Source organism: Nonomuraea sp. NPDC003709 (assembly GCF_040610775.1).
Taxonomy (GTDB): domain Bacteria; phylum Actinomycetota; class Actinomycetes; order Streptosporangiales; family Streptosporangiaceae; genus Nonomuraea; species Nonomuraea angiospora_A.
In genome coordinates this window covers 1-181892 of sequence record NZ_JBEXMW010000027.1, presented here as the reverse complement: position 1 = coordinate 181892, position 181892 = coordinate 1, and the positions used below count along the sequence as shown (strand labels likewise).

Sequence of the window (181892 nt, the reverse complement as noted above, 5' to 3'; positions counted from 1 at the left end):
TGACGGGGATATGCATGTGTATCTCATGCACTGGCTTTTAACACACTGTTGAGTTCTCAAGAAACGGACGCGTACTTCCTTGCTCAAAACCGTTCAGGTCTTTCGCTCGGAGGCGTTCATTTCGTTGTGTCTTTATTCTTTCAGCCGTTCAAGTCCCTGTCAAATTGACCCGACTTGCTCGACTTGCTGGAATTAAGACCCGCCCCGCTTCCGGGACAACCCCTCTAAGTTACCAGCCCTCACGAGTGGACGCGCACGTCCGCCGTGATGGAGGAGGAAGAAGGCTTGTGCCGGACTGCTTCGGCTCTTCAAGATTAGCAGCGCTCCCGACCTCTCGTGCCGGATCGCCGCGTACGACGGACACAGATCGATCACGCCCGAACATAGACTCCCCACGTGAGCAGTAACACGCCGCCAGTGGCGAAGAAGGTTCCGACTGAGCGCACCCACCACGGTGACACCGTCATCGACGAGTACGCCTGGCTGAGCAACAAGGAAGATCCCGATACCACCGCCTATCTGGAGGCGGAGAACGAGTTTCTCAAACAGCAGACCGCTCACCTCTCCGATCTCCAGGAGCAGGTGTTCCAGGAGATCAAGGGCCGCACGCAGGAAACCGACCTCTCGGTGGCCAGCCGCAAGGGCTCCTGGTGGTACTTCTCGCGCACCTCGGAAGGCAAGCAGTACGCCGTCTCCTGCCGGGTCCCGGCCGACAGCGACACGCCTCCGGAGATCACCCCGGGAGCCACTCTCGAACGCGAGGAGGTGATTCTCGACGGCAACGAGCTCGCCGCCGACAGCCCGTTCTTCTCGATCGGCACCAGCTCCGTCTCGCCCGACGGCACGATGCTGGCCTATTCGACCGACTTCAAGGGCGACGAGCGATTCACGCTGAAGTTCAAGAACCTCGAAACAGGCGAACTGCTCCCCGACGAGATCACCGACATCTTCTACGGCGGCGCCTGGTCGGCCGACGGCTCGACGTTCTTCTACACGCGCGTCGACGACGCCTGGCGCCCGTTCCAGGTCTACCGGCACACCCTCGGCACCGAAGAGGACGTGCTGGTCTACGAGGAGTCCGACGAGCGTTACTGGGTCGGCATCGGCCTCACGCGCAGCGAGAAATACCTCGTGCTCGGCGCGGGCAGCAAGATCACCAGCGAGGTGCGGATTCTCGACGCCACCGATCCTGCCGGTGAGTTCACGGTCGTGCGCCCCAGGAAGACCGGCGTCGAATACGGCGTCGAGCACGCGGGCGACTTCTTCTACGTGCTCCACAACGAGAACGCCGAGAACTTCGAGCTGGCCACCGCCCCGCTCGACGCCCCCGGCACCTGGACGCCGCTGATCGCCCACCGGGACGACACCAGGCTCCTGGAGATCGACGCCTTCTCCGACCACGCCGTGGTGCACTTCCGCCGCGACGGGCTGACCGGCCTGCGCGTGCTGCCGTACCCGGCCGACGTCCAGGGCCGGCGCGAGCGGGTCGAGGCCGCCGAGCGGAACGCGTACGAGATCGACTTCCCCGAGCCGCTCTACGACGTCGGGCCCGCGGGCAACCCCGAGTTCACCACGACGCGGCTCCGGCTGGCCTACACGAGCATGGTCACCCCGCCCAGCGTGTACGACTACGAGCTCGACACGCACGAGCTGATCCTGCTCAAGCGGCGCCCGGTGCTGGGCGGCTACGACCCGGCCGACTACGAGCAGTTCCGCGAGTGGGCCACGGCCGAGGACGGCACGAGGATCCCGGTGTCCATCGTGAAGCGCAAGGACTCCGCAAAGCCCGCGCCGACCGTTCTGTACGGGTACGGCAGCTACGAGACCTCCATCGACCCCGGCTTCTCGGTCCCGAGGCTCTCGCTGCTCGACCGCGGGTTCGTCTTCGCCGTCGCGCACATCAGGGGCGGCGGTGAGATGGGCCGCCGATGGTACGAGGACGGCAAGCTCACCAGGAAGCGGAACACGTTCACCGACTTCGTGGCCGCGGCCAGGCACCTGAAGGCGACCGGCTGGAGCGAGCGGGTCATCGCCAGGGGCGGCTCGGCCGGCGGCCTGCTGATGGGCGCGGTCGCGAACCTGGCGCCGGAGGAGTTCGCGGGCGTGGTGGCCGAGGTGCCGTTCGTGGACGCGCTGAACACCATCCTGGATCCGTCGCTCCCGCTCACTGTGATCGAATGGGACGAGTGGGGCGACCCGCTGCACAACCCCGATGTCTACGCCTACATGAAGAGCTACACCCCGTACGAGAACGTGGACGGCCGCGCGTACCCGCCGATCCTGGCCATCACCAGCCTGAACGACACCCGCGTCCTCTACCACGAGCCCGCGAAGTGGATCGCCCGGCTGCGGGCGACGGCGAACGGCGGGCCGTTCCTGCTCAAGACGGAGATGGGCGCCGGGCACGGCGGCCGCAGCGGGCGCTACGACGCCTGGCGCGAGGAGGCCTTCGCGCTCTCCTGGATCATCGAGAGGGGCACCTCATGACCTATCAGGCCGACGACCGGCGCTACGAGCGGCAGCCGTACAACCGCAGCGGTCGCAGCGGGCTGAAGCTGCCCGCGGTCTCGCTGGGCCTGTGGCACAACTTCGGCGACACCCGCCCGATCGAGAACTCCCGGGCGATCCTGCGGCGCGCGTTCGACCTCGGGGTGACGCACTTCGACCTGGCCAACAACTACGGCGTCCCGTACGGCTCGGCGGAGACGAACTTCGGCCGCATCCTGCGCGAGGACTTCACCCCGTACCGGGACGAGCTGATCATCTCCACCAAGGCCGGCTACGACATGTGGTCGGGCCCGTACGGCGAGTGGGGGTCGCGCAAGTACGTCCTGGCCAGCCTCGACCAGTCGCTGAAGCGCATGGGGCTGGAGTACGTCGACATCTTCTACAGCCACCGCCCCGACCCGGGGACGCCGCTGGAGGAGACCATGGGGGCGCTCGACCGGGCCGTGCGCTCGGGCAAGGCGCTCTACGCGGGCATCTCCAACTACTCGGCCGAGCAGACCGCCCAGGCCGCGCGGATCATGCGCGAGCTGGGCACGCCGCTGCTCATCCACCAGCCGTCCTACTCCATGATCAACCGGTGGATCGAGGACGGGCTGCTCGACGCGGTGGAGGAGGCGGGCATGGGCTGCATCGTGTTCTCGCCGCTGGCCCAGGGCCTGCTGACCGACCGCTACCTCGGCGGCGTGCCGGCGGACTCGCGGGCGGCGACGAGCAGGTTCCTCAGCGCCGACCGGATCGACCTCGACCTGGCCCGCGGCCTCGACGAGATCGCCAGGGGCCGCGGGCAGACGCTGGCCCAGATGGCGCTGTCGTGGACGCTCAGGGACCCGCGGGTGACGAGCGTGCTCATCGGGGCCAGCAGCGTGCGGCAGCTCGAGGACAACGTGGCGTGCGTGGACGGCCCGGCCTTCACGGAGGACGAGCTGGCGGCCATCGACAAGATCACCGAGCGCTACACGGCCCGCTGATCACAGGGATTCGTGCCGCTGGAGGTAGGTGAAGGCGGCCCAGCCGGGCAGCACCGGGAGCCAGAACGTGAGCAGCCGGTGCAGCAGCACGGCCGAGGTGGCCAGCTCGGCGGGCACGCCGGCCACGGTCAGGCCGCCCGCGAGCGCGAGTTCGACCGCGCCCAGACCGCCCGGTGTGGGCGCGGCCGAGCCGATGGCGTTGGCCGTGAGGTAGACGACTGCGACGGCGGTGAAGCTGAGCGAGCCGCCGAACGCGGCCACGCAGGCGTCCAGGCAGAGCACGAACGCCAGGGTGATCATGAGCGTGCCCGTGCACGCCTCCACCATCTTGCGCGGCGACTGCAGCACGTCGAGCAGCCTGGGCAGCACGTTCGAGAACAGCTTGCGCATCCTGGAGGTCACCAGCCTGCGCAGCGGCGGCACGCCGAGCACCACCACGACCAGCACCGCGACCGCGAGCAGCACCAGGACGAGGCCACGCGACGGGGTGAACGACGTGGTCGTGGTGGAGCCGGTGATGTAGGCGAACAGCAGCAGCAGCGCGATGTGGAAGACCAGCATGATGAGCTGTGAGGCCCCCACGCTGGCCACCGCGCTGGCCGGCGAGATGCCGCGCTTCTGCAGGTAACGGGTGTTGATCGCGACGCCGCCCACGGCGGCGGGCGCGACGAGCTTGACGAACGACGAGGCGAACTGCACGAGCACGGTACGCCAGAGCGGCAGCGGCTCGGGCACGAAGCCCCGCAGCATCAGGGCCGCGGCCACGAAGCTGACGAACGACGCGACCAGCGCCACCCCGGACCAGGCCCAGTTCGCGGTGGTGACCACCCGGTAGATGTCGACCCGGCTGAGCTGGGAGAGCACGATGTACGCGGCCAGCGTGCTGGCGATGATCGTGATCAGGGTGCGCGGTTTGAAGCGTTCGAGGCGTACTTCCTCGACCTTGCCCTGCGGCTTGAGCGCGACGATGTGCTCGCGGATGCCGGCCAGCAGGTTCTTGTTCTTGGAGAGGGCCGAACGGGTCTCCCTGGTCAGCGCGATGCGCTGGAGCAGCGGCATGGCGGTGGCCAGCGAGTCGGGCCCCATGACGGCCGCCGCCGTCCGTACGGAGCGTTCAGGGCCGACGCGCAGCGCCAGGTAGGTGAGCAGCTGGGCGATGTCGAGCCTGAGCAGGAGGTCACCGGCGGCGATCTCGCCGCTGCGCGCGTCGGTCAGCACGACGCGGCCCGCCCGGTCGAGGTGGATGCTGTCGCCGGTGAGCCGCCGGTGCGCCAGGCGCTGGATCTGCAGCAGCTCCACCTGCTCCCAGATCTGGGCGAGCAGCTCGTCGTCGATCTGCTCGTCGGGCACCTCGTCGAGGGGGCGCGTCTCGATGTGCTCGTACGCGAGCATCGCGGCCTCGGTGCCGATCTCGCTGGTGCCGAGCAGCCTGGGGGTGCTCGCGCCGGCCGCCTGGGCCGCGTACGCCATGAGCGCCTCGCGCTCCAGTTCCGCCCGGAGCGACCTGATGGCCCGGCGCCTGGTCTCGGAGTTGAGCCGGATGCGCCGCCACAGCCGGTACGGCAGCCCGGCCACCTGCCGGTCGCGGTCGAGCACGGTGACGTCGAGGCTGGTGCCGTCCTTGAGCCCGATGGCGTAGCGGCGGCTGCCCTGGTGGTCGTCCTCGATGCGGCGGGCCGAGACCACCGCGAACGACAGCTTGCGCAGCGCGGCCACCAGGGCGCTGCCCGCCGGCCTGGTGTTGGGGCTGCCGACACCGTAGAGGGTGGCGTAGCCGATGACCATGCCGACCAGCACCGTGACGATGGCGCTCGGGATCGTGATCTGCCGGCCGGAGAAGAACGCGAGGACGTAGAGGGCGATCGTGGTCCACATCAGCATGCGCCAGGTGGGGCGGCGCGAGATGCGGACGGCGGTGGCGTACGCGACGACCGAGGTGAGCAGCGTGTTCACCGGCTCGATCGTCCGGTCGCCGGTCAGCAGCACGCGCAGGTCCTCGGCGTTGCCGGCGACCAGCCACTGCCCGAGCAGGAACGACCCGGCCATACCGATGATCGCGGCGATCAGCCCTTCGGCTACGCGTAGCCCGTCGCGGTGGAAGACCCGTTCGACGGCGAAGGCCGCGGGCACGATGAGCACGGCCGCGCCACCGAGGAACGCGGCGATCCTGCTGAGCAGCGGTACGAGTTGCGCGCCCTCCTTGACGTCGGCCTCCAGGCCGATGAGCGTCTGCTTGGCGACCAGCGCGAGCAGGACGACCGCGCCGAGCACGATGAGCGTGGCGAAGAAGCGCAGCAGGTCGGAGGGGCGGCGAAGACGCTGGGGCAGCAGCGGCTCTACAACGTAGACGTCGCTTTCCGCGCGTGACTCATCCACGGCTGGATCCCCCTCGAGGTCCTCCGTGTCATCTCGTTCCCTGATTTCGGCCACCGACAGCGATTCTGCACCTTCCCGGCCGGACCGTGCGATCTCTAGGCTTCCAGTGTCCTCAATCGCCCCCGCAATCGTCGCACCGGGCAGGCTACACGCATTTCCGCGTCTGCCGTCATTCCAGGTGCGGGACGTAGTCTGTGTCCCATGTCGGGTGAATTGAGGGTTTTGGGGGCGTGTCCGCTGGACTGCCCGGATGGCTGCTCCTGGGTGGTCACCGTGGAGAACGGCAGGGCCGCCAAACTCCGCGGCAACCCCGACCACCCGTACACCAGGGGCGCCCTGTGCGTGAAGGTCAACCGTTACCTCGAGCACACCCGGGCGGACGACCGCATCCTGCACCCCATGCGCCGCATCGGCCCCAAGGGCTCCGGCCAGTTCGAGCGCATCACCTGGGACGAGGCGCTCGACGAGATCTCGGTGCGGCTGCGCGGCATCGTCGAGGAGCACGGCGGGGAGGCCATCTGGCCGTACCTGGGCACCGGCACACTCGGCTACCTGCAGGGCTGCGAGGGCGTGGCCGGGCGGCGGTTCTGGAACATGCTGGGCGCCTCCAAGCACTGGCTCAACATCTGCTCGGCGGCCGGCAGCAGCGGCCTGATGCGGACGAACGGCACCCCGGGCGGCATGGACCCCGAGAACTTCGCGCTGGCGAAGCTGATCCTGCTCTGGGGCACGAACACGCTGACCAGCGGCCACCACCTGTGGAAGTTCATCCAGGACGCGCGGGCGGACGGGGCGCACGTCGTCGCCATCGACCCGATCCGCACCAGGACGGCCGACCAGGCCGACGAGTACCTGGCGATCAGGCCGGGCACGGACGCGGCGCTCGCGCTCGGGCTGCTCAACGTCGTGCTGGCGGAGAACGCGCAGGATGAGGAGTTCCTGGCCGAGCACACCGAGGACTGGGAGGACTTCCGCCAGGAAATCCTGAAATATCCGGTCGAGACTGTGGCTGAAATCACCGGCATCCCCGCCTCCGCCATCCACAGCCTGGGGATACGGCTCGCCCACACCCGCCCGACCGCCATCCGCGCCACGCAGGGCCTCCAGCGGCACCAGGGCGGCGGCACCGCGCTGCGCACGCTCGCCTCGATCCCCGGCGTCACCGGCGACTGGCGCCACCCCGGCGGCGGCATCGCCTACTCCACCAGCGGCCACGTGCACTTCGACATCGACACCCGCGACGACCTGCTGGCCAAGCCGGTCCGCACGCTCGTCATGACCAAGCTGGGGTCCCAGCTCGACGACGTGAAATGCCTGTGGGTGTACGCGGCCAACCCGGCGGGCTCGAGCCCCGACGCGAACGCGATCAGGCGGCAGCTCGCCCGCGAGGACCTGTTCACGGTGGTCATGGAGCAGTTCCCGACCGACACCGTGGACTACGCCGACATCGTGCTCCCCGCGACCATGCAGACCGAGCACCAGGACCTGCACGCCGGATACGGGCACCTCTACCTGCTCTGGAACGAGCCCGCCGAGCCTCCGCCCGGCGAGTGCCTGTCCACGACGGAGACGTTCCGGCGGCTGGCGGCGCACATGGGGATGACCGAGCCGTCGCTGTTCGACTCGGACCTGGAGCTGGCCGAGCAGCTGCTGTCGAGCGGACACCCGTCGCTGGAGGGCATCACGCTGGACCGGCTGCGCAAGGAGGGCTGGGTGCGGATGAACTACCCCGAGCCCTTCACGCCGTTCGCCGAGGGCTTCCCGACGCGCTCGGGAAGGATGCGCTTCCCGCCGGCGGGCAAGGCGTACATCCCGTCCCACACGGCCGGCGCGAGGGGCGGCTCGCCGTACCCGCTGGCGCTGGTCACGCCCGCGGCGCACACGTTCCTCAACACGACCTTCGGCAACAACCCGGAGCTGCGCCGCCGCGCCAAGGACCCGGTGGTGCTGGTCAATCCGGCCGACGCGGCGGTCCGGGGGCTGGTGGCCGGTCAGCGGGTACGCGTGCACAACGACGGCGGCGAGTTCCTGGCGGACGTGGAGATCAGCGACCGCGTGGCGGCCGGGGTGGTGGCCTCGCCGAAGGGGCGCTGGCCGAAGCTGACCCCCGGCGGCGCCAACCCGAACGCGGTCGTGGCCGAGCGGGACGGGGACATGGGCAGGGGGCCGGGCTTCCACGACAACCTGGTCGAGATCAGCCCTTGTGCCGGTCCATGAACGCCACGATCCGGTCGAGCACGTCCTTCCCGTGAGGGCTGGCGAACAGGGCCGAGGCGTGCAGGCTCTCCCCCGGGATGACCATGGTCTGGTTGTCGGGGGCCTTCGTGGCGGCGGCGTGCGCCGTGGCCAGGTCGTCGGCGCCGCCGTACCCGTCGTTCGCGGAGCCGATCTGCAGGAGCGGGACGGTCAGCCTGGCCGCGTTCTCCGCGCTGATCTCGCCTGAGACGGCCACCACGCCGGCCACCTTCGGGCCGAGCCGCAGGGCGGCGGGGACGGCGGTGGTGGCGCCGATCGAGCCGCCGACCAGGAAGATCCGCTTGACGCCCGGCTCCTTGGCCAGGCGCCCGGCCATCGCGACGGCGCCGTCCTCGGGGAGGATGGCGGAGGTCCTGGCGTACAGCAGGACGCGGTAGCCGGCGGTCACGAGGCGGTCCGACAGGGGCCGCCACGTGCACACGTTGCCCCGGCGCTCATAGGTGATGACCACGCCCACCGGGCCGTCGCCGGTGATCACGCCGGGCAGATCGCCGCCGTGCTTGAAGATCTTGCCGTCCGCCTCGGTGAAGCACCCGGAGACGTTCGGCCCCGTGGGAATCGGGGCCGACGTCGTCGCCTCGGGAACCGGGGCCGGACTCGTCGCCGCGGGACTCGTGCTCGGGCCGGGCGCCGCGGCACCGGTGCTGGCCGCGCCCCCGCAGGCCGTCAGCACTCCCACCATGAGCCCCACCACACCTACCAACGCGCGCATGGCCGCCCTTTCCGCTCAACTATGTCAGAACTGACATAGTTGTAGGAGCACCATATCCTTGGGCGAACCATGACCTCAACGCTGGGATTCGCGATCCTCGCCGTGCTGGCGCGCGGCGAGCGCACGGGGTACGACCTCGCCGCGGCCATGCGGCGGCCCGTCGGCTACTTCTGGACGGCCGGGCACAGCCAGATCCACGCCGAGCTGCAGAAGCTGCGGGCCGGAGGGCTGGTCGGGTTCGAGGCCGAGCACGGGCCGGGGCCGCAGGGCAGGAAGGTCTACCACCTGACCGCCGAGGGCCAGGCGGCGCTGCGGGAATGGGTCACCGCGCCGCCCCGCGAGCGGCCGGAGCGCGACGAGCTGGTGCTGAAGACGTACGCGTCGTGGCTGGCCGAGCCGGAGCTGGTCAGGCGGATGTTCGCCGACCAGCTCGCCGCGCACGAGGAGCGGCTGGCCGAGTACGAGCGGCAGGAGGCGTCATTCGACGGGCCGCCCGCCTTCGGCGATCCCCGGTTCGGCAACTACGCCACGTTGCGCTGCGGGCTGAGCTACGAGCGGCACCGGGCCGACTGGTGCCGCTGGATGCTGGATCAGCTCAGCGAGAGCTTGTAGCCCTCGTGGGAGGCCGTGAAGCCGAGGTTGTCGTAGAAGCGGTGCGCGTCCGTACGTGACTTGTCGGAGGTGAGCTGCACGACGGCGCAGCCGCGCTCCCGGGCCCGGTCGACGGCCCACTTGATCATCCGGCCGCCGAGGCCCTGGCCGCGGGCGGCGGCGGCGACCCTGACGGCCTCGATCTGGCACCGCTCGGCGCCCAGCCGCGACAGCCCGGCCAGGTACGTGAGCTGCATCGTGCCCACCACCTCGCCGTCCTGCTCGGCGACGATCAGCTCGTCGTACGGGTTGGCGTCGATCCGCTCGAACGCCGCCAGGTAGCGCTCGTCGCCGGGGTCGCCCTCGCGCGTGGCGCCGAGATGGTCGTCGGCCAGCATCGCCACGATCGCGGGCACATCCTCCTTGCGGGCTTCGCGGAAGAGCACTTTCTCACTTTGCTGCATGTCCGAATGATGTCAGGGATGGCTCAGGGTCCGTCCCCGATGCCCCCAAGGGGGCCGAAAAGGCACCATGAGTGACATGAACGAAATCAGCCGACGAGACGAAGTCTCGCTGTCGGGCGCCGCGCTCCGCGGCGCCCCCTGGAAGGCCGCCGCCGTCGGTGGCGGCGCCGTCGCCGCGACCAGCTTCGGCCTGGGCGTGCTCACGGGCGGTGGCGACCTGGTGTGGGCGCTGGGCCTGGGCATCAGCCTGTTCGCCCTGATCGCCGCGATCGGCGCGGTCTCCAAGCCGCACGAGGGCGACCGGGTGACCCGCCAGGCCCGCCTCTGGTCGCTGAAGCACCCGTGGAAGTTCGCGCTGCTGCCCGCGGCCATCACGGCCGTGCTGGACTATCCCGTGCAGCTCGTGCTCGACCACGAAGGGGTGTTCGGCTCCGGCGTGCAGGCCCTGTGGCACGGCGCGCTGGTCTACCTGATCGCCGGCATCCTGACCCTCACCATGCGGGGCCGCGCCGATTCCGCCCGGTGAGCTCAGCCCTGCGCCTCCCGCTCCGCCTGGCTCCGGCACACGCAGAACTCGTTGCCCTCCGGGTCGAGCATCGTCACCCAGCCGGTGCCGTCGGGCTGCCGCAGGTCGTCGTGGACGGTCGCGCCCAGCCCGATCAGCCGCTCGACCTCCTGGTCGCGGGTCCTGCCCTCGGTGCCGTTGACGTCGAGGTGGACCCGGTTCTTCACGGTCTTGCCCTCGGGCACGCGGATGAACAGCAGGAACGGGTCCTGCTTGGTACGCAGCATGACCTCGTCGTCGCCCGGCTTGTCACCCTCGCCGAGCGGCAGCCCGGTGGCCTTGCTCCACCAGGTGGCGATCTCGTACGGGTCGGCGGCGTCGATGGTCACGGCATGAATTTCGATCACCCGGACACCCAACCCGTGACGAGCCGAAACGTCAAGGTCAGGCGAGCACCCGCAGGCCGATGACCCCCGCCAGGATCAGCGCGATCGAGACGATGCGCGCCGGCGAGACCTCGTCCCCCATGGCGATCATGCCCAGCACCGCGGTGCCCGCCGCGCCGACGCCGGTCCAGACGGCGTACGCGGTGCCGACTTCGAGGGTCTTGAGCGCGTACGAGAGCAGGCCGAAGCTCAGCACGGCCGTGACGAGGAACGACAGGGTCCACCACAGATTGCCGAACCCGTTGCTGAGCTTGAGCGAAAGGGCCATGACGACTTCGAAGACGCCGGCCAGCACGAGGACGATCCACGCCATGATCAGAACTCCCTTGGGACGAGACATCAGTGCGTGCGTCGTCTTGGCGTTCCGGGTACGGCGCGTCTCGTCCGGGAGCTGTCAGCTCATGAGCAAGAACGCGGCCCTCGACGGGATCATTCCCACCAGATGGTGACCCATCGGTCGCGCGGCAACGGCCACATGCCCAGCTCCATCACCGTGGCCGCGACCTCCTCCGCCCTGGACGGGTCGAGGCACACCCTGCGGCACGCGCTGGCCGCCAGGTCCTCCAGCGAGGTGAATCGTTCCAGGGGAGCTTCCCGTTCCTCCACCTGCACCGGGTAGCCGAGCGCCGCGGCCAGCGCCACGCAGTCCTCGGCGATGGGCCGGACCGGCCGGTCCACCCCGTGGAAGTGCTGCCACAGCGGCGCCATCCAGCTCATGGGATGGCGGTGCGTGAGCTCCAGCACCACCCGCCCCTGCGTGCGCTCGTCGAGGGCCCGCAGGAAGTCGGCCAGGTCGAGGACGTTGTAGATCACGTGGGCGGCGACGGTGACGTCCACCACGGGCACCCGCCCGGCCACGTCGGGCCAGCGCCCCTCGATCGCTGTGACCGGCACGCCGAGCTTCTCCGCCCGGGCGGTCAGCCCCTCCAGCATCGACGCCGAGGTGTCCACCGCGTAGAGGTGGCCGATGCGCTCGTGCAGCGGCAGGGACGAGGCGCCGGGGCCCGAGCCCACGTCGAGCAGCGTGCCCTTGTCGGGCAGCGCCTCCGAGAGCCGGGACATGGTGGGGCCGTCGTCGGGCTCGGCCAGCGCCCTGTCGGTACGGGTGCCGAACCGCTCGGGCGAGTGACTCCAGGGGTCGGCAGAAACCTTGGCCATGATCTCGTCGGGAATGGCCCAGGATTCCAGGCGCTCTCGCCATCTCGCGGCGAGTTCTTCGGCGTCCATGGAGACGAGCATGCCACGCATACCTGGGGTTACCCGCGGGTAGCATTGCAGAGTAAGGTTACTCGCCAGTACGAATACCCCTCGGTTCAAGGAGATCGACCCCATGGGCCACTACAAGAGCAACGTGCGAGACCTGGAATTCAACCTCTTCGAGGTGTTCGGGCGACGCGAGATCCTCGGCACAGGGCCCTTTGCGGACGTGGACGAGGAGGTCGCCCGGGGCATCCTTGACGAGGTCAGCAGGCTGGCCTCCGGCGTCCTGGCCGACTCCTTCGAGGAGGGCGACAGGAACCCGCCGGTGTTCGACGCGGCGACCAGCTCCGTGAAGGTGCCCGAGGGCTTCAAGAAGTCCTACAAGGCGCTGGTGGACGGCGGCTGGGCCAACCTCGACCTGCCCCCCGAGCTGGGCGGCCCCGGCATCCCGAGGAGCCTGGCCTGGGCCACGGCCGAGATGGTGCTGGGCGCGAACCCGGCGCTGTACATGTACGCCGCGGGCCCCAACTTCGCCTACACGCTGTGGAAGGTCGGCACGCCGGAGCAGAAGCGCTTCGCCGAGCTGGCCATCGAGCGCGAGTGGGGTGCCACGATGGTCCTCACCGAGCCGGACGCCGGCTCCGACGTGGGCGCCGGGCGGGCCAAGGCGGTGCGCCAGGAGGACGGCAGCTGGCACATCGAGGGCGTCAAGCGCTTCATCACCAGCGCCGAGCACGACATGACCGAGAACATCTTCCACCTCGTGCTGGCCCGCCCCGAGGGCCACGGCCCCGGCACCAAGGGGCTGTCGATGTTCCTGGTGCCGAAGTTCCACGTGAATCTCGAGACCGGCGAGCTGGGCGAGCGCAACGGCGTCTATGTCACCAACGTCGAGAAGAAGATGGGGCTCAAGGTCTCCACGACGTGCGAGCTGACGTTCGGCGACAAGCACCCGGCCGTCGGCTGGCTGGTGGGCGACGTCCATGAGGGCATCAGGCAGATGTTCATGGTTATCGAGCACGCCCGCATGATGGTCGGCACCAAGGCCATCGCCACGCTCTCCACCGGCTACCTGAACGCGCTGGAGTACGCCAAGTCGCGCCTGCAGGGCGCGGACCTGACCCGGATGGCCGACAAGGCCGCCCCGCGGGTCGCCGTCACCCACCACCCGGACGTGCGGCGCGAGCTCATGCTGCAGAAGTCGTACGCCGAGGGCATGCGGGCCCTGGTGCTCTACACGGCCACGTTCCAGGACACCCTCCTGGTCGACCCCGACGACCGGCACGCCAGTGAGATGAACGACCTGCTGCTGCCCATCGTCAAGGGTGTCGGCTCCGAGCGGTCGTACGAGCTGCTCTCCCGCTCGCTGCAGACCCTCGGCGGCTCGGGCTACCTGCAGGACTACCCGATCGAGCAGTACATCCGGGACGCCAAGATCGACTCCCTCTACGAGGGCACGACCGCGATCCAGGGCCTGGACCTGTTCTTCCGGAAGATCCTGCGCAACCAGGGCGCGGCGGTCGGGTCGCTGCTGGCCGAGATCGGCGAGTTCGCCGGCTCGGAGGCGGGCAACGGCCGGCTCAAGGAGGAGCGCAAGCTCCTCGCGGAGGCGGCCGCCGAGGTCAAGGCCATGGGCGACACCATGGCGGGCTGGGCGCTGGGCTCGCTGGAGGCGCCGGCCGAGGTGTACAAGGTCGGGCTGAACACCACCCGGCTCCTGCTCGCGCTGGGCGACCTGGTGATCGGCTGGCTGCTGCTGCGGCAGGCCGAGGTGGCGCTGGCCAGGCTGGCCGACGGCGAGGACCCGTTCTACCTGGGCAAGGTGGCCGCGGCCTCGTTCTTCGCCAAGACCGTCCTGCCGCGGCTGGCGACGGAGCGCCGGATCGTGGACTCCACCGGGCAGGAGCTCATGGAGCTCCCCGAGGAGGCCTTCTAAACCGTAGGGGCGGGGGTGCTTCGAGGGAGTACGGTCGCGGCATGAGCTCGACTTCTCACGATCACCCCCTTCCTCCGCCCCAGGTCGAAGAGGTGTCCGAGGGCGTCTTCGCCTACATCCAGCCCGACGGGAGCTGGTGGATCAACAACACCGGCTTCCTGGCCGGCCGGCGCGGCGTGATCTGCGTCGACGCCTGCTCGACCGAGCGCCGTACGCGGGCCTTCCGCGAGGCCATCGGCACGGTCACCGACCGGCCGATCACCACGCTGGTCAACACCCACCACCACGGCGACCACACGTTCGGCAACTGGCTCTTTCCCGAGGCCACGATCGTCGGGCACGAGGGCGTGCGGGAGCAGATCCTGGCCGACGGCGTCCCCACCTACCGCGCCGCGTGGTCGCCCGAGGTGGAGTGGGGCGAGATGGAGGTGGTGCCGCCGTTCCTCACCTTCACCGACCGGATCACCCTGCACTCCGACGACCTGCGGTGCGAGGTGAGGCACGTGGGCCACGCCGCGCACACGACGAACGACTCGTACGTGTGGATCCCCGAGCGGCGGCTGCTGTTCTCGGGCGACCTCGTCTTCAACGGCGGCACGCCGTTCGTCCTGATGGGCTCGGTGGCCGGGGCGCTGGACGCGCTCGACCAGCTCAGGGCGCTGGGGGCGGAGACCGTCGTGCCGGGGCACGGCGGGGTGTGCGGGCCGGAGGCGTACGACCGGGTCGAGGGTTACCTGCGGTTCGTGCAGGAGACCGCGGCGCGGGGCCGGGCGGCGGGCCTGTCGCCGCTGGAGGCGGCCAGGGAGGCCGACCTGGGCGAGTGGGGCGGGCTGCTGGACTCCGAGCGCATCGTGGGCAACCTGCACCGCGCCTACGCCGAACTCGACGGACAGCCGCTGGGCGCGCCGATCGACCTGGCCACCGCCGTGTTCGACATGATCACCTACAACGGTGGCAAGCCTTTGTCCTGCCTCGCCTGAGATGTTACGGGTGTGATCTTCTGTACCCGGGTATGACCGTGGCTGTACTCGCCGTTTGCCTGGAGGTCGTCATGGGTGTCGGGGTAAGCATCTTCTTCCTCACGCTTGGCGCCATCCTGAGATTCGCGATCGAGCCCGACGTGTTCGGCAAGGCCGTCCACATGGACGTCGTCGGGCTCATCTTCATGATCGTCGGTGGCGTGGGAGTGGTGCTGAGCGTCGTGCTGGCCCCCAGGAGGGGCCGCACTTCCGAGGGCCGGCTGATGCACCGCGAGAACAACCCGCCGGAGATCTAGAGGCTGAGCTGCACCGCGGCCCGGGAGGCCAGGATCGGCCTGATGTGCTCCACGATCACCGCCTGATGCTGCGGGTGGTCGCGGTAGACCAGGTAGTCGTCGACGTCGTCGAAGTCGGCCACCACCGCGTAGTCGTGGTTGCCCTGGTTGATGCCCGCGTCCGGGCCCACGGTGTACGAGCGGAGCTGCGGGATGATGCCGGGCAGCTTGCCCAGCTCGGCGGTCACCGTCTCCTTCTGCTCGTCGGTCGCGGCCTCGGTCCAGGTGAACAACACGATGTGGCGAATCATGCGATCAGGTGTATCAGATCGCGACGGCGTGACTCTGTACGGGATGGGTGCGGGTGTCCCCGGCCTACGGCGATCGCCGGGGGAGGGGTCCTCCCGGCGATCGCCGTAGGCTTTCCCGGCTAGCTCCAGGCCAGCATGTGCAGCGGGTCCTCCAGCATGTCGCCGACGTCGCGCAGGAACATCGAGCCCAGCTCGCCGTCCACGATGCGGTGGTCGAACGACAGGGCCAGGGTGGTCACCTTGCGCACCGCCAGCTCGCCGTCCACCACCCACGGCATGTCCCTGATCTGGCCGACGGCGAGGATGGCGGCCTCGCCGGGGTTCAGGATGGGGGTGCCGGCGTCGACGCCGAAGACGCCGACGTTGGTGATGGTGAAGGTGCCGCCGGCCATCTCGGCCGGCTGGGTGCGGCCCGCCCTGGCGGTCTCCGTGAGCTCGGCCAGCCGCCCGGCCAGCTCGGGGAGCGACAGAGTGTGGGCGTCCTTGACGTTGGGCACCACGAGGCCGCGGGGGGTGGCGGCGGCTATCCCCAGGTTCACGTAGCGCTTGAGCACGATCTCCTGCGCCGCCTCGTCCCACGACGAGTTGATCATCGGGTGGCGTTTGACGGCGGTGAGGACCGCCTTGGCCACCAGCAGCAGCGGGGACACCTTGACGTCCGCGAAGTCCCGGAAGGTGCGCAGGCGCTGCACCGTCTCCATGGTGTTCGTCACGTCGAGCTGGAGGAACTCGGTGACGTGCGGAGCGGTGAAGGCGCTGGCGACCATGGCCTGGGCGGTCATCTTGCGCACGCCCTTGACGGGGATGCGCTCCTCCGGCCGCTCGGCCGCCGCCACCTCGGCGACCGGGGCCGCTCCGGCCTGCGCCGCGGCGTGGACGTCCTCGCGGGTGATCGAGCCCTCGGGGCCGGTGCCGGCGAGGGTGGACAGGTCGACGCCGAGGTCCCTGGCCAGTTTCCGTACGGGTGGCTTGGCGAGGACGCCGACCCGGCCGGCCGGCGGCGCGACAGGGGCAGGGGCAGGGCCGCCGTCCACCTCCACGCGGGAGGGGTTGGCCACCGGGTTCGCCGGGATGCCGGGAGCCTGGGGCTTGCGGGGGCGGCGCTTGGTGGCGCCGGTCTTGACGCCGTAGCCGACCAGGACCGCCTGGCGCTCCTCCTTGGGCGCCGGGCTGCCGTGGGCCCCGGGCTCGACGGCGCCCTCCGCCGGAGGCGTGGGCACCATGTCCTCGGCCAGGGCCTTGGTCTCCTCCGAGACGGCCGGCTCGCCGGGAGCGGCGCCTTCGGAGGTCTCGACGGCGATGATGGGGGCGCCGACGTCGACCGTCTGGCCCGCCTCGGCCAGCAGGTCCGCGACCACCCCGTCCCAGGGGATCGGGAGCTCGACGATCGACTTGGCCGTCTCGATCTCCACGACGATCTGGTTGACCTTGACCGCGTCACCCGCCTCGACGTGCCAGCGGACGACCTCGGCCTCCGTCAGCCCTTCGCCGACGTCGGGGAGCTTGAACTCGCGTCGCATGAGAACCCCCCTCAGTACCCGAAGGCCCGGTCGACGGCGTCGAGCACCCGGTCCAGATCGGGCAGGTAGTGCTCCTCCAGCTTCGACGGCGGGTAGGGGGTGGAGAAGCCGCCGACCCTGAGCACCGGCGACTCCAGGTGGTAGAAGCACTGCTCCGTGATCCTGGCCGCCAGCTCGGCCCCGAAACCGCTGTTGACGGGGGCCTCGTGGACGACCACCACCCGCCCGGTACGGCGCGCGGAGTCCATCACGGCCGGCTCGTCCAGCGGGTTGAGCGAGCGCAGGTCGATCACCTCCAGCGAACGGCCGTCCTCCTCGGCGGCCGTGGCGGCCTCCAGGCACGTCTTGACCATGGGGCCGTAGGCCAGCAGCGTGACGTCGGACCCGGGCCGCACGACCCGGGCCGCGTGCAGCGGCGGCCACCAGTCGGTGGAGCCGGTGTCGATGTCGGCCTTCTCCCAGTAGCGCCGCTTGGGCTCGAAGAAGATCACCGGATCGTCGCTGCGGATGGCCTGCTGGATCATGGTGTACGCGTCGGCCGGGTTGGAGCAGGACACGACGCGCAGGCCGGCCGTGTGGGTGAAGTACGCCTCGGGCGACTCGCTGTGGTGCTCGACCGCGCCGATGCCGCCGCCGCACGGGATGCGTACGACGACCGGGAGCTTGATCGCGCCCAGCGAGCGCATCGGCATCTTGGCGAGCTGCGTGATGATCTGGTCGGCGGCCGGGAAGACGAACCCGTCGAACTGGATCTCGCACACCGGCCGGTAGCCGCGCAGCGCCAGCCCGATCGCGGTGCCGATGATGCCCGACTCGGCCAGCGGCGTGTCGATGACGCGGTCCTCGCCGAAGTCCTTCTGCAGGCCGTCGGTGACCCGGAAGACGCCGCCCAGCTTGCCGACGTCCTCGCCCATGATGAGGACCTTGGAGTCGTCCTCCATGGCCTTGCGCATGCCCTCGTTGAGCGCCTTGGACAGGCTCATGACCGTCATTTGGCGAACCCCTCCAAGTAAGCGGCGTACTGGGCGCGCTCCTGGTCCATCAGGGCGTGGGGCTCGCGGTAGACGTGGTCGAAGATGTCGAGCGGCTGGGGGTCGGGCATGGCCAGGCAGCGCCTGCGCAGGTCGGCACCGAGCTGGTCGGCCTCGGCGTCGACGGAGTCGAAGAACGACGGGTCGGCGTGCTCGTTCTTGAACAGGTACGACCTGACCCGCTCGATCGGGTCCTTGAGCTTCCACGCCTCCAGCTCGCTGGCCACGCGGTAGCGCGTCGGGTCGTCGGTGGTGGTGTGGGCGCCCATCCGGTATGTGAACGCCTCGATGAGCGTCGGCCCCTGACCGGTGCGGGCGGCCTCCAGCGCCTTCCTGGTCACAGCCAGGCAGGCGAACACGTCGTTGCCGTCCACCCTGATCCCCGGGAAGCCGAAGCCGGAGGCGCGCCGGTAGAGGGGGATGCGGGTCTGCTTCTCCAGGGGCTCGGAGATGGCCCACTGGTTGTTCTGGCAGAAGAACACGATCGGCGCGTTGAACACGCTGGCCCAGATGAACGACTCGTTCACGTCGCCCTGCGAGGTGGCGCCGTCGCCGAAGTAGACGATCGTGGCGGCGCTGGCGTCGTCGCGCTGGATGCCCATCGCGTAGCCGACCGCGTGGAGGGTCTGGCTGCCGATCACGATCGTGTACAGGTGGAAGTTGTGTTCCTTGGGGTCCCAGCCGCCGTGGTTCACGCCTCTGAACAGGCCCAGCAGCTTCACCGGGTCGACGTCGCGGCACCACGCCACGCCGTGCTCACGGTAGGTGGGGAAGGCCATGTCGGAGTCGGTCAATGCGCGGCCCGAGCCGATCTGGGCCGCCTCCTGGCCCAGCAGCGAGGCCCAGATGCCCAGCTCACCCTGGCGTTGCAGCGCCACGGCCTCCAGGTCGATGCGCCGTACGAGGACCAGGTCGCGATAGAGCGACCTGACCTCCTCATCGGTCAGGTCGATGTCGTAGTCGGGGTGCTCAACCCGCTCGCCCTCGGGGGTGAGCAATTGGACGAGCTCCGGAGGTGCGTCTGCAGCACCACGAGAGGCTTCGGCTGTCACGTGCCACTCCTGTTGCGGTCGTCAGGGCAGGTCTTCGATGGGGTTGCCACCTTGAGGCCCGCCTTCCAAGCGATGAACCATCTGGTGGTGGTTCGTACGCGTTTGGGGACATCGTGGCAGACGTCACAGCCCTGCGCGCAAGCCCCATGCCCTCCCCGTTCCCGTTGTGTCGACAGCCACACGCGCCGGTAGGCTGTGCTTCCCAGTCACCCACCTCATCCAGGAGGAACGCAGTGGCCCGCGTCATCGTGGACGTCATGTTGAAGCCCGAGATCCTCGACCCGCAGGGCCAGGCGATCGCCAGGGCACTGCCCAGGCTCGGCTTCTCCGGCGTCTCGGCCGTGCGCCAGGGCAAGCGCTTCGAGGTCGAGCTCGACGGCCCGGCCGACGAGGCGGCGCTGGAGGAGATCCGCAAGATGGCCGAGACCCTGCTCGCCAACACGGTGATCGAGGACTACAGCGTCCGGGTTGAGGATTAGGGGAGATTTGCCGCCCGGATTCCCCCCTGGCCGGTTAAAGCGGGGTTCGGAGGCGGCACAATGCCACGGGCGTGCCAACACTAAATAACAACAACGTGATTTTGCGGTTAGCCCCGTTTTCACAGGGAAACCTACTCCAGGTGACGTTCTGGCGCCCGGAGGAGTCCGGTGGATATTGAGTTCTCGTTGGCACTGCCTCGGGATGCGATCGGCATACCGATGGTCAGGCGAGTGCTGGGCGATGCCATGCGTTCACTCAACGTGAGTGAGACGTGCATCGCCGACATGCTCCTCGCCGTCTCCGAGGCGTGCTCCAACGCGGTGCGGCACGGAGGTCCTGCCAACCGCTACGAAGTGAGCGCGGCGATCGGCTACGGCCGCTGCGACGTGCGCATCGCGGACAACGGCGACGGGCTGCCGACGATGCCGCCGCACTTCCCTCCACCCGACACGGAGAACGGCCGTGGTCTGCTGATCATGCGCTCCGTGGTGGACGAGATCTCCTTCGGCATCACACCCGGCCGTGGCACCACGGTCCACCTGCGCAAGCACCTCGCCTGGGACGACTCGGCCGACGCCCGTCCCCGCGAGCTGGCAGCAGTCTGACCTGCGCCTTCGCCCGACGCACGAGCCGATGTGGACCACCCGGCAGCACCCGATAATCTGAAGACACCGCCGCAGACCGCCGTCCACCCGAAGAGACGGTGGCGCGTGCGCGCGCATTCCTCGGAGGGGACGACTGTCATGAGCGCTGCCCGTGTGGGCGTAGTCACGTTTCCAGGAACTCTCGACGACCAGGACGCCGCCAGGGCCGTACGCCTCGTGGGCGCGGAGGCGGTGCCGCTGTGGCACGCCGACCACGACCTGAAGGGGGTCGACGCCGTCTTCCTGCCCGGCGGCTTCTCCTACGGCGACTACCTGCGCTGCGGCGCCATCTCCCGGTTCGCGCCGCTGATGGACGAGCTCGTCCCGGCCGCCAGGGCGGGGCTGCCCGTGATCGGCACCTGCAACGGGTTCCAGATCCTCTGTGAGGCCCATCTGCTGCCCGGCGCGCTGACCCGCAACGCCTCGCTCCACTACGTCTGCCGTGACCAGCGGGTCCGGATCGAGCAGACGGCCACCCCCTGGACCAGCTCCTTCGAGCCCGGCCAGGAGATCGTGCTGCCCGTCAAGCACGGCGAAGGCCGCTACGTGGCCTCCGAGGACACCCTGGCCGCGCTGGAGTCGGGCGGCCACGTGGTCGTGCGCTACGTCGGCGGCAACCCCAACGGCTCGCTCAACGACATCGCGGGCATCCGTAACGAGGCGGGCAACGTGGTCGGCCTCATGCCGCACCCCGAGCACGCGGTCGAGGACCTGGTCGGCGCGCCCAGCACCGACGGCCTCGGGTTCTTCACCTCCGTCCTCAAGAAGCTGGTGAACGCATGACCGATAATGTGAAGCGGGCCGGCGAGACGCCCGACGAGCCGATGCCCTTCGCCGAGCTGGGGATGAAGCAGGACGAGTACGACCGGGTCAAGGACATCCTGGGTCGCCGTCCCACCGGCTCCGAGCTGGCCATCTACAGCGTCATGTGGTCCGAGCACTGCTCGTACAAGTCGTCCAAGGTGCATCTCAAGCAGTTCGCCACCAAGGCGCCCAAGTCCGACGCGCTGCTCGTGGGCATGGGTGAGAACGCCGGCGTGGTGGAGATCGGCGACGGCTGGGCGGCCACGTTCAAGATCGAGTCGCACAACCACCCGTCCTACGTCGAGCCGCACCAGGGCGCGGCCACCGGCGTCGGCGGGATCGTCCGCGACATCATGTCGATGGGCGCGCGCCCGATCGCGGTGATGGACGCGCTGCGCTTCGGCGGCGCGGACGCCGTGGACACCCGCCGGGTCCTGCCCGGCGTGGTCGAGGGCATCAGCCACTACGGAAACTGCCTGGGCCTGCCCAACATCGGCGGCGAGGTCGTCTTCGACCCCTGCTACATCGGCAACCCGCTGGTCAACGCCCTGTGCGTGGGCCTGCTCCGCAAGGACCAGATCAAGCTGGCCACCGCGCCCGGCCCGGGCAACAAGGTCGTGCTGTTCGGCGCGTCCACCGGCCCCGACGGCATCGGCGGCGCCTCCGTGCTCGCGTCGGCGACCTTCGAGGACGAGTCGCACGCCAAGCGGCCCGCCGTGCAGGTGGGCGACCCGTTCATGGAGAAGCTGCTCATCGAGTGCTGCCTGGAGCTGTACGCGGCCGACGTGGTCGTCGGCATCCAGGACCTCGGCGCGGCCGGGGTGTCGTGCGCGACGACCGAGCTGGCCGCCAAGGGCACCGGTGGCATGCACGTCGACCTCAACCTCGTCCCGCTCCGCGATCCCTCGCTCAGGCCCGAGGAGATCCTCATGAGCGAGTCGCAGGAGCGGATGATGGCCGTGGTCCGGCCCGACGACATCGCGGCGTTCATGGCGATCTGCGACAAGTGGGATGTCCCCGCCACCGTCATCGGCGAGGTCACCGACACCGGCCGCCTCGTCATGACCTGGGACGGCGAGGTCATCGTGGACATCCCGCCGGGCACGGCGGCCGACGACGGGCCCGTCTACGAGCGCCCGTACCACGAGCCGTCCGGGCAGGCCGCGCTCAACGCCGACACGCCCGACCGGCTGGAGCGGCCCGCGGACCTGCGGGCCACGCTGTTCCAGCTCCTCGGCTCGCCCAACCTGGCCTCCAAGGAGTGGGTGACCTCCCAGTACGACCGCTATGTCCGCTCCAACACCGTGCTGGCCCAGCCGGCGGACGCGGGGATGCTGCGGATCTCGGAGGTCATCGCCGGCGCGGAGCCGACGACCAGGGGCATCGCGCTGTCCACCGACGGCAACGGCCGCTACGCCAAGCTCGACCCGTACGCGGGGGCGCAGCTGGCGCTGGCCGAGGCGTACCGGAACGTGGCCGTGACCGGCGCCAAGCCGCTGGCCGTGACCAACTGCCTCAACTTCGGCTCGCCCGAGGACCCCGAGGTCATGTGGCAGTTCGCCGAGGCCGTGCGCGGCCTGGCCGACGCGTGCCGCACCCTGGGCGTGCCGGTGACCGGCGGGAACGTCTCCTTCTACAACCAGACGGGCTCGACGGCCATCCACCCCACGCCGGTCGTGGGCGTGCTGGGCGTCATCGAGGACGTGGCCAAGCGGGTGCCGTCCGGGTTCACCGCCGAAGGGCTGAAGGTCGTGCTGCTCGGCGACACGCACGAGGAGTTCGGCGGCTCGGAGTGGGCGCACGTCGCGCACCGCCACCTGGGCGGGCTGCCGCCCCGGGCCGACCTGCACGCCGAGCAGGCGCTGGCGACCGTGCTGGTGGAGGCCGCCACGAGGGGGCTGCTGGAGGGCTCGCACGACCTGTCGGACGGCGGGCTGGCCGTCGCGCTGGCGGAGTCGTGCCTGGCGCGGGGCGTCGGGGCTTCGGTGGCGCTGAGCGGGGACGCCTTCACCGACCTGTTCAGCGAGTCGGCCGCGCGGGCGCTGGTCGCGGTGCGGCCGGAGGCCTACGAGGAGTTCGCGTCGCTGTGCGGGCGGCACGAGGTGCCCTGCTACGGGCTCGGCACGACCGGAGGCGCTTCGCTGGTGGTCGAGGGCGTGTTCGAGGTGGCGGTCGAGGAGTTGCGGGAGACGCACTCGGCGGCGCTGCCCGCGCTGTTCGGCTGACGGTCTTCCGGAGGGCCGGTACGGGGTGCCCGTACCGGCCCTTCTTCACGTGTCAGGCCTTCTTCTGGCCCAGGCAGACGACATAGACGGTGCCGCTGACGCTGGTGCCGTGGCTGGTGGTGGTGGTCGTCTTCTGGTCGGTGGCGGTGGACGAGTAGGTGTTGTTGCCGTTGTCGTCCTTGGCCACGCTGACCGTCCAGCCGGTGCCGCTGCTGGGCGCGCTGCTCATGACGATGGCGTTCTTGAGGGCCTCGAACGAGAACCCGCCGCCGGTCATCATGCCGCCCTTGTCGCAGCTGGCCGTCGCGGAGCCGGTCGAGTTGAGGGACGCGGTCCTGGTGTAGGAGGTGTAGCTCGCGCCGTCGCCGGAGTCACCCTTCGGGCCCTGCGGCCCCTGGGGACCCTGGGGGCCGCGCGGGCCCTGCTCGCCCTGCTCGCCCTGCCTGCCGGGGAGGCCGTCCTTACCGTCCTTACCGGGGAGGCCGGTCTTGCCGTCCTCGCCGTTCTTGCCGGGCAGACCGTCCTTACCGTCCTGACCGTTCTTGCCGTCCTGACCGTTCTTGCCGGGCAGGCCGTCCTTGCCGTCCGCGCCCTTCGGACCCTGCGGGCCGTCCGCGCCCTTGAGGCCCTGCGGGCCCTTCGGGCCCATCTCGCCCTTCGGCCCCTGGGGGCCGGCCGGGCCGGTCTCGCCCTTCGCGCCCTGCGCCCCCTGCTGGCCCTGCTGGATGGTCGTCTGGGAGGCGCCGCCGATCAGGATCCGCTCCTCCGTCTTCCGGCACTTCGTGGCGGGGTTGACGATGCGGGCGTACCGCGTCTTCTTGTGCACGCAGGCGTGCACCTCGCCGGCGGCCGACGATGCGGTGGCGACGCCACCGACGGTGAGGAGCGAGGCGGCCAGCGCCCCCACGGCGGCGAGGGTGAGCGTGCGCCCACCGCGAACCTTGTTAGCCACGGCTGTCCTTCCGAACAAGTGATGCTCATGTTGTCCATGAGATTCACGTTTCAATCGTTCCAAGAGATGGCAAGAACTACATAACGTATCCATCACGAAACGGAGGGTTACTGACCAGATTGACGGGATTTGGAGACAGCGGTGAGTAAAACGACGCATTGGCGACGTCGATCTCCGGTGGATAATCGGGACTGTGTCAACCCCCTACCTGCCTCCGGCCACCCAGCCCGTACGCGGCGTGGTCTGGGGGATCCACCTGGTGCTGCCACTGCTGGGGCTCTGGCTCCTGCTGGCCCAGCCCCAGGTCAACGTCATGTGGCACCACAACCTCAGCCACTTCTGGATGATCATCACGGTGGCCGGGATCAACGTGGTCCTCGGAGTGATGATCAGCGAGGCGTCGCGGCGCCGCCAGGACGCCCGGCTGTTCCTCGTGTCCATGGTCTTCCTGAGCAGCGCCGGCTTCTTCTTCATGCACGGCCTGGCCACGCCGGACATCATCCTGCCGATCGGCTCGCTGGGCTTCGACGTGGGCCAGCAGGTGGGGCTCTCCGTCGCGGCGGCGTTCGCGTTCGCCTCGGCGCTGCCGCTGGGCGACGCGGCGGCCAGGAAGGTCCTGGACGCCCAGCACTTCATCCGCGCGGTGCTGTTCGGCTTCATGCTCATCTGGGGCGTCACGTCGCTGGTCCCGGGGCTGACGCGGCTCAGCGAGCCGCCGATGGCGTCCCCGGTCGACTGGCTGGCCTGGGCGTCGATCCCCGGCGTCCTGCTGTACGGCGCGGCGAGCGTGATGATGTTCCTGCTGCACCGCAAGCGCCCGTCGGCCATGCTGATCAGCCTGATCACGGCGTACGCGCTGCTGGCCGAGGCCATGATCGCCGGGATGTCGCAGCTCAACTGGCATCTGTCCTGGTGGGAGTGGCACCTGCTGCTCACGCTGGCCTTCGTCTTCGTGGCCTACAGCGCCTACCTGCAGTTCAGGCGGGAGGGGTCGAGCGCGGGCCTGTTCGACTCGGTGACGCTGGCGGCGACCGTGCGGCGCATCCAGCAGGACTACGACAAGGCCCTTGAGGAGCTGGTCGAGCACGTACGGCGGGGCGAGCCGCTGGCCGCGGCCCGGCTGTCGGGCAAGTTCCGGCTGAACGAGAGCCAGGTCGCGGTGCTCGACCGGGCGGGCGAGGCGCTGGCCAACGAGCGCGAGCTGTCCGGGCGGCTGTCCGCCATGGTGGCCGTGAGCGCCCAGACCCGGGTGGGCCTGCCCGAGGACCAGCTCCTGGCCACGGCCCTGGACCGGGTGCGGCAGGCGTACGGCGACGTGAAGATCGGCCTGGTCGCGGAGGGCAGGACGGAGATCGGCTCGCGCGAGTACGAGTTCGCCGACAACGAGCCCATCAGGCGCGACAACCTGCTGGCCTTCCCCCTGACGGTCAAGGGCCACCTGGCGGGCGTGCTGGAGGTGCCCATCGGGCGCACCCAGCAGGACGAGGCGCTGGCCGCCACGCTGGCCGGGCAGCTGTCGATCTCCCTGGAGAACGCCCGCCTCTACCAGGAGCTCGACACGCTCTTCCGGCAGTACATGTCGCCCGACGTGGCCAACGCCCTGCTGGCCGACCCGGCGCAGGCCGCGCTGGGCGGCGAGCTGAAGGAGCTGACCGCGCTCTTCGCCGACCTCAAGGGCTTCACGACGTTCTCCGAGAAGGTCACGCCGGGCGAGATCGTCGAGATGCTCAACCGCTACCACACGGCCGCCGTCCCCTGCATCCTCAACAACGGCGGCACGATCGTGCAGTTCGTCGGCGACGCGCTGCTGGCCCTGTTCAACGCGCCCGCAGCCCAGGCGGGCCACGCGCGGGCCGCCTGCAAGGCCGCGCTGGAGATGCAGCGGGCCGCCGCCGAGGTGGCCGAGGAGATGGCGTGGAAGCGGGTGGACGACGTCCCGTGGCCGACGTTCAGGGTGGGCGTCAACACCGGTCCCGCGCTGGTCGGCAACATCGGCAGCCCGGAGCTGCGCGGCTTCAACGCGATGGGCGACTGCGTGAACGTGGCCGCCAGGCTCGAGGGCATCGCCGAGCCGGGCACGGTCGTCATCGGCGAGACGACGCTCCGGCAACTGGGACGTGGCGCGTCGGTGAACCCTCTGGGCCCGCTCAACCTCAAGGGCAAGGAAGAGCTCGTCAATGCGTATGTTCTGACTGATTTGCAATAGAAGGGTGACTCCCGTACCGACATAATCGGGCGCATGGAGCCAGAGTCCGGCGAGTTTCTGTCCATGCTCACCGAGGAGGAGGTCGCGGCCCTGCGCGCGGCCGGTCGCCCGCGACGCTGGGATCGCGGCACGACCGTGATCAACGAGGGCGACACGTCCGACTGGGTCCTCGTGCTGACGGATGGCCGGGTCAAGTGCTCGTCGCACACGAGCGCCGGCACCGAGGTGGTGCTGGCCGTGCGCGGCCCCGGCGCGCTGCTCGGGGAGATGTCGGCCATCGACGGATCGCCCCGCTCGGCCACGGTGACCGCGCTGGAGCCGATCGCGGGCATCGTGGTGCGGGACTTCTCGTCGTTCCTGGAGTCCCACGGGCGCATCGCCGTGCTGCTCATGCAGCTCGTCACCGGCAGGCTGCGGGACGCGGACAGGAAGCGCATCGAGTACGGCGCGTTCGACACCACGGGCCGGGTCGCGACGCGCCTGCTGGAGCTCGCCGACCGCTACGGCGAGAAGACCAACAGCGGGGTACGCGTGGCGCTGCCCCTGTCGCAGGACGAGCTGGCCGGCTGGACGGGCGCCTCCCGCGAGGCGGTCAGCAAGGCGCTGCGCACGCTGCGCGACCGGGGGCTCATCGAGACCGGGCGGCGGCGGGTGGTCATCCACGACCTCGACGGCCTGCGCAAGAGGGCCCGCTAGATCCCGCCCGCCAGATCCGGTACGTACGCCGTACGTCATAGTGGAGGGCATGGTCGCGGTCATTCCTCACGACGCCAGCCGCTTACGCTACGCCTGGCAGGTCTGCGCGGTCACCAGCCTGGGGCTGGTCCTCATCGGCATCGCCGGCAGCACGCTCAACGTCGCGCTCCCGACGGTCGTGCGGCACTTCCACGCCAACGCCCTGGAGTCGGGGTGGATCCTCCTGGCGTTCCTGCTGGTGAACACCGCGAGCCTGGTCTTCTTCGGCCGGGTGGCGGACCTGCTGGGCAGGCGGGAGGTCTACCTGACGGGGTTCGCGATCTTCACGGTGGCCTCGCTGCTGGCCGGGCTGTCGCCGAGCGTGTGGTTCCTGATCGCGATGCGCGTGCTGCAGGCGATCGGGGCGGCGATGATCCTGGCGAACGGCACGGTGATCATCACGGACGCGTTCCCGCCGGACCGGCTGAGCCAGGGCATGGGCGTCTACATCGGCACGCTGTCGGTGGCGCAGCTGGCCGGTCCCACGCTGGGCGGGCTGATCGCGGAGACGGCGGGCTGGCAGTGGATCTTCTGGGTGAACGTGCCCGCCGGGCTGGCCGCGCTGACCGTGGGGGCGGTGATCCTGCGCAGGATGCCCAGGCGGCCGAAGGAGCCCGTGGACGCGCTGGGCAACGTGCTGGTGTTCGCGGCGCTGACGGCGGTGCTGCTGGCGCTGTCGGAGACGGGCTCGGCCGGGCTCACCAGCCCCGTGGTGCTGACGGGCGCGGCGGTCTTCCTGGTGCTGCTGCCGCTGATCGCGCTGGCCGAGCGGCGCTCCTCGAACCCGGTGCTGGACCTGCGGCTCTTCGGCGGGCGGCTGCTGGCCTACGCGAATCTGGCCTCGTTCTGCAACGCCCTGGCCCGCTCTGCGCTGATCCTGGTGGTGGCGCTGTACTTCCAGGCGGCCAGGGGGGTGGACGCGTTCACGGCGGGGCTGAGCGTGCTGCCGGTGCCCGTTGGGATCGGGCTGGCCTCGCCGATCGTGGGCCTGCTGGGGCGGCGGGTGTCGCCGTACGCGCTGTCCATCGGCGGGGCGGTGCTCAGCGCTCTCGGGCTCGGGACGCTGATGCTGACCGCCGATCCCGCCACGCCGTACTGGGTGATCGGGATCGGCCTGTTCGTGGCCGGCTGCGGCAGCGGAACGTTCCTGACCGGCAACACCACCCAGGTCATGCGGGCGCTGCCGACCGGCAGCCTGGGCGTGGTCAACGGGTTCCGCGTCATGATCATGAACGTCGGCATCGTGATCAGCGTCGGCCTGTCGCTCAGCGTCCTGACCGCCTCCGTGGGGCCCGGGCTGCGGGCCCAGGTGTACGCGGGCACGCTGTCCAGGCTGTCGCCGGTGGCGGTGGGACAGCTCATGGACGGCTTCCAGCGCGCGTACGCCGCGCTGTTCGCCGTGGCCCTCACGGGTGCGCTGCTCGCGGCCCTGGCGCGTCCTCAGAGGGCGGTGGCGAGCCTGGACTCCACGTCGCGGTAGCGGGAGACCGGGATGAGGTGGACGCCGTCGAAGGCGCCCGAGTCGCGCAGGGCGAGCACCTGCTCGCAGGCCGCCTCCACGCCGGCCATGCGGTCCGCGGCCACCTTCGCGATCAGGTCCTCCGGCAGGTCGATGTCGGGGATGGCGGCGGCCAGCATCCTGGCGTGGCGCTCGCTGGCCAGGACCATGACGCCCGCGTAGACCGGCACGTCCACCGGGTGGGTCTCGCGCCAGCGCAGCTGCGCCTCCAGCGAGAAGCCGACTTGCAGGAACAGGAAGTCGGCCGCGCGCTTCCACGCGGGCAGCGAGCGCATCGAGGCCGCCGCGCCCAGCCGCATGCCGGGCGAGAACTCCCGGGCCTCCTCGATCATCGAGCGCACGGTGAGGTCGCTGGTCCGGTTGCCGCTCGTGGGCTTGTCGCCGTAGACGAACAGGAACTGGTCCACCCCGTAGGCCGCCGCCGTGAGCAGGTCGCGGCGGAAGCCCAGCAGGTTGCGGTCGCGCGAGTTGAGGCAGGCGATCCCGCGCCCGCCCATGGCCTCGACCTCGTGCGCCACCGCCACGCTCGACACCGTCGCGCGCCCGATGTGGTTGTCGGGGATGAGGAACGAGTGGGCGATCTTGCTCATGGTGCCGATCTGGTGCCTGACGTGCTTCAGATCGGGCTTGGTGGGAGGTTCGATCTCGCAGATCAGCTCAAAAGGCATGATCGAGACTCTAACCTTTGGGCGCGAGCGCCTCTATGCCGCTGAGCACCAGATCGACGCCGAACGTGTCGTACAACCCCGGCTCCGTCCCCCTGACCAGCGGTGAGGCCATCTCGACCAGGTGCGGGTACGTCTCCTCGGGCAGCGACCGCAGGCCCGCCAGCTTGGTCCTGAGCGCATCCGGGTTGACGGTCTTGACGTGCACGGGGGCGTCGGCGATGGCGATGGCGCTCTGCAGCAGATATTTGCTGATCAGGCAGCTCTCGTCGACGCCGAACCCGGCGCTGCGGGCCAGGCCGAGCGCCTGGTCCCAGACGGCCAGGAAGTTCGGCACCTCGACGGGGTCGATCTGCTCGATCACGCTCTTGGCGCAGGGGTGCGCGCGCAGCGTCCTGATCAGCCCCTCGATCAGGTCGCGGAACTGCTCCTGCCACGGGCGTTCGTCGGCCTGCTTGGGCGCGAAGCCGCCGATCAGGTGGTCGGCCATGCCGACGAGCAGCTGATCCTTGTTCTTGTAGTGCCAGTAGAGGGCCATCGGGGTCACGCCCAGGTCCGTGGCCAGGCGCCGGATCGTCACGGTGTCGAGCCCTTCGGCGTCACCGATCTCCAGCGCCCGCTCCGCGATCGCCTGGGCGGTCAGTTTTCCCATCACGGTTGACAACTATACGCCGTACAAGTTCAACTATACGACGTACAAGTACGGCGTATAGGAGGAGATGTCCGTGCGGTGGTGGGCGTTGGTCGCGGTGACCTTGGGCACATTCATGACTTACTTGGACAACAACGTCGGCAATGTCGCGTTGCCGACGATCCAGCGGGAGCTCGGGCTGACGATCTCGGGTCTCGAATGGATCGTGAGCTCGTACATCCTGGTCTTCGCCGGGCTGATGCTGGTCGGCGGCCGGCTGGCGGACGTGTTCGGGGCCCGCAGGGTGTTCCTCGGCGGGCTGGCCGTCTTCACGCTGGCCTCGCTGGCGGCCGGGCTGGCCACGTCCGGCGCGGCGCTGATCGCCGCGCGGGCCGTGCAGGGGGTGGGGGCGGCGCTGCTCACGCCCACCGCGCTCACGCTGATCAGCCAGATCTTCCCCGACCCCGGCGAGCGCGGCAGGGCCGTGGGCATCTGGAGCGCCGCGGGGGCGCTCTCCATGGCGCTCGGGCCGATCACGGGCGGCTTCATCAGCCAGAACCTGCACTGGGGCTGGATCTACCTGATCAACGTGCCGATCGGCGTGGTGACGTTCGGCCTGGGGTTGTGGGCGGTCAGGCCCGCGTTCACCCGCGTGCGGCACCGGATCGACCTGCCCGGGCTGGCCACCTCCGCCCTCGCCTTGTTCGCCCTGACATATGCGCTCATCGAGGGTGAGAGCGTGGGGTGGACCTCGCCGGAGATCCTGGCCGCGTTCGGCGTGTTCGCGGCGGCGGCCGTGGCGTTCGTGCTGGTCGAGGCGCGGGCCGCGGAGCCGATGATCGCGATCTCGCTCTTCAGGTCCAGGGTGTTCAGCGGCGGGCTGCTCACCAGCGGCATCTGGTCGTTCGGCGTGTTCGGGATCTACTTCTTCAGCGCCCTGTGGCTGCAGAACGTGCTCGGCTTCTCCCCCACCCAGGCGGGCGCGTCGTTCGTGCCGATGGCCCTGGTCATGGCCATGATCGCGATCCTGTCGCAGCGGATCAGCGCGCGCATCGGCATCGGCCCCACGGTGGCGCTGGGGATGGCGCTCATGGGCACGGCGATCTACCTGCTCTCCGGCGTGGGCGCCGACGCCGACTACGCCGACGTGGCCCCCTGGTTCCTGCTGTACGGGCTGGGCGGCGGCATGCTCGTGCCCCTGACGGCCGCGGTCCTCGGCGGCATGCCCCAGGGCAGGTCGGGCGTGGCCTCGGGCGTCCTGAACGTGTCACGCGAGGTGTTCGGGCTGCTCGGCATCACCGTGCTGGGGGCGATCCTGAGCGCCAGGCAGAGCGGCAGCGACCGGGCGCCGCTGCTCTCCTTCCTGGACGCGTACCAGTTCACGCTGGTCATCGCGGCCGTCGTGGTGCTGGCGGCGATCCCGGTCGCCCTCTACTCGCTGCGGGACTCGCGGCGAGGGAGCGCCGTCGCCTGGAGGAGCGGCGGGAGCGAAGCGACCAGAGCGGGGGAAGGCGACGGCATCGAGGGCGACCGAGCCAGCCTCACGAAGTGAGGCCATGAACACGGCCTCAGGCCATGGCGACCGTCGGCTCGTCGAACTGAGTGCGGTAGAGCTCCTCGTAGCGGCCCTCGGCGGCGAGCAGATCGGCGTGCGTGCCCCGCTCGACCACGAGCCCGTCCTCGATCACGAGGATGAGGTCGGCGGCGCGGATCGTGGAGAGCCGGTGGGCGATCACCACGGCGGTCCTGCCTTCGAGCGCCTCCCCGAGCGCCGCCTGCACGGCCGCCTCGGAGGTGGAGTCGAGCGCCGCCGTGGCCTCGTCCAGGATGACCACCCGGGGCCTGGCCAGCAGCAGCCGGGCGATCGTCAGCCGCTGGCGCTCGCCGCCCGACAGGCGGTAGCCGCGCTCCCCCACGACCGTGTCTAGCCCGTCGGGCAGCGACTCGATCAGGGTGGCCAGCCTGGCCCTGGCGAGGGCGTCCCAGATGTCGTCCTCGCTCGCCTCGGGCCTGGCCAGCAGCAGGTTCGCCCTGATCGTGTCGTGGAAGAGGTGGCCGTCCTGGGTGACCATGCCGAGCGTGTCGCGGAGCGAGTCGGCGGTCAGGTCGCGCACGTCCACGCCGCCGAGCCGTACGGCGCCGGAGTCGACGTCGTACAGCCTGGGCAGGAGCTGGGCGATCGTGGACTTGCCCGCGCCGGACGAGCCGACCAGCGCCACCATCTGGCCGGGCTCGGCCCGGAACGAGACGCCGTGCAGCACCTCGACGCCGCCGCGCGAGTCGAGCGTGGCGACCTCCTCCAGCGAGGCGAGCGAGACCTTGTCGGCCGAGGGGTAGGCGAAGCGGACGTCGTCGAACTCGACGGAGACCGGGCCCTCCGGGACCTCGCGGGCGTCGGGCTTCTCCTTGATGAGCGGTTCGAGGTCGAGCACCTCGAAGACGCGCTCGAAGCTGACGACCGCGCTCATGACGTCCACGCGGGCGCTGGCGAGCGCGGTCAGGGGCGCGTACAGGCGGGTGAGCAGCATGGCCATCGACACGAGCGCGCCGGGCGCGAGCTGGTCGCGCAGGGCGTAGAAGCCGCCGAGGCCGTACACGAGCGCCAGGGCCAGGGCCGAGACCAGCGTCAGCGCGGTGACGAAGGCCGACTGGGTCATGGCGGAGCGCACACCGATGTCGCGCACCCGCCTGGCCCGGTGGGCGAACTCGGCCGATTCGTGCGCGGGCCGGCCGAACAGCTTGACCAGCGTCGCGCCGGGCGCCGAGAAGCGCTCGGTCATCTGCGTGCCCATGGCCGCGTTGTGGTCGGCCGCCTCGCGCCGCAGCCTGGCGATCCGGGAGCCCATCCGGCGGGCGGGCAGCACGAAGATCGGGAGCAGCAGGAGCGCGAGCAGCGTGATCTGCCAGGAGATGCCGATCATGGCGATGAGCGTCAGCACGAGCGTCACGATGTTGCCCGCCACGCCGGACAGGGTGTCGGTGAACGCCCGCTGCGCCCCGATCACGTCGTTGTTCAGGCGGCTGACCAGCGCGCCGGTGCGCGTCCTCATGAAGAACGCGACGGGCATCTTCTGCACGTGGTCGAAGACGGCCGTACGCAGGTCGAGGATCAGGTCCTCGCCCAGGCCCGCCGACAACCACCGGTTGAGCAGCCCGAGCCCCGCCTCCGCGAGGGCCAGGCCCGCGATCGCGAGCGACACCACCACGACCACGTCGAGCGGCTCGCTGTTGAAGATGGCGTCCACCACCCGGCCCGCGAGCAGCGGGGACCCCACCGCCAAGCCCGCCATCACCACGCTGAGCACCAGGAACAGCGTCAACTTCCGCCGGTGCGGGCGCGCGAACCCGCCGATACGCCGGAGCGTCGCCCTGGAGACAGGGCGACGCTCCTTCTGGTTGTTCATCGAATACAGCTGGTGCCAGGCGGTCATCTCCATGCTCATGGCATGGAACGGTATTGCCTCAAGTTAAGTTGAGGTCAAGCGCCGATCTTCTTGCCCTGGCCGTGCCAGACCACCGCGACCGACGGACGCGGCTGGTCGCCGTCGGGCCAGTGGCTGCTGGGGTTGTCGGGGTTCGCGCCGTCGGTCTCGCCGGGGTGCTGCACCGCGACGAAGACGCTGCGCTGGTCGGCGGTCACCAGCGGGCCGCAGGTCTCCGCGCCGAACGGGACGGTGAGGAACTGGCGCAGGTGGCCGCGCTCCTTGCCGCGCACGGGCATCACGAACATGCCGTCGTTGCTGCCGAGCTGGTTGCCGTCCGTGGAGATCCACAGGTTGCCGTCACGGTCGAACGCCACGTTGTCCGGGCACGAGATCGGCGAGACCTTGGTCTTGTCGTAGCCGGCGAAGTAGGTGTTGGGGTCGTTCGGGTCGCCGCAGACCAGCGGGAGCGACCAGGCGAACGTCTTCTCGCCCGCGTCGTCGCGCCGCTCCACGATCTCCAGGACGTGGCCGTGCTTGTTCGAGGGGCGCGGGTTGGCCTCGTCCACCTGGGCCGCGGTGCGGTTGGTGTTGTTGGTGAGCGCCACGTACACGGCGCCGGTGACCGGGTTGCGCTCCATGTCCTCCGGGCGGTCCATCTTGGTCGCGCCCACCTTGTCGGCGGCCAGGCGGGTGTAGACCAGGACCTCGACGGCGGTCATGCCGTCCACGTACGACTTGTCGCCCGAGACCAGCGGGATCCACTCGCCCGAGCCGTCGAACTCGCCGTCGGAGGGCAGCTTGCCGCTCCCGTCGATCTCGGAGGCGGGGCTGTCGCCGGTGAACTTGGCCACGTACAGGGTGCCCTCGTCCAGCAGCGTCCGGTTGTGCCGGTCGAAGCCGGGGATGTAGCGGTTCTTGGAGACGAACTTGTAGATGTACTCGGAGCGCGAGTCGTCGCCCATGTACACGACCAGGCGGCCGTCGCGGGCCAGCGTGGTGTTGGCGGCCTCGTGCTTGAAGCGCCCGAGCGCGGTCCGCTTGATCGGCGTGGAGTCGGGGTCGAACGGGTCGATCTCCACGATCCAGCCGAACCGGTTGGCCTCCTGCGGGTGCTTGGCCAGGTCGAAGCGCTCTTCCACCCGGTCGAACCGGCGGTTGCCCGACGGGGTGCCGGTGGTGATGGTGTAGCGGGTGATGTACGGCTTCTGCGCCTCGGGCACCTTGTCGCCGTTGACGAAGTACTGGTCGAAGTTCTCCTCGGCGGTCAGCACGGTGCCCCAGGGGGTGGTGCCGCCCGAGCAGTTGTTCAGCATGCCGACGGGGGTGCGGCCCGCGGGGTCGGCGGCCGTCTTGAGCAGGTCGCTGCCGGCCGCGGGGCCGGAGAACTTCATCTTGGTCTGAGCGGTGATGCGGCGGTTGTAGCGGCGGCGGCCCTTGGTGACCAGCTTCCACTCGCCCGCGCCGGCCCGCTCGATCTCCACGACCGAGCCGCCGTGCGCGGCCAGCGCGATCTTGATCTGCTCCTCGGTCGCGGCGGCGCCGCCGGTGTAACCGCGGAACATCAGGGCCTCGTTGGTGTACTCGTGGTTCACCCACAGCAGGGCGCGGTCACGGCCCATCGGCAGGAGCGTGACGTAGTCGCAGTTGTAGCCGAACTGCTTGGCCTGCGCGTCGGCGCTCTGGTTGTTGAAGTCGAAAGCGGGGGCGTCGGGCAGCACGGGGTCGCCCCAGCGCACGACCACGGACGAGCGGTAGCCATCGGGGATGGTCAGCTTGTCGTCCTTGTTCGGCGCGACCGGGGTGAACCGGAGGTCGCCGGAATTCCCGCCCCGGGCGAGCTCAGCGGCCTGCGCCTCGGGGTCGTCGGCCATGGCCGGCACGGCCCCCGCGATCCCCGCACCCGCCACGAGGGCGCCGAGCGCGCCGGCGCGCAGCACGCCGCGGCGCGACAGCGCCTCCTTGACCACATCGCCGAAATAAGCGTTGCCACTGGTGTTCGCCACGTCATGCGCGCACGCGTTCCCGCAGCGGAACTGACACGTCATCGCGGAGCGACCGCCCTTGTGCGGGGTGGAAATCAGCGGCAGCAGCCGCCCGCCCGCGTTCCGGTTCGCCACAGATCCTCCATATTTGTGCGCGGTTGTACGGCGGGGAGGTTACGGCCGCTGTCAAAACCGGAGGTGAACGATGACCTCCGTCTCGATGAACGCTGCCAGGGAGACAATGGTGAGGTGCCACCACGCAAACTGGATCAAGAGAAGCTGAGAGCGGCGCTCGACGCCCAGCTCGTCGCCCTCGACGAGCCCGCCTACGACGGTCCCGCGTCGTCGTTGCCCGACGCGCTCGTGGCCGCCGTGCTGGCCGCCTACGACCGGGGGCTCGAGCCTGAGCGCGCCGCGGCCAGGCAGGCGGTGCGCTACCTGCTCGACCGGCTGGCGACCGCCGCACCCGGCAGGACCGTGGAGGTACGCGTGCCGCCGTACGCCGCCGTCCAGGCCGTCGAGGGCCCCCGCCACACCCGGGGCACGCCGCCGAACGTGGTCGAGATGGACGGCCGCACCTGGATGGAGCTGGCCCTGGGCCGTCTCACCTGGGCGGAGGCGATGGCGAAGAACCTGGTGTCCGCCAGCGGGTCGCGGGCGGACCTGTCAGAGCACCTGCCGCTCCAGCCTTCCTAGCCGCGGGTGCCGCCCATCCAGGGAAACTTGTCCTGGACGCACTTGTCCACGAGCGGGCTGGGCAGGTGCGCGCACTCCTGCACCACGTGCCAGAACCAGATCGCCACGATCGCGAAGAGCACCAGCGAGAGCCCGCTGATCACGATGCCGGCGATCGCGCGGCCCTTGCCGGCACGCTTGGCGAGCGCCACGCAGCCGAAGACGATCGACAGGATGGCGGTGATCAGGCCCGTGAAGCAGACGAAGACCAGAAAGGGGCTGGCCACGCCCAGCACCAGCGACGCCGTGGCCAGGCCGCTGCCGGGCTGGGCCTGCTGGTAGGGGACGCCGTAGGGCGGCGGGCCGTAGCCGGGCGGGCCGCCGTACGGGCTGGACGGCGTCGTGCCGGGGACGGTCGGCTCCTGTCCCGGTGGCGGGGCGGCGTACCCGCCCGGGGTGCCGCCGCCGGGCGGCCCCTGGTCCGGCGGCGGGGGCGGGTAGGGCCGCTGGTCGTCCTGTTCGTAGCGGGACGGCGCCGGCCTGGCCGGCGGCTCCCCCTGGGCGACTCCCCAGCCCGGGTAGGTCGGGGTGGCCCCGGGGATCTGGTACGCCTGGGTCGCCTCGGCATCGCCCTCCGCCGGCGGCAGGACCTGGGTCGCCTCGGCGTCGCCTCCCGTGGGCGGCGGGGTCTCGGGCGAGGTGGGCAGGTCGGGATGGGTCGGCTCACCACCCGGCCTGGGCTCGTGCGTGGGCGGCACGTCGGGCGGGGGCACCACAGGCGGCACGGGAGCGATCGGCTCCTCGCCCTCCTGAGCGGGCTCCCGCCGCTCCTCCTCCGGCTCGCCGTCGCGCCACCACTCAGGCGCGTGCCGGCCGGGCTCTTCCTCTTCCGGACGGCCTTCGCGCGGGCCCTGGCCCGGGCGGGGCTCGTTCGGGTCCTCAGGTGTGGTCATGCGTCTCCCCGACGGCTCAATTGCCGGATACTTCACCCTTTCGCGGAGGGGGTCGGCTAAACCACGCGACACGGTAAAAGGCTTCCGATGCTTGGGTCACCATGCGCCAAAACCGCAGGCGGCGGGCAAGATGGGTGCATGCTGGAGGAGACCCTGACGTACGCGCTGATCAAGGTCATGAAGGCGCACCGCAACCAGTTGGCCGCCGAGCTGGGCCCGCTCGGGCTGCACGCCGGGCAGGAGTTGCTGCTCAACCAGCTGTGGCGGCAGGACGGCCTCTGCCAGGGCGAGCTCATCACCAGGCTCGGCGTCGAGCCGCCCACCGTCACGAAGACCCTCCAGCGCCTGGAGCGCGCCGGGCTCGTCCGCCGCGCGCCCGACCCCGGCCGGGCGCGGGTGACCCGCGTCTACCTCACGGACGCGGGCAAGGCGCTGCAGCAGCCGGTGGAAGCCATCTGGAACCGGCTGGACGAGGAGCTCCTGCGCGGCTTCGACGCCGAGGAGCGCACCCTGCTGGCCCGGCTCGTACGCGCCATCACCCATTAGTCGTTTCACTCCCAGCGAAATCCCCTTGCGACCAGGGCGGCTTCTACAGTTAGCTGGCTAATTAGTCGGCTAACTAGAAGGGATCGTCTCCATGCACGTACTGATCACAGGTGGCTCGTCGGGCATCGGCGCCGCCACCGCGCTCGCGTACGCCAAGGCCGGGGCGCGCGTCACGATCACCTACAACACGGGCGCGGACCGGGCGGCCGGGGTCGTCAAGCGGATCGAGGAGGAGGGCGGCCGGGCCGCGGCCGTACACCTGGACCTGGAGGACCACGCGACCATCGCGCCCGCGGTCGCCCAGGCGGGCGAGGTGGACGCCCTGGTGGCCAACGCCGTCCGCTGGGGCACCATCATGCCCAACAGCATGCCTTTCGAGGGCGTGCCCGCGGCCGAGTGGTCGGCGGTCATGCACGCCAACGTGGTGGCCAACGCCCTGCTCGTGCAGGCCGTGCTGCCGGGGATGCGGCACAGGGGGTTCGGGCGGATCGTGTTCGTCTCGTCGGGCGCGGGCGAGGAGGGGCTGCCGGGGCCGGGCGCGTACGGCACCGCCAAGATGGCCCTGCACGGCATGGCCCGCGCGCTGGCCTGGGACGCCGGAAAGGACGGCATCCTGGTGAACGTGGCCGTCGCCGGGCTCACGCTGACCGAGCGGGAGCGCCCGGTGTCGCAGGAGGCGCTGGACGCCATCGCGGCCCGCACGCCCACCCGCAGGCTGTCCACCGCGGACGACCTGGCCGCGCTGATCCTCTTCCTCGGATCCGCGGCGAACCGAAACCTCACCGGAGAGATCATCCGGGACGGTTCAAATGCGGGCAGATCCAGCCACGTCGCCTGATATCGCCCCCGAGTGTGCGAGCACCGAAGCGGCCGACCTAAACTGAGGCATGTGCTGAAGGGCGACGGCCGGCTCGGCCATGACCTGGACCTCGATGACCGCGCGCCTAAAGATGCCTGTGGCGTCTTCGGTGTCTGGGCTCCAGGCGAGGAAGTTTCCAAACTCACCTACTACGGGCTGTACGCGTTGCAGCACCGCGGGCAGGAGTCCGCGGGCATCGCGGTCAGCGAGGGCAGCCGCATTCTCGTCTACAAGGACATGGGCCTGGTTGCCCAGGTCTTCGACGAGTCGGTGCTCAGCACCCTGCGCGGCCACCTGGCCATCGGCCACTGCCGCTACTCCACCACCGGATCGAGCGTGTGGGAGAACGCGCAGCCCACGCTGAGCTCCACCGACGTCGGCGGCCTCGCGCTCGCCCACAACGGCAACCTGATCAACACCCCGGAGCTGGCCCAGCGCCTGGCTCCGGGCTCCACCCGCGCGACGACCGACACCGAGGTCCTGACCACGCTGCTCGCGCAGGACCGCACGCGTTCCATCGAGGACTCGGCGGCGGAGCTGCTCCCGCAGGTCAAGGGCGCCTACTCGCTGGTGTTCATGGACGAGAAGACGCTCTACGCGGCCCGCGACCCGCAGGGCATCCGCCCGCTGGTCCTGGGCCGGCTGGAGCGCGGCTGGGTGGTGGCCTCCGAGACGGCCGCGCTCGACATCGTGGGCGCCACGTTCGTCCGCGAGATCGAGCCGGGCGAGCTGCTGACCATCGACGAGCGCGGCGTCAGGTCGCGCCGCTTCGCGCTGGCCGAGCCCAAGGGCTGCCTCTTCGAGTACGTCTATCTCGCCCGCCCCGACACCACCATCGCCGGGCGCGGCGTCCAGGTCACCAGGGTCGAGGTGGGCCGCGTGCTGGCCCGCGAGCACCCCGTGGAGGCCGACCTGGTCATCCCCACGCCCGAGTCCGGCACCCCGGCGGCCGTCGGCTACGCCGAGGAGAGCGGGATCCCCTACGGGCAGGGCCTGGTGAAGAACTCCTACGTGGGCCGCACGTTCATCCAGCCCTCGCAGACCATCCGCCAGCTCGGCATCCGGCTGAAGCTCAACCCGCTGCGCGAGGTGGTCGCGGGCAAGCGGCTGGTGGTCGTGGACGACTCGATCGTGCGCGGCAACACCCAGCGGGCCATCGTCAAGATGCTGCGCGAGGCCGGGGCCAAGGAGGTGCACGTACGCATCTCCTCGCCGCCCGTGGCCTGGCCGTGCTTCTACGGCATCGACTTCGCCACCAGGGCCGAGCTGATCGCCGGATCGCTGTCGGTCGAGGAGATCCGCGCCTCGCTCGGGGCCGACTCGCTCGGCTACATCTCCCTGGAGGGCCTGACCAAGGCCACCACCATCCCCGCCGACCGCCTGTGCAGGGCCTGCTTCGACGGCTCCTACCCGATCCCCATCGACCAGGACAACGTGGGCAAGTTCGTGTTGGAGAGCAAAGCGTGAGCAGTTATGAGGCCGCGGGCGTCGACATCGCGGCGGGCGAGCGTGCCGTCGACCTGATGAAGAGCAAGGTGGCGCGCTCGCGGCGGCCCGAGGTGGTCGACGACGCCAGCGGGTTCGCCGGGCTGTTCGACGCCTCGGCCCTCCTGCGTTACGAGCGGCCGCTGCTCGCCACCTCCACCGACGGCGTGGGCACCAAGGTCATGATCGCCCAGCGGTACGGCAAGCACGACACCATCGGCATCGACCTGGTCGGCATGGTCCTCGACGACCTGGTGGTGTGCGGGGCCGAGCCGCTGTTCATGACCGACTACATCGCCTGCGGAAAGGTGGTGCCCGAGCGCGTCGCCGAGATCGTCGGCGGCGTGGCCGAGGGCTGCCGCCTGGCCGGGGCCGCGCTGGTGGGCGGTGAGACGGCCGAGCACCCCGGGGCCATGGGGCCGGACGAGTACGACCTGGCGGGCGCCGGGACGGGCGTCGTCGAGGACTCCGCCATGCTGGGGTCCTCCCGGGTCGTGGCGGGTGACGTGGTGCTGGGGCTGGCCTCCTCCGGGATCCACTCCAACGGCTACTCCCTGGTACGCCACGTGCTCCGCGAGGCATCCCTGTCGCTCGACGCCGTCCTGCCCGAGCTGGGGCGGCCACTGGGCGAGGAGCTGCTGGAGCCGACCCGGATCTACTCCCTCGACTGCCTGGAGCTGGCCCGGACCGTCGACGTGCACGCCTACGCGCACATCACCGGCGGCGGCATCGAGGGCAACCTGTCGCGGTCGCTGCCGGGCCATCTCGACGCCGTGCTGGACCGGGCCTCCTGGACGCCGCCCGCCGTTTTCGGGGTGCTCGCCGGGCACGGGCAGATCGCCCAGAAGGACATGGACCGCACGTTCAACCTCGGGGTCGGGATGGCGGCCATCGTGGCCGCCGACTCGGCGGACGAGGCCGTCAGGGTGCTGGGAGCACGCGGGCTGGACGCCTGGGTGCTCGGGGAAGTGGTGCCGGGCGAGGGCCGCGCCCGCTACCGGTAGCCGTTCCTCAGATCCCCAGCTTGGCGGCGATGCCGTCGAGGACGTACTCGAGGCCGGTCTCGAACCGCCAGAGCACGTCGTCCTTGCGGGTGGCCGTCATCAGATAGCCCTCGAAGGTGGGGTAACGCCCGGTCTGGATGTGCCAGGTCATCTGCGGGGCGAGCTCACTGCGCAGCTCGCCCCCGTCGGCCCAGCCCTGCTGGTCCATGAAGCTCTGCACGGCGATCTCGTACGCCATGGCGCCGTTGGCGTAGGCGTCCACGGCGCGGAACACGCTCATCGTCGTGTCGGGGTCGAGGCCCGATCCGGCCAGGGCCGACAGGGAGCGCTCGGTGACGGCCATGCGGCGCGGGGTGAGCGCGAGCATGGCCTGCGGGGACAGCTGAGCCAGCCACGGGTGCCGCAGCGTCATCTCGCGCGTGCCGTGCCCCAGGGCGCGCATCGTCTCCCGCCAGCCGAGTCCCTCGGGCAACCGCAGCTCCTCGTAGACGTGGTCGACCATCAGCTCCAGCAGCTCGTCCTTGCCTGACACGTACCGGTAGGGCGCCATGGGCGCGACGCCCAGCTCGGTGGCCAGGCGGCGCATGGTGACCGCGTCCAGGCCCTCGGCGTCGGCGATCCCCACCGCGGCCGTGGCGATGCGCTGCGGCGAGAGGGTCTGCCGCGGGGCGGCGGCCGGACGTTCCAGGCGCGCCCAGAGCGGTTCGCGCGGTTTGTCTTTCTCGACGGCCATGTGGGCTCCTCTTCCGTGTCCGATACAGCGTATCTGAAGTAGACAACGTACATTCTCGTGTGTACGTTGTATCTCACTGAATACGACGTACACAGACACGGAGCCCCAATGAACGACAGCCCGCTCAAGATTGCGGTCATCCTCGGCAGCACCCGCGACGGCCGCCTCGGCACGGTCGTGAGCAACTGGATCGTCGGCCTGCTCGACCAGCGCGGCGACATGGAAGCCGACCTCATCGACCTGGTCGAGACGCCGCTGCCGACCGTCTTCCCGGTCCTCGGCGAGCCCCCGGCCTCCCAGGAGGCCAGAGACCTGCTGGCCGCGGTGTCACCGCGGATGGCGGCGGCCGACGCCTTCGTGATCGTCACGCCGGAGTACAACCACAGCTTCCCGGCCGCGCTGAAGAACGCCATCGACTGGCACGGCCCCGAGTGGCACGCCAAGCCGGTCGCCTTCGTCTCCTATGGCGCCTTCTCCGCCGGTTTGCGCGCGGTCGAACAGCTGCGCCTGGTCCTGGCCGAGCTGCACGCGGTCACCATCCGCGACGGGGTCGGCTTCCAGCGCGTCTGGGAGCAGTTCGACGGTGAGGGCAGGACGGTCGACCCGGCCGTCGAGCCCGCCGCCAAGGTGATGCTGGACCGGCTCGCCTGGTGGGCGCAGGCCCTGCGCGAGGCCAAGGCCGTCCGGCCGTACGCGGCGTGACGCGCCATGACCCGATCCCTTTACGTCGGCGTGTTCGGCCTGCTGCTCGGCATGTTCCTGGCCATGCTGGACGGCCTGATCGTGGGCACCGCGCTGCCCACGATCGCGGGCGACCTCGGCGGGCTGGACCGCCTCCCTTGGGTCGTGACCGCCTACCTGCTCGCCGCCGCGGCCACCACCCCGATCTGGGGCAAGGTCGGCGACCTGTTCGGCCGCAAGGCGACCTTCATCAGCGCGATCGCACTCTTCCTAGCCGGGTCGGGCCTGGCCGGACTGTCGCAGGACATGGGCCAGCTCATCGCCTTCCGCGCCGTGCAGGGGCTCGGCGCGGGCGGGCTCATGGTCGGGGCACTGGCCATCATCGGCGTTCTCGTACCGCCCCGCGAGAGCGGCCGGCTGCAGTCGATGATCGGCGTCATCATGCCGATCGCGTACGTCGGCGGGCCGCTCCTCGGTGGCCTGCTCACCGACTACCTGAGCTGGCGCTGGACCTTCTACGTCAACCTGCCCGTCGGCGCCGTGGCGCTGCTGATCATCTCCACCCGGATCCACCTCCCGCCTGCCGAACGCGTCAAGCCCCGCATCGACTACGGCGGCGCGGCCCTGCTCACCACCGCCATCGTGGCCCTGACCCTGCTGGCCGGCTGGGCGGGCACCGCCTACGCCTGGACCTCACCCCAGGTCCTCGGCCTGGGCGCGCTCTCCGTGCTCGCGCTGGCCGGATTCGTCGCCGTCGAGCGCCGGGCCGCCGAACCGGTCATCCCGCCCCGGCTGTTCGCCGACCGCGGCTTCACCCTGGCCCAGGTTCTCAGCTTCCTCGTCGGCGCAGCCATGGTCAGCGTGACCAACTACCTGCCCCAGTACATGCAGTTCGTCCAGGGCGCCTCGCCCGCGGCGGCCGGCATGCTGCTGCTGCCGCTGATGTTCGGCATGCTCGCCGCGCAACTGGTCACCGGCCGGCTCATCAGCCGCGACGGCCGCTACCGCCGCTATCCGATCCTCGGCGGCGCGCTCATGACCGCAGGTGCCCTGGCCCTGCTCCTGCTCGACGCCTCCACCCCCGCACCGGCCGCCTCGGCGCTCACCCTCGTCATCGGGACGGGGATCGGCCTGGTGATGCAGAGCACCACGCTCATCACGATCAACGGCGCCGACCCGCGCGACATGGGCGCCGCCAGCGGCACCGTCACCCTGCTGCGCACCGTCGGCGGATCGCTGGGCATCGCCGTGCTCGGCACCCTGTACGCGGCCCGGATGCGCACTCACCTGACCGCCCATCTCGGCCCCGGCCAGGCCGAACGGCTGGAGCGGAGCGGCGAGCTGACACCTGGATCGCTGCCCCGCCTGCCCGCCCCCGTGGCCGACGCCGTCCGCGAGGCCGTCACCAGCGGCCTGCACGCCCTCCTCCTCGGCGCCGCGGCCCTCGCGGCGATCTCCTTCGCGATCGCCTGGCTCATCCGCGAGACCCCGCTCCGCACCGAACCCACACCCCAGCCGGAGCCTGAACCGGCGCCCTCGCCCTCGCCCTCGCCCCGGAAAGCCTGAGTCAAAGTTCACTCGGAGGCGGGATCCGCGCCCAGAAAAAGGGAATCGCGCCGATAGCGGGCACTGCGATCCCAGAAGGGGCCATGAACGGATTCTATTGGGGATTCGCCACGGCGGGACTGGCGGCCATGGTCCTGACGATGGCCGGCAACTCCGGCATGCGTGCGGCTCTCCGCGCCATATTCAGGCGCCCGCTCGGCGAGCTGACCCTGATCGTGAAAGCCGGGACCACGCTGGAGTCCCAGCAGGGGGCACGCGCCGCCACGGAGGAAGAGGTCATCCCCATAGACGCGCTGATCGTCAAGGTCGCCGAGGACCGGAGCGGCCCACCCAAGCCGAGCCCGGCGGCGCGCCCCCGCCGCTACGCAGGGGGGCCGGAATGAGCCCGGGAGGCGGCGCGACGACCGTGGACCGGAATTTCCGTCTCGTGTTCTTCGTGGTGCTGGGCTTCACGGTCCTCTTCGTGGCCGGCGCTATTTATTCGGGTTTTTTCATCGCCAACCCCACTCCCTCGCAGATGTCAACGACGGAATGGCTACAAAGAGCCGCATGGGCCGGTCTGGGGGTTATTTTCGGCCTGCTCGGAGGCAAAACAGTTTGATGCCGGAACTCAGGTTAGCTCTCGTGGCTCGGCCGGGTGTCAAGCTCCGGCAATGATCGCAGGGCATGAGGCTTCACCAGGCCGACCACGTCCCGCGATGCATGGGCCACGAATTGCGTAAGCAGCTGGTCGCTCTGCTTGACCTTCACGTCGAACTCCGATCGCGACAGGGTGGGACGCATTCCATCGATCGTCTCCAGCGCGCTCTGAGCGCAGGCCGTCACATCGTTGTCGCCGGCGATGATCTGGGCGCGGAACAGGGCATGCAGGGCTGCTCCTTGAGCGCGGTCGCTCTCGGCACGAGCTTCGCGATAGCTCGGTCCTTCAGGATCATCCTGCTGTCTGTACCAACGCGTGATCCGCGCCTGCCGGTAAGTAGTTGAAGCGGCGGCGAAGGCTCCATATGCCTCGATCCGCTCTTCTCGGAGTTTGGAATCTCGGGACCGTATCTCCAGTTGGTCGGTCGTACGGCGTTGTAATCAGTGGGTGACGATGGACCCCAGGAGGGTTCCCACTATGGCGACGGCTCCTGCCAGCACAGCTTCCATGAGCCCATGGCACCACATCGAATGGATGATCCGACAGAAGCCTGAGCCGAAGCTCCCACGCGGTGGTCCTCCCGTCACCTGTCGCGCCTCCTAGGGCCGCGGCAGACGACGCCAATAATGGCTCGTAACGTGATGAGGCGGCCTTATAGGGTGCCTGGATGCCTTCTCAACGCGCCCTGCTGCCGCGGTCGACCCCGGCCGCCTCGGGGATGTCGTCCCGCGCGGTTGCCGCGCTGCTGGACCGGCTCGAAGCGCAATCCGTCGAGTGTCACTCCATCATGGTCGTACGCCACGGTCATGTCGTCGCCGAAGGCTGGTGGGCGCCGTACTCGGCCGAACGCCCGCACCTCCTTTACTCGCTGACCAAGTCGTTCACCTCGGTCGCCGTGGGGCTCGTGATCGCCGACGGGCTGCTCTCGCTGGATGATCGGGTGGTGGACGTGCTGCCCGACCACGTTCCGGCCGACATCTCGGAGCGGGCACGCCGCCTCACCGTTCACCACCTGCTGTCCATGACGACCGGACACCGTGCGGACAGCCTCGCCGAGGCCTGGCGGCTGGAACCCGGCGACCTGGTGAAGGGCTTCCTGCGCGTACCGTTTCCCGAGGTCGAGGGGACACGGCACGCCTACGACAATCCGAACACCTTCATCCTGGCCCGGATGGTGGAACGGGTCACGGGCCGCGGCCTGCCGGAACTGCTCGACGAGCGCCTCTTCAAGCCGATGGGCGTCGACCACGCCGAATGGGACCGGGTGGCGAGCGGCGCCGCCTTCGGATTCCACGGGCTGCATCTCACGACCGAGGCCGTCGCCGCCTTCGGCGAACTGCTGCTGCGCGGGGGCCTCTGGGGCGACCGGCGGCTCGTTCCGCGCGAATGGGTGGAGCTCGCGACCAGCCGGCACATCGACACCCTGCCCTTCGAGGACGGGTCGGGGGACGTCGACTTCCTTTGCGGTTACGGTTACCAGTTCTGGATGTCGCGTCATGGTTACCACGGTAATGGCTCCTTCGGCCAGCAATGCGTGGTCGTCCCGTCGCACGATCTCGTGGTCGCCATGACCGGCGGCAATGCGCAGGCACAGGTAACGCTCGACGCGATCTGGGAGTGCCTGCTGCCCGGCATGGACCAGGCGGGAAGCACCCGGGACGACGAGATCCTCGCCGAGCGGCTGCGGCGGCTGTCATTCGCGCCGGTGCCGGGTTCGGCCGCCCCGGAGCGTTCCGTCAAGGCGAGACTCGACGCCTCCGCCGAGGATTCGGCTCTGCCCGACGGAACCACGGTGATCGTCGATCCCGTGGACGGTGGATGGCTGCTGCGATTCGGATCGTTCCTCGACGTCGAGGCCGGCCACGGCGAATGGCGGGAAAGCGCGCCGCTCGGCCGCCCTGTCGTCGCGGCCGGCGCCTGGCAGGGCAGCACGTTCGTCGCCGAGCTCTACGTCATCACCACCCCGCACCGGGTTCGGCTGGTGGTCGACGCCGACGCGGGGACAGCGGTGGCGACGTGGAGCACCGTGCCCCTGACCGGTCCCAGTCTGGCGTTGCATGTGCGGTCGCCGCTGATGACACGACCCGACGTCGCGTAGGTGCCGGCCGCGGGAGGGCTGTGCGATCCGCACCCTGCCGACCCCGGTGAGTCTCACCTGCCGCCCGTCGGATCGGTCATGGACAGCGCAACCGGGAAGGCGGTGACGGTGACCTCCTCGGAGATCCGCCAGATGCGGCAGGCGTCGTCCTCGCTGCGAAGCCGGGAGTAGACGGGCTGTTCGGCGGGCGCGCCGGACAAGTTCCTGAAACCGCAGGGACCGTAGAGGCGGGCGCCGCGCGCGTCCGGGGAGGTGGCGGCGAATAGGGCCGGCAGCACCGCCGTCTCGACCGTGCCGAGAAGGATGCCGCGGCGGGAAAGAGCGCGGATGACGCGCACGCCGACCGTGTCATTTGCCCGGCCCATCTCGGGGTGCGCGGCCAGAAGATTGGTGGGTGCGACGCCGGGGTGGGAAATGTTCCTGGTGATCCCCCAGCCGGCCGCCTGGCTGCGCCGATGCAACTCGAGCCCGAACAGGCCGAACGCGATCTTGGACTGGCTGTATGCGCGGCGGGCGTGGTATGACCGTTCCCAGTTCAGGTCGTCCCAGTTGATGGCGTTCTCATTCGCGGCGATGCTGATCTGCGAGGTCACGCGGGCGCGTCCCGCGCGCAGCAGGGGCAGCAAGTGGGAGACGAGAGCGAAGTGACCGAGGTGGTTGCTGCCGAACTGCAGCTCGAACCCTTCTACGGTGGTCTGCCGGTCCGGTGGGGTCATCACTCCGGCGTTGTTGATGAGGATGTGGATCGGACGGTTCTCGCTGCGCAGGGTGGCGCCCAACGCGGCGACCGAGTCCAGCGACGACAGGTCGAGTTCCCGTAGGGACACGGCGGCGTTCGGATACTGCTGCTTGATCTTCGCGACCGCCGCTTCGCCCTTCCGACGGTTGCGAACGGGCATGACGACCTCGGCGGCAGCGGCGGCGAGGCGGGTCGCCAGGCCCAGTCCGACGCCGTCGCTGGCCCCTGTGACCACGGCGAGTTTCCCGGAGAGGTCGGGAACCGTGATGTCCAGTCGTGTGGTGCGTGCCATATTGCTGCTCCTCGCTTCTCTTGAATGGCGCCGACGGCGACCGGCCCGGGCGCGTGGATCGGCGCCCTGTCCTCGCCCGAAAGCAGTTTTCGGCCCTAAGGCACAATGGCGTTGCCGACGCCGCAGGGCTGTTCCGTGACCACGATGACTTTTCTCGTGGGATTCGCCAGGTGCCCGTTCCTCCGGAGAGTGGATGCGATCCCAGGCTGCACCTGACCCGCGGGGATATCCACGGCCTCTCAATCCCAGGCTGTCCGGACCGGGCCGGCCGCGAAGGGGGGATCGACAAGCCGAGGCTGCGGTCAGGCACCGGTGGTAGAACCAAACAGAACTGGCAATCAGGGAGGAAGCAGCCATGATCGATCGGGCCGGGCTCGCCGATTTCCTGCGTCGCCGCCGCGAGTCACTTCAACCTGAAGACGTCGGGCTCCCGCGCGGGCAGCGGCGCAGAACCACCGGTTTGCGCCGCGAAGAGGTCGCCGCGCTCTGCCACATCTCCGCCGACTACTACAGCCGGCTGGAGCGGGAGCGCGGACCCCACCCCTCCGAGCAGATGATCGCCTCGATCGCGCAGGGTCTGCATCTGTCCCTCGACGAACGCGACCATCTGTTCCGCCTCGCCGGGCACAACCCACCCGCGAGAGGCGCGACCAGCGAACACATCAGTCCCGGCCTGCTGCGCATCTTCGACCGGCTCACCGACACCCCCGTCGAAATCGTCACCGAGCTCGGCGAGACACTGCGGCAGACCCCGCTCGGCGTCGCACTCACTGGCGACCTCACCCGATACACCGGCCCAGCCCGCAGTATCGGCTACCGATGGTTCACCGACCCGGCCGTCCGGGCCCTGTATCACCCCGACGACCACGCGCTGCACTCCCGCGTCCTCGCCTCCGGACTCCGCAGAGTGGTCACCCTGCGCGGCCCCACGTCAAGGGCCGCGCACCTCCAACAGCTCCTGCTCGACCGCAGCGAAGAATTCCGCGCCGTCTGGAACGAACACGAAATCGGCATCCGATACAACAACGTCAAACGCTTCATACACCCTGAGCTCGGCGAGCTGGAGCTCACCTGCCAAGGGCTTCTCGACCCCGACCAGTCGCACTCCCTTCTCGTCTACACCGCCATCCCCGGCAGCGAAAGCTACGAGAAACTGCAGCTTCTCTCCGTCATCGGAAGCCAGCAGCTGATTTCGCACACGCTGCCGAATACGTGAAGACCGGGACTTGGTCTGTTCCGTGCCACGGACGGTGTCTCGGGCCCGACGCTCACGGCATCCCGTGCCCGTAAGGGGCGGCGGCCGAGGTCGGCGAAGACAACCAGGCTCTGCCGGTAGGCGGGCTGGCCGAGGAGTGCGGGAGCTGGCGGGGAGTGCGGGAGGAGCTGGCGGGGCGTTCTCGACGGTGCGTCTAGGATGCCCGTTTCGCCCCTGCGCGAGGCGCTACGACATCGCGCAAGAATTCCACCCAGATCGCGTGCGCACGCTCGTGCGCCTTGGTACGCGCCTGCTCCATGGACGTGCTGCCATTCACCTCGAACGTCTCACTGCTCATCGGGAGACCGTCACGCCCGGGGAGCCGATGATGCAGCGTCAGCTTGTAGCGCTCGTCGATGATCGAGAACAGCAATCGAGCGCCGACCCAGCCCTTCTCGCAAGTCATGGAACCCAGGGACGGCTTCCATCGGATCTCGGGCGCCTTGGTCTTCGGTTCCTGCCTGCCCTCGGCCCGAGCACTCATCGCGTCGCCTCCTGCGCGGCCGGCTTCTCCGCCGGCTCGTCAAGCTCGAGTCGCACCGTTCGCCTCCGTCGTCTCGTCACAGGAAATAGATCTGATGTGGTTCACCGGCCGACGGCCAGGTTTCCCCAACCGTTTCCACTACGCCAGCGCAGGTATTCCTCAGAGGTATAGGGCACTATTTTGCTAATACCTCTCCGCTATAAACTCAGCTAGTGGAAGTTCGGACACTCCCCGAAGCCCTCATGGCGATCATGCAAGAACGCGGCTGGACCCAAGCCCAGCTCGGCCATGAGTTAGGTGTGTCGCAAGCGTGGATCTCCCGCGTGTGCCGAGGCGTCGCCGATACGGGTCTGGCCAAGGCAAAGGAGTTGCTTGCGCGTGTCGGCTGGGAGGTGCGATTTACGCCTTCTGAGGAGGGACCTGTGGAGCGCAGGGAGTTCCTGACAGCCGCGGCATCAGTCGTGTTCGTCCCGTCCGCTGCCAGCTCAAATCCTTATCTTGATCCCGACTATGTGCGAGCACTGGCCGACAGTATGGCGCGAGGCCGCTACGAACTCGGGGGGCTACCCCTCACGGCCCGCGCCCTGGGGCATGTGAAGCAAATAGACCGCCTTCGAGCCGGCTCTCTTGGTTGCGATCTGCAAACGGCAGCATCGGATCTGCTGTACCAGGCCAGCATCGCTCTGTACGACGCCGGTAGGCTCCCCCAGGCAGAGCATGCCGGCGTGATCGCTCTCGAACTGGCGCACCATGCCGAGGATCCGTCAGCGCGGTCGCGCGCCTATGACGCGCTGAGCCGCGTCAGTCTCTATCGCGGCGACCAGCTCCGAGCGGTGAAGTATGCCCAGCGCGGACTACGAATCGCCGACCTTTCCCCAAGCCGCCTGTCCAGCCTGCATATGCGGCTGGGGCGTGCGCTGGCGGGCATCAAGGGGAATCAGCGGGAAGCTCGCGAATCCCTGGATCGAGCCTTGGACACTCGCGGGCTGAGTCCGTTCGCCGAGGCTGCTCTCGGCGGCGATGTGGCCATCGGCTTGAGCCGGCTGGGCCAGTACAACGAGGCCGACCGGCTCCTGCACGAAGCAGCCCAGGCCATGGGGCAGTGGTCTCCGCTCTTTCATGCTCAATATCTCGGCCGGCAAGCACAGACAGCTATACGAGCGGGCAAATCAGCACTTTTAGGCCAATACATGCAGAACCTCACCCGAGCACTACCCTTCATCAGCTCTGCTCGCGTGAATGCACGAGCGAAAGAGATCATTGCGGCATCGGCCAAATGGGATCGCATTTCGGATATTCGCGTAGCACGTGAGCATCTTCAGTCCATGCTGCCTCCCGAGCATCCTTCTGCTTGACTGATCACCACATTCATGCATCGGCTCAAAGGAAACGCCCCCACCAATCCAGCTTCGGGCTCACCGTCACCCCCGAGGGGCAATGAATGTGGCTGGGCGAGCCTGAGGGGCCTGCCTGGGTGTTGCCCGCCTAAAGAGCCGTTCTTAGTGCGGTGACCGCAAACCTTCACCAGTCTGACGAAGGGGAACCCTCGGCCCTGACTGCCTGCCCGAACCAGCGACTCAGAGGTGCCGCAGGAAATCCAAACTTCGCCGCCACGTGCGATCGGCCGCTTCCGCATCATGATCATGCAAGTTCGCGTCCGTGTAGAAGTGTCCGACACCCGGATAGGTGAAGACCTCCACAGCGGCACCCGCGCTCCGCGCGGCCTTCTCCCAGCCCTCGACAGCGGCGGGCGGCGCGAACGTATCCGGATCTGCGACGTGCAGTTGTACAGGCAGGGCGGTCCGCGCTGCCGCGGGGATCTCCGTGATGCCGTGCAGGAGCAGCAGACCAGCTGTGTCGCGCCGTTCCGGCAGCAGTTCCCCGACCACCCCAGCGCCCATCGAAACGCCGGCGAGAACGGTGCCCCCAGGCATCCTCCGGACTGCATCGCGGGCGCGTTCCACGATGGACTCCCAACCGATCCGGTCCTTCAGTGCAAACCCTTCGTCGATCGTCGTGGCGATTGCGCCCGCATAAAGGTCAGGTGTGACAACTTCGTGCCCGGCGGCGCGAAAGCCATCGGCGGCAGCACGTTCGACAGCTCGTAGCCCGTACACGGAATGAAACAAAGCGATATGAGCCATTCCATCATCCTCTCCGCTTCACGGCCGACGACGCACCCGTGGGAAACGCGGCCCACAGCCGGGGGAGCGCGAGGGGGCCGGCAGGCCACCTCGCCGGGGGGGGGGGGGGGGGCCCCCCCCCCCCCCGGGGCGGCCCCCCCCCCCCGGGCCGCGGCGCGGGCGCGCCGCACGGGGCCCAAGCCCGAGAAGCGGAAAGCGGGAGCGCGGCGGTTCCGGGGCCCCGCCCCCGATCCCTATGGAGACAGCCCGAGCGCCAGCGAGGACCGCTCGGGGCGGGCTCCAGCAGGCCAACCCGGTAATCGCGCAACGGGTGGGCGCAGGCGAGCGCAGCGAGCGGGGGTTTCCCGGGGTCGAAGGGGCGGAGCCCCTGGGAGGCAGGGCCGAACCATCGCATGGCGCGTAGCGCCTCCTGGGTGAGGACCGTGCTTTCCCCCGGGACCCGGTCACATGTTGATCGTGTGGTGTGGTTTTCGATAGCACGCCACCTGTGACCTCGTCAAACAAGAGACTTAGCCCCAGCTCACGGTACTTTCCGGGAGTCTGGGGCTTCTTGTTGTTCCGGGTTGATCACCGCTGCTGTCAGCACCGGTGCTGACGTTGTGCTGACCCGTGATGGCCCCACCCTCTAAGGGCCTCTTGACTACCCTCCCGAGTGCGTTCAGGCTCGCATATGCGCAAGGAGCCGCAAACCACACAGGTAGGAGACCACCGTGGCGATAACGTTCTACGGCAAGGACCCAACCAATCCGGGCAACAACTGTCCGGCCGTATTCCGGGACGAGGCAACGGGTGACTTCTTCTTCCAGGGGGAGACCGTTGTTGACCCAGAGATCCTTGCGAGGGTCACAGCCGACAGCCCCATCCTGGATACGGAGTCGGTAGTGCGACTCCCCGAGCGCATGATCGAGATCATCATGGAGGCATGCCGTGACAGAGTTCGGCGAGCTGCTGGCGAAGTGTGAGCACACAGCCTTCAAACTGGAGTTCAGAGACCAGTACATGACCGGTGATCCCGGCTATCTCGCTTGGGAGGCCGGAGATCTCGCCGAAGCAGTGCGGCTGTACTCCGACTGGACCACCACCGCCCGCGCGGCAATCGTTCGGGGGGTGAACATGCGGAGGGTCCGCGTGGTGTCCGAGCCGGTGAGTACCTACATCGCCTTCGAGCATGCCGTCACGCCAGGGGTGAACCTGGCGGCGGGTGAGGCAATCAGATGGCTACCGAGGCACCTAGCTTCGGATCTGGCTCTGCCGGGAAATGACGTGTGGGTCTTCGATGGCCGCATGGTGCAGTTCTGCCACTTCGCGGGCGACGGCGCATGGGTCTCCAATGATGAGACCGATGATCCGGCGACCGTAGCGTTGTGTTCGTCAGCGTTCGCGGCTGCCTGGGACCGCGCCATCGACCATGAGGGGTATCGGATCTAGTCGCCCCGCTGATCACGTCTCGCACAGGCTCATGTCCACCCCGCATTCTTCCAGCTCCAGCGCTCAGGCAGCCAGACAAGCGCTTGCCGCCCGACTGCGCGACCTACGGCTTGACGCGCACCTGACTTCCCGAGCACTGGCAGCTCTGGCGGGGTGGCATGAGGCCAAAACCTCGCGAATCGAACACGGCAAGAAGCAGCCATCCGAGGGCGACATAGCGGCTTGGGTGCAGGCATGCGGAGTGCCCGGCCTGCTACCCGAGCTGATCGCCGAACTCCGTGCCGTGGATTCGGCTTGGCTGGACTGGCGGCGAGCTGAGAAGTCTGGCCTTACCCACCTGAATGCCGCCGTCCGAGAGTTGTACGAGCGGACCAAGGTGTATCGCTCCTACTGCCAGGACGTCATTCCTGGGCTCCTTCAAACGGCTGGGTACACCACGGCCACCCTGGCGGCGATTCGGGACGGCAGACGCGTCCCTGTCGATGATGTCGCCGAAGCCGTCGCCGAGCGGATGGCTCGGCAACACATCCTCTACGAGGGCAACCACCGGTTTGTGTTCATCCTGGAGGCAGCGGTGCTGACCTACCGGCGCGGCGGCCCTGAGGTGATGATTGGCCAGCTCGGTTACCTGCTGGAAGCGATGGCGCTTCCCTCTGTTTCACTGGCGGTGATCCCGCCCAACGTGGAGCGGGCGGGGCGGTGGCCTGTCGAGAACTTCTACATCTTTGATGATGCGCAAGCGAATGTGGAACTGGTGTCTGGCTTCCTCACGATCACGCAACCGAGGGAGATCGCTATGTACGCCGAGACGTTCAGTCGGCTCCATGAGATAGCCGTTTTCGGACGACAGGCGCGTGCCCTAATCAAGGCAGCGATGGACTCCCTAGAGTAGGCGCCCGCAAGTATCCGCAAGTTTCTGGTGCTCTGGGATCACTCGCTCCTAGCGTCGAGACATGGCCGTCACTCACATAACCGCATCAGCCGAAGACCTGTTGGGGGAGCCGATCCGGGAGGAGGAGGCGGCAGCACAGAACGTTGCCCTCGACCGGGTTCTTGAGCATCTGACGGCCGAAGGCGTGAACGCGCAACTGATCAAGCGGCTGGTGATCGAGTGTGGGGCGCATCCTGGCCCGTTCGTCGAAAAGCTTCGGTATCCGCCTCAGCTCATCATCTACGCCAATGCGGGCTGGCGGGTCGCCACGGTGACCATCGGGGTTCGCTCGGGCGCCTACATGGTCGAGCTGGCACGCGGAGGACCTGACAACGAGCTGCGGGCCGACAGGGTGGAGGTCGTACCGGCGTCGCAGCCGGGCCGCGTTGCTCTGCTGGTCGCGCAGAACGCGGGAGAAGCCGCATGAGCAGAGCCAAGGTAAGCGCGACAGCGTTCCGCTACCCGTACGTGATCGGGTGGACAGGCGAGACTCAGAACCCTCCGCTGAAGTGGGTACCGCGCCGTGGCGGGCTGCGGCTGGGCTACGTCGTGCCGCACCGCGACGACTTCGGCAACGGCGTCCTTCGCCTTCGGCAGAGTCAGAACCGAACCGGGCGGCCCGACTTCAAGACGGTCAACACGTTGCGACAGTGGCGCTGCATGGAAAAGCGGCTGTGCCAGGTGTGCGCACGATCAGCAGTGGACCGGGCCACGGGCCGAATCTGGTGGCTGCTGTCGGGAGATGGGCGTGATGGCGATGGCTACACCAACGCGCCGCCGACGTGCCGGGGATGCATCCCGGAGGCGATCTCCCAGTGTTCGCACCTGCGGCGTAACGCAGCCGTCTTCACCGTGGCCGACTGCTCGCCGTACGGAGTGCGGGCGGATGTGTTTGTTCCTTACCTGCCGCCGCTGGTGCCGTTCGAGCGGAACGCCGTCTTGGCGTTCGACGACTACGACATGCATCACGTGCTCGCCCGTGAGCTGTTGATGCGGCTACAGGACGTGCAGCCGGCCGTGACAGAAGGTGATGCGCTGTGGGCGGCTTAGGCAATGTCGAGCTGGGCGTGCGCATGCTGCGCATGACCGCCGCCTACCTGCTCCTCTGCCCGCTGCTGGGCCTGGTCTCGCTCATCGTGCAGTCGTTCATGGACGACTGGCGCCGGGGCTGGCGTCCGTGGAAGAGCGGAGGGCACCCCTAAAGACAGCCCCGGTTGAGGTGTTCTCGCTGGTTCTCCCTCTTCCGGGGTGCAGTACCCCCGGAGGCTTCCCCACCGGGGGCGGGTTCCTGGCCGTCCTTTCGGTCCCCATGGTTTGTACGGCCAGGACTCCGCAGGTTCCACAAACGAAGGAGTGCCCATGATCGCCCCGCCCAGGCCCCTTGCCGAGACCAAGCCCGAGCCCGACGAGGCCGACGCCGTGACCGTGGATGAGGCCGAGGCTAACGTCGCCGAGACGGCCGAGGAGGAGAACGACCACTAGAGCGGCAAGACGCCGACCATCCTTCACGGCCCCGCCTGATAGCGAATGAGGACCCCAGACGGGGCCTTGGCGTCCCGGCCGGGACACGCGTACGTCTGCCATTTCACGTACCGGCCTCCGGGGATGACGTACCAATGGGCAGGCCCCCGACCGTAGCCGGGGGCCTGCCCTACGGGACGCTAGGCCGCTACTTCAGGAGCCTGGAAGAGCGCTTCGGCGTTGCCCTTGGCCCGGCTTCTGCGGGGAGCCTTGGCCTTGGTCACCGTGGCCGTTTGGGGTGCGCTGGCCGCAGCCTGCTTAGCCATCATGGACATCAGGATCTCCTGGAGCATCTCCGCCCCGGCGGGAGAGGACAGGAACGCCTTCACAGCCTCCTCCGAGACGGTGGGCTCTTCGGTGGCCTGGGCCACCGGCTCAGGCTCAGGCTCAGTCTCAGGCATGACGTTCGGCACGGCGTCGATCTCGTCCCACTCGTCATCGCTCAGGAAGGGCAGGAAGGCCGGAGTCTCCGTCATCGGAGCGGCCTCCTCCTCAGGTGCCGTCTCCTCGGTGGTGGCCGACTCGGCAGGCTCCTCCGTAACAATCTCGTGGATCTCCTCGGAGCCGAGATTGATTAGTTCGTTAGTTTCGTCGGAACCCTCAGGCATCACGTAGAGGTAGCGCATGCTGGGGCGGCCCCCGGTGCCCTTGGCGCTCTGCCCCTTCACGATCTCGATCGTGTCGAGCTGGGCCACGACTTCCCGAAGGTCGCTCGCCTTGATGGTGAGTGCCCGGTAGATCTCGGTGGCCGTACGGCCAGCCTGCCCGGCTTCCCTGATGTAGTTCTCCACCTTGACCGTCAGGGCGGTTTCCTCGGAAGCCTCAGCTTCCGGCAGGACGTAAGCGATGGTCTCGATGGAATAGCAGACCAGGGCCAGGGCGGCGTCAAAGTCACGCTCGCTGACCTCGTCTCGCCGCTCCGACAGGGCGAACAGTCCGGCCAGCCGGATCATGTACGCCATGGCCCGCTCGGCGTACTGGCTCATGGCCTCGGTGGAGATCATGGCTTCCACGATGGGCCGGTGCTTGGCCTCAAACAGGTGGGCCACATGCGCAGGCACGGTCACCGTGTCCACCTGGCGGGCGTAGTCGCCTGCCTGCCGCAAGGCACGCGCCGCCTGCCGGATGACCTCATGTGCGTCGGAGGACTCGAACACGGGCAGCGTCTTGGACTGCTGCACCCACACGGGCAGGAGCCGGTTCCAGGTGCCCCCGGTCGCGTCCTTGCCGCCCGCGACCGCTGCCCAGTTTCGCGGCTGTACGTGCATCGTGAGCCCCAGGTGCGGACGCCTCACTCGCAGGTCATCCACCTTGGTCTTGTGAGCGATGGTCTGGGCGTCGAAGGACTTGCGGAGGTAGATGCCCACCTTGGCGTCACGACGCGCGTTGGACAGTAACGCGTCTCCCTCCTCCTCGATGAACCAGACCGGGTTGGCCAGCGTGCCCTCTGCCCGGTCGGCCAACTCCGTGATGAACCCCAAGCCAGTGGCCGGGAGTCCCTCCACCACGCTCTCCTCCGCGAAGCTGGCGAACGCCCCTTCGACCACGCGCCTCGCGATGCCGGTAGCCGTGCCCTTCCTGCCGACACCGCTCCGCCCGACCAGGACGCCCCACAGTGCCAGCGGGGAAGAGCCCTTCCCGGTCTCGACGGTCGGCCCGTAGCCGATGTAGGCGCTGTAGGCCGACATGAGGGACACCATGACACCGACCTTGGACCCCTCGGTGTAGGGGTCGAGTGCGTCAGTGATCCTTCCGAAGAGCCCATGGAACGCATCGTTGGAGATGACAGGAGCGTTGCTCTGCATGGCTTGGTAGCCTTTCCTTGGTGGCCCCAGAGCGGTTGAGACGCCAATCCTTGCGCTCTGGGGCTGTCTTATGTCTGACGCTAGTCTCCCAGTCCCGAGTTTGTTCGTTTACTCGGTTGAATCGGAGCCAGCGAGGAGAAAGCTAGCCATTCGAGTTTCATCTGTCAATAAGAAACTACGAAACCCCTGCAAAATCGATGTTTGTTAGTTCATCGTCTCGACCAGGGGTAATGCACTTTTGTACCCCTTGGTAGACCCCGAGGGGGGTGCTTCCTCCGACCAAGTACGAGTCTGGGACTTTTCCGAGAAGGCGTCAAACATGCTCTGAGCTGGGCTCCAGTCTTCTTGTGGGGGTGGAGAAACTTACAAAACCCGCAGTCCAGAAAACAAGAAGAGTCCCCGGACTCTGCCATTGAATCCGGGGCTTTCATGTGTCTTCATAATTAACTTAGGCGGTCCACTTCACAGCGGTCTTCACGAGGCCCTCAGAATCCTTCACGGCGACGTTGGGTGCGGTGGGCTGTTTGCCGCCGGGGAAGGACAGAACCCGCGTCCCGTACAGGTGCAGGGCGTCAATTTGGTCGCGTCGGTACTTCTCCACCGGCTGACTCCGGAAGTCGGTGAACTGGCTGGCGAACGTGGTGAACGACCTTTGTCCGGCCAGAATGTCCACGCCGGTCGGCATGGCCGTGGTGGACAGGAGCGTGAACCCGGCCAGGCGGGCAACCACGCCGTTGGCCGTTGCACCAGCCTCGCCCAGGGCGGCGGCGTTGGCCACGTCGGGGGCGCGCATCAGATAGCGCTTGGCCTTGGGACCGACGACAACGTATCGACCGTCCGGCACCTTGCCAGTGTCGAGCTTTTCCATCATGTCGAAGATGGCTTCCAGCAGCGCCTCGCCCTTGTCACGACTGTCAGTCTGGGCGCTTACGTTCACCTGCGGGAGGCTGGTAGCCGAGGCCGCAATGGTCGCGCCAACGAACGCGTCCGTAGAGGCCGCCAGAGCACGGATGGACTCCAGAGCGGCCGGCGCCGCCAATGCGCCGGCTACCTGTACCGTCTCGATGTTGCGCACGTAGAAGGCGACGTAGTCGGCCTCGGAGATGTCCACGTACTGCTCAACGGTCTTCAGGTCTTCGATCGTCATGCCCGCAACATCGTCATAGCGCCCCACGTTGGGCCGGATGAGGCCGTTGACCACCATCCGGTCACCCTGGGCGGTGATGTCGCCTTCATAGTCGGTGTTCACCACCAGGGGTGAGGCCCAGACCAGCAGCGGATCAAACTGGGTGAGTAGCTCGTTGCTCCACTCGGTGGGAACGAACGCATGCGTGCCTACATGCGCGTACGCAGGGATTGGGGTAATTGCCAAAAGGAAATCCTTTCAGTAGGGGTTAGCGGCGTGCCCGCGCGTCCAGCGACACGCCACGCTGGGCGGGTGCACCTGAGCTTTGAGGGCCGATGCCCACGTCCTGGGCATACGTGGGCTTCTTGACGCCAGAGTCGAGCAAAGTAACAAACTCTGTGATCGTGTCAACGTCCGCTGAGCCTTCCTCTGTGAGGAAGGCGGACATGTTGAGCTTGGACATCGTGTCTTGGGTCAGTTCCACGCCGTGTTGCTGGGCAGCGTGCTGAAGGTGAATCTCAGTCAGCGCCAAGACGTGCTGTTCCTGCATCGCGGTCATGGCCTGTTCCAGTTCCGCACTCTTGGCCGTTGCGGCCTCCAATTCGGCGCTGGCGGTCTTCCAGCGGGCTTCATTAGTCCGGCTGAGGCTTTTCCATTTATCGGTCTCAGAGTCGATCTGAGAGCCTTCTGAGGGTGCTTCGGCCACCGGCTCCATTTCGGTGGTGGCGTCAAGCGTGTTGGTTGGTGAGTCGTCCATTCCGGCTACTCCCTTCGATAGTCAATGCGTGGGTACGTGTCGGGGCTTACCAGGTGCGCATACGCAGCTCGTCATGCTCGGGCGTCGTCTGCCAGGCGTAGGTGAGCGACCTCGGGTTGTCCAGGTCGCCGTTCACGGACACGATGCGGATGGCAGGGTCCAAGTCGCCTTCACGCCAGGCGGTGAGGATCTCCAGGGCGCTCATGTTCTCAAGCTGGACATGGGTAATCATCAGTGTTGTTCTCCAAAAGAGGGTGTGATGTGGGGATGAAGAAGACCCCCGGCACGAGGTCACCGAGGGCCTTCAACAGCCTGCGTGGTGCGGGAGAGTCTAGGATTTCTCCCCTACCCTCTATTAGAGGGGGAAGTTAACTATTTGTGCGAGAAACATCACCTCACGGCCGTCCGAATCTCCCACAACACATCATCACAACGCAGTGAGCAGTACGGGTCGAACTCTTCGGCCTCAATCTTGACTCCGCACTTCAGACACAAGCCTTTACTGCGGCGGTAACGTTGCTGCGCCTGCTCTCGATCTCGTACACGTTTGGCGGCCTGACGGCACTCGGCCGAGCAGTACTGACGCCAAGGGCCTGGGCGACCCGAACCCAGCTTCCTGCTCTCCTTGCACAGCTTGTCGCAATGGCCACACTTAAATACCTGTGTGAGAAAACCGTCTTGAGAATGCCTTAGCATAAAGGCTTCCTTTCGGCGAAGGCGGTTCACGGTGTGAAGACCCTTGTGGTTGCGGCACACCGGCAGAGGGTTTCTATCTCGGTTCAGAGCCCATGGCCAAAATGAGGTGAGCGGAGATACTCCGTTCTGCGAGGACGAGATGAGTGACACGATGTCGGCCATGCAACTAGCGAACTAACGAATCAACATCGGTTCGTTCGGTGGGCTCTGCTGGCTCGCTCCCGAAGAGTCTTGGCCTGGTGGCAGGCACGATGAGCGGCCCGAAGATTGCCGTACTCCCAGCCGCCGCCATCGGCTACGGCGGTGACGTGATCTACCTCGTTTGCACCGGCCTGACCGCATAAATAACAAACTCCAGCATCACGCTTGAGAACCGCCCTGCGGTGGCGGTTCCAATCCTTCGGCCGAGACAGGTTCCTCTTGGACGTGACTGCCCAGGGCTTACGGCGGTGGGCGGAACACTTGCCATCGCCACGAACGGATATTTCATGACAACCACTCTCGTTGCAAATCTTGTTCGCCAGGGCCGACGGCCCTCCAATCGTCCAATTAACTATCAATCCATGGCAGCCCCTCAAAGGCTGCCCTATATAATCAACTAGTCGCAACTAATGGGCCTTCCGGCTAGGGCCTCCAGGCCCTCTAGATAACTGATCGAAGTAGGGGCCAGCCCCCAAGCTGGCCCCTTAATTATTCCTTCGTCTGGCTCGTCGTCCCTCCTCGCCTGCCGAAGGAGCATAAGAATAGAGAGGAAGTCGCATTTGTGCAGGTCGGAGACATGGCCCAGTCCAGGATCTTCGGATCAACGGGTCTGGATTCATAGGACTACCACATCGGTCCAGCATCATAGGACTCATGGGCCATGGTCGAATCGACATTCGACACATAGCCCGACTCCCACGTTTGATGAACGGGACACATTGCGCCCTTATCCAATCCGCGTTCCCAGAATTCTCGCGGAAGCCATACACAGGTTTCCCCGCCGCGAGGCAGTGCGAGCCCTGCCAAGCGAAGCTTTTTCAACGTGTCGTAGACGGTTGACCGTGAAGCGGGCTTAACAGTCCCGTCCGGTTTCTCTCGGCTAAGGACCTGCCGCAGCTCGCCAGATTTGAATACAGCGTGTCCTGTGTTGTTTGCGCGAGCGATGGCGGCCAAAAGGAGTCGGGCATCTAAGGAAAGATTGCACCCCTGACGAGCCACGCTGCCCGCATACCGCTGAAAAACCTTGCCAAACTGATGTTCAGGAAAAGTCAATTCGATCCCCTTGTCATAGTTCACCCAAACTGATTAGTGATCGCATTTCCCTCTCTCTCGATGGTCAATGGATGGCTTGGCGGTCAATCCAGGTCTCCACGTTCCGCACTCGGAATCTGAGGTGCTTGCCGATCCGGTAGCCCGGCAGCTCCCACTTCTTCCAGCACGCGTAGACCGTGCTTTCCGGCACGTCCATGTAGGCGGCCACGTCTTTCACCGACATCAGGCGGTTGCTTCCTCCGCTGGCCAAATCGCTTTCCTCTCTCATCTGCGGGCACGCTGCGCCCGCGAGCTGTACGCCTCGCGTCGTGTCCGCTGTGCAGTTGTCAAAGGCATGCCCGTGACCGCCCCGGCCGGGCGCGGCGGGCAGCGACCACCATCGCATATTCATGTTCAGAACGTCAATCTATACATGGACAGTCTTCCAGACTGACTGCGAATGGTGTAGCGTCATCGCCATGACCAAACAAGAGGAACCGCGCGTACACACGCACGCGAGGGAAGAGGTGCGGCCCGACCAGGGCCCCGGCTACCACCTCCAGCACTGGTACGACGGCTGGCAGGTGGACATGTGGTGGTCGCCCAATAGCACGGGCGGCCCCAGCGAACTGCGCATCACCACCAACAACCCCGAACTGATCGCACGGGGCATCACCACAGGCACGCTGCGATCCATTCCGTTGGCCGAGATCTCACGGGAGTTGAAGAGCGACCTTCAGCGCCTCAGCCGCGATCAAGACATTTTCCATGTGCTCGACCCGCATACCGAGTGGGCGAAGCGCCACATCCGGCAGACAGCCAGCGACAACCCCAAGCCAGGCCGAAGCGGACGGCCGGAGTCCTTCCACCTCGCCGTAGCCGTGCTCTACGCCTGGTACGTACTCATGCGCGAGCCCAACCCCGTGCAGGACCTCGCCGAGATCGTGGGTGCGGACCGAAGAGCAGCAGCCAACTGGATCTCCCTGGCCCGCAAGAACGACATGCTCACCGAGGCCGCCGAACGCCAATCGGGCGGCACCCTGACCGACAAGGCCATATCACTGCTCAAGGCGATGAACGAAAGCGAGGAAACGAACTAACGTGGCCAGCCTGATCAAGAAATGCGAGTGCGCCGACACCAAAGCCGGGCGCACACTCGACCTCCGCAAGGCCGACGACCGCAAGACCGCCGAACGATCCTGGGGCAAGTGCGGCCACTCCTGGGTGGTCCGCTACCGGCTCGGCGGACGCGGCACCAAGCAACAGGAGCAGTCCTATCCGCACAACATGAAGAAGGACGCAGAAGCGTTCATTCTGGAGATCAAGTCCGACAAGGTGAGCGGCTTACGCCGCACCATCGATCCCAAAGCCGGAGCGATCACTTTCGCCGACTACGCGGACAGCTGGCTCTCAGGCCGTGTCGGGCTGTCGGCCAAGAGCGTTGAGATCTACGGCAATGCGCTGAGGAACCAGATCAACCCGACTCTCGGTCACCTTCGGCTGAATGCCATCACAAGGCAGACCATCAAGAACTTCATCTCAGCCCTGATCAAGGCAGCGTACGCGCCGAACACCATCCACAGCGCCTACATGGTCGTGGGCGCGATCTTCAGCGAGGCCACAATGGACAAGCTCATCCCCGAGTCGCCCTGCACGGACATCGAACTGCCCAGCGCCGCGCAGAGACAGGAGTTTCTGGTTCCCTCCTGGACGCAGATCAGCAAGCTCGCCGACTCCATGCCAGCCCGCTGGGCGGCGACGGTATGGCTCATGGCCGGATGCGGTCTCCGGGTATCTGAAGCGTTTGCCGTCGCCGAGGAAGGCGTGATGTTCGGCGGCCGGAGACTGCGCATCCATGAGCAGGTGACCAGGAAGCGCGTGTTAGGCCCACTCAAGCACCGTGAGGAAGGGGACTACCGGGTCATGCCGCTGCCGCCGTTCGTTCACTCCGCCATCACCACGCACATCGAGAGCCACGGCACCGCAGACGGGTACCTGTTCCAGGCGGCCAAGGGAGGTTGGGTGGGGTACGAGACTTATCGGCTGGCGTTCGTCGCCGCAGCCAAGACGGCGGGGCTTCCCGAGGACTTCACCCCTCACGGACTCCGCCACTCCTACGCATCCATGCAACTCGCCCAGGGCATCCCCATCACGGACGTGTCCCGATGGCTGGGACACCAGGACATCGGGATCACATTCCGTACGTACGGCCATCTCGTGGACGAGGCATGGGACAGAGCGCTCGACGCGATGGAGGCCGGTTACCAGACAGGCATCGCCGAAGTCCCGGCAGCCGCGTGCTGACTTCGTGCTGACCACGAAGACCCATAAATGCCTGTCTACCTTGGGTTTTTGCCCCCAGCGATCACATGTTGATCATGTGGCCGGCGAGGCCGTGGATCGCCTCCTTGACCGCTTCGCCGAGCGTCGGGTGGGCGTGGACGTTGCGGGCGACCTCGTGCACGGTCAGGTCCCACTGCTGGGCCAGGGTCAGCTCCGGCAGCAGTTCGGTGACCTCGGGCCCGATCAGGTGGGCGCCGAGCAGCTCGCCGTGCGTGTTGTCGCTGATGATCTTGACGAAGCCGGCCGAGTCGCCCAGGCCGTGCGCCTTGCCGTTGGCCGTGAAGGGGAACTTCGCCACCTTCACGTCGTAGCCCAGGTCGCGCGCCTGCGCCTCGGTGTAGCCGAAGCTGGCCACCTGCGGCTGGCAGTACGTGGCCCGCGGGATCATCACGTAGTCGAGCTCCATGGTCTCCGCGTCGGCGATCGTCTCGGCGGCGATGATGCCCATGGACTCCGCGGCGTGCGCCAGCATCAGCTTGGCGGTGACGTCGCCGATGGCGAAGATGTGCGGCACGTTCGTACGGCAGCGCCCGTCGACCGCGATGGCGCCCCGGTCGGTCAGCGCCACGCCCGTCTTCTCCAGGCCGTAGCCCTCGACGCGCGGCTGGAACCCGATGGCCTGCAGCACCTTGTCGGCCTCGAGCACCCGGGTCTCGCCGCCGCGGGTGACGGTGACCTTGACGGAGGCGCCGGTGTCCTCGATGGCGTCCACGCGGGTCGAGGTCAGCACCTCGATGCCGAGCCGCTTGTAGCGCTTGGCCAGCTCGGCCGACACCTCCTCGTCCTCCAGCGGCACCACCCGGTCGAGGAACTCCACGATCGTCACCTTGACGCCGTAGTTGTGCAGCACGTACGCGAACTCCACCCCGATGGCGCCGGCGCCCGCGATGATGATGCTCTCCGGCAGCTCCTCGGTGAGGATCTGCTCCTCGTACGTCACCACACGCTCGGAAAGCCGCGTGCCCGGGATCAGCCGGGTGGTCGCGCCCGCCGCGATGATGCAGTGGGAGAACGTGATCGTCTCGCCGTTCACCTGGATCGTGTTCGCGTCCAGGAACGTGCCGCGGCCGTCGTACTCCGTGATGGCGTTCTTCTTCATCAGGTAGTGAACGCCCTTGACCCGACCGTCGGCCACCTTGCGGCTGCGCTGGAAGGCCGCCCCGTAGTCGAAGGTGACCGAGCCGCTGATGCCGAACGTCTTGGCCTCGTTGTTGAAGATGTGGGCCAGTTCGGCGTTGCGCAGCAGCGCCTTGGACGGGATGCAGCCCACATTCAGGCAGACGCCACCCCAGTACTTCTCCTCGACGACCGCAGCGCGCAGTCCGAGCTGGGCGGCGCGGACGGCGGCCGTATACCCTCCGGGACCCGCGCCGAGAACGACGACGTCATAGTGAGTGCTCATGAGTCGGACCATACCGTCAGCTAGACCTCGACCTTGTACGAGAGGGTGAGCTCGTCGGCGGGCACCCCGCGGATCCCCCAGTTCACCCTGGGCATCTCGATGATCGTGATCTCCACGTCCTCGGGCTCGTAGCCGGATTTGTCGTAGATCTCCCTGATCAGCGCCCGCTTGGCGTCGTCGCTGCGCCCGGTGAAGCAGATCACCTCGATGATGAGGTAATTGTCACTGCGCCCAGGGCAGACGAAGTCGTCCTCCTCCAGCAGCAGGAACCGGTGGAACCGCTTCTCCGGCGGCACGCCCCAGGCGCTCACCAGGCACGACTGCACCAGATCCGAGATCTCCCGCTGCCGTCCGGCCCACACATCCCTGCGCCCGTACACCTTCACCTGTGCCATATCGGCAATATAGAGGGTGTGATCCGCGTACTCCTGGCCGACGACGAGGCCATGATCCGGGCCGGGGTCAAGGCCATCCTCGCCTCCGACCCGTCGCTGGAGGTGGTGGCCGAGGCCGGGGACGGCAGGCAGGCCGTCGACCTGGCCATCAGCCACCGCCCCGACGTGGCGCTGCTCGACATCCGCATGCCCAGGCTCGACGGCCTGGGGGCGGCGAGCGAGATGCGCCGGGTCGCGCCGGGCACGGCCGTGGTGATGCTGACCACATTCGGGGAGGACGACTACATCGCCAAGGCGCTCGACATCGGGGCGAGCGGGTTCCTGCTCAAGTCGGGCGATCCGCGCGAGCTGATCGCCGGGATCCACGCGGTGGCCGACGGGGCCGCGTACCTGTCCCCCAGGGTCGCCCAGCGGGTGATCGCACACTTCGCGGGCGGAAAGATGACCAAGGGGGCGCAGGCCCGCGACCGCGTCGGCCCGCTCACCGACCGGGAGCGCGAGGTGCTCGCCCTGGTCGGCGCGGGCATGTCCAACGCCGAGATCGCCCGCGAGCTGCACATCGTCGAGGGCACGGTGAAGGCGTACGTGAGCGCCATCCTCACCAGACTCGGCGTGCGCAACCGCGTGCAGGCCGCAATCATCGCCCACGAGGCCGGATTGGTAGCCTGACCCGTGATGTATCGCCTCGTGTTCACGCAGGTCTTGCGGCGTTTCGACGCCGAGGCCGTGCACCATCAGACCGTGAGCGCCCTCGCGCTCCTCGCAAAGCTGCCCGTGGTCAAGCGGCTGCTCTTCCGCACGCTCGCGCCGCGCGACCCGGCCCTGCGGGTGACCGCGTTCGGCGTGCACTTCCCGGGTCCGCTGGGCCTGGCCGCCGGGTTCGACAAGGACGCCGCGTGCGCCGAGGGCATCGCCGCGCTCGGCTTCGGCCACGTCGAGGTCGGCACGATCACCGCGCACGCCCAGCCGGGCAACCCGCGCCCGCGCCTGTTCAGGCTGGTGGGAGAGCGCGCGGTGATCAACCGGATGGGCTTCAACAACGCCGGGGCGGCCGCCGCCGCCCGCAGGCTGCGCCGCGCCCGCGGCGTCCCCGTCGTGGTCGGGGTGAACATCGGCAAGACCAAGGTGGTGCCCGAGTCGGAGGCCGTGGCCGACTACGTGGCCAGTGCCAAGGAGCTCGCGCCGCTGGCCGACTACCTGGTGGTCAACGTCAGCTCGCCCAACACCCCGGGGCTGCGCAACCTCCAGGCTGTCTCGCTGCTGCGGCCGCTGCTCACGGCGGTCAAGGAGGTCGCGGACGGCACGCCCCGCCCCACTCCGCTGCTGGTGAAGATCGCGCCCGACCTCGCGGACGAGGACGTGGACGCGGTCGCCGACCTGGCGCTGGAGCTGGGCCTGGACGGCATCATCGCCACCAACACCACGATCAGGCACGACGGCGAGACCGGCGGGCTGTCGGGCCGCCCGCTCAAGGGCCGCTCGCTGGAGGTGCTCAGGCGCCTGCGCGCCAGGGTCGGCGACCGGCTCACGCTGGTGTCGGTCGGCGGGGTGGAGGACGTGGACGACGTCTGGGAGCGCCTGCTCGCCGGGGCCACCCTGGTCCAGGGCTACACGGGCTGGATCTACGGCGGCCCGTTCTGGGCCTCGCGCATCCACCGTCAGCTCTCCCGGCGCGTGCGCCGTCACGGCCTCAAGTCCATTACGGACGCCATCGGCCGTACCGCCTGAATCCCTTATCGTGGGGCGAATGATCGAAGAGGTACCTCTAGCGGACGGCATCATCCTGCGCCCGGCCGCCGAACAGGACGTCGAGGCCCTGGTACGCGCCTACGACCGCAACCGTGACCACCTCAAGCGGTGGGAGCCCCGCAGGCCTGACGAGTTCTTCACCGCGGACGGACAGGCCAAGCGGCTCAAGGGCCTGCTCGAAGATCAGGCGCAGGGCCGGGCGATGGCCTGGGTGCTCGCGGACGGCGAGGAGGTCGTGGGCCGCGCGACGCTCAGCGGCATCGTCCGCGGCCCCTGGCTGAGCGCCGACCTCGGCTACTGGGTGGACGGCGGCTACATCGGGCGCGGCCTGGCCACCGGCGCCGTGCGGGAGGTGTGCCGGATGGCCGACGAGGAGCTGCGGCTGCACCGGATCGCGGCCAGCGTCCTGCTCGACAACGCGGCTTCGCAGAACGTGCTGGTCAAGACCGGGTTCGAGCCGTACGGCACCGCCGACCGCTACCTCGAGATCGACGGCAGGTGGCAGACCTGCCGCCTCTTCCAGCGCATCCTCAACGACCGCCCGGCCCTGTAAGTCACACGCTGGGGCGGGTCGACTCCGCGTCGTGCGTCATGCCTTCGATGTGGGCCATCGCCTCCTGGACGCGCAACACGCCCGGCCGGTGCGGGCGCCGCCGCTGCCACGGGTGCGGCCCCGCCGGCGGGCGATACTCCACCCCGAGCGCGTCCAGCCGCCCCAGGTGCTCCTCCAGCCGTCCCTCGAAGCCGTCGGCGGGACCGGCCCACGCGATCTCCGCCAGCGCGCACGCCCGCGGCCACAGGCGGTAGTCGACCGTGCGGGCATCGGGCACGCGCTCGGTCCAGAGCTGCGCCTGGGCCCCCAGGACGCGGGCGCGCTCCTCCTCCGTCCACGAGGCCGGCGCGGGGTCGAAGGCGGCCACGTCCGAGACTGTGGTGGCGTCGCCGATGGCCATGGGCTCCTCCGCCGAAGAAGCCTCCGCGTAGTCGAAGTACAGCGGGAACACCGGGGTCGCCACCACGTCGTGCCCGGCCGCGGCGGCCCGGCGGCCCACCCCCATGCCCCGCCACGGCATGACCACGGTGTCCTCCCGCAGCCCGCCGCTGACGAACGCCTCGTCCCACACCACGGCCCGCGCACCCCGCTCGGCCAGCGCGTCCGCGAGCCGCCGCAGGAACCACGCCTGCAGGTCGTTGGAGGTGGCCAGCCCGAGCGAGTCGCGGTACGCGGTGATCTCGGCGGACTCGCCCCAATGGTCCAGCACGACCTCGTCGCCGCCGATGTGCACGTAGGGAGTCTCGCCCAGCGCCCCGATCAGCTCGTCGAAGATCGTGGTCAGGAACTCGACGGTCGGCGGCAGCGGCGACAGGATCGCCGAGGAGATGCCCCACCGGTCGAGCACGTCGTACCGCTCCCCGGTGGCCCCGAGCGACGGGTACGCCGCCAGGATCGCCGACGCGTGCCCGGGCACGTCGATCTCGGGGACGACCGTGACGCACCGGGCGCGGGCGTAAGCGCCGATCTCGGCCAGGTCGTCGAGCGTGTAGTAGCCCCCATGCGGCAGGTCGTCGTACGTGTCCGGCTCACGCCAGTAGTTGGACGCCGTACGCGGCCGGTGCGAGGAGACCTCGTGCAGCAGCGGGTACGCCCTGCTCTCCACCCGCCACCCCTGGTCGTCCACCAGGTGCAGGTGGAGGCGGTTGAGCTTGTGCGTCGCCATCAGGTCGAGCAGGCGGAAGATCTCCCGCTTGGGGAAGAAGTGCCGCGCCACGTCCAGGTGCAGCCCGCGCCAGGCGAAGCGCGGCGCGTCCTCGATCCGCACCCCTGGAACGAGCCACGAGGCCCCGGTGGAGAACCGGTAGGAGGCGGCGGGCAGCAACTGATGCAGCGACTGCGCCGCGTAGAAGGCCCCGGCCCGTCCGCCGGCCACGATCTCCACGCCCCGCGAACCCACCGTCAGCCGGTACGCCTCCTCGCCGAGCGCCGGATCCCGCCGGACGTCGATCTCACCGGCGTCGCCGGGCCGCAGGTCGAGCCGCGGAAGCGCGAGGCGTACGGCGTCCACCAGGTCGCCGGACACGGTCGCGCCCGAGGTCAGCTCGAAGGAACCGGAAAGATCGCTGAGCAGCTCTGGGCGAGGAATCATGTTTCGAGATAGTGCTGCAATCCGTTCGCCAGCGCCAGCGCGATCTTCTGCCGGAAGCCGGGATCCTGGAACTTGGCCGCCTCGGCGGCGTTGCGCATGTTGCCGCACTCGATGAAGATCTTCGGCACGGTCGACAGGTTGAGGCCGCCGAGGTCGTTGCGGTAGTCGAGCGCGTTGCGGCCGATGTAGGTGGAGTACGGCAGGCCCGTGCCCTTGGCGAACGCGTTGCGCACGTCGATGCCGAGCCTGCTGGAGGCGCCCACGACCTTGTCCACGGGGCCGTTGATCTTCTTCGGCATGATGACGTGGAAGCCGTGGTTGGCGGGGGCCGCGCCGTCGCCGTGGATGGAGATCGCCGCGTCGGCGCGGGCCTTGTTGCCGATGGCGGCCCGCTGGGTGATGCACGGGCCCACACCGTCGTTGCTCGTCCTGGTCAGCTTGACCGTGGCCCCACGGGATTCGAGGATCTTGACGAGCCGCTTGGAGACGTCGAAGGAGAAGGCGGCCTCGGTGTAGCCGCTGTTGGTCTGGGTGCCCGTCGTGTCGCAGGGCTTCCACTTGGTCAGCACGTTGACCTTGCGGTTGACGGCCGCGGGGTCGCGGTAGTTGCCGCCGTTGTGGCCCGGGTCGATCACGACGACCTTGCCCTCCAGGGGCTTGGCGTCGGGCGGGGACTGCTTGGCGGGAGTCTGCTCGGAGGGAGTCTGCTCGGCGGCGGTCTGCTCCGCGCTGGTCGCGGGAGCGGCCTGACCTGCCGCGGCGCCACCGGTGCCGGTGCCGCCACACGCGGAGGCGATCAGGCCGCAAACGACGAGAGCTGAGGCTGGCAGAGCACGCATGGCATCCAACTTACGGCAAGCCCGGAGCCCAAGCCCTTCTTATGCCAACTACGGCGAGTGGCGGGGAATGCTACATCCTGGCCGGGCCACTAGCCCCTCACCAGACACGCTCGCCGATCTCCTGGCGCTCCAGCAGGGCGGCCAGCTCCCGCGCGTCCTCGGCGTCGAGCCCGAGGACGACGCGGGGCCGGCCCCACGGGTGGTCGAGGGAGTGGGCGACGTAACTGGCGACCGACTCAGCGGCGCCGTCGACGCCCCGCCCCCTCCCCGCCCGCCAGTGGCCCCAGGCGCGCTCGAGCTCGGCCGCCGCGCGCTGGGCGCAAGACACTAGTTCCGGATCACGCATGACTGTTCCCCCGGATCAGATCGTGGCCGGATCGAATCCGGCCACAAATAGCATGACCCTGACGAGTAAACAGCCGCGCGGCCACGTCTCCGCGCGGCTTGACCCAGCCTTGGGCCTTTGCGAACAAGAAACCTGCTCCAGCAGACTGCCGCTCTACCGTCGTGCGCGCGATCCTCGCCACAGCGGCAGTCGGCTTTGCAGATTTCTTGTTCGTCTTAGGCGGGACCCGTGCTGCGTCGCACGATCAGCTCGGGGCGGATCTCGCGCAGGCGCGAGACCTTCGCGGGGTCCCCGATCCGGTCGCTCAGCAGCGCCGCCGCCGACCTTCCCATGGTGCGGCGGGGCTGGTCGACCGAGGTGAGCGAGATGTGGTGGGAGGCCGACAGGTGCGTGTTGTCGTAGCCGACCACCGAGAGGTCTTGCGGGACTCGCAGGCCCAGGTCGCTGGCGGCCGAGAGCACGCCGAGCGCGACCACGTCATTGGCGGCGAAGATCGCCGTGGGCCTGGGGTCGCGGGTGAGCAGCGCCGTTGCCGCCTCCCTGCCACCCTCCTCGGTCGAGTCCGCGGCCTCGACCATGATGTACGGCGCCAGCGAGTGCCTGCGCATGGCCACGAGGTAGCCCTCGCAGCGCGATGAGCGCCGGCCCTCGATGTGCGCGATGCGCTTGTGGCCGAGTTCGACCAGGTGGTCGATGGCCAGGCGAGCGCCGAGCTGGTCGTCGTCGACCACGATGTCGACTCCGTCGAGCTCGATGTCACGTTCCCCTACGACGACGGTCGGGGTGTAGGCGGTGGCCTCGATCAGCGTCTCGCTGGTCGGCGCGATCCCCAGGAGAACCAGCCCGTCCACCCTGAGCTCGAGGAAGGCCTCGACGGCCTCGTCCTCGAATGCCGGGTCCCACTGGCTGTTCCCTATGAGCATGCGCAGGCCGTCGCCGTGCAGGCTCTCCTGCAGACCGTCGAGGAACTCCGCGTAGAACGGATTGTGCAGGTCGGCGACGAGCGCGCCCACCAGATGCGTACGGCCTTCGACCAGGCTTCGCGCGACCGCGTTCGGCCGGTAGCCGAGTTCGCGGGCGGCCTGCAGCACGGCCTGGCGCCGGTGCTCGCTCACGTGCGGGGATCCGCGTAGCACGAGAGAGACCAGCGATTTCGAGACGCCGGCTCGTTCGGCGACGTTGCGGATGGTCGGTCTGGGCCGAGGCAGTGTGTCTACCTCTCTGATCTCGGTAATGGTTGAAGTGTTGACGGGCGGTCCTGACATGTGTCTCCCCCGCGATGCGGATATGGGCACCTGTCTGACCAAACGATCGAGTTCGCGGCAGGGTACGGCCTTCTCACTGTTTGACTCAGGGAATCGTCGCGGGTTAACCCGGGGAACGGCCGGCACGGCGTCGGCTACTGTGCAGGTGTGACACCCGGGAAGTCAGCCGAGACGGCACGGCCGGCGCGGCGCAGGCTCAGTGTCGACCGGCGTCGCGAGGAGCTGATGGCGGCCGCGCTCGAGCTGTTCAGCACCCGTGACGCGGAAGACGTCTCGATCGACGACGTGGCCTCGGCGGCGGGCGCTTCGCGGGCCCTGGTCTACCACTACTTCGGTGGCAAGCAGGAGCTCTACGTGGCCGCGCTGAGGAGCGCGGCGGAGCAGCTGGAGTCCCGGCTTCGCCCCCATGAGGGCGGCAGGCCGCTGGAAGAGCTGGCCTCCGGGCTCAGGCGCTATTTCGACTTCGTCGAGGAGCACGCGGCCGGGTTCGCCGCGTTGCTGCGCGGGGGGCCCGCCAACCGGGCGGGCGAGATCGGCGAGATCGTCGACGGCGTACGCCAGCGTCTCTTCCGCCTCATCCTGAAGCAGATGCGGGTCGATGAGGCCAGCCCGGTGCTGCGCACGACCCTGCGCTCGTGGATCGCCTCCGTGGAGACGGCCGGCCTCGACTGGCTCGAGCACCGTGACATAGAGCGACCGACGCTGGAAAAGATGCTCGTCGATCACATGGTCGCGCTGCTCGGCGTGGCCGCCGCCTACGACGGCGCCGTGGCTACCCTGTTGGAACGACTCAAATAGAGAGACAGAGAGAAGGATGGCGCCGGGCGGGCGGCGCCAACTCTCCCATGCGACGTTGTGTCGCCACGACGGTGGACCAGGCCGTCGGCCTGGCTCACCCTCAACCCCCCTGAGGATCCGTGACGACCCTCACTTACTCCGAGCGCTGCTGCGGAATCCCCGCGAGCAGTGCCCGGACCTCGGTCTCCCGGTAACGCCGATGACCGCCGAGGGTTCGAATCGACGTCAACTTACCCGCCTTGGCCCACCGCGTAACGGTCTTGGGGTCGACCCTGAACATGGTCGCGACCTCAGCGGGCGTGAGCAGTGGCTCGGCCTCGGGTGTACGAGCTGACATTTGTGCGGCCTCTCCTCCGTGTGGACCGGCTTAGCGATCCTGTGACTGCCTTTGCGCGTGTCACGGATGTCCCCCTATGGCACAGAGCGTGCGGCTTTTCTGAGCCATATGCGGCATCACCCGATGTGACCATACCGCCACGCAGAGCGATTGGCGAGCCCTTCTTTGACCCAACTGCCCGCCCCCGCGGCGATGTCACGCTCGGTGATTCTAGCGACACGGTTCGTGGTATCGCAGTGAAAACGGCAAACTACTCAGTTCGCAGAAGAGAGCAGCCGGGAGACGTGACCTACTCATGCAGGTCAGACGGTCGTATTGAGCCTCAGTTGGCAGATTCCAGCTGTTGCATTGACTTCCACCGGAGGATCACCCTCTGGTACATGGCGTAGGCAAGTTCTTCTTGACCCGTGTCCAGGCCCGTCAGGGCGCCCGCCAGCTCGGCCACCGACTGGTCCGCCTGCAACGCGTCGTCGTCCATGAGGTGGACGAGGCCGCCGTAGTCGAGCTCCACCAGCGAGTGCGGGTGGAACTCCTCCAGCCACCTGGCGACGTCCTCCACGTCGAAGTTGGCCGCCACGTCGCCCAGGTGCCTGCGCAGCACGTTGAGCGCCCTGGCCGCCCGCCTCCTGGCCTGCGCCATGGAGGTGACGTAGATGAGGTTGCGTCCGGTAGCGGTCGTCACGTCCTGTCCCGGGTTGGCGGAGCCGAGCACCAGCCAGCGCTCGTTCCCATCAAACGGCACGAACCACGATGGCGGCACATGCCACGCCGTGGTGCGAATGTGCGTACGCAACGCGGACGAACCGGCCTGCCGCTTGTACCGGTCGAAGTCGTCCGCCACCTGGTCCGCGATCGCCTTGGGCACCAGATGGTCCATCAGCTTCACAGGAGTGGTGCCACGCAGCCTTGAGAACGCCAGCCACGAGCGCAAACGGCTTTGCCAGGGACAGACATAGAGACGGTCCTCAACACGCCGCAGATAGGCGTTGGGGCTCTCCTGGGCGGGAACGGGTTGAGGGGGCATACCGAGAAGGCGCATGACCGACTCGCCGTGCTCCGCATTGAGCGCGTTCGCGCGGCGCGGGCGGTCCCGTGAGTCGGCGTAGTCGGCCCACACCTTGCGCTCGGGTTCGGCGAACGCGGTCAGTGGCTCATAGACGCGGAGGTAGGCGGCATAGGGCAGCACGGAGGCATCGTGTCATGAAGCGAACCTGCGTGCACCGTTGTGGCTTACTACGCTGTGAGGTGATCTCCGTCGCAAAGGTGCGGCGGACCGGACAGGGAGTCACTACCGTGACCGACGTCTTCGGTTCGTCCCAAAAGGACGTCCACGAGCAGGTCGTGTTCTGCGCCGACGAGCAGAGCGGCCTGCGTGCCATCATCGCCATCCACAACACGGCCCTGGGCCCTGGGCTGGGAGGCACCCGCTTCTATCCGTACGAGAGCGAGAGCGCGGCCCTGGCCGACGTGCTCAACCTCGCCAAGGGCATGTCCTACAAGAACGCGCTGGCCGGGCTCGACCTGGGCGGCGGCAAGGCCGTCATCATCGGCGACCCGGCCCACGACAAGAACGAGGCGCTGCTGCGCGCCTACGGGAGGTTCGTGCAGTCGCTCGGCGGGCGCTACATCACGGCCTGCGACGTGGGCACCTACAGCGAGGACATGGACCTCATCGCCCGCGAGTCACGCTTCGTGACCGGCCGCTCGCCGGCCTACGGCGGGGCGGGGGATTCGTCCATCCTCACGGCGTTCGGCGTGTTCCAGGGCATGCGGGCCTCGGCCGAGCGCGTGTACGGCACTCCGTCGCTGCACGGCAGGCGCGTCGGCGTCGAAGGGGTCGGCAAGGTGGGCCACCGCCTGGTCGAGCTCCTGCGCGAGGACGGCGCCGAGGTCGTGATCTGCGACGTCGCCCCCAAGGCCGTCGAGCGGGTGCGCCTGCGCCACCCGGAGGTCGACGTGGTGGCCGACGCGGCCGAGCTGAGCGGATCCGACATCGACGTGTTCGCGCCGTGCGCGCTCGGCGGCGCCCTCGACGACGCGACGGTCGCCAGGCTCCGGGCGAAGATCGTCTGTGGCGGGGCCAACAACCAGCTCGCCCACCCCGGGGTCGAGAAGCAACTCGCCGAGCGCGGCATCCTCTACGCGCCCGACTATGTCGTCAATTCGGGAGGCGTGATCCAGGTCGCGGACGAGATCGAGGGCTTCGACATGGAACGAGCCAGATCGAAGGCCACCCAGATCTACGACACGACCCTGAAGATCTTCCAAATCGCTGCCGATGAGGGCGTTCCGCCCGCTGTCGCAGCGGATAGGCTAGCCGAGCGCAGAATGTCGGAAGTCGGGCGTATTAGGGGCATTTGGCTGGGCCGCTGACGGCCCACGCCCATACGACGTACCGAGCTGGGCACAAAACAGGTACGGTAATAGGCGAACGATAGGCTGACGCCCAAAGAGACGCGGCGTCAGTGTGTGGTGCGTTAGCGACGAGGGGGTCGGGGACGACCCCACACGAGGGGGTCGAGCCAATGGGGCGCGGCCGAGCAAAGGCCAAGCAGGTCAAGGTTGCTCGCCAGCTGAAGTACAACAGCGGTGGCACGGATCTTGATCGTCTTCGCGATGAACTCGGGGTCGGAGACTCCAGCAGCAATGACGACGCCGACGACCTCAACGATGAGCTGGCGGATCGCTATGCCGATTACGCCGATGACTATGGCGCCGGAGACGACGAAGACGACCGTCCTCCCGGCCGTCGATAGCCGTTCCTGGTTGACGTGACGAGGACCGGCGCCCGCGCCGGATTCTCGTTCACGCTCGTCGGGCCCCACGGGTAACCGTGGGGCTTTCGTCACGTGGTCGTCTTTTCCAGGAAGTCCGCGATGACCGGTGCGATCTCCGGGAGCTTCTCCTCCAGCGCGAAGTGCCCGGTGTCGAAGACGTGCACCTCCGCCTCGGGCACGTCCCGCCGGTACGCGTGGGCGCCCGGCTCCAGGAAGATCGCGTCTCCCCGCCCCCAGAGCACCAGCGTCGGCGGGCGGTGCAGGCGTAGCCATGCCTGCCAGGCCGGGTAGCGCGCGAGGTTCCCGGCGTAGTCGCGGGCGAGGGCCAGCTGCGCTTCCTTGCGTCCCGGCAGGTCCAGGAAGTGCTGGTCGAGCGTCCATCCGTCGGGCGCCACAAGCGCCGGGTCCGCCGTGCCGTCCTCGTACTGGCCGCGGGTGAACGGCAGCGTGAACAGCTCCCCGGACGGCGCCTTGACGGCCTGGCGCGCCACCTCGGACAGCCCTTCGTCGTACGCGTTGGCGTTCTGCACGATGAGCCCGGCGATCCACTCGGGATGCCGCTCGGCCACCCGGAACCCGACGGGCCCGCCGAAGTCGAACGCGTACAGCACGAACGGCCCGAGCCCGATCGCCCGCACGAACCCCTCGACGACGTCGGCCAGCCGGACGAAGGAGTACGCGAAACCGTCGGGGACCCGCGTGTGCCCGAATCCGGGATAGTCGGGTGCGATCACCCGATAGCGGCTGCCCAGGGCGTCCATGAGCCGCCGGTACTGGTGCGACGCGGACGGGAATCCGTGCAGCAACAGCAGCGGGACCCCGCCTTCCGGCCCCGCCTCCCGGTAGAAGACCTCGACCCCCTCGACGTCCACGAACCCGTGCCTGATGTGTGGAATCCGCATCTCACATGCCTCTTTCTCGTGAAGACGCATTAGTTATAGACCGACGGCGCTAATGGGTCAACTCGTGGATGTAGCATTAGCGGCATGGAGTTGCTGACGGGTGAGCCCCTGGCCCTGGACCTGGTCAACACACGGTCCCGCGACCACGACGCCCTGGACCGGGCCGGCGACTTCGGCGACTGGCTGGCCAGGCAGTCGGACCGCCTCACCCTGCCCGGCGCACCCTTCCCGGCCGCCGACCTGGCCGCCGTCCGCCGGCTGCGCGGTCATGTGGAAGCGGCCCTGGACGCCGCCCGCCAGGCCGTCCCCGCGCCGCCCGACTCGATCGCGGCGATCAACGAGGCCCTGCGGCTCTCCCCGCCGTACCCTCGGCTGGAGGCCCGGGGAGTCGTCTTCACGAGCGTCGCGCGGCGGGACGGCACGGATGTGAGCCGCCTGCTCACGCAGCTCGCCGAGGCGGCCGTGCAGCTGCTGACGGACCCCGACGTGGGCAAGGTCCGCTCCTGCGAGGCGCCCGACTGCCGGATGCTCTTCCTCCCGGCCCACCCCCGCCGCCGCTGGTGCTCACCGACGCTCTGCGGCAACCGGATCCGCGTCGCCCGCTACTACCAGCGGCACAAGCCGGATCACTCCCAGACGTAGAGCGCGGCGCCCAGGAGGGCGACGGTGAGCGCGCAGGCCCAGCCGCGCACGGTGTTGAAGCGGGTCCAGCGGGGCAGGTAGTCGGCCCAGTCGACCTCGCCCGCGTCGATCGCGTTGTTCAGCGGGACGTTGACCGCTCCCGTCACCATGATCGAGCCGGCGAAGGCGACGACGGCGCCCGCGACGGCCAGGATGCCCGGCAGGCTGCCGGGTCCGGCCACGAACAGCAGGATCCCGGCGACCAGCGCGAGGATCGGCGCCAGCATGAACGTGGCCAGGAACGCCGGATTGAGGATCTTCTGGTTGATGCTCCGCATGACGGCTGCCGCCTGCTCCTTGTCGACGGCGTCGAGGCCCGGCATCACCGACGTCGAGAACGCGAAGTAGACCCCTGCCATGAGGCCGTTGAGCACGAGCGCGAGGATCACCGCGACGGCCGCGAGTACGTCCATGCGGCAATGATCCCGCGCGGGCGGAATCTTTTCCACGGGGTTGTCGCCCGCGGTTGCTAGCCTGCCGGGCATGCTGGAGATCGGTGACGTCGTGGCCGTGCCACTGCCGCTCGGCGGTTTCGGCGCGTGCCAGGTGACGGCGGCGGACGGCGAGCTGACGGTGTGCGTGTTCGACTGGCACTCCGACGCGGCGCCCGCGCTCGACGACCTGCGCGGGGCCCGCCCGCTGATCATCGACCACCACAGCTGGGAGGGTGTGCCCCAGATCCTGTCCGTCGACGCGGCCGCCCCGTTGCCCGCCGGTTTCGTCCGGCTCGGGTCGCTGCCGGTGAGCGCCGGCATGCCGTGCTCGACCAGCGCGTACGGCGGATGGCCCGCCCTGGGCGTGCAGGTCGTCCTACAGCGGCACTGGGACCTGCGGGTGCCCGACGAGGTCAAGGCCGCCTACAAGAGCGCGGCTCCCGGGCAGATCGAGGCCGACTTCGGCGGTCGGCGGATCCGCAGGCCGGCCATGGTGTCCGGGCTCGACCTGCGGGAGCTCCACGGCGAGGTGCGCTGGGCCGGGCTGGACGCGCTGCCCCGGGTGACCTCGCTGACCTGGGCCGGGCCCGACCGCGGTCTCGCCGCCGCCCTCTCGTCCCGGCCGATCATCACCAGCCTGCACTGGGCCGATCCGCCCGGCGAGGTCGATCTGGGCGGGACGCATCTCAACGATCTGACGTTCGCCGGAGCCTCGCCGCGCCGGCTCGTCCTGCCGCCCACCCTGACCCGCCTGCGCCTGGACGCGGCGCCGCCCGAGCTCGTCACTGCGGCCGCCGGCGGGCGGTGGATCCGCGTGACGACCCGCTCCGGCGTCCCCGCCGGGCTGAGCGGCGTGCGCGAGGTGGCGATGGAGGTGGCGGGCGACCTGCGGCTCGCGGCGCTGGACGGGCTCGCCGAGCTGGAGTCGCTGCGGATCCAGTGGCTCCGCTCGTACGGCGGGCTCGTCGGCGCGACCGCGTTCCCCAAGCTGCACACGCTGGAGCTGGTCGACGCGTACGGGGTCGACGCGTCGATGCTGCCCCCGCCCGGCGGCGCCCTGCGGCACGTCAGCGTCGCCTCGCTCAGGAGCAGCCAGAGCGGGCCGATCAAGCAGCGCTACCGGGGATCGGCGGTGCAGGTCCGGCTGCGCGGCGCCAAGTCGGACAAATGGCTGGCCGCCAACATCGACAATCCGCTGCGCAACTGGGTCGACGACGACCGGCGGGCGGGAGCGGCGGCGTGCCGGGCCTACACGACGGCCTCCGAGGCCATCGGGCGGCTGAGCGCCGACGATCCGGGCGGGGTGGCCGACGCCAGGCAGACGCTGCGGGAGTTCGTGGAGAGGCTCAACGACCTCGACGGACGGCACGGGATGATCGACACGTTGCGGCGGGAGGAAGCGGGCGACGCCTTCATGGCGCTGGCGGCGCGGGCGGGCGTGCCCTCGGGCGAGGCCGGCTCATGGTTCGACGAGTGGCGTGATTTCTGAGGCCAGCGTCTGGCCCGCCTCGACCGCCTCGCGCAGGCTCCTGGCCAGCGTGTCCGCCTGCTCGGTCAGGTCCCGCAGGCCCTCGGCGTCGCCGGTCTGCGCCAGCAGGTCCCGATATCTGTCGTTGCTGCGCTGCAGCTCCTGGGCGCGCAGGGCCGAGTCGGCCGCCTTGACGCGGCCGGCGTACACCTCCAGCTCCCACACCCGCTCGGTGACCGCCGCCACGGAGCGGCGCAGGGCCTCCTGCTGGGGTTCGAGCACGGCGGCCAGCTCGGGCGTCATCAGCTCCACCCGCGCCTCGGCCTGCTCGGCCCGCAGCTCCGTCTGCGTACGCAGGAGGCGGGCGACGTGCCACAGCCGCTCGGGGAGCACGACGTCGTTGGCGACGGTGTCGAGGAGCCCCAGGCGGTTCACCCGGGAGTCGGTCACCTCCAGGATCGCCTGCCTGGCCCGGGCCAGCAGGGTGAGAGCCTCGGAGTCCAGCTCGGCGGGGTGGACGTGACGCTCGCCGCCCCTCCGCTCCGGCCCGGGCCGGGAGACGCCGATGTAGAGCACCATGACGAGGAAGACCATCAGCCCCGCCATCCCCGCCGACTCGTGGTCGGTCCTGAGGGCCGCGGCGCCGAACAGCGCGCCGCTCAGCCCCGTGACCCCTGCGGCGACGGCGAGCAGGCGCCTCATCCACGGCGGCGGCGCGGGCTCCCGGCGGCCGAGCAACAGCGTCCGGACACCGCGGATCCGCCGCCGTTCCCGCCGGGAGGCGGCGGGATCCACGATCGGTTCGTCCATACGCGACGCCTCCCCCACTAGGCTGCTCCTCGAGCACACCGCGTGCGGCCCCGCCGGATCCACCAGCCCCGTGTGCGGATGTGGTGCAGATGTCGTGCAGCTACGCTTTCCCCCGTGTCACGACTTCCTGAGCTGTATGTCGCCGTGGACGTGGAGGCCGACGGGCCGATCCCGGGCCCGTACAGCATGATCTCCCTGGGGATGGCCGTGGCCGGGCGGCCCGGCCTGACCTTCTACACGGAGCTGCGGCCGATCTCCGACGACTTCGTGCCCGAGGCGCTGGCCGTCTCGGGTCTTGACCGCGACCGGCTGCTGCGCGAGGCCCCCGCGCCCGAGGTGGCCATGGCGGCGGCCGCCCGCTGGGTCGACGGCCTGCGGAAGGTCGGCCGCCCGGTGTTCCTGGCCGCGCCCGCGGTGTGGGACGGGATGTTCGTGCACTGGTATTTCGTACGGTTCACCGGCAAGAGCCCGTTCGGGGTGACCGGCTCGGGTATCGACCTGCGCAGCTACTGGATGGGACAGACCGGCTGCCAGTGGTCGGAGACGGGCAAGAGGACCATGAAGCGGCGGCTGGGCCTCGAAGGGCTGCCGCACACGCATCACGCCGAGGAGGACGCGGCGGAGCTGGCGCGGATGTTCGAGGCGGTCATTCTCACGAGATCTTCAGAATCCGCACAGGAAGCTCTGAGGGATCCCGGAGAGCGTTGAGGGGACCGGAGATTCCCCCCTCGCTCGTATCGGACGGTGGTCCCGCATGGCCTCGACCTCGACCTCGGTGAAGCCCGCTGCCCGCTCGACGGGCCGCGCGGTGGTGCGTCTCGGCCTTCTGGGGCTGGTCGCGATCGGCATCATGGGCGCCGCCCTGGAGCTCGCCTTCGAACGCCACTGGCAGAGCCCGGTGCAGCTGATCCCGTGGGTGGCACTGGCGCTGCTGGGGTTCGCGCTCGTGCTGCTCACCCTGCGCGACACTCCCCGGGCGGTCACCGTCGTACGGGTGGTCGCGCTGGTCGTGCTGCTCGCGTCCGCGTACGGCGTCTTCATGCACGTGTCCGTCAACCACGGCGCGGGCGCGGCCGATCCCACGTGGGACACCCTCTCCCCGCTCACCCAATGGTGGTACGCACTCACCAAGTCGGTGGGCCAGGCGCCGCCGCTCGCCCCCGGCATGCTCGCCCAGAGCGCGCTGCTGCTCTCGCTGGCCACGCTGACGTCCAAGACCGATCGTCCGTGAACGGCGGCTGAACGTTCCCGCATCGGAACCTTTCCCCCACCTTTCGCGTCACACCCAGACAAAGCGCGTGTGACTCGTGAGGCTGGTGAGGTTCGAGTGGCGTTAGGTCGTACATTCATAGCGGCGGTCGCGGTGGCGGCCACCGTGTTCAGTGCTGACGGGGCGGCGGCGAAGACGGAGCCCGCGCCCCAGGCGGAGCCCCGGCCGCCCGTTCCGGCGGTGGCCGTGTCCGCGCCCGTGTCCACGCCCGCCGCCGCCGTCGCGGCGGAGCCCGAGTGCGTCCGGATCAAGGGCGCGGAGGCCTGCGTGGGGCCGGACGGGAGCGACCGTCCGGGCATCACGATCGAGGACACGGCGAACGACGAGCTCCACGCCACCGTGGAGTACTACCTCAACGGTTATCTGGGCACCAAGTACGTCATCCACAACCTGGGGCGTAAGGGCGAGGTCCGGGGTAACCGAGAGATCGGGAAGATCGTGACGTTCCGGGCGGCGGTTTACGAGGGCAACCACCGGGTGCGGTTCGGGCGATGGAAGACCGTCCGCAACATCACGAAATATCCGATCAAGCGGGAGACGCGGGTCACGACGGCCGCCGCGCGGTCCCGGTCCAAGGTGTGCACCTCCACGAAGGGCGCCTCCACCCTGTGCTTCAACGAGCGGAACACCGTCGTGTTCGCCTGTGACACGAGCGCCGACCAGTACCAGGCCCGCGCCGAATACTTCATCGCCGGCGACCCGACCGCTCGTTTCGAGATCCACCAGCTGGCCGGGGTGAACACCTGCGGCAAGGCCGAGCACGGGGATCTCGCCGTCAGCATGTACCGCGCCTCGCTCTTCGACCACAACCGGCGGGTCGCCACCAGGCTGTACAAGTACAACTAGGCGAAGGGCCTGATGATCTCCCGTACGGCCTCGGCGGACTCCCTCGGGTTGTCGTCGTGGGCGAGGCTGCTCAGCAGCTCGCGCAGGTGGAACACCTGCATGCGCTCCCGCCAGCCGTCGGCCAGGTGCGCCGCGTCCGCGTACACCTCGAAGAAGCGGTCCGAGGCGGGCGGGCGGGGCGAGCACCAGAGCATGCTGAGGTCGGCCTCGGCCCAGCTGTAGGAGACGGCCGGGTCGATCAGCGCCGGGTCGCCCGTGCGGCCGGACAGGATGTTCTCGCGCCACAGGTCGCCGTGCGTCAGCACCGGCGGCCGTGGCGGGAGCAGGTCGGGCAGGGCGGCGCACAGGCGTTCCAGCGCCCGCCGCTCCTCGCGGCCGAACGCCGCCGCCACCAGCGGCTCCGGCAGCCAGCGCAGGATCCTGCGCTCGGCGAAGAACGCGTGGCCGTCGGTGTCCCAGGTGTTGTCCTGGCGCAGCCGCCCCAGCCAGCCGTCCCGGTGCCAGCCGAACCTGTCGGCCGCGGTGGTGGTGTGGAGGGTGGCGAGGGTGCGGGCCAGGTCCTCCCAGAAGCGCTCGTCGCCGTCGCGGCGCGGTGGCAGGGGTTCGAGCACGAGCAGGCCGGGGGTGGCCGCCAGCACCTCGGGCGTGGTGACGCCGCCCAGCTCGCGCAGTGCCCGCAGCCCCTCGGCCTCCACCTCGAACAGGCCGGGCACGGGGGTGCGCAGGGTCTTCGCGAACACGCGCGAGCCGTCGCGCAGGGTCGCCAGGCCGGCCAGCGCCACCACTCCCCCGCCGGCCGCCTCCGCGGACACGGCGTCGAACCCGGCCTCCCGCAGCCGTACGAGTAAGAGATCCACGATCGGCCCCCCATGAAAGTTTCAACGGTGTTTGACGGGCGAGGCGGCGCACCTCATGATCATGATGCCTCCTGGTCAGGAGGAGGCGTCGAGTGAATTCCGCTATCCATGGCGAGGAACGCCGATGCCCACACCGCTGTTACGAGCCGCGTCCGCCCTCCTGCTGACGCTGGCCGCCCTCAACGCCCCCGCGGCCTACGCCGACGACGTCACCCCGGTAGCGGTGACCGTCAACGCGCGTGCCGCTCTCGCCACCGTCCCCGGAACCGGCATCGGCTCCAACCATGCCATCTGGGACACCAATCTCGGGACCGACGACACCGCCGACCGGCTCAAGGACGCCGGTGTGAAGATGCTGCGCTATCCCGGCGGGTCGTACTCCGACATCTACCACTGGGCCACCCACACCGCCCCCGGCGGCTACGTGGCGCCCAACACCGACTTCGACACGTTCATGCGCGGCGTCCGCCGTACCGGGGCGCAGGCCATGGTGACCGCCAACTACGGCACCGGCACCGCCGAGGAGGCCGCGGCCTGGGTCCGCCAGGCCAACGTCACCAAGGGCTACGGCATCAAGTACTGGGAGATCGGCAACGAGAACTACGGCAACGGCCACTACGGCTCCGCCTGGGAGGCCGACGACCACGCCGACAAGAGCCCGGCCGAGTACGCCCGCAACGTCGTGGCCTACGCGGACGCGATGAAGGCGGTCGACCCCACCATCAAGATCGGCGCGGTGCTGACCACGGCCGCCAACTGGCCCGACGCCATCACCGCCGACGGCGACAGCGGCACCTGGAACAAGGTCGTCCTCGCGAACGCCGGATCGAAGATCGACTTCGTGATCGTGCACTGGTACCCCGGCGCCCTCGACAGGGCCGGCCACGTGACCGACATGATCCAGCTCACCCGCCAGCAGATCGCCAAGTACGTGGGGCCCGGGTCGGAGCGGATCGGCATCGCGATGACCGAGTTCAACACCGGGTCCAGCAGCAACGGCACCAACACCCAGCCCGGCGCGCTGGCCGCCGCCGACGCGTACGCGACGCTGCTGGCGAACGGGGTGTTCACGGTCGACTGGTGGAACGTCCACAACGGGATCGGCACCGTCACCCAGGTCGAGGGGCACACCGACTACGGCGACTTCGGCCTGCTGTCGAGCGGCACCTGCACCTCCGACAACAGCGTCTGCGAGCCCGCGCTCAACACGCCCTTCGCCCCCTATTACGCGCTCCAGATGGTGAGCAAGTTCGCCCGGCCGGGCGACCAGTTCGTCCGCGCCGCGACCGACCAGGCCAAGGTCGTCGCGCACGCCGCCCGCCGGCCCAACGGGGATCTGGCGGTCATGCTGATCAACACCTCGAACGACACGTCGTACCCCGTCGCGATCGACTACTCCGGCTACACCCCGGCGGCCGGCGCGCCGACCGTACTGACCCACACCAACGGCGCCACCGCCATCACCACCTCGACCGGCGGGACCGCGGCCGGTCAGACGCTGCCGCCGCTCTCCCTGACCACCCTCGTCCTGCACCCCGCGTCCCCGCAGACCGGCCTCCCCGGCGCCCCCGGCCAGCCGGCGGCCACGCAGGTGACGGACACGACCGCCACGATCTCCTGGCCCGGCGCCGCCCCCGGCTCGCGCCCCATCGCCAAGTACGAGCTCTACCGCCAGCACGGAGCCGTCAGCGAGCAGCTCGGCGAGACCTCCGGCACCTCGTTCACCGTGAACAACCTCAACCCGGGCACCCGCTACACGATCAACGTGATCGCCCGTGACGGCGGCGGCGGCCTGTCGTGGGCCTCCCCGCCCCTGACGTTCACGACCGGCACGCCCGCCACCAGCTCCTGCTCGGTACGGCTGACCGTCACGACCGACTGGGCCAGCGGCTACGTCGGCGCCATCGACATCACCAACAACGGCGCCCCGGTCAGCGGCTGGACCCTGAACTTCGGCTGGCCCAGGTCGTGGCAGAGCCTGGGCAGCGGCTGGGGCGGCGTCTGGACGCAGACCGGGCCGGACGTGAAGGTCGTCAACGAGGCGGGCAACGGCGCGCTCGCCACGGGGGCCACCGCCACGGTCGGCTTCGTCGGCAACTACTCCGGCCCGAACGTCCTGCCCGCCGTCTTCACCCTCAACGGGTCCGTCTGCACGACCCGGTGACAGCGCGATCCGGGGCCGCTTCTGCGGCCCCGGATCTCAGGAGGTCGCGGGGCGCCAGCTGGAGAGGATGAACACCACCAGGAGGGTGGTCATGAGGGCATCGCCGACATGCAGGACGTACAGCCCCACCGGGTACGACTCGTGCAGGACGGAACCGGCGATCATCATGGCCTGGAACCCGAGCCACACCAGGAGCCCGAACCCCACGGCCTCGCGCCGCGTGCGGATCTGGAACCGGCTCAACAGCACGGCCATGACCAGCACCTCGATGAGGTTCCTCCCGAGCTGCCCCGCGAGCTCCCAGGGCTGCGGCGCGGCGGTGGCCACGCCGCGCAGCGACGCCCACACCCCGCCGAAAACCATGTAGTAGACGGAGCTCGCAACGAGCGTCGCCACCGCCGCGGCCCCTACGGCCCAGTAGTTGATTCTGTTCATGCCGGTCATTGTGGGCAGCCGCGCAGGAGGCGGACAAAGGCTATCTCCGCATGCCAGCGATGAGTCTGGCTCATCGATGGGGTGAGCGGTCCGACGTTGTTCCGACGCGGGCATCGGCGAACGATGAAGGGCATGAGACTCTCAGATCCCCCTTGCCGCCCCGGCCGTCTCTGGTTGACCAACGCCCGGCTGTTCGACGGGACCGGCGGCCCCGTCCGGCCGGCCGCCGGGATCCTCGTCGAGGACGGCGTGGTCAGGCTGGTCGGGCAGGCCGGCGACGGTGTGCCCGACGGGGCGGAGGTCGTCGACGTGGCGGGCCATACCGTGCTGCCCGGCTTGATCGACGCCCACGCGCACGTGTTCGCGACGCCGCCCGCGCCCGCCGAGGGGGCCGAGCCGCTGTGGCCGGACGTGACCGCGCACTTCCTGGCCGCGCGGTTGCGGGAGACGTTGCGCATGGGGTTCACGACGCTGCGCGACGTCGGCTCGTACGGCGACGCGGTCGTCACGGCGAGGCAGGCGATGCGGTACGGGGCCTTCCGCGGGCCGCGGCTGCTGACCTGCGGCCGGATCGTGTCGGCCACCGCGCCCGGCGGCCGGTTCTTCGACGGGATGTACCGGGAGGCGGACGGGCCGGACGAGGTGCGCAAGGCCGTGCGCGAGCAGGTGCGGCGGGGCGCCGACTTCATCAAGATCATGTCCACCGGGGCGCGCTCGGTCGAGCTGGAGGACCCGCGGCCCGCGCAGGTGACCGAGGAGGAGATGGCCGCGCTGGTGGACGAGGCGCACCGGCTCGGGTACCGGGTGGCGGCGCACGCGGAGGGCCTGCCCGGCACGGAGTTGTCGATCAGGCACGGCGTGGACACCGTCGAGCACGGCATGTACCTCCACCAGCGGCCTGACCTGCTGGACATGATGGCCGCGGCCGGGCAGATCCTCGTACCGACGCTGTCGTGCTACTACGGCGTCGCGGGCCTCTCCGAGGACGGCGCTCATGCGGCGTGGACGCCGCCGTTGGTGGAGCTCGCCGAGCACAACCTGGTCGAGGCCGCCCGTACGCTCGCCGCGGCCCGCGCGGCCGGCGTGCCGATCGCGCTCGGCCACGACTGGCAGCCGTTCTCCGACGCCGCCGTCGAGGTCGTACGCATGGTCCGGCACGGCATGAGCCCCGCCGAGACGCTGGTCGCGGCGACCGCCACGGCGGCCCGCGCCCTCGGGCTGGACGAGCGCCTGGGCACCGTCGAACCCGGCAAGCTCGCCGACCTGGTCGTGGTGGACGGCGACCCGCTGGCCGAGCCGGCGGTGCTGCGTGACCGTACGCGGATCTGGCTGGTGTTTCAGCTCGGCGAGCCCGTGGCCGGCCAGGCGCTGGAGGCCCCGCCGAGCCGCCCGGCCACCTCGGCGAACGCGCGGACCGCCGCCGTCTCCCGCTCGGCCGCCCACACCAGCGCGCTCTCCAACGACGGCAGCCCGCGCAGCGGGATCACCGACACCCCGGGATGGGTGTAGTAGTCGGACAGCGAGGCCACCGTCGGATGGACGATCTCGCCGCGAGCCACCAGCGACAGCACCTCGATCATCCGGCCCTCCCGGTGGCGGCGGCCGATCGGGCGCCCCGCCGGGGTCAGCGGCGGGTAGAGCGCCTCCAGCGTCTCGGCCGGGACCATTCCCTCGGCGTCGATCACGTGGTGGTCGCCGAGGTCCTCGGCGGTGGCGTAGCCGCGTTCGGCCAGCGGATGCCCGGCCCGCACCACCAGCGCGCGATCGTCACGCATGAGGACGGGGCCGACGACCAGGTCCGGGCGGCGGATCGGCAGCCAGTGGGCGACGACGTCCAGCTCGGCACGGCGCAGCCGGCCCAGCGCCTCGCCGGGGAACGCCTCGTACACCACGACCTCGCAGCCCGGATGGGCCGTGGTGAACGCCCGTACGATCTCCGAGAACGCCGGGCCGCCCGCGGCGAAGTTGAGCAGGCTGACCCGCAGCACGCCGGTGATCCCCGACGCGATCTCCCGGGCCTCGGCCAGGGCCAGGTGGATCTGCTCGAACCCCGGCCGCAGCCGGTCGCGCAGCCGCTCGCCCAGCGGGGTCAGCCGCACGCGGCGGGAGGAGCGCTCGAACAGCCGGCCGCCCACGCGCGTCTCCATGGCGCGGATGGTCTGGCTCACGCGCGACTGGGACAGGTACATCCGCTCGGCGGCCCGGCCGAAATGCAGCTCCTCGGCCAGCGTCAGAAAGATCTCGATCTCCCGGAGCTCCACCGGCTCCCTCCGTCCTCCCGGGGAGGACCAGACTAGGGAGTGACCGGCATCTTCGCCTAGCGCGCCTGTTGAGAGAGCGCGTTCTCATCAATTCCGGCATTTATAAAGGGCTCCTCCCTGGACGGGAGAAGCCCTTTACCCTAGGAGCGGGTCCACTTCTGGTTGGCGCTGCCCGCGCAGTCCCAGATCTGCAGCCGGGTGCCGTTGGCCGAGCTGGCGCCGGTCGCGTCGAGGCATCTGCCGGACTGGGGGTTGACGATCCGGCCGGTGCCGGAATCGTAGGTCCAGCGCTGGGCGCCGGTGCCGTTGCAGTCGTACAGCTGCACCTTCGCGCCGTTGGCCGTGGCGCCGTCGGTGATGTCCATGCACTTGCCGAGCGCGCGTACCGAGCCGTCGGCGTTCCACGTCCAGCTCTGGGCGGCCGTGTTGTTGCAGTCGTACAGCTGGACGGCGGTGCCGTTGGCGGTGGCGGCGCCGGCCACGTCGACGCACTTGCCGCCGATACCGGTGATCCGGCCGCCGGAGCCGCTGGTGGGCGGGGCGTAGACGCGGACGTAGTCGACGGACATTGTCTGCGGGAAGGTCGTGGTGCCGTCGGGGTAGCCGGGCCAGTAGCCGCCGACCGCCACGTTCATGATCATGAAGAACGGGTGGTCGAAGACCCATCGGTTGCCGCCGAGGTCGGCCGGCGTCCGGCGCTGGTATTCGACGCCGTCGACGTACCAGATGATCAGGTTCGGGGACCAGTCGACGGCGAAGGTGTGGAACGCGTCGGCGAAGACGCCGCCGATCGAGTACGGGGCGCCGATGCCGCCGGAGCCGGAGTAACCGGGGCCGTGGATGGTGCCGTGGACGGTGCTGGGCTCGCGGCCGATGTTCTCCATGATGTCGATCTCGCCGCTGCCGGGCCAGCCGACCGGCCCGATGTTGTCGCCGAGCATCCAGAAGGCCGGCCAGATGCCCTGACCGCGGGGCAGTTTCATGCGCGCCTCGAACCGCCCGTACGCCCTGGTGAAGGTGGCGGCGGTGAGCAGGCGGGCGGAGGTGTACTGGCAGGTGCCGTAGTGGCACTGGTAGTTGGCCGGGTTCTCGCGGCGGGCGGTGATCACGAGGTTGCCGACGCCGTCCATGGCGGCGTTGCGGGTGCTGTCGGTGTAGTACTGCTGCTCGTTGTTGCCCCAGCCGCTGCCGCCGATGTCGAAGCGCCACTTCGACTGGTCGACGGCACTGCCCGCGGCTGCGTTGAACTCGTCGGACCAGACCAGCGGCCCGGGGGCGGGGGCGGCGCCGGCGATGCCCACCAGAGGGGCGAGCAGCGCGACGAGAACGGCGCCGACGGTGAATAACACTCTGAAATGGGGGGTGCGGACCATACTGATTACCTCATCCGATCCACGGCTGTCGCTTTACGGAAACAATCCGGCAACATCACACCCATTGTCAAGAGAGCGCTCTCTCACGGACGGACTTCTGGTCAGCCGTTCTCGAGGGTGAGCAGGCCGCGGCGGAAGGCGACGGCCACGGCGGCCGCGCGGTCGTTGACGCCGAGCTTCGTGTAGATGTGCAGCACGTGGCTCTTCACCGTGGCCTCGCTGATGAACAGGCGCGTGGCGACCTCGCGGTTGGTGGCGCCGTCGGCGATGAGCTGGAGGACCTCCAGCTCCCGGGCGCTCAGCGGGTCGGCGGGCGCGCGGACCTGGCCGAGGAGCCTGGTGGCGACCGACGGGGAGAGTACGGCCTCGCCCCGCGCCGCCGTACGGACCGCGCGCACGAGCTCGTCGCGGCCGGTGTCCTTGAGGAGGTAGCCGGTGGCTCCGGCCTCGATGGCGGGCAGGACGTCCCGGTCGGTGTCGTAGGTGGTGAGCACGAGGACGCGGGCCGCGATGCCCAGCCTGGCGAGCTCCTTGATGGCCGAGACGCCGTCCATCCTGGGCATGCGGAGGTCCATGAGGATCACGTCGGGGTCCAGCGCCCGCGCGAGCTCGACGGCCTGCGCGCCGTCCCCCGCCTCGCCGAGCACCTCGAAGTCGGGGTCGCCGGCGAACATGCCACGGATGCCGTCACGGACGATGGGATGATCGTCGGCGATCAGCAGCCGGATCACGGTCTCAACCACGGGCCACCGCCGGGACACTCGCAGAAATCGGGACCTCAGCCACGGGCCACCGCCGGGACGCTCGCGGAGATCGCGGTGCCGAAGCCGGGCTCGGACTCGATCTCCAGCGTGCCCGCCACCCGGGTGACCCGCTTCCGCATCGAGGTCAGGCCGAAGCCGCCGCCGTCGCCGACCCGCTCGGGGTCGAACCCGGCGCCGTCGTCACGCACGTCCAGGGTGACCACATCCTCCATGTACGACAGGGTCAGCCCAACCCGCGACGCGCCGGCGTGCTTGGCCGCGTTGGCGAGGGCCTCCTGCGCGGTGCGGAGCAGCGTCTCCTCGACCTCCGGATGCATGGGACGGACCGTACCAGTGATGGTCAGATCCGCACGTACCCCATTGAGCTCCCCCCACTGAGCGACGACCTCCGCCAGCGCGTCGGGCAGCGGCGCCGCCTCCAGCTGCCCCGGCCCCACCGCGTGCACGGAGCGCCGGGCCTCGGCCAGGCTCTCCCGCGCCAGCCGGATCGCGTTGTCCACGTGTCGCCGCCACTCCTCGGTCCGGTGCGCCGCCTGGAGTTGGGTGATGATGCCGGTGAGGCCCTGGGCGAGCGTGTCATGGATCTCCGCCGCCATGCGCTGCCGTTCGTCGAAAACGCCTGCCTCGCGGGCTTGGACCAGCAACTGGGCGTGCAGTCCGGCGTTCTCCTTCATGGTCGCTTCGAGCTGCGCCACCATCCGCTTGCGCTCGGCGCTCCGCTCGGCGGTGATCTCGCCGACGAAGCTGAACAGGCCGACCAGGGCCACGATGGCGGTGGTGAAGAACAGGAAGGCGAGGATCCCGGTCGGGGTGGGGTCGGGCGGGCCGCCGTTGTAGGTCGCGACGCTGATCGCCGCCGTGGCGGTCACCCCGGCGAACCGCCATTTCCCCTTCAGGTACTGCCACGAGTGGAGATATCCGGCGAAACCAAAGAAGCTCGCGAACCACACCCCCTGCGTACAGAGCGCTCCGATCAGCACCACCAGCCCGGCCACGTACGCCACGCCCCGGGGCACCAGCCAGATCCAGACGGCCGCGAGCGCGGCCAGGGCGAGCATGACCCACGGCCTGCCGCCCGTCTCGCCGGTCAGCAGGGAGAGCACTGTGGAGGTCCCGAGCAGGACGTACGGAGCGGCCGCCATCTGGCGCTCCAGCAGCCGCTCCCATCGGTCGAGCCGCCCGGTCATACCTCACTACTCCCAGCGGAAGAACTTGGCCGCGGCCATGCTGATGACCACAGCGTACGCGGCCATCACGGCGAGCAGCAGCGGGCTGGGAGCGCCACCTTCCCAGACGTCCCGCAGGCTCTGCCGGAACGCGCCCAGAGGGGTGAACTCCCCGATGCGGGCCACGAAAGCGGGCATCTGCTCCGCGGGCTGCATGAGTCCGGCGAGGTAGGCCATCGGGAAGTACAGCAGGACCCCGATCCCGTTGGCGCTTCGGCCGTTCTTGGCCAGGGCCGCGATGAGCAGGCCGATGGCGAACATGGCCGCCGTACCGAGCAGGAAGACCAGCACGCCGGGCAGCACCTGGGTGGGCAGGTGGGCTTTCAGCACGGTGCCGGCGACCGTCACCAGCAGGGCGCATGCGGTCAGCGCGAGGACGAGTTGCAGGAGCAACTGGACCACCAGCATGTTCACCGGGCGTACCGGTGTGATGGAGAGCCTGCGCAGGATGCCGCGCTCGCGGTAGGTGGCCATGGTGGTGGGCAGCATGTACAGGCCCACGAGCCCCACGGCGATCGCCAGCGCCATCGGCAGGAGCACGGTGTCGCCCGGGCCGATCGAGCTTCCGAAGACGACCATGATGAACAGCGGGATGAGCAGCGAGAACATCGCTCCGGGTTCGCGGGTCAGCAGCTTCAGTTCGACTATGGCGAGCTTGGTCATGATCTTCCTCCGTCGGTGGATGAGACGTTCGGTCGTCGGCGGGTCCATCAGCCAGGACCTTCGTCGGCCTGGACGCCGGCGGTGAGGGGGCGGACCTCCGGGAGACGGACGTCAGGGCCCGTCGAACGAACGGCCGGTCAGCGCGACGAACGCATCGTCAAGGGTGCGCTTGTCGATGCGCAGATCGCTGACCAGGACGTGGTGACGGGCGAGCTGCGCGGTGACCGCCGTGGCGAAGTCGCCCCTGCCCGTGACGACCACCCGCTCTCCCGTCCTGTTCACGCCGGTCACCCCGGGCAGCCCACCCAGCTCGACCATGTCCCCCGCCATCAGCGTGAACCGCATCTGGTGCTCGGCATCGATCCCGTCGACCAGCCCGGCCGGGGTGTCGAGCGCGACCACCCGGCCGCGGTCGAAGACGGCCACGCGGTCGCAGAGCTCCTCCACCTCGTCCATGAAGTGGCTGACCAGCACCACCGTCACGCCACTCGCCCGGACCCGCTGGATCAGCTCCCAGGTGGTACGGCGAGCCTGCGGGTCGAGCCCCGTGGTCAGCTCGTCGAGGAACGCCACCCGCGGATTGCCCACCAGAGCCAGCGCGATGAACAACCGCTGCTTCTGCCCACCCGACAACTTCCCGAACCGGCCGTTGCGCTTGTCCGCCAGCCCCCACTCCTCCAGCAGCTCCCGCCAGTCGCGCGGTTCGGCGTAGAAGGAGGCGTACAGGTCGAGCGCCTCCCACACCTTGATGTTCTCGGGGAGCTGCGTGTCCTGGAGCTGCACCCCGATCTGCTCACGCACCCGGGGCCCGTCCTGGACCGGGTCGAGCCCGAGCACCTTGATCGACCCGCTGTCGGCCCGCCTCAGCCCCTCCACACACTCCACGGTGGTGGTCTTCCCGGTGCCGTTCGGACCGAGGATGCCGAAGATCTCGCCCTCCTCCACGGAGAACGACACCCCATCCAGAACCGTCAGGTCCGCGTACTTCTTGCGGAGGTCTGTGACTTCGATGACTGCCATGGCTCAAGCATCGTTTTCCCGCCCCCCGGACCGAATCGATCTGCCGGCCATGCTCTCCGGTGAATGCTGCTGACCCGAAAATCCACCGAACGGTTGATGCGCCCCGCCACGCGCTTCGACCTTACCCGCGCATCGGCCGTCACCACGGCACATGGCGGGACGTAGTACCGCTCGAACGCCACAGCACCATCGCCGCCTGAGCGAAGGGACATGCATAAGGAAAAAGACTTCGACCGCCGTTTGCGGCTCCAGCGCACGGAAACCAACCCCCCGAAAATAGTCCACCTGGCGCTCTCTACCGACAATCACCCGCTTCGGAGAAACGCCCATATTTCGGGACTTTGATACGTTCCGGGGGGATAATATGACCAAATTTCCTAATATCGCCTGGGTTCTTGCGGTCGGTGCCGCGCTGACTGGTGGGGTCATGCCCGCGGGCGCTCCTGCCATCGCCGCATCCGCTGTCACGAGCCGAGCACCTCAGAACCAGAATCCGGATCCGCTGGCCACCGTGCCGGCACCGCGGGACGATCGGACCGCCGCGGCGATGCGGGAGTACGTCCGGGACCTGGCCCGGAAGGAGCAGTTCACCGGCTCGGTACTGGTGGTACGGCATGGGCAGGTGCTGCTGCGTACCGCTGCCGGCGCGGCCGACGAGGAGAGGCACATCCCCAACCGGCCCGACACCGTCTACCGCATCGCCTCGGTCACCAAGCAGTTCACCTCGATGCTCATGCTGAAGCTGCGCGACCGCGGGTTGCTCGGCCTGGACGACCCGATCTGCCCGCATCTCATCCCGGCATACATCGAGACCTGCCCGCAGGCGTGGCGGCCCGTCACGATCCGCCAGATCCTCACGCACACGTCCGGCATCGTCAACATCCAGGATCTGCCGGGCTTCTATGCCGAGCTCTCACAACCGACCACGACCCGGGCGCTCATCCAGCGGTTCGTGCACAGGCCGCTGGACTTCAAGCCCGGGACCAACTGGAAGTACAGCAACGGCGGCTATGTCCTGGCCGGGGCGATCATCCAGGCGGTGACGCACCAGCCGTACGGCACCGTACTGCACGAAGAGATCACCGGCCCGCTCCAGCTCCGGCACACCGGCTACAGCCGGGGCAATCCGCCCGCCGGGTATGCGAAGGGCTACTTCACGGTCGGATCGCCGGCCCCGCCCACCAACGGCTCCCAGGCGTTCTCCGCGACCGGCATCTACTCCACCGTGGACGACATCGCCCGCTGGGACCGGTCGTTCGGCGCGGATCTGGTCGCGCCGCCCGCCACCGTCAAGCAGGCGTTCACGCCACAGGCCCCGTGTCCCCCGAACGGCTGTCTCACCCTGCCATCGACCGCGTACGCCTTCGGCTGGGCCGTCGACCGGCTCCACGGGCACCGGCTCCGGTACCACCACGGACTTCTTCAGGGCTATGCGGCGATGAACATGTACCTGCCCGATGACGACATCGAGGTGGTCGTGCTCAGCAACGTGCAGGACACCGACACGTACGGCATCGGCCGCCACCTCGCCACGATGGCCCTCGAGTCTGCGGACGCGGAGCGATCCTCGCGATGACGGGGTGCCTGTAACGGCGAAGCCCGGCGATGGCGTGGGGGTGCCGTCATGGCCTGAGCAAGGAACCTTGGGAACGAGCTGAGGCGCCGCCCTTCGATGGTGGCGCCTCAGTCGTTCAGCTCTGTGCCCGGTTGACGGCTGCCGGTTTCGGGCGGTGGCTCAGCTCCGCAGCCCCAGCGCTATCCCGCCCTGTGCAAACTGGGCAAAGCCCTCGGACAGCCAATCGCTTCCCGGCTGGGCAGCGCGCCGTCACTGTGCGTGCTTCCATTTGATCCGATCTCGGAGAACACGAACGTAGTCGAATCCCTGAGCTTCCAACTGCTGCACGACCCACTGAGCAGCACGATCGTCCGGATCAAGTTCCCGCAGGTGGAATCGGAGGCTCTCGATCGCCTTCCGCTCACGGATCTTGCGCCTCTTGGGGAACAAGTCCTGCGGAAGGTTGTGACACACGTCCGCGATCATGCGCATGTGCTCCAGATGTCCCAGGGCCGTGTCCGTCTCCCCGGCAGCCAACGCGCGCTTCACGAGGTGGCTGTCGGCTCGGATCTCCATGAACCCCATGGCCATCAAGAGCCTTACGGCCTCCTGCGCCGAACCACGTTCCAATCCGGCGGGCCGGTCACGCGCTGTCCGCCTGTCTTCCATGAACGTGAAGCAGGAGCAGTGGCCCGCACGTTCTTCAACGCAGCGCGGGTGCTCGCAGCTGTGGTCGTGCCGGTGATCACGGGACCACCGACGAAAGCCCCGCCCGATGCCCTTCGCACGTCGCGCTGTCCGATACTCCTCCCACCGTGACAGCGTCTTGGGAAGCTGCTGGAACCGCGTCATGGGCACAGACCTGTGAAGTCCGCTCTTGATGAGCGCACCGTCGTTCATCCTGAGCACCACGGCCGCAGAGATACAGCCTTCCACGGGCACATCCCACGGCCTACGTGGCCAAGGGATCACATAGTGCGTTCCCCCCGGAGCAAGGTGAGCGGCCAGAAGCTCGGTGGCCTGCGGCTCGGCGGAACCTGAGGCCTCTCGCAACAACTCGATCATCGTGGCCGTGTCGACGGCACGAACGGTCCGAAGCACCCTGGGCAACACCGTGCCGTGATCAGGATCTTTCGCCACAGGCCAGAGAAGTAACCACACGAATATCAGCCTGCCAGCGGAGGTGGCGACATTGCCCCCGCAAACACGAAAACGCCCCGGAGCGTTTCTCGCTTCGGGGCCGAAACGCCGCCGACCAGGCCCCGACCATCCACACGCGTCCGTCAACGTCCCTGATCGTCTGCCGCGGTTGTCACTCAGTCACTCCACCAAAGAGGGTAAGCATTCACCGCCTGACGTTCCGGAGCCGGTCGTACCGTTGCACACCTCTGAACGATCACACAGCGCCATCAACAGAACCCGAAACGCACAGGCCGTGAATGCTTACTCATGGTGACCAACTTGCCGTGTCACCGCGACACCCTCGCCTCTATTTCAGAGTCTCGTAAATCCCTTTCGCCGTCATAGACGGCACCGGCCGACCGGACGCCGCCTCAGCGTCGAAATCAAACCTGCCCAGCTCCGCAGTTCCCGTCTCCGCCTGGTGGGACAGCAGATAACACTTACCGTACAGCTCGAACGGAGCGAGCGTCGTCCACCCCGTCGCCCAGTTCTGCTGCCACACATTGCTGTACGAGCCGTCCTGGTCGAACTTGTCAAGACTCGCTTCGCCCGACCCGTTCTTGTACGACAGGAGGTAATACTCGCCGTAAGCCTTGAAGGGGACGATTGTCGTCCACCCCGTCGTCCACCCCTGCTGCCATACCCCGCCGTATGAGCCGTCCTTGTGGAATTTACTGAGATCCGCGTTTCCCGACCCGTTCTTGTACGACAGAAGGTACGGCTCGCCGTACAGCTCGAACGGAGTGAGCGTCGTCCACCCCGTCGTCCACCCCTGCTGCCACACATTGCTGTACGAGCCGTCCTGGTCGAACTTGTCAAGACTCGCTTCGCCCGACCCGTTCTTGTACGACAGGAGGTAATACTCGCCGTAAGCCTTGAAGGGGACGATTGTCGTCCACCCCGTCGTCCACCCCTGCTGCCATACCCCGCTGTATGAGCCGTCCTTGTGGAATTTACTGAGATCCGCGTTTCCCGACCCGTTCTTGTACGACAGAAGGTACGGCTCGCCGTACAGCTCGAACGGAGTGAGCGTGGTCCATCCCGTCGTCCACCCCTGCTGCCATACCCCGCTGTATGAGCCGTCCTTGTGGAACTTGCTGAGGTCCGCGTTTCCCGACCCGCTCTTGTACGACAGGAGATAATACTCGCCGCATAGCTCAGACGGAGTGAGCGTCGTCCAGCCTGTCGTCCACTGTTCTTCCCAAACTTGAGTTATTTGCATAATGGGAGTCTTACTTGATGTCGGACGGGTGTCAACCGGCATGAGCGATCGGCATGATCCGCCTTTCCCGATCGAGTGAATCCGATGTAAGCATTCACGTCGTGCACAGGCCCGCGGAGGAGGCCTGTGACTCCCCGACGCCACCCGGCCGTGCTCACCAGTTGTGATCACGACCGAGTGGCCTGACAGCAGTCTTGCAGCCCCCCAGGTCACAGCAGATGACCTGGGCCCCGCGCAGACACGAGTTTCGGTCAGGACAGTCGGGGATGAGTCCGGCGGTCGCGGCCGTGACAACGCTGCGGGGCGCGTTTTCCCACGTCGCGTTGCCCGCTAAGTGCTTTATGTCAAGCCGTCCTGGAGCTCCCGGTCACGCACTGTCGCTTTGGGCCGTGTGCCTTGATTCTTACCGGCATCCCTACTCGTGGGCGTGCGCTTGGCATAGGCGCTCCGAACCGGCCGGTTCCACGACCCCTTCACGTTGAGAAACGGGCATCTGAGAGCACTTCTAAGCGCTCCGAGGAGCTTTGCGACCCCATCCCCGGCGCGCGACGCGCGATTCTAGCCACGCGTTAGTTTAAGTACTACAGCGACCCCTCAGAAGAAAAGGACGCGTGACAATCGCGACGCTAGCAGAAGAGCGCGCCGAGAAGCTGTTCGAGCAGTTCGAGGAGTTTGACAACGACGGCGACGGCATGTTCGACCAGGCCGACATTTACATGCAGATCATGTGGTTGTGCATGGACCCTTGGAACGCCGGCAAGCTCGAGGAGGTGCGCAAGCTCATCTCCGCGAGCAACCAGATGTGGCCGGAGCTCAGCAAGCAAAGGTGCATTGAGGCCTTTCAGGCCCCCGGCTTTATCGACGGGTTCGCCATCCCATTCCAGCTTGCGCTCTTTAACATGAGAGACCTTGACAGCGACGGCCGACTGTCGCTGAACGATGGATGCTTTGGCAAACAATGGCGGGCATGTCCGAGGGAGAGGCCGTGACACAGTTCGAGCAGGCTGACAACGACGGCGAGGGCTATTTGACGCGCGTGGCGTATCTCCAGCTCCTCAAAGGTAGTACGCGAGGCAACTGGCAAACGTCAGCGGACCCCTCCTGCCCGCCTACCGGACGTCGCCCCATGCCGTGACCTGCGGATAAGACGCTAATGTTTGGATGGTTTAGCTTCCGCTCGCCCTTGCAGCGAGAGGAAGCACAACCGCGTCGACGTCGTCGCGGTACCCCCGCTGTAGGGGTGGCGCTTGCGGTTCGCGCTCCCGCCGCGCCCGACGCACCGCCCGCAACCGAGCCTTCTCCCCCGTGTCGGCAAGCTCAAAGGCAAGCAACCCGAACTGCCCGAACCCGCCCGGTGCTCCATCCGCCGCCGCTACGCCGAGGGCGAGGTCTCCCTCACAGACCTCGCCACCGACTACAGCATCGGCCGCTCCACCATCCATCGCATCATCCACGACCCCACGAACCGACCGGCCCAGGCTCCGCAACCGGTCAGTTCGTGGGGTCGTGGTCCGGGGCGAGGACGCCGGGGATCAGGCGATGGTGAGAGGTCCGTCGGCCAGGTACGCCGCCAGCGGACCGGTCATCCGGTCCCGTGTCGGCGGATGCAGGTCCAACCCGTTGGCGTAGGTGGCGAGGTGGCCGACCTCATCGGAGGCCATGGAGTCGAGGTCGCCGAGCAGTTCGACCGCGCGCGGAACCACCCGGGAGAGGGTGTCCTGCACGCAGTACCGGACGTACAGCGAGTCGGCGAGCGTCGACTCGTCCAGGCTGCCGTCGTCGATCCGGCGGGCGACGCCCTCCGCGGCCGACATCGCGCCCTCGGCCTCCACCAGCAACTGGACCCGCTCGGACTCGGGCACCCGGTTGTTGAGCAGCACCCGCTCGACCAGTGCGCTGGCGGCCCCGAGGTAGCTACCCGTCATCAGCAGCTGGAACCAGGCGAAGCCCGCGGTCAGCATGACCTCCGGCCGCCCGTCGGGGGCCGAGGCCTGCACCAGCAGCTCCGGCGGCACCAGGACGTCGTCGAGAGTGACCTGCTCGCTGTCCGCCCCCGCCCCGCCGACGCTCACACCCTCGCTTTCTGCGGACACCAGCGCCACCGCCGGTACCTCGCCACCGTCGTCGCCCCAGCCGGGGACCATGACACTGACGGCGAGCACGTCCATCGATCGGGCCAGACTGCACGGGCGCGTCCTCCCGCTGACCGACAGCCCGTCGGGCCCCGCCGTGGCGGTCATCGGGGAGAGGGTTCCGGCGCCGGGGCGCTCCTCGGCGAAGCCGAACGCCACGAGCTGGTTGCCGGCGGCCACCCCCGCGACAAGCATCGACTCCTGGCCATCGTCGGGGGTGGCCAGACCGACCAGGGTGGCCATCGAGAAGTGGTGCAAGATGGTGGCCACGGCCAGCGACGGTGCCCTGCTGCCCAGCGCGCGCTGCACCCGCAGGGCGTCCAGGGCGGTGGCTCCCCGCCCCTGCTGGGCGATCGGCGCCAGCAGCCCGGGGCCGCCGCTGTCGCGGAAGAGCTGGATGCCGGGACTATCGGGGCCCTCCAGCTCCATGAGGGGTAACGCCCGCAGGCTCTCGTCAAGCCCCGGCAGCAGCTTCGCCACAGTGGCGCGTTCCCGCTCCAGAAACCGCATATCCTCTCCCACTTTCCCTGGGACGACCAACAAGGATGGGCAACAAGCCGATCAAGCTCACTCACAACGCAGCGCCGAGGAGGTCGCATGGCTCAAGGGGGCCACCACCCCCACCCCGCCTGAACGGGGCAGGCGGCAGATCTAGCCACAGGGGTCCACCCTGGTGATCAGTACCCTGCGTTGATCAGTTCGTCGGCAAGAGACTCGACGACGGGAATCGATTCCGCCATTTGGAGTGGGGCGTCATACTCCGCGACGATGATGCACTGTTTCGTCTGCACCACGATCGCACCGGCGTGTCTGGGATCGTAGTTGATGGAGTGAGTGGTCTTGAGGAAGAGGGAGCGCTCGTCGCCCCCAGAGGTGAGGAACTTGTTGCCGGCCAGCACAAGACCGCCGACCTGATCCTCTCCGCCGCTGAACACGGCCCTGCACTCCTTGCTGAGCTGACTCTGCTCGGCGGCACTGAGCTCATATCCCTCGGACGCAGCCAAGATTCCGCCGTCCAGCCCGACGATTGCCGCCCGGTTGACCTTGCCGGAGCCGATCAGATCGTCGTCCACATAGCGCTGCCACTCGCCCATACACAGTCCCCCAGTTGCAGCCCGGCCATGCCAGGCGATCCAGTATTTGTCATCGTCCAGTAGCTCGACCGAGTGATCAAGGCCCTCCACTGGGGCCAGTGCGATGAGCCCCAAAGTAGATTATTGAGATGCCGGTTCGAATCCGGCCCGCGGCTCCAATCATGCCGCGGTGGCTCATGGCAGAGCGCACGTCGTCAGGACTGACCTGTCCTCTTAAATGCCGCTGGCGCCGCTACATGGCGGCAACATCGAAGGCCCCCGGCATGGGTAGTCCGGGGGCCGCTGCTTTTCGCTGCCCTGTCTCTCTGGGAGACGGGGCAGCGTCGTGTTCGGGGCCTATCGCCGGACGATCGACCAGGGGCCGTCAGCACCAACCACGGCGTACTGCGTGCCCCCTGGGAGGGGGACACTGCCCTTGTAGGCGCCGACCTTGTTGGCGAGCAGCCTGCTGCGCCGGCCTCGCGAGTCCAACGCCCACACGGAGAAGTAGCCGTCGCCCGTGTAGCGGATGCGCAGAGTGTGGAGGCCGCGGCTCGGCTTGGAGAGACGGATCACGTCGTCGGTGTCGCCGGCCGTGGTGGTCGACCAGGAGCGCGCTTTGCCGAGAGGGAGAAGCTGGATTGTCCATGGGCCGTCAGCGCCGACCTTGAGCGCGGCCAGCCGGTTGCTGGTGTCGGTGTTGTAGACGGCGGTCCCCTCGTAGGAGCCGACGTGGTTGGCGAGGAGTTGCTGTTCCTTGCCGGAGCGGTCCAACCCCCAGACGGAGAAGTAGCCGTCCCCGTCGTAGGTGATTTTCGCGATGCCGGGCGTGGTGGTGGCGCGGATGCGCTGGACGTGGTCGCCGTCCCCGCGGTAGGTGGTCGCCGCGTCGGCCGGCGCGGCGATGAGGAACGTTCCGACCAGCGCGGCGAAGGCAGTGAGGACGCGTAAGCGCATGGCGTGACTCCAGAGACCAGAGAGATGGGCGAGGAGGAGACGCGCTCCTACCGGGTGAGGTGTACCGGCATAGCGAATGGGTCAGAGCTGATCGCCCAACGCCATCCGGCGGTGCGCCTCGATTGCTCGCTGATCGGCGTTGGCCCGGCCAAGACGCCGTGGCATGTCCAGAGATGAAATCCGAACAGGCGCATGCCGTCCTGGTCGCTGCCGCGTTGGCGAACCAGAGGTCGGCCGCTAAGCGGCGGAGCTGGTGAGGATGGATACGCTCGATGCCGGCAAGGTCGCAGCGGCGTTCGAGCATCTGATAGATGCCGCTCGGCGTCAGGGCCTTGCCGCGGGCACCGAGCCACATGTACGCCAACTCGGCCAGTTGGTGTTTGCCGTTCGCTGTGCGGTACTCGCATCATGGCGAACATGATCAAGAGAATCGAGTCCTCCCTCCACTGGTGAGCGCGGCGATCGAACCTGGACCGCTCGGACCCCAGATCAGCTTGTTCGACTACGCGATGCACCTGCACCGACAAGATCCGGACTCACCACTGCCACGCGACGGGGAGCCGTACCCCGACGATGAACTCCACCGTCAACAGGTCCAGCCACACCCACCTGAAGATCAGCGACTCAAAGGCGCAGACGTCGCCCGCATCCTGGATTCACACTTCGCCAAGCCTGATGCCCCGCCAAGCACACTCGCCGACGCGTTCCATGATGTCTACGTCCCCATCCATCACAACGTGCACATCGCCGCCGCGGCGCTGCGAGCGGACCGGGATCGGGTTCAGCAGACCGGGCGGTGGCTGGTGCGGCACAGCACCGACCGATGCGCGGGTGCCGTCGGGCTCGCGCTACTCGCCGCCGGCCGGGCGGAGGAGGACATCCCGCTGATCCAGACCATCGGTCTGCTGTCGAACCGCTTCGGCCCATTGGCTGCTCATGCTCTCCGACGCCGCCGCGGCGGCTCAGAGGCGCTGCAGTGGCTTGCCGAGCGAGTCACCGGCTGGGGACGGGTCTATGTCATCGAGGAACTCTGCCTTACGGGAGGTCGCGCAGCACGTTCGTGGCTACTGCGTCACGCCTGCGACGGCGACTACCTCAACGGCTACTTCGCCGGCCAGATTGCCACCGCAGCCCACCTGCATGAGGCGATCACCAGGGCTGACGCCGACGACGACTTGGTCGACCACACCGGCCGTCTACTGGCGATCATGGCTGATTGCTCCGGCATGGGCATGACCCTGGAGCACTATCCGCCCGCACCCACCGTCCTCCAAGCGCATGCCAATCACCTGAGAGGTCAGACACCGACCCTGAGCAGGTACATCAACACGGCAGTCATCGCCGACCACCTGGCACAGAAGCCACCGGAACAAGTCGGCTGCACCCTCGAACATCGAGACCGTGTCCTGCGGCACTACCTCGCGGTACTCAACCGAGAGGACTGGAGCGAAACGGCTCGGACCGAGCTCGCCTCGGACAGCTGGTTTGCAAGAAATGTGGCAGCACACCTGCGTCTCCAAGCGTTCACAAACGCTGAAACCGACGCTGGGACAGAGCCAGCCGAGTAGGTGACCACCCAACGCCTGCATTCTCCCAGCCTGATCACGTCCGGCCACTTTGGACAGCGCACCATGATCGAAGACGCGAGAAGCCCTGATCACCGAAATAATGACCAGGGCTTCCGCTGTGCGCTGCCGAGAGGACTCGATCCCCTAGCCTTCTGATCCGTAGGGCAGGGCAAGCACCTGGCGGGCCCGCCTTAGGGGTGTCTGAAACAGCAGGCTCAGCCCGTCATCATGTGATCAAGTAAGTCGGCGTTGCTGTACGGGTTGCTGTACAGCAACGCGTCACCCGTCGGCGTTCTCAGCAGGAGGGGCGGGCTTCTGCACATAGGTGCCTTTGCCATGAACGCTTCGGATGAGGCCACACTCGCGTAGCTCCTTCATCGCACGACGAACGGTCATCCTGGCTACGCCGTACTGCTCCGCGAGGTCCAGTTCTGAGGGGAGCCGCTGCCCACAGGCTTGAGCTCGCCTCGTTCGATCCTGGCCGCCGCGCGACTCCGCGTCAGCCGGTGGACCCTCTACACCCTGATCCGCTCCAACCAACTCCGAAGCTTCAAGGTCGGTCGCCGTCGCCTCATCGAGGTCGAGGCCCTGACCGAGTGCATCAAGATCCTGGCAGAGGTGGCCTGATGACGAAGACGACACTTGGCACACCGGAGGAAGAGCCCAAGCGCCGTACTGGCCGCCGCATCCGTAAGCGTTCCAACGGCGAAGGAAGCATCTGGCCGCGCAAGGATGGCCGCTATGGCTACGCCGCCTTCGTCCAGACAACGGCGGGCACCGTGAAGCGGGTTCAAGGCTCCGCTCGTACCCAGGAGGACGCAAGGAAGAAGCTGACCGAGCTTCTCCGCCAGGCCGACGAGGGCATCCCCGTCTCGTCCGAGAATTGGACGCTGGCCGACTTCCTGACGTACTGGCTCAAGCACATCGTCAGCCAGGAACGGCGCCCGAAGACGTACCAAGGATACGAGGGCGTGGTCCGCCTCCACCTCATTCCCGGCCTGGGCAAGAAGCGCCTCGGCAAGCTCAACGCCCAGGACGTCCGGCTCTTCGTCAATCGAGTCCGTACCGAGTGTCAGTGCTGCCGAAACGGCTGGGATGCCTCCCGCGACAAGCCCGTTTGCTGCGCTCTCAAGGCGGGAGCGTGCTGTGACTCTCGGCTCTCGACCCGCATGGTCCAGTCCATCCACGCCGTCCTGCGCAACGCCCTAGAGTGCGCCGTCCGAGAGGAGATCATCTCTCGCAACGTGGCCAAGCTGGTCAAGGTCCCTGTGCCCAAGTACAAGGTCAATCGCGGCCTGACCGTCCCCCAGGCTCGCGCAGTCCTCAAGGCAGCTCAGGATCACCGGCTCTATGCGCTGTACGCCCTGGCTCTCTGCCTCGGCCTACGCCGCGGGGAACTACTCGGGCTCCGGTGGGAAGACGTCGATCTCGAAGGCGGCAAACTCGAAGTGGTTCAGAGCCTCCAGCGCGTCGCCGGCCGCCTCCAGTTCGTCCGCCCCAAGACCGCCGACTCGGAACGATCGGTGCCGCTACCTCCTATCTGCGTGGAGGCCCTGAAGCAGCACCGTAAGAAGCTGTTCACGGAGCGCTCGGACCGCTGGGAGGAGTGGAAAGAACATGGCCTCGTCTTCCCGTCGCGCTGCGGCACTCCGATGGAGCCGGACAACCTACGCCGAAGCTGGGAAACCATCCGCAAAACCGCAGGGCTCGACGAGATGCGATTCCACGACTTGCGCCACACTTGTGTGACGCTCCTGCTGAACCTCGGTGTCCCGCCCCAAGTCGTCCGCGACATCGTCGGCCACAGCGACATCGAGGTGACCATGACGATCTACGCTCACGCGTCACTCGATGACAAGCGGACGGCCCTGGGCAAGCTCGGTGATGCCCTCAGCTGATCTATCCCTACTCGCTGCGCCTCAGCTCGTTTCGGCTGGGGCGCCTTCTTTCTGCTCGACCGCCTTCTCTTCGGCGGATGCCAACTCTGGCGCGCTGTTTAAGTCCTCATACGGATCTGGCCCATATAAACCAAGATCCCACCGGCATACATTGCGCAGCTTCCCCACCAAGGGGCCTACGAGGGAAGTAAGCTCCCTGGCCTCATCCCACTTTCGTGCTTCCAGGGCATCCTGGGCTGCTTCGCCTTCTTGAAGGAGTTGCCGCAGTACATCGCCAACAAGGGGATGCTGCGCGTGAACATCAACCTCAAAGACCAGATCTTCGAGCTCTGCCCTGACTGTGTGCAGTTCCTCCCTGAGGGGGTGCGGAACCTGCTTGTCGCCAACCGAAGTCGAAGCCTGCTCGGTGATCGCTTCGAGTTGCCGGCCGTATGCCGCGACCCGTCGTAACAAGGTGGCGTAGGTCTGTCGCCGTGCGTCCAGCCCCTGAACGGTGATGTCCCACTCGCGATCACGAGCTCTACGGGCTTGCTCTCTCTTGTGCTCGCGCGCCTCGGCTGCGGCCTCCTGGCGCGCCCGGAGAAAGACGGAAGCGATCGCGACCAGACTTCCGATCGCGGCGCCAAGAGCAGTCCCGATCACACCGATCCACTGAGGGGTCACAAATCCCGGAAGTTAGCTACGCATCTCCAACCCCGTCAATGATCGCCAGCGCTACAGTGGCCGACGTCGCTGTCAGCGGCTACTCGGGATGATCCCGCAGCCATGCTTCGATCAGCCGGGTCGCCAACCAGTGACCGTTGACGAAGGCGAAGTGCTCCGCCGAGACACCTGCGCCGGCGTGCGATCGCCGCCGTGGATCTGCTCCGTTGGCGAGCAGGAGCGCCGTCATGTCGACATGAAGCCGATCACCTGTTTGCGCGTGACCGTCCACTTCCACATCGATCGCGTGGTGAAGCAGCGTGAGTCCACCGTGTTCCTCGTGAACACTCAGACCTTCATCGAGGAGCCTCTGAAGCTTCTCAGCGTCCCCCATCTCGACGGCGAGATGCGCGGGAGTCATACCGTGGTCCAACCCATGCTCCATCGCGACGTTGCTGTCACTGTTGCTGTCAGAGAAAACCAAAAAGCCCCGAACGACAATCCGTTCGAGGCGTTTTTGCAGGTCAATGCTGGTGGTCAGGGGCAGGGTCGAACTGCCGACCTTCCGCTTTTCAGGCGGACGCTCGTACCAACTGAGCTACCTGACCCAGAGCGGTCCTGACGGGACTTGAACCCGCGACCTCCACCTTGACAGGGTGGCGAGCACTCCAAACTGCTCTACAGGACCTTGCGTTTCTTGCTGTTCTTGCCGTTTGCGCTCGTTTAGCTTACCAGCTTTTCGGTGGTCTTCGACCAGCCGTTTTCCGGTGCGCTAACCGCTCGCAGTGCCCCCAACGGGATTCGAACCCGTGCCGCCGCCTTGAAAGGGCGGTGTCCTAGGCCGCTAGACGATGGGGGCTCAGGATTCCCTGTCGCCTTCCGTCGGAGACCTCTGAAGCATAGGGGACGATTGCCCCTGATGCCAAAGTGGCTTACCGGCGGACGGCGATTGTGTGCCAGAGATCGGTCCCGTTGGCGACGGGGCGTTCGTTGGCTCCGGGGAAATCATACGTTGTGGGTCGGGCTCCACGTGACGCTGGATGTACACCGACTGCTCCCCCAGCCCGCCCAGCGTGATGTCGTCCCATGCCTGCATGCGCTTCGTCTCCCTGTCGAAGTACAGGACAGAGGCCTGGACGGGCGTGGGCTGGGCGTGTTCGAGGGCGCGCAGGCCGGCGCCGCCGGTCGAGCCCTGGACGAGGAGGCGGGTGCCCGAGGGGAGCATGGACGTCTTGCGGGCGTGGGTGTGGCCGGCGAGGATCATGGGGGTCGCGCCGGAGAAGCCCTTGCCGACGTCCGGGTCGTGTACGGCGATCACGTCCGGCTTGTTCACCTTGGCGAGGTGGGAGCGGGCGTAGTCGCCGAGCACGGTCGGGTCCGAGTCGGCGGCCACGGATTTGTCCGGGGTGAAGCGGAGGTCGCCCAGGCCGTAGATCTTCAGGCCTGCCACGGTCTCGGTGGTGTCGTCCAGGACGATGGAGTTCTTCTGCTTCTCGACCGCTTTCTGGGTGGTCATCGAGTCGTGGTTGCCGCGTACGTACACGTACGGGACCCCGAGGCGGCCTATCTCGTCCACGAACTTGTTCTCGGCCTTGGTGCCATGGTCGGAAATGTCGCCCGTGTCGATGACCATGTCCACGCTGAACTGGTCCTTGAGGGAGCGGATGACGTTCCAGGCGATGGGGTTGATGTGGATGTCGGAGACGTGCAGGACCCGGATGGTCTTGGGGTTGGCGTCGTACAGCGGCAGGGTGGAGACCGTGTCGTACAGCTTGGAGACGTTCGTGACGAGCTTGGTGAGTTGCGACCGGTACGACTCGAAACGGGAGACGATCGACTCGGCGCTGCCCACGAGCGACGGCGCGGCGGCGACGAGGCCCGAGTAGCGGGGCTCGACGAGAGAGCTGGGGCGGAACGTCACGGCCGCGAGGACCCCCGTGCCCGCCAGCGCCACGGAGGCGGCCAGAAGGCCCATCAGAGCCACTCTGGGGCGCCTGAAGACCATCAGGACTGCGATCAGCGCCCCGGCGCCCGCACAGAGCAGCGAGCGGATCACCAGCGCGCGTACTCCGTCGAGGAGGTCGTCCTCGATGAGCCCCGGCAGGCGGTCGGCCAGGCGCGGGTCCTCTATGAGGGCTTTGGCGCGTTCCTGGTCGATGTTCTCGAGCGTGATGCGCAACCGCAGCGGCGCGTCGTGCGTGCGGAACGTGAGCGTGCCGAGCGGGCTGGCGTCCACGATCGTCTCGCCGCTCCAGGCCGGCCGGAGCGACATGCCGGTCTCCACGGGCCCGATCTGAGCTCGTACGGTGCCGCTGAGGAAGATGCCCAGCCAAGCACCCACCGCGGCCACGAGGAGCACCGCCGCGCCCTTCGCCACCCTGGACTGAATGACTGCCTTTGACCTGTGAGCGAACTTCATACGCTTTCTTGCCTACCCGAAGGACGGGGCAGAATGGCAAGTGTGATCGAGGTTACGCGGGAGAAGTTCGAGGAACTCGTGGCCGAGGCATTGGACACGATCCCCCCGGACCTCACGCGCGCCATGAGCAATGTCGTCGTCACGGTCGTCGATGACCCGCCGGAGCCCCGCCTGCTCGGCCTGTACACCGGTGTCCCCCTCACGGAACGCGGCGACTGGTACTCAGGGGTCCTGCCCGACCGCATCGAGATCTACCGCAATCCGATATGCCAGATTTGCGATACGGAGGAAGACGTCGTCGCCGAGGTGCGCATCACGGTCATCCACGAGGTCGGCCATCACTTCGGCATCGACGACGCTAGACTTCACGAGCTGGGCTGGTAACCCTTTGCTTTTGGTTGACTTCTTTGGGTTGCGGCTTGCCATAATGATCGGGCACCTTAGGTGACGTAGCGAACACTGTAAGTCAGGCACAGCGGAGTCCAATGGGGGCCATGCGGGCAGGTCGTCCGCCGGGACGGCATCGCCGTGCTGAAGGGCACGCCACATATCGGGAAGTCATCGCACTCAGGGAGTTCAGAGCACTCTGGTACGGACAGGGCCTTTCCCTCCTTGGCGACCAGCTCGCCCAGGTGGCACTCGCCGTACTCGTCTATGACCGCACGCAGTCACCGCTGGCCACGGCGGCCGTCTACGCGCTGACGTACCTCCCGTCCATCGTGGGCGGGCCGTTGCTGGCCGGGCTGGCGGACCGGTTCGCGCGCAGGGCGGTGATGTTGACCTGCGACCTGATCCGGGCCGCGCTGGTGGCCGCGATGGCGGTGCCGGGCATGCCGTTCTGGGCGCTGTGCGCGCTGGTGTTCCTGGTGGTGCTGCTCAGCGCGCCGTTCTCGGCCGCGCGGGCGGCGCTGCTGCCCGAGGTGCTCGAAGGCGACCGGTACGTCATCGGCTCGGCGATTCAGAACATGACGAATCAGGCCGTACAGATGCTCGGTTTCGCGGCGGGCGGAGCGGTGATCGCGACCATGGGCCCCTACCGGGCGCTCGCTCTGGACGCGGCGACGTTCCTCGGCTCCGCGCTGATCCTCGTGTCAGGGGTACGGCGCCGGCCCTCCGCTACCCACGACGGCTCGAAACCGTCCATGTGGACGATGACCGCGGCGGGAGCCCGGCTCGTGTTCGGGTCGCGGAAGCTGCGGACGCTCGTCCTGTTCGCGTGGTTGTGCGGCTTCTACATCCTGCCTGAGGGCATCGCCGTGCCGTACGCGGCCAAGCTGTCCACGGGGACCCTGTTCGCCACGTGGACACTGCCGGTTCCGGTGATCACCGGGCTGCTGATGGCGGCGATGCCGACCGGGACGGTGCTGGGGGCGTTCCTTTTCAGCAGGTTCGTGCCGCCGCCGCGGCGGCTGCGGCTCATGGGGTGGCTGGCCATGCTGAGCTGCGCGCCCCTGATCGTGACAGCGCTGTATCCGCCGCTGGAGGTGGTGCTCGCCGCATGGGTGCTGTCGGGGGTCGGCGGGGCGTACCAGCTCGCGGCCAATGCCGCCTTCGTCCAGCAGGTGCCGGCCGAACGTCGCGGCCAGGCATTCGGCCTCGTGCAGTCGGGACTGATGTCCGTACAGGGGATCGGGATTTTGGTGGGCGGGTTCGCGGCGGAGAGACTCGGTCCTGAGCCGGTGGTCGCGCTGGCCGGATTCACCGGCCTGATCTGCGCGGCCGTGCTGGCCCTGTTCTGGACCGAGCCTCGCGAACGCGTGCCCGCCGCGGCCTGATCACGACTGGGGCTTCTGCTCGCCGCTCCAGTCCGTCCTGCTGCGGTCCTGCTGCTTGTGGATGAGGTCCTGCACGATGGAGGTGTCGCTGTCCTCTTCGGGCATGAGGAGCCAGCCGATCGCGTACACGCCGACGCCCAGCCCGCCGAACAGCGTGGCGATCGCAAGCGCGATGCGCACCAGGTTGGCGTCGATCCCGACGAACTCGCCGATGCCGGAGCAGACGCCCGCGATGATCCTGCCCTTGTGGGTCCGACGCAGCTTCTTGACGTTGTATTCGCTCATGTCTCAAGACTGCCCGCAGGCCCGGTGTTAGCACATCAGGATTCCCCCTGGTAGAACCCTGGTAGCCCCCTATGTGATGAAGGGACCCGCGATGGACGACCTGCTCCGCCTGGACGACCGGCTCGACGCCGACCAGCGGCTGATCCGCGACACGGTCAAGTCGTTCGTCTCCGACCGCGTCCTGCCGCACGTGGGCGACTGGTTCGAGGAGGCGGTCTTCCCGGCGCGCGAGCTCGCGCCCGAGCTCGGCGCCCTCGGGCTGCTGGGGATGCATCTGCAGGGGTACGGCTGCGCCGGGACGGACGCGGTGTCGTACGGGGTGGCGTGCCGCGAGCTCGAGGCCGGCGACTCGGGGCTGCGCTCCTTCGTGTCGGTGCAGGGCTCGCTGGCTATGTTCCCCATCTGGCGGTACGGCTCCGACGAGCAGAAAGAGGAGTGGCTGCCGCGGATGGCGGCCGGTTCGGCCATCGGCTGCTTCGGCCTGACGGAGCCGGACTATGGCTCCGATCCCGCCAATATGCGGACTTATGCCAAGAAAGACGGATCCGACTGGATCCTCAACGGCTCCAAGATGTGGATCACCAACGGCTCCATCGCCGACGTCGCCGTGGTCTGGGCGCAGACCGACGAAGGCATCCGCGGCTTCGTCGTACCGACCTCCACCCCCGGCTTCTCCGCCCCTGAGATCCACAAGAAACTGTCCCTTAGGGCCTCGGTCACCTCGTCCCTCTATTTCGACGACGTACGCCTGCCCGCCTCCGCCGCCCTCCCGGACGTCACCGGCCTCCGCGGCCCCCTCTCCTGCCTCTCAGAGGCCCGCTTCGGCATCGTCTGGGGCGTCGTGGGCGCCGCCCGCGCCTGCCTGGAGGCCGCGGTGATCTACGCGAAGAGCAGGGTCCAGTTCGACAAGCCGATCGGGGCGTTCCAGCTGACGCAGGAGAAACTCGCCTGGATGTACGTCGGCGCCGCCCAGGCCCAGCTCACCGCCCTCCATCTGGGCATGCTGAAGGACGCCGGCCAACTGGAGCCCCGGCAGATCAGCTTCGGCAAGCTGGCCAACGTACGCGCCGCCCTGGACATCGCCCGCCAGGCCCGCTCAATCCTGGGCGGGAACGGAATCACCCTGGAGTACCCTGTGATCAGGCACATGAACAACCTGGAGTCTGTGCTGACGTACGAGGGCACCCAAGAGATTCACACGCTGGTGCTGGGGGAGGCGCTGACGGGTCTGGCCGCTTACCGGTGATGTAGGCGTCGCGGGTTGGGCGGTAATCTCTGTACCCTTGCTGTTGCGAGGGGCGTTAGCTCAATTGGCAGAGCTGCGGACTTTTAATCCGTAGGTTCCGGGTTCGAGCCCCGGGCGCCCTACCACCCCCACCTGCGGTTCCTTCCCTTATGAGAAGGTTTCTTGCTGATCGTGAGACACATGTGGGTCACACCTGGGTCACTTGGTCAGGCCGCCTTCCGGAGGTTGCGGCCGGTCCTGCGCGCCTTGCCCAGCACCAGCCGCGCGATCGCCTGGGCTGAGCGGTGATACACCTCTGGCAGCACCGAGGTGTAGATGTCGGAGGTCACCACGATGCTGCCGTGTCCGAGCGTGCCCTGCACGACCCGCAGGTCGGAGCCGCAGGCCAAGGCGAGGGTGGCGGTGCCGTGGCGCAGGTCGTGCAGCCGGATCGGTGGCAGGCCGCTCGCGCGGACAAGGTTTCGGAACCGGACGGTGAGATAGTCCGGTCGTAGGGGAGATCCGTCCACCCGCGTGAAGATCGGGCCTGTTTCCCGCCAAGCGTCGCCCAGTCGCCGCCGCTCGGTCTGCTCGTGACGGCATAGCAGGCGAACCGTCTGCGGGTCCAGGGCGATGATCCGCTGGCTGGCGGCGCTTTTCGGCGGGCAGGCGATCAGGCCGGCGTCGGTGTGCACCAGTTGCCGGTTGACGGCGAGTTCTCGCCGGTCCAGGTCCAGGTCGATCCAGCGTAGCCCGGCTGCCTCTCCGCGGCGTAGCCCGCGCAGCGCGATCAACTGCCACAGCACGTACAACCGATCGTGTCGGGCGAAGGCGAGGAACTCGGCCAGTTGGTCGGCGGTCCACACCGCCACCGTCGGGTGTTCGCCCTCGCGCCGCCAGGCGGCCACCCGCCGGTCGGTCCACACCTGCGGATACGGCCGGGAGGACGCGGGCAGCCGGATCAAGCGTGCCGGGTTGGAGGCGATCAGGCCCTCACGCACTGCGGCGTTCAATGCCGCGCGCAGCGTGGCGCGGATGCGGTGCAGGGTGGAGGGCGCGATCGGCTTGCCGTAGCGGGTGCGCCGTCCGGCGAGGGCGGCGAACATGCGGCTGAGGTCTAGGGTTGTGAGCTGGGCCAGCTCGATCCGGCCCAGGTACGGGATCAGATGCAGGCGTACGTGATCGGCGTAGCCTTCGCGGGTGCTGGGCCGCAGTGCTTGCTGAGCCTGTAGCCAGCAGCGCAGCCATCGCGCCACCGTGTATCCCGCACCCAGCCCGCCGTCCCGATCGGCGACGATCATCTCACCACCCGCGTGGTAAGCCTGTTCGGCAGTGGTGAACCCGCCACGCCGGAGCCGCTCGCGACGCCCGGCTGGGCCACTTACCTGGACTGCGAAGTACCAGCTACCGTGCCCGTCCTCGTCCAGCCGCACGCAGCGTCCGCCCAGCTGCCTACTCGTACGCGCATCGACGCATCCACATCGCTTGTACACCACGATGCGATCCTGGCGATGTCTCATTGTCCCGTCCTTTCTTGATCGCCGTTAAGGGCAGGACAACACCGACATCGCCCGCCGACAACCAGGCGAGAGCAAAGACCCAGGACGAGCTACCAAACGGATCCACACGGACCGGGCCTCGATCATCCGGCTGGTCGACGCGGTGCCGGCCGAGCAGACCAACGAATAGATCGAAGCCCGCCGCTACTTGGGCGCCGACGGCTACGCCGCCCAAGCTCGCCTTCCCCGGGCGTCGTGAGACTAGAGAAAGCCGCGACCAAAGATCGCTAGTCGCCTGGGGCGTCGGGGTCGGTGCTGGCGAAGATGGTGTTCTGTTCTCTGATCCGCCTTTGAGTCAGGGCACGTTGCCATTTCCCGCTGGTGGTGCGGGACAACCAGCCCGGCCGCACCGGGTGAACGCGCACGGCCGTCAGAGCCAGGTGATCGGCTATCAACTGGCGGATTTCCGTGCAGACGACGGACGGGTCGCAGCTAGGGGTGATTTCGGCGACGACCACGACGTGTTCGTTCTCGGCGTAGGCGACGCACCGGCCGCGATGCACACCGGCCTGCCGGGCGGCGAGGTCTTCGACGTCTTCGGGGAAGTAGTTCTGCCCCCGCACGATGATCATTTCCTTGGTCCGGCCGGCGATGAACAGGTCACCGTCGAGTTGGAATCCGAGGTCGCCGGTGTGCAGCCATGGGCCTTCGAAAAGTGCGGTGGTGGCGGATCGGTTGGCGTAGTAGCCGGAGGTCACGCAAGGACCGCTGATCTGGATCTCGCCGACTTGTCCCGGCGCACAGTCGGCTCCGGTCGCATCGATGAGTCTCAATCGCATGTCCTGGACCGGGCGGCCAACGCTCACCAGTGGTTTGGCGGCTGGATGGTGGGGAGCCACCAGCGCGCACCGGCCATGGTCGGAGAGTTCCATCCGGTCCACGTGGATGATGCGCGGGACGGTCCCAGGTTCGGGAAACGTGATGGGCAGGGTGGCTTCGGCCATTCCATACACCGGGAACATCACAGACTCCGATACTCCCGCTGAGGCGAAGCATTTGGTGAATGCTTCCACGGTGGAGGCCTTCACCGGTTCGGCGCCGTTGAACGCCAGCCTCCAGCGGGAGAGGTCAAGGTTGGACAGAAGCTCGGGGGTGGCGGCGGCCACGATCCGGTCGTAGGAGAAGTTCGGCCCCATGAGCAGGGTTCCACCGTGGTCGGACAGGAGTTGCAGGACGCGGGCCGGCCGCCGGATGAAGGCCAGTGGAGGTAGGACCTGGGCACTGCCACCAGCCATGAGCGGCGCCAGCAAGCCGAACAGGCCCATGTCGTGGTAGTGCGGCAGCCAGGTCACCATCGTGTCCTGCCAGGTCAGGCGCGCGGAGGCGACGATCGACCGAAGCGCGGCTTGCACGGCCGAGTGCGGCAGCATCACCCCTTTCGGATGGCCCGTGCTGCCCGAGGTGTACTGCAGGACGGCCAGGTCACCCTCGGCGACCTCCGGAAGCCGACCGGGTGGCGCGGCCAGGTTCGCGTCCAGCACTACAAGGCCGGGGGACATCCGCTGGAGGGCGTGCGCGATGTCGGAGTAGTCCTCATGCACGACGAGGTAACGCATCCGAGCGGCACCGACAACGAGCGCCAGCCTCTCGGCAGACCGCTCGGGTGTCCCGCCCACCGCGCTCAGCATGCTGGCTGCGGCGCCAGCGCGCACCACGCCCAGCAACCCGAGCAACACCTGAGGGCCGGTGGGCAGCAGCAGTCCGACGACCTCGCCCGGTTTCACTCCGGCGGCCACCAGCCCGGCCGCGAATCGCTCGGATTCGCGGTCCAGGTCGGCAGCCGTGAGCCGCTCTCCGGAACCGGGGAACGACACCGTCACACCAGGGTCCAGCAAGGACGCCGCTTCGGCCAGGGTGGCACAGTCCAGAGCTCGGCCCCTGTCGCCTCCACTACTCATCACATGACCTCCTGCAACCGCACCAGGAGCGGCTCAGAGGGGGTGACGCTGGTGCCGTTAGGCGATGCATCGCCGATGTGCGGGCCTGGTGGAGCATGGAGGCTGAAGCGGTGCAGTACGGCAGCGGCGATCAGCTTGGTCTCCATTGTCCCCACGTGGATACCTGCGCAGAGCCGTCGCCCTGCGCTGAACGGAGTCATCGCGAAGCGGCCGCGCCTGGTGTCGGTTGAGGCGAACCGCTGGGGTCGGAATTCGTCTGGATCGGCGAAGGACGCAGGATCGCGCTGTGTGTCGGCGATGGAGTAGAACACTTCAGTGCCGGCAGGTAGCAGTGTGTCTCCGAAGACCAGGTCCGTCTCGGCTCGGCGCGGCAACCAGAACAACGGCGGGTGCAGCCGCGCGGTTTCGGAGAAGACAGCCTCCAAGAGCTGTGAGTCGCCTGGCTCCGAGGCAGCGAGATCCCTGCGAACGGCGCTCTGCTCTGCCGGGTGGCGAGCGAGCAGCCACAACAATCGAGCCGAAAGATACGCCGTTGTCTCGAATCCAGCGAGAAGCAAGATCGCAATGTGACTGGCGATCTCCTCATCCGTCGGAGGACCGGGCAATGCGCGCAGGCGCGCCACCAGCCCCGCCACCCCGTAGCTCCGCTCGTCCTCCACGGCGTGTGCCCGGTCGACTGCGGTCAACAAAAGCGCGCGAACCCGGCGACGGCTCCGGGCGATGTCACGGATCAGACGATCTCCGCCGGGCGTGCCGAGCTCGAGATCGGGCGCTTGAAGCGTGGTGAACAAACCAAGGAGTTCCGATGCCTCCGAGGCCGACAGCCCCGCGAAGACAGCCGCCGCGACCTCAAATGTCACCTTTTTGGTGAAAGCGTGCAGGTCGACGGGCTCATCGACGGGCAGTGCCGGGACGACGCGGTCGAGGATCTCGCCAGCCACCGAGGCGTACTCGGCCGTCGCCTTCCGGTTCAGGACCGCCATCAACGCTCTGCGGGCTGCTCTGTGCGGTTCATCGTCAAGGTTCAGCAGCCCTCTGCCGAACCGCTCACCGAAGATCAGGTCCCAGCCACGAGCGTGGGACAGCTCCGAGTCGGCGGCACTGAAGAAGTGCTCGGCCATGGCCGAGCCACGTAGGTAGATCCGCGATCCAGGAACCGGGCAACCGCTCATCGGGAAGCCACCTGTGAGACACAGATCTGCTCCACCAGGCCGTTGAGGGTCGGGGGGGTCATGAAGATCCGCGGATCCACTTCCTCCTCCATGCCGAACGCCTCTTCCAGCGCCAACAGCAGTTCCACTCGATCGATCGAATCCAGGCCCAGTTCGGCGGCGATGTGCTCCTCGCCGCTGATCGGCCCGGTCAACTCCGGCCGGATGCTGCGGACCGCTGCCACCAGGACCTCAAGGATCGCTTGGCTGTCCGTTTCCTGGGCACTCAACAAATGCCCTCCCAGACGTAGGGTTTCTCGCCCTGATGGTTACCCTGTGTAGATGTATCAAAACTCAGAGTCAAGGGATGGGTATGGGCTCACTGTCGGGTAAGACGGCACTGGTCACTGGCGGATCTCGCGGTATCGGACGATCCATCGTCGAAAGGCTCACAGCAGAAGGAGCACAGGTCGCCTTCGGCTACCGCCAAGCCACGGATGCGGCCCACGAGGTCGCGGCCGCCACCGGCGCACGGCCGATACAAGCCGATATCGGAGTAGCCTCCGACGTCGCCAGCCTGTTCGACCTGGCCGAGCAGTTTGTCGGGCGCCTCGACATCCTGGTGAACAACGCCGCGGTCTGGCTGCCTGGCGGACGGATCGAAGAGGCCAGCGAAGCAACCTACGAGACAGTGATGGCCGTCAACGCCAAAGGCACATTTCTTGCACTCCAGCACGCGGCAATCCGCCTCGCCGACGACGGCCGCGTGATCAACATGTCCTCGATCGGCACGCAGCGCCCGGCCCCGGGCAACGCCATCTACGCGGCCAGCAAGGCCGCCGTCGAGCAGTTCACCGCCATCGCCGCTCTGGAACTAGGAGTACGCCGCATCACGGTCAACTGTGTCGCCCCCGGCGCCACCGACACCGCCATGCTCGAGCAATCGCTCCCGCAAAAGCTCCACGCACGCGCCGCACGCAACACCGTCCTGGGCCGTCTGGGAACTGGTGACGACATCGCCGGCATCATCGCCTTCCTCGCGGGCCCCGATGCCGGCTGGATCACCGGGCAGACCATCAGCGCCACCGGAGGCCTTCTTTGACCCGGATCCACGAGTAGTCACCGAGTTGCGAGCTGAAAGGCCCGCCACTCGAGTCCGCGCCCGCCCGGATCGCCACCCACGCCCGCCGCCTCCAGGTGCGCCTGCCGCCCAGAGCGCGACTCCTCAGCACGCTCCTGAACCGGCTCGCCCTCCTGCCCGACCCCCGGCTGACCAGCACCAACCCACCCCTTCGATCCGGAAACCCCCGAGGCCCGTGGAACCTCCGCCCACCGCAGCGACAGACGGCTCACAGGACTGCCCGGCCCACCAGGAAAGCAAGATCGAAACCGACCAGAACGACGATCACGGGCCATTCGTGGATCTGACTCTGAAGATCGCTCCACCCCTGCCGGCGTCGCCTGGCCCTTCGCCGCCCAGCCCGCCACCAAAGGATTACCAAGCAGCCACAGACGCTGATTACTCTACGTGCTTAACTGACCACTGTCCGTACTCGACGGTTCTGCGGCAGAGCAATGCGCATGGGACCGGACCTGCGATTCTCCGGGACATCAAATGGAAAACTTTCTAGCAGATGATTCGCCAGAAACGTCAACCTACGACTACATCGTCGTCGGCTCTGGGCCTGGCGGCGGATCTGTCGCCGCGAATCTCGCCGAGGCCGGCTTCTCAGTGCTCGTTCTCGAGGCGGGTCCGCCCAGCGGTAACGAGGTCTACCGGGACGTTCCCATATTCTTCGCACAGGCCACCGAGGACCCTGAGGTGGCCTGGGAGTTCTGGGTTCAGCATAACGACGGGGGCAAAGCCGCTCACGGTGACATGTGGGTCGACGAAAAGAACGGCGTCCTCTATCCCCGAGCGTCGGCCCTCGGCGGCTGTGCCATTCATAATTCCGGCATCATCATGTACCCAGCGCACAGCGACTGGGACGACATCATGGAGTTGACGGGTGACAATGGATGGCACCACGAAGCCATGTGGCAGCACTGGCAAAAAGTGCTCGAATGGCAGGCCGTTTCCTCCAAGAACCCGTTCGCCCAGCTGGAGTCTCCGCGAACCGATCCTGGCAGCCTGATCACGTCACTTGAGGGCCCGAACTGGTTCCTCAAGTCAATGGGGGACGCCGAACGTTCGGGAGAGCTCAATGACAAGGACAACGTCGGCACCGCAGGGCCCTGGAACCTCCAGATCGGGATCAAGGCCGGCGTGCGCCAAGGTGTCCGGGATCGCCTCATCTCGGCCGAGCGAAACTGCCCGATGCTCGAAATCCAGTGCGATGCATTGGTAGAGAAAATCCTCTTCGAGCCCGGGCAGACAGCCCCTAGGGCGGTAGGCGTCCAGTTCCTGAACGGACGTCATCTATACGAAGCTTCACCGAAATTTCAGGAAACGACCGAGGAGGAGCGGGCAACTCTTCGACAGGTGGTCCGAGCTCGTCGCGAGGTCATCATCGCGGGCGGCACCTACAACAGCCCGCAGATCCTCATGTTGAGTGGAATCGGCCCCGCCGACCACCTGCGGGCCCACGGCATCGAAGTCCTCGTCGACTCACCTTGCGTCGGCACCAACCTGCAGGACCGGCGTGAAATCTCAGTCATCGACCGCTACCCCCTACCGGAGCTGGCGGAAAATCGCTACATAGGCGCACTCATCAAGTCGCTCAGCCCGACAGGACCACGGCTGAGCGTCTGCCTGTCCGGGTGGCGGGCCGACCCAGAGAATTCTCAGCTGGGCCAGTTCGGCATTCCCTGCATCACCTATCGCACCGAGGGCGCCGACGGATCCGCCACCAACTGCGTCACGATAGGGGTGCCTATCCAGTTCCGGGCCCACCACCCGGACTGGGTCAAGGAGGCGTTCGCACACGTCGGGCAGTCCTGGACCTGGTTGACGCTCATGGGGTACACCGGGGACCGGAACGGCTACGTGCGCCTGCGTTCAGGCGACCCAATCCGCTGTCCGGATATCAACTTCCGTGCGTTCGGCAACGGTGCGGGTGGAGAAAAGGACCTTGCCGCACTGACACAGGCCATCGAGATGTGCCGCGAGCTGAATCGCGTCGAACCCGGCGAAGGCGAGATCTTCCCCGGCCCCGACGTCCAGGATCTCGGAGACTTCATTCGTAAGGAGCACTACGGCCACCATGCGGCGTGCTCCAACCCGCTCGGAAGGACCATCGATGACTCGGTCGTCGACAGCTCCTTCAGGGTCCATGGAGTGGAAGGGCTGCGCATCGTAGATGCTTCGGTATTTCCGAAGATGCCCGGCCTGTTCCTTATCGCAGCTGTCCAAACCCTCTCTCAGAAGGCCAGTATCGACATTCTTCGTGATGCAGGCGACTAAAAAACGACGCAACGGTGTGTTATCGGAGAGTCACAACGGAAAGGATCCTCCATGTTCACCAAGCTTCAAGAGCGCAAGATCAACCACTTCTTCAACGTACTCGACCCGGATGGGGCCGGCGCGCTGACCTTGCCAACAATCGTAGCCATCGGTGACCGCTACGCCCGGATCCGCGGCTATGCCCCCACTTCCGCCGAGGCGCAGCGCCTGCGCGCGGCTCTGGAGCACTGGTGGAAGACGGTCCTGTGCCCCATGGACGCCGACGGCGACCATCGAATCACCCGCGAGGAGGTCGCGCAGAGGGTGGCGGCGGCGCTCTCCGACGTCAAGGGAGCCGAGGCGTTCCGTGGTGCCGGCGACGCGTTCTTCGAGGTCGCCGACGCCAACGGGGACGGACGCCTGATCAAGGACGAGTATGTGGACATCTTCGCCGTCGGGTGCGGGCTGGCGCGGCGAGACATGATTCAGGCGTTCCAGCGCCTGGATCTCCAAGGTCGGGGCTACCTGGACCTGGACGAGTGGCGCAACTTGGTCGAAGAGTTCTTCACGAGCACGGACTCCGACGCCCCTGGAAACTGGCTCTACGGCACCTACTGAATCGACCATTGCCGCCGCGAGCTGTGGTGAGCTCGGCGACGGCGAGCTGGCGGCAGAGCGCGATGGCGGCCTGTGGGAGGAGTGCCCCCTCGTCGGCCAGGAGGTGCCGGAGGTGCCGCGGACGGTTCGGCCGCTGCCGCCGAACTGCTCTCCGATCCGCGCCGAGGCTGCGGCGACCTGGCCGCGCACGTTGGCCCAGTCAGCCAGCAGGAGGTAGAGCTGCTACGGGTCGGGGTGCAGCTGCCCGACTGCGCCTGCCGATTATGCCATCCGCGCAGGTCATCCGGCTTTCGCGGCTCTACCAGCGGCACCTGGCCGATCTGCTGGCCAGGTGCCGCGACGTGGTCGTCGAGCTGTGCGTGGCGGCCCCATCCCGGATTCGCTCGTTCTGAACGATCATCACAGGTCCGTTGGAGACCGAGTCAAACCCCTCCCGGACCGCAAACCATCCGGGATATCAGCTCGCCAATCGGAGGTAAAGTAAGAACGGTCAAGGGATACTATCCGCCCCGTGGTTGCTCGTTCGATGCTCGTCGGCACCTGATACGGCATAACACCGGGCGGCATTCTTGGACATTTCGAGTGCGGGCAATGCATGACACCGCAACACAATGAGACACGATTCGATAGTGGCCGGCATTTAAAACGGCGACTTTTAATCCGTAGGTTCCGGGTTCGAGCCCCGGGCGCCCTACCACTTTCCCACCTGGGGAAATACCCCCTCCGGTGATCGCCCGCGGGCGCGCGTTGACAGCACAAAATGACAGCGCAGACCATTTGCGGACCCTCGCGGAGATACGCGGAGCGGCGAAGACTGCGCCGTCACCGTGAGCGTCTCGCCGTCGCGCTGCGCGCCCGACCTCTCGGGTCGCCTACTATCAGCGTTCGACCCGCTCCTCTACGCTGTCGCCCAGGGCTCCCGGTCGGCGTCCAGAGGAGCACCGTCGATCGGGGAAGGATCGGCCCCTGCGGCTCATGTAGGCGGGGCCGTGCTCCAGGAGGAGACCCGGAGCGTCCTGCAAATCCAACCAGGTCAGAGACGGCGCGGCACGCTTTACAACGCAGTCAGAAACTAGTCGGCTAACGTCTTGGCCAGGACACTCAAGAGTGTCGACCGTCCCTCGCCGCGCCCGCAGCGCAAACGCCCGTTTTCGTGGCTGGTGAGGGTGGGCGGCGATTCGCGTCCGTCCGCGACACCGATCCGGGCGAGGCAAGTAACGTGTTCCCTGTACTTGCCTCACAGATATCTCGGAGTCTTCAGGCATGTCAGGTGCAGGGGGCAGCGGCCCCCGCGTCGGCCGTCAGTGGGCGCAGTGCTGCCAGTACCTCGCTCAGGGTCCGGCCGACGGACCGCCGTCCGGGCCCTGAGCTGCGCAGCGCGCCGTGAGGCCGTCAGGCTGTCCTGGTGTCGGGCACAGAGCCGGGCACACCGTCAGACCAATCAGCTACTCCGTCGGCGCGGTGGTCGGTGCTGCCGTGGCCGCGATCTTTTTCGCACTGGCTCCACCACCCGAGATTCCTGCTGTCCGGGTCCTGTGTGGTGTCCCATGCCAGTTTCAGCGCACCGCAGTACTCGTCGTCGGGGAGATACATATGCGGCGGCAGCGGGAACAGGCCTATAGCGCCCAGAGCGGCGTAGACGAGCAGTTTGGCCGCAATCAGATCCGCGGAAGAACCCTCAGGTAGCGCAGGGGCGGGGAAGCGGGACCGGCGTGGGGGTCTGGCTCTCGGACATGCCGTCACCATGGCATAGGGGTGTTGCCCCGTCACCATGGCCGCTTCGCGGACGGCGCCCTTCCCCTGGTCTCCTGCGTCGTACCTCGCTGGTCTGCCGCAAGTGGGGTTCAGAACCACGGCTCGATGCACCTCTGGGGATTCCGGGCCCATGCAGAAGGGATGAGCGGCGGACGCGCCGGCCGATACCGCGCCACGGCTGCCGCTGCCGGGGAACGCCGACCACCTCCTGGTGCTCACCGCGCTTGAAGGACAGGGCCGCGAACCTCGCGCTTATGGCTGCCCGGTTCAGCACCGTGCCTTACCTGCCTGACAAGATCATATCGCTCTGACCTGTGAGAAGGGGTCAAGAACCCAAGATAAGTGCAGCCCGCACCGCATCTCGCCACAGCCGGTGCAACCAAGGGGTGGCAGCTCAGGCGCTTCCTTGCCCTCCACTCAACCCGAGGCACCAGAGTCTTCACCGATCCCGGAGCGGTTCAACCTGGCGCCGCGACAGCACGGCCGCCGACGAGTTGGTCATGCGCGGCCCGACCCCCGTCGATCGGATCAGGGAACTGATATGAGAGCAGTGCTCTTGAATTTCTAAGCTCAATGAGAGAGCATTGCTCTCGCAAGGAAGCAACAGTCTCAATGAAGGAGACACACCATGGGTAGGCACGTCATCGCTGGAGCCGGGCAGGTCGGCAAGCACCTCGCAGCGCACCTTCTCGCCCAGGGCCACGAGGTCACCGTGATCACCAGGTCCGGCAACGGCCCCGCCGGCGTCGAGGTCATCGCGGCTGACCTCACCGACCGCGACCGGCTCACCCAACTCGTCAAGGGCGCCGACGCCCTGCACAACTGCGCCGGCCCCGCCTACACCCGCTGGGCCCAGGACTGGCCCTCACTGGCCGCCGCGCTACTGGCCGCCGCCCAGAACACCGGCGCGGTACTCGTCACCGCCGGCAACCTCTACGCCTACGGACCCGTCACCGGGCCGATGACCGAGGACCTCCCCCTCGCCGCCACCGGTACCAAAGGCCGCGTCCGCGCCCGGATGTGGACCGACGCATTGGCCGCGCACCAGGCCGGCCGCGCCCGCGTCACCGAGATCCGCAGCTCCGACTACTTCGGCCCCGGCGCCAGCGACCAGACCCCCGTCGGCACGCGCTTTGTGCCTTCGCTGCTCGCCGGTAAGCGCACATCCTTCCTCGGCAACCCCGACCAGCCCCATTCCTGGACCTACCTACCCGACGTCGCCGCCGCCATGGCCATCGCCGCCGTCGACGAACGCGCCTGGGGCCGCGCCTGGCACACCCCCACCAACCCCGCGCTGTCGGCCCGCGCACTGGCCGAACAGCTGTGCGAACTCGCTGCGGCGCCCGCGCCGCGCCTGAACCGCCCCCCGGGCCCGATCCTGCTCGCCCTCGAACTGACCAACCCCGTCATCCGCGAACTGAAAGAAACCCGCTACCAGTTCGACCGCCCCTTCATCGTCAACTCCTCAGCCTTCGAGAACACCTTCGGCCTGACCGCCACCCCACTCCACGCCGCGCTCCAGGCCACGATCAGCGCCACATGAAACACCCGACAATCGCCCAACCAAACATCCGCGTGGCAGTTGGAGGGGCACGCCGTTGTAACGGTGGCGTCCTGAGCCGGCCCGACCGGCTCGCCCAGATCACCCGCGAACGCGACGACCTGGCCCGCCGCCTGACCGATCTCCAGGCGGACACGCAAGTGTGACGAGCACCCGTGTGCCGGCGACCGGTTAGAGGGAGCAGAGAGAGCCGGAGTCCTCAGCGGGGGCTGCCGGGGCGGCGAAGAGGGCGACCAGATGGCGCACCGAGAGCCAGGCCCCGCCGGGATCGCCTACGGGCAGGTCGAGGGTCAGCTGGTAGCGGGTGCGCCGGCCGATCCGCTCGTGTGGCCACCCAGTGCGCGCAGACCCTGAACCCCATGCTGCCCGAACTCGGGAGCAACGACGCCGTCATCGTGGCCGAGGTCGCCGACCTGGACGAAGCCGCCACCAATGCCGTCTGGGAGCGCTCCGCAGAACACAGCGCCACCGCGGCGAAGACATCGCCCGCCGCCTCCTCGTCGGAATTACCAGCATCAACGACGCCCTCGTGTTCTCGATGAACCCCGCGCTGCCCTTCGGCGGCCGAGGCGACAGCGGATACGGGCGCAAGCACGGTGGGGGCTCCGCGAGTTCGCATACCCACACTCCTCCTCCGCCAAGACCGGCCCTGCTCAGCTCTCAGTCTCGAGCTTTGACAGGCCGGCCCACACGATGGCGGCAGCCCGCGCCGCCCCAGGGTGACTTCCGCCAGGTCGCCGGTCATCTCGCGGGTGACGTGCAGCCGGTCCGCCTCGGCCTCGGCGGCGCTCTCCCGCTCGGCTAGGCCGTGTTTCGAAAGATCACGTGTGTGAGGCGTGTCGGTGATCGTTGAACGAAGAGGTCTCCGGTAGTTGGTTCAACGACCAAGAAAAACGAAATACCGGAGACCTCGTGGCCAGCGTAGTGGTGACGAGGCGGCACGACCTCACTGACGCGCAGTGGGCGGCGCTGGAGCCGCATCTGCCTTGCCGCATTGGGCAAGGGGCGTCCGCCGAAGTGGAGCAGGCGGCAGTTGATCGACGGGATCCGATGGCGGATCCGGACCGGGGCGCCGTGGCGGGACGTGCCGGCCTGCGACGGCCACTGGTTCACCGTGTACGTGCGATGCACCCAGCCCATTCACTGGCTCGGGAAGGTCATACAGGCCGTTGAGACAGAAGAGAACGGCCGGCTCGGCGAGGTGGCCCACGGTGAGCAGGCAATCTGTAGTGCGGCCACGAGAGTTCTGCCGTGCCTATCCTCGGGAGGGTGTGGCTGGGTTGCGAACCGGCCACGAATACTGTGAGCCATGAACACGAGACGACAGCTCGGGGAGTTCCTTCAGTCAAGGCGTTCCCAGCTCCGGCCTGAGGATGTGGGGGTCGCCACCTACGGTGGCCGGCGCCGGGTCCCCGGGTTGCGCCGGGAGGAGCTGGCGCTGCTGGCCGGGGTGAGCGTGTCGTACTACTCGCGGCTGGAGCAGGGTCAGGCGTCCAACGCGTCTCCTGAGGTGCTGGACGCGCTGGCCGGGGCGCTGAACCTGGACGACGCGGAACGCCGGCACCTGCACGAACTGGCCACCGGCAGCCGCCGCCGGGGCGCCAGGCGCCGGCCGGCGCCCGAACGGGTCAGCCCGGCGACGCGTCAGCTGATCGCGACGCTGGGCGACGTGCCCGTGGTGGTGCTCGGCCGGCGCAGCGACGTGCTGGCGTGGAACACGCCGGGACACGCCTTGTACGCCGGCCATCTGGCCCCGGGTGCTCCGGACACACCGCGGCAGCGGCCCAACATGGCATGCCTGGTGTTCCTGGACGCACACACCCGTGACCTGTACGCCGACTGGGCCGCCAAGGCACGTGCCGTGGTGGCGACCCTGCGGATGGCCTCCGGGTGGCACCCGGACGACCCGCTGCTGGCCGCGCTGCTCGGGGAGCTGACGGTCAAGAGCCCGGAGTTCGCCACGATGTGGGCCGACCACCGGGTCAAGACCGGCGGCGACGCGGTCTACGAGATGCGGCACCCGCTGGTGGGCACCATGCAGGTGACCCAGCAGACGCTGCGGACCGCCGACGAGCAGGCGGTGGTCGTCGCCACCACCGAACCGGAGTCGCCCTCACACTCCGCGATGACGCTGCTCGTCCACAGCGCGCTCACCGGGCGTGCCTCCATCGCCCAGGACCCTCGGCGCGACGCTCCGGCGCGGACATGACCGGCTGACTCCTTCCCCACGCTTTCCCAGGTGCTCCGGACAGAGCGCCCGATGTCGCACGCCCGCGAACCCCCGTTCGCGAAGTCATTCGTTCGCGAAGCCATTCGGAAAAGGACCAGCAATGCGCAACAGAATGCTCACCCTCGCGGTCGCCGCCGTGGCAGCCGGGATCGGTCTCGTGACCGTACCGCCGTCGAACGCGGCGACGATCACCACCGCATCGTCCCCCTCGACCGCGCAGGCTCGCCCGTCGGCTGCGCCGCCGGTGACGTCACGGATCGCGGTGCACTTCGACCTGGCGAAGGGCCAGCTGCCGGAGAACATCGCGCTGGGCCCGGACGGCACGGCCTACGTCACCTTCGCGACCGCCCGGCAGGTCGCCGCGATCAGCCCGGCCGGCGCCACCCGGATCCTGGCGACCCTCCCCGCGCCCGCCGACGGCGGCGCCGACACCCCGGCCCTCGGGTTCGCGCTCACCACCGGCATCGTGCGCACCGCCGACGGCACGCTGTACTTCCTGTACGCCAGCGGCGACGCCGCGACCACCGGCCTCTACCGGCTGCGTCCCGGCCAGGAGCCGCGACGCATAGCCGCGCTGCCGGCCACCGGGCTGCCCAACGGCCTGGCCTATGACGAGCCGGCGAAGACCTTCTACCTCACCGACTCAGTGCACGGCACCATCACCACCGTGCCCCTGAACGGCGGCCACGCCCAGGTCTGGTCCTCGGCACGAGAACTCTCCGCCACCTCATTCCTCGGCGCCAACGGCATCAAGGTGCGTCATGGCGCAGTTTGGGCCACCAACCTCGACCGGGGCACCCTGTTGCGGATCCCGATCAACCGAGGCCGTCCCGGAGCCGTCCGGGTCAAGGCCGCCGGGCTGGCCGGCATCGACGACCTGGCCTTCGCCGGAACCGGCGACGACCAGGTCATCGCGACCCTCAACGCGCCGAACAAGGTCGTCCAAATCGATGCGGACGGCCGCGCGAAGACACTCCTGACGACCGCCGCCGGGCTGCAGAACCCGACCTCGGTGGCCGTACGCGGCCGTACCGTCTACGTGCTCAGCGCCGCCTACACCACCGCCACCGACCCCAACCTGGTGCTGGCCACCCTGCCGCGCCGCTGACCCTTGGAGACGCACACCATGCACGACATCAAGCTCGGCGACGTCACCATCACCCGCATCGAGGAGACGCACGGCCCCATCATGCCCACCCGGGCGTTCTTCCCCACTATGCCGGACGAAGCCTGGCAAGCGCATCGCGACCTGCTTGTTCCAGACCACCTCGGCGCCGACGACGAGATGGTGCACGTCGCCATGCAGACCTGGCTGCTGCGCAGCGAGGGCCGTACCATCCTGATCGACACCGGCATCGGCAACGACAAGAACCGCCCCGCTGTCGAACCCTGGCACCGGCAACAGCTGGACTATCTCGGCCGGCTCGCCACGGCCGGAGTCCAGCCGGAGGACGTCGACCTGGTCGTCAACACCCACCTGCACCTCGACCACGTCGGCTGGAACACCCGCCTGGCCGGCGGCGAGTGGGTGCCGACCTTCCCGAACGCCACCTACCTGATGCCGGCCATCGACTTCCACCACTGGAACCCGGCCAACAATCCCGGCATCCCCGGCAGCGTCAACGAATACGCCTTCGAGGACAGCATCGCCCCGGTGCACGCCGCCGGACAGATACGCCTCTGGGAGGACACGTACACCATCGACGGGAACCTGCGCCTGGAGGCCGCGCCCGGGCACACACCCGGCCACGCCGTGATCAAGCTGAAGTCCGGCGGCGACCGGGCCCTGTTCGCCGGCGACATCATCCACACCCCCTTGCAGCTGCACCACCACGGCCACGACAGCTACTTCTGCGAGGACCCGGCCCAGGCCCGTGCCACCCGGCGCCGCCTGCTCGACTGGGCCGCCGACACCACCGCCCTGGTACTGCCCGCCCACTTCAGCGGCCGATCGGCCCTGGAGATCGAGCGGCGTGCCGAGGCATACGCCGTCAAGGAGTGGGGCCCATTCAGCCGCTACTGACCGCTCCACCACCGGCGCCTCACCCTGCCTACAACAGTCAGCTCATGACGTGCGAGGACATTGGGGCTTCGCTGCCCATCTGCACTGCACCCCGCCGAAGGCACACAAAACATGGGCAACATCAACAGCTGAGCGGCTGGTACTCGAAGACACCTACCAGCCGCTTTGACTGGTAGCGGCCCCCACTCCGGCAGGGCTCTGGTCGTACGGACGGCACCGCCTCGTGATCGTGCCTGTCGGCCGATTGTCCCGTCTCGCACGGGTTCGGGGTTTCGTCCTCGGTCTACCTCAGCGCCCCGCGAACCGGTGCAAGGCGTCGAGCACAGCCGGGGCGGGGGTATTCGGGTGGTCGGCGTCGTGCAGCAGGTGGTCCACTCCGAGCAGTGGCACCCGGCCCGGTCCGCCGACGTGCGCGCGGCGTAGGGCGGCGGTCAGGGCGTCCGTTGTTGCGCAAGGGACTTGGGCGTCGTTCGTGCCGCAGGTCAGCAGTACCCTGGTCCACGGCCGCAGGGCCGCGGCGGAGTCAGGCGGGTAGACGGCGTCGTCGCTGATCACAAACCGGCCGCTCGCCCCTTGGAAGGCCTCGAAGAGCTTGGCGACGGCGGGCGGCAGGTTGGTGGTGTCGACCGGTCGGTGTTCGCGCAGGGCGGTGACGGCGGCGTCGATCGCCGCGTCGATCGCGCGCTGCTGCTCCGGGGTGAACTGACCCTGCCGGGTCGCCTCGGCGACCTGGGCGTGCAGTTGCAGCGCGACCAGGTCCAGCATGCGGATCGCCTGCGGTTGCAGCAGTGCCAGGCCGGTCGGGCGCGGGTGGACGGCGCCGCCGAGCAGCAGCGCGGTCATCGCGCCCTCGCTGTGCCCGACGACCATCAGCGCGTGCGGGTCGGTCTCCGGCTGATCGCGCAACGACTCGTAGGCGGCCTTTGCCTGACGGACGAACGCCGGGTAGTCGAGTTTTTCCGGGTGGTCATGATAGGCGCCGAGCCCGGTGCGGCCGGTGCCGTACTTGTCGAACCGCAGCGTGGCGACCCGGTCGCTGTCGAGCACGTCGGCCACCTGCGCCAGGGTGTTCGGGGACGTGCGTGGTTGGTTGCCGTCGCGGTCGGTGGGTCCGCTGCCGGGCAGCAGCAGCGCGGCGCGCAATCGTTGCCCGGCACGGTGCGCGGGAACGTGCAGGGTGCCGTACGTCGCCGTCCCATCGACGGTGAAGACGACCTCGCGGTCGGCGGCGGGCACGAGCCGGGGTGTCGCCTCGGCCGGGGTGGCGGTCACGACGGCCAGCGACATCACGATCGCGGCGGCCTGGGGGAACATCGGTCTACCTCTTTCAGCGCAGGGCGTTCTCGACCAGCGCGACGGTCGCGCGCGGGTTGTCGACTTGGAGGACCAGGCGGGCGTAGCGCTCGTCGGCGAGTTCGATCACGACGGTCTTCGACGGATCCTTGACGTCCCAGAAGACCTTCTCGCCGTCGAGGTGGAACGTGCCCGCCGTGATCACGCCGGGCACGTGGGCACCCGGCGCTCGGATTCCCTTGGGGTCGGCGGCGATGCCGGGATCCTCGGTCGCGCCGCGGACGTTGACCAGCGGGATGGTCAGGCTGCTCTTCAGGGCCCAGAGCTTGTCGAGACCCTCGATCACGACAACGAGGTCGTCGCCGTCGATGTGGACCAGTGCCATGTCTGTTTCCTTGTCAGTTGAGAGGATCGAGGCGTTGGGTCAGCGCGGTGCCGACACTGTCGGGGCTGCCGCGCAGGAGGATGCCCAGTGCGGCAGCCGTGAGGGCGGCGGCCAGGGCGGTGGAAATGCCGAGCGCGTCGGCGATCGCCTGGTCGACGGCGGCCAACGCCGCGGCCACCTCGGCGGCCACCTCCTCGTCAACCGGTGCCCGTTCGACCGCCGCGAGCAGCAGCAGACCGAGGTCGGCCGACGCGACGAGCCGCAGCGCGGTCGCGGCATCCGTTGCCGCGGCGAGCGCTTCGACCAAGGGGCGAACGTCGTCGGCGAGGTGGCGACGCAAGGCGACCAGGTAGAGGCCGCGCTTGCTGCCGAACGTCTTGTACAGGCTGTTGCGGTGCACGCCGAGGTGGGTGACGAGGTCGTCGATGGACACCCCGTCGTACGCGCGGCCACCGAACAACCCCACGGCGGCGCGCACCACCTCGTCCTCGTCGAACGCCCTTCGCCTGCCCATGCCACGACGATAGACTTTTGAGGAACGATCAGTCAAGAACAATCGTTCCTCAAAAGTCCTGAGTCGCCGCAGGCTCTCGACGACGAACTCGAAGAAGTCGTCGTGCACGCCCACCCTCCTGGAGGGCGAGCAGGTCCGCCAGGAGCCTGGCCTCAACCGCCATGAACCGCCCCCGGCGCAGGTTGGACCACTCCTTCTGATCGGGTGGTCGGAGGTCGGCCCTGGCCTACTGCAAGCGATCGGCGCAACAACTTGTACGCCGGTCGCGGTCGACGTCGAGCGGCCGGAGCCAGCCGTCGATGCGAACTCGAATGACGGTGCGCGGGAGACGCAGGCACAATTCGCCGAGGACGTTCTGCAGCAAGGTCGCGGGGAAGCAGCCCTTGAGCCCATGCCGGAGGCGCTCTTGGCTCAGGCACGGCGAGAAGACGCGGCTCACCAGAAGCCGATATCTGCGGACACGTTGCACGTCCGGATCGGGGTAGGGGCAACGATCACAGCGGCCTGAGGCAAGCCCGGCACACGATCGACGGCCGCCCCGAAGGCAGGATGGAGCCTGGTTAGTTTTCGTCACTGACCGGCCGTTCAGTCCCTGGCCCAGCGCACTGCCTCGGTCAGGGAGGCCCGCCGGGTGCGGTAGCTGTTGGCGGGGTGGTCGCGGTCGGGCTTGCCGAACGAGATGCCCAGCAGGACCGAGCGGTCTTCGGGGATGGCGAAGAAGTCCCGTACGAACAGCGAGTAGGTGGCCAAGGCGGCCTGGGGGATTGCGCCGAGGCCGAGGCTTTCTGCGGCGAGGAGGAAGTTGCCGACGTAGACGCCGGTGTCGAGGACACCGTAGGTGCCCTGGCTGGTGTCGACGGCGATCACGGCGACGTGTGGCGCGCCGAACAGTTCGAAGTTCTTGACTGCTGACACCCGACGAATCTTTGTCCAGGCGCCAGGCGATCATCGACTGATCAGCTCCGCCACATCGAGATCCGAGCTGCGCGAACCTGGGCGGTGGGCCCGGAACGGTGGGCCCGGTCATCCTTCGCGTGTTAGTTCCGTTCCGGATGTTCTGCTTCCGGATTGCGGGGATGTTGTGAAGCCCGACACGAGCCCCTGTGCTTGCCGGAGAGAGGCAGTCCCGATGACGACGGCGCCGTGGTCACATTGGCACCTGCTCGGGAGTGACGGGACGACCAGGGTTTACGGCCCCGGCGGGATCAGGGCGGAACATCGTCAAACCCGTGGTGTCTCCCACCAGCTGAGAACGCTTCGGCCCTGACCAGCGCCCATGCTCCTTCATGGCGGGGGAAAAGATGAAGGGTCGGCGCATAGCCGGGTCACGGTGGTGACGTCGTGCCGTCCTGCGTCTGGCTGGAGCTATCCGGTACGAGTCGTAGGAGGATTTCATAGAGGTCGCGAAGCCGGTCAGCGTCGACGGGGGGAAAGACGACAGTTGCTCCGACCGCAAGCAGGTAGGGCAACAGGGCCGCCGTCCGGGCCTCCTCGTCGCTGGCGACGGCTGATCGCCACACCCGCTGGAGTGCGGACAGTCTGGCCTCGTCCAGGCGAGTCTGCACGGCACGCACATCCGCATCCCATGTCGCCCACGCCCGCACTGCGATATCGAGTTCGGGACGATAGATTCCTGTGCCGCCAGGGCGGACGAGTTTCGTCAGCCGTGCGAGAATAGCCCGGGCACCAGCCGATTCACCGGCCTCGGAAATTGCATTTTCGAAAATTTCGATCGATAGGTGCTCGAAATGGGCGAGAAGCGCTTTCTTGTATCCCTCGGCGCCATCGAAGTGATGGTGGAACGACCCTTTCGACAGGTTAAGTCGAGCGGCGATCCGGTCGATTCGAATCCCTGCTGCGCCTTCTTCAGCGAGGACCTTCAAGCCTTCGTTCAGCCACCGGTCCCGTGCCGCGCTCATCCGGCAAACATACCATCGGGTATGGAGTGGTCCGCGCTCGCCGAGGCGTATGCGAGCTTCATGCCATGAAGCTGAAGACGCCGACTGCGATGCAGATCAGCAGCATGACGGTGGCGTTGAGGAAGAGGTTACGGCCGAAGTCTCGAGCCGCGATGTGCATCGCGATGGCGACCATGAAGTAGAGGACGAGCGCAGCACAGGTCACGGCACCGAGATACGGCAGCCAGATGCCCAGGATCAGACCGGCCGCGGCGGCGAACTTCAGCGGTGGCATGATCCACCAGTAACGTCGCGGCCAGTTCACGTCTTCGAAGCACTGGGCGATGAACGGAACGGGCTTGATGCACATGACGGCGTCACCGGCCTGGATGATCGCCAGGACGACAACCGGCCAAACCGGATCGGGCAATGCTGACATGTCTCTCCTCTGGCTATGATGATGTACTAGTGCCGTACCATACCGTATAGTATGGTCCATCGAGATGGAGACCGGCCTTCCCGGAGCCGGCGTGGGCGATCTTGTCCTCAGCGTGTGGGGTGCCGAACGCCGGCAGGCAATGGATGAGCTACGCGCCGGTCCTGATGCCCATGAGGAGAAAGAGGGGTGCGTGACGCGATCGACCGTGCGCGTTCAGGACAGGAAGAGTGCGCGGCGCAGAGTGGCGCGGGCGCGACATGACGGGTGCTGGAATCGTCATCCACCACAAGTGCGCATTGAGTAAGTAACGACCGCAGCTCGCCGTCCCCACTATGCACGTATTACCCAAGGCCATCCGAAAAGAGGTCTCTCATGCAAAGAAAGCTATGGGCTGCGGGAGTTGCCGTAGGCCTCGCCGGTGCAATCCCTGCCGGCTCCAGCGCGCAGGAGTCTGACCCGCACGCGATCGTCAAGCCGGTGATGGACGTGGTGGCTCCGGGCTCGTTCCTGGTGGTGGCGCATGCGCGCGACTGACGGGCGGCGCACCTCAGGCCGGGGTGGGCGCACCGCTCTCACGCGGCATGATCTCCAATATTTCGGAACGGATACCTTCTCCCCATGTCTCATCGGATCCTGGCCCTGACCGCCGTACTCACGCTGGCCACGGCCGGGTGCGGGGTGGTGCCGACAAAGGAAGCCGTGCCCCCGCCAGCCACCACCGCGCCGACGTCGAGTGCCCCGGCCACCAGCGCTCCACCCGCCACCGCCACGGCATCGGATCAAGACGCCCGACCGGCCCTGGCCGAAACCCGCAGCACCATGACCGAGAACCTCAAGGTCGAGGTCGTCGGCCTCAATCGCGTCAAGGGCAAGCACCTCATCATCCAGATCCGGCTGTCCAACACCGGCACCGACAAGCACCTGTCCTGGCCCGGCGAGATGGGCGACCGCACCCGCCCCCTCGGCCAGATCAAGTGGGCCTCCGGCATCGGCGTCCTTGACGCGCAGGCCCGTACCTGGATCCTGCCGTACAAACCTGCCAACTCCCCCTGCCTGTGCAGCGACCTGGACCGCGACGGCCTCGGCCGCTTCATCGACCCTGGCCAATCGATCAACGTCTACGCGGTGCTGCCCGCACCGTCGGGCAACCCTGCGGCGACCACCGTCGTCACCCCCGTGGGCCCGCCGATGCTCAACGTGCCCATCAGCGACGAAGCTCCCACCGGCGACTTTCCCGACCCTGATGCCGAGCCCGTCACACCGGTCGCCCGCCGCCTCATTCTCCCCTCGGAGTCCCTGGACAAATCGGAGGAGACCGCCGACGACGGCAAGGAGTTGCAGGTCAACCTCTCCTCCGACGTGTTGTTCGCGGTGGACAAGGCCACTCTCACTCCCCATGCCAAGTCGATCATGGCCCGCACGGCAAAGCTCATCGACGCCTCCCCCGCCACAGTGGTGACGGTGGCGGGCCATGCCGACTCCTCCGGCAACGACGCCATCAACGACCCGCTGTCACTGCGCCGCGCCCAGGCGGTGCAGCGCACCCTGTCGGCACTGCTGTCCAGGGACGGGATCCGCTTCCAGGCCAAGGGGTACGGCTCGCGCCGCCCGCTGTACGACAACGACAGCGATGAGGGCAAGCGCCGCAACCGCCGCGTCACCGTGACCTTCCCCAAACCTCAGCCCGCTGCCCAGGAACCGGTGACCACGACCTCTCCCGGCCCGACCGGCCTGACCGGCACCACCAAGGCCGACGGACAGCCCATCGCCATGGAGGTCACGGGCCTGCGCCGGCTGCCCGGCGGCCTCGGCCTGCTCACCTACAAGATCACCAATGAGGGAACGGCCGAGACCTGGTTCCGCGACCTTCACCACACCCAGGACTGGGAGGCGTACAAATACCAGGCCGCAACCAATGTCCGCGTGACCGACGTCGCCGCCCGCCGCCAGTACCTGCCCGGCCGCCTGGAGGTCCCCACCGACGACGGCGTGGACTCCTACTGCGCATGCACCGACGTCTCCGGCGTCCGCATCAGCACCGAGAAGTTCGCACCGGGCCAGACCCGCGAGTTCTGGAACCTCTTCGCCCTGCCCGACACCGCCGACACTCTCAAGGTCAAGATCGGCCCGTTCCGCGACCTCCAGGTCCCCATCCAGTAATGGCATCCAGGGGTTACAGCCCGAGGTCCGGCGGCCGACCGCAAGGGATCGCCCACGATGGGAGCCCTTCGGGAGCCCGCGGTTGACGCGGTCAGCTCACAGCGCGCCGCGACGGTGGCTACGGCCGGTGCTGCCGCCCGATCTGGACCGCGACCCCGTCCAGCAAGAGCCGCAGCCCGGCCTCGAAGAACGCGGTCAGGTCGAATTGCAGCCGGTCGTCGAGAGGCGCCGTGTGCGTTGAGAGCCCGGCATGAAAGGACGGGAGATGGGCGTTGTACCACTGGTCAGGCGACAGCCCCGTGTGCCGCTCCGCATCGTGCTGCGCCTCCAGGTTCGTGGCCGTTCCCCTTACGTGGTTGGCCACCGCCCACCACACGACCCGGGCCGCCTCGGGGTCGAGGCCGAGCCCGAGCACGGCGCTCATGCCCCAGTTGCCGAACCTGAGCATGTTGGGCAGCGGCTGTGGATGGGTGAGCGACATGAGCCGGGGCAACCAGGGGTGGCGCAGATAGAGGCGCCACTGCAGGCGCGCCGCGAGTTCCAGATGGGCCCGCCAGCCCGGCGGAGGCTCTTGTGGTAGCTCCAGTTCGCCGAACACGGTGTCGGTTATGAGCGTGGCCATTTCCTCCTTGCCACGTACCAGGCTGTACAGCGACATGGTGGGCATGCCGAGCGTTGTCGCGACGCCGCGCATGGACACCGCCTCGAAGCCCTGCGCGTCCGCGATGGCGATCGCCGCGCGCACGACCCGCTCGCGCTCGGCGTTCTGGCCGGCCGCCACCGGACGCCGAGCGCGAGCCCGGCCCGTCCCGGGACTGGGCGCGGGTGCGGGTGCGGATACGGGGGCGGGTTCGGCCACGACGGTGCCGACGCGGGGGACGGCCACCACCCGCCCCCGCCGGCGCAGCGTGTCCAGCGCCTTGGTGGCGGTCGCGGTGGCCACTCCCCACTGTGCGGCGGCCTGCCTGATGGAGGGGACGCGGTCGCCGGGCCGCAACTCACCCCTGTTGATGCGCCGCTCGATCTCCCGCACGATCCGCAGGTACGGCGGCTCGGAGCCGCTCCCGGCTCGCTGCATGGCCAATCGTCTCCCAACCTCTGTACTAGGGCAGCTGCGACCCGGCCACAGCGGCCGGGCAGCCCTCGTTTCGCCCCTGGTGAGCGGCCGATTCTTGGCCTAGCACATCGCGGGCGGCTGCACTGTGCCGGGCGTTCGTCCGGTGTACCGTCTCGCTTCGTACACCGTACAACTGATCGACCGAGGTGAACATGGACCACTACGACCGTTACCTGCACGGACCCTTCGCACCCGTGAAGGAGGAGATCACCGCCTACGACCTGCCCGTGACCGGACGCCTGCCCGCCGATCTGAACGGCCGCTACCTGCGACTGGGCCCGAACCCGCTCGGCGTGGAGGACCCCGTCACGCACTTCTGGGCCTTCGGCGCGGGAATGGTGCACGGAGTGCGCATCCGCGACGGCCGCGCCGAGTGGTACCGCAACCGGTGGGTCCGCTCGACGGAGGTCTCTGACGCACTGGACAGGATGCGGCGCGGGCTGCAGCCGCCCGCGTTCCTGCCGCCCTCCCCGAACATCCACGTGCTCCGTCACGCCGGGCGCACGCTGGCCCTGTCAGAGGCCGGGGGGCTGCCGCACGAGCTCGGCTACGAGCTCGACACGATCGGCGAGTGCCCCATGGGCGCCACACCCGACGGTTCCAGCGCCAACGCACACTCCAAGGTCGATCCACGCACGGGCGACCTGCACTCGGTGGCGTATGTGCTGGGACGTCCGTTCGCGCAGCACATCGTCACCGACCCGGCGGGAACGGTCACCCGGATCACTGACATCCCGCTGCCCGGGGAACTCCCGTTCCTCCACGACTTCGCGCTGTCGGAGAACTTCGTGGTCGTGTTCGACATCCCGCTGACGTTCAGCATGGACGCGATGCGTTTCCGCTGGAACCCCGCGCACCAGGCCCACGTGGGCGTCCTGCCCCGGGCGGGAGGGCAGGTGCGCTGGTTCCCCGTCGAGTCCTTCTATGTCAGCCACATCCTCAACGCCTACGACGACGGCTCGACGATCACCGTGGACCTGATCGTCGCCGAGGGGCCCGTGGACGTCGCCGATCCCGGCGGCATCAAGCCCAGGCTCGACCGCTGGAGCATCGACCTGCGCGCCGGACGGCTGGAGCAGCGATGCGTGGACGACCGGGCCCAGGACTTCCCGCGCGTGAACGACGCCTACGCCTCCCGTCCGCACCGCTACGGCTACTCCGCGGTGACCCCGGTGTACGGCATGCAATTCACCCCCGAAGGCCCGCACCCCGACGACGCGTTCACCAACGCGCTGGTCAAGCACGACCTGGTGCGGGGCACGACGGAGGTGCACGGATTCGCGCGGGACGCCGCCGTCGGCGAGGCCGCCTTCGCCGAGGACCCGAGCGGCGACCAGAACGAGAACGCGGAGGACGCCGGTTACCTGATGGCCTACGTCGCCGATCCCGAGCGCGGCGCCTCGGACCTGGTGATCCTGTCCGCTCAGGACTTCACCGGGCCGCCCGTGGCACGCGTCCACCTGCCCGTACGCGTGCCCCTCGGCTTCCACGGAAACTGGATCCCGGACGCCTGAAAGCCGTTCCACAGCAGTGACGACAAGTCCATCCGCCGGCCGGGGGTGGCGTTCGGCGCCGCTCGTTCGACCGCCCTGGCGTTGTTCCACGACGAGCGGGTCTACATGGGGAAGTTCGTCCGAAATGGGCGTCACGTCGAGGTTCAAGTCCTCGGCGAGCGGAACTGGTCCGTGCAGAGGCGCCACCTGAAGATCATCGAGGAGTCACCAGCCCCAAGCCTGCCCGATGATGTCCGGCACGCCAAGCAAGCCGACACGCCCGATGGCGTGTCACCCGCCACCCCAACATTCATGGTCAGAGCTGTAGCGACTGAGTGCCCAGGACGATGGCGAGGGCCAGGCGGTCGGCGTCCTCGGTGCCGGGCTCGGCGGTGTAGACGGTGATGCGCAGGTCGTCCAGGGCGACGAGCAGCGTGTCGCAGTCGAGGGTGATCGGGCCGACCGCCGGGTGATTGATGGTCTTTTGTCTGGACGCGTCGGTCAGGGGTGGTGGTGTCTCGGCGTCCCAGAGTTCGGCGAAGCGCGGGCTGCCGGAGGCCAGGTCGGTGATCAAGCGTCGCAGGGTACGGTCGGCGGGGTAGCGCGAGGCCGTTAGGCGCAGGTCGGCCACGAGCCGGGCTTCGTGCTCGGCCTGCTCCTGCGGGGTGTGGACGACCCGCGAGGGCAGGCGGGCGACGTTGCGCCAGACGGCGTTGCGTTCCAGGCCGCGCCAGGTGGCCGTCTCGCCCATGAGCGCGTCGTAGGGCTCGTTGGCCAGCACGAGTGTCCAGCTGGCGTCGTACACGACGACCGGGGTGTGCGACAGCCGGTCGAGCAGACGTTGCACGCTCGGGGTGACCCGCGACGGCACGATGTCCGGGCCGGGCGCGGCGTGCCCGGCCAGCCGGTAGAGCAGGTCGCGTTCGGTGTCGGACAAGCGCAGCGCTCGGGCCAGCGACTCCACGACCTGCGCCGACGGCGCGGTCGCTCGCCCCTGCTCGAGGCGGGTCAGGTAGTCGGCCGAGATACCGGCGAGCGCGGCCAGCTCCTCGCGGCGCAACCCGCTGGCCCGGCGTCGGCGGCCCACCTGCACACCAACGGCCTCGGGTGCCACCCGGTCGCGCCAGCGGCGTACCGTCCGGCCGAACTCCCACGCTTCCACGCTCTCCATTCTGCGCATCTCTGCATGGGTTGTCCTGGCCCTGGTAGTCCTACGAAAACCGGACGAATGGCTGCGGCCCGACCGGTCCCGCAGGCTGGGGCCATGACCGAACCCGGAACCGTTCTGATCACCGGCCCGACCCGCAACCTGGGCCGTCACGCCGTGCTGGCCATGGCCGACCGCCCGGACGGGCGGCGACCCGACCTGCTGCTGGTCGGTCGCGCCGGGCGGGACCTGACGGCGGTCGCCGACGAGGCCCGCAGCCGCGGCGCCGGCGTCCACGAGATCGGCTGCGACCTGTCGCGCCTGGCCGACGTCCGTGCCGCCGCTGCCACCGTGCGCGCCCTGCTCGCCGCCGGCGCCGTACGGCCGCTGCGCGCGCTGGTCGCCAACGCCGGCACCATGTCGGCCGACACCCGGCGGGCCTCGCCCGATGGCTACGAGATGACATTCGCCGTCAACTACCTCGCCCACGCCCAGCTCATCGGCGACCTGCTTGGTTCGTTCACCGCCCCGGCGCGGGTCGTGCTGCTCGGCTCGAACACCTATCACGCCAATTTCTGGCGCAAGCTGCTGGGCGTGGCCGAGGCCAAGTGGGCCGATCCCGTCGAGCTCGCCCGCCCGGCCAGCGGTGAGCATGCTCCGGGTATGGCCGCGTCCGGCGTCGCCTACTCCAACGCCAAGTTGGCGATCCTGTACTACGCCCATGAGCTGCAGCGTCACGCCGGCGCCGGGATCAACGTGTCGGTGTTCGAACCGGGCTGGATGCCCGGCACCGCGCTGGGCCGTGGCGCCCCCGAGGCGGTTCAGGCGATGAGCCGCGCCTTGGGCCGGGTACCCGGCGTGTCGGCGCCGCAACGCTCGGGGCCACTGCTGGCTGCGATGGCCCTCGACGACAAGTGGGCGCACCTGCGCGAGGGCGCGTTCGTGGTGAAGACCAAGCTGACCGAGGTGCAGCCGGTCGCCCACGACCGCGACCGGGAGCGGCGCCTGTGGGAGGCGACCACCGAGCTGTTGGAACGCGCAGGCGCGTCGCGTCAGTAAGTACCGCCCGGGTCGTGCCGCACCGGGCTGTCTGCATCGCCGTGACCAAGATCCCCAGCGTCGCCCCAACTGCAACCCGCACACGCGAGGAGGGCACCGACCGGATCCTGCTGTTCAACCGCGGTCACGCCGGGCCGGGTTCTGTATGTCGGAGAGCAGGCCGGGCTGAAGCGCCTTCTCCAGGTCAGCCGATGTCCAGGCATCGCCCTTCGTGATGGAACGGTAGGGCCGTTCCGGGAAGGCGCGTTGTACGAGGCCGCCCATCAGGTGAAACACCTCACCGTTGATCCGGGCCGCTTCGTCCGTGCACAGGTAGGTGATGGCCGGCACGATGAATTCCGGGTCGGGCAAGGAGTGGGCTTTGCCGCCGGTCTGCTCGGCCCCGGACTTGTCCCGCATTTCGTTGACGCGGCGACCGTAGCCGAGGGTCACCCGCGTCTCGGCGGCAGGCGCTATGGCGTTGGACGTGATGCCGTACTCCGCCGTCTCCCGGGCAAGGGCTCGGGTGAGACCGATGATGGCGCCTTTGGCCGCGCCGTAGTTGGCCGCTGCGGCACGTCCATGCGTCGCCACCCCGGATGAGAAATTGATGATCCGGCCGAACCCCTGCTCTCGCATGGGGGGAAGCGCCGCTTGGATGCAGGCGAAATGCCCCTTCAGATGCACGTCGAGGACGGCATCCCAATCCTTCTCCGGCATGTCGAAAATCATGTTGTGGCGGAAGATGCCCGCGACGTTGACGAGGATGTCGAGGCGGCCGAAGTTGTCCACGGCCGTCTTCACGAGGGCCCGTCCCCCGTCCATCGTGGCGATGTTGCCGGTGTCCGGTACCGCGATCCCGCCCCGCCCCAGGATTTCCTGGACAACCTGACTGGCGGGACCGTCATCCATTCCCGCACCCTCGGGGTCGACTCCGAGGTCATTCACGACGACACTTGCGCCTTCGCCGGCCAGCCCTATCGCGACCGACCGTCCGATGCCGCGTCCGGCACCGGTCACCGCGGCTACTTTTCCCTTGAGCAGGTCGCCCATTCGATTCGCTCCTTCTGGATCGCCGCTCCGCGTCACGCTCTTGCCAGCGTCGGCATCAGTTGTGACAACTCCTGTGACGGCCACATCCCCGGATGGAAGAGCGCATCCCCCGGAACGGGGTGGGTCAGGACGGAGATGGTCCGGCCCTTGACCTGGAAATGCCGGCCGTTGATGTCGGCCGCCTTGTCGCCGCCGAGGTATACGGCCAGTGTCGCGGCCGTCTCCAAGTCTGCGGGTTGCGGATACCGAGGCGTCACGATCATGTTGACCGTGACCCCGTACCTGCCGACGTCTCGGCAGACCACGCGGGTGAATCCGGCGATCCCGGCCTGCGCCGCCACGAAATTCGCCTGCCCGCCGACCCCCTGGAGGCCCTCCTCTGAGGCGACGTTGACGATGCTCCCGGCCCTCTTCTCGCACATGAGCGCGGTCGCCGCTCTGCTACAGGTGAAGAGCGCGCGAAGGTGGCCGTTGACGACGGCGTCCCAGTCCTCCTCCAACATGCCGGCCAAGGGCACATCGCGAATGGGGCGGGACGTGTTCACCAGCAGGTCCACGCCGCCCAGGCGATCCACGGCCGCCTGGATGAGCCGTTCCGCCCCCGGCGTCGTCGTGACATCCTCATCAGCGGAGACCAGCGTCCCGCCATCCCCTTCGACGGGCGCGAGCTTGTTCGCCACGACTCCGCCTCCTGCTTGCGCAGCCCGGATGGCAATGGCTCGTCCCAGAGCTGTGCCCGCGTCCGTCACGACGACGGCCTTGCCGTTCAGTGCATCCATCGGTCCTGACTTCCTGCCGGTAGCGGGGTTGTCACCAGGCGACCGGCAGTTCGTGGACGCCGTAGGCGGACATGTCATGCCGGAACTTCACGTCCTCCAACGGCACGGCCAGGCGCAGCCCCGGCAGCCTGCGCAGCAGTGCGGGCAGCGCGACCTGTAGTTCCACCCGCGCCAGGTTCTGCCCCAGGCACTGGTGGATGCCGTAGCCGAAGGCCAGATGCCCGCGGGTGTTGCGGCCGAGGTCCACGGTGTCGGGCTGGTCGAGGAAGGCCGTGTCCCGGTTGGCGGCGGGCAGGTTGACGGTCACCGCTTCGCCGGCCCGGACGAGTTGCCCGCCGATGGTGAGGTCCTCGGTGGCCACCCGTACGATCATGTCCTGGGCGATGGACAGATAACGCAGCAGTTCCTCGACGGCGTTCGCCACCACGGCGGGGTCGTCGGTGTCGCGGATCCGGGCGGCCTGATCCGGATGCTGCAGCAGTGCCAGCGTGCCCAGGCCGATCATGTTGGCCGTGGTCTCGTGCCCGGCGAACAGCAGGATCATGCCGTTCATCGCGGCTTCTTCGCGGCTGAGCTCGCCCGTGGCGACCCGCTCGGTGAGCAGGCGGCTGATGAGGTCGTCTCCCGGCTCGCGTTCCTTCTGCTCCACCAGGCCGAGCAGGTAGCCGAACAGCGCCCCGCTGGCCTGCGCCTTGTCCTGCGGCGAGGCGTCGGCGTGGTTCATGGTGGCGCTGTGCTGCTGGAAGAACTCGTGGTCGTCGTACGGCACTCCGAGCAGGAGCGAGATCACCAAAGACGGGAGAGGCAGCGCGTACTCGCGAACCAGGTCCGCCGACTGCCCCGTGCCGATCATTTCGTCGAGGAATCGCTCGGCCATCTCGTGGATCTGCGGACGCATCGCCTCCACGCGCTTGACCGTGAAGTCGGCGGTAAGCATGCGGCGCAGCCGGGCATGATCGGGATCGTCCATCCGCGGGAACGCCGGGACCTGCGTGTGCGGGAGCACGGACGGATAGCGCTGGGCGTCGGCGCTGAGTCGCGGGTCGCTCAAGACCGCGCGGACGTCCTCGTACCGGGTCACCACCCAGGCGGTGTGGCCGTTCCACATCCGGACGTGCTGCAGGCCGCCGGCCTGGCGCCAGCCGGCGTACTCGGCGGGCGGGTCCAGGGGGCAGCGCTGGGAGCGTATGCCGGGGAAGACCGGAAGGCCGGCGTTGTCGTGGGTGTCGGTCGTGATGCTCATGCGAAACTCCAGAAGGGTGTCGTGTGCGGGTCGGCGACGCCACGGCTGTCGTGCCGGCGTGGGCGACGCCACGGTGCGAGTTACGCGGCTGTCGCGCCGGCGATGGCGGTGGCCCATGGGGTCCGGGCCGCGATGAGGGCGCGCCAGGCGCGCAGGATCCTGGGTGACAGGCCGGCGGCGAGCACTCCGGCCAGCCGGTCGCCGGTGCGGTAGGCGATCAGGAGACGGCGTTGGGAGACATCGCCGTCCAGGACGAGTGCTTCGTCGTGGTCGCGCAGGTGACCGTAGGCCTGGATTTTCATGCCGTACTGGTCGGACCAGAAGTACGGCACCGGCGTGAACGGCCGCCGCGCCTGCGGGTGAAGCAGGTTATGGGCGACGGCCAGGCCCTGCTCGGCCGCATTGGTGCGATGCTCGATGCGCATCGCCGTGCCGAACAGCGGGTTGTGCCAGCGGGCCACGTCCCCGACCCCGTACACGCCGGGGGCGGCGGCGCTGAACTCGTCACACACCAGCCCGTCACCCAGGGTCAGCCCGCTGCCGTGCAGCCAGGCGGTGTTCGGCACCGAGCCGATAGCCACCAGCACGTCGTCCGCCGGCAGGACCGTCCCATCGGCCAGCCGTACCCCCGTGACCGCCCCGCCCGCGCTGACGATCTCGGCGACGGCGGCGTGCGTGCGCAGCTCGACGCCATGGTCGCGGTGGGTCTGGGCCAGCACGTGGCCGGCCTGCTCGCCGAGGGCCTGCGCCAGCGGAAGCGGGCCCGCCTCCAACAGCGTCACCTGCACACCCAGCCCGCCGGCGACGGCCGCGACTTCGGCGCCCACGAACCCGGCACCGACGATCACCAGTCGCCGCCCCGGAAGCAGCCGCGCCTTCAGGGCTACGGCGTCGTCCAGGGTGCGCAGCGTGTGCACGCCCGCCACGACCTCGCTGCCCGGCAGCTGCCGGGGACGCACGCCGGTCGCGATGACCAGAGCGTCGTAGGGCACTTCGGCGCCATCGGCCAGCGCCACGCTCCCGCCGCTCAGGTCCAGCCCGATGGCGGGCACGCCCAGACGCAGTTCCAGGCCCAGCGCGTCCAGCTCCGCCGTGCCGCGCAGGGCGAGCCGGTCCGGCTCCCACTCCCCGGTCAAGACCTGCTTCGACAGGGGCGGGCGGTCGTAGGGCAGCTGCGGCTCCTGGCCGATGAACGTGATCGCTCCCCCGTACCCGGCCCTGCGTAGCGCCTCCGCGGTGGCCAGCCCGCCCGCGGACCCGCCGACGATCACTATCCGATTCACGACTCGGCCAGATGGATGGCGGCCGCCGGGCAGACCGCGGCCGACTCGCGGACCGCGCCGTGCACCTCAGGTGCGGGCGTCTCGTCCAGCAGCACCACGATGCCGTCCTCGTCACGCTGGTCGAACACCTCGGGCGCGATCAGCACGCACTGCCCGGCGGCCACACATTTGTCGGCCTCGACTGCCACCTTCATCTGACTCTCCTTGGTTGAGCTCCGGCGGCGCGCTCCTCGCAGCAGGCAACGGCCGGTAATTGATAGCCAACTATTACTTATTGCGCCAAAGGAAGTCAACAACAATCGATAGCCAACTATCGGTTGCTATCCTTGTCCGGTGACCACCGACAGCTCACGGCCGCTGCGTGCCGACGCCATACGCAACAGCGAGAAGCTGCTGCGAGCCGCCCGGCAGGTCTGGGCCGAACAAGGGCCTGACGCACCCCTCGAAGAGATCGCCCGCCGCGCGGGGGTAGGCATCGCCACCCTTTACCGCCGATTCCCGGACAAGGCGGTGCTCGCCCGGAACGCTCTCGACCAGAGCTTCACCGAGGACATCGCTCCCGCCATCGAGCAGGCCATGAGCGACGACGACCCCAAGCGTGGCCTGGTCACCGTGCTCGAGGCGACGCTGTCCGTCGCGGCCCGCGAACACAACACCGTGGCCGCCGCGAGGGACTCCGGCGCCATCACCCGCGAAGCCGGGACCCGCTCCTTCGAGTCACTCACCCTGCTGGCCCGCCGGGCACAGGAGGCCGGCCTCATCCGCGCCGACCTCGTGCCCGACGACATGCCCCGCATCATGGTCATGCTCGTGGGACTGATGTGGACCATGGACCCACACAGCGACGGCTGGCGGCGCTACCTGTCGCTCATCCTCGACGCCCTGGCTCCCGACGCAGCCACCCCCTTGCCGGCCGCGGTGCCGCTACAGCAGCCGGACAACTGGCTCCTTTGACACGCCACAGCCTGCGGTGCCGACGGCATCGATGCACCGGCATCGGCGGGATGCCGCACGAACGGAACGGCACGCGGCGAGACGTTGACCGCACTCCTGAGGGAAGCCCGTGCCCAGTAAGCGGCGATCACCTACGGTTCCCGTTATGCGGACTCCTGCGCTCACAACCGACGTGCTCGTTGGCAGGCACGAGTTACAGCAACGCGTCGACGAACTGACCGGCGCTGCTCGTACGGGACAGGGCGGCGCGCTGGTGCTGGAAGGCGAGGCGGGCATCGGTAAGAGTGCCCTGCTGGAATACGCCCGAAATGCGGCGCCCGGGTTCCGGGTGGTCCGGACGTCCGGGTCGGAGTTCGAGCAGGAACTGCCGTACTCCGCGCTGCACCAGCTGTGTGTGCCGATGCTGAAGCACCTCGTCGAGCTGCCGGACCGGCATCGCGACGCTTTGCGGGTGGCCTTCGGGCTGGCCGAGGGCACACCCGACCCGTTCCGGATCGGTCTGGCGGTTCTGGGGCTCGTGACAGCGGCGGCCCGGGAGCGGCCCCTGTTGTGCTTGATCGATGACGCGCAGTGGGTCGATACCGCGTCGGCGAGGGCGATGGTCTTCCTCGCCCGCCGGGTCGCCGCCGACCCCGCAGCGATGATCTTCGCGGTGCGGCCGACGTACGCAACGCATGGATTCGGCGAGCTGCCGCAGCTGGCCGTCCGCGGTCTGAGCGACGAGGACGCCAAGGTTCTGCTGACGACGCGAAGCCCGTTCCTCCTCGACGATCAGGTCCGGGACCGGCTCGTCGCCGAGGCCCACGGGAACCCGTTGGCACTGCTGGAGCTGCCCTGCGCCGGTGGCTTCGTCCCGCCTGACGGGTCCTCGGTGCCGACCCGGATCGAGTACGGCTTCCGAGCCCGGCTGGCCGGTCTGTCCGCCGAGGCCAGGCTGCTGCTGATCGTGGCGAGCGCGGACCCGACGGGCGACCCTAACCTGCTCTGGCCGGCCGCCGGTCAGCTGAACCTCGATGTGCCACCGGCCAGCGCGGAGGCGGACGCGACGGGACTGGTCGAGTTCGGTGCCCGCATCCGCTTCTGCCACCCGTTGGCACGTTCGGCGGTCTACCGCGCCGCCGACGCCGGCGAACGCCGCGCGGCGCACGAGGCGCTGGCGGCGGTCACCGACCCGATCACGGCGCCGGACCGCCGGGCCTGGCACCGCGCCCAGGCCGGCCCCGGCCCCGACGACGACATCGCCGACGAGCTGGAGCGGTGCGCGACGCGTGCTCAGGGACGCGGGGGCGTGGCAGCCGCAGCGGCCTTCCTCGAGCGCTCGGTGGCGCTGTCGCTGGATCCAGAACGCCGGATCGTACGAACTCTGCACGCCGCCCAGGCCAGCTTCGACGCGGGGGCGTCCGGCAAGGCGGCGAGCCTGCTCGCGGTCCTCGAGACCAGCCCGCTGGACGAGTTCCAGCACGCTGACGTCGACCTGCTGCAGGGCCGGATCGCCTTCACCCGGCACGGCGACGGCTCCGGACCGATGCTGATGGTGCGTGCCGCCCAACGGCTGGCGAGTCTGGATCCGGACCGGGCACGTGACTGTTTCCTCGATGCCGTCGAGATGAGCCTGTCCGTGGGCCGCGGCGGTGTCGTCATCGATCGGGTCCTCACCGCGGCCCGGTCCACGGCGCCGGCGCCGAGCTCGCCGGATGCCCTTGACGCCTTGATCGTGCTGGCCACCGACGGGTACGAGGCCGCGGTTCCGCTGCTTCGCCACGCCCTCTACGACATGGGCGAGCTGTTCTGGACGCGCCGTCCCGCGCTCGCCACGATGATCGCCGTCGAGCTGTGGGACCCGGACACCCTGGCCGCCATCGCCGCATGGCTGGTGAAGGCGGGCCGGGCGTCGGGCTCGCCGCTGCTGCTCAGGCTCGGCCTCGCGCAGAAGGCGGTCGAGGCCATCCTGATCGGCGACATCGGCCAGGCGATCGCCACCACCGCGGAGGAGGCGGCGATCGCCGACGCGACCGGCGCTCCCCCGCTGCTCCATCACCGGCTGCATCTCGCCGCGCTGCGCGGCCGCCGCGACGAGGCTCTCGAGCTGTGCGAGGCGGCCACCGCGGCACCGACCACCGGATGGCCCGGCCAGGTCACGAACCTGCACTGGACCACAGCCATGCTTCACAACGGGCTGGCCGACTACCCGGCCGCGCTGGCCGCGGCCCGTAAGGCCACCGAGCACGGCGACCTGTTCCTCACCGGAGCGGCCCTGCCGGAGCTGATCGAAGCCGCGGTCCGTTGTGACGACCGCCTCACCGCAGCACAGGCGCTGGACTCCCTCACCGAACGCACACAGGCCGGCGGAACCATCACCGGCCGGGGAGTCGCGGCCTACTCACGAGGGCTGGTGACCGGCATCGAGGATCACTACCGCGAAGCCATCGACCTGCTCGGCGAGGGCCCGCTGCTCCCCTACCTGGCCCGGGCGCACCTCCTGTACGGGGAATGGCTGCGGCGCGAAGGGCGACGGCGTGACTGCCGCGAGCACCTGCGCACCGCCCACGAGCTGCTGTCCGGAGCCGGAGCGGAGGCATTCGCCCGGCGGGCCGCCGACGAGCTGCGCGCCACCGGCGAGAAGGTCCCGGCCCGGTCCGAGCGAACGTACGGGAAGCTGTCCATGCAGGAGGTCGCCGTCGCCCGCCTCGTGGCCTCGGGCGCCACCTCGAACGAGGTCGCCGTCCAGCTCTACATCAGCAAACGCACCGTGGACGCCCACCTGCGCAACATCTTCCGCAAGCTCGGCATCAACTCACGCAGGCAGCTCAAGGATCACCCCGACCTCGCCGTCCAGGACAGACCCGACGGCCGGTGAGACCGCTCCCCGGAAGGGAACCGCTATCCGGCGTCGGGCACGAGGACGACCTTGCCGGTCACGGTTCGCGACTCGGCGAGGGTCATCGCCGCCGCGGCGTCGGAGAGCGGGAGCCTCGCGGCGATCTGCGGGGCGAGAGTGCCGTCGGCCAGCAGGCGCAGCACCTCGGTGAGGTCGTCGCGCAGGCGGGTACGGAAGGCGTCCGCGTGCCGGCGGCCGGCCCAGAAGTCGTAGAAGCAGGCGTTGCGGCCGTTGGGGAGGTAGTTCCAGAGCATCAGCCGGAAATACGACTTGAGGACCGGAATCCGGGCATTGCCCTCGCCGTCCTTGGTGGCCGCGGTCCCGTACGACACCAGGGTTCCGCCGCGGCGCAGCAACTGCCACGACTGCCGCAGCCCGGTGCCGCCGACGTGGTCGAACACCGCGTCCACGCCGTTCGGGGCGAGCTGCCGGATCCGGTGGTACATGCCGGGGTCGCGGTAGTCGACCGGGGTCGCACCCAGCTTCCGCACCGTCTCATGGTGACGTGCCGACGCGGTGCCGATCACCGTGATCCCGGCGTGGCGGGCCAGTTGCACCAGCGTCGTGCCGACGCCGCCGTTGGCACCGAGGACCACGATCGTCCCGCCGCGGCGAACCTTGGCCATCCGGTGCAGCATCTGCCAGGCAGTGATCCCGTTGACGACGACGGTCTCCACCTCGGCCGCGTCCAGGCCGTCCGGCACGGGCACCAGGTCGGCGGCGTCCACCTGGACGTGGCTGGCCCAGGCGCCGATCTTGGTCACGGCGGCGTACCGCTTGCCGATCATCGTGGCGTCCACGCCGGGGCCCGCCGCGACCGCCGTGCCGACCACGTCGTAGCCGGGCACGAAGGGGAAGCTCGGCTGGTCGTAATACCTGCCACGGCGCATCTGCTGCTCGGCGAACGAGATGCCGGTCGCCTCCATCCGCAGCAGGATGTCGCCGGCGGCCGGTGTCGGCAGCGGCCGGGTGCGGATCTGCAACCCGTCCGGGTCGACCTTGCCGGGCATGACGATCTCAAGGGCTGTGCCGGTCATCGAAAGCTCCTCGGTTGGATTGTTGTCACGTGCTACTTGGCCAGCACCGCTGAGGGCCGTACACCGGTCTCCCGCAGGAACGCCGACGACAGGTGCCCGGGACTGCTGAAACCACAACGCCGAGCCACCTGGCTCACCGTCATTCCCTTCTCCAGAAGGTGCGTCGCGTGCGCGATCCGCAGCCGGGTGAGGTACCGGCCCGGGGTCTCTCCCGTCGCCTGCTTGAATACCCGCAGGAAGTGATAGGGGCTCAACCGCACTTCCTCGGCCAGCTCCGCCAGGCGCACCGGCTCGCCCAACCGGTCGCGCATGTACGCGATGGCCTTACGCACGCGAACGTCCTCACGCCTCGTACGGTCCGCCGAGTCTCGCCGGCCGTCGCGGATCGCCAGGTGCACTACCAGAAATCGCGCGGCCGCATCGGCATAGAGCTCGTCCGCACCCGCCGCGGTGGCGGCGGCCAGCGACTTGAGCACCGCGCCGATCAGTTCGCCGCTGCCCGAGGCCGGATCCCGCGCCGGGGGTGCCGGGCCACCGAGCTCGGCAGCCGTCCGGCCGACCACCTCAGCGGGGAGATGGACGTGGATGGAGTGCATCGGCGCCGTCGTCTCGTACCGCAGGCGAGTCGGTACGCCCGGTGTGGCCATGCCGATCTCGCCCGGCGTGATGGGTGTGGTCCGCCAGCCTTCGCCGGTGTCGATGTGCAGCTTGCCGGCGCCGCCGGTGATCAGCCACAGGTGCGTGTCGGCCGAGGCCGGCATGACCATCTCACCGGCGGCCTCGAGGTGCTCGAACTTCTGGACGAGCAGCGAGCGCCATCCGGGCCGTTCCCAGCTGCACAACGATCGGCGGACGAACCGGTCCAGGTCCAGGCCGGCGTAGCCGCCCATGTCGAAGCGCGATTCCCTCTGCATCAGCGAGACCACTTCTCCGGTACGGGTGACGAGCAGCGCATTGCGTTACGCTGACTCACTTCTGTTACACCATATAACCGACTCTCCATTTTCGTCAATCGCGATGGTGATAGCCTCTAACTCCAGTTAGTCGCACGGGAATCGGAGAGGCTGACCCATGGACAGCGATGTGGTGAGCCCGCGCGAGCGCTACCGGGCGCAGGTGCAAGCCGAGATCAAGCAACACGCCTGGCAGCAGATCGCCACCACGGGCGTGTCGGCGTTGTCCCTCAAGGCGATCGCCAAGCACCTGGGCATGAGCGGCCCGGCCCTCTACCGGTACTTCGCCAGTCGCGACGATCTGATCACGGCGCTCATCAGGGACGCCTACCGCAGCCTCGCCGACGCCGTTCGCGAGGCGTACGACTCCGGCGCCGACATCGCCGCGCTGGCTCAGGTCGTACGCGCGTGGGCCCTGAGCGACCCCCACCGGTACCTGCTGATCTACGGCACCCCCGTCCCCGGGTACCAGGCGCCCGCCGACACCGTCGCGATGTCGCAGGAGATCATGTCCGTGCTGATCGCCGCTTACCGCAAGGCGGACATCCCGTCGCCGGAAACCCCTTTTGCCGCTCACCTCGACAGCCACCGGCACTGGTCGCCTGATCCCACGGCGCCGGCGGCCGTCCTGCGCCAGGCCATGACGTTCTGGACCCGGCTGCACGGCGTGCTGTCCCTCGAACTCGCCGGCCACTTCACCGGCATGGACATCGACGTCGCGCTGCTGTACGCAGACGAGGTCGATTCACTGCGGCAGTAGAGCCTCCTCGGCCGGTTGTTCCGATGGCTGCCGCCGCGCCAGCGGTGCCAGCGTGCGCTGGACGATGAAGTACTCCGCGACCAGCACATTGCCCAGCAGGGACAGCCACGCGGCCGACTCGTAGACAGAGCTGTATTCCAGTGACGGCATGACGTTCATCAGCGGCAGCAGGGCCAGCTGGTAGAGCCGCAGGGTCACCGCGGCGAACGTGAACGCGTAGTTGCGGACCATCCAGATCCGGTGCAACTGCACCTCACGGCGCCGGATCGCCCGATACGCCTTGGCGGCCGTGTACAACCACACCACGACCAGCCCGAAGAACGCGACCTGCAGCGTGAAGCCGCTCGGCGTCACCGCGGCGGAGTAGAGCGCCGCCATCGCGGCGGCCAGGACCGAGATCAGGTACACCCGCCCCGCTATCCGGTGCGCCCGGGGGAAACGGGCCCGCAACCGCGGCACGAACTGCCACGGCCCGATGAGAAGTGCCAGGCCGGCAGGCACCCCATGGATCACGAGACTCGTGTAGTACCCCGGGATGCTCATGTCGAGATTCGGAATGTTCGTACTTCCGACCAAATACGGCGGAACGAAGTAGGCCGTGATGCCGATCGCCGGCACGGTGAGAAGACTCCACAGGGTCCACCACCAGCGGCGGCGAACGGCCCGTGACATGGTCGCAGTGGACACGCGAACTCCAATACCTGCGCGGGAACGAGAAGGAATAGGCGCAATGCGCGAAGTCGGCGGCAGCGGGCCTTCGCCTCGCCACAAGCGATGCCGATCAAGCGGCAACCGTAGGCGCAGGTGGACCATGAAGTCGATGCGGGAGATTGCGGAACAGCCAGCTTGAATTGCGGTCGGCCGGGGGCGCCTTCGCCGACGGGCGTGTGCCTACGCGCCGTTGCCGTCGAATAGGCAACTCGTGCCGATGCGACGAGAAACCAGGCCAGTTCATAGTCGGGTGCTCAGCACCGTACGCGCGGTGGGCGCGCGCCGTCGTCAAGGCCAGGCCGCTGGATCTCTACGTTCAGCACCTACGAAAAGGAGCACGATGATCTACCACAGCATCCGTATGAAGGCCAAGGCGGGCGTGACGCAGGAGCAGGTCGAGGAGGCGCTGGAGAGCATGCGCAGCCAGGGCCGGGTCATCTCCGCGGTGAAGTCGTTCGTCGTCGGCCGCGACTTCGGAGGCGATTTCGACTGGGGTGGCGTGTTCGTCATCGAGGACCTCGACGGCTACTGGGAGTACCTGACGCATTCGGCGCACGCGCGCACCGACCGGATCGGTATGCCCCTGGTCGAGAAGTATGAGTCGTACGACATCACCGACGATGACGACCCGCAGATGGGAGAGAAGATCGCCGACCTGCACCGGCGACGGTACGAGAGCGACCCCGAGCTGGCCGCGCTGGTGGGCATGCTGCCGTAAGGCAGCGATCGCGATGGCGGTGCGCAAGACGTGTTCGCGGTTCAGCACCCCCTTGGGGGCGCCGGCCTGCCGTGACCCGCGACGCCCCACCGCTGAGCGATCTGCCGGATGGACGGCACGCGATCGCCGAGACCTTGAGGCTTAGTGTCCTAGTTCACTTGCTAGTACACTAGAACACTTTATCGCCTACTCTGTGGCAGTTTGACGCAGAGCCTCGGGCAGCGTTCATACGATGTACGCATGACACTTGATACACCGTACGCACGCAGGTGCAAGTTGACCGTCTCGCGTACCGACGTACGGTCATGGCACCGTCCTCTCGTGATCATGACGGCGGCCATGTCCGCGCTCGTCGTCGTGGCGGGCATCGGCCTGTTCGCCGACGGTCGCGAACTCATGCACCAGTCGGTGTGGGCCAAACCGTTGAAGTTCGGCGTGTCGTTCGTCATGTACGGTGCGACGCTCGCCTGGCTGATACCGCAACTGAGCCGGGCACGGCGCACGATGTGGACCCTCGGGACGGTCTTCGCCATCGCCGGGGTGATCGACGTCGGGTTCATCGCGGTGCAGGCCGCGCGCGGCACCTACAGCCACTTCAACGTCGGCACCGACCCGTTCGACCAGATCGGGCAGCAGATCTTCTCCGGCGGCGTGTTCGGGCTGTTCGGCACGAGCCTGATCGTCGCCGTCATGCTGCTCTTCCAGCGCGTCGGCGACGCGGTGCTCACCTGGTCCCTGCGTGCCGGGCTCGGCCTGGCCGTCGCCGGCATGGCGCTGGCGTCCTTCATCACCGGGTGGACGTCATCGGCCGGGCCTCGCACGGTCGAGGACGCCTACGGCCGCCCGGTCCCGCTGGTGGGCGGACACGGCGTCGGGGCACCGGACGGCGACGGCATGCCGATCACGAACTGGAGCACCACCGGCGGCGACCTGCGCGTCCCGCACTTCATCGGCCTGCACTCCATCCAGGTGTTCGTGCTCACGGCGCTGGTCCTCGCCGCCCTCGCGACCCGGGTGGGCCGGCTGCGCAGCGAACGCGTCCGCGCCCAGTCGGCCGGAGTCGTCATCTTCGGCTACGGCTCCCTGTTCGCCATCACCGCCTGGCAGGCACTGCGCGGCCAGTCGCTGATCCACCCCGACGCGGCCACAGGCATCGCATTCGCGGTGGCAGCCGCCATCACCGCGCTGCTGGCGGTGCTGGTCGTCACGGCGGCCCGTCGCGGCCAGTCGGCCCTTCGCGCCGAAGCGGCACGCCGCAGCGAACACGTCCGCCGGAGCAGGGCGGCGCGCCGCGATGAGCGCGCGCACGGCGGCGGGTCGGCGAGCACGAGCCAGGTCTCGCTCCTGACCGATCCGACCGCGCGAACCAGGAGGGAGTCCTAGCGCGACTCAGCCAGGTGGGAACCACGATCTGCTCACCCCGATGGTGGCCGAGGCGTGCCGCGCTCGGGCAGACGCAGCACGAACCGGGCTCCGCGGAGACTGTCCTGGGCGGTCAGGGTCCCGCCGTGGGCCTGGGCGATCTGCCGGGCGATCGGCAGCCCGAGCCCGGTGCCGCCGGGGTCGCGGACGCGGGAGGCCTCAAGGCGGACGAAGCGCTGGAAGATGACCTCCCGCTGCTCGGGGGCGATCCCCTCACCGTCATCGCTCACCTCCAGCGACACGACGCCGGCATCCAACGTCAGGGTGACGGTGACGGCGGAGTTGGCGTGCCGTTCGGCGTTGTCCAGCAGGTTGTTCAGCAGCCGGGACAGCTCGATCCGTGAGCCGTCCACCATGACGCCGGGCGTGAGGCGGTGGCGCAGGTCGGTCTTGGTGAGGCGGCGCTCCAGCTCACCGGCGACCAGTTCGGTGAGATCGATCGGCTCGTGGCGGCCGGTGACGCCGGCGTCCAGCCGCGCTTCCTGGAGCAGGTCGCAAATGAGGGCCTGCATGCGTTCCACGCTGTCCAGGAGCGCGTAGGCGGTGCGTTGCCAGTCGGCCTGGTGCGGGTCGATCAGCGCCTCCTCGATGCGGGTACGCATGGCGGTCAAGGGGCTGCGTAGGTCGTGAGAGGCGTCGGAGGCGAAGCGGAGCTGCTGCTCCACCGCCGTCTGAGCGCGTTCCAACGTCCGGTTCGCGGTCTCGGCCAGGACCCGCAACTCGTCGCGGTATTTCGGCACGGGCACCCGGTGACGTAGATCGCCAGATGCGGTGATCTGGGCCAGGTTGCCGCTGATGGCGTCCACGGGCTGCAGTGTCTTGCCCACGATCCGGTAGCTGCCGGCCGCAGCCGCCGCGACCAGCAGCAGGCAGCCGGTGGCGAGGGGGATGATCAACTCTGAGCGGACGTACCAGGGGACGTCGGGAACGGCCATGTCCAGCTGCCAGACGCCGTCCTCGCGGTGGAAGGGGTAGGCGAGCACGATCATGCAACGGTCGGGGAAGACCTTCGTGTCACAGGATGTGGTGGTGGCGTAGGCGTCGGGATCCGGGCGCAGGTTCGTCATCGGCGGCTTGCCGACCATTTCATGGGTGGCTGTGACCATGGTGCCGGCCGGGTCGAACACCTGGATCGCCTGTCCTGGGCCGCTCTCGGTCAGATCGGGGACGTGCCGGCGCATTTGAGCGCCAAGGTTCGCGGCACCGGTGAAGAGCTGATCGGTCCGGTAGTCGACAGCCGCATGCCGGCTCATCACCACGATGAACACCGCCATGGCAGTGCACAGCAGTGCCGTGACGACGCCGGCCACCACGGCCAGGCGGCACCTGATCGAATAACGATGCCACCAGCTCACTCTGATCACCCCTCCTGATCAGAGACACCGCATACTCCCTTTGTTCCTTACCGGTTTACGGAAGAGCGACCACCAAAAGGTGGCAAACGTCAGCACTTACGCATGAAACACCCAGCCCATGGCATGGCGTCTCGGCCTGCGCATCGAGCATCCCGGGACGTGCGCGGAGCGGATGCGTGCCGTCGTGGTGCCGCGCGAGTTCACCGTCGGGGTGTCGCTCGTGCTGTGGGCGTTCGGCAGTTGGCTGATCCCCTTGCTGGTCGCCCTGGGGGTGTGGCGGCATGTGCGGTGTCGCGTACCACTGCGTTGGGAGTGAGGCCTGTGGAGCATGGTGTTTCCGGTCGGCATGTACGGTGTCGCGACCCGGGAACTCGGACGCTCCACCGGAATGTGGTGGATGACCGCGCTGGGCGACGGCGAGGTCTGTCTGGCCAGGTCATCGAGCCGTTAACCTGGGCAGATGCCCGAGACGCTCGCCAGTCTGGTCGCCAGGCGCGATCTCGGCCTGACCCTGCGCGCCGGGCGCGGCGACGTCATCGTGCGCTGGGCGCACATCAGCGAGCTTCTCGACCCCACCCCATACCTTGACGAGGGCACCCTGCTGCTGACGACCGGGCTGAGCCTGGGGCGCACCAGCGGCCAGTGGCCCGAGTACGTCGAGCGGCTGATGCGCGTGGGAGTGCCCGCGCTGGGGTTCGGGGTGGGGCTGCGGCACGCGATCGTCCCGCCGACGCTGGTCGAGGCGGCCGACCGGCTCGGGGTGAGCGTGGTGGAGGTGTCGGAGCCGACGCGGTTCAGCTCCGTGGTGCGCGCCGTGACCGACGGGATCGCCGCCGCCGAGCGGGCCGCGCAGACCTCGGCGATGGAGCGCTACCGGACCCTGGTGAAGGCGGCCCTGACGGCTCCCGCGCACCGATCGATCGTCACCAGCCTGGCGGCGCACCTCGACGCGTGGGTGCTGCTGCTCTCGCGCGAGGGTCACGTGCTCGCGGGCGCTCCCGACCACGCCCGGCGCAACGCCGAACGCGTACGGCTGGAGGTCTCGCGCACCGGCTCCTGGCATTCGGCGATGTTCGACCTCGGCGACACCCGGGTCACCCTGCTGCCGGTGAGCGAGCCGACCCGGCCCGCGGGCGTGCTCGCGGTCGGCAGGCCGGCTCCGCTGGCCGGGCACGATCGCGGCGTGGTCGACATCGCCGTCGATCTGCTCTCGCTGGAGGTCGCGCGGGCGGCGGAGCTGCTCGCCAGCGAACGCAGAGAGCGGGCGACGGTGCTCGCCCTGGTCCTGGCCGGCCGGTACGCCGCCGCCGAGCAGGCGGCCGAATCGCTGGGCATCCCGCTGCCCGAGGGGCTCGTGCGCATCGCCGTCGTCACCGCCGACCCGGGGCACCCCGGCGACCTGCTGGTGGCGCTGGAGAACGAGCGCAGCCTGCAGATCGTGTCGGCGCTGGTCGCGAGCGATCCGCGGGGCCGCATGGTGGTGGTGCTGCCCGCCGTGGAGGGGCACGTGGGGGTGCTGCAGTCGGTGCTCAGCTCCGTCAACGGCGGCCGGGGCGTGATCGGCGCGGCCGTCGAATGGACCGACCTGGCTCGGGTCTGGCCGCGGGTGGCCGCGCTCGCCGACACGGTGCCGGCCTCCGCGCCGTACACGTTGCTGACCACCAGGGACGTCGCCGACGTCGGGCTGCTGGCGCACGTCGGCCCGGCCGAGGCGGACGGATGGGCGATCGCGATGCTGGCCCCGCTGGAGAGCGAGGAGGCCCGCAGGATCGACCTGCTCGGCACCGTGCGTACCTTCCTGACGCACAACGGCAACACGGAGGCCGCCTCGGCTGCGCTCGGCGTCCACCGCCGGACGCTCACCTACCGGCTCGGACGCGCCGAGAAGCTGCTGGGGAGGCGCTTCTCCGACCCGGGACTGCGCGCGGAACTGTGGATGGCGTTCACCGTACGAGACAGGTGAATGAACAGCGGATTACGCGAATGGCGCAAACAGCTCGCGCGGTTGCCCGAATCGCGGATGGGGCGGGCGTGCCGTCGTGACACATCCTGACCTGAGCCGACGTCACCCCCAACGCTCGCAGGAGACCCGCATGTCCCTCACCTCCGCGCGCCCTCCGGCGCTGGAGGTCTCCTTCACCGACGACCCGAAGGTCGTCAAGGAGGCCGCCACCGAGGACTACTCGAACCATGTCGTGCCCAGGTCCTGGCGATCTGGCCGGTGGTCGCTCGCCATGGCCTGGTGGGCGCTGTTCTCGGCCATGTTCTGGCTCTACGTCGCCGTGGCCGCGGCGGACGCCGTCGGCACCCCGGCGACCATCGTCGGCATGGTGCTGACGGTGGCCACCTTCGGCGTCGTGAACCTGGTCCTGTCCAGGTACGCCGCCCGCACCGGCCTGACCGTCGCGCTGCTGTCGCGGCGGCTGTTCGGCATGCTGGGCTCGGCACTCGCACCGCTCATCTTCGCCGCGACCGCGCTGTACTACGCGGTGTTCGAGGGCTCGATCGTCGCCGTGGCCTTCCAGCAGTACTTCGGCGGCGCCATCGAGATCTGGTACCTCGTGGTCGTGGTGTACGCGCTGCCGCTGGTCATCGGCGGCGTGCGGACCTGGCTGGACAAGCTCAACGGCGTGCTGCTGCCGCTGTACGTGGTCGGCCTGGTCGCCGTGGTGATCGCGGCGACGGTCCAGCGGGGCTACCCGCAGGACTGGCTCCAGTCGGCGGCGCCGAGCGGCCCGCTGCCCGGCTGGCTCACCGCGTACCTGATCTACATGGGTGTCTACATCATGATGATGTACACCGTGGACTACGCCCGCTTCGGCCGGGCGGAGGACCAGAAATTCCACGGCACGGTCACCTTCGGCTGGGTCTTCTACGCCTTCACCTTCGCCGTCAACGGCCTGATCGGCATCTATCTGCTGCGCGCCTGGGACATCGCGGGCACCGAGACGGGTGTGGTCACCGCGTTCATCAGGTCGCTGGGCCTCGCCGGCGTACTGGTGATCTTCGTCTCCCAGACGCGGATCAACACCGCCAACTACTACCTCGCCTCCACCAACCTGGACGCGTTCGCCACGCGGGTGCTCCGGCTGAGGCTGCCGCGGGCCGTCTGGACCGTCGTGGCAGGCGTGCTCGCCTACCTGTTCATGCTGACCGACGTGCTGAGCTACCTGCTGCGCGCGCTCGCCTGGCAGGGCGTCTTCGTGACCGCGTGGGTCGCGATCGCGATGGTGCACATCGCGGTGCGGGGCGCGGACCGTGACGGCCTGCCCGAGTTCAGGCCACGGCGGCTCAAGCCGGTGACCGCGGGCGCCGGGGCCTGGCTCGCGGCCTCCGCCGTCGGGATCGTGCTCACCGAGCAGTCGGCCAGCCCCGTGCTCGCCCAGCTCGCGCCGTTGATCACCGTCGCCGTCGCCGCGGGCCTCTACTACGCCGCCCTGGTCACCGCCCCCGGCGCCGTACGGCCTGCCGGGGAGGACCCGCGAGACGAGGTCGAGGACATCTGGGAGGCCCGCATCAGGTGCCACTCCTGCGACCGGTCCTACGTGGCCGTGGAGATGGACCGCGACCCGAACACGGGAGGAGCCGCCGTCTGCTCCGCCTGCGCCGCCGACTCGACCGCTCCGGCCGGTGCCACCGCGCCGGCCGGCCGCTGAGAGAGGAACCATGACCGCCATCATCAACCGCCGTCCGGCCGAAGGAGACCGGCCGGCCATCGTCTACCGGGCCGCCGGTGACCGCCACGTCCTCGTCGAGTACGGCGAGATGGCGCTCGACCTGGAGCTGAACTTCTTCGTGACCGCCGTCACGGCCCATCTCGCCGAGCATCCGGTGCCGGGGCTGGTGGAGGCCGCGCCGGGCTTCCGCTCGCTGCTGCTGCACCACGAGCCCGCGATCATCGACCGTAAGGCGCTCATCGACGCGGTCGACGAGGCGCACCGGGCGCAGCGCTCGGTACGCTCGCTCGTCCTGCCCAGCCGGTTGATCACGCTGCCGATCGCGTTCGACGACTCCGAGAGCCGCGAAGCGGTCCGCCGCTACGCGACGACCATCCGGCAGGAGGCGCCCAACATCCGCGACAACTCCAACATCGACTACATCGTCGAGTACAACGGCCTGCCCGGCAGGGAAGCCCTGTACGCGACGGTCATCGGCACGGAGTGGTGGAACGCGTACACCGGCTTCTTCCCCGGCCTGCCGTTCATGTTCCCGCTCGATCCGCGCAACGCCATCACCGTGCCGAAGTACAACCCGACCCGCACCTGGACGGCGGAGGGGGCGGTCGGCATCGGGGGCCCCTGCGTGGCGATCTACCCGGTGGAGGCGCCGGGCGGCTACCAGCTGTTCGGCCGGACCGTACCCGTCTACGACGTCCTGGCCAGGCACGAGGTGTTCCGCGACGATCCGATCCTGATCCGGCCGGGCGACCGGGTGCGCTTCGAGCCCGTCAGCGAGGACCAACTCCTGGCGGCCCGCAGGGACGTCCTGGAGAACCGCTACGAGTACGTGATCGAGAACGACCAGTTCTCGGTCACCGACTACCTCGCCCGCGCCGCCGAGGTGCGCGCCGAGGCCGACACGCTGCGGTCCGCCCGCGAGGCCGCCGCAGCCAGGACGGAGGTGCCGTGATGACCGACACGCACGCGGTCTTCGACATCGTCATGCCGGGGCTGCAGACCCTGATCCAGGACTACCCCGGCCGCCGCGGCCTGCAGTCCAAGGGCTTCTTCCCCTCCGGGCCGATGGACCACCTGTCCTTCCGCATCGCCAACGCGCTGGTCGGCAACGAACCAGGGGCGCCCGCGCTGGAGATCCCGATGGGCCGGCTCGCGTTGCGCGCACTCGCCGAGACCTGGGTCGCCGTCACCGGAGCGGAGGGCTCGGGCCTCCGGCTGAACTCCGCACCCATGCCGCTGGGCGAGACCGTCCGGGTGGTGCCCGGGGACGAGATCACCTGCTCGATCGTCAAGGGGCCGGGGTTCCGGCTGTACCTGGCGGTGGCGGGCGGCATCGACGTCCCGATGGTGATGGGGTCGCGGGCGACGTACACCATGGGCGGCATCGGCGGCGTCGAGGGCCGGGCTCTGGTGAAGGGCGACGTCCTGCGGGCGCGGGCGGTAGGCGCGCCGCCACCGCGGCTACGTGTGCCGGCGTCGCTGCGGCCCGCGCTGGCCAACGTCTGGGAGGTGGAGGTGATGCGCGGCCCGCACGCGGACCCCGACTTCCTCACCGAGCAGGACTGGAAGGATCTGGTCGGCCGGGAGTGGAAGGTCGACCTCAACTCCAACCGCGTCGGCACCCGGCTGGAGTCGCATCGCTTCCAGTGGGCCAGGCCGTCCGGCGGGGTCGCGGGCGGGCACCCGTCCAACGTGCTGGACGGGAGCTACCCGATCGGCGGCATCAACACCAACGGGGACGTGCCTGTCATCCTCGGGCCCGACGGCCCGACCGCGGGCGGCTTCACCGTGATCGCCACCGTCGTCCAGGCCGGGCTGTGGAAGGTCGGCCAGCTCCGTCCCGGCCGCGACCTGATCCGCTTCCGGGAGGTGTCGCTGGACGAGGCGCTGGCGCTCGCCGCCCGCGTCGACTACACGACCGACCCCCATCACTACGAGGAGCTGTGATGCCGCGCGTGGACCTCAACTGCGACATGGGCGAGAGCTTCGGCCGCTGGAGCCTCGGCGACGACCTCGGCATGATGCCGTACCTGACCTCGGTCAACATCGCCACCGGCTACCACGCGGGCGACCCGCCGACGATCAAGCGCACAGTGGACGCCGCGGTGCGGCAGGGGCTGGCCATCGGCGCGCACCTGGCCTTCCCCGACCTGATGGGCTTCGGCCGCCGCCGCATGGTGATCCCGGCCGAGGACCTGGAGGACTACTGCCTCTACCAGCTCGGCGCTCTGCAGGCGTTCGTGCGGGCCGCCGGCGGCCGGCTGGCGCACGTCAAACCGCACGGCGCGCTGTACGTGATGGCCTCGGAGGACGCCGCCGTCGCGACCGCGATCGCCCGGGCGGTGGCCAAGGTGGACGCGTCGCTGCCGCTGATGCTGCTCACCTCCGCCACGGCGGACGCCGTGGCCGCCGAAGGGGTGCGGCTGGTCGTGGAGGCGTTCCCCGACCTGCACTACGACCGTACGGGGAAGCTCGTCATCGAGCCGGTCAAGAAGGCGTGGGACCCCGAGCTGGTCGCCGGCCGCGCGGTCCGCATGGTGCTGGAGCGCAAGGTCGCCGCCGACGACGGCACCGAACTCGACGTGGACGCGGTGTCCCTGTGCCTGCACGGTGACGCGCCGAACGGCCCGGAGATCGCCGAGGCGGTGCACAGGGCGCTGACCGGCCACGGGATCGAGCTGGCCCCGCTGGCCGTGCTGCTCGGCAGCTCAGTGGAGGGAGGCCGCCGGTGATGGAGTCTCTGCTGGTCGCCAACCGCGGCGAGATCGCCCGGAGGATCATCCGCACGGCGCGGCGGCTCGGCCTGCGCACCATCGCGGTGTACAGCGACGCCGACGCCGACCTGCCGTTCGTCCGCGAGGCCGACGAGGCGGTGGAGCTCGGCCCCGCGGCTCCCGCCGAGTCCTACCGCAACGCCGAAAAGGTGCTGGCGGCAGCCCGCCGTACCGGAGCCGAGGCCATTCATCCCGGCTACGGCTTCCTGTCGGAGAACGCCGGCTTCGCCCGTGCCGTCCAGGAGGCGGGGCTGGTCTGGGTCGGTCCCGCGCCGGACGTCATCGAGCTGATGGGCGACAAGATCAACGCCCGGAACGCGGTCGCCGCCGCCGGGGTCCCGGTCGCGCCCGGCACCCCGGAGCCGGTGGCGGGCGAGGCCGCCGCGCTCGACGCCGCGGCGGCCATCGGCTACCCCCTGATGGTCAAGGCCGCGGCGGGCGGCGGCGGCATGGGCATGGCCGTCGCCCACGATGAGGACGACCTGCGCAAGCAGTACGCGGCCGTGTCCGGATTCGCCGAGCGGTTGTTCGGCGATCCGGCGATCCTGCTGGAGCGCTACTACGCCGGCGCACGGCACATCGAGGTGCAGATCCTGGGTCTCGCCGACGGTGACGTCATCGCCCTCGGCGAGCGCAACTGCTCGGTGCAACGGCGCAACCAGAAGCTCGTCGAGGAGAGCCCGTCCCCCTGCCTCGACCCGGACCTGCGCGAGCAGATGCGCACCGCGGCCGTGCAGGTGGGCAAGGCCGTCGGTTACCGCAACGCGGGCACCGTCGAGTGCCTGGTGTACGGCGAACCGGGCGCCCAGGGGTTCGTCTTCCTGGAGATGAACACGCGACTGCAGGTCGAGCACCCGGTCACCGAGGCGGTGTGGGGCGTCGACCTGGTCGAGGAACAGCTTCGCGTCGCGGCGGGCGAGCCGCCGTCAGCGGACCTCACCGCGCTGCGCCCGCGCGGGCACGCCATCGAGTTCCGCGTGAACGCCGAGGATCCGGTGCGGTTCCTGCCCGGCCCGGGGACGATCAACGCCTGGAACGAGCCGTCCGGCGACGGCATCCGCGTCGACGCCGCCTACCGGCAGGGCAATCGGGTCACCCCCGCGTACGACTCCCTCATGGCCAAGCTGGTCGTGCACGCGAGCACCCGGGAGGACGCGATCGCCAGGGCACGAGAGGCGCTGGCCGCCTTCACGATCGCGGGACCGAAGCAGAACCTGCCCTTCTTCACCGAACTCCTCGACGAGCCCGAGTTCGCCGACGGCTCGTACAGCACCGCGCTGGTCGCGCGGATGCGGGCCACCCCAAGGAAAGGAAGCTGAGATGGGCCGGCAGATCACGTCCGACATGGCGGCCAACGTCTGGAAGGTGCTCGTCTCCACGGGCGACAGCGTCGCCGCCGGCGACACGCTGGTGATCCTCGAATCCATGAAGATGGAGATCCCTGTCGAGGCCGAGACGTCCGGCGTCGTCACCGCGCTGCCCGTCAGCGAAGGCGACGTCCTGGATGAAGGGGATCTGATCGCGGAGATCTCCTGACCCTTCGGACCGCGGTTTTCCGCTGGGTGTTGTGTTGGTGACGCCTGGTAGCGATGCTGGCAACATGGGCAGTGGAGGTCGGGGCCGCTGGGTGGTGTCGCCGGTCGCGCTCGCGGTGGTACCGGTCGGGATCGGGCTGGTGGGGAATCTGGCGACCGGCACCGTTGAGGTGAAGGCTTGGTGGTGGACCCCGGCCACGTGGGTGTTGACCGGCGTGCTGGTCATGGTCGCCACCGCGTCGCAGATCGTGCAGTCGCGCGCTGTGCCGCAGAGCCGGGAGGCGGCGATGCGCAGCGCTGCGGCGGGTTTGCGGCGGATGGTCCGGGAGCAGTGGGAGCACGAGACGGTGCTGCGGGGCGTTCGGCAGCCGGTGCCGTTGCGGGTGCGGTGGTCCTCGACCGATCGGCAGGTCGCCGAGACGCGTCAGGTGGTGCTGGACGAGCCGGAGACCACGTGGCAGGACAGGCCGTTGGAAGGCGACGTCACGCAGGTCGTCGAGAAGTTCTGCGAGCTGCCCCATCGGCAGTTGGTGGTGCTCGGAGAGGCGGGCGCGGGCAAGAGCGTCCTGGCGATGCTGCTCACCCTCGGGCTGATCGAGCGGTCAGTGGGGGACGACCCGGTGCCGGTGCTCCTGTCGATCACTTCCTGGAACCCGCAGGACGAGTCGGTACGCCGGTTCGCGGCTCGGCGGATGGCTGAGGATTATCCAATGCCGGCCGGTTTGTCGGAGGGCCGCTGCGTGGCGGAGCTGCTGATGAGCGAAGGCCGGATACTGCTGGTGCTGGATGGACTGGACGAGCTCCCGGCCGAGTCGCAGGAGCGGGCGCTGCGGAGGCTGGACGAGTTCGCCGCGACAGGACGGCCGCTCGTGGTGACCTGCCGGGCCCGCGAATACCAGCGAGCCGTGGACGCCAGTCGTTCGATCATCTCCCGGGCCGCGGTCGTGGAGATCATGCCGGTCGATGTGGAACAGGCGATCGCGTTCCTGTCCCACCCCGAGCCGTTCCGGCACCGCTGGGAACCGGTTTTCACCCACCTCCGCCACGACAGCGAGGGCCCGCTGGCGCGGGTGTTGTCCACGCCGTTGATGGTCTCACTGGCCCGTACCGCCTACAGGCCCTCGAACACCGACCCCATCGCCTTGACGCGCCTCGACAGCCAGGACGCCATCGCCGCGACGCTTCTGGACACGTTCGTGACCAGCGTTCATGACCCCGACCGGCCGATGCCGCCCGAAGGCCGGCCGGTGCGCCGCTACAGTCCCGCCGCCGCCCAGCGCTGGCTCGGCTGCCTGGCCCTGCACCTGCAGCTGGTGGGCAGGACGGAACTGGTGTGGTGGCAATTGTCCCCCGACCTCTTCACCTTCAATGCGGAGGTGATCAGGGCCCGCGCGGTGCTGGCTGTCGCAGTCGGCGTGGGTGCCGGTGTCGGTGCCGCGGCCGGGCCCGTGCCGGGGGGCGCAGCAGCGCTCACCGTGGCCGCCGCGGCCTTGACCGCGGCGGCGGGCCTGCTGCGGCCGCTGTGGCCCCACGCTTACCCGCCGTACACCCCCACCTCCTACTCGCTGGCTCGCGAGCATCGTCGCCGGGTCCTGGCGCTGCGGGCCGGATTCGGTATCGCGCCGGGGCTGCTGACCGGGGTCATTCTCGGCAATCCGCTGATCGGAGCGGCCGGTGCCCTGGTCACCGCGCTGCTCGCGTTGGTCATGCCCACCCTGCCCTCCAGGACCCGGCCTCGGGGCACCACTCCACGCGCCACGCTGAACGCCAATCACCACGCCACCGCCATCGCCGCCGCCCAGCACGGCATCACTGGCGCATTGGTGTTCGCCGCCTCTGTCGCAGTGCTCGCCCCAGCATCAACCCGCTGGATCCCCGCCGTCACGGCGGCCGCCGTCTACGGATGGGTCGCAGCCTGCGGTGCGGGCCTGTGGACCTGGATCGATTACAAGATCACCCATCTTCGTCTTGCCGCCAAGGGCCGGCTCCCCTGGAGACTGTGGACATTCCTCGAAGACCAGCACCAACGCCAAACATTGCGCCAATCTGGAACTGCCTGGCAATTTCGCCACGCCTTGCTTCAACACCACCTCGCCGCCACCCCGTACACCCAGCACCTGCATGCCTGCGCCCGCCAAGGTGACGCGGGCGCCCTTGGACGCATCGCCGACCGGCTGGTCGAAGAGGACCGGCTTGATGAGGCCATCACCATGCTCGGCGCCTGGGCCGACCACGACGCCTCCGGCACCGCCGCGTCGGCCGGCCTGAAACTGGCCGACTTGCTGGCCAAGCACGACCGCGTCGAGGAACTGCGCACCCGTGCCGACGCGGGCGACGGGCATGCCGTCGCGATACTGGCCTACCTGCTGGAACGACAGGGCCGGATCGAGGAGGCCATCACCGTACTCCGTCCCCACACGGACCGAGGCTCCGCCCCGCAGCTGGCTCGGCTCCTCGCCCGCCATGATGGCGCTCGGGAGGCCATCGACCTCCTCAACGCCCACCCCGATCAGGACGACAACTGGACTCTCATGATGGCCGAGCTGCTGGCTCAGCAGGGCCGGACTGAAGAGCTGCGCGTCCGTGCCGACCAAGGCGACCGGGCCGCCGGCAACCAACTGGCCAAACTGCTCGCCGAACAGGGACGCGTAGCAGAACTGCAGGCCCGCGCCACAGCAGGCGACCCCGACGCCGCCTTCCGGCTCGCCCTGCAGAGCTGCGTGGAGGACGCCATCACCCTGCTGCGCCCCCACGCCGACCAGGGCGACTGGGCCGCCGGCGACCGGCTGGCCCGACTGCTGGCCGAACAGGGGCGCGTGGAAGAACTGCGGGCCCGCGCCACGGCAGGCGACCCGCACGCGGCCCACAGCCTCGCCCGGCTGCTTGCCCGACAGGGGCGGTTGGAGGATGCGGTCACCCTGCTCCTGCACCACGCTGTCCCAGCGGTTCAATCCGTCGAAGCGTATGCCGTCCTGCCGTTGCTCAGCCATCTCCTGACGATGCTGGGGCGGGAGGAGGAGGCCGTCACCGTGCTCCGCGCCCACGCCCATTTGGGCAACACCGTCGCCGTCAGCCTGCTGGCCGACCGCGATCTCACGCCTGAGCGCGCAGAAGGGTGATCGAAGGGAGTCTGCCGGCCGTTTGAACGCGGTACAGGGTCGGCGCCACCGGAGCCGCCTGGCGCGTTGACCTCAAGCAAGGTTGAGGGGACACGATGACGGCATGACCTCCCCTCAGTACGGAAAAGCGCTGGTCCTCGGTGCCGGCGGACTTGTCGGCACGGCGTGGCTGTCGGGCCTCGCCGCAGGGCTGCGCCGCGAGGGCATCGACCTCGCCGAGGCCGACCTCATCGTGGGCACCTCTGCCGGCGCGATCGTCGCGGCCATGCTCACCACCGGCCGGGCCCTGGCCGATGTGGAGACGCTGCCGTCCACGGGCGCCGGACGTTCCGGGCCACCGGACCTGGCCGCGATGTCACAGGCTTTCGCCACGCTGGTGGACCCGACCCTGGAACCGGATGACAGACGCCGTCGAGCCGGGCGCATCGCGCTCGCTGCCGAGGCCCCGTCCGAAGACGGACACCTGACCGGGATTTCCTCCCTGGTCGAGACCGAGAAGTGGCCCGATCGCCCCTTGCTGATCACCGCAGTGGATGCCGAGACCGGCGAACCGAAGGTATGGGACCGCGACGGCGAGGCGACCCTGGTCGAGGCCGCAGCGTCGAGCTCCGCGTTTCCCGGAACGGTCGCTCCGATCACCGTCAAAGGCCGCCGCTACATGGACGGCGCTCTGCGCGACGGCGTGAACGCCGACCTCGCCGCCACCGCCGTGACCCGCGTTCTCATCGAGCCGATGGCCGACCGTTTCCCGGCGAGCGACCCTCGGGACGTGCGCATCGGCCCGGATGCCGAGGCGTTGGCGGCGTTCGGCCCCGACCTCGGAAACCGGGAGGCATGGACGCCTGTCTACCGCGCCGGAGTCCGGCAGGCCCCGCAGGTCGCCGTGGTGCTGCGTCCTGTCTGGGACGTGGCCCCCGTCACCTGATCAGCAGCAGCCGACACCATGCTCGTCGGCAGCGCCGTTGTGATCGTCATCTCATCCCTCCGGTGAGATGATCTCCGCGGACGCGCGGCGAACCTCAGGCTCCCGCCCCCGTACCTGCTCGTGACGGATCGCCGGCCCCCACCCCCCACTCCGGAGGCAGCACATGCCACAGCCAGATCCCCATCGCCCCCTCATCGGGCGCAGAGCCTTCGGCCTCGGAGTCGCCGCGGCCTCCTTGACCGTCGCACTCGGTCCCGCCTTGTCCGCGGACGCGACGACGTCCAGACGGCGGGCGGCACTGTCCGACAGCACGGCCTTCGACGAGACGACGCTGTGGGACAACACCGTGGATCCGCTGGAGAGCTACCACGTCCACGGGCTGGCCGTGCTGCCGGACGACACCATCCTGGTCGTCACGGAAGGCCGCCACGAGGTGTGCGACGCGGGCCCCCGAGACCTGCTCGTACGCCGTAGCCCCGACGGCGGCGACACCTGGCAGCCGACCCGAACGCTGGTCGCCTCGGTCGGAGGCCAGTCGTGGGGGAACCCGACCTTCGTGGTCGACCGGCTCACCGGCGGCATCTTCCTGTTCTACATGCTCTCCACCCGGCTGCCGGAGAACACCGGTTGCTCCGGCGACAAGGGCGACCTCTTCATGATCTCCAGCGCAGACGGCGGTCTCACCTGGAGCGCGCCGCGCGATATGTCAGGCCTGTTCAGCCAGTTCCCCTACGAATGGACGCTGCACGGCCCCGGCCCCGGACACGGCATCCAGCTGGACAACGGCCGGCTGCTGCTCAACTGCGCCCACCGCCGTGAGGTCACCGGCAACACCGTCGCCGAACGCCGCTACGGCGTGGCGTCGATCTACAGCGACGACCACGGCCGGACCTGGCGCGCCACCGGGGAGGTGCCGGTCTCCGCCGACTATCCCATCAACGAGGCCAGGCTGATCCAGAGGTCCGACGGCACGGTGCTGATCAACGGCCGGGCGGCGGCGGGCGGCAACCGGCAGCGGATCGTGTCGGTCAGCGCCGATCGTGGGCTCAGCTGGTCGCCGCCGCAGCTCGACGGGGCCACCGGCACGTTCAACGCCGTGGACGCCAGCCTGCTGCGCTACACGGGCGGGCCGGGCACGTCCGAAGTGAGCCGGGTGCTGTTCAGCCGCCCCGACTCCCCCGTTCGTACCAACCTGACCGTGTCGATCAGCTACGACGACGCGCACTCCTTCCGCTACAGCCGGGTGATCAACGAGGGCCGGTCGTACTACTCCGAGCTCGGCCGGCTCTCCGACGGCAGGATCCTGCTCCTCTACGGCCGTGACGGCGACGACCCGAGCTTCCCCCGCCGCGTGGTCATGAGCCGGTTCTCGCTCGAATGGCTGAGCGGCGGCCGCGACAGCCTGCCCGACGGCCCCGGCTACACCGAACGTCTCATCGACCTCACCACCGGCGCCGCCACGTCCGGCGGCACCATGTCCGTCGTCCAGGACCCCATGGCCCGCGGCGGGAAACGGGTGGCGTTCACCACTTCCCAGACCGGCACGTACTTCGAATACACCCTGAACGTCCCGGCACCGGGAACCTATGAGCTGCTGCTGCGCTACTTCCGTACCGCTGACGGAGGTCTGGTCACCGTCTCGGTCGACGGCGTCAAACCCCGGGCCGCGCTGGTGGACACCACCGCCGACCGGGCTGACGGCCACGACGTCGCGCAACTCGGCAGCCTCGATCTGACGGCCGGCTCGCACAAGATCCGGTTCACCGCTTCCGGGGTGGGCCGCGGCGGCGGCAGGCTGGTCTCGCTGGACACGCTGAGCCTGATCGACGCGCCTTCCCAACCCGACGTACGGGAAGAGGTGGTGGTCGACAACGACGAACTCGGCTACGAAATCATCAGCGGCACCTGGTCTGCCAGCTCGAGCGTGCCCGGCTACCGGGGCGGCAACTACCACTACGCCCCCGCCGGCACGGGCGGCCACGTCGTCCGGTGGCGGCCCGTGGTCCCGCTCACCGGCGACTACGAGGTCCAGGTCTCGTACACCGCGCACGAGAACCGCGCCGGCAACGCGCCCTTCACGGTCCGTCACGCCGGTGGCACAACGCTCGTACGCGTCGATCAGCGCAGGAGCGGAGCGACGGAGGCGCGCGGCGGTTCCTGGGTCTCGCTCGGCACGTACCGCATCAGCGAGGGGGTGGGCAGGGTCGAGCTGAGCAACAACGCGAACGGCGTGGTCATCGCCGACGCCGTCCGGCTGCTCCGCACACCTGGATGACATGGCGTCCGCAGAACGCCGGAAAATGCGACAGAAGGTGTCGGGTTTTTGGTCGAGGATCGTGTCACCGGTCGGCAGATGTGGACCGGCCCCACGGATAGACAGGACCTCGATGCGCGAAACGCCAGAAGATCTCGAAAGGCTCCAGGCCCTCCTGGACGCCTCCCTCTCCCGCTCCACCTCGCACCTCCGTTCGATCATCAGCACCGAGAGGACACTGACCGCAGAGCAACTCACCGGGATCCTCACCGGCATGTGCACCCTTGCCCTGTCCACCGTGACGGCCAAGGGCGAGCCGCGAATCAGTGGCGCGGACGGGCATTTCCTGCACGGCAAGTGGCACTTCGGCACGGCGCCCGGCGCCGCCAAGGCCCGCCACCTGGCCGCCCGCCCCGCCGTCAGCGTCGCGCACATGCGCGGGGAGGACCTGGGCGTGTTCACGCACGGCACGGTGGAGATCCTCAACCCCCAGAACGGCGAGCCGGCCGAGGACTGGCCGGACCTGCTCGCGTACTTCAAGGACTTCTACGGCGACGACGCCTTCGACTGGGACAACGACGTGGTCTACTACCGGCTGCATCCGCACTGGATGACCGCCTACGCCCCCGACATCGCCAAGCTCACTGCGGCGTTGCACGAAGGGGACGAAGGTTGACCGCATTCGTACGGGATGTCGAGACCATCGAGGTGGTGAGGGCCCGTACCAACAATCTGCGGGACGTGTCGGTGAGCATCCCCAAAGGGCAGCTTGTCGCCTTCACCGGAGTGAGCGGCAGCGGCAAGACCTCGCTGGCCGTCGACACCCTGCACAACGAGGCGCAACTGCGGTATCTGGAAGGGCTTTCGCCGTTCGTACGCCAGTACATCACCCAGCGCAACCGGCCGAAGGTCGACCGCATCCTGGGACTCGGCGCGACGCTCGCGGTCGACCAGCGCCGCCTGAACCGCAACCCCCGCTCCACGGTCGCGACGATCACCGGCATCGACGGGCACCTGGGGCTGCTGTACTCGCGCCTTCCGGGAATCGGCGCCGACCCGGCGGCGGAGAGTGGAGACGGGCAACTGACGACCGCTCACTTCGACCGCAACACGCCGGAAGGGAGCTGTGCGGACTGCCACGGCGTGGGCGGGCGCTGGCAGGCGCAGGAGGACCTGGTCATCACCCACCCGGAGCTTCCGCTCTTCGAGGGGGCCTCGCCGTGGTACGCGAAGTGGCGGTCGGGGGAGCACGCGTTCGTACCGGCGCTCGCCGAGAAACGCGGCGTGGACCTCGGCCGGCCGTGGCGGTCGCTGCCTGAGGAGTTCCGCCGCTGTGTGCTGTACGGCACGGGTGACGAGAAGGTCGAGGCGACCGTCGACATGACCAGCAAAAAGGAGACGGTCTCGGTCACCTACACCTCGAGCCAGCCGCTGCGGGGCGCGCTCGCCGAGGTGGAGCGGGTGTTCGTGAACGCCCAGACCTCCAGCGCCAAGCAGCGCTACCTGCCGTACATGCGCAAGCAGCCGTGTGGCACCTGCGGAGGCAGCGGGTACGACCAGGTGGCCCGGTCCGTGCGGCTCGGCGGGCTGGCCTTCCCCGACCTGCTCGAGGTGGAAGTACGGGAGGTGCGCGGCTGGACGAAGCGGGTGGCCGGCGACCTGGACGCCCGGCAGCGCGAGGTGGGTGAGCCGCTGCTGCAGGACCTGGGCCGCAGGCTCGCGATCCTTGACCGGCTCGGCCTCGCCCATCTCCAGCTGTCCCGGAGCGCGGCGACGCTGTCCGGGGGTGAGTTGCAGCGGACCCGGCTCGCCGCGCAGCTCAGCACCGAGTTGAGCGGCATCATCTTCGTCCTGGACGAGCCCGGAACCGGGCTGCATCCGGCGGACAAGGCCCACCTGCTCGACATCGCCCTGGAGCTGCGCGCGGCCGGCAACACGGTGCTCCTGGTCGAGCACGACCCTGAGCTGATCGCCCGGGCCGACTGGGTGATCGACATGGGGCCCGGCGCGGGCCGCCTCGGCGGTGAGGTCCTGGTGTCGGGGCCGCCCGCCGACGCGGCCGCCCACCCGACGTCGCTGACCGGCCGCTATCTGGCCGGCGAGGGGCCGCGGCTGCGCCGGACCCGCCGCCCGGTCGGGGATGACACCGGCTGGGTGGAGCTGCACGGCCTGCGTGCGCAGAACGTGGCCGCGGACCTGGTACGTTTCCCCGCCGGTCGGCTCACCTGCCTGACCGGGGTGAGCGGCAGCGGCAAGAGCAGCCTGCTCGGCGCGCTCGGGACGAGCGTGGAGGCCGCCCTGAACGGGACGGCGACCGACATGGTGCGGGAGGTGACCGGCCTCGCGGGGTTCGGCTGGGTCGCCGTCGTCGATCAGGAGCCGCTCGGGCGGACGCCGCGGTCCAACCCGGCTACCTACAGCAAGGCGTTCGACATCGTCCGCAGGCTGTTCGCCGAAACCGGTGCGGCGCGCGGGCGCGGGGTCGATGCCTCCTGGTTCAGCTTCAACACCGCGGGTGGTGGCCGCTGCGAGATCTGCACCGGTTACGGCCGCAAGCTGGTTGACATGCACTTCCTGCCGGATGTGTGGGTGGTCTGCGACGCGTGCGAGGGCCGGCGCTACAAGCCGGAGGCTCTGGACATCAGGTATCAGGGGCTGGCCATCGATCAGGTGCTGGAGCTGACCGTTGCCGAGGCCGTGGAGCAGTTCTCCGAGCCCCGGCAGCTCGCGGAGACCCTGCGAGCCTTGAACCAGGTCGGGCTTGGCTATCTCCAACTCGGCCAGAGTGCCACGGAGCTGTCCGGCGGCGAGGCGCAGCGGCTGAAGCTGGCGTCCGCGATCCAACGCGGTGCGGCGAGCCGCAGGGCCGGCCTCGTCGTTCTCGACGAGCCCGTCTCGGGCCTGCACCCGTCTGACATCCAGCGGGTGGTGGACGCGCTCGATGTGCTGCTCGACTCGGGCAACACCGTCGTCGTGGCCGAGCATGACATCCCCGTGGCCGCGTCCGCGGACTGGGTGATCGACCTGGGGCCGGGGGCCGGCCCGAACGGAGGTGCGGTGATCGCGGAGGGCACCCCGGACGTCGTCGCGACGGCGGGCACCCCGACCGCCGGTTTCTTCCGCCGGTACGCGGCGGGCCTGCCGCTCCTGGAGGCGCGATCTTGTTAGGTGTCCCCGGCCGCTCGCCGTGATCGGGTGGCTGTTGTCGGCTCCGTCGGCCCGCAATGAGGCCGCATACGTGACCGGCGCGACGATGTCGGCGTTGCGGGGCTGGGAGCCTTGAATCCTCATCGGAAGGGTCATTAGGCTCTCATTTGGTGCCTGCATTGGAGGTACGGTGACCCCGGACTCAGCCCCCGAAATCGACCATATTTCGGCCGGATACGACCCGGATCCCGCACTGTCGATGTCCTTGCATGCCGACGCCTACACCGATGTGAAGTGGTTCGACGTCGACCAGCGGGCGATCTTCGCGCGTACGTGGCAGTGGCTGTGCCATGTGGAGAAGCTGCGGGAGGCAGGCAGCTACGTGACGGGCACGGTGGCCGGCATGCCGATCGTCGCCGTCCGGGACGAGGCCGGCACGCTGCGGGCGTTCTACAACGTGTGCAAGCACCGGGCGCACGAGCTACTGTCCGGTTCCGGTGTCCGGCGCAGCATCGTGTGCCCGTACCACGCCTGGAACTTCGAGCTGACGGGCCGGCTGAGGCGAGCACGCAACACTGGTGCCATGCCGGGCTTCGACCCCTCTGCGGTGTGCCTGGATCAGATCCAGGTTGCCGAGTTCGGCGGCATGGTCTACGTCAACCTCGGCCCCGGGGCGACCCCGCTGCCGGAGCAGGCCGGAGGGCTGGAGGCGGAGATCGAAGCGCGGGCGCCGGACGTGGCCAAGCTGACCCTCGCCCGCCGGCTCACGTACGACATCGCCTCCAACTGGAAGAACGTCGTCGACAACTTCCTGGAGTGCTACCACTGCCACGTTGCCCACAAGGACTTTGTGTCCCTGGTCGACATGAGCACCTACAAGGTCACCACGTACGGGATCTACTCCAGCCATATGGCCCAGGCGGGGAAAGCGGAGAACACCGCCTACGACGTGTCGGGGGCGACCGTCACCGAGCACGCGGTCTGGTGGCTGTGGCCCAACACCTGCCTGCTGCGCTATCCCGGCCGCGGAAACTTCATGGTGCTGCAGATCGTCCCCGACGGCCCGGAACGCACTCGCGAGATCTGGGACTTCTACCTGGAGACCGCGGAGCCGAACGAGGCCGAGCTGGACAGCATCCGCTACATCGACGAGGTTCTCCAGGTGGAGGACATCGCCTTGGTGGAGAGCGTCCAGCGCGGGATGCGCACTCCTGCCTTCACCCAGGGGAAGATCGTCTATAACCCCCAGGAGTCCGGGTTGTCCGAGCACGCGGTCCACCATTTTCACGGCCTCGTCCTCGACGCCTACCGACATGAGCTGGAGCGGATCAGCTCACCACAGGTCACGCCGTGAGGGCGGCCGCGGCTTCCCGGTAGATGACGCTCGGGTCCTCGGACAGCCACGCCTTCACCTGGTGGCTCCAGGCGTCGGCGAGCACCTCTGCCCGGTGCGCCTCGATGCCGTCGAGGGCTGCCGCGACGATCGTCTCGGGGGCGGTCTTGTCGCCGTCGTACCAGGCCATCATGTCGGTGTCCGCGGCGCCGAGGTGCAGGCCCGTCACCAGAGTGCGCTGGTCGGCCAGCTCCAGGCGGACGCTGTTGGTGAGCGCCCACTCGGCGGCCTTGGCCGCGTGGTAGGCGCCCGCGCCGTTGAAGGCGAGCCACGAGATCGCCGACAGGACGTTGAGGATCGCGCCGTCGGCCAGTTGGGGCGCGAAGGCGCGGATCACGTTGAGGGTGCCGTAGAAGTGGGTGTCCATCTCGCGGCGGATCGTGTCGAGGTCGCCGGTGACGAGGTTCGCGCCGGTGGAGATGCCCGCGTTGTTGATGACGATCTTGACGTCCGATGCCGCGGCGGCCGCGGCGGCGACCGACGCCGGGTCTGTGATGTCCAGGGGCAGCGGGATGACTCCTGGTACGTCGATGAGGTCGGGACGGCGGGCGGTGGCGTACACCTTGCCGGCGCCGCGGTCGAGGAGGGAAAGGACGAATTGCCGGCCCAGGCCCCGGTTGGCGCCGGTGACCAGCACATGTGCTCCGTTGATCTGCATACCGGATAGGCTAAAACCTGACGTTGACGTCAGAGGCAAGTGTTGTGATGGAGGTCACGATGCGTATCGGCGAGTTGGCGGCGCGGTCGGGCGTCAGCGTGCGGGCCTTGCGTTACTACGAGGAGCAGGGACTGCTGGAGGCGGGCCGGAGCGACTCCGGGCAGCGACACTATCCCGAGTCGGCGGCCGACCGCGTTCTCCTGATCCAGATGCTCTACTCCGCCGGCCTGTCCAGCCGGACCATCGCCGAGCTGCTGCCCTGCGTCGATGCCAAGGTCAGCACCCCCGAATCGCGTGCCCGGCTGGCCGCCGAGCGTGATCGCATCGATGCCCAGATCGCCGCGTTGACCCGTACCCGTGACCAGCTGGACACGGTCATCGCCTTCGCCGGAAGCCCGGCCAGCGGCTGCGCGTGGATCGCGGACGGAGACGTAGCCGCGCAGGTGAGCCACTCCGCGGCGTCATGATCGTACGGGCGCTCCTGCGCTGCACGCGTCACAACGGGCGCAGGTGCTCGATCGTGACGCGGTGCTGCTCGGTCAGCCGCTGGGCGATCAACGAGCGGTGGCAGGCCTCGGCGTCGCGCTCGACACAGAGCAGCGCCGCGGTCCCGCTGCTCGGCAGCGCCGACACGATCGGTGTGAGGTCGGCGCGGTCGAGGATCTCGGTGATGTAGCGGCGGGTGTACTCGGCGGCGAGCTCGCGGCGCGAGCGCTTGCCGACCCCTTGGCGGTCGTCCTCGGCGTACTGGAACCGGCGTAACTCGGTGGTCGGGGCGAGCTCAAGGTGGTGCTCGTAGGTGATCCCGGCATGCGCGAGGGCCGCCTGCAGCCGGAGCGAGTTCGCCCAGGCGTACTCGGGTCCGCGGACACCGCGGCGCTGGCGTACATCGAGCAGCAGGCGGACGTCCGCGTGCCGCAGTCGTTGCAGGAAGGAATCGCCGTCGAAGCCGTACACGCCGATTGTCACCATTCTGAGCACCGGAAATCACCCACCTGCCTACCAGCTCGTGCCGCCTCCGGCAGTGCGGCCCTGCCGGAGGCGGCGAGGCCCATCACGCGACGGCGGTCCCCTCAAGCTCGACCATCAGGTCGGGGATCGCCAGCCGCGTCACCCCGAGCATCGTGGTGGACGGCGCCACCCCGGCGGCGCCCAACCGCGACGCCAGCACGCCGTAGTGCTCGAAGAGCCGATCGACGTCGGTGGTGTAGACGTTGAGCCGGACGAGGTTCGCGAGGGACATGCCGGCCTCGCCGAGCACGGCCTCCAGGTTGTCGAGGCTCAGCGCCAGCTGCGCGGCCATGTCCTCGGCATGCTGGGGCTTGCCTTCGCCGCTCATCGCGGTCTGCCCGGAGCAGTACAGGGTCCGGGTGTGCCCGGAGACGATCTCACCCTGGTTGTAGCCCATCTCCACCGACCACGCCCACGGGTTGACCGCCGTTCGCTCCATTGCCACATCAGCTCCATTCGATTTATGCACGTAGATCGCGTCATCTTCTTGGTCGCGCTGATGAGCCTCCCAACAAATCACGACATCCTGTGTCGTGTATTGCTTGTAATGTTTCCGTGTGCGTGCCGACCGGTTGGTCTCGCTGGTGCTGCTGCTGCGGCAGCACGGTCGGCTGTCCGCGGTCGCGCTGGCCCGCGAGCTGGAGGTATCCACCCGCACCGTGCTGCGCGACATCGAGGCGCTGTCCTCAGCCGGTGTCCCGGTCTACGCCGAACGCGGCCGGCACGGCGGTTTCGCGTTGTTGCCCGGTTTCCGTACCGAGCTCACCGGACTGAACCACGACGAGGCCCTTGCGCTGCTGATCGCCGGATCGCGGCGCGGCGCGCAGGCGTTCGGCCTCGGCTCGGCGCTCGCTTCGGCGATGCTCAAGGTGGTTGACGCGCTGCCCGAAAGCTATCGGGACACCGCGGCCGGCGCGGCCGAGCGATTGCTCATCGACCCGGAGACCGACCTCCTCTCGCGTCGGCTGGTCGCCGAGGAGGTGCCTGACACCGTGGTGGCCGAGGTCCGGCGCGCGGTGCTCGCCGGACACAAGCTGCGCATCCACTACGCGGCCGTGGACCAGAGCCCGAAGTGGCGCACGGTGGACCCGATCGGCCTGGTCACCGTACGCGACCAGGGCTACCTGTTGGCCACGAGGTCTGGCGAGGACCGCACCTACCGGCTGTCCCGGGTCCTGGCCGCCCAGGAACTCGCCGAACCCGCGCAGCGACCGGACCGGGTCGATCTGGACCGGGCCTGGCAGGAACGCAGCACGCGGTTTCGGACCGGCGGCGACCAGGTCACCGTGCTGCTACGGGTGAACCCGGCGCGACGGGAGGACCTGCTGGGCACCGCACTGGCCGTTCGCGCCGAGGAGGCCGACTCAGACGGCTGGCTGCGGATGGAGGTGGCCTTCCAAGATTCGAGACACGCCGAATGGGCGCTGTGGCAGCTCAGCACGAACGCGGAAGCCCTGTCCCCGCAGTGGTTGCGCGACTCCCTGCGTAACCGGGCCACCGCGCTCGCCACCCGCTACGGAGTGTCGCCCTGAGAGCCCGGCCGGTCTCCGACGCGATTACGTGGAGCCGCTTGCCGCTCTCCGACACACAGGTATCGCGTCAGGCTGCCGCCGGACGGAGGACGCAGAACTCGTTGCCCTCCGGGTCGGCGAGGACGATCCACGGGACGTCGCCCTGGCCGACGTCGGCGAGCGTCGCGCCGAGGGTCTGCAGCCGGGTCACCTCCGCCGCCTGATCCTCCCCGCGGTACGGCAGCAGGTCGAGATGGACGCGGTTCCACACGGTCTTCGCACCGGGCGCTGTGCGGAGGAACTCAAGATACGGCCCGACACCCTTGGCGGAGCGTAACCGCGCTTGATCGTCGGTCACCTCGTGCACGGTCCAGTCCATCGCCTCGCCCCAGAACCGGGCCATGGCCCGCGGGTCCGCGCAGTCGACCACCACCGCGGCGATCGGCCCGGTGTCCCGGTAGATCTCCCGAGGCTCCAGCACGCAGAACACGTTGCCCTCCGGGTCGGCCAGCACCGTCCACGGGACGTCACCCTGGCCCACATCGGCGGGCGTCGCACCGAGCTCCTTCAGGCGCGCGACCAACTCCGCCTGATGGGCAGCAGAGGTGGTGGCGAGATCGATGTGCACGCGGTACTTCACCGATTCGGGGTCCGGGACGGTGACGACATCGACGCAGACGGCGGTGGGGTCCGGCCAGACGAAACCAACGGGCTCGACGTTGGTCACACCGGGTCCCTCGCTGGAAACACCCCAGCCGAGCGCCTCCGCCCAGAACCGGCCGAGCGCCGAGTCATCCCGAGCCTTGAAATTCACCTGAACGAATTGCAGCCCCATGGCGCCCACCCTATGCCCAGCAAATACCGGCGGTAGCGGGCAGGCCGGGGACTTCTCCGAGCGGCCGAAGGCTCTGGGCGGGGCGGCAACGGGACCCGCGGAGCGTCCGGGAACCGAGCCGCCCGCGTAAGTGGCCGCCTCAGACGATCTTCGCCGTACGTGAGCCCATGTACCGCCTTACAACCCGGCCTGAGCTGGCCTTTCTCGCCATCGGATCACCTGTCAAACGGCGCGTACGCCCGTACGGAAAAGCCCGTCGAACAGGCTGACAACACCGATCTTCTACCGGACACGCGAGCGAACCGGAACGTTGGATCCCGCCAGACCGGAATCGCCCCAGCCCCTGAACCAGGAGTAACGATGAAGCTGCCCTCACGCGCCGCCGCCCTCATGGCGGCCGTCCTGTTCACTTCGCTGACGGGAGTGTACGAGGCGTCGGCGGCGACACAGACGGCTGACGCTGAGGCCCTTCCGAGCGTGAACATGGAAGCCACCGTCAAGGCGGCCCAGATCGACCCGCGGCGGCCCGACAGCACGCTGACTCCGGGTGCCAAGGCCAGCGTGTTCCTCGTCGAGCAGGCGCTGCGTGACGGACGCTTTCTCGACGCGAAGTGGGTGGACGGCTACTTCGGCTCCACGACGGTCACCGCCTACGCGAAGTACCAGAAGTCGCTCGGCCTCAGTGGTCTCGACGCCAACGGCCTGCCAGGCAAGACGTCGCTCACCAAGCTCGGTGCCGGCCGCTTCAAGGTCACCGACGTCATCGACCCGGGCGCCCGGGTGTCCACCGGCGGTTTCGTCATCAACGCTCGCACACGAAACATGCTGGCGGAGGCCAAGCGGCTGCTCGGCCGCGACCTCAAGCTGGATCAGGGCTCGTACAACCCCGGCGGCGACCCCACATCCGCGGGCACCCACGACGGCGGGGGCGTCGTCGACATCTCGGTCAAGGGGATGAACTCCGCCACCCGCACCGCGACCGTCCGCGCGTTGCGCCTCGTCGGCTTCGCCGCATGGCTGCGTAACCCCCAGCAGGACGACTGGCCGTGGCACATCCACGCCACCGCCATCAACGACACCAGCCTCTCCGGCCAGGCCCAGCACCAGATCGGTGACTACTACCTCGGCCTGAACGGGCTCGCCGGCCGCGGGCCGGACGACGGCCCGAAGGTGACCATCCGTACCTGGGAGGAGTACCAGCGCCGCTGACTCCTCCATCCGAAACCCAGACTCCGCACATAGAAAAGGAACAGCACATGAGAACGCTCGCCAGGATCCTCACCGCGACGACCGCAGCGATGGCACTCAGCGGGACGGTCCTCGCCACCGCATCGCCCGCCTCGGCCGCGAACCGCGACGGCGTCTGCGATACCGGCGAATTCTGCTACTACTTCAACAGCAACAACCAGGGATCGCTCTCCGACTTCACCGGATCGATCGACGACTACGCCACCACCCAGCCCACCTGCTACGACTTCAAGGGCCCCGGCGAGGGCAAGGGCAAATGCATCAAGAACGCCGCCGCCTCCGTCTGGAACCGCAGCAGCAAAACCGTCCGCGTCTACTTCAACAGCGGCCACACCGGCACCTACCAGGACTTCGCCGCAGGCGCCAAGGGCAACCTGAACGCCACCCTCAAGAACCAGAACGCCTCGCACCAGTTCAGCCCGTCGTCGTCACCGTCGCGCAGCAACATGTCGACCTCGCTCTACAAGGCCAGCGCCACGATCACCTGCGGCTTCGACGGTTACACCTCCACCTCCGGCCGGCACGAAGGCATCGACATCGCCCGCGGCATCGGCTCGAATGTGTACAACCTGGTGGCCGGCAAGGTCATCAACGTCGTACGCGGCTCCACCGGCAGGGCGGGACTTTCCACGATCGCCGTCTACAACGCCGCAACGAACAAGACGGTGATCTACCTGCACTCCGCTCCGTCGTCCTCCCTGCGCGTGGGCCAGCAGGTCAGCCGCGGCCAGGTCATCGCCACCGAGTCGTGGCACGGGGTGTCGAGCCGTTCATCCGCGCACACCCACGTCGAGATGCGTCTTGGACAGCAGACGCGTGCGGCCAAGAGCGTCGGCGACCCGCACCTGGAGAACCCGAACCCGACCTCGTTCTGGAACTCCCAGGGCTACACCGTCCGATAACGCTCCGCGGCCACCGACAAGATGAGGAAGACCACTGTGCCTTTACGAACTGTCCGGCTGATCTCGCGGCTCGCGGCCGCGGCGACCGCCGTGATGGCGCTCGGCGGGACGGTCCTCGCCACCGCATCGCCCGCCTCGGCCGCGAACCGCGACGGCGTCTGTGACACCGGCGAATTCTGCTACTACTTCAACAGCAACAACCAGGGATCGCTCTCCGACTTCACCGGATCGATCGACGACTACGCCACCACCCAGCCCACCTGCTACGACTTCAAGGGCCCCGGCGACGGCAAGGGCAAATGCATCAAGAACGCCGCCGCCTCCGTCTGGAACCGCAGCAGCAAAACCGTCCGCGTCTACTTCAACAGCGGCCACACCGGCACCTACCAGGACTTCGCCGCAGGCGCCAAGGGCAACCTGAACGCCACCCTCAAGAACCAGAACGCCTCGCACCAGTTCCTGAGCTCCACAACGCCGACGCCGACCGGGTGCAAGACCGACGGCACGGACACCAAGCTGCCCACGACGATCCTCGTGTACCGGAAGTCCCTCGATCGCGTGGAGCGGGTGGAGTTCAAGACCTACGTCAAGAACGTCCTGCCCAACGAGTGGGTGTCGAGCTGGCCGAGCGAGTCCCTCAAGGCCGGGGCGATGGCCGTGAAGAACTTCGGCTGGTACTGGGCGCTGCACTCCAACCGCAAGACGTCAGACGGCCGGTGCTTCGACGTCTACGACCACACGTCGAGTCAGGTGTACAAGCCCGGCTCCGCGAAGGCGGTGACGAGCGCCGCGGTGGACGCGACCTGGGGCACCCGGCTGACCCGCAGCGGGAAGATCTTCCGAGCCCAGTACTGCTCTACGACGACGGCGTGCGGAAATTGGGTCGACGGCGACTGGATGTCGCAGTACGGCTCTCGCGATAAGGCCAGAGCGGGCTGGAGCTACTCCAGGATCCTCCAGAACTACTACACAGGGATCGTTCTCGGCTCCTGACTCCCCTGAGACCGTCCGACTCCGGTTCCCCGGCGTGCCACGCACGTCGGGGAATCAGAGTCCGTCGACGATGATCTGGAAGTTGATCGGCCGGCTTCCGGGGAACACGACCGCTCCCGAAGCGTCCACCATCTTGAATCGCACGTAGCACAAGCCTGGCTTCTTGGGCGTGGTGATGTCGGTCCGGATGTCGACCGTCTCGCCAGGTTGCGTGTCCTTGATCGGCACGTCGGAGATGGTCTGGCAATGGTCAGCCTGCTGCGTGGGGTCGAGGCGCCGCAGCGAATATCCCTTCCACGGCACGGTCCCGGCGTTCTTGAGCCGCCATACCTTGGTCATGGTCTTGCCGGGACCGACGCGCGTGCAGTCGGCCAGCGTGACGTCCTCGATGAACGCGGCCGCATCGCCCTTGTACAACGGCGGGGACCAAGGCGGGTTGGTCGAACGCACCGGGCAATCGGCTGGGGACAGCGCGGCGATCGATGGACTGCCGGTCGGGTTCGGGCTGTTTCCCTCGGGCTCGGAGCCGCGATTGACGACGACCACGACGAGGACCGCTGCCCCCACGATGCCAGCCGCTGCTGCGAACGCGGCCGCGCTGGTCAGCCGTAATCGTCCTCTGCTCCTCGGCGCGGGGAGCAGAGGCTGGATGCTGCCCGCGAGCTCGTCGGACGGCGGCCGCGGCGTAGGCACGGATGCCGAGGTCTCGCCGACCAACCGGGGCGCCTGCATGGTACGAAGCTCTGTGGCGGACACTGCGAGTCCACCGGACAGACCGTCCACCGAGGTGTCCACGCGGATCGCGGGATCCCCGGCGCTCGTCGATCTGACCGCCTGGTTCGCTCTCTCCCAGAGTTCGCGGTACGCGGCCGGGTCCGCGTTACACACCTTGACGAATTCGACGGTGGTCTCCCAACTCGGGAGCCGGTTACCCTTCGTGGCTTCATGCAACGTCGTGTGAGAAATCGCCCCTGACCGGCCGGACATCTCACGGAATGGTGGGTTGCCGACCGCGTTGCGTAACTCCCGCAGCGTCGCCGCAAAGTCCTCGATTATCTCCGCCCGTGCACGCCTGTCGTCCACCGTGTGAAGGTAACAGCACTCACGGTCGCCACTCAACTCGAACCGGAATCGGTGCGAAGCCGGGCGAGATGAGCGCGCAAAAGGCCGTACGGCTCATCCCGCTGCGGCTTGAAGTGGCCGCTGACCAGGCCTTACAGGCCCGCATCCTGCTCGAACACGACGAAGGAGACCGGACCTCCGCCCCCACCCAATAATGCTGGATATAGGGACATCACGTTGACCGGAACGCCCTTAACCGAGCCGGTCTCGGCGGCTTATGTTCAGGTCGATGATTCGTGCGAAGTCCGTGGCCAGGGGCCGGAATATTACGCAACGGAGCGGCTCGGTCACGGCTTTTGAATACGGTGTGGCAGGCCGGGATAATTTCTGTCGGCTTTTGATCCGCGGCGCGTTCCGCCGTTGCCGTATGCGCTCAAATCACCCGTCTGCTGCGACGGGCATACGGGCGCCAGCGCCCAGAAGGCGGGGATCAGCAGCCAGGCCCAAGACCGTTTGGCCAGACCCTTGCCCGGCATATCGCCAGGACGGCCAGGCCGACGATCACACCGCCGCGGATCGATGGAGTCCACCCGGGTCGCCCGTGCCCGCAACGCGCGCGCCGTCAACGCACCGGCCACGAGAGCCGCGATCTCGCGAACGGGGAACCGGCCAGACGTCAGCATGAGCGTGTCGATGAGCTCTTCGCTGCGCTTGTCTCGATAGTCGCCGGGATACAGGCGCAGCAGGAGGCGGTAGCACCGTTCGAGGCGTCCGCTCACGTGCCCATCACCGCGATCCGGCCGGTGACGAGGTTCGCGGCTTGCTGCAGGCGGACCGCCTCCGCTCGCACCGCCGCGACGCCGTCGTCGGTGACGCGGTAGTAGCGCCGGGGCCGCCCGTCCACGACCTCTTCCCGATCCAGCGCCTATAGGCGGGAATCCCGAGCAGGCGGGCAAAAGCCGGCGGCAGATCCGCCCATGGACCGCTGGGACGCGAGGGTTACTCAATCGGAGGGCCGTTCGCAGCCACCCCGGACATGCAACGGCCCGAGGGCCTTGATTACGGGCTGTTCAACCACCATGACCGCGCGTTCTCCTGAGCCGGACCTCGTGCGGGACCCCCCTTGGGCGAAGCGTCCAAGGTGGGAGGGCCTTTGTAGCTCTTTTGGATGTTCTTTGTACGCGGGGCTCCCAATCTTGATCACCGGCAAGGGCGCTACGCAAAGTCAACAGTCAAGATTTCGCGCACCGTCCGGGGCATCGGCCCTCCGGTGCGCGCAGAAAGGTATCCGCATGAGAACCAGAGGGGTGCTTACGGCCGGGCTCGCCCTGCTCTTCAGCCTCACGACCGGCCCGATCGCGACGGCCTGGGCCGCTCCGACTCCGACGCCGACCCCGACGTCCTCGTCGAAGGAGGACGAGGGGGAGATGGGCAACCCGGACAACCAGGTGGACGTCCCGCCGGTGTCCACGCTGGCGGCGCCGAGCTT

The 181892-nt window shown here is 68.5% G+C and carries 181 protein-coding genes, 4 tRNA genes, 2 pseudogenes and 1 riboswitch; of the genes and pseudogenes, 100 read left to right on the top strand and 87 right to left on the bottom strand.

The annotated features are described in order from the left end of the window. Positions 1 to 396: 396 nt before the first annotated feature. The gene (locus ABZX61_RS53710) at positions 397 to 2487 is read left to right on the top strand and encodes a S9 family peptidase (protein WP_355207796.1); all 2091 of its coding nucleotides are present in this window, start codon (positions 397 to 399) and stop codon (positions 2485 to 2487) included. Next, positions 2484 to 3476 (top strand): L-glyceraldehyde 3-phosphate reductase, encoded by a 993-nt coding sequence (gene mgrA / locus ABZX61_RS53705; protein ID WP_355207793.1) that lies wholly within the window; start codon positions 2484 to 2486, stop codon positions 3474 to 3476. The genes ABZX61_RS53710 and mgrA overlap by 4 nt, the downstream gene beginning before the upstream one ends. Here mgrA and ABZX61_RS53700 read toward each other — a convergent pair whose 3' ends face one another. Next, the gene (locus ABZX61_RS53700; RefSeq protein ID WP_355207790.1) at positions 3477 to 5852 is read right to left on the bottom strand and encodes a lysylphosphatidylglycerol synthase transmembrane domain-containing protein; all 2376 of its coding nucleotides are present in this window, start codon (positions 5850 to 5852) and stop codon (positions 3477 to 3479) included. It lies immediately after the preceding gene. 201 nt (positions 5853 to 6053) lie between these two features. Between ABZX61_RS53700 and ABZX61_RS53695 the strand changes: the two genes are divergently transcribed. After that, on the top strand, positions 6054 to 8069 hold the full coding sequence (locus ABZX61_RS53695; protein WP_355207787.1) for a molybdopterin oxidoreductase family protein: 2016 nt from the start codon (positions 6054 to 6056) through the stop codon (positions 8067 to 8069). Here ABZX61_RS53695 and ABZX61_RS53690 read toward each other — a convergent pair. After that, complete coding sequence (locus ABZX61_RS53690; RefSeq protein WP_355207784.1) at positions 8047 to 8820, bottom strand: hypothetical protein; 774 nt, start codon at positions 8818 to 8820, stop codon at positions 8047 to 8049. The two genes, ABZX61_RS53695 and ABZX61_RS53690, sit on opposite strands and share 23 nt — an antisense overlap. Before the next feature lie 69 nt (positions 8821 to 8889). Here ABZX61_RS53690 and ABZX61_RS53685 point away from each other — a divergent pair, with 69 nt between their 5' ends. Next, positions 8890 to 9432 carry a helix-turn-helix transcriptional regulator gene (locus ABZX61_RS53685; protein WP_355207781.1) on the top strand — a complete coding sequence of 181 codons (543 nt, stop codon included), beginning with the start codon at positions 8890 to 8892 and terminating at the stop codon, positions 9430 to 9432. Here the strand turns inward: ABZX61_RS53685 and ABZX61_RS53680 are convergent. Further along, positions 9411 to 9875, bottom strand: a complete 465-nt coding sequence (locus tag ABZX61_RS53680) for a GNAT family N-acetyltransferase (protein WP_355207778.1) — start codon at positions 9873 to 9875, stop codon at positions 9411 to 9413. The two genes, ABZX61_RS53685 and ABZX61_RS53680, sit on opposite strands and share 22 nt — an antisense overlap. Positions 9876 to 9951: 76 nt before the next feature. On the opposite strand from ABZX61_RS53680, the gene ABZX61_RS53675 reads away from it, so the two are divergent. Then, complete coding sequence (locus ABZX61_RS53675) at positions 9952 to 10401, top strand: hypothetical protein (RefSeq protein WP_350737336.1); 450 nt, start codon at positions 9952 to 9954, stop codon at positions 10399 to 10401. 2 nt (positions 10402 to 10403) lie between these two features. On the opposite strand, the gene ABZX61_RS53670 is transcribed toward ABZX61_RS53675, so the two are convergent. The 3 genes from ABZX61_RS53670 to ABZX61_RS53660 all read right to left on the bottom strand — a co-directional run bounded on the left by ABZX61_RS53670 (position 10404) and on the right by ABZX61_RS53660 (position 12053). Then, positions 10404 to 10787: a VOC family protein gene (locus ABZX61_RS53670; protein ID WP_350737339.1), complete on the bottom strand. Its 384-nt coding sequence runs from the start codon at positions 10785 to 10787 to the stop codon at positions 10404 to 10406. A gap of 37 nt (positions 10788 to 10824) precedes the next feature. Then, complete coding sequence (locus ABZX61_RS53665; RefSeq protein WP_350737341.1) at positions 10825 to 11139, bottom strand: multidrug efflux SMR transporter; 315 nt, start codon at positions 11137 to 11139, stop codon at positions 10825 to 10827. Between the two features lie 32 nt (positions 11140 to 11171). Beyond that, a riboswitch (guanidine-III (ykkC-III) riboswitch) is annotated at positions 11172 to 11230 on the bottom strand. Positions 11231 to 11255: 25 nt separating this feature from the next. Beyond that, on the bottom strand, positions 11256 to 12053 hold the full coding sequence (locus tag ABZX61_RS53660) for a class I SAM-dependent methyltransferase (protein ID WP_350737344.1): 798 nt from the start codon (positions 12051 to 12053) through the stop codon (positions 11256 to 11258). A gap of 103 nt (positions 12054 to 12156) precedes the next feature. Between ABZX61_RS53660 and ABZX61_RS53655 the strand changes: the two genes are divergently transcribed. From ABZX61_RS53655 to ABZX61_RS53645, 3 genes are all read left to right on the top strand, one after another. Further along, positions 12157 to 13962 carry an acyl-CoA dehydrogenase gene (locus tag ABZX61_RS53655; protein ID WP_355207773.1) on the top strand — a complete coding sequence of 602 codons (1806 nt, stop codon included), beginning with the start codon at positions 12157 to 12159 and terminating at the stop codon, positions 13960 to 13962. Between the two features lie 41 nt (positions 13963 to 14003). Further along, positions 14004 to 14942 carry an MBL fold metallo-hydrolase gene (locus ABZX61_RS53650; RefSeq protein ID WP_355207772.1) on the top strand — a complete coding sequence of 313 codons (939 nt, stop codon included), beginning with the start codon at positions 14004 to 14006 and terminating at the stop codon, positions 14940 to 14942. A 71-nt stretch (positions 14943 to 15013) separates the two neighbouring features. Beyond that, on the top strand, positions 15014 to 15238 hold the full coding sequence (locus tag ABZX61_RS53645; RefSeq protein WP_192788390.1) for a hypothetical protein: 225 nt from the start codon (positions 15014 to 15016) through the stop codon (positions 15236 to 15238). Here the strand turns inward: ABZX61_RS53645 and ABZX61_RS53640 are convergent. The 4 genes from ABZX61_RS53640 to pdhA form a co-directional block, all read right to left on the bottom strand. Further along, positions 15235 to 15528, bottom strand: a complete 294-nt coding sequence (locus ABZX61_RS53640) for a Dabb family protein (protein WP_355207769.1) — start codon at positions 15526 to 15528, stop codon at positions 15235 to 15237. The genes ABZX61_RS53645 and ABZX61_RS53640 overlap by 4 nt on opposite strands. A 119-nt stretch (positions 15529 to 15647) precedes the next feature. Further along, positions 15648 to 17048, bottom strand: coding sequence for a dihydrolipoamide acetyltransferase family protein (locus ABZX61_RS53635; protein WP_355207767.1), 1401 nt, complete (start codon positions 17046 to 17048; stop codon positions 15648 to 15650). An 11-nt stretch (positions 17049 to 17059) separates the two neighbouring features. Then, complete coding sequence (locus ABZX61_RS53630; RefSeq protein WP_355207764.1) at positions 17060 to 18040, bottom strand: alpha-ketoacid dehydrogenase subunit beta; 981 nt, start codon at positions 18038 to 18040, stop codon at positions 17060 to 17062. Continuing rightward, a complete protein-coding gene (pdhA, locus tag ABZX61_RS53625) occupies positions 18037 to 19131 on the bottom strand; it encodes a pyruvate dehydrogenase (acetyl-transferring) E1 component subunit alpha (RefSeq protein WP_355207761.1) in 1095 nt (364 codons plus the stop codon). Before pdhA ends, ABZX61_RS53630 begins: the two co-directional genes overlap by 4 nt. Positions 19132 to 19364: 233 nt before the next feature. On the opposite strand from pdhA, the gene purS reads away from it, so the two are divergent. The 4 genes from purS to purL all read left to right on the top strand — a co-directional run bounded on the left by purS (position 19365) and on the right by purL (position 23284). Beyond that, positions 19365 to 19610 (top strand): phosphoribosylformylglycinamidine synthase subunit PurS, encoded by a 246-nt coding sequence (purS, locus tag ABZX61_RS53620; RefSeq protein ID WP_350737364.1) that lies wholly within the window; start codon positions 19365 to 19367, stop codon positions 19608 to 19610. Between the two features lie 219 nt (positions 19611 to 19829). Continuing rightward, entirely contained in the window at positions 19830 to 20216 is a 387-nt protein-coding gene (locus ABZX61_RS53615) for an ATP-binding protein (RefSeq protein WP_350737367.1), read from the top strand. A gap of 138 nt (positions 20217 to 20354) precedes the next feature. Beyond that, positions 20355 to 21038: a phosphoribosylformylglycinamidine synthase subunit PurQ gene (purQ, locus tag ABZX61_RS53610; protein ID WP_355207756.1), complete on the top strand. Its 684-nt coding sequence runs from the start codon at positions 20355 to 20357 to the stop codon at positions 21036 to 21038. Next, positions 21035 to 23284 carry a phosphoribosylformylglycinamidine synthase subunit PurL gene (gene purL / locus ABZX61_RS53605; RefSeq protein ID WP_355207754.1) on the top strand — a complete coding sequence of 750 codons (2250 nt, stop codon included), beginning with the start codon at positions 21035 to 21037 and terminating at the stop codon, positions 23282 to 23284. Before purQ ends, purL begins: the two co-directional genes overlap by 4 nt. 52 nt (positions 23285 to 23336) lie before the next feature. On the opposite strand, the gene ABZX61_RS53600 is transcribed toward purL, so the two are convergent. Beyond that, the gene (locus ABZX61_RS53600) at positions 23337 to 24236 is read right to left on the bottom strand and encodes a hypothetical protein (RefSeq protein WP_355207752.1); all 900 of its coding nucleotides are present in this window, start codon (positions 24234 to 24236) and stop codon (positions 23337 to 23339) included. A gap of 193 nt (positions 24237 to 24429) precedes the next feature. Here ABZX61_RS53600 and ABZX61_RS53595 point away from each other — a divergent pair, with 193 nt between their 5' ends. Genes ABZX61_RS53595 through ABZX61_RS53585 form a run of 3 tightly spaced genes read left to right on the top strand, consistent with a single transcriptional unit; the run spans position 24430 to position 28657 of the window. Further along, on the top strand, positions 24430 to 26442 hold the full coding sequence (locus ABZX61_RS53595; RefSeq protein ID WP_350737378.1) for an adenylate/guanylate cyclase domain-containing protein: 2013 nt from the start codon (positions 24430 to 24432) through the stop codon (positions 26440 to 26442). 33 nt (positions 26443 to 26475) lie between these two features. After that, positions 26476 to 27138, top strand: a complete 663-nt coding sequence (locus ABZX61_RS53590) for a Crp/Fnr family transcriptional regulator (protein WP_350737381.1) — start codon at positions 26476 to 26478, stop codon at positions 27136 to 27138. Positions 27139 to 27187: 49 nt separating this feature from the next. After that, positions 27188 to 28657, top strand: coding sequence for an MFS transporter (locus tag ABZX61_RS53585; protein WP_355207748.1), 1470 nt, complete (start codon positions 27188 to 27190; stop codon positions 28655 to 28657). Here ABZX61_RS53585 and ABZX61_RS53580 read toward each other — a convergent pair. Both ABZX61_RS53580 and ABZX61_RS53575 read right to left on the bottom strand, forming a co-directional pair. After that, entirely contained in the window at positions 28618 to 29364 is a 747-nt protein-coding gene (locus tag ABZX61_RS53580) for a methylenetetrahydrofolate reductase (protein ID WP_355207745.1), read from the bottom strand. The genes ABZX61_RS53585 and ABZX61_RS53580 overlap by 40 nt on opposite strands. A 10-nt stretch (positions 29365 to 29374) precedes the next feature. After that, positions 29375 to 30013, bottom strand: coding sequence for a TetR family transcriptional regulator (locus tag ABZX61_RS53575; RefSeq protein ID WP_350737639.1), 639 nt, complete (start codon positions 30011 to 30013; stop codon positions 29375 to 29377). A 67-nt stretch (positions 30014 to 30080) separates the two neighbouring features. On the opposite strand from ABZX61_RS53575, the gene ABZX61_RS53570 reads away from it, so the two are divergent. Further along, the gene (locus tag ABZX61_RS53570; protein WP_355207742.1) at positions 30081 to 31544 is read left to right on the top strand and encodes a DHA2 family efflux MFS transporter permease subunit; all 1464 of its coding nucleotides are present in this window, start codon (positions 30081 to 30083) and stop codon (positions 31542 to 31544) included. 16 nt (positions 31545 to 31560) lie between these two features. Here the strand turns inward: ABZX61_RS53570 and ABZX61_RS53565 are convergent, their stop codons facing one another. Both ABZX61_RS53565 and ABZX61_RS53560 read right to left on the bottom strand, forming a co-directional pair. After that, entirely contained in the window at positions 31561 to 33435 is a 1875-nt protein-coding gene (locus ABZX61_RS53565) for an ABC transporter ATP-binding protein (protein ID WP_355207739.1), read from the bottom strand. Positions 33436 to 33470: 35 nt separating this feature from the next. Beyond that, positions 33471 to 35534, bottom strand: a complete 2064-nt coding sequence (locus ABZX61_RS53560) for a PhoX family phosphatase (RefSeq protein WP_355207736.1) — start codon at positions 35532 to 35534, stop codon at positions 33471 to 33473. A gap of 114 nt (positions 35535 to 35648) precedes the next feature. Here ABZX61_RS53560 and ABZX61_RS53555 point away from each other — a divergent pair, with 114 nt between their 5' ends. Next, entirely contained in the window at positions 35649 to 36095 is a 447-nt protein-coding gene (locus ABZX61_RS53555; protein ID WP_350737399.1) for a sterol carrier family protein, read from the top strand. On the opposite strand, the gene ABZX61_RS53550 is transcribed toward ABZX61_RS53555, so the two are convergent. Beyond that, the gene (locus ABZX61_RS53550; protein ID WP_355207733.1) at positions 36092 to 37027 is read right to left on the bottom strand and encodes a DUF4190 domain-containing protein; all 936 of its coding nucleotides are present in this window, start codon (positions 37025 to 37027) and stop codon (positions 36092 to 36094) included. The two genes, ABZX61_RS53555 and ABZX61_RS53550, sit on opposite strands and share 4 nt — an antisense overlap. Positions 37028 to 37165: 138 nt before the next feature. On the opposite strand from ABZX61_RS53550, the gene ABZX61_RS53545 reads away from it, so the two are divergent. The 4 genes from ABZX61_RS53545 (at position 37166) to purM (ending at position 40921) form a co-directional block, all read left to right on the top strand. Then, entirely contained in the window at positions 37166 to 37573 is a 408-nt protein-coding gene (locus tag ABZX61_RS53545; protein WP_350737404.1) for a MarR family transcriptional regulator, read from the top strand. A gap of 91 nt (positions 37574 to 37664) precedes the next feature. Further along, the gene (locus ABZX61_RS53540; protein ID WP_355207729.1) at positions 37665 to 38411 is read left to right on the top strand and encodes an SDR family NAD(P)-dependent oxidoreductase; all 747 of its coding nucleotides are present in this window, start codon (positions 37665 to 37667) and stop codon (positions 38409 to 38411) included. A 51-nt stretch (positions 38412 to 38462) separates the two neighbouring features. Beyond that, the gene (purF, locus tag ABZX61_RS53535; RefSeq protein ID WP_355207726.1) at positions 38463 to 39899 is read left to right on the top strand and encodes an amidophosphoribosyltransferase; all 1437 of its coding nucleotides are present in this window, start codon (positions 38463 to 38465) and stop codon (positions 39897 to 39899) included. After that, the gene (purM, locus tag ABZX61_RS53530; RefSeq protein ID WP_355207724.1) at positions 39896 to 40921 is read left to right on the top strand and encodes a phosphoribosylformylglycinamidine cyclo-ligase; all 1026 of its coding nucleotides are present in this window, start codon (positions 39896 to 39898) and stop codon (positions 40919 to 40921) included. The genes purF and purM overlap by 4 nt, the downstream gene beginning before the upstream one ends. 7 nt (positions 40922 to 40928) lie before the next feature. Here purM and ABZX61_RS53525 read toward each other — a convergent pair whose 3' ends face one another. Continuing rightward, the gene (locus tag ABZX61_RS53525; protein WP_355207721.1) at positions 40929 to 41654 is read right to left on the bottom strand and encodes a TetR/AcrR family transcriptional regulator C-terminal domain-containing protein; all 726 of its coding nucleotides are present in this window, start codon (positions 41652 to 41654) and stop codon (positions 40929 to 40931) included. A gap of 108 nt (positions 41655 to 41762) precedes the next feature. On the opposite strand from ABZX61_RS53525, the gene ABZX61_RS53520 reads away from it, so the two are divergent. The 5 genes from ABZX61_RS53520 (at position 41763) to ABZX61_RS53500 (ending at position 46639) form a co-directional block, all read left to right on the top strand. Then, the gene (locus ABZX61_RS53520; RefSeq protein ID WP_355207718.1) at positions 41763 to 42356 is read left to right on the top strand and encodes an NAD(P)H-dependent oxidoreductase; all 594 of its coding nucleotides are present in this window, start codon (positions 41763 to 41765) and stop codon (positions 42354 to 42356) included. Between the two features lie 6 nt (positions 42357 to 42362). Beyond that, positions 42363 to 43901, top strand: a complete 1539-nt coding sequence (locus ABZX61_RS53515) for a DHA2 family efflux MFS transporter permease subunit (protein WP_355207715.1) — start codon at positions 42363 to 42365, stop codon at positions 43899 to 43901. Positions 43902 to 43984: 83 nt separating this feature from the next. Continuing rightward, positions 43985 to 44284 carry a hypothetical protein gene (locus ABZX61_RS53510; protein WP_355207713.1) on the top strand — a complete coding sequence of 100 codons (300 nt, stop codon included), beginning with the start codon at positions 43985 to 43987 and terminating at the stop codon, positions 44282 to 44284. A gap of 44 nt (positions 44285 to 44328) precedes the next feature. After that, positions 44329 to 44502 (top strand): hypothetical protein, encoded by a 174-nt coding sequence (locus ABZX61_RS53505; protein ID WP_355207710.1) that lies wholly within the window; start codon positions 44329 to 44331, stop codon positions 44500 to 44502. 706 nt (positions 44503 to 45208) lie between these two features. Further along, on the top strand, positions 45209 to 46639 hold the full coding sequence (locus tag ABZX61_RS53500; protein WP_355207708.1) for a serine hydrolase domain-containing protein: 1431 nt from the start codon (positions 45209 to 45211) through the stop codon (positions 46637 to 46639). Positions 46640 to 46692: 53 nt separating this feature from the next. Here ABZX61_RS53500 and ABZX61_RS53495 read toward each other — a convergent pair whose 3' ends face one another. Next, on the bottom strand, positions 46693 to 47670 hold the full coding sequence (locus ABZX61_RS53495) for an SDR family oxidoreductase (protein ID WP_355207706.1): 978 nt from the start codon (positions 47668 to 47670) through the stop codon (positions 46693 to 46695). A gap of 355 nt (positions 47671 to 48025) precedes the next feature. Between ABZX61_RS53495 and ABZX61_RS53490 the strand changes: the two genes are divergently transcribed. Beyond that, positions 48026 to 48886, top strand: a complete 861-nt coding sequence (locus tag ABZX61_RS53490; RefSeq protein ID WP_355207704.1) for a helix-turn-helix transcriptional regulator — start codon at positions 48026 to 48028, stop codon at positions 48884 to 48886. A 193-nt stretch (positions 48887 to 49079) separates the two neighbouring features. On the opposite strand, the gene ABZX61_RS53485 is transcribed toward ABZX61_RS53490, so the two are convergent. After that, the gene (locus ABZX61_RS53485) at positions 49080 to 49409 is read right to left on the bottom strand and encodes a hypothetical protein (RefSeq protein ID WP_355207702.1); all 330 of its coding nucleotides are present in this window, start codon (positions 49407 to 49409) and stop codon (positions 49080 to 49082) included. Positions 49410 to 49651: 242 nt separating this feature from the next. Here ABZX61_RS53485 and ABZX61_RS53480 point away from each other — a divergent pair, with 242 nt between their 5' ends. After that, positions 49652 to 50764 (top strand): helix-turn-helix transcriptional regulator, encoded by a 1113-nt coding sequence (locus tag ABZX61_RS53480; protein WP_355207700.1) that lies wholly within the window; start codon positions 49652 to 49654, stop codon positions 50762 to 50764. A 222-nt stretch (positions 50765 to 50986) separates the two neighbouring features. Here ABZX61_RS53480 and ABZX61_RS53475 read toward each other — a convergent pair whose 3' ends face one another. After that, positions 50987 to 51553 carry a dienelactone hydrolase family protein gene (locus tag ABZX61_RS53475; protein ID WP_355207698.1) on the bottom strand — a complete coding sequence of 189 codons (567 nt, stop codon included), beginning with the start codon at positions 51551 to 51553 and terminating at the stop codon, positions 50987 to 50989. Positions 51554 to 52263: 710 nt separating this feature from the next. Between ABZX61_RS53475 and ABZX61_RS53470 the strand changes: the two genes are divergently transcribed. From ABZX61_RS53470 to ABZX61_RS53440, 7 genes are all read left to right on the top strand, one after another. Further along, positions 52264 to 52515 (top strand): hypothetical protein, encoded by a 252-nt coding sequence (locus tag ABZX61_RS53470; RefSeq protein WP_219532534.1) that lies wholly within the window; start codon positions 52264 to 52266, stop codon positions 52513 to 52515. Further along, a complete protein-coding gene (locus tag ABZX61_RS53465) occupies positions 52481 to 52981 on the top strand; it encodes a DUF6879 family protein (RefSeq protein WP_355207695.1) in 501 nt (166 codons plus the stop codon). Before ABZX61_RS53470 ends, ABZX61_RS53465 begins: the two co-directional genes overlap by 35 nt. Before the next feature lie 31 nt (positions 52982 to 53012). Beyond that, positions 53013 to 53873, top strand: a complete 861-nt coding sequence (locus ABZX61_RS53460) for a helix-turn-helix transcriptional regulator (protein WP_355207693.1) — start codon at positions 53013 to 53015, stop codon at positions 53871 to 53873. A gap of 61 nt (positions 53874 to 53934) precedes the next feature. Then, positions 53935 to 54339 (top strand): hypothetical protein, encoded by a 405-nt coding sequence (locus tag ABZX61_RS53455; RefSeq protein ID WP_355207691.1) that lies wholly within the window; start codon positions 53935 to 53937, stop codon positions 54337 to 54339. Next, positions 54336 to 54962 carry a hypothetical protein gene (locus tag ABZX61_RS53450; RefSeq protein WP_355207688.1) on the top strand — a complete coding sequence of 209 codons (627 nt, stop codon included), beginning with the start codon at positions 54336 to 54338 and terminating at the stop codon, positions 54960 to 54962. The genes ABZX61_RS53455 and ABZX61_RS53450 overlap by 4 nt, the downstream gene beginning before the upstream one ends. Further along, complete coding sequence (locus tag ABZX61_RS53445; protein WP_355207685.1) at positions 54950 to 55114, top strand: hypothetical protein; 165 nt, start codon at positions 54950 to 54952, stop codon at positions 55112 to 55114. Before ABZX61_RS53450 ends, ABZX61_RS53445 begins: the two co-directional genes overlap by 13 nt. Positions 55115 to 55271: 157 nt before the next feature. Next, positions 55272 to 55394 carry a hypothetical protein gene (locus ABZX61_RS53440; RefSeq protein WP_355207682.1) on the top strand — a complete coding sequence of 41 codons (123 nt, stop codon included), beginning with the start codon at positions 55272 to 55274 and terminating at the stop codon, positions 55392 to 55394. 179 nt (positions 55395 to 55573) lie between these two features. Here the strand turns inward: ABZX61_RS53440 and ABZX61_RS53435 are convergent, their stop codons facing one another. The 7 genes from ABZX61_RS53435 to ABZX61_RS53405 form a co-directional block, all read right to left on the bottom strand. Next, positions 55574 to 57133 (bottom strand): hypothetical protein, encoded by a 1560-nt coding sequence (locus tag ABZX61_RS53435; protein ID WP_355207679.1) that lies wholly within the window; start codon positions 57131 to 57133, stop codon positions 55574 to 55576. A 553-nt stretch (positions 57134 to 57686) separates the two neighbouring features. Further along, entirely contained in the window at positions 57687 to 58610 is a 924-nt protein-coding gene (locus tag ABZX61_RS53430) for a hypothetical protein (protein ID WP_355207676.1), read from the bottom strand. A gap of 22 nt (positions 58611 to 58632) precedes the next feature. Next, on the bottom strand, positions 58633 to 59121 hold the full coding sequence (locus tag ABZX61_RS53425) for a hypothetical protein (RefSeq protein ID WP_355207673.1): 489 nt from the start codon (positions 59119 to 59121) through the stop codon (positions 58633 to 58635). Positions 59122 to 59167: 46 nt separating this feature from the next. After that, on the bottom strand, positions 59168 to 59326 hold the full coding sequence (locus ABZX61_RS53420; protein WP_355207670.1) for a hypothetical protein: 159 nt from the start codon (positions 59324 to 59326) through the stop codon (positions 59168 to 59170). A gap of 673 nt (positions 59327 to 59999) precedes the next feature. Beyond that, positions 60000 to 60377 (bottom strand): HNH endonuclease signature motif containing protein, encoded by a 378-nt coding sequence (locus tag ABZX61_RS53415; protein ID WP_355207809.1) that lies wholly within the window; start codon positions 60375 to 60377, stop codon positions 60000 to 60002. Between the two features lie 265 nt (positions 60378 to 60642). Beyond that, complete coding sequence (locus tag ABZX61_RS53410) at positions 60643 to 61095, bottom strand: hypothetical protein (protein WP_355207667.1); 453 nt, start codon at positions 61093 to 61095, stop codon at positions 60643 to 60645. A gap of 40 nt (positions 61096 to 61135) precedes the next feature. Continuing rightward, positions 61136 to 61462: a helix-turn-helix domain-containing protein gene (locus tag ABZX61_RS53405; protein ID WP_355207664.1), complete on the bottom strand. Its 327-nt coding sequence runs from the start codon at positions 61460 to 61462 to the stop codon at positions 61136 to 61138. A 67-nt stretch (positions 61463 to 61529) separates the two neighbouring features. On the opposite strand from ABZX61_RS53405, the gene ABZX61_RS53400 reads away from it, so the two are divergent. After that, complete coding sequence (locus ABZX61_RS53400; RefSeq protein ID WP_355207661.1) at positions 61530 to 62150, top strand: hypothetical protein; 621 nt, start codon at positions 61530 to 61532, stop codon at positions 62148 to 62150. A gap of 1 nt (position 62151) precedes the next feature. Then, positions 62152 to 63354, top strand: a complete 1203-nt coding sequence (locus ABZX61_RS53395) for a tyrosine-type recombinase/integrase (protein ID WP_355207658.1) — start codon at positions 62152 to 62154, stop codon at positions 63352 to 63354. A 61-nt stretch (positions 63355 to 63415) separates the two neighbouring features. Here ABZX61_RS53395 and lpdA read toward each other — a convergent pair whose 3' ends face one another. Beyond that, positions 63416 to 64795, bottom strand: coding sequence for a dihydrolipoyl dehydrogenase (gene lpdA, locus ABZX61_RS53390; RefSeq protein WP_355207656.1), 1380 nt, complete (start codon positions 64793 to 64795; stop codon positions 63416 to 63418). A 20-nt stretch (positions 64796 to 64815) separates the two neighbouring features. Next, positions 64816 to 65190, bottom strand: a complete 375-nt coding sequence (locus ABZX61_RS53385; protein ID WP_350737447.1) for a tautomerase family protein — start codon at positions 65188 to 65190, stop codon at positions 64816 to 64818. Between the two features lie 18 nt (positions 65191 to 65208). Here ABZX61_RS53385 and ABZX61_RS53380 point away from each other — a divergent pair, with 18 nt between their 5' ends. The 3 genes from ABZX61_RS53380 to ABZX61_RS53370 are packed head-to-tail and all read left to right on the top strand — an operon-like array spanning position 65209 to position 67492. Further along, positions 65209 to 65859, top strand: a complete 651-nt coding sequence (locus ABZX61_RS53380) for a response regulator transcription factor (RefSeq protein ID WP_350737450.1) — start codon at positions 65209 to 65211, stop codon at positions 65857 to 65859. Between the two features lie 6 nt (positions 65860 to 65865). Then, entirely contained in the window at positions 65866 to 66918 is a 1053-nt protein-coding gene (locus tag ABZX61_RS53375) for a quinone-dependent dihydroorotate dehydrogenase (RefSeq protein WP_355207652.1), read from the top strand. A 19-nt stretch (positions 66919 to 66937) separates the two neighbouring features. Next, the gene (locus ABZX61_RS53370) at positions 66938 to 67492 is read left to right on the top strand and encodes a GNAT family N-acetyltransferase (protein ID WP_355207649.1); all 555 of its coding nucleotides are present in this window, start codon (positions 66938 to 66940) and stop codon (positions 67490 to 67492) included. Between the two features lies 1 nt (position 67493). Here ABZX61_RS53370 and ABZX61_RS53365 read toward each other — a convergent pair whose 3' ends face one another. The 4 genes from ABZX61_RS53365 to ABZX61_RS53350 all read right to left on the bottom strand — a co-directional run bounded on the left by ABZX61_RS53365 (position 67494) and on the right by ABZX61_RS53350 (position 71533). Then, positions 67494 to 69083: a beta-N-acetylhexosaminidase gene (locus ABZX61_RS53365; RefSeq protein WP_355207646.1), complete on the bottom strand. Its 1590-nt coding sequence runs from the start codon at positions 69081 to 69083 to the stop codon at positions 67494 to 67496. Further along, positions 69080 to 69922: an N-acetylmuramoyl-L-alanine amidase gene (locus tag ABZX61_RS53360; RefSeq protein ID WP_350737461.1), complete on the bottom strand. Its 843-nt coding sequence runs from the start codon at positions 69920 to 69922 to the stop codon at positions 69080 to 69082. Before ABZX61_RS53360 ends, ABZX61_RS53365 begins: the two co-directional genes overlap by 4 nt. A 97-nt stretch (positions 69923 to 70019) precedes the next feature. Beyond that, the gene (locus ABZX61_RS53355; protein WP_185069048.1) at positions 70020 to 70268 is read right to left on the bottom strand and encodes a hypothetical protein; all 249 of its coding nucleotides are present in this window, start codon (positions 70266 to 70268) and stop codon (positions 70020 to 70022) included. 215 nt (positions 70269 to 70483) lie between these two features. Next, positions 70484 to 71533, bottom strand: a complete 1050-nt coding sequence (locus ABZX61_RS53350; protein ID WP_355207643.1) for a LacI family DNA-binding transcriptional regulator — start codon at positions 71531 to 71533, stop codon at positions 70484 to 70486. A 147-nt stretch (positions 71534 to 71680) separates the two neighbouring features. Between ABZX61_RS53350 and ABZX61_RS53345 the strand changes: the two genes are divergently transcribed. Further along, complete coding sequence (locus ABZX61_RS53345; protein ID WP_350737468.1) at positions 71681 to 72331, top strand: TetR/AcrR family transcriptional regulator; 651 nt, start codon at positions 71681 to 71683, stop codon at positions 72329 to 72331. A 133-nt stretch (positions 72332 to 72464) separates the two neighbouring features. On the opposite strand, the gene bldC is transcribed toward ABZX61_RS53345, so the two are convergent. Both bldC and ABZX61_RS53335 read right to left on the bottom strand, forming a co-directional pair. Beyond that, on the bottom strand, positions 72465 to 72668 hold the full coding sequence (gene bldC / locus ABZX61_RS53340; protein WP_013133571.1) for a developmental transcriptional regulator BldC: 204 nt from the start codon (positions 72666 to 72668) through the stop codon (positions 72465 to 72467). Between the two features lie 322 nt (positions 72669 to 72990). Further along, on the bottom strand, positions 72991 to 73854 hold the full coding sequence (locus ABZX61_RS53335; protein ID WP_350737470.1) for a hypothetical protein: 864 nt from the start codon (positions 73852 to 73854) through the stop codon (positions 72991 to 72993). Positions 73855 to 73961: 107 nt separating this feature from the next. Between ABZX61_RS53335 and ABZX61_RS53330 the strand changes: the two genes are divergently transcribed. Both ABZX61_RS53330 and ABZX61_RS53325 read left to right on the top strand, forming a co-directional pair. Then, positions 73962 to 75041 carry a Glu/Leu/Phe/Val dehydrogenase gene (locus ABZX61_RS53330; RefSeq protein ID WP_350737472.1) on the top strand — a complete coding sequence of 360 codons (1080 nt, stop codon included), beginning with the start codon at positions 73962 to 73964 and terminating at the stop codon, positions 75039 to 75041. A gap of 152 nt (positions 75042 to 75193) precedes the next feature. Further along, positions 75194 to 75424: a DUF3073 domain-containing protein gene (locus ABZX61_RS53325; RefSeq protein ID WP_350737475.1), complete on the top strand. Its 231-nt coding sequence runs from the start codon at positions 75194 to 75196 to the stop codon at positions 75422 to 75424. Between the two features lie 89 nt (positions 75425 to 75513). Here the strand turns inward: ABZX61_RS53325 and ABZX61_RS53320 are convergent, their stop codons facing one another. Further along, complete coding sequence (locus tag ABZX61_RS53320) at positions 75514 to 76347, bottom strand: alpha/beta hydrolase (RefSeq protein WP_355207639.1); 834 nt, start codon at positions 76345 to 76347, stop codon at positions 75514 to 75516. 84 nt (positions 76348 to 76431) lie between these two features. On the opposite strand from ABZX61_RS53320, the gene ABZX61_RS53315 reads away from it, so the two are divergent. Further along, positions 76432 to 76989: an ABATE domain-containing protein gene (locus ABZX61_RS53315; protein WP_355207637.1), complete on the top strand. Its 558-nt coding sequence runs from the start codon at positions 76432 to 76434 to the stop codon at positions 76987 to 76989. On the opposite strand, the gene ABZX61_RS53310 is transcribed toward ABZX61_RS53315, so the two are convergent. Then, positions 76974 to 77441 carry an anthrone oxygenase family protein gene (locus ABZX61_RS53310; protein ID WP_355207634.1) on the bottom strand — a complete coding sequence of 156 codons (468 nt, stop codon included), beginning with the start codon at positions 77439 to 77441 and terminating at the stop codon, positions 76974 to 76976. The two genes, ABZX61_RS53315 and ABZX61_RS53310, sit on opposite strands and share 16 nt — an antisense overlap. Positions 77442 to 77511: 70 nt before the next feature. Here ABZX61_RS53310 and ABZX61_RS53305 point away from each other — a divergent pair, with 70 nt between their 5' ends. After that, the gene (locus tag ABZX61_RS53305; RefSeq protein ID WP_355207631.1) at positions 77512 to 78951 is read left to right on the top strand and encodes a hypothetical protein; all 1440 of its coding nucleotides are present in this window, start codon (positions 77512 to 77514) and stop codon (positions 78949 to 78951) included. On the opposite strand, the gene ABZX61_RS53300 is transcribed toward ABZX61_RS53305, so the two are convergent. Continuing rightward, positions 78922 to 79740 carry a hypothetical protein gene (locus tag ABZX61_RS53300; RefSeq protein ID WP_355207629.1) on the bottom strand — a complete coding sequence of 273 codons (819 nt, stop codon included), beginning with the start codon at positions 79738 to 79740 and terminating at the stop codon, positions 78922 to 78924. The two genes, ABZX61_RS53305 and ABZX61_RS53300, sit on opposite strands and share 30 nt — an antisense overlap. Before the next feature lie 114 nt (positions 79741 to 79854). On the opposite strand from ABZX61_RS53300, the gene ABZX61_RS53295 reads away from it, so the two are divergent. The 3 genes from ABZX61_RS53295 (at position 79855) to ABZX61_RS53285 (ending at position 81856) form a co-directional block, all read left to right on the top strand. Continuing rightward, positions 79855 to 80448: an exonuclease gene (locus tag ABZX61_RS53295; RefSeq protein ID WP_350737493.1), complete on the top strand. Its 594-nt coding sequence runs from the start codon at positions 79855 to 79857 to the stop codon at positions 80446 to 80448. 46 nt (positions 80449 to 80494) lie between these two features. Then, entirely contained in the window at positions 80495 to 80971 is a 477-nt protein-coding gene (locus ABZX61_RS53290) for a hypothetical protein (protein WP_355207626.1), read from the top strand. Positions 80972 to 81103: 132 nt separating this feature from the next. After that, a complete protein-coding gene (locus ABZX61_RS53285) occupies positions 81104 to 81856 on the top strand; it encodes a hypothetical protein (protein ID WP_355207623.1) in 753 nt (250 codons plus the stop codon). Here ABZX61_RS53285 and ABZX61_RS53280 read toward each other — a convergent pair. Next, positions 81853 to 82713: a fructosamine kinase family protein gene (locus ABZX61_RS53280; RefSeq protein WP_355207620.1), complete on the bottom strand. Its 861-nt coding sequence runs from the start codon at positions 82711 to 82713 to the stop codon at positions 81853 to 81855. The two genes, ABZX61_RS53285 and ABZX61_RS53280, sit on opposite strands and share 4 nt — an antisense overlap. A gap of 124 nt (positions 82714 to 82837) precedes the next feature. On the opposite strand from ABZX61_RS53280, the gene ABZX61_RS53275 reads away from it, so the two are divergent. Further along, positions 82838 to 84877, top strand: a complete 2040-nt coding sequence (locus ABZX61_RS53275; protein ID WP_355207617.1) for a cellulose binding domain-containing protein — start codon at positions 82838 to 82840, stop codon at positions 84875 to 84877. A gap of 36 nt (positions 84878 to 84913) precedes the next feature. Here ABZX61_RS53275 and ABZX61_RS53270 read toward each other — a convergent pair whose 3' ends face one another. Continuing rightward, positions 84914 to 85312, bottom strand: a complete 399-nt coding sequence (locus ABZX61_RS53270; protein ID WP_355207614.1) for a DUF1761 domain-containing protein — start codon at positions 85310 to 85312, stop codon at positions 84914 to 84916. A 123-nt stretch (positions 85313 to 85435) separates the two neighbouring features. Here ABZX61_RS53270 and ABZX61_RS53265 point away from each other — a divergent pair. After that, positions 85436 to 86638 (top strand): annotated as a pseudogene (locus ABZX61_RS53265) (amidohydrolase family protein); the annotation flags it as partial. Positions 86639 to 86649: 11 nt separating this feature from the next. On the opposite strand, the gene ABZX61_RS53260 reads toward ABZX61_RS53265, so the two are convergent. From ABZX61_RS53260 to ABZX61_RS53235, 6 genes are all read right to left on the bottom strand, one after another. Then, a complete protein-coding gene (locus tag ABZX61_RS53260; RefSeq protein WP_355207611.1) occupies positions 86650 to 87573 on the bottom strand; it encodes a LysR family transcriptional regulator in 924 nt (307 codons plus the stop codon). Between the two features lie 140 nt (positions 87574 to 87713). Continuing rightward, the gene (locus ABZX61_RS53255; protein ID WP_355207609.1) at positions 87714 to 88922 is read right to left on the bottom strand and encodes an RICIN domain-containing protein; all 1209 of its coding nucleotides are present in this window, start codon (positions 88920 to 88922) and stop codon (positions 87714 to 87716) included. Between the two features lie 125 nt (positions 88923 to 89047). Next, positions 89048 to 89689, bottom strand: coding sequence for a response regulator transcription factor (locus ABZX61_RS53250; RefSeq protein WP_355207606.1), 642 nt, complete (start codon positions 89687 to 89689; stop codon positions 89048 to 89050). 35 nt (positions 89690 to 89724) lie between these two features. After that, positions 89725 to 90897 (bottom strand): sensor histidine kinase, encoded by a 1173-nt coding sequence (locus tag ABZX61_RS53245; RefSeq protein WP_355207603.1) that lies wholly within the window; start codon positions 90895 to 90897, stop codon positions 89725 to 89727. 6 nt (positions 90898 to 90903) lie between these two features. Beyond that, a complete protein-coding gene (locus ABZX61_RS53240) occupies positions 90904 to 91599 on the bottom strand; it encodes an ABC transporter permease (RefSeq protein WP_350737523.1) in 696 nt (231 codons plus the stop codon). A 111-nt stretch (positions 91600 to 91710) separates the two neighbouring features. Beyond that, a complete protein-coding gene (locus ABZX61_RS53235) occupies positions 91711 to 92619 on the bottom strand; it encodes an ABC transporter ATP-binding protein (RefSeq protein WP_355207600.1) in 909 nt (302 codons plus the stop codon). A gap of 511 nt (positions 92620 to 93130) precedes the next feature. Between ABZX61_RS53235 and ABZX61_RS53230 the strand changes: the two genes are divergently transcribed. Next, the gene (locus tag ABZX61_RS53230) at positions 93131 to 94195 is read left to right on the top strand and encodes a serine hydrolase domain-containing protein (protein WP_355207597.1); all 1065 of its coding nucleotides are present in this window, start codon (positions 93131 to 93133) and stop codon (positions 94193 to 94195) included. 249 nt (positions 94196 to 94444) lie between these two features. Here the strand turns inward: ABZX61_RS53230 and ABZX61_RS53225 are convergent, their stop codons facing one another. Both ABZX61_RS53225 and ABZX61_RS53220 read right to left on the bottom strand, forming a co-directional pair. Next, positions 94445 to 95335 carry a hypothetical protein gene (locus tag ABZX61_RS53225; RefSeq protein WP_355207594.1) on the bottom strand — a complete coding sequence of 297 codons (891 nt, stop codon included), beginning with the start codon at positions 95333 to 95335 and terminating at the stop codon, positions 94445 to 94447. A 328-nt stretch (positions 95336 to 95663) separates the two neighbouring features. Continuing rightward, positions 95664 to 96620, bottom strand: a complete 957-nt coding sequence (locus ABZX61_RS53220) for a hypothetical protein (protein WP_355207591.1) — start codon at positions 96618 to 96620, stop codon at positions 95664 to 95666. A 569-nt stretch (positions 96621 to 97189) separates the two neighbouring features. Here ABZX61_RS53220 and ABZX61_RS53215 point away from each other — a divergent pair. Then, positions 97190 to 97567: a hypothetical protein gene (locus ABZX61_RS53215; protein ID WP_355207589.1), complete on the top strand. Its 378-nt coding sequence runs from the start codon at positions 97190 to 97192 to the stop codon at positions 97565 to 97567. 543 nt (positions 97568 to 98110) lie between these two features. Here ABZX61_RS53215 and ABZX61_RS53210 read toward each other — a convergent pair. The 3 genes from ABZX61_RS53210 to ABZX61_RS53200 all read right to left on the bottom strand — a co-directional run bounded on the left by ABZX61_RS53210 (position 98111) and on the right by ABZX61_RS53200 (position 100740). Continuing rightward, entirely contained in the window at positions 98111 to 99220 is a 1110-nt protein-coding gene (locus tag ABZX61_RS53210; RefSeq protein ID WP_355207586.1) for a hypothetical protein, read from the bottom strand. Between the two features lie 167 nt (positions 99221 to 99387). Next, positions 99388 to 99804, bottom strand: a complete 417-nt coding sequence (locus ABZX61_RS53205) for a profilin (RefSeq protein ID WP_355207583.1) — start codon at positions 99802 to 99804, stop codon at positions 99388 to 99390. Positions 99805 to 100140: 336 nt separating this feature from the next. Further along, a complete protein-coding gene (locus ABZX61_RS53200) occupies positions 100141 to 100740 on the bottom strand; it encodes a hypothetical protein (protein WP_355207581.1) in 600 nt (199 codons plus the stop codon). Positions 100741 to 101189: 449 nt separating this feature from the next. Here ABZX61_RS53200 and ABZX61_RS53195 point away from each other — a divergent pair, with 449 nt between their 5' ends. Further along, positions 101190 to 102308, top strand: a complete 1119-nt coding sequence (locus ABZX61_RS53195) for a hypothetical protein (RefSeq protein WP_355207578.1) — start codon at positions 101190 to 101192, stop codon at positions 102306 to 102308. A 279-nt stretch (positions 102309 to 102587) separates the two neighbouring features. Here ABZX61_RS53195 and ABZX61_RS53190 read toward each other — a convergent pair whose 3' ends face one another. Next, complete coding sequence (locus ABZX61_RS53190; RefSeq protein WP_355207575.1) at positions 102588 to 102704, bottom strand: hypothetical protein; 117 nt, start codon at positions 102702 to 102704, stop codon at positions 102588 to 102590. Between the two features lie 60 nt (positions 102705 to 102764). Here ABZX61_RS53190 and ABZX61_RS53185 point away from each other — a divergent pair, with 60 nt between their 5' ends. Both ABZX61_RS53185 and ABZX61_RS53180 read left to right on the top strand, forming a co-directional pair. Then, the gene (locus ABZX61_RS53185) at positions 102765 to 102935 is read left to right on the top strand and encodes a helix-turn-helix domain-containing protein (RefSeq protein ID WP_355207572.1); all 171 of its coding nucleotides are present in this window, start codon (positions 102765 to 102767) and stop codon (positions 102933 to 102935) included. Further along, positions 102935 to 104206 carry a site-specific integrase gene (locus ABZX61_RS53180; RefSeq protein WP_355207569.1) on the top strand — a complete coding sequence of 424 codons (1272 nt, stop codon included), beginning with the start codon at positions 102935 to 102937 and terminating at the stop codon, positions 104204 to 104206. The genes ABZX61_RS53185 and ABZX61_RS53180 overlap by 1 nt, the downstream gene beginning before the upstream one ends. 21 nt (positions 104207 to 104227) lie before the next feature. Here the strand turns inward: ABZX61_RS53180 and ABZX61_RS53175 are convergent, their stop codons facing one another. The 6 genes from ABZX61_RS53175 to ABZX61_RS53150 all read right to left on the bottom strand — a co-directional run bounded on the left by ABZX61_RS53175 (position 104228) and on the right by ABZX61_RS53150 (position 107225). Further along, the gene (locus ABZX61_RS53175) at positions 104228 to 104869 is read right to left on the bottom strand and encodes a hypothetical protein (protein ID WP_355207566.1); all 642 of its coding nucleotides are present in this window, start codon (positions 104867 to 104869) and stop codon (positions 104228 to 104230) included. Between the two features lie 79 nt (positions 104870 to 104948). Next, positions 104949 to 105293 (bottom strand): ankyrin repeat domain-containing protein, encoded by a 345-nt coding sequence (locus ABZX61_RS53170; protein WP_355207563.1) that lies wholly within the window; start codon positions 105291 to 105293, stop codon positions 104949 to 104951. Between the two features lie 86 nt (positions 105294 to 105379). Next, a tRNA-Phe gene (locus ABZX61_RS53165) sits at positions 105380 to 105456 on the bottom strand. A 5-nt stretch (positions 105457 to 105461) separates the two neighbouring features. Then, a tRNA-Asp gene (locus ABZX61_RS53160) sits at positions 105462 to 105536 on the bottom strand. A gap of 98 nt (positions 105537 to 105634) precedes the next feature. Further along, a tRNA-Glu gene (locus tag ABZX61_RS53155) sits at positions 105635 to 105707 on the bottom strand. Next, a complete protein-coding gene (locus ABZX61_RS53150; RefSeq protein WP_355207560.1) occupies positions 105708 to 107225 on the bottom strand; it encodes a metallophosphoesterase in 1518 nt (505 codons plus the stop codon). It abuts the tRNA gene before it with no gap. Between the two features lie 84 nt (positions 107226 to 107309). Between ABZX61_RS53150 and ABZX61_RS53145 the strand changes: the two genes are divergently transcribed. Then, positions 107310 to 107651 (top strand): metallopeptidase family protein, encoded by a 342-nt coding sequence (locus tag ABZX61_RS53145; RefSeq protein WP_350737642.1) that lies wholly within the window; start codon positions 107310 to 107312, stop codon positions 107649 to 107651. A gap of 101 nt (positions 107652 to 107752) precedes the next feature. Beyond that, positions 107753 to 109042 (top strand): MFS transporter, encoded by a 1290-nt coding sequence (locus ABZX61_RS53140; RefSeq protein WP_355207557.1) that lies wholly within the window; start codon positions 107753 to 107755, stop codon positions 109040 to 109042. Here the strand turns inward: ABZX61_RS53140 and ABZX61_RS53135 are convergent, their stop codons facing one another. After that, the gene (locus tag ABZX61_RS53135) at positions 109043 to 109327 is read right to left on the bottom strand and encodes a PspC domain-containing protein (protein WP_350737558.1); all 285 of its coding nucleotides are present in this window, start codon (positions 109325 to 109327) and stop codon (positions 109043 to 109045) included. A gap of 91 nt (positions 109328 to 109418) precedes the next feature. Between ABZX61_RS53135 and ABZX61_RS53130 the strand changes: the two genes are divergently transcribed. Further along, positions 109419 to 110573, top strand: coding sequence for an acyl-CoA dehydrogenase family protein (locus ABZX61_RS53130; RefSeq protein WP_355207555.1), 1155 nt, complete (start codon positions 109419 to 109421; stop codon positions 110571 to 110573). A gap of 49 nt (positions 110574 to 110622) precedes the next feature. After that, positions 110623 to 110698: transfer RNA gene (locus tag ABZX61_RS53125), tRNA-Lys, on the top strand. A gap of 81 nt (positions 110699 to 110779) precedes the next feature. On the opposite strand, the gene ABZX61_RS53120 is transcribed toward ABZX61_RS53125, so the two are convergent. The 4 genes from ABZX61_RS53120 to ABZX61_RS53105 form a co-directional block, all read right to left on the bottom strand. Further along, entirely contained in the window at positions 110780 to 111853 is a 1074-nt protein-coding gene (locus ABZX61_RS53120) for a tyrosine-type recombinase/integrase (protein WP_355207552.1), read from the bottom strand. A gap of 485 nt (positions 111854 to 112338) precedes the next feature. Continuing rightward, the gene (locus ABZX61_RS53115; protein ID WP_355207550.1) at positions 112339 to 113931 is read right to left on the bottom strand and encodes an AMP-binding protein; all 1593 of its coding nucleotides are present in this window, start codon (positions 113929 to 113931) and stop codon (positions 112339 to 112341) included. Between the two features lie 77 nt (positions 113932 to 114008). Continuing rightward, a complete protein-coding gene (locus ABZX61_RS53110; RefSeq protein ID WP_355207547.1) occupies positions 114009 to 115130 on the bottom strand; it encodes a cytochrome P450 in 1122 nt (373 codons plus the stop codon). A 47-nt stretch (positions 115131 to 115177) separates the two neighbouring features. Beyond that, positions 115178 to 115450: a phosphopantetheine-binding protein gene (locus ABZX61_RS53105; protein ID WP_355207545.1), complete on the bottom strand. Its 273-nt coding sequence runs from the start codon at positions 115448 to 115450 to the stop codon at positions 115178 to 115180. Between the two features lie 83 nt (positions 115451 to 115533). Between ABZX61_RS53105 and ABZX61_RS53100 the strand changes: the two genes are divergently transcribed. The 11 genes from ABZX61_RS53100 (at position 115534) to ABZX61_RS53050 (ending at position 126729) form a co-directional block, all read left to right on the top strand. Then, complete coding sequence (locus tag ABZX61_RS53100) at positions 115534 to 116262, top strand: SDR family oxidoreductase (protein ID WP_355207542.1); 729 nt, start codon at positions 115534 to 115536, stop codon at positions 116260 to 116262. A 513-nt stretch (positions 116263 to 116775) separates the two neighbouring features. Continuing rightward, the gene (locus tag ABZX61_RS53095; protein WP_355207540.1) at positions 116776 to 118563 is read left to right on the top strand and encodes a GMC family oxidoreductase; all 1788 of its coding nucleotides are present in this window, start codon (positions 116776 to 116778) and stop codon (positions 118561 to 118563) included. A 51-nt stretch (positions 118564 to 118614) separates the two neighbouring features. Further along, positions 118615 to 119160 carry a hypothetical protein gene (locus ABZX61_RS53090; protein ID WP_355207537.1) on the top strand — a complete coding sequence of 182 codons (546 nt, stop codon included), beginning with the start codon at positions 118615 to 118617 and terminating at the stop codon, positions 119158 to 119160. Between the two features lie 263 nt (positions 119161 to 119423). Beyond that, positions 119424 to 119552: a hypothetical protein gene (locus ABZX61_RS53085; protein WP_355207535.1), complete on the top strand. Its 129-nt coding sequence runs from the start codon at positions 119424 to 119426 to the stop codon at positions 119550 to 119552. A 1991-nt stretch (positions 119553 to 121543) separates the two neighbouring features. Then, complete coding sequence (locus tag ABZX61_RS53080; protein WP_355207532.1) at positions 121544 to 122458, top strand: NAD-dependent epimerase/dehydratase family protein; 915 nt, start codon at positions 121544 to 121546, stop codon at positions 122456 to 122458. Between the two features lie 173 nt (positions 122459 to 122631). Then, positions 122632 to 123018 carry an aldehyde dehydrogenase family protein gene (locus tag ABZX61_RS53075; RefSeq protein WP_355207530.1) on the top strand — a complete coding sequence of 129 codons (387 nt, stop codon included), beginning with the start codon at positions 122632 to 122634 and terminating at the stop codon, positions 123016 to 123018. Continuing rightward, the gene (locus tag ABZX61_RS53070) at positions 122916 to 123281 is read left to right on the top strand and encodes an aldehyde dehydrogenase family protein (RefSeq protein ID WP_355207805.1); all 366 of its coding nucleotides are present in this window, start codon (positions 122916 to 122918) and stop codon (positions 123279 to 123281) included. Before ABZX61_RS53075 ends, ABZX61_RS53070 begins: the two co-directional genes overlap by 103 nt. 189 nt (positions 123282 to 123470) lie before the next feature. After that, positions 123471 to 123782: a transposase gene (locus tag ABZX61_RS53065; RefSeq protein WP_355207527.1), complete on the top strand. Its 312-nt coding sequence runs from the start codon at positions 123471 to 123473 to the stop codon at positions 123780 to 123782. Between the two features lie 3 nt (positions 123783 to 123785). Next, positions 123786 to 124685, top strand: a complete 900-nt coding sequence (locus tag ABZX61_RS53060; RefSeq protein ID WP_355207524.1) for a helix-turn-helix transcriptional regulator — start codon at positions 123786 to 123788, stop codon at positions 124683 to 124685. A 121-nt stretch (positions 124686 to 124806) separates the two neighbouring features. Beyond that, on the top strand, positions 124807 to 125814 hold the full coding sequence (locus ABZX61_RS53055; protein WP_355207521.1) for a hypothetical protein: 1008 nt from the start codon (positions 124807 to 124809) through the stop codon (positions 125812 to 125814). Between the two features lie 18 nt (positions 125815 to 125832). After that, positions 125833 to 126729, top strand: coding sequence for an MBL fold metallo-hydrolase (locus ABZX61_RS53050; protein ID WP_355207518.1), 897 nt, complete (start codon positions 125833 to 125835; stop codon positions 126727 to 126729). Positions 126730 to 127017: 288 nt separating this feature from the next. Here the strand turns inward: ABZX61_RS53050 and ABZX61_RS53045 are convergent, their stop codons facing one another. The 6 genes from ABZX61_RS53045 to ABZX61_RS53020 all read right to left on the bottom strand — a co-directional run bounded on the left by ABZX61_RS53045 (position 127018) and on the right by ABZX61_RS53020 (position 131258). Beyond that, positions 127018 to 128043 carry an alpha/beta fold hydrolase gene (locus ABZX61_RS53045; protein WP_355207515.1) on the bottom strand — a complete coding sequence of 342 codons (1026 nt, stop codon included), beginning with the start codon at positions 128041 to 128043 and terminating at the stop codon, positions 127018 to 127020. Positions 128044 to 128056: 13 nt separating this feature from the next. Beyond that, the gene (locus ABZX61_RS53040; protein ID WP_355207512.1) at positions 128057 to 128407 is read right to left on the bottom strand and encodes a hypothetical protein; all 351 of its coding nucleotides are present in this window, start codon (positions 128405 to 128407) and stop codon (positions 128057 to 128059) included. A 13-nt stretch (positions 128408 to 128420) separates the two neighbouring features. Then, positions 128421 to 129029, bottom strand: a complete 609-nt coding sequence (locus ABZX61_RS53035) for a helix-turn-helix domain-containing protein (RefSeq protein ID WP_355207509.1) — start codon at positions 129027 to 129029, stop codon at positions 128421 to 128423. 477 nt (positions 129030 to 129506) lie between these two features. Next, positions 129507 to 129836 (bottom strand): nitroreductase family protein, encoded by a 330-nt coding sequence (locus ABZX61_RS53030; RefSeq protein ID WP_355207506.1) that lies wholly within the window; start codon positions 129834 to 129836, stop codon positions 129507 to 129509. A 410-nt stretch (positions 129837 to 130246) separates the two neighbouring features. Further along, a complete protein-coding gene (locus tag ABZX61_RS53025) occupies positions 130247 to 130840 on the bottom strand; it encodes a TetR/AcrR family transcriptional regulator (RefSeq protein ID WP_355207503.1) in 594 nt (197 codons plus the stop codon). Between the two features lie 58 nt (positions 130841 to 130898). After that, complete coding sequence (locus tag ABZX61_RS53020) at positions 130899 to 131258, bottom strand: DoxX family protein (RefSeq protein ID WP_355207500.1); 360 nt, start codon at positions 131256 to 131258, stop codon at positions 130899 to 130901. Between the two features lie 618 nt (positions 131259 to 131876). On the opposite strand from ABZX61_RS53020, the gene ABZX61_RS53015 reads away from it, so the two are divergent. Beyond that, complete coding sequence (locus tag ABZX61_RS53015; RefSeq protein ID WP_355207497.1) at positions 131877 to 133418, top strand: OmpA family protein; 1542 nt, start codon at positions 131877 to 131879, stop codon at positions 133416 to 133418. Between the two features lie 118 nt (positions 133419 to 133536). On the opposite strand, the gene ABZX61_RS53010 is transcribed toward ABZX61_RS53015, so the two are convergent. Next, positions 133537 to 134496 (bottom strand): GntR family transcriptional regulator, encoded by a 960-nt coding sequence (locus ABZX61_RS53010; protein WP_355207494.1) that lies wholly within the window; start codon positions 134494 to 134496, stop codon positions 133537 to 133539. A 191-nt stretch (positions 134497 to 134687) separates the two neighbouring features. On the opposite strand from ABZX61_RS53010, the gene ABZX61_RS53005 reads away from it, so the two are divergent. Continuing rightward, complete coding sequence (locus tag ABZX61_RS53005) at positions 134688 to 136049, top strand: carotenoid oxygenase family protein (protein WP_355207492.1); 1362 nt, start codon at positions 134688 to 134690, stop codon at positions 136047 to 136049. Between the two features lie 45 nt (positions 136050 to 136094). Beyond that, positions 136095 to 136433 (top strand): hypothetical protein, encoded by a 339-nt coding sequence (locus ABZX61_RS53000; protein WP_355207489.1) that lies wholly within the window; start codon positions 136095 to 136097, stop codon positions 136431 to 136433. Here ABZX61_RS53000 and ABZX61_RS52995 read toward each other — a convergent pair. Further along, the gene (locus ABZX61_RS52995) at positions 136345 to 137199 is read right to left on the bottom strand and encodes a helix-turn-helix transcriptional regulator (RefSeq protein ID WP_355207486.1); all 855 of its coding nucleotides are present in this window, start codon (positions 137197 to 137199) and stop codon (positions 136345 to 136347) included. The two genes, ABZX61_RS53000 and ABZX61_RS52995, sit on opposite strands and share 89 nt — an antisense overlap. A gap of 93 nt (positions 137200 to 137292) precedes the next feature. Here ABZX61_RS52995 and ABZX61_RS52990 point away from each other — a divergent pair, with 93 nt between their 5' ends. Then, positions 137293 to 138234 carry an SDR family NAD(P)-dependent oxidoreductase gene (locus tag ABZX61_RS52990; protein ID WP_355207483.1) on the top strand — a complete coding sequence of 314 codons (942 nt, stop codon included), beginning with the start codon at positions 137293 to 137295 and terminating at the stop codon, positions 138232 to 138234. Between the two features lie 114 nt (positions 138235 to 138348). On the opposite strand, the gene ABZX61_RS52985 is transcribed toward ABZX61_RS52990, so the two are convergent. The 5 genes from ABZX61_RS52985 to ABZX61_RS52965 form a co-directional block, all read right to left on the bottom strand. Then, complete coding sequence (locus ABZX61_RS52985) at positions 138349 to 139266, bottom strand: SDR family NAD(P)-dependent oxidoreductase (RefSeq protein WP_355207480.1); 918 nt, start codon at positions 139264 to 139266, stop codon at positions 138349 to 138351. A gap of 32 nt (positions 139267 to 139298) precedes the next feature. Next, positions 139299 to 140045, bottom strand: coding sequence for an SDR family NAD(P)-dependent oxidoreductase (locus tag ABZX61_RS52980; protein WP_355207478.1), 747 nt, complete (start codon positions 140043 to 140045; stop codon positions 139299 to 139301). Between the two features lie 31 nt (positions 140046 to 140076). Next, entirely contained in the window at positions 140077 to 141288 is a 1212-nt protein-coding gene (locus ABZX61_RS52975; RefSeq protein ID WP_355207476.1) for a cytochrome P450, read from the bottom strand. A gap of 80 nt (positions 141289 to 141368) precedes the next feature. After that, positions 141369 to 142571 carry an FAD-dependent oxidoreductase gene (locus ABZX61_RS52970; RefSeq protein WP_355207473.1) on the bottom strand — a complete coding sequence of 401 codons (1203 nt, stop codon included), beginning with the start codon at positions 142569 to 142571 and terminating at the stop codon, positions 141369 to 141371. Further along, a complete protein-coding gene (locus ABZX61_RS52965; protein WP_355207470.1) occupies positions 142568 to 142765 on the bottom strand; it encodes a ferredoxin in 198 nt (65 codons plus the stop codon). The genes ABZX61_RS52970 and ABZX61_RS52965 overlap by 4 nt, the downstream gene beginning before the upstream one ends. 139 nt (positions 142766 to 142904) lie before the next feature. Between ABZX61_RS52965 and ABZX61_RS52960 the strand changes: the two genes are divergently transcribed. After that, a complete protein-coding gene (locus tag ABZX61_RS52960) occupies positions 142905 to 143525 on the top strand; it encodes a helix-turn-helix domain-containing protein (RefSeq protein WP_355207467.1) in 621 nt (206 codons plus the stop codon). 145 nt (positions 143526 to 143670) lie between these two features. Then, positions 143671 to 146382, top strand: coding sequence for a LuxR family transcriptional regulator (locus tag ABZX61_RS52955; RefSeq protein WP_355207464.1), 2712 nt, complete (start codon positions 143671 to 143673; stop codon positions 146380 to 146382). Between the two features lie 23 nt (positions 146383 to 146405). Here the strand turns inward: ABZX61_RS52955 and ABZX61_RS52950 are convergent, their stop codons facing one another. Both ABZX61_RS52950 and ABZX61_RS52945 read right to left on the bottom strand, forming a co-directional pair. Further along, complete coding sequence (locus tag ABZX61_RS52950) at positions 146406 to 147440, bottom strand: medium chain dehydrogenase/reductase family protein (protein ID WP_355207460.1); 1035 nt, start codon at positions 147438 to 147440, stop codon at positions 146406 to 146408. A 32-nt stretch (positions 147441 to 147472) separates the two neighbouring features. After that, positions 147473 to 148354, bottom strand: coding sequence for a helix-turn-helix domain-containing protein (locus tag ABZX61_RS52945; protein ID WP_355207457.1), 882 nt, complete (start codon positions 148352 to 148354; stop codon positions 147473 to 147475). 157 nt (positions 148355 to 148511) lie between these two features. Between ABZX61_RS52945 and ABZX61_RS52940 the strand changes: the two genes are divergently transcribed. Continuing rightward, entirely contained in the window at positions 148512 to 149153 is a 642-nt protein-coding gene (locus tag ABZX61_RS52940) for a TetR/AcrR family transcriptional regulator (RefSeq protein ID WP_355207455.1), read from the top strand. Here the strand turns inward: ABZX61_RS52940 and ABZX61_RS52935 are convergent. Beyond that, positions 149139 to 149696, bottom strand: a complete 558-nt coding sequence (locus ABZX61_RS52935; RefSeq protein ID WP_355207452.1) for a DUF2306 domain-containing protein — start codon at positions 149694 to 149696, stop codon at positions 149139 to 149141. The genes ABZX61_RS52940 and ABZX61_RS52935 overlap by 15 nt on opposite strands. 508 nt (positions 149697 to 150204) lie before the next feature. On the opposite strand from ABZX61_RS52935, the gene ABZX61_RS52930 reads away from it, so the two are divergent. Then, on the top strand, positions 150205 to 150582 hold the full coding sequence (locus ABZX61_RS52930; RefSeq protein WP_355207449.1) for a Dabb family protein: 378 nt from the start codon (positions 150205 to 150207) through the stop codon (positions 150580 to 150582). Positions 150583 to 150903: 321 nt separating this feature from the next. After that, on the top strand, positions 150904 to 151965 hold the full coding sequence (locus tag ABZX61_RS52925; protein ID WP_355207446.1) for a hypothetical protein: 1062 nt from the start codon (positions 150904 to 150906) through the stop codon (positions 151963 to 151965). A gap of 32 nt (positions 151966 to 151997) precedes the next feature. On the opposite strand, the gene ABZX61_RS52920 is transcribed toward ABZX61_RS52925, so the two are convergent. Further along, complete coding sequence (locus ABZX61_RS52920) at positions 151998 to 153359, bottom strand: HAMP domain-containing sensor histidine kinase (protein ID WP_355207443.1); 1362 nt, start codon at positions 153357 to 153359, stop codon at positions 151998 to 152000. A gap of 118 nt (positions 153360 to 153477) precedes the next feature. Between ABZX61_RS52920 and ABZX61_RS52915 the strand changes: the two genes are divergently transcribed. The 14 genes from ABZX61_RS52915 to ABZX61_RS52850 all read left to right on the top strand — a co-directional run bounded on the left by ABZX61_RS52915 (position 153478) and on the right by ABZX61_RS52850 (position 172144). Next, positions 153478 to 153675 carry a hypothetical protein gene (locus ABZX61_RS52915; protein WP_355207440.1) on the top strand — a complete coding sequence of 66 codons (198 nt, stop codon included), beginning with the start codon at positions 153478 to 153480 and terminating at the stop codon, positions 153673 to 153675. A 144-nt stretch (positions 153676 to 153819) separates the two neighbouring features. Next, the gene (locus tag ABZX61_RS52910) at positions 153820 to 155322 is read left to right on the top strand and encodes a PucR family transcriptional regulator ligand-binding domain-containing protein (RefSeq protein ID WP_355207438.1); all 1503 of its coding nucleotides are present in this window, start codon (positions 153820 to 153822) and stop codon (positions 155320 to 155322) included. Between the two features lie 130 nt (positions 155323 to 155452). Next, on the top strand, positions 155453 to 157015 hold the full coding sequence (locus ABZX61_RS52905; RefSeq protein WP_355207435.1) for a hypothetical protein: 1563 nt from the start codon (positions 155453 to 155455) through the stop codon (positions 157013 to 157015). Positions 157016 to 157025: 10 nt separating this feature from the next. Continuing rightward, positions 157026 to 157988 (top strand): carboxyltransferase domain-containing protein, encoded by a 963-nt coding sequence (locus ABZX61_RS52900; protein WP_355207432.1) that lies wholly within the window; start codon positions 157026 to 157028, stop codon positions 157986 to 157988. Next, entirely contained in the window at positions 157988 to 158983 is a 996-nt protein-coding gene (locus tag ABZX61_RS52895; protein ID WP_355207429.1) for a 5-oxoprolinase/urea amidolyase family protein, read from the top strand. The genes ABZX61_RS52900 and ABZX61_RS52895 overlap by 1 nt, the downstream gene beginning before the upstream one ends. Then, positions 158983 to 159768 (top strand): 5-oxoprolinase subunit PxpA, encoded by a 786-nt coding sequence (locus ABZX61_RS52890; protein ID WP_355207426.1) that lies wholly within the window; start codon positions 158983 to 158985, stop codon positions 159766 to 159768. Before ABZX61_RS52895 ends, ABZX61_RS52890 begins: the two co-directional genes overlap by 1 nt. Further along, complete coding sequence (locus tag ABZX61_RS52885) at positions 159768 to 161129, top strand: biotin carboxylase N-terminal domain-containing protein (protein ID WP_355207803.1); 1362 nt, start codon at positions 159768 to 159770, stop codon at positions 161127 to 161129. The genes ABZX61_RS52890 and ABZX61_RS52885 overlap by 1 nt, the downstream gene beginning before the upstream one ends. 1 nt (position 161130) lies before the next feature. Beyond that, entirely contained in the window at positions 161131 to 161346 is a 216-nt protein-coding gene (locus ABZX61_RS52880; RefSeq protein WP_355207423.1) for a biotin/lipoyl-binding carrier protein, read from the top strand. Positions 161347 to 161410: 64 nt separating this feature from the next. Further along, the gene (locus tag ABZX61_RS52875; protein WP_355207420.1) at positions 161411 to 164464 is read left to right on the top strand and encodes an NACHT domain-containing protein; all 3054 of its coding nucleotides are present in this window, start codon (positions 161411 to 161413) and stop codon (positions 164462 to 164464) included. Between the two features lie 103 nt (positions 164465 to 164567). Next, a complete protein-coding gene (locus ABZX61_RS52870; protein WP_355207418.1) occupies positions 164568 to 165389 on the top strand; it encodes a patatin-like phospholipase family protein in 822 nt (273 codons plus the stop codon). A gap of 235 nt (positions 165390 to 165624) precedes the next feature. Further along, a complete protein-coding gene (locus ABZX61_RS52865) occupies positions 165625 to 167664 on the top strand; it encodes an exo-alpha-sialidase (RefSeq protein ID WP_355207415.1) in 2040 nt (679 codons plus the stop codon). 112 nt (positions 167665 to 167776) lie between these two features. After that, positions 167777 to 168319 (top strand): pyridoxamine 5'-phosphate oxidase family protein, encoded by a 543-nt coding sequence (locus ABZX61_RS52860; protein ID WP_355207412.1) that lies wholly within the window; start codon positions 167777 to 167779, stop codon positions 168317 to 168319. Continuing rightward, positions 168316 to 170811, top strand: coding sequence for an excinuclease ABC subunit UvrA (locus ABZX61_RS52855; protein WP_355207409.1), 2496 nt, complete (start codon positions 168316 to 168318; stop codon positions 170809 to 170811). The genes ABZX61_RS52860 and ABZX61_RS52855 overlap by 4 nt, the downstream gene beginning before the upstream one ends. A gap of 169 nt (positions 170812 to 170980) precedes the next feature. Continuing rightward, entirely contained in the window at positions 170981 to 172144 is a 1164-nt protein-coding gene (locus tag ABZX61_RS52850) for an SRPBCC family protein (protein ID WP_355207406.1), read from the top strand. Here the strand turns inward: ABZX61_RS52850 and ABZX61_RS52845 are convergent. Then, positions 172134 to 172841 (bottom strand): SDR family oxidoreductase, encoded by a 708-nt coding sequence (locus ABZX61_RS52845; RefSeq protein ID WP_355207403.1) that lies wholly within the window; start codon positions 172839 to 172841, stop codon positions 172134 to 172136. The two genes, ABZX61_RS52850 and ABZX61_RS52845, sit on opposite strands and share 11 nt — an antisense overlap. Before the next feature lie 59 nt (positions 172842 to 172900). On the opposite strand from ABZX61_RS52845, the gene ABZX61_RS52840 reads away from it, so the two are divergent. Next, complete coding sequence (locus tag ABZX61_RS52840) at positions 172901 to 173308, top strand: MerR family transcriptional regulator (RefSeq protein WP_355207400.1); 408 nt, start codon at positions 172901 to 172903, stop codon at positions 173306 to 173308. Between the two features lie 28 nt (positions 173309 to 173336). On the opposite strand, the gene ABZX61_RS52835 is transcribed toward ABZX61_RS52840, so the two are convergent. Both ABZX61_RS52835 and ABZX61_RS52830 read right to left on the bottom strand, forming a co-directional pair. After that, positions 173337 to 173813, bottom strand: a complete 477-nt coding sequence (locus ABZX61_RS52835; protein ID WP_355207396.1) for a DUF488 domain-containing protein — start codon at positions 173811 to 173813, stop codon at positions 173337 to 173339. An 82-nt stretch (positions 173814 to 173895) separates the two neighbouring features. Beyond that, a complete protein-coding gene (locus tag ABZX61_RS52830; protein ID WP_350737651.1) occupies positions 173896 to 174291 on the bottom strand; it encodes a RidA family protein in 396 nt (131 codons plus the stop codon). A gap of 118 nt (positions 174292 to 174409) precedes the next feature. Here ABZX61_RS52830 and ABZX61_RS52825 point away from each other — a divergent pair, with 118 nt between their 5' ends. After that, entirely contained in the window at positions 174410 to 175384 is a 975-nt protein-coding gene (locus ABZX61_RS52825; RefSeq protein WP_355207393.1) for a WYL domain-containing protein, read from the top strand. 67 nt (positions 175385 to 175451) lie between these two features. Here ABZX61_RS52825 and ABZX61_RS52820 read toward each other — a convergent pair whose 3' ends face one another. Then, on the bottom strand, positions 175452 to 176198 hold the full coding sequence (locus tag ABZX61_RS52820; protein ID WP_355207799.1) for a VOC family protein: 747 nt from the start codon (positions 176196 to 176198) through the stop codon (positions 175452 to 175454). Positions 176199 to 176558: 360 nt separating this feature from the next. Here ABZX61_RS52820 and ABZX61_RS52815 point away from each other — a divergent pair, with 360 nt between their 5' ends. Genes ABZX61_RS52815 through ABZX61_RS52805 form a run of 3 tightly spaced genes read left to right on the top strand, consistent with a single transcriptional unit; the run spans position 176559 to position 179341 of the window. After that, the gene (locus tag ABZX61_RS52815) at positions 176559 to 177407 is read left to right on the top strand and encodes a peptidoglycan-binding protein (RefSeq protein ID WP_355207390.1); all 849 of its coding nucleotides are present in this window, start codon (positions 176559 to 176561) and stop codon (positions 177405 to 177407) included. 47 nt (positions 177408 to 177454) lie between these two features. Then, on the top strand, positions 177455 to 178348 hold the full coding sequence (locus ABZX61_RS52810; RefSeq protein ID WP_355207387.1) for a peptidase inhibitor family I36 protein: 894 nt from the start codon (positions 177455 to 177457) through the stop codon (positions 178346 to 178348). Between the two features lie 36 nt (positions 178349 to 178384). Then, entirely contained in the window at positions 178385 to 179341 is a 957-nt protein-coding gene (locus ABZX61_RS52805; RefSeq protein ID WP_355207384.1) for a SpoIID/LytB domain-containing protein, read from the top strand. 54 nt (positions 179342 to 179395) lie between these two features. Here the strand turns inward: ABZX61_RS52805 and ABZX61_RS52800 are convergent, their stop codons facing one another. Then, positions 179396 to 180424 carry an NBR1-Ig-like domain-containing protein gene (locus tag ABZX61_RS52800; RefSeq protein ID WP_355207381.1) on the bottom strand — a complete coding sequence of 343 codons (1029 nt, stop codon included), beginning with the start codon at positions 180422 to 180424 and terminating at the stop codon, positions 179396 to 179398. 68 nt (positions 180425 to 180492) lie between these two features. Between ABZX61_RS52800 and ABZX61_RS52795 the strand changes: the two genes are divergently transcribed. Continuing rightward, positions 180493 to 180618, top strand: coding sequence for a hypothetical protein (locus tag ABZX61_RS52795; protein WP_355207378.1), 126 nt, complete (start codon positions 180493 to 180495; stop codon positions 180616 to 180618). Positions 180619 to 180750: 132 nt separating this feature from the next. On the opposite strand, the gene ABZX61_RS52790 is transcribed toward ABZX61_RS52795, so the two are convergent. Next, on the bottom strand, positions 180751 to 181182 hold the full coding sequence (locus ABZX61_RS52790) for a hypothetical protein (protein ID WP_355207375.1): 432 nt from the start codon (positions 181180 to 181182) through the stop codon (positions 180751 to 180753). Continuing rightward, positions 181179 to 181307: a hypothetical protein gene (locus tag ABZX61_RS52785; protein WP_355207372.1), complete on the bottom strand. Its 129-nt coding sequence runs from the start codon at positions 181305 to 181307 to the stop codon at positions 181179 to 181181. Before ABZX61_RS52785 ends, ABZX61_RS52790 begins: the two co-directional genes overlap by 4 nt. A 388-nt stretch (positions 181308 to 181695) precedes the next feature. Between ABZX61_RS52785 and ABZX61_RS52780 the strand changes: the two are divergent. Further along, positions 181696 to 181892 (top strand): annotated as a pseudogene (locus tag ABZX61_RS52780) (hypothetical protein); the annotation flags it as partial.

Coding starts and splice junctions, on each gene's coding strand:
- ABZX61_RS53695 (WP_355207787.1), top strand. CDS start 6,054: ATGTCGGGTGAATTGAGGGTTTTGGGGGCGTGTCCGCTGGACTGCCCG.
- ABZX61_RS53040 (WP_355207512.1), bottom strand. CDS start 128,407: ATGGCACTGGTCCACATCGACGGCGACGACCTCGTTGTCGTGATCGAG.
- ABZX61_RS53585 (WP_355207748.1), top strand. CDS start 27,188: ATGGTCGCGGTCATTCCTCACGACGCCAGCCGCTTACGCTACGCCTGG.
- ABZX61_RS52890 (WP_355207426.1), top strand. CDS start 158,983: ATGCCGCGCGTGGACCTCAACTGCGACATGGGCGAGAGCTTCGGCCGC.
- ABZX61_RS52880 (WP_355207423.1), top strand. CDS start 161,131: ATGGGCCGGCAGATCACGTCCGACATGGCGGCCAACGTCTGGAAGGTG.
- ABZX61_RS53525 (WP_355207721.1), bottom strand. CDS start 41,654: ATGGCCGTCGAGAAAGACAAACCGCGCGAACCGCTCTGGGCGCGCCTG.
- ABZX61_RS53385 (WP_350737447.1), bottom strand. CDS start 65,190: ATGGCACAGGTGAAGGTGTACGGGCGCAGGGATGTGTGGGCCGGACGG.
- ABZX61_RS52815 (WP_355207390.1), top strand. CDS start 176,559: ATGAAGCTGCCCTCACGCGCCGCCGCCCTCATGGCGGCCGTCCTGTTC.
- ABZX61_RS52935 (WP_355207452.1), bottom strand. CDS start 149,696: ATGAGCATCCCGGGGTACTACACGAGTCTCGTGATCCATGGGGTGCCT.
- ABZX61_RS52930 (WP_355207449.1), top strand. CDS start 150,205: ATGATCTACCACAGCATCCGTATGAAGGCCAAGGCGGGCGTGACGCAG.
- ABZX61_RS53045 (WP_355207515.1), bottom strand. CDS start 128,043: ATGTTCCCCCAGGCCGCCGCGATCGTGATGTCGCTGGCCGTCGTGACC.
- ABZX61_RS53055 (WP_355207521.1), top strand. CDS start 124,807: ATGCGCAACAGAATGCTCACCCTCGCGGTCGCCGCCGTGGCAGCCGGG.
- ABZX61_RS53435 (WP_355207679.1), bottom strand. CDS start 57,133: ATGGTGTCCCTCATGTCGGCCTACAGCGCCTACATCGGCTACGGGCCG.
- ABZX61_RS53495 (WP_355207706.1), bottom strand. CDS start 47,670: ATGGCACGCACCACACGACTGGACATCACGGTTCCCGACCTCTCCGGG.
- ABZX61_RS53220 (WP_355207591.1), bottom strand. CDS start 96,620: ATGCCGGTTGACACCCGTCCGACATCAAGTAAGACTCCCATTATGCAA.
- ABZX61_RS52940 (WP_355207455.1), top strand. CDS start 148,512: ATGGACAGCGATGTGGTGAGCCCGCGCGAGCGCTACCGGGCGCAGGTG.
- ABZX61_RS53300 (WP_355207629.1), bottom strand. CDS start 79,740: ATGGACGAACCGATCGTGGATCCCGCCGCCTCCCGGCGGGAACGGCGG.
- ABZX61_RS53140 (WP_355207557.1), top strand. CDS start 107,753: ATGGGGGCCATGCGGGCAGGTCGTCCGCCGGGACGGCATCGCCGTGCT.
- ABZX61_RS53050 (WP_355207518.1), top strand. CDS start 125,833: ATGCACGACATCAAGCTCGGCGACGTCACCATCACCCGCATCGAGGAG.
- ABZX61_RS52845 (WP_355207403.1), bottom strand. CDS start 172,841: ATGCAGATCAACGGAGCACATGTGCTGGTCACCGGCGCCAACCGGGGC.
- ABZX61_RS53235 (WP_355207600.1), bottom strand. CDS start 92,619: ATGGCAGTCATCGAAGTCACAGACCTCCGCAAGAAGTACGCGGACCTG.
- ABZX61_RS53200 (WP_355207581.1), bottom strand. CDS start 100,740: ATGCGCTTACGCGTCCTCACTGCCTTCGCCGCGCTGGTCGGAACGTTC.
- ABZX61_RS53245 (WP_355207603.1), bottom strand. CDS start 90,897: ATGACCGGGCGGCTCGACCGATGGGAGCGGCTGCTGGAGCGCCAGATG.
- ABZX61_RS53325 (WP_350737475.1), top strand. CDS start 75,194: ATGGGGCGCGGCCGAGCAAAGGCCAAGCAGGTCAAGGTTGCTCGCCAG.
- ABZX61_RS53665 (WP_350737341.1), bottom strand. CDS start 11,139: ATGGCGTGGATCGTCCTCGTGCTGGCCGGCGTCTTCGAAGTCGTCATG.
- ABZX61_RS52985 (WP_355207480.1), bottom strand. CDS start 139,266: ATGGGCGACCTGCTCAAGGGAAAAGTAGCCGCGGTGACCGGTGCCGGA.
- ABZX61_RS52860 (WP_355207412.1), top strand. CDS start 167,777: ATGCGCGAAACGCCAGAAGATCTCGAAAGGCTCCAGGCCCTCCTGGAC.
- ABZX61_RS52965 (WP_355207470.1), bottom strand. CDS start 142,765: ATGAAGGTGGCAGTCGAGGCCGACAAATGTGTGGCCGCCGGGCAGTGC.
- ABZX61_RS53275 (WP_355207617.1), top strand. CDS start 82,838: ATGCCCACACCGCTGTTACGAGCCGCGTCCGCCCTCCTGCTGACGCTG.
- ABZX61_RS52885 (WP_355207803.1), top strand. CDS start 159,768: ATGGAGTCTCTGCTGGTCGCCAACCGCGGCGAGATCGCCCGGAGGATC.
- ABZX61_RS53635 (WP_355207767.1), bottom strand. CDS start 17,048: ATGCGACGCGAGTTCAAGCTCCCCGACGTCGGCGAAGGGCTGACGGAG.
- ABZX61_RS52870 (WP_355207418.1), top strand. CDS start 164,568: ATGACCTCCCCTCAGTACGGAAAAGCGCTGGTCCTCGGTGCCGGCGGA.
- ABZX61_RS53675 (WP_350737336.1), top strand. CDS start 9,952: ATGAACGAAATCAGCCGACGAGACGAAGTCTCGCTGTCGGGCGCCGCG.
- ABZX61_RS52945 (WP_355207457.1), bottom strand. CDS start 148,354: ATGCAGAGGGAATCGCGCTTCGACATGGGCGGCTACGCCGGCCTGGAC.
- ABZX61_RS53400 (WP_355207661.1), top strand. CDS start 61,530: ATGACCAAACAAGAGGAACCGCGCGTACACACGCACGCGAGGGAAGAG.
- ABZX61_RS53540 (WP_355207729.1), top strand. CDS start 37,665: ATGCACGTACTGATCACAGGTGGCTCGTCGGGCATCGGCGCCGCCACC.
- ABZX61_RS53110 (WP_355207547.1), bottom strand. CDS start 115,130: ATGGCCGAGCACTTCTTCAGTGCCGCCGACTCGGAGCTGTCCCACGCT.
- lpdA (WP_355207656.1), bottom strand. CDS start 64,795: ATGAGCACTCACTATGACGTCGTCGTTCTCGGCGCGGGTCCCGGAGGG.
- ABZX61_RS53360 (WP_350737461.1), bottom strand. CDS start 69,922: ATGCGTGCTCTGCCAGCCTCAGCTCTCGTCGTTTGCGGCCTGATCGCC.
- purL (WP_355207754.1), top strand. CDS start 21,035: ATGACCGATAATGTGAAGCGGGCCGGCGAGACGCCCGACGAGCCGATG.
- ABZX61_RS53550 (WP_355207733.1), bottom strand. CDS start 37,027: ATGACCACACCTGAGGACCCGAACGAGCCCCGCCCGGGCCAGGGCCCG.
- ABZX61_RS53180 (WP_355207569.1), top strand. CDS start 102,935: ATGACGAAGACGACACTTGGCACACCGGAGGAAGAGCCCAAGCGCCGT.
- ABZX61_RS53650 (WP_355207772.1), top strand. CDS start 14,004: ATGAGCTCGACTTCTCACGATCACCCCCTTCCTCCGCCCCAGGTCGAA.
- ABZX61_RS52955 (WP_355207464.1), top strand. CDS start 143,671: ATGCGGACTCCTGCGCTCACAACCGACGTGCTCGTTGGCAGGCACGAG.
- ABZX61_RS53305 (WP_355207631.1), top strand. CDS start 77,512: ATGCTGGAGATCGGTGACGTCGTGGCCGTGCCACTGCCGCTCGGCGGT.
- ABZX61_RS53460 (WP_355207693.1), top strand. CDS start 53,013: ATGTCCACCCCGCATTCTTCCAGCTCCAGCGCTCAGGCAGCCAGACAA.
- ABZX61_RS52795 (WP_355207378.1), top strand. CDS start 180,493: ATGAGCGCGCAAAAGGCCGTACGGCTCATCCCGCTGCGGCTTGAAGTG.
- ABZX61_RS53510 (WP_355207713.1), top strand. CDS start 43,985: ATGAACGGATTCTATTGGGGATTCGCCACGGCGGGACTGGCGGCCATG.
- ABZX61_RS52950 (WP_355207460.1), bottom strand. CDS start 147,440: ATGACCGGCACAGCCCTTGAGATCGTCATGCCCGGCAAGGTCGACCCG.
- ABZX61_RS53450 (WP_355207688.1), top strand. CDS start 54,336: ATGAGCAGAGCCAAGGTAAGCGCGACAGCGTTCCGCTACCCGTACGTG.
- ABZX61_RS52810 (WP_355207387.1), top strand. CDS start 177,455: ATGAGAACGCTCGCCAGGATCCTCACCGCGACGACCGCAGCGATGGCA.
- ABZX61_RS52830 (WP_350737651.1), bottom strand. CDS start 174,291: ATGGAGCGAACGGCGGTCAACCCGTGGGCGTGGTCGGTGGAGATGGGC.
- ABZX61_RS53520 (WP_355207718.1), top strand. CDS start 41,763: ATGAACGACAGCCCGCTCAAGATTGCGGTCATCCTCGGCAGCACCCGC.
- ABZX61_RS53005 (WP_355207492.1), top strand. CDS start 134,688: ATGGACCACTACGACCGTTACCTGCACGGACCCTTCGCACCCGTGAAG.
- ABZX61_RS53205 (WP_355207583.1), bottom strand. CDS start 99,804: ATGGGCGAGTGGCAGCGCTATGTGGACGACGATCTGATCGGCTCCGGC.
- ABZX61_RS53420 (WP_355207670.1), bottom strand. CDS start 59,326: ATGAGCGCCCTGGAGATCCTCACCGCCTGGCGTGAAGGCGACTTGGAC.
- ABZX61_RS53290 (WP_355207626.1), top strand. CDS start 80,495: ATGGCCTCGACCTCGACCTCGGTGAAGCCCGCTGCCCGCTCGACGGGC.
- ABZX61_RS52995 (WP_355207486.1), bottom strand. CDS start 137,199: ATGGAGAGCGTGGAAGCGTGGGAGTTCGGCCGGACGGTACGCCGCTGG.
- ABZX61_RS53690 (WP_355207784.1), bottom strand. CDS start 8,820: ATGCGCGCGTTGGTAGGTGTGGTGGGGCTCATGGTGGGAGTGCTGACG.
- ABZX61_RS52820 (WP_355207799.1), bottom strand. CDS start 176,198: ATGGGGCTGCAATTCGTTCAGGTGAATTTCAAGGCTCGGGATGACTCG.
- ABZX61_RS53135 (WP_350737558.1), bottom strand. CDS start 109,327: ATGAGCGAATACAACGTCAAGAAGCTGCGTCGGACCCACAAGGGCAGG.
- bldC (WP_013133571.1), bottom strand. CDS start 72,668: ATGTCAGCTCGTACACCCGAGGCCGAGCCACTGCTCACGCCCGCTGAG.
- ABZX61_RS53500 (WP_355207708.1), top strand. CDS start 45,209: ATGCCTTCTCAACGCGCCCTGCTGCCGCGGTCGACCCCGGCCGCCTCG.
- ABZX61_RS53370 (WP_355207649.1), top strand. CDS start 66,938: ATGATCGAAGAGGTACCTCTAGCGGACGGCATCATCCTGCGCCCGGCC.
- ABZX61_RS53475 (WP_355207698.1), bottom strand. CDS start 51,553: ATGGCTCATATCGCTTTGTTTCATTCCGTGTACGGGCTACGAGCTGTC.
- ABZX61_RS53090 (WP_355207537.1), top strand. CDS start 118,615: ATGTTCACCAAGCTTCAAGAGCGCAAGATCAACCACTTCTTCAACGTA.
- ABZX61_RS53190 (WP_355207575.1), bottom strand. CDS start 102,704: ATGACCGTTCGTCGTGCGATGAAGGAGCTACGCGAGTGTGGCCTCATC.
- ABZX61_RS53515 (WP_355207715.1), top strand. CDS start 42,363: ATGACCCGATCCCTTTACGTCGGCGTGTTCGGCCTGCTGCTCGGCATG.
- ABZX61_RS52840 (WP_355207400.1), top strand. CDS start 172,901: ATGCGTATCGGCGAGTTGGCGGCGCGGTCGGGCGTCAGCGTGCGGGCC.
- ABZX61_RS53615 (WP_350737367.1), top strand. CDS start 19,830: ATGGTCAGGCGAGTGCTGGGCGATGCCATGCGTTCACTCAACGTGAGT.
- ABZX61_RS52990 (WP_355207483.1), top strand. CDS start 137,293: ATGACCGAACCCGGAACCGTTCTGATCACCGGCCCGACCCGCAACCTG.
- ABZX61_RS53270 (WP_355207614.1), bottom strand. CDS start 85,312: ATGAACAGAATCAACTACTGGGCCGTAGGGGCCGCGGCGGTGGCGACG.
- ABZX61_RS52900 (WP_355207432.1), top strand. CDS start 157,026: ATGACCGCCATCATCAACCGCCGTCCGGCCGAAGGAGACCGGCCGGCC.
- ABZX61_RS53440 (WP_355207682.1), top strand. CDS start 55,272: ATGATCGCCCCGCCCAGGCCCCTTGCCGAGACCAAGCCCGAGCCCGAC.
- ABZX61_RS53010 (WP_355207494.1), bottom strand. CDS start 134,496: ATGCAGCGAGCCGGGAGCGGCTCCGAGCCGCCGTACCTGCGGATCGTG.
- ABZX61_RS53565 (WP_355207739.1), bottom strand. CDS start 33,435: ATGAGCATGGAGATGACCGCCTGGCACCAGCTGTATTCGATGAACAAC.
- ABZX61_RS53060 (WP_355207524.1), top strand. CDS start 123,786: ATGAACACGAGACGACAGCTCGGGGAGTTCCTTCAGTCAAGGCGTTCC.
- ABZX61_RS53490 (WP_355207704.1), top strand. CDS start 48,026: ATGATCGATCGGGCCGGGCTCGCCGATTTCCTGCGTCGCCGCCGCGAG.
- ABZX61_RS53025 (WP_355207503.1), bottom strand. CDS start 130,840: ATGAGCGCGGCACGGGACCGGTGGCTGAACGAAGGCTTGAAGGTCCTC.
- ABZX61_RS53375 (WP_355207652.1), top strand. CDS start 65,866: ATGTATCGCCTCGTGTTCACGCAGGTCTTGCGGCGTTTCGACGCCGAG.
- ABZX61_RS53365 (WP_355207646.1), bottom strand. CDS start 69,083: ATGATTCCTCGCCCAGAGCTGCTCAGCGATCTTTCCGGTTCCTTCGAG.
- ABZX61_RS53085 (WP_355207535.1), top strand. CDS start 119,424: ATGCCATCCGCGCAGGTCATCCGGCTTTCGCGGCTCTACCAGCGGCAC.
- mgrA (WP_355207793.1), top strand. CDS start 2,484: ATGACCTATCAGGCCGACGACCGGCGCTACGAGCGGCAGCCGTACAAC.
- ABZX61_RS53020 (WP_355207500.1), bottom strand. CDS start 131,258: ATGTCAGCATTGCCCGATCCGGTTTGGCCGGTTGTCGTCCTGGCGATC.
- purQ (WP_355207756.1), top strand. CDS start 20,355: ATGAGCGCTGCCCGTGTGGGCGTAGTCACGTTTCCAGGAACTCTCGAC.
- ABZX61_RS53310 (WP_355207634.1), bottom strand. CDS start 77,441: ATGGACGTACTCGCGGCCGTCGCGGTGATCCTCGCGCTCGTGCTCAAC.
- ABZX61_RS53485 (WP_355207702.1), bottom strand. CDS start 49,409: ATGAGTGCTCGGGCCGAGGGCAGGCAGGAACCGAAGACCAAGGCGCCC.
- ABZX61_RS53100 (WP_355207542.1), top strand. CDS start 115,534: ATGGGCTCACTGTCGGGTAAGACGGCACTGGTCACTGGCGGATCTCGC.
- ABZX61_RS52875 (WP_355207420.1), top strand. CDS start 161,411: ATGGGCAGTGGAGGTCGGGGCCGCTGGGTGGTGTCGCCGGTCGCGCTC.
- ABZX61_RS52915 (WP_355207440.1), top strand. CDS start 153,478: ATGGCATGGCGTCTCGGCCTGCGCATCGAGCATCCCGGGACGTGCGCG.
- ABZX61_RS52975 (WP_355207476.1), bottom strand. CDS start 141,288: ATGAGCATCACGACCGACACCCACGACAACGCCGGCCTTCCGGTCTTC.
- ABZX61_RS53170 (WP_355207563.1), bottom strand. CDS start 105,293: ATGGAGCATGGGTTGGACCACGGTATGACTCCCGCGCATCTCGCCGTC.
- ABZX61_RS53630 (WP_355207764.1), bottom strand. CDS start 18,040: ATGACGGTCATGAGCCTGTCCAAGGCGCTCAACGAGGGCATGCGCAAG.
- ABZX61_RS53570 (WP_355207742.1), top strand. CDS start 30,081: ATGTCCGTGCGGTGGTGGGCGTTGGTCGCGGTGACCTTGGGCACATTC.
- ABZX61_RS53315 (WP_355207637.1), top strand. CDS start 76,432: ATGGAGTTGCTGACGGGTGAGCCCCTGGCCCTGGACCTGGTCAACACA.
- ABZX61_RS52910 (WP_355207438.1), top strand. CDS start 153,820: ATGCCCGAGACGCTCGCCAGTCTGGTCGCCAGGCGCGATCTCGGCCTG.
- ABZX61_RS53545 (WP_350737404.1), top strand. CDS start 37,166: ATGCTGGAGGAGACCCTGACGTACGCGCTGATCAAGGTCATGAAGGCG.
- ABZX61_RS52895 (WP_355207429.1), top strand. CDS start 157,988: ATGACCGACACGCACGCGGTCTTCGACATCGTCATGCCGGGGCTGCAG.
- ABZX61_RS52980 (WP_355207478.1), bottom strand. CDS start 140,045: ATGGATGCACTGAACGGCAAGGCCGTCGTCGTGACGGACGCGGGCACA.
- ABZX61_RS53350 (WP_355207643.1), bottom strand. CDS start 71,533: ATGTCAGGACCGCCCGTCAACACTTCAACCATTACCGAGATCAGAGAG.
- ABZX61_RS53080 (WP_355207532.1), top strand. CDS start 121,544: ATGGGTAGGCACGTCATCGCTGGAGCCGGGCAGGTCGGCAAGCACCTC.
- ABZX61_RS53095 (WP_355207540.1), top strand. CDS start 116,776: ATGGAAAACTTTCTAGCAGATGATTCGCCAGAAACGTCAACCTACGAC.
- ABZX61_RS53680 (WP_355207778.1), bottom strand. CDS start 9,875: ATGCAGCAAAGTGAGAAAGTGCTCTTCCGCGAAGCCCGCAAGGAGGAT.
- ABZX61_RS53355 (WP_185069048.1), bottom strand. CDS start 70,268: ATGCGTGATCCGGAACTAGTGTCTTGCGCCCAGCGCGCGGCGGCCGAG.
- ABZX61_RS53425 (WP_355207673.1), bottom strand. CDS start 59,121: ATGGACGACTCACCAACCAACACGCTTGACGCCACCACCGAAATGGAG.
- ABZX61_RS53240 (WP_350737523.1), bottom strand. CDS start 91,599: ATGACCAAGCTCGCCATAGTCGAACTGAAGCTGCTGACCCGCGAACCC.
- ABZX61_RS53575 (WP_350737639.1), bottom strand. CDS start 30,013: ATGGGAAAACTGACCGCCCAGGCGATCGCGGAGCGGGCGCTGGAGATC.
- ABZX61_RS53015 (WP_355207497.1), top strand. CDS start 131,877: ATGTCTCATCGGATCCTGGCCCTGACCGCCGTACTCACGCTGGCCACG.
- ABZX61_RS53320 (WP_355207639.1), bottom strand. CDS start 76,347: ATGCGGATTCCACACATCAGGCACGGGTTCGTGGACGTCGAGGGGGTC.
- ABZX61_RS53120 (WP_355207552.1), bottom strand. CDS start 111,853: ATGATCGTCGCCGATCGGGACGGCGGGCTGGGTGCGGGATACACGGTG.
- ABZX61_RS53685 (WP_355207781.1), top strand. CDS start 8,890: ATGACCTCAACGCTGGGATTCGCGATCCTCGCCGTGCTGGCGCGCGGC.
- ABZX61_RS52905 (WP_355207435.1), top strand. CDS start 155,453: ATGTCCCTCACCTCCGCGCGCCCTCCGGCGCTGGAGGTCTCCTTCACC.
- ABZX61_RS53130 (WP_355207555.1), top strand. CDS start 109,419: ATGGACGACCTGCTCCGCCTGGACGACCGGCTCGACGCCGACCAGCGG.
- ABZX61_RS53405 (WP_355207664.1), bottom strand. CDS start 61,462: ATGAATATGCGATGGTGGTCGCTGCCCGCCGCGCCCGGCCGGGGCGGT.
- ABZX61_RS53640 (WP_355207769.1), bottom strand. CDS start 15,528: ATGATTCGCCACATCGTGTTGTTCACCTGGACCGAGGCCGCGACCGAC.
- ABZX61_RS53455 (WP_355207691.1), top strand. CDS start 53,935: ATGGCCGTCACTCACATAACCGCATCAGCCGAAGACCTGTTGGGGGAG.
- ABZX61_RS53645 (WP_192788390.1), top strand. CDS start 15,014: ATGGGTGTCGGGGTAAGCATCTTCTTCCTCACGCTTGGCGCCATCCTG.
- ABZX61_RS53210 (WP_355207586.1), bottom strand. CDS start 99,220: ATGCGGTTTCTGGAGCGGGAACGCGCCACTGTGGCGAAGCTGCTGCCG.
- ABZX61_RS53480 (WP_355207700.1), top strand. CDS start 49,652: ATGGCGATCATGCAAGAACGCGGCTGGACCCAAGCCCAGCTCGGCCAT.
- ABZX61_RS53660 (WP_350737344.1), bottom strand. CDS start 12,053: ATGGACGCCGAAGAACTCGCCGCGAGATGGCGAGAGCGCCTGGAATCC.
- ABZX61_RS53580 (WP_355207745.1), bottom strand. CDS start 29,364: ATGCCTTTTGAGCTGATCTGCGAGATCGAACCTCCCACCAAGCCCGAT.
- ABZX61_RS53590 (WP_350737381.1), top strand. CDS start 26,476: ATGGAGCCAGAGTCCGGCGAGTTTCTGTCCATGCTCACCGAGGAGGAG.
- ABZX61_RS53655 (WP_355207773.1), top strand. CDS start 12,157: ATGGGCCACTACAAGAGCAACGTGCGAGACCTGGAATTCAACCTCTTC.
- ABZX61_RS52835 (WP_355207396.1), bottom strand. CDS start 173,813: ATGGTGACAATCGGCGTGTACGGCTTCGACGGCGATTCCTTCCTGCAA.